Annotated in this window: 190 protein-coding genes, 1 tRNA gene and 10 pseudogenes (1 of these 201 cut by a window edge); 110 read left to right on the forward strand and 91 right to left on the reverse strand. The window is 70.9% G+C overall.

Annotated elements, in window-relative coordinates; all coding sequences use genetic code 11:
- Window positions 1-175: 175 nt before the first annotated feature.
- A complete protein-coding gene (sepH, locus tag ACZ4RZ_RS26715) occupies window positions 176-1,264 on the reverse strand; it encodes a septation protein SepH (RefSeq protein ID WP_467748250.1) in 1,089 nt (362 codons plus the stop codon).
- Window positions 1,265-1,721: 457 nt separating this feature from the next.
- Here sepH and ACZ4RZ_RS26720 point away from each other — a divergent pair, with 457 nt between their 5' ends.
- Complete coding sequence (locus ACZ4RZ_RS26720; protein WP_467748252.1) at window positions 1,722-2,462, forward strand: hypothetical protein; 741 nt, start codon at window positions 1,722-1,724, stop codon at window positions 2,460-2,462.
- On the opposite strand, the gene ACZ4RZ_RS26725 is transcribed toward ACZ4RZ_RS26720, so the two are convergent.
- Entirely contained in the window at window positions 2,386-3,705 is a 1,320-nt protein-coding gene (locus ACZ4RZ_RS26725; RefSeq protein WP_467748254.1) for a D-arabinono-1,4-lactone oxidase, read from the reverse strand. The genes ACZ4RZ_RS26720 and ACZ4RZ_RS26725 overlap by 77 nt on opposite strands.
- Window positions 3,665-4,903: an MFS transporter gene (locus tag ACZ4RZ_RS26730; RefSeq protein WP_467748256.1), complete on the reverse strand. Its 1,239-nt coding sequence runs from the start codon at window positions 4,901-4,903 to the stop codon at window positions 3,665-3,667. The genes ACZ4RZ_RS26725 and ACZ4RZ_RS26730 overlap by 41 nt, the downstream gene beginning before the upstream one ends.
- A gap of 456 nt (window positions 4,904-5,359) precedes the next feature.
- On the opposite strand from ACZ4RZ_RS26730, the gene ACZ4RZ_RS26735 reads away from it, so the two are divergent.
- Window positions 5,360-6,487 (forward strand): ferrochelatase, encoded by a 1,128-nt coding sequence (locus ACZ4RZ_RS26735; RefSeq protein WP_467748258.1) that lies wholly within the window; start codon window positions 5,360-5,362, stop codon window positions 6,485-6,487.
- A gap of 8 nt (window positions 6,488-6,495) precedes the next feature.
- Entirely contained in the window at window positions 6,496-7,311 is an 816-nt protein-coding gene (locus ACZ4RZ_RS26740) for an inositol monophosphatase family protein (RefSeq protein ID WP_467748259.1), read from the forward strand.
- A gap of 118 nt (window positions 7,312-7,429) precedes the next feature.
- Here ACZ4RZ_RS26740 and ACZ4RZ_RS26745 read toward each other — a convergent pair whose 3' ends face one another.
- Window positions 7,430-7,603 carry a hypothetical protein gene (locus tag ACZ4RZ_RS26745; RefSeq protein WP_167459062.1) on the reverse strand — a complete coding sequence of 58 codons (174 nt, stop codon included), beginning with the start codon at window positions 7,601-7,603 and terminating at the stop codon, window positions 7,430-7,432.
- 414 nt (window positions 7,604-8,017) lie between these two features.
- On the opposite strand from ACZ4RZ_RS26745, the gene ACZ4RZ_RS26750 reads away from it, so the two are divergent.
- From ACZ4RZ_RS26750 to ACZ4RZ_RS26765, 4 genes are all read left to right on the forward strand, one after another.
- Window positions 8,018-8,671, forward strand: a complete 654-nt coding sequence (locus ACZ4RZ_RS26750; RefSeq protein WP_010983842.1) for a response regulator transcription factor — start codon at window positions 8,018-8,020, stop codon at window positions 8,669-8,671.
- A 6-nt stretch (window positions 8,672-8,677) separates the two neighbouring features.
- A complete protein-coding gene (locus ACZ4RZ_RS26755; RefSeq protein ID WP_467748261.1) occupies window positions 8,678-9,928 on the forward strand; it encodes a sensor histidine kinase in 1,251 nt (416 codons plus the stop codon).
- 393 nt (window positions 9,929-10,321) lie between these two features.
- A complete protein-coding gene (locus tag ACZ4RZ_RS26760) occupies window positions 10,322-10,618 on the forward strand; it encodes a DUF4193 domain-containing protein (RefSeq protein ID WP_003997302.1) in 297 nt (98 codons plus the stop codon).
- Window positions 10,619-10,631: 13 nt separating this feature from the next.
- Window positions 10,632-11,543 carry a hypothetical protein gene (locus ACZ4RZ_RS26765; protein WP_467748263.1) on the forward strand — a complete coding sequence of 304 codons (912 nt, stop codon included), beginning with the start codon at window positions 10,632-10,634 and terminating at the stop codon, window positions 11,541-11,543.
- Between the two features lie 133 nt (window positions 11,544-11,676).
- On the opposite strand, the gene ACZ4RZ_RS26770 is transcribed toward ACZ4RZ_RS26765, so the two are convergent.
- On the reverse strand, window positions 11,677-12,138 hold the full coding sequence (locus ACZ4RZ_RS26770) for a DUF3093 domain-containing protein (RefSeq protein WP_467748265.1): 462 nt from the start codon (window positions 12,136-12,138) through the stop codon (window positions 11,677-11,679).
- A 58-nt stretch (window positions 12,139-12,196) separates the two neighbouring features.
- Here ACZ4RZ_RS26770 and ACZ4RZ_RS26775 point away from each other — a divergent pair, with 58 nt between their 5' ends.
- The 9 genes from ACZ4RZ_RS26775 to ACZ4RZ_RS26815 all read left to right on the forward strand — a co-directional run bounded on the left by ACZ4RZ_RS26775 (window position 12,197) and on the right by ACZ4RZ_RS26815 (window position 20,977).
- Entirely contained in the window at window positions 12,197-12,781 is a 585-nt protein-coding gene (locus tag ACZ4RZ_RS26775) for a PaaI family thioesterase (RefSeq protein WP_467748267.1), read from the forward strand.
- Complete coding sequence (dut, locus tag ACZ4RZ_RS26780) at window positions 12,778-13,302, forward strand: dUTP diphosphatase (RefSeq protein ID WP_467748269.1); 525 nt, start codon at window positions 12,778-12,780, stop codon at window positions 13,300-13,302. Before ACZ4RZ_RS26775 ends, dut begins: the two co-directional genes overlap by 4 nt.
- 1 nt (window position 13,303) lies before the next feature.
- Window positions 13,304-14,068 (forward strand): DUF3710 domain-containing protein, encoded by a 765-nt coding sequence (locus ACZ4RZ_RS26785; protein WP_399084325.1) that lies wholly within the window; start codon window positions 13,304-13,306, stop codon window positions 14,066-14,068.
- Window positions 14,069-14,337: 269 nt separating this feature from the next.
- Window positions 14,338-15,558: an alginate lyase family protein gene (locus tag ACZ4RZ_RS26790; RefSeq protein ID WP_467748271.1), complete on the forward strand. Its 1,221-nt coding sequence runs from the start codon at window positions 14,338-14,340 to the stop codon at window positions 15,556-15,558.
- 114 nt (window positions 15,559-15,672) lie between these two features.
- Window positions 15,673-16,365 carry an ABC transporter ATP-binding protein gene (locus tag ACZ4RZ_RS26795; RefSeq protein ID WP_467748273.1) on the forward strand — a complete coding sequence of 231 codons (693 nt, stop codon included), beginning with the start codon at window positions 15,673-15,675 and terminating at the stop codon, window positions 16,363-16,365.
- Between the two features lie 146 nt (window positions 16,366-16,511).
- Window positions 16,512-19,058: an ATP-binding protein gene (locus ACZ4RZ_RS26800; RefSeq protein WP_467748275.1), complete on the forward strand. Its 2,547-nt coding sequence runs from the start codon at window positions 16,512-16,514 to the stop codon at window positions 19,056-19,058.
- Window positions 19,055-19,738 carry a response regulator gene (locus ACZ4RZ_RS26805; protein WP_467748277.1) on the forward strand — a complete coding sequence of 228 codons (684 nt, stop codon included), beginning with the start codon at window positions 19,055-19,057 and terminating at the stop codon, window positions 19,736-19,738. The genes ACZ4RZ_RS26800 and ACZ4RZ_RS26805 overlap by 4 nt, the downstream gene beginning before the upstream one ends.
- 87 nt (window positions 19,739-19,825) lie before the next feature.
- Window positions 19,826-20,224, forward strand: coding sequence for an OB-fold nucleic acid binding domain-containing protein (locus ACZ4RZ_RS26810; protein ID WP_365155931.1), 399 nt, complete (start codon window positions 19,826-19,828; stop codon window positions 20,222-20,224).
- A 3-nt stretch (window positions 20,225-20,227) separates the two neighbouring features.
- On the forward strand, window positions 20,228-20,977 hold the full coding sequence (locus ACZ4RZ_RS26815) for a DUF3159 domain-containing protein (RefSeq protein WP_467748279.1): 750 nt from the start codon (window positions 20,228-20,230) through the stop codon (window positions 20,975-20,977).
- Between the two features lie 130 nt (window positions 20,978-21,107).
- On the opposite strand, the gene ACZ4RZ_RS26820 is transcribed toward ACZ4RZ_RS26815, so the two are convergent.
- Window positions 21,108-21,785 carry a potassium channel family protein gene (locus tag ACZ4RZ_RS26820; protein WP_099506151.1) on the reverse strand — a complete coding sequence of 226 codons (678 nt, stop codon included), beginning with the start codon at window positions 21,783-21,785 and terminating at the stop codon, window positions 21,108-21,110.
- Window positions 21,785-22,456 carry a potassium channel family protein gene (locus ACZ4RZ_RS26825; protein ID WP_467748281.1) on the reverse strand — a complete coding sequence of 224 codons (672 nt, stop codon included), beginning with the start codon at window positions 22,454-22,456 and terminating at the stop codon, window positions 21,785-21,787. Before ACZ4RZ_RS26825 ends, ACZ4RZ_RS26820 begins: the two co-directional genes overlap by 1 nt.
- 414 nt (window positions 22,457-22,870) lie before the next feature.
- Here ACZ4RZ_RS26825 and ACZ4RZ_RS26830 point away from each other — a divergent pair, with 414 nt between their 5' ends.
- From ACZ4RZ_RS26830 to ACZ4RZ_RS26840, 3 genes are all read left to right on the forward strand, one after another.
- Window positions 22,871-24,964: an APC family permease gene (locus ACZ4RZ_RS26830; protein WP_467748283.1), complete on the forward strand. Its 2,094-nt coding sequence runs from the start codon at window positions 22,871-22,873 to the stop codon at window positions 24,962-24,964.
- A 168-nt stretch (window positions 24,965-25,132) separates the two neighbouring features.
- Complete coding sequence (locus ACZ4RZ_RS26835) at window positions 25,133-26,461, forward strand: class I SAM-dependent RNA methyltransferase (protein ID WP_467748285.1); 1,329 nt, start codon at window positions 25,133-25,135, stop codon at window positions 26,459-26,461.
- Between the two features lie 92 nt (window positions 26,462-26,553).
- Window positions 26,554-26,682, forward strand: a complete 129-nt coding sequence (locus ACZ4RZ_RS26840) for a hypothetical protein (RefSeq protein WP_467748286.1) — start codon at window positions 26,554-26,556, stop codon at window positions 26,680-26,682.
- Window positions 26,683-26,891: 209 nt separating this feature from the next.
- Here the strand turns inward: ACZ4RZ_RS26840 and ACZ4RZ_RS26845 are convergent, their stop codons facing one another.
- The 6 genes from ACZ4RZ_RS26845 to ACZ4RZ_RS26870 all read right to left on the reverse strand — a co-directional run bounded on the left by ACZ4RZ_RS26845 (window position 26,892) and on the right by ACZ4RZ_RS26870 (window position 33,297).
- Window positions 26,892-28,058 carry an IS630 family transposase gene (locus tag ACZ4RZ_RS26845; RefSeq protein ID WP_467748288.1) on the reverse strand — a complete coding sequence of 389 codons (1,167 nt, stop codon included), beginning with the start codon at window positions 28,056-28,058 and terminating at the stop codon, window positions 26,892-26,894.
- A gap of 234 nt (window positions 28,059-28,292) precedes the next feature.
- On the reverse strand, window positions 28,293-28,643 hold the full coding sequence (locus ACZ4RZ_RS26850; RefSeq protein WP_467748290.1) for a hypothetical protein: 351 nt from the start codon (window positions 28,641-28,643) through the stop codon (window positions 28,293-28,295).
- Window positions 28,644-28,665: 22 nt separating this feature from the next.
- Complete coding sequence (locus ACZ4RZ_RS26855; RefSeq protein WP_467748292.1) at window positions 28,666-29,946, reverse strand: hypothetical protein; 1,281 nt, start codon at window positions 29,944-29,946, stop codon at window positions 28,666-28,668.
- A gap of 212 nt (window positions 29,947-30,158) precedes the next feature.
- Window positions 30,159-31,628 (reverse strand): PepSY domain-containing protein, encoded by a 1,470-nt coding sequence (locus ACZ4RZ_RS26860; protein WP_467748294.1) that lies wholly within the window; start codon window positions 31,626-31,628, stop codon window positions 30,159-30,161.
- A gap of 150 nt (window positions 31,629-31,778) precedes the next feature.
- Window positions 31,779-32,810, reverse strand: a complete 1,032-nt coding sequence (locus ACZ4RZ_RS26865; RefSeq protein ID WP_467748296.1) for an RNA polymerase sigma factor — start codon at window positions 32,808-32,810, stop codon at window positions 31,779-31,781.
- A 355-nt stretch (window positions 32,811-33,165) separates the two neighbouring features.
- The gene (locus ACZ4RZ_RS26870; RefSeq protein ID WP_467748298.1) at window positions 33,166-33,297 is read right to left on the reverse strand and encodes a hypothetical protein; all 132 of its coding nucleotides are present in this window, start codon (window positions 33,295-33,297) and stop codon (window positions 33,166-33,168) included.
- Between the two features lie 291 nt (window positions 33,298-33,588).
- On the opposite strand from ACZ4RZ_RS26870, the gene ACZ4RZ_RS26875 reads away from it, so the two are divergent.
- Window positions 33,589-33,900 (forward strand): hypothetical protein, encoded by a 312-nt coding sequence (locus ACZ4RZ_RS26875; protein ID WP_467748300.1) that lies wholly within the window; start codon window positions 33,589-33,591, stop codon window positions 33,898-33,900.
- Between the two features lie 114 nt (window positions 33,901-34,014).
- Here the strand turns inward: ACZ4RZ_RS26875 and ACZ4RZ_RS26880 are convergent, their stop codons facing one another.
- The 6 genes from ACZ4RZ_RS26880 to ACZ4RZ_RS26905 form a co-directional block, all read right to left on the reverse strand.
- Window positions 34,015-34,707 carry a DUF305 domain-containing protein gene (locus ACZ4RZ_RS26880; protein ID WP_467748302.1) on the reverse strand — a complete coding sequence of 231 codons (693 nt, stop codon included), beginning with the start codon at window positions 34,705-34,707 and terminating at the stop codon, window positions 34,015-34,017.
- Window positions 34,704-35,360, reverse strand: coding sequence for a DUF3105 domain-containing protein (locus ACZ4RZ_RS26885; RefSeq protein ID WP_467748304.1), 657 nt, complete (start codon window positions 35,358-35,360; stop codon window positions 34,704-34,706). The genes ACZ4RZ_RS26880 and ACZ4RZ_RS26885 overlap by 4 nt, the downstream gene beginning before the upstream one ends.
- Before the next feature lie 96 nt (window positions 35,361-35,456).
- Window positions 35,457-35,870 carry a hypothetical protein gene (locus tag ACZ4RZ_RS26890; protein WP_467748306.1) on the reverse strand — a complete coding sequence of 138 codons (414 nt, stop codon included), beginning with the start codon at window positions 35,868-35,870 and terminating at the stop codon, window positions 35,457-35,459.
- A gap of 53 nt (window positions 35,871-35,923) precedes the next feature.
- Window positions 35,924-37,858 carry a copper resistance CopC/CopD family protein gene (locus ACZ4RZ_RS26895; RefSeq protein ID WP_467748308.1) on the reverse strand — a complete coding sequence of 645 codons (1,935 nt, stop codon included), beginning with the start codon at window positions 37,856-37,858 and terminating at the stop codon, window positions 35,924-35,926.
- Window positions 37,855-38,079: a hypothetical protein gene (locus tag ACZ4RZ_RS26900; protein ID WP_467748310.1), complete on the reverse strand. Its 225-nt coding sequence runs from the start codon at window positions 38,077-38,079 to the stop codon at window positions 37,855-37,857. The genes ACZ4RZ_RS26895 and ACZ4RZ_RS26900 overlap by 4 nt, the downstream gene beginning before the upstream one ends.
- Entirely contained in the window at window positions 38,076-38,261 is a 186-nt protein-coding gene (locus tag ACZ4RZ_RS26905) for a hypothetical protein (protein ID WP_467748312.1), read from the reverse strand. The genes ACZ4RZ_RS26900 and ACZ4RZ_RS26905 overlap by 4 nt, the downstream gene beginning before the upstream one ends.
- 132 nt (window positions 38,262-38,393) lie before the next feature.
- Between ACZ4RZ_RS26905 and ACZ4RZ_RS26910 the strand changes: the two genes are divergently transcribed.
- The gene (locus ACZ4RZ_RS26910) at window positions 38,394-39,086 is read left to right on the forward strand and encodes a TetR/AcrR family transcriptional regulator (RefSeq protein ID WP_467748314.1); all 693 of its coding nucleotides are present in this window, start codon (window positions 38,394-38,396) and stop codon (window positions 39,084-39,086) included.
- 390 nt (window positions 39,087-39,476) lie between these two features.
- Here the strand turns inward: ACZ4RZ_RS26910 and ACZ4RZ_RS26915 are convergent.
- Window positions 39,477-39,797, reverse strand: a pseudogene (locus ACZ4RZ_RS26915) (hypothetical protein); the annotation flags it as partial.
- A 321-nt stretch (window positions 39,798-40,118) separates the two neighbouring features.
- Here ACZ4RZ_RS26915 and ACZ4RZ_RS26920 point away from each other — a divergent pair.
- On the forward strand, window positions 40,119-40,655 hold the full coding sequence (locus ACZ4RZ_RS26920; RefSeq protein WP_467748316.1) for a DUF7144 family membrane protein: 537 nt from the start codon (window positions 40,119-40,121) through the stop codon (window positions 40,653-40,655).
- Window positions 40,656-41,073: 418 nt separating this feature from the next.
- Here the strand turns inward: ACZ4RZ_RS26920 and ACZ4RZ_RS26925 are convergent, their stop codons facing one another.
- The 6 genes from ACZ4RZ_RS26925 to ACZ4RZ_RS26950 form a co-directional block, all read right to left on the reverse strand.
- Window positions 41,074-41,760 (reverse strand): response regulator transcription factor, encoded by a 687-nt coding sequence (locus ACZ4RZ_RS26925; RefSeq protein ID WP_467748317.1) that lies wholly within the window; start codon window positions 41,758-41,760, stop codon window positions 41,074-41,076.
- Window positions 41,757-43,013 (reverse strand): sensor histidine kinase, encoded by a 1,257-nt coding sequence (locus tag ACZ4RZ_RS26930; protein WP_467748318.1) that lies wholly within the window; start codon window positions 43,011-43,013, stop codon window positions 41,757-41,759. The genes ACZ4RZ_RS26925 and ACZ4RZ_RS26930 overlap by 4 nt, the downstream gene beginning before the upstream one ends.
- A 198-nt stretch (window positions 43,014-43,211) precedes the next feature.
- Window positions 43,212-45,422: an MMPL family transporter gene (locus ACZ4RZ_RS26935; RefSeq protein ID WP_467748320.1), complete on the reverse strand. Its 2,211-nt coding sequence runs from the start codon at window positions 45,420-45,422 to the stop codon at window positions 43,212-43,214.
- A gap of 220 nt (window positions 45,423-45,642) precedes the next feature.
- The gene (locus ACZ4RZ_RS26940; RefSeq protein ID WP_467748322.1) at window positions 45,643-46,686 is read right to left on the reverse strand and encodes a zinc-dependent alcohol dehydrogenase; all 1,044 of its coding nucleotides are present in this window, start codon (window positions 46,684-46,686) and stop codon (window positions 45,643-45,645) included.
- Window positions 46,687-46,730: 44 nt separating this feature from the next.
- A complete protein-coding gene (locus tag ACZ4RZ_RS26945) occupies window positions 46,731-47,495 on the reverse strand; it encodes an SDR family NAD(P)-dependent oxidoreductase (RefSeq protein WP_467748324.1) in 765 nt (254 codons plus the stop codon).
- On the reverse strand, window positions 47,492-48,475 hold the full coding sequence (locus tag ACZ4RZ_RS26950) for an SGNH/GDSL hydrolase family protein (protein ID WP_467748325.1): 984 nt from the start codon (window positions 48,473-48,475) through the stop codon (window positions 47,492-47,494). The genes ACZ4RZ_RS26945 and ACZ4RZ_RS26950 overlap by 4 nt, the downstream gene beginning before the upstream one ends.
- A 410-nt stretch (window positions 48,476-48,885) precedes the next feature.
- Here ACZ4RZ_RS26950 and ACZ4RZ_RS26955 point away from each other — a divergent pair, with 410 nt between their 5' ends.
- Window positions 48,886-49,401 (forward strand): MarR family winged helix-turn-helix transcriptional regulator, encoded by a 516-nt coding sequence (locus ACZ4RZ_RS26955; RefSeq protein ID WP_467748326.1) that lies wholly within the window; start codon window positions 48,886-48,888, stop codon window positions 49,399-49,401.
- Between the two features lie 280 nt (window positions 49,402-49,681).
- Here ACZ4RZ_RS26955 and ACZ4RZ_RS26960 read toward each other — a convergent pair whose 3' ends face one another.
- The 3 genes from ACZ4RZ_RS26960 to ACZ4RZ_RS26970 all read right to left on the reverse strand — a co-directional run bounded on the left by ACZ4RZ_RS26960 (window position 49,682) and on the right by ACZ4RZ_RS26970 (window position 52,803).
- Window positions 49,682-50,452 carry an SDR family NAD(P)-dependent oxidoreductase gene (locus ACZ4RZ_RS26960; protein WP_467748327.1) on the reverse strand — a complete coding sequence of 257 codons (771 nt, stop codon included), beginning with the start codon at window positions 50,450-50,452 and terminating at the stop codon, window positions 49,682-49,684.
- Window positions 50,453-50,543: 91 nt separating this feature from the next.
- Complete coding sequence (locus tag ACZ4RZ_RS26965; RefSeq protein ID WP_467748329.1) at window positions 50,544-52,286, reverse strand: hypothetical protein; 1,743 nt, start codon at window positions 52,284-52,286, stop codon at window positions 50,544-50,546.
- Window positions 52,287-52,383: 97 nt separating this feature from the next.
- Window positions 52,384-52,803, reverse strand: coding sequence for a TOBE domain-containing protein (locus ACZ4RZ_RS26970; RefSeq protein ID WP_467748331.1), 420 nt, complete (start codon window positions 52,801-52,803; stop codon window positions 52,384-52,386).
- Between the two features lie 227 nt (window positions 52,804-53,030).
- On the opposite strand from ACZ4RZ_RS26970, the gene ACZ4RZ_RS26975 reads away from it, so the two are divergent.
- The 4 genes from ACZ4RZ_RS26975 (at window position 53,031) to ACZ4RZ_RS26990 (ending at window position 55,717) form a co-directional block, all read left to right on the forward strand.
- Window positions 53,031-53,420: a cell division protein SepF gene (locus ACZ4RZ_RS26975; protein ID WP_467748333.1), complete on the forward strand. Its 390-nt coding sequence runs from the start codon at window positions 53,031-53,033 to the stop codon at window positions 53,418-53,420.
- A 127-nt stretch (window positions 53,421-53,547) separates the two neighbouring features.
- On the forward strand, window positions 53,548-54,699 hold the full coding sequence (locus tag ACZ4RZ_RS26980; protein WP_467748335.1) for an AAA family ATPase: 1,152 nt from the start codon (window positions 53,548-53,550) through the stop codon (window positions 54,697-54,699).
- A 2-nt stretch (window positions 54,700-54,701) separates the two neighbouring features.
- The gene (locus tag ACZ4RZ_RS26985; RefSeq protein WP_467748336.1) at window positions 54,702-55,034 is read left to right on the forward strand and encodes a nucleotide pyrophosphohydrolase; all 333 of its coding nucleotides are present in this window, start codon (window positions 54,702-54,704) and stop codon (window positions 55,032-55,034) included.
- A 203-nt stretch (window positions 55,035-55,237) separates the two neighbouring features.
- A complete protein-coding gene (locus tag ACZ4RZ_RS26990; protein WP_467748623.1) occupies window positions 55,238-55,717 on the forward strand; it encodes a DUF6099 family protein in 480 nt (159 codons plus the stop codon).
- Between the two features lie 90 nt (window positions 55,718-55,807).
- Here ACZ4RZ_RS26990 and ACZ4RZ_RS26995 read toward each other — a convergent pair whose 3' ends face one another.
- Both ACZ4RZ_RS26995 and ACZ4RZ_RS27000 read right to left on the reverse strand, forming a co-directional pair.
- Window positions 55,808-56,731, reverse strand: a complete 924-nt coding sequence (locus ACZ4RZ_RS26995; RefSeq protein ID WP_467748337.1) for an LLM class F420-dependent oxidoreductase — start codon at window positions 56,729-56,731, stop codon at window positions 55,808-55,810.
- Window positions 56,732-56,828: 97 nt separating this feature from the next.
- A complete protein-coding gene (locus ACZ4RZ_RS27000; RefSeq protein ID WP_467748339.1) occupies window positions 56,829-57,305 on the reverse strand; it encodes a DUF5990 family protein in 477 nt (158 codons plus the stop codon).
- Between the two features lie 185 nt (window positions 57,306-57,490).
- Between ACZ4RZ_RS27000 and ACZ4RZ_RS27005 the strand changes: the two genes are divergently transcribed.
- The 7 genes from ACZ4RZ_RS27005 (at window position 57,491) to ACZ4RZ_RS27035 (ending at window position 66,738) form a co-directional block, all read left to right on the forward strand.
- Window positions 57,491-58,477 carry an alpha/beta fold hydrolase gene (locus ACZ4RZ_RS27005; protein WP_467748340.1) on the forward strand — a complete coding sequence of 329 codons (987 nt, stop codon included), beginning with the start codon at window positions 57,491-57,493 and terminating at the stop codon, window positions 58,475-58,477.
- Window positions 58,478-58,713: 236 nt separating this feature from the next.
- Window positions 58,714-59,076 (forward strand): rhodanese-like domain-containing protein, encoded by a 363-nt coding sequence (locus ACZ4RZ_RS27010; protein WP_467748342.1) that lies wholly within the window; start codon window positions 58,714-58,716, stop codon window positions 59,074-59,076.
- A gap of 115 nt (window positions 59,077-59,191) precedes the next feature.
- The gene (locus ACZ4RZ_RS27015; RefSeq protein WP_467748344.1) at window positions 59,192-61,369 is read left to right on the forward strand and encodes an MMPL family transporter; all 2,178 of its coding nucleotides are present in this window, start codon (window positions 59,192-59,194) and stop codon (window positions 61,367-61,369) included.
- Between the two features lie 108 nt (window positions 61,370-61,477).
- Complete coding sequence (locus ACZ4RZ_RS27020) at window positions 61,478-61,744, forward strand: metal-sensitive transcriptional regulator (RefSeq protein ID WP_467748625.1); 267 nt, start codon at window positions 61,478-61,480, stop codon at window positions 61,742-61,744.
- Window positions 61,745-61,808: 64 nt separating this feature from the next.
- Complete coding sequence (locus tag ACZ4RZ_RS27025; protein ID WP_467748626.1) at window positions 61,809-62,699, forward strand: amidohydrolase family protein; 891 nt, start codon at window positions 61,809-61,811, stop codon at window positions 62,697-62,699.
- Window positions 62,690-64,171, forward strand: a complete 1,482-nt coding sequence (locus ACZ4RZ_RS27030) for a 3' terminal RNA ribose 2'-O-methyltransferase Hen1 (RefSeq protein WP_467748345.1) — start codon at window positions 62,690-62,692, stop codon at window positions 64,169-64,171. The genes ACZ4RZ_RS27025 and ACZ4RZ_RS27030 overlap by 10 nt, the downstream gene beginning before the upstream one ends.
- A complete protein-coding gene (locus ACZ4RZ_RS27035; protein ID WP_467748347.1) occupies window positions 64,168-66,738 on the forward strand; it encodes a polynucleotide kinase-phosphatase in 2,571 nt (856 codons plus the stop codon). Before ACZ4RZ_RS27030 ends, ACZ4RZ_RS27035 begins: the two co-directional genes overlap by 4 nt.
- A gap of 229 nt (window positions 66,739-66,967) precedes the next feature.
- Here ACZ4RZ_RS27035 and ACZ4RZ_RS27040 read toward each other — a convergent pair whose 3' ends face one another.
- Together ACZ4RZ_RS27040 and ACZ4RZ_RS27045 are read right to left on the reverse strand one after the other, a co-directional pair.
- Window positions 66,968-67,861, reverse strand: a complete 894-nt coding sequence (locus tag ACZ4RZ_RS27040) for a hypothetical protein (RefSeq protein ID WP_467748348.1) — start codon at window positions 67,859-67,861, stop codon at window positions 66,968-66,970.
- On the reverse strand, window positions 67,858-68,937 hold the full coding sequence (locus ACZ4RZ_RS27045) for an SPFH domain-containing protein (protein ID WP_467748350.1): 1,080 nt from the start codon (window positions 68,935-68,937) through the stop codon (window positions 67,858-67,860). Before ACZ4RZ_RS27045 ends, ACZ4RZ_RS27040 begins: the two co-directional genes overlap by 4 nt.
- 163 nt (window positions 68,938-69,100) lie before the next feature.
- Between ACZ4RZ_RS27045 and ACZ4RZ_RS27050 the strand changes: the two genes are divergently transcribed.
- The 3 genes and pseudogenes from ACZ4RZ_RS27050 to ACZ4RZ_RS27060 form a co-directional block, all read left to right on the forward strand.
- On the forward strand, window positions 69,101-70,324 hold the full coding sequence (locus tag ACZ4RZ_RS27050; RefSeq protein WP_467748352.1) for an arginine deiminase: 1,224 nt from the start codon (window positions 69,101-69,103) through the stop codon (window positions 70,322-70,324).
- A gap of 71 nt (window positions 70,325-70,395) precedes the next feature.
- Window positions 70,396-71,403 (forward strand): ornithine carbamoyltransferase, encoded by a 1,008-nt coding sequence (argF, locus tag ACZ4RZ_RS27055; RefSeq protein WP_467748353.1) that lies wholly within the window; start codon window positions 70,396-70,398, stop codon window positions 71,401-71,403.
- An 89-nt stretch (window positions 71,404-71,492) separates the two neighbouring features.
- Window positions 71,493-71,687 (forward strand): annotated as a pseudogene (locus tag ACZ4RZ_RS27060) (amino acid permease C-terminal domain-containing protein); the annotation flags it as partial.
- On the opposite strand, the gene ACZ4RZ_RS27065 reads toward ACZ4RZ_RS27060, so the two are convergent.
- Window positions 71,647-72,099, reverse strand: a complete 453-nt coding sequence (locus ACZ4RZ_RS27065; RefSeq protein WP_467748354.1) for an ATP-binding protein — start codon at window positions 72,097-72,099, stop codon at window positions 71,647-71,649. The pseudogene ACZ4RZ_RS27060 and the gene ACZ4RZ_RS27065 sit on opposite strands and share 41 nt — an antisense overlap.
- Before the next feature lie 353 nt (window positions 72,100-72,452).
- On the opposite strand from ACZ4RZ_RS27065, the gene ACZ4RZ_RS27070 reads away from it, so the two are divergent.
- A complete protein-coding gene (locus ACZ4RZ_RS27070) occupies window positions 72,453-73,280 on the forward strand; it encodes an enoyl-CoA hydratase family protein (RefSeq protein ID WP_467748355.1) in 828 nt (275 codons plus the stop codon).
- An 83-nt stretch (window positions 73,281-73,363) separates the two neighbouring features.
- Window positions 73,364-75,721, forward strand: coding sequence for a bifunctional salicylyl-CoA 5-hydroxylase/oxidoreductase (locus ACZ4RZ_RS27075; RefSeq protein ID WP_467748357.1), 2,358 nt, complete (start codon window positions 73,364-73,366; stop codon window positions 75,719-75,721).
- 14 nt (window positions 75,722-75,735) lie between these two features.
- Here the strand turns inward: ACZ4RZ_RS27075 and ACZ4RZ_RS27080 are convergent.
- The 4 genes and pseudogenes from ACZ4RZ_RS27080 to ACZ4RZ_RS27095 form a co-directional block, all read right to left on the reverse strand.
- Window positions 75,736-76,359 (reverse strand): annotated as a pseudogene (locus tag ACZ4RZ_RS27080) (elongation factor 1-alpha C-terminal domain-related protein); the annotation flags it as partial.
- 50 nt (window positions 76,360-76,409) lie between these two features.
- A pseudogene (locus tag ACZ4RZ_RS27085) lies at window positions 76,410-76,586 on the reverse strand (adenylyl-sulfate kinase); the annotation flags it as partial.
- 113 nt (window positions 76,587-76,699) lie between these two features.
- A complete protein-coding gene (locus ACZ4RZ_RS27090) occupies window positions 76,700-77,542 on the reverse strand; it encodes a PaaX family transcriptional regulator (protein WP_467748359.1) in 843 nt (280 codons plus the stop codon).
- A gap of 15 nt (window positions 77,543-77,557) precedes the next feature.
- The gene (locus tag ACZ4RZ_RS27095; RefSeq protein WP_467748360.1) at window positions 77,558-79,234 is read right to left on the reverse strand and encodes an AMP-binding protein; all 1,677 of its coding nucleotides are present in this window, start codon (window positions 79,232-79,234) and stop codon (window positions 77,558-77,560) included.
- 139 nt (window positions 79,235-79,373) lie between these two features.
- On the opposite strand from ACZ4RZ_RS27095, the gene ACZ4RZ_RS27100 reads away from it, so the two are divergent.
- Together ACZ4RZ_RS27100 and ACZ4RZ_RS27105 are read left to right on the forward strand one after the other, a co-directional pair.
- Window positions 79,374-80,651: an acyl-CoA dehydrogenase family protein gene (locus tag ACZ4RZ_RS27100; protein ID WP_467748362.1), complete on the forward strand. Its 1,278-nt coding sequence runs from the start codon at window positions 79,374-79,376 to the stop codon at window positions 80,649-80,651.
- A gap of 22 nt (window positions 80,652-80,673) precedes the next feature.
- The gene (locus ACZ4RZ_RS27105) at window positions 80,674-81,072 is read left to right on the forward strand and encodes a RidA family protein (protein WP_467748364.1); all 399 of its coding nucleotides are present in this window, start codon (window positions 80,674-80,676) and stop codon (window positions 81,070-81,072) included.
- Window positions 81,073-81,105: 33 nt separating this feature from the next.
- Here ACZ4RZ_RS27105 and ACZ4RZ_RS27110 read toward each other — a convergent pair whose 3' ends face one another.
- Entirely contained in the window at window positions 81,106-81,300 is a 195-nt protein-coding gene (locus ACZ4RZ_RS27110; RefSeq protein ID WP_467748365.1) for a DUF5999 family protein, read from the reverse strand.
- Window positions 81,301-81,553: 253 nt separating this feature from the next.
- Between ACZ4RZ_RS27110 and ACZ4RZ_RS27115 the strand changes: the two genes are divergently transcribed.
- On the forward strand, window positions 81,554-81,994 hold the full coding sequence (locus ACZ4RZ_RS27115) for a DUF6299 family protein (protein ID WP_467748366.1): 441 nt from the start codon (window positions 81,554-81,556) through the stop codon (window positions 81,992-81,994).
- A gap of 102 nt (window positions 81,995-82,096) precedes the next feature.
- On the opposite strand, the gene ACZ4RZ_RS27120 is transcribed toward ACZ4RZ_RS27115, so the two are convergent.
- Window positions 82,097-82,444, reverse strand: coding sequence for a VOC family protein (locus ACZ4RZ_RS27120; protein ID WP_369249777.1), 348 nt, complete (start codon window positions 82,442-82,444; stop codon window positions 82,097-82,099).
- Between the two features lie 189 nt (window positions 82,445-82,633).
- Between ACZ4RZ_RS27120 and ACZ4RZ_RS27125 the strand changes: the two genes are divergently transcribed.
- Window positions 82,634-84,010, forward strand: a complete 1,377-nt coding sequence (locus tag ACZ4RZ_RS27125) for an FAD-binding oxidoreductase (protein ID WP_467748368.1) — start codon at window positions 82,634-82,636, stop codon at window positions 84,008-84,010.
- Between the two features lie 65 nt (window positions 84,011-84,075).
- Here ACZ4RZ_RS27125 and ACZ4RZ_RS27130 read toward each other — a convergent pair whose 3' ends face one another.
- Window positions 84,076-85,296, reverse strand: coding sequence for a cytochrome P450 (locus ACZ4RZ_RS27130; RefSeq protein WP_467748370.1), 1,221 nt, complete (start codon window positions 85,294-85,296; stop codon window positions 84,076-84,078).
- A 186-nt stretch (window positions 85,297-85,482) separates the two neighbouring features.
- On the opposite strand from ACZ4RZ_RS27130, the gene ACZ4RZ_RS27135 reads away from it, so the two are divergent.
- Window positions 85,483-86,688, forward strand: a complete 1,206-nt coding sequence (locus ACZ4RZ_RS27135) for a cytochrome P450 (protein ID WP_467748371.1) — start codon at window positions 85,483-85,485, stop codon at window positions 86,686-86,688.
- Window positions 86,689-87,337: 649 nt separating this feature from the next.
- Window positions 87,338-87,712: a helix-turn-helix domain-containing protein gene (locus tag ACZ4RZ_RS27140; RefSeq protein ID WP_467748373.1), complete on the forward strand. Its 375-nt coding sequence runs from the start codon at window positions 87,338-87,340 to the stop codon at window positions 87,710-87,712.
- On the opposite strand, the gene ACZ4RZ_RS27145 is transcribed toward ACZ4RZ_RS27140, so the two are convergent.
- The gene (locus tag ACZ4RZ_RS27145) at window positions 87,679-88,545 is read right to left on the reverse strand and encodes a 4'-phosphopantetheinyl transferase family protein (protein WP_467748375.1); all 867 of its coding nucleotides are present in this window, start codon (window positions 88,543-88,545) and stop codon (window positions 87,679-87,681) included. The two genes, ACZ4RZ_RS27140 and ACZ4RZ_RS27145, sit on opposite strands and share 34 nt — an antisense overlap.
- Entirely contained in the window at window positions 88,532-90,145 is a 1,614-nt protein-coding gene (locus ACZ4RZ_RS27150; RefSeq protein ID WP_467748377.1) for a (2,3-dihydroxybenzoyl)adenylate synthase, read from the reverse strand. Before ACZ4RZ_RS27150 ends, ACZ4RZ_RS27145 begins: the two co-directional genes overlap by 14 nt.
- Window positions 90,146-90,357: 212 nt before the next feature.
- Here ACZ4RZ_RS27150 and ACZ4RZ_RS27155 point away from each other — a divergent pair, with 212 nt between their 5' ends.
- The 8 genes from ACZ4RZ_RS27155 to ACZ4RZ_RS27190 all read left to right on the forward strand — a co-directional run bounded on the left by ACZ4RZ_RS27155 (window position 90,358) and on the right by ACZ4RZ_RS27190 (window position 98,561).
- Window positions 90,358-91,962: an AMP-binding protein gene (locus ACZ4RZ_RS27155; protein WP_467748379.1), complete on the forward strand. Its 1,605-nt coding sequence runs from the start codon at window positions 90,358-90,360 to the stop codon at window positions 91,960-91,962.
- A gap of 7 nt (window positions 91,963-91,969) precedes the next feature.
- Window positions 91,970-92,248 (forward strand): hypothetical protein, encoded by a 279-nt coding sequence (locus ACZ4RZ_RS27160; RefSeq protein WP_467748380.1) that lies wholly within the window; start codon window positions 91,970-91,972, stop codon window positions 92,246-92,248.
- Window positions 92,249-92,356: 108 nt separating this feature from the next.
- Window positions 92,357-93,325: an ATP-binding cassette domain-containing protein gene (locus ACZ4RZ_RS27165; protein WP_467748382.1), complete on the forward strand. Its 969-nt coding sequence runs from the start codon at window positions 92,357-92,359 to the stop codon at window positions 93,323-93,325.
- Window positions 93,322-94,113, forward strand: coding sequence for an ABC transporter permease (locus ACZ4RZ_RS27170; protein WP_467748383.1), 792 nt, complete (start codon window positions 93,322-93,324; stop codon window positions 94,111-94,113). The genes ACZ4RZ_RS27165 and ACZ4RZ_RS27170 overlap by 4 nt, the downstream gene beginning before the upstream one ends.
- Window positions 94,110-94,925: an ABC transporter permease gene (locus ACZ4RZ_RS27175; RefSeq protein ID WP_467748385.1), complete on the forward strand. Its 816-nt coding sequence runs from the start codon at window positions 94,110-94,112 to the stop codon at window positions 94,923-94,925. Before ACZ4RZ_RS27170 ends, ACZ4RZ_RS27175 begins: the two co-directional genes overlap by 4 nt.
- A gap of 73 nt (window positions 94,926-94,998) precedes the next feature.
- Window positions 94,999-96,210 (forward strand): FAD-dependent oxidoreductase, encoded by a 1,212-nt coding sequence (locus tag ACZ4RZ_RS27180; RefSeq protein WP_467748387.1) that lies wholly within the window; start codon window positions 94,999-95,001, stop codon window positions 96,208-96,210.
- 6 nt (window positions 96,211-96,216) lie between these two features.
- Window positions 96,217-97,647 carry an NAD(P)/FAD-dependent oxidoreductase gene (locus ACZ4RZ_RS27185; protein WP_467748389.1) on the forward strand — a complete coding sequence of 477 codons (1,431 nt, stop codon included), beginning with the start codon at window positions 96,217-96,219 and terminating at the stop codon, window positions 97,645-97,647.
- 80 nt (window positions 97,648-97,727) lie between these two features.
- Complete coding sequence (locus tag ACZ4RZ_RS27190; protein WP_467748390.1) at window positions 97,728-98,561, forward strand: alpha/beta fold hydrolase; 834 nt, start codon at window positions 97,728-97,730, stop codon at window positions 98,559-98,561.
- Between the two features lie 173 nt (window positions 98,562-98,734).
- Here ACZ4RZ_RS27190 and ACZ4RZ_RS27195 read toward each other — a convergent pair whose 3' ends face one another.
- Together ACZ4RZ_RS27195 and ACZ4RZ_RS27200 are read right to left on the reverse strand one after the other, a co-directional pair.
- The gene (locus ACZ4RZ_RS27195) at window positions 98,735-99,844 is read right to left on the reverse strand and encodes a class I SAM-dependent methyltransferase (RefSeq protein WP_467748392.1); all 1,110 of its coding nucleotides are present in this window, start codon (window positions 99,842-99,844) and stop codon (window positions 98,735-98,737) included.
- A 5-nt stretch (window positions 99,845-99,849) separates the two neighbouring features.
- Window positions 99,850-100,839 (reverse strand): ferritin-like domain-containing protein, encoded by a 990-nt coding sequence (locus ACZ4RZ_RS27200; RefSeq protein ID WP_467748394.1) that lies wholly within the window; start codon window positions 100,837-100,839, stop codon window positions 99,850-99,852.
- A gap of 109 nt (window positions 100,840-100,948) precedes the next feature.
- Here ACZ4RZ_RS27200 and ACZ4RZ_RS27205 point away from each other — a divergent pair, with 109 nt between their 5' ends.
- The 11 genes from ACZ4RZ_RS27205 (at window position 100,949) to ACZ4RZ_RS27255 (ending at window position 122,687) form a co-directional block, all read left to right on the forward strand.
- Window positions 100,949-102,244: a condensation domain-containing protein gene (locus ACZ4RZ_RS27205; protein WP_467748396.1), complete on the forward strand. Its 1,296-nt coding sequence runs from the start codon at window positions 100,949-100,951 to the stop codon at window positions 102,242-102,244.
- A gap of 38 nt (window positions 102,245-102,282) precedes the next feature.
- The gene (locus tag ACZ4RZ_RS27210) at window positions 102,283-109,620 is read left to right on the forward strand and encodes an amino acid adenylation domain-containing protein (protein WP_467748398.1); all 7,338 of its coding nucleotides are present in this window, start codon (window positions 102,283-102,285) and stop codon (window positions 109,618-109,620) included.
- On the forward strand, window positions 109,617-115,121 hold the full coding sequence (locus tag ACZ4RZ_RS27215; protein WP_467748400.1) for an amino acid adenylation domain-containing protein: 5,505 nt from the start codon (window positions 109,617-109,619) through the stop codon (window positions 115,119-115,121). The genes ACZ4RZ_RS27210 and ACZ4RZ_RS27215 overlap by 4 nt, the downstream gene beginning before the upstream one ends.
- Complete coding sequence (locus ACZ4RZ_RS27220) at window positions 115,118-116,254, forward strand: saccharopine dehydrogenase NADP-binding domain-containing protein (RefSeq protein WP_467748402.1); 1,137 nt, start codon at window positions 115,118-115,120, stop codon at window positions 116,252-116,254. The genes ACZ4RZ_RS27215 and ACZ4RZ_RS27220 overlap by 4 nt, the downstream gene beginning before the upstream one ends.
- Entirely contained in the window at window positions 116,251-117,444 is a 1,194-nt protein-coding gene (locus ACZ4RZ_RS27225) for a Gfo/Idh/MocA family oxidoreductase (protein ID WP_467748404.1), read from the forward strand. The genes ACZ4RZ_RS27220 and ACZ4RZ_RS27225 overlap by 4 nt, the downstream gene beginning before the upstream one ends.
- Window positions 117,441-118,211 carry a thioesterase II family protein gene (locus tag ACZ4RZ_RS27230; RefSeq protein ID WP_467748406.1) on the forward strand — a complete coding sequence of 257 codons (771 nt, stop codon included), beginning with the start codon at window positions 117,441-117,443 and terminating at the stop codon, window positions 118,209-118,211. Before ACZ4RZ_RS27225 ends, ACZ4RZ_RS27230 begins: the two co-directional genes overlap by 4 nt.
- Window positions 118,208-118,843: an O-methyltransferase gene (locus tag ACZ4RZ_RS27235; RefSeq protein WP_467748408.1), complete on the forward strand. Its 636-nt coding sequence runs from the start codon at window positions 118,208-118,210 to the stop codon at window positions 118,841-118,843. The genes ACZ4RZ_RS27230 and ACZ4RZ_RS27235 overlap by 4 nt, the downstream gene beginning before the upstream one ends.
- Before the next feature lie 123 nt (window positions 118,844-118,966).
- A complete protein-coding gene (locus ACZ4RZ_RS27240; RefSeq protein WP_467748410.1) occupies window positions 118,967-119,716 on the forward strand; it encodes an SDR family NAD(P)-dependent oxidoreductase in 750 nt (249 codons plus the stop codon).
- 30 nt (window positions 119,717-119,746) lie between these two features.
- Window positions 119,747-120,679 carry a class I SAM-dependent methyltransferase gene (locus ACZ4RZ_RS27245; RefSeq protein WP_467748412.1) on the forward strand — a complete coding sequence of 311 codons (933 nt, stop codon included), beginning with the start codon at window positions 119,747-119,749 and terminating at the stop codon, window positions 120,677-120,679.
- On the forward strand, window positions 120,679-121,929 hold the full coding sequence (locus ACZ4RZ_RS27250; RefSeq protein WP_467748413.1) for a pyridoxal phosphate-dependent aminotransferase: 1,251 nt from the start codon (window positions 120,679-120,681) through the stop codon (window positions 121,927-121,929). The genes ACZ4RZ_RS27245 and ACZ4RZ_RS27250 overlap by 1 nt, the downstream gene beginning before the upstream one ends.
- The gene (locus ACZ4RZ_RS27255) at window positions 121,926-122,687 is read left to right on the forward strand and encodes a tryptophan 2,3-dioxygenase family protein (RefSeq protein WP_467748414.1); all 762 of its coding nucleotides are present in this window, start codon (window positions 121,926-121,928) and stop codon (window positions 122,685-122,687) included. The genes ACZ4RZ_RS27250 and ACZ4RZ_RS27255 overlap by 4 nt, the downstream gene beginning before the upstream one ends.
- Before the next feature lie 58 nt (window positions 122,688-122,745).
- Here ACZ4RZ_RS27255 and ACZ4RZ_RS27260 read toward each other — a convergent pair whose 3' ends face one another.
- The 3 genes from ACZ4RZ_RS27260 to ACZ4RZ_RS27270 form a co-directional block, all read right to left on the reverse strand.
- Complete coding sequence (locus ACZ4RZ_RS27260) at window positions 122,746-124,695, reverse strand: serine/threonine-protein kinase (RefSeq protein WP_467748416.1); 1,950 nt, start codon at window positions 124,693-124,695, stop codon at window positions 122,746-122,748.
- A 317-nt stretch (window positions 124,696-125,012) separates the two neighbouring features.
- Window positions 125,013-126,542: a helix-turn-helix domain-containing protein gene (locus ACZ4RZ_RS27265; protein WP_467748418.1), complete on the reverse strand. Its 1,530-nt coding sequence runs from the start codon at window positions 126,540-126,542 to the stop codon at window positions 125,013-125,015.
- Between the two features lie 540 nt (window positions 126,543-127,082).
- Window positions 127,083-127,280: a DUF4236 domain-containing protein gene (locus ACZ4RZ_RS27270; RefSeq protein ID WP_467748420.1), complete on the reverse strand. Its 198-nt coding sequence runs from the start codon at window positions 127,278-127,280 to the stop codon at window positions 127,083-127,085.
- 245 nt (window positions 127,281-127,525) lie between these two features.
- Here ACZ4RZ_RS27270 and acnA point away from each other — a divergent pair, with 245 nt between their 5' ends.
- From acnA to ACZ4RZ_RS27285, 3 genes are all read left to right on the forward strand, one after another.
- Window positions 127,526-130,243 (forward strand): aconitate hydratase AcnA, encoded by a 2,718-nt coding sequence (gene acnA, locus ACZ4RZ_RS27275; protein ID WP_467748422.1) that lies wholly within the window; start codon window positions 127,526-127,528, stop codon window positions 130,241-130,243.
- A gap of 166 nt (window positions 130,244-130,409) precedes the next feature.
- Window positions 130,410-131,135, forward strand: coding sequence for a response regulator transcription factor (locus ACZ4RZ_RS27280; protein WP_467748423.1), 726 nt, complete (start codon window positions 130,410-130,412; stop codon window positions 131,133-131,135).
- Between the two features lie 152 nt (window positions 131,136-131,287).
- Window positions 131,288-132,862 (forward strand): HAMP domain-containing sensor histidine kinase, encoded by a 1,575-nt coding sequence (locus tag ACZ4RZ_RS27285; RefSeq protein ID WP_467748425.1) that lies wholly within the window; start codon window positions 131,288-131,290, stop codon window positions 132,860-132,862.
- 46 nt (window positions 132,863-132,908) lie between these two features.
- Here ACZ4RZ_RS27285 and ACZ4RZ_RS27290 read toward each other — a convergent pair whose 3' ends face one another.
- Entirely contained in the window at window positions 132,909-133,382 is a 474-nt protein-coding gene (locus tag ACZ4RZ_RS27290; protein ID WP_467748427.1) for a hypothetical protein, read from the reverse strand.
- A 185-nt stretch (window positions 133,383-133,567) separates the two neighbouring features.
- Here ACZ4RZ_RS27290 and ACZ4RZ_RS27295 point away from each other — a divergent pair.
- Both ACZ4RZ_RS27295 and ACZ4RZ_RS27300 read left to right on the forward strand, forming a co-directional pair.
- Window positions 133,568-134,176: pseudogene (locus ACZ4RZ_RS27295) on the forward strand (cellulose binding domain-containing protein); the annotation flags it as partial.
- A 367-nt stretch (window positions 134,177-134,543) separates the two neighbouring features.
- On the forward strand, window positions 134,544-137,819 hold the full coding sequence (locus ACZ4RZ_RS27300; RefSeq protein ID WP_467748428.1) for a GH92 family glycosyl hydrolase: 3,276 nt from the start codon (window positions 134,544-134,546) through the stop codon (window positions 137,817-137,819).
- Window positions 137,820-137,906: 87 nt separating this feature from the next.
- Here ACZ4RZ_RS27300 and ACZ4RZ_RS27305 read toward each other — a convergent pair whose 3' ends face one another.
- Entirely contained in the window at window positions 137,907-141,734 is a 3,828-nt protein-coding gene (locus ACZ4RZ_RS27305; protein WP_467748429.1) for a GH92 family glycosyl hydrolase, read from the reverse strand.
- A 484-nt stretch (window positions 141,735-142,218) separates the two neighbouring features.
- Here ACZ4RZ_RS27305 and ngcE point away from each other — a divergent pair, with 484 nt between their 5' ends.
- From ngcE to ACZ4RZ_RS27355, 10 genes are all read left to right on the forward strand, one after another.
- The gene (gene ngcE / locus ACZ4RZ_RS27310; protein WP_467748430.1) at window positions 142,219-143,667 is read left to right on the forward strand and encodes an N-acetylglucosamine/diacetylchitobiose ABC transporter substrate-binding protein; all 1,449 of its coding nucleotides are present in this window, start codon (window positions 142,219-142,221) and stop codon (window positions 143,665-143,667) included.
- A 58-nt stretch (window positions 143,668-143,725) separates the two neighbouring features.
- On the forward strand, window positions 143,726-144,658 hold the full coding sequence (locus ACZ4RZ_RS27315) for a carbohydrate ABC transporter permease (RefSeq protein ID WP_467748432.1): 933 nt from the start codon (window positions 143,726-143,728) through the stop codon (window positions 144,656-144,658).
- A 17-nt stretch (window positions 144,659-144,675) separates the two neighbouring features.
- Window positions 144,676-145,614: a carbohydrate ABC transporter permease gene (locus ACZ4RZ_RS27320; RefSeq protein ID WP_467748434.1), complete on the forward strand. Its 939-nt coding sequence runs from the start codon at window positions 144,676-144,678 to the stop codon at window positions 145,612-145,614.
- A gap of 242 nt (window positions 145,615-145,856) precedes the next feature.
- Complete coding sequence (locus tag ACZ4RZ_RS27325) at window positions 145,857-147,056, forward strand: ROK family transcriptional regulator (RefSeq protein ID WP_467748435.1); 1,200 nt, start codon at window positions 145,857-145,859, stop codon at window positions 147,054-147,056.
- A gap of 133 nt (window positions 147,057-147,189) precedes the next feature.
- Window positions 147,190-148,287 (forward strand): substrate-binding domain-containing protein, encoded by a 1,098-nt coding sequence (locus ACZ4RZ_RS27330; RefSeq protein WP_467748628.1) that lies wholly within the window; start codon window positions 147,190-147,192, stop codon window positions 148,285-148,287.
- Between the two features lie 182 nt (window positions 148,288-148,469).
- The gene (locus ACZ4RZ_RS27335; protein WP_467748437.1) at window positions 148,470-149,261 is read left to right on the forward strand and encodes an ATP-binding cassette domain-containing protein; all 792 of its coding nucleotides are present in this window, start codon (window positions 148,470-148,472) and stop codon (window positions 149,259-149,261) included.
- A complete protein-coding gene (locus tag ACZ4RZ_RS27340) occupies window positions 149,258-150,550 on the forward strand; it encodes a sugar ABC transporter permease (protein ID WP_467748438.1) in 1,293 nt (430 codons plus the stop codon). Before ACZ4RZ_RS27335 ends, ACZ4RZ_RS27340 begins: the two co-directional genes overlap by 4 nt.
- Window positions 150,551-150,804: 254 nt before the next feature.
- Window positions 150,805-152,736 (forward strand): 1-deoxy-D-xylulose-5-phosphate synthase, encoded by a 1,932-nt coding sequence (gene dxs, locus ACZ4RZ_RS27345; protein ID WP_467748439.1) that lies wholly within the window; start codon window positions 150,805-150,807, stop codon window positions 152,734-152,736.
- A 146-nt stretch (window positions 152,737-152,882) separates the two neighbouring features.
- Window positions 152,883-154,406: an amino acid permease gene (locus ACZ4RZ_RS27350; protein WP_467748440.1), complete on the forward strand. Its 1,524-nt coding sequence runs from the start codon at window positions 152,883-152,885 to the stop codon at window positions 154,404-154,406.
- Between the two features lie 73 nt (window positions 154,407-154,479).
- The gene (locus ACZ4RZ_RS27355) at window positions 154,480-155,943 is read left to right on the forward strand and encodes an ArnT family glycosyltransferase (protein WP_467748442.1); all 1,464 of its coding nucleotides are present in this window, start codon (window positions 154,480-154,482) and stop codon (window positions 155,941-155,943) included.
- Between the two features lie 17 nt (window positions 155,944-155,960).
- On the opposite strand, the gene ACZ4RZ_RS27360 is transcribed toward ACZ4RZ_RS27355, so the two are convergent.
- Both ACZ4RZ_RS27360 and ACZ4RZ_RS27365 read right to left on the reverse strand, forming a co-directional pair.
- A complete protein-coding gene (locus ACZ4RZ_RS27360; protein ID WP_467748444.1) occupies window positions 155,961-156,383 on the reverse strand; it encodes a PIN domain-containing protein in 423 nt (140 codons plus the stop codon).
- 12 nt (window positions 156,384-156,395) lie between these two features.
- On the reverse strand, window positions 156,396-157,277 hold the full coding sequence (locus ACZ4RZ_RS27365) for a hypothetical protein (protein WP_467748630.1): 882 nt from the start codon (window positions 157,275-157,277) through the stop codon (window positions 156,396-156,398).
- A 101-nt stretch (window positions 157,278-157,378) separates the two neighbouring features.
- Here ACZ4RZ_RS27365 and ACZ4RZ_RS27370 point away from each other — a divergent pair, with 101 nt between their 5' ends.
- From ACZ4RZ_RS27370 to ACZ4RZ_RS27395, 6 genes are all read left to right on the forward strand, one after another.
- Window positions 157,379-158,596 (forward strand): CapA family protein, encoded by a 1,218-nt coding sequence (locus tag ACZ4RZ_RS27370; RefSeq protein ID WP_467748446.1) that lies wholly within the window; start codon window positions 157,379-157,381, stop codon window positions 158,594-158,596.
- 295 nt (window positions 158,597-158,891) lie between these two features.
- A complete protein-coding gene (locus ACZ4RZ_RS27375) occupies window positions 158,892-161,150 on the forward strand; it encodes a HAMP domain-containing protein (RefSeq protein WP_467748448.1) in 2,259 nt (752 codons plus the stop codon).
- A gap of 6 nt (window positions 161,151-161,156) precedes the next feature.
- The gene (pgsB, locus tag ACZ4RZ_RS27380) at window positions 161,157-162,773 is read left to right on the forward strand and encodes a poly-gamma-glutamate synthase PgsB (protein ID WP_467748449.1); all 1,617 of its coding nucleotides are present in this window, start codon (window positions 161,157-161,159) and stop codon (window positions 162,771-162,773) included.
- Window positions 162,770-163,252, forward strand: a complete 483-nt coding sequence (locus tag ACZ4RZ_RS27385) for a poly-gamma-glutamate biosynthesis protein PgsC/CapC (protein WP_467748450.1) — start codon at window positions 162,770-162,772, stop codon at window positions 163,250-163,252. The genes pgsB and ACZ4RZ_RS27385 overlap by 4 nt, the downstream gene beginning before the upstream one ends.
- A 40-nt stretch (window positions 163,253-163,292) precedes the next feature.
- Window positions 163,293-164,348, forward strand: coding sequence for an NlpC/P60 family protein (locus ACZ4RZ_RS27390; RefSeq protein WP_467748451.1), 1,056 nt, complete (start codon window positions 163,293-163,295; stop codon window positions 164,346-164,348).
- 125 nt (window positions 164,349-164,473) lie between these two features.
- Window positions 164,474-165,490 carry a hypothetical protein gene (locus ACZ4RZ_RS27395; protein WP_467748453.1) on the forward strand — a complete coding sequence of 339 codons (1,017 nt, stop codon included), beginning with the start codon at window positions 164,474-164,476 and terminating at the stop codon, window positions 165,488-165,490.
- A 260-nt stretch (window positions 165,491-165,750) separates the two neighbouring features.
- Here the strand turns inward: ACZ4RZ_RS27395 and ACZ4RZ_RS27400 are convergent, their stop codons facing one another.
- The 3 genes and pseudogenes from ACZ4RZ_RS27400 to ACZ4RZ_RS27410 form a co-directional block, all read right to left on the reverse strand.
- A complete protein-coding gene (locus tag ACZ4RZ_RS27400) occupies window positions 165,751-167,877 on the reverse strand; it encodes a 3-hydroxyacyl-CoA dehydrogenase NAD-binding domain-containing protein (protein WP_467748454.1) in 2,127 nt (708 codons plus the stop codon).
- Window positions 167,874-169,100, reverse strand: coding sequence for a thiolase family protein (locus ACZ4RZ_RS27405; protein ID WP_467748456.1), 1,227 nt, complete (start codon window positions 169,098-169,100; stop codon window positions 167,874-167,876). The genes ACZ4RZ_RS27400 and ACZ4RZ_RS27405 overlap by 4 nt, the downstream gene beginning before the upstream one ends.
- A 150-nt stretch (window positions 169,101-169,250) precedes the next feature.
- A pseudogene (locus ACZ4RZ_RS27410) lies at window positions 169,251-169,393 on the reverse strand (LacI family DNA-binding transcriptional regulator); the annotation flags it as partial.
- Window positions 169,394-169,406: 13 nt separating this feature from the next.
- Between ACZ4RZ_RS27410 and ACZ4RZ_RS27415 the strand changes: the two are divergent.
- A pseudogene (locus ACZ4RZ_RS27415) lies at window positions 169,407-169,750 on the forward strand (ABC transporter permease subunit); the annotation flags it as partial.
- Between the two features lie 113 nt (window positions 169,751-169,863).
- Here the strand turns inward: ACZ4RZ_RS27415 and ACZ4RZ_RS27420 are convergent.
- The 3 genes from ACZ4RZ_RS27420 to ACZ4RZ_RS27430 form a co-directional block, all read right to left on the reverse strand.
- Entirely contained in the window at window positions 169,864-171,135 is a 1,272-nt protein-coding gene (locus ACZ4RZ_RS27420) for an HRDC domain-containing protein (RefSeq protein WP_467748458.1), read from the reverse strand.
- Between the two features lie 257 nt (window positions 171,136-171,392).
- The gene (locus ACZ4RZ_RS27425) at window positions 171,393-172,055 is read right to left on the reverse strand and encodes a response regulator transcription factor (RefSeq protein ID WP_019073943.1); all 663 of its coding nucleotides are present in this window, start codon (window positions 172,053-172,055) and stop codon (window positions 171,393-171,395) included.
- Window positions 172,056-172,377: 322 nt separating this feature from the next.
- Entirely contained in the window at window positions 172,378-173,004 is a 627-nt protein-coding gene (locus ACZ4RZ_RS27430) for a DUF3000 domain-containing protein (protein ID WP_467748632.1), read from the reverse strand.
- A 318-nt stretch (window positions 173,005-173,322) separates the two neighbouring features.
- Between ACZ4RZ_RS27430 and hemE the strand changes: the two genes are divergently transcribed.
- Entirely contained in the window at window positions 173,323-174,390 is a 1,068-nt protein-coding gene (hemE, locus tag ACZ4RZ_RS27435; protein WP_467748460.1) for a uroporphyrinogen decarboxylase, read from the forward strand.
- Window positions 174,391-174,403: 13 nt separating this feature from the next.
- Here the strand turns inward: hemE and ACZ4RZ_RS27440 are convergent, their stop codons facing one another.
- Window positions 174,404-175,222: a rhomboid family intramembrane serine protease gene (locus tag ACZ4RZ_RS27440; RefSeq protein ID WP_467748462.1), complete on the reverse strand. Its 819-nt coding sequence runs from the start codon at window positions 175,220-175,222 to the stop codon at window positions 174,404-174,406.
- 120 nt (window positions 175,223-175,342) lie between these two features.
- Between ACZ4RZ_RS27440 and ACZ4RZ_RS27445 the strand changes: the two genes are divergently transcribed.
- Window positions 175,343-175,675 (forward strand): hypothetical protein, encoded by a 333-nt coding sequence (locus tag ACZ4RZ_RS27445; protein WP_467748463.1) that lies wholly within the window; start codon window positions 175,343-175,345, stop codon window positions 175,673-175,675.
- A gap of 95 nt (window positions 175,676-175,770) precedes the next feature.
- Here the strand turns inward: ACZ4RZ_RS27445 and ACZ4RZ_RS27450 are convergent, their stop codons facing one another.
- Together ACZ4RZ_RS27450 and ACZ4RZ_RS27455 are read right to left on the reverse strand one after the other, a co-directional pair.
- The gene (locus tag ACZ4RZ_RS27450; RefSeq protein WP_467748465.1) at window positions 175,771-177,180 is read right to left on the reverse strand and encodes an FAD-dependent oxidoreductase; all 1,410 of its coding nucleotides are present in this window, start codon (window positions 177,178-177,180) and stop codon (window positions 175,771-175,773) included.
- A 27-nt stretch (window positions 177,181-177,207) separates the two neighbouring features.
- Window positions 177,208-178,215 (reverse strand): DUF4349 domain-containing protein, encoded by a 1,008-nt coding sequence (locus tag ACZ4RZ_RS27455; RefSeq protein WP_467748466.1) that lies wholly within the window; start codon window positions 178,213-178,215, stop codon window positions 177,208-177,210.
- Window positions 178,216-178,388: 173 nt separating this feature from the next.
- Between ACZ4RZ_RS27455 and hemG the strand changes: the two genes are divergently transcribed.
- Window positions 178,389-179,954, forward strand: a complete 1,566-nt coding sequence (gene hemG / locus ACZ4RZ_RS27460; RefSeq protein WP_467748468.1) for a protoporphyrinogen oxidase — start codon at window positions 178,389-178,391, stop codon at window positions 179,952-179,954.
- Window positions 179,955-179,958: 4 nt separating this feature from the next.
- Window positions 179,959-180,678: a hydrogen peroxide-dependent heme synthase gene (gene hemQ, locus ACZ4RZ_RS27465; protein WP_467748470.1), complete on the forward strand. Its 720-nt coding sequence runs from the start codon at window positions 179,959-179,961 to the stop codon at window positions 180,676-180,678.
- Window position 180,679: 1 nt separating this feature from the next.
- On the opposite strand, the gene ACZ4RZ_RS27470 is transcribed toward hemQ, so the two are convergent.
- From ACZ4RZ_RS27470 to ACZ4RZ_RS27510, 9 genes are all read right to left on the reverse strand, one after another.
- A complete protein-coding gene (locus ACZ4RZ_RS27470; RefSeq protein WP_467748472.1) occupies window positions 180,680-182,383 on the reverse strand; it encodes an alpha/beta hydrolase in 1,704 nt (567 codons plus the stop codon).
- A 165-nt stretch (window positions 182,384-182,548) separates the two neighbouring features.
- Window positions 182,549-183,334, reverse strand: coding sequence for a TIGR04222 domain-containing membrane protein (locus ACZ4RZ_RS27475; RefSeq protein ID WP_467748473.1), 786 nt, complete (start codon window positions 183,332-183,334; stop codon window positions 182,549-182,551).
- A 109-nt stretch (window positions 183,335-183,443) separates the two neighbouring features.
- Window positions 183,444-184,211 (reverse strand): DUF4142 domain-containing protein, encoded by a 768-nt coding sequence (locus ACZ4RZ_RS27480; protein ID WP_467748475.1) that lies wholly within the window; start codon window positions 184,209-184,211, stop codon window positions 183,444-183,446.
- A gap of 250 nt (window positions 184,212-184,461) precedes the next feature.
- Window positions 184,462-185,835 carry an MbnB/TglH/ChrH family RiPP precursor modification enzyme gene (locus ACZ4RZ_RS27485; RefSeq protein WP_467748476.1) on the reverse strand — a complete coding sequence of 458 codons (1,374 nt, stop codon included), beginning with the start codon at window positions 185,833-185,835 and terminating at the stop codon, window positions 184,462-184,464.
- A gap of 152 nt (window positions 185,836-185,987) precedes the next feature.
- The gene (locus ACZ4RZ_RS27490) at window positions 185,988-186,782 is read right to left on the reverse strand and encodes a DUF4142 domain-containing protein (RefSeq protein WP_467748478.1); all 795 of its coding nucleotides are present in this window, start codon (window positions 186,780-186,782) and stop codon (window positions 185,988-185,990) included.
- An 85-nt stretch (window positions 186,783-186,867) separates the two neighbouring features.
- Window positions 186,868-187,476, reverse strand: coding sequence for a TIGR03086 family metal-binding protein (locus ACZ4RZ_RS27495; RefSeq protein ID WP_467748479.1), 609 nt, complete (start codon window positions 187,474-187,476; stop codon window positions 186,868-186,870).
- Window positions 187,477-187,570: 94 nt separating this feature from the next.
- Window positions 187,571-188,215 (reverse strand): TetR/AcrR family transcriptional regulator, encoded by a 645-nt coding sequence (locus tag ACZ4RZ_RS27500; protein ID WP_467748481.1) that lies wholly within the window; start codon window positions 188,213-188,215, stop codon window positions 187,571-187,573.
- A 106-nt stretch (window positions 188,216-188,321) separates the two neighbouring features.
- Window positions 188,322-188,813 carry a cupin domain-containing protein gene (locus ACZ4RZ_RS27505; protein WP_467748482.1) on the reverse strand — a complete coding sequence of 164 codons (492 nt, stop codon included), beginning with the start codon at window positions 188,811-188,813 and terminating at the stop codon, window positions 188,322-188,324.
- A gap of 54 nt (window positions 188,814-188,867) precedes the next feature.
- Complete coding sequence (locus ACZ4RZ_RS27510) at window positions 188,868-189,239, reverse strand: DUF4267 domain-containing protein (RefSeq protein ID WP_467748484.1); 372 nt, start codon at window positions 189,237-189,239, stop codon at window positions 188,868-188,870.
- 87 nt (window positions 189,240-189,326) lie between these two features.
- Here ACZ4RZ_RS27510 and ACZ4RZ_RS27515 point away from each other — a divergent pair, with 87 nt between their 5' ends.
- Window positions 189,327-189,905, forward strand: coding sequence for a TetR/AcrR family transcriptional regulator (locus tag ACZ4RZ_RS27515; RefSeq protein ID WP_467748485.1), 579 nt, complete (start codon window positions 189,327-189,329; stop codon window positions 189,903-189,905).
- A 38-nt stretch (window positions 189,906-189,943) separates the two neighbouring features.
- Here ACZ4RZ_RS27515 and ACZ4RZ_RS27520 read toward each other — a convergent pair whose 3' ends face one another.
- The gene (locus ACZ4RZ_RS27520) at window positions 189,944-190,663 is read right to left on the reverse strand and encodes a peptidyl-tRNA hydrolase (RefSeq protein WP_467748487.1); all 720 of its coding nucleotides are present in this window, start codon (window positions 190,661-190,663) and stop codon (window positions 189,944-189,946) included.
- 72 nt (window positions 190,664-190,735) lie between these two features.
- On the opposite strand from ACZ4RZ_RS27520, the pseudogene ACZ4RZ_RS27525 reads away from it, so the two are divergent.
- Window positions 190,736-191,511: pseudogene (locus tag ACZ4RZ_RS27525) on the forward strand (ABC transporter ATP-binding protein); the annotation flags it as partial.
- Window positions 191,502-191,977 (forward strand): annotated as a pseudogene (locus ACZ4RZ_RS27530) (ABC transporter); the annotation flags it as partial. The pseudogenes ACZ4RZ_RS27525 and ACZ4RZ_RS27530, both read left to right, overlap by 10 nt.
- 37 nt (window positions 191,978-192,014) lie before the next feature.
- On the opposite strand, the gene ACZ4RZ_RS27535 reads toward ACZ4RZ_RS27530, so the two are convergent.
- From ACZ4RZ_RS27535 to ACZ4RZ_RS27545, 3 genes are all read right to left on the reverse strand, one after another.
- Window positions 192,015-192,194 (reverse strand): hypothetical protein, encoded by a 180-nt coding sequence (locus tag ACZ4RZ_RS27535; protein ID WP_467748488.1) that lies wholly within the window; start codon window positions 192,192-192,194, stop codon window positions 192,015-192,017.
- A 31-nt stretch (window positions 192,195-192,225) separates the two neighbouring features.
- Window positions 192,226-193,083 carry a polysaccharide deacetylase family protein gene (locus ACZ4RZ_RS27540; protein ID WP_467748489.1) on the reverse strand — a complete coding sequence of 286 codons (858 nt, stop codon included), beginning with the start codon at window positions 193,081-193,083 and terminating at the stop codon, window positions 192,226-192,228.
- 82 nt (window positions 193,084-193,165) lie between these two features.
- Window positions 193,166-193,798, reverse strand: coding sequence for a TetR/AcrR family transcriptional regulator (locus ACZ4RZ_RS27545; RefSeq protein WP_467748491.1), 633 nt, complete (start codon window positions 193,796-193,798; stop codon window positions 193,166-193,168).
- Window positions 193,799-193,842: 44 nt separating this feature from the next.
- Here ACZ4RZ_RS27545 and ACZ4RZ_RS27550 point away from each other — a divergent pair, with 44 nt between their 5' ends.
- Window positions 193,843-194,244, forward strand: coding sequence for a hypothetical protein (locus ACZ4RZ_RS27550; protein ID WP_467748492.1), 402 nt, complete (start codon window positions 193,843-193,845; stop codon window positions 194,242-194,244).
- A gap of 15 nt (window positions 194,245-194,259) precedes the next feature.
- On the opposite strand, the gene ACZ4RZ_RS27555 is transcribed toward ACZ4RZ_RS27550, so the two are convergent.
- Window positions 194,260-196,389 (reverse strand): SpoIIE family protein phosphatase, encoded by a 2,130-nt coding sequence (locus ACZ4RZ_RS27555; RefSeq protein ID WP_467748494.1) that lies wholly within the window; start codon window positions 196,387-196,389, stop codon window positions 194,260-194,262.
- A 269-nt stretch (window positions 196,390-196,658) separates the two neighbouring features.
- On the opposite strand from ACZ4RZ_RS27555, the gene ACZ4RZ_RS27560 reads away from it, so the two are divergent.
- Window positions 196,659-197,090: an SRPBCC family protein gene (locus tag ACZ4RZ_RS27560; RefSeq protein ID WP_467748495.1), complete on the forward strand. Its 432-nt coding sequence runs from the start codon at window positions 196,659-196,661 to the stop codon at window positions 197,088-197,090.
- A gap of 53 nt (window positions 197,091-197,143) precedes the next feature.
- Here the strand turns inward: ACZ4RZ_RS27560 and ACZ4RZ_RS27565 are convergent, their stop codons facing one another.
- Together ACZ4RZ_RS27565 and thrS are read right to left on the reverse strand one after the other, a co-directional pair.
- Window positions 197,144-197,965 (reverse strand): PPK2 family polyphosphate kinase, encoded by an 822-nt coding sequence (locus ACZ4RZ_RS27565; RefSeq protein WP_467748634.1) that lies wholly within the window; start codon window positions 197,963-197,965, stop codon window positions 197,144-197,146.
- Between the two features lie 187 nt (window positions 197,966-198,152).
- A pseudogene (gene thrS, locus ACZ4RZ_RS27570) lies at window positions 198,153-199,388 on the reverse strand (threonine--tRNA ligase); the annotation flags it as partial.
- Window positions 199,389-199,610: 222 nt separating this feature from the next.
- Between thrS and ACZ4RZ_RS27575 the strand changes: the two are divergent.
- Window positions 199,611-200,054: a spore germination protein GerW family protein gene (locus tag ACZ4RZ_RS27575; RefSeq protein ID WP_467748496.1), complete on the forward strand. Its 444-nt coding sequence runs from the start codon at window positions 199,611-199,613 to the stop codon at window positions 200,052-200,054.
- Here the strand turns inward: ACZ4RZ_RS27575 and ACZ4RZ_RS27580 are convergent.
- From ACZ4RZ_RS27580 to zapE, 6 genes are all read right to left on the reverse strand, one after another.
- Entirely contained in the window at window positions 200,051-201,451 is a 1,401-nt protein-coding gene (locus tag ACZ4RZ_RS27580; RefSeq protein ID WP_467748498.1) for an alkaline phosphatase PhoX, read from the reverse strand. The two genes, ACZ4RZ_RS27575 and ACZ4RZ_RS27580, sit on opposite strands and share 4 nt — an antisense overlap.
- 89 nt (window positions 201,452-201,540) lie before the next feature.
- Window positions 201,541-202,548 (reverse strand): slipin family protein, encoded by a 1,008-nt coding sequence (locus ACZ4RZ_RS27585; protein ID WP_467748499.1) that lies wholly within the window; start codon window positions 202,546-202,548, stop codon window positions 201,541-201,543.
- A gap of 91 nt (window positions 202,549-202,639) precedes the next feature.
- Window positions 202,640-204,115, reverse strand: a complete 1,476-nt coding sequence (locus ACZ4RZ_RS27590; protein WP_467748501.1) for a SulP family inorganic anion transporter — start codon at window positions 204,113-204,115, stop codon at window positions 202,640-202,642.
- Window positions 204,116-204,123: 8 nt separating this feature from the next.
- Entirely contained in the window at window positions 204,124-204,702 is a 579-nt protein-coding gene (locus tag ACZ4RZ_RS27595; protein WP_467748502.1) for a carbonic anhydrase, read from the reverse strand.
- Between the two features lie 70 nt (window positions 204,703-204,772).
- Window positions 204,773-205,111 (reverse strand): hypothetical protein, encoded by a 339-nt coding sequence (locus ACZ4RZ_RS27600; RefSeq protein WP_467748503.1) that lies wholly within the window; start codon window positions 205,109-205,111, stop codon window positions 204,773-204,775.
- A 123-nt stretch (window positions 205,112-205,234) separates the two neighbouring features.
- A complete protein-coding gene (gene zapE, locus ACZ4RZ_RS27605; protein ID WP_467748505.1) occupies window positions 205,235-206,332 on the reverse strand; it encodes a cell division protein ZapE in 1,098 nt (365 codons plus the stop codon).
- A gap of 37 nt (window positions 206,333-206,369) precedes the next feature.
- Between zapE and ACZ4RZ_RS27610 the strand changes: the two genes are divergently transcribed.
- The 4 genes from ACZ4RZ_RS27610 to msrB all read left to right on the forward strand — a co-directional run bounded on the left by ACZ4RZ_RS27610 (window position 206,370) and on the right by msrB (window position 209,847).
- Window positions 206,370-207,164, forward strand: a complete 795-nt coding sequence (locus ACZ4RZ_RS27610; RefSeq protein WP_467748507.1) for a pyrimidine reductase family protein — start codon at window positions 206,370-206,372, stop codon at window positions 207,162-207,164.
- 133 nt (window positions 207,165-207,297) lie between these two features.
- Window positions 207,298-207,771: an indole-3-glycerol phosphate synthase gene (locus ACZ4RZ_RS27615; RefSeq protein ID WP_467748509.1), complete on the forward strand. Its 474-nt coding sequence runs from the start codon at window positions 207,298-207,300 to the stop codon at window positions 207,769-207,771.
- A gap of 241 nt (window positions 207,772-208,012) precedes the next feature.
- Window positions 208,013-209,404 (forward strand): UDP-N-acetylmuramate--L-alanine ligase, encoded by a 1,392-nt coding sequence (gene murC, locus ACZ4RZ_RS27620; RefSeq protein ID WP_467748510.1) that lies wholly within the window; start codon window positions 208,013-208,015, stop codon window positions 209,402-209,404.
- A gap of 35 nt (window positions 209,405-209,439) precedes the next feature.
- Entirely contained in the window at window positions 209,440-209,847 is a 408-nt protein-coding gene (gene msrB / locus ACZ4RZ_RS27625; protein ID WP_467748512.1) for a peptide-methionine (R)-S-oxide reductase MsrB, read from the forward strand.
- Between the two features lie 159 nt (window positions 209,848-210,006).
- Here msrB and ligA read toward each other — a convergent pair whose 3' ends face one another.
- Together ligA and ACZ4RZ_RS27635 are read right to left on the reverse strand one after the other, a co-directional pair.
- On the reverse strand, window positions 210,007-212,094 hold the full coding sequence (gene ligA / locus ACZ4RZ_RS27630; protein ID WP_467748513.1) for an NAD-dependent DNA ligase LigA: 2,088 nt from the start codon (window positions 212,092-212,094) through the stop codon (window positions 210,007-210,009).
- Between the two features lie 190 nt (window positions 212,095-212,284).
- A tRNA-Met gene (locus ACZ4RZ_RS27635) sits at window positions 212,285-212,358 on the reverse strand.
- 101 nt (window positions 212,359-212,459) lie between these two features.
- Between ACZ4RZ_RS27635 and ACZ4RZ_RS27640 the strand changes: the two genes are divergently transcribed.
- Window positions 212,460-212,786 (forward strand): zeta toxin family protein, encoded by a 327-nt coding sequence (locus ACZ4RZ_RS27640; RefSeq protein ID WP_467748515.1) that lies wholly within the window; start codon window positions 212,460-212,462, stop codon window positions 212,784-212,786.
- Window positions 212,787-213,034: 248 nt separating this feature from the next.
- Complete coding sequence (locus ACZ4RZ_RS27645; protein WP_467748517.1) at window positions 213,035-213,490, forward strand: RpiB/LacA/LacB family sugar-phosphate isomerase; 456 nt, start codon at window positions 213,035-213,037, stop codon at window positions 213,488-213,490.
- Window positions 213,491-213,523: 33 nt separating this feature from the next.
- Here ACZ4RZ_RS27645 and ACZ4RZ_RS27650 read toward each other — a convergent pair whose 3' ends face one another.
- The 3 genes from ACZ4RZ_RS27650 to ACZ4RZ_RS27660 form a co-directional block, all read right to left on the reverse strand.
- Window positions 213,524-214,525 carry a lysylphosphatidylglycerol synthase transmembrane domain-containing protein gene (locus ACZ4RZ_RS27650; protein ID WP_467748519.1) on the reverse strand — a complete coding sequence of 334 codons (1,002 nt, stop codon included), beginning with the start codon at window positions 214,523-214,525 and terminating at the stop codon, window positions 213,524-213,526.
- 773 nt (window positions 214,526-215,298) lie between these two features.
- A complete protein-coding gene (locus ACZ4RZ_RS27655; RefSeq protein ID WP_467748521.1) occupies window positions 215,299-215,682 on the reverse strand; it encodes a mannosyltransferase YkcB-related protein in 384 nt (127 codons plus the stop codon).
- A gap of 195 nt (window positions 215,683-215,877) precedes the next feature.
- The gene (locus ACZ4RZ_RS27660) at window positions 215,878-218,265 is read right to left on the reverse strand and encodes a SpoIIE family protein phosphatase (RefSeq protein ID WP_467748523.1); all 2,388 of its coding nucleotides are present in this window, start codon (window positions 218,263-218,265) and stop codon (window positions 215,878-215,880) included.
- Between the two features lie 184 nt (window positions 218,266-218,449).
- Here ACZ4RZ_RS27660 and ACZ4RZ_RS27665 point away from each other — a divergent pair, with 184 nt between their 5' ends.
- Window positions 218,450-219,751, forward strand: coding sequence for a YhgE/Pip domain-containing protein (locus tag ACZ4RZ_RS27665; RefSeq protein WP_467748525.1), 1,302 nt, complete (start codon window positions 218,450-218,452; stop codon window positions 219,749-219,751).
- 118 nt (window positions 219,752-219,869) lie between these two features.
- Here ACZ4RZ_RS27665 and ACZ4RZ_RS27670 read toward each other — a convergent pair whose 3' ends face one another.
- Window positions 219,870-220,682, reverse strand: a complete 813-nt coding sequence (locus ACZ4RZ_RS27670; RefSeq protein ID WP_467748636.1) for an SAM-dependent methyltransferase — start codon at window positions 220,680-220,682, stop codon at window positions 219,870-219,872.
- A 193-nt stretch (window positions 220,683-220,875) separates the two neighbouring features.
- On the opposite strand from ACZ4RZ_RS27670, the gene ACZ4RZ_RS27675 reads away from it, so the two are divergent.
- Both ACZ4RZ_RS27675 and ACZ4RZ_RS27680 read left to right on the forward strand, forming a co-directional pair.
- Entirely contained in the window at window positions 220,876-221,889 is a 1,014-nt protein-coding gene (locus ACZ4RZ_RS27675; protein WP_467748527.1) for an alpha/beta hydrolase, read from the forward strand.
- A gap of 260 nt (window positions 221,890-222,149) precedes the next feature.
- The gene (locus tag ACZ4RZ_RS27680; protein WP_467748528.1) at window positions 222,150-223,229 is read left to right on the forward strand and encodes a helix-turn-helix domain-containing protein; all 1,080 of its coding nucleotides are present in this window, start codon (window positions 222,150-222,152) and stop codon (window positions 223,227-223,229) included.
- Between the two features lie 69 nt (window positions 223,230-223,298).
- On the opposite strand, the gene ACZ4RZ_RS27685 is transcribed toward ACZ4RZ_RS27680, so the two are convergent.
- Window positions 223,299-224,240, reverse strand: a complete 942-nt coding sequence (locus tag ACZ4RZ_RS27685) for an AraC family transcriptional regulator (RefSeq protein WP_467748530.1) — start codon at window positions 224,238-224,240, stop codon at window positions 223,299-223,301.
- Window positions 224,241-224,477: 237 nt separating this feature from the next.
- Between ACZ4RZ_RS27685 and ACZ4RZ_RS27690 the strand changes: the two genes are divergently transcribed.
- Genes ACZ4RZ_RS27690 through ACZ4RZ_RS27710 form a run of 5 tightly spaced genes read left to right on the forward strand, consistent with a single transcriptional unit; the run spans window position 224,478 to window position 228,519 of the window.
- Window positions 224,478-225,821 (forward strand): ATP-binding protein, encoded by a 1,344-nt coding sequence (locus ACZ4RZ_RS27690; protein WP_467748532.1) that lies wholly within the window; start codon window positions 224,478-224,480, stop codon window positions 225,819-225,821.
- Complete coding sequence (locus tag ACZ4RZ_RS27695; protein ID WP_467748534.1) at window positions 225,818-226,231, forward strand: roadblock/LC7 domain-containing protein; 414 nt, start codon at window positions 225,818-225,820, stop codon at window positions 226,229-226,231. The genes ACZ4RZ_RS27690 and ACZ4RZ_RS27695 overlap by 4 nt, the downstream gene beginning before the upstream one ends.
- Window positions 226,228-226,587, forward strand: a complete 360-nt coding sequence (locus tag ACZ4RZ_RS27700) for a DUF742 domain-containing protein (RefSeq protein ID WP_406174613.1) — start codon at window positions 226,228-226,230, stop codon at window positions 226,585-226,587. The genes ACZ4RZ_RS27695 and ACZ4RZ_RS27700 overlap by 4 nt, the downstream gene beginning before the upstream one ends.
- The gene (locus tag ACZ4RZ_RS27705; protein ID WP_467748536.1) at window positions 226,565-227,182 is read left to right on the forward strand and encodes a GTP-binding protein; all 618 of its coding nucleotides are present in this window, start codon (window positions 226,565-226,567) and stop codon (window positions 227,180-227,182) included. Before ACZ4RZ_RS27700 ends, ACZ4RZ_RS27705 begins: the two co-directional genes overlap by 23 nt.
- Window positions 227,179-228,519: a cytochrome P450 gene (locus tag ACZ4RZ_RS27710; RefSeq protein WP_467748538.1), complete on the forward strand. Its 1,341-nt coding sequence runs from the start codon at window positions 227,179-227,181 to the stop codon at window positions 228,517-228,519. Before ACZ4RZ_RS27705 ends, ACZ4RZ_RS27710 begins: the two co-directional genes overlap by 4 nt.
- 7 nt (window positions 228,520-228,526) lie before the next feature.
- Here ACZ4RZ_RS27710 and ACZ4RZ_RS27715 read toward each other — a convergent pair whose 3' ends face one another.
- On the reverse strand, window positions 228,527-228,550 hold the end of the coding sequence (locus ACZ4RZ_RS27715; protein ID WP_467748540.1) for a cytochrome P450 family protein. It continues 1,221 nt past the right edge of the window; the window shows 24 of its 1,245 coding nt (coding positions 1,222-1,245); its start codon lies beyond the right edge, outside the window — the gene reads right to left on this strand; its stop codon occupies window positions 228,527-228,529.

The following is a 228,550-nucleotide window of genomic DNA, read 5'->3' on the forward strand; positions in this document are numbered from 1 at the left end:
CGGCAGACCACTCGCCAAGACCCGCGTTTCGCCCTTCGCAGCACTCCGCCCCACTGGATGAGATCCAGCGGGGCGGAATTAACCAACAGCGTCCGACCTGGCGCGGGCCCCGAGCGGGGGCAGCGAGAAGAGGGCGCGCACCGAACCGGCGCGCGCCCTCTCCTCGTACAACTGACTAGTCCTGCTTCTTCCGCCGCGTGCCGAAGACGATCTCGTCCCAGCTCGGGACCGCCGCTCTGCGGCCCGGGCGGACGCCGTCGGCCTCGGCCTGGCGGTCGGTCGCGCCGACCAGACGGTCGCGGTGGCTGCCGACCGAGCGGGGCATGAGGACGTCCGCGTAGGCGGAACCGGCGCCGGCCGAGGCGGCGGGAGCCGGGGGCTCCTCCGACTCGGGCTCGGGGGCAGGCTCCTCCGCGGCGGGACGCTCCGTGGTGGCGGGCCGCTCGGGCACCACCATGTCGCCCCTGAAGCTGGGCACCGCCTCCAGGAGACTGGTGAGCGAATCCCGGTCGTTGGTGGACTCCTCGACCGGCTCGGGGGACGGCGACGGAATGCTCGGCCGCTCCATCTGCCGGTCCAGGGCGCGGTCCAGCGGACGGTCGCGCGGCAGGCGTGCGATCCGGGGTACGAACGGGAAACTCGGCTCGGGCGCCGCGAGATCGTCGGACTCGCCGATCAGCGAGCGGGCCTCGTCGTCGACGGCCTGGACGAGCCGCCGCGGCGGGTCGTACGTCCAGCTTGCCGAGTGCGGCTCACCCGCGACCAGGTAGACCAGCAGGACTTCCCAAGTGCCGTCGTCACGACGCCACGAGTCCCACTGGACGGTGTCCTTCTCGGCGCCGCGCAGCAGCAGTCGCTCCTGGACGGCCTCGCCGAGCTGGGGTCCGGCGTTCTCACCGGGACGGCGGACGGGAGTCTTCCGGGCGCGCTCGGCCATGAAGGCGCGCTCGGCGAGCACGGGCCCCTCGAAGCGGCGCACGCGGTCGACAGGGATTCCGGCGAGTTGGGCGACTTCCTCCGCGGAGGCGCCGGCACGTATACGCGCCTGGATGTCTCGGGGGCGGAGATGGCTCTCCACCTCGATCTCGATCTGGCCGAGGCGGGGACGGTCGCCGCGTACGGCGGCGCGCAGACGCTCGTCAATCGGAAGCGTGTACTCCGTGCTGTCCGCAGCCTTCAGCACCAGCCGTGTGCCGTCGTTAGAGACGGCCACGACACGCAGTTCGGGCATGGGGACCTCCCGGGTGGTGCCTGCCGACGTCACGTGCGTCGCTGCTTCCGCTAGTCGAGTGTGGCCTGCCCGGGTGCAGCCTGCCACAACCTTGCCGAGTTGCCCGGCGTGTCGGGCACGGGCCCGGGATCGCCGTTATGGCACGGTTACCTATTCGCAACGCTAAGTGACGAACTCCATCACCCTGTGCAACGAGCCCCCTCCCGGCGGACCTGCAAGGCCCCGGACACCCTGGCGGGAGTCCGGACCCAGGGCTCGCAACAGTACTCCATTCGGGCCATGTGCGTGGATCGGCGCGCCGCCCAACTTCTAGTGGGGGGTGGTAGTTGGTCGCCCGATGCGCCGTTTTCGTGACCATGAAACGTGGCGCACTTCACGGAATCGCCAGAAATGGAACGAATCGTTTCGCCTGTACGTCCCTTTCTCGTGCAGTAGGTCGATCAAGTACGGGAAGGTCGATCGAGTTCGGAAGGGCGGGCAAGGTCCGGAAATGCGTGAGAAGTCGGATGCCGAGGGAGAACCGAAGAAGAAGCGGGTGGATCTGAGCGTTCCGCAAGTGGCGGGCAGCGCCGTGGCCGCGGTGGTGGCGGCCAAACTCGCCTCCTACTTCGGGGTGTACGGGACGATCCTCGGCGCCGGAGTGGTGAGCGCGATCGCCACCTGCGGAGGCACCGTCTTCCAGCACTTCTTCAAGCGCACCGGCGAACAGATACGCGACGTGACCGTCCCGGCCAAGCCGAAGGCCCAGCAGGCGCCAGTCCCGGGCGAGTTCACCGAAGGAACCGTCTACCGCGCGCGGGTCAAGAGCTGGAAGCGGCCGGTGGTCGCCGCGGCGCTCGTCTTCGGCGTCACGATGGCGGGCATCACCACCTACGAACTGGTGTCGGGGCAGAGCTTCAGCGGCGACGGCAGGACCACGACCGTGGGCGACGCCTTCAAGGACAGCGGTTCCGGTTCCAACTCGGAGCGTTCGGAGCCCAGTACGACGCCTTCGACCGGGTCCTCCTCCCAGGAGCCGTCCTCATCCGGCGGCAGTGCCGGTGCTGCTCAGGACGACGGCGACAGCGGTACGCCCCCCACGCCGACGCCGAGTTCCGGCGCGTCCTCGGACGCGGAGGCCGGGAACGCCACCCCGACCCCCACACCCAGCACGCCTACGAGCCCAGCACCCGACGCAAGTAGTCATTCGCAAAGCGCCGATCCGGGTCGAGCCGATCCCTCAGGGCAGTGAACTCGCCGAAGCGCGGATAGACCTTGGCGAAGTACTCCGCGTCGCGCGTGTGCACCTTGCCCCAGTGCGGCCGCCCCTCGTGCGCGGTGAAGATCCGCTCGGCGGCGGTGAAGTACGCCTGATAGGGGGTGCCCCTGAACATGTGGACGGCGATGTACGCGCTCTCCCGCCCCGACGCCGTGGAGAGCGCGATGTCGTCGGCGGGGGCCGTGCGCACCTCGACGGGGAAGCTGACCCGCAGGGACGAGCGGTCGACCATCGCCTTCAGCTCGCGCAGCGTCTCGACCAGGGCCTCGCGCGGCACGGCGTACTCCATCTCCACGAAGCGCACCCGGCGCGGAGAAGTGAAGACCTTGTAGGGAATGTCGGTGTAGGTCCGCGCGGACAGCGCGCGGCTGGAGATCTTCGCGATCGCCGGGATGGTGGCGGGCACGGCGCGGCCGAGCAGATTGGCCGCGTGGAAGACACCATTGGAGAGGAACTCGTCCTCGATCCACCCGCTCAGCTGACCGACCGGCTTCTCGGGCCCCGCACTGCGGTTGTTGCGCTTGGTGTTGCAGTTTCCGGTGTGCGGGAACCAGTAGAACTCGAAGTGCTCGTTCTCGGTGAAGAGGGCGTCGAACTCGGCGGCGACCTTGTCGAAGGTCATCGGTTCCTCGCGCGCCGTGAGCAGAAATATGGGCTCTACGGAGAAGGTGATCGCGGTGACGATCCCCAGGGCGCCGATGCCGATCCGGGCCGCGGCGAAGACCTCCGGGTTCTCCGTCTCGGAGCAGGTGAGTACCGAGCCGTCCGCCGTGACCAGCTCAAGTCCCTTGATCTGCACGGCGATCGAGGCCGAGTCACGCCCCGTGCCGTGCGTTCCGGTGCTGGTCGCCCCCGAAACCGTCTGCTCCATGATGTCGCCCATGTTCGTGAGCGACAGCCCCTCGCGCGCGAGGGCCACGTTGAGACGCTTGAGCGGGGTGCCCGCCTCAACGGTGACCGTGCCAGCCTCGCGATCAATCCTGCGGATGCCGGTCAACAGTTGAGGGCGGATCAATACGCCGTCGGTCGCGGCGGCGGCCGTGAAGGAGTGCCCGGTGCCGACGGCCTTCACCTTCAGACCGTCGTCGGCTGCCTTCCGTACGGCAGCGGAGAGTTCCTCGACGGAGGCGGGAGCGACCTCCCGGACCGGACGGGCGGTGACGTTCCCCGCCCAGTTACGCCACGTGCCGCTCTTCCCGCTCACTGTGGTGCTCATGGGACCCTCCCCGCTGCGGAACCGGCCTGCTGAGCCGGCGATACCCGAGGAAACCGACCGCGACCGCGACGGCTCCGGACACCGCCGGAACCCCGTACCCGGCCTTCGCACCGGCGGCGTCGATCACCCAGCCGGCCACGGAGGAGCCGAGCGCGACCCCGACCGCGAGTCCGGTGCTCACCCAGGTCATTCCCTCGGTCAGTTTCGCGCGTGGTACGTGCTGTTCGATGAGGGACATCGTCGTGATCATCGTGGGAGCGATGGAGAGTCCCGCAACGAACAGCGCCACGGCCAGGAACGGCAAGTTTCCGACCAGTAGGAGGGGGATCATACTCACGGCCATCGCGCATATGCCCAGCAGCCACCGACGTTCGGGCGCCCCGTTGAAGTGCAGCAGTCCGAACACGGCTCCCGCGACACAGGAGCCCGCCGCGTACAGCGCCAGGACGATGCTCGCGGCGCCCTTGTGGCCCTGTTCCTCGGCGAAGGCCACGGTGACCACGTCGACGGCCCCGAAGATCGCCCCGGTCGCCACGAACGTGGCCACCAGGACCTGGAGTCCGGCCGCGCGCATCGCCGAACCGCCGGTGTGGTGCTCGCGCGGATGCGGCACGGGCTCGGTCGCGCGCTGGGAGGTCAGCCAGAAGACACCGGCCGCGAGGAAGCAGGCGGCGAGCAGCGGCCCGGCCTCCGGGAACCACACCGTGGACAGGCCGATGGAGATGATCGGCCCGAAGATGAAGCAGATCTCGTCGACCACGGACTCGAAGGAGTACGCGGTGTGCAATTGCGGCGTGCCCCGGTAGAGGGCCGCCCAGCGGGCCCGGATCATCGCGCCGATGCTCGGGACGCAGCCGATGCCGGCCGCACAGACGAACAGCACCCAGTCCGGCCACCCGAAGTGTGCCGTGAGCAGCAGCCCGGCGGCAGCGGCGAGCGCGAACAGCGTCACGGGGCGCAGTACCCGTCGCTGCCCGTACTGGTCCACCAGACGCGAGACCTGCGGGCCGAGGACCGCGGCGGCCAGCGCCATGGTTGCCGACAACGCCCCCGCGAGCCCGTACCGTCCGGTGAGCTGGGAGATCATCGTGACCACGCCGATGCCCATCATCGAGAGCGGCATCCTGCCGAGGAAGCCCGCGGCGGAGAAGCCCTTGGAGCCGGGGGCGGCGAACAGGGCGCGGTACGGGCTGGGCACGGGGGTCTCCGTCGGCTCGGCCCGGCCACCCGGTCACCACGGGCGGTCCGAACTCGGGTAAGGCGTGAAGCTGGCCGATACAGCTTACGGGTTAGGTGACCCTAACGCACGCCCTCCGCGTGGCCACTGTGCGCCTTCGCGCCTGGCCGCCGGCCGCCTCGCCGTGCGGCCTGGCGCGTGCCCGCTTGTCGTCTTGCCGTGCGGCCTGGCGCGTGCCCGCTTGTCGTCTTGCCGTGCGGCCTGGCGCGTGCCCGCTTGTCGTCTTGCCGTGCGCCTTCGCGCCCGCCAGCCTGTCGCCTCGCCGTGTGCCTTCGCGCCCTACCGTCGTCGGCCTTGCCGTGCGCCGGCACGCCGCTCATCCCGCACCCTCCTGCGCGCCGTGCCACCGGGCGACCCGCTTCCTCCCGTCACCCCGCCGTTTCCCGCCTGTCAGTGCCGGGTGGCAGGATCGGAGGCATGCCAGATGCGCTCGATCCCACCCCCTACGACGCCCTGCTCCTGCTCTCGTTCGGCGGCCCCGAAGGCCCGGACGACGTCGTTCCGTTCCTGGAGAACGTGACGCGGGGGAGAGGCATCCCCAAGGAACGGCTCAAGGAAGTGGGGCAGCACTACTTCCTGTTCGGCGGGGTCAGCCCCATCAACGATCAGAACCGAGCCCTGCTCGACGCCCTCCGCAAGGACTTCGCCGACCACGGCCTGGACCTGCCCGTCTACTGGGGCAACCGCAACTGGGCGCCGTACCTGACGGACACCCTGCGCGAGATGGTCGCCGACGGCCGCCGCCGCATCCTCGTTCTCGCCACCAGCGCCTACGCCTCCTACTCGGGCTGCCGCCAGTACCGCGAGAACCTCGCCGAGTCCTTGGCCGTGCTCGAGGGGGAGGGCCTGGAGCTGCCGAAGGTCGACAAGCTGCGCCACTACTTCAACCACCCCGGCTTCGTGCGCCCCATGGTCGACGGCGTCCTGAAGTCCCTCGCCGAACTGCCCGAGGACGTACGCGAGGGCGCGCACCTCGCCTTCACGACGCACTCCATCCCCGACGCGGCCGCCGACACCTCGGGGCCGGTCGAGGAGCACGGCGGCGGCGGTGCGTACGTCAAGCAGCACCTGGACGTCGCCCGGCTGATCGTCGACGCCGTCCGCGAGGAGACGGGGATCGAGTACCCCTGGCAGCTCGTGTACCAGTCGCGCTCCGGAGCCCCGCACATCCCGTGGCTGGAGCCCGACATCTGTGACCACCTGGAGGAGCTGCACGGCGCCGGCGTCCCGGCCGTCGTGATGGCGCCCATCGGGTTCGTCTCGGACCATATGGAGGTCCTGTACGACCTCGACACGGAGGCCAAGGCCAAGGCCGAGGAGCTGGGTCTGCCGGCGCGCCGCTCGGCCACCGTGGGTGCCGACCCGCGGTTCGCCGCCGCGATCCGTGAACTCGTCCTGGAGCGTGCCGCGAAGGAGAGCGGGCAGCGGGTGACCCCCTGTGCCCTCGGCGCGCTCGGCGCGAGCCACGATCTGTGCCCGGTGGGCTGCTGCCCGGCCCGTGCCCCCAAGCCCGCCGCCGCGGGCGCCGACAGCCCGTACGCGTGAGGAGCCCCGTGACCGAGCCCCTGTACACCGAACTGCTCCAGCTCGCCCACGAGGCCGCCCGGCGCGCGGGCGAGCTGCTGCGGGACGGCCGCCCGGCGGACCTCGCGGTCGCCGCGACCAAGTCCAGCCCGATCGACGTCGTCACCGAGATGGACATCGCCGCGGAGAAGCTGATCACCGACCTGATCTCCGAGCACCGACCGGACGACGGCTTCCTCGGTGAGGAGGGCGCCGACACGGAAGGCACCAGCGGCATCCGCTGGGTCATCGATCCGCTCGACGGCACGGTCAACTACCTCTACGGACTGCCGACCTGGGCCGTGTCCATCGCCGCCGAGCGGGACGGCGAGGGGATCGTCGGAGTCGTCGCGGCGCCGATGCGCGGCGAGACGTACCACGCGGTGCGCGGCGGCGGAGCCTGGGCCGTCGGGGCCTGGGAAGGGGAGCGCCGGCTGACCTGCAGGCCGGCGCCGCCGCTTGACCAGGCACTGGTCTCGACCGGCTTCAACTATGTGGCCGAGGTCAAAGCCCACCAGGCCGACGTCGCCCAACGCCTCATCCCGCTGCTGCGCGACATCCGGCGCAGCGGTTCGGCGGCGGTCGACCTCTGCGACGTCGCGGCGGGCCGCCTCGACGGCTACTACGAGCGCGGCCTCAACCCCTGGGACCTCGCGGCGGGCGACCTGATCGCCCGTGAGGCGGGCGCCCTGACCGGTGGACGCCCCAGGGAGCGCCCCGCACGCGATCTGGCGGTCGCCGCCTCACCCGGTGTCTTCGAGCCCCTCCAGCGGCTTCTGGAGGAGTTCGGCGCCTGGCACGACTGACGGCGCCCGCAGTTGGCGTCGCGTACAACCCGCCGTTGGCGGCGCGTACAACAGGCGGCGCACAGAGCGGGGCCCCGGCACTGGATCGATACCGGGGCCCCGCTCTCGTACGAACTGATCAGACGCGTGTCGCGCCGACCTCCACACCGTGCTCGGCGGCGAGGCGGTGCAGGTCGTCGAGCTCGGCCTGCTCGACCTCCGCGAGGAAGTCGTCGCCCGTTTCGCGAGCCCGCGTCAGGTCGGACTCGGTCGCCCTTATGCGCTGCAGAAGTCCTGCGGTGAATGCGTCCATGCTGCGCCCCCTCGTCCTGGGTCGTGGGTCGGTGGCACGGGGGTGTGCCGTTCGGAAGGGGCGATCACGTCTCCAGATGGGTGCCCAGCGCTGCCCAGGCTGGGCGGCGACGGTGCCGGACACCCACGCCCGCTCTGCGGAAGCGGTTGGACGTACCACAAGGTGGCTTGCCACATGCAGAGCGTGATCGCGGGGTGTAAAGCCGTCCTCCCCCCGCTCCCTTCCGCAGAAACCTCAACCCGACGAGAAAATCTCGCATTCCCGGGCCCCCGGACCGTCTTCTCGGGTGCTTCCCACCGCCTTACAGCCGGTTTATGGCCGAAAAGGGCAGGATGGAGGCCTCATCCGTGACAGACCTGCCCGCGTGGTGCCCTGAAGCGCGCTGCGCGGGTGGACAGAGGAAGGACAAGCGACGTGCGCGTACTCGTCGTCGAGGACGAGCAACTGCTCGCCGATGCGGTGGCCACCGGACTGCGCCGGGAGGCCATGGCCGTCGACGTCGTGTACGACGGTGCGGCCGCCCTGGAGCGCATCGGCGTCAACGACTACGACGTGGTCGTCCTCGACCGCGACCTCCCGCTCGTGCACGGTGACGACGTCTGCCGCAAGATCGTCGAGCTGGGCATGCCCACACGCGTGTTGATGCTCACCGCCTCCGGCGACGTCAGCGACCGCGTCGAGGGCCTGGAGATCGGCGCCGACGACTACCTCCCCAAGCCGTTCGCGTTCAGTGAGCTGACGGCACGCGTGCGTGCCCTCGGACGCCGTACGAGCGTGCCGCTGCCGCCGGTCCTGGAGCGCGCCGGGATCAAGCTCGACCCCAACCGCCGCGAGGTCTTCCGCGACGGCAAGGAGGTCCAGCTCGCGCCGAAGGAGTTCGCCGTCCTGGAGGTGCTGCTGCGCAGCGAGGGCGCGGTCGTCTCCGCCGAGCAGCTCCTGGAGAAGGCCTGGGACGAGAACACGGACCCCTTCACCAACGTCGTACGGGTGACGGTCATGACCCTGCGCCGCAAGCTCGGCGAGCCCCCGGTGATCGTCACCGTGCCCGGCTCCGGCTATCGGATCTGATCCACCGTGGCCGCGACTCCCGCGCCCCCCGCGGCGCCCCCCAAGCCCACCTGGGACCCCAGAAGGCCGGAGCCCCCGTTCCCCTGGCTGCGCCCGACCATCCGCATACGGCTCACGCTGCTCTACGGTGGCATGTTCCTGATCGCCGGCATCATGCTGCTGTCGATCATCTACTTGCTCGCGGCGCAGGCGCTGAATACGGGCAACGAGCCGCTGTTCAAGATCGTCGGCGGTAGCGCGATCAAGGTCACCAGCACCATGTGCCCCGCGGTCGACGGGGGCAACAATGTGCCGCTCGACGAGTTCAACAACGCGATCAGCACCTGCATCGACCACCAGCGCCAGGCCGCCCTGGACAACCTGCTCAGCCGCTCGCTGCTCGCCCTGCTCGGCCTTGCCATCATCGCCTTCGCCTTCGGCTACGCGATGGCCGGCCGGGTGCTCTCGCCGCTCGGCCGGATCACCCGCACCGCGCGCGCGGTGGCGGGCTCGGACCTGTCCCGGCGGATCGAACTGGACGGCCCGGACGACGAGCTGAAGGAGCTGGCGGACACCTTCGACGACATGCTGGAGCGGCTGCAGCGAGCCTTCACCGCCCAGCAGCGGTTCGTCGGGAACGCCTCGCACGAACTGCGCACCCCGCTCGCGATCAACCGCACGCTCCTGGAAGTACATCTGTCCGACCCGGGCGCGCCGACGGAACTGCAGCAGCTCGGCAAGACGCTGCTCGCCACCAACGAGCGCAGTGAGCAGCTCGTCGAGGGTCTGCTGCTGCTCGCCCGCAGCGACAACCAGATCGTGGAGCGCAAGCCCGTGGATCTCGCCGAGGTCGCCTCGCAGGCCGTCGACCAGGTGCACGCCGAGGCCGAGGCCAAGGGCGTGGAGATCCGCGGGGAACGCGCCGCGGCGGTCGTCCAGGGCAACGGCGTCCTGCTGGAGCGGATCGCCCTCAACCTCGTCCAGAACGCCGTCCGGTACAACGTGCCGGAGGGCGGCTGGGTCGAGGTCACCACACAGGTCCAGCACGGCCAGGCGGTCCTGGTGGTGTCGAACACGGGTCCCGTGGTGCCCGCGTACGAGATCGACAATCTCTTCGAGCCCTTCCGCCGGCTGCGTACAGAGCGCACGGGCAGCGACAAGGGCGTGGGCCTCGGCCTTTCGATCGCGCGGTCGGTGGCCCGCGCCCACGGGGGCCATATCGTCGCGGAGCCGCGCGAGGGAGGTGGGCTCGTGATGCGCGTCATCCTTCCCATCTGAGACCATGTCGCCGACACGCGACGATGTTCGCTTTGCGCGGAATTTTCTGGTCACCCACCAGGGAGGCCCGTGTGTGATCGATCACAAGGGCGATTTTCCGGCCATCTACTCTCCGTGATCATGCAAGCTGTCGGAAAGCCGGGAAAATCCGGGTTTTCGGGGGTCCTGATCACGGGAAGTACACGGTGGGACGCCTTTGAAGTGCGACCTTCGGACCGTGTACGGTCCGCATCGCCATCCAAGCCGATCACTCTTGAGGAGTCCGGTTGGGTGTCGATTGAGTAACAGACCTTGATGTGAGGCAAAATCTCCGCCTCGGGTCGGGCACAAGTCCGGCCTCTCACGCGTTACGTGCGCTGGAGACACCGCAGACACCCAGAGGGGGAGAGCGACATGGCAACGGATTACGACACCCCACGCAAGACCGACGACGACGTCGACTCGGACAGCCTTGAAGAACTGAAGGCTCGCCGGAATGACAAGTCGACCTCGTCCGTCGACGTAGATGAGTTCGAGGCCGCAGAAGGCCTGGAGCTGCCCGGAGCCGACCTCTCGAACGAGGAGCTGGCCGTCCGGGTCCTGCCCAAGCAGCAGGATGAGTTCACTTGCATGAGCTGCTTCCTGGTGCACCACCGCAGCCAGCTGGCCCGCGAGAAGAACGGTCAGCCGATCTGCCGCGACTGCGACTGAGGCAGGGTCGGCCGTGACTGGCTCGACCCCTCCTTGGAAGCGCCGCTTCCCCGCGCGGGAAGCGGACGAAGGGCCGTCCGACGGCTCTGAAGGCGTGCGTGACGACGAGCGGGGCTCTTCCGAACCGGGATCAGCCTCGCTCGAGCGGGCGCCCGCCACAGGCGGCCTGCCGGCCTCCGCGGGCACTCCCGCGCCCGTCGCCAGGCGCCGCGTGGCAGTCCTCCGGGACGGGGTCAGGAAAGGCGTCCAGAAGGGCGGCAGCCGGGCCAGGGCGGGCCTTGCGTACATCGCCGACCGGATCATCGACATGGCCCCGCGTGTCCCCGTACGGGACCTCGCGACCCTTCGCAGGCAGTTCCCGGACATCGGTCCCGAGCAGCTCGCGGACAAGCTCGTCGCGGGCGCGGCCGCCGCGACGTCCACGGTCGGCGCCGGGATCGGCGCGGCCGCGATGCTGCCGGTGCCGCCCGCCATGCCCACTGAGCTGGCCGCCGAGATCACCGGCGTCGCCGCGATCGAGCTGAAACTGATCGCCGAGCTCCATGAGGTCTACGGCCTGCGGCCGCCGGGCACTCTCACACAGCGCAGTACCGCGTATCTGAACTCCTGGTCCGGGGAGCGCGGGATCGACGTGACGAAGCCGTCGACGATCAACGCCGCGTTGGGCGGCCAGATGAAGCGTGAGCTGCGTCAGCAGATCATGAAACGCATGGTTCGGGATCTGCCCAACCTGATGCCCTTCATGGTCGGCGCGGCGGTCGGGGCGGTCATGAACCGCCGCGACACCAAACGCCTCGCGGGGCGCATCCGGAAGGACCTGCGCAAGGCCCAGGTGCCGTGGGACGCGCTTCCGGAACTGCCTCCGCTGGAGAAGCCCGCGGATCCCCTGCGGATGGGAGAGATCCCCAAGGAGCTGGGGCGCTAGCCCGCGGGGTGCGCCGCTCGCCCGCGGGCGGATTCTCTCGGTGGTTGCGACGATTTCGGCACCGCCGGACGGGGCGGCGCGGCGCCGCTGCGGCGGATCGCCGATGCGGCGGACAAGACTGCGGACTGCGGGGCTACGCCGCCGCTCGCGCCGCCTCCAGCGCCGCCGCGAGGCGCTGCGGCTCCCTCGTGGACAGGTACAGGTACGGCGTCGGGTCCTGCGGGTCCGTGACCTGGACGCGCAGGGCGGTGGGGATGTAGGCGCGCAGGAGCATGAAGGCGCGGGGGTCGGCCTTGTACGTGCGCCAGGCGCGCGCCTCCTCCTGGTCCATGATCTCGGCGTCGCCGAGGGCCGCGACCGGGATCTTGGCGTCGCCCGCGATCAGGGAGTCGCCCACGACGCGGATGCGGATCGAGCCGTACGAGCTGGCTACGACCGCCGACACCGCGGTACCGCCGACCAGGGCGCCCAGCAGCGGCAGCGTGCCGAACGGGAGGAAGATCAGCGCCATCGCGAGACCGACCAGGAAACAGATCGCCCACCAGGTGCGGGGCGCGGTGAGGCGTTCTTCGTACGGCGAGGCGGAGAGCTGCATGAAGTCAAGCTTGGCACGGTGCCAACAGTTGGTGGACGCGCGGGTAAGGTCTGCGGCTGTGAGTGGTACTTCCGCAGCTCTGACGCCCCCCGCAGACGCCGTCGCGCCGGTGCGGCACCCCGACGCGCCCGCCCCGGGCGAGCTCCTCGGGGCCCACTACGAACACTGTTTCGGGTGTGGCGGGGAGCAGTCTCATGGACTGCACCTGGAGGCCCGCGCCGGGCAGGGTGTCCGGATCACGGCGGAGTTCACCGTGCGGCCCGCCCACCAGGGCGCCCCGGGTCTCGCGCACGGCGGCGTCCTCGCCACCGCGCTGGACGAGACGCTCGGCTCGCTGAACTGGCTGCTGCGCACGATCGCCGTGACCGGACGGCTGGAGACCGACTTCCGCCGCCCCGTCCCCGTCGGCAGCGTCCTCCACCTGGAGGCCGAGGTCACCGCGGTGGCCGGGCGGAAGATCTACTCCACCGCCACCGGGCGGCTCGACGGTCCCGACGGACCCGTCGCCGTCCGCGCCGACGCCCTCTTCATCGAGGTGAAGGTCGACCACTTCATCGACAACGGCCGCCCGGAGGAGATCCGGGCCGCCATGAACGACCCGGACCAGATCCGGCGCTCCCGCGCCTTTGAGGTGAACCCGTGACGAGTCAGCCCCGTCAAGACGTCGCCGTGCTGATCCGGCGCGTCGACCCGGAAGTCCCGCTTCCCGAGTACGCGCACCCCGGTGACGCGGGAGCCGATCTGCGCACCACCGAGAGCCGGGAACTGAAGCCCGGTGAGCGAGCGGTTCTGCCCACGGGAGTGTCCATCGCGCTGCCCGAGGGGTACGCGGCCTTCGTGCACCCGCGTTCCGGGCTCGCCGCTCGCTGCGGTGTCGCCCTCGTGAATGCCCCGGGGACGGTGGATGCCGGGTACCGTGGGGAGATCAAGGTGATCGTGGTGAATCTCGACCCGCACGAGTCCGTGCGGTTCGAGCGCTTCGACCGGATTGCCCAACTGGTCGTCCAGCAGGTTGAGAAGGTCCGCTTTCAGGAGGTCGCGGAGCTTCCCGACTCGGCGCGGGCTGCAGGGGGCTTCGGGTCCACTGGAGGTCATGGAGCCGTGGGCAGCACAACGGGTGGGAATCGATACGCTTCGGTCGTATCCGACCGGGAAGGACAGTGACGTGTTCGGACGTCGCAAGAAGGGCAGTGCCGCCGAGGACGCGGCGGGCGAGGCCGAGCAGGTCGTCGACGAGTTCGACACTGAGGCGGACGAAGAAGCCGAACGCGAGCGCGTGCGGCTCGAGCCCGAGCCGCGGCCCGACGGGCCCTGGGACAGCTCCGAGGTCCGCGATCCGGCCGAGGGCCGGGTGGACCTGGGTGGTCTTTTCGTGCCCGGAGTCGACGGCATGGAGCTGCGGGTCGAGGTCGCGGGCGACGCGATCGTCGCGGCCACCGTCGTCCTGAAGGACAGCGCCATCCAGCTGCAGGCCTTCGCCGCTCCCAAGCGCGAGGGCATCTGGGGCGAGGTGCGCGAGGAGATCGCCTCCGGCATCACCCAGCAGGGCGGTGTCATCGATGAGGTCGAGGGCCCGCTGGGCTGGGAACTGCGGGCGCAGGTGCCGGTGCAGCTGCCGGACGGCACCGGTGGTTTCCAGGTCGTGCGGTTCGTCGGTGTGGACGGCCCCCGCTGGTTCCTGCGCGGAGTGATCTCCGGGCAGGGCGCGGTGCAGCCGCAGGCCGCGGGTCTGCTGGAGCAGATCTTCCGGGACGCGGTCGTCGTCCGCGGCGAGGGTCCGATGGCCCCCCGCGACCCGATCGTCCTGAAGCTGCCGGACGACGCGCAGATGGTGGCCGAGGGTGTCCAGCAGGAGGAGCAGAGCGGTTCCCGCTTCTCCGGCGGCATGGGGCAGCTGCAGCGCGGACCGGAGATCACCGAGGTCCGCTGACGCGCGAGTGACACACGCGTGGGGTTCACGCGAGCTGCGTTGACGCACGAGTCGCGTCGACTGACGAGTGGGGCCGCACTCCCTTCACCAGGGGGTGCGGCCCTTTCGTATGCCCGGCGCCGGCCAAGTTCTCATCCGTGAACGGCAGTTGAGCAGCGGGTCTTTCTTCAGGTCTTGACGGAAGTCTGGTCTGTACCTATGGTCACCGGCCAACGCGTGTGTTCAGTCCCCAGTGCGTCGTTCACATACGAGAACGGATGGCTCCCCACATGCCCGACACCCCCGCAGCCCACCGGCGCAGACGACGCCCGGCCCTGCTCGCCACCGTCACCGCCGCGACCGCCGCCCTGGTCGCCGGATTCCTCTCCTGGCCGGGCGCGCACCAGGCCGAGGCCGCCCCCGCCACGTTCGTGCACCCCGGAGTCACCGTCTCCAAGAGCCAGTTGGACTTCGCCCGCAGCAAGGTCAGCGCCGGCGCCCAGCCCTGGAAGGGCGCGTACGACCAGATGATGGCGAGCAAGTACGCCTCGCTGAGCCGCACCGCCAAGCCTCGCGCAACCGTCGAGTGCGGCTCGTACTCCAACCCCAACTACGGCTGCACCGACGAGCGCGAGGACGCGATAGCGGCGTACACCGACGCGCTCGCCTGGTACATCACCCGCGACGAGCGGTACGCGAAGAAGTCGATCGAGCTGATGGATGCCTGGTCGGCGGTGATCAAGGATCACACCAACAGCAACGCGCCGTTGCAGACCGGCTGGGCGGGCTCCTCGTGGCCCAAGGCCGCCGAGATCATCAAGTACACGTACACCGGCACGTGGGCCAACTCCGGCCGCTTCGCGACCATGCTGCGCAACGTCTACCTCCCCGAGATCATCAACGGCTCCAACTCCAACGGCAATTGGGAACTGTCGATGATGGAGGCCGCCATCGGCATCTCCGTCTTCCTGGAGGACAAGACGTCGTACGACAAGGCGATGTCGAAGTTCCGCACGCGGACGGCCGCGTACATCTACCTGTCCTCCGACGGCTCCGTACCGAAGACCGTGCCGAGCCAGAACCTCGACACCACGGCGAAGATCGTCAACTACTGGCAGGGGCAGTCCACCTTCGTCACCGGCCTCACCCAGGAGACCTGCCGCGACTTCACGCACACCGGGTACGGCATCTCCGCCATCTCGCACGTCGCCGAGACCAGCCGGATCCAGGGTCAGGACCTGTACGGCACGGACGTCGGCGAGCGGCTGCGGCAGGCACTCGGCTTCCAGTCCAAGTACCAGCTGGGCGAGACGGTGCCGAGCTGGCTGTGCGGCGGGTCCCTCAACCTCGGGCTCGGTCCGATCACCGAGGTCGGCTACAACGCCCTGCACAACCGTCTGGGCATCGCGATGACCAACACCCAGAGGCTGACCGAGCAGAACCGCCCGGCCGGCAGCAACAACCTCTTCGTGGCATGGGAGACGCTGACCCACGGGGACAACCCCAGCTGAAGTGCCCGCGGACAACCCGGGCTGAGCCCCACGGGGACAACCCGAGTCGAGTCGACCCATTGCCCGGCCGGGCGCCCGCTGGACATACTGGCGCCCGGCCGACGGGGGAGGGTCATGAGTCAGGTCGTCACGGACACCATGGTGAGCGTCGAGAACGTCCATCGCTCGTACGGCGCCGGTGCCGCCGCCGTGCACGCGCTGCGGGGTGTCTCCTTCGACGTACCGCGCGGGGAACTCGTCGCCCTCAAGGGGCGTTCCGGATCCGGCAAGACGACGCTCCTCAACCTCGTCGGCGGGCTCGACGCGCCGGACGAAGGGCGCATCACCGTCGACGGCCTCGACCTCTCGACGCTCGACGAGAACGGGCTCCTGGGACTGCGCCGCGACCGCATCGGCTTCGTCTTCCAGTCCTTCGGGCTGATTCCCATCCTGACCGCCGCCGAGAACGTCGGCGTTCCGCTGCGGCTGCGCCGGGCCGATCCGCGCGAGCGCGAGGAACGCGTCGAACTCCTGCTCTCCCTCGTCGGTCTCGCCGACCACGCGGCCCAGCGCCCCGGCGAGCTGTCCGGCGGCCAGCAGCAGCGTGTGGCCATCGCTCGTGCCCTCGCCAACAACCCCGCGCTTCTCATCGCCGACGAGCCCACCGGACAGCTCGACGCCGAGACCGGCATCGCCGTGATGGAGCTGCTGCGTGCCGTCGTCCGAAGCGAACACGTCACCGCGCTGGTGGCCACCCACGACGCGACTCTGCTGGGTTTGGCCGACCGGGTCCTCGAGCTGAGCGACGGGGAGATCGTCGAGCACTGACTAGGTGCGGCGGCGTCGGCCACGGCGCCGCACATCAGGGTTGCGTCAAAGACGCCCTGGGCGACCCCTGGCATCCCCTTTGTCGGAATTCTTGGCCGTAAGGTCGACGCTGCGTACACAGTGGTGACAGGAAGACAATAGGGGTCATGGGACGCGGCAAGCTTCGGATCTACCTCGGTGCTGCACCGGGCGTCGGGAAGACGTACGCCATGCTCTCCGAGGCGCACCGGCGCGTCGAGCGGGGAACCGACTGTGTGGTCGCCTTCGTGGAGCACCACAAGCGGTCGCGCACCGAGGTGATGCTGCACGGCCTGGAGCAGGTGCCGCGCAAGGAGCTGGAGTACCGGGGGTCCGTCTTCACCGAGATGGACGTGGACGCCGTACTGGAGCGCGCCCCGGCCGTCGCCCTGGTGGACGAACTCGCGCACACCAATGTCCCCGGTTCGCGCAACGCCAAGCGCTGGCAGGACGTGGAGGAGCTGCTGGCGGCCGGTGTGGACGTCGTCTCCACGGTCAACATCCAGCACCTGGAGTCGCTGGGCGATGTCGTCGAGTCGATAACGGGCGTACGGCAGCGGGAGACCGTGCCGGACGAGGTGGTGCGCCGGGCGGACCAGATCGAGCTGGTCGACATGTCGCCCCAGGCGCTGCGGCGGCGGATGGCGCACGGGAACATCTACAAGTCCGACAAGGTCGACGCGGCCCTGTCCAACTACTTCAGGCCCGGCAACCTCACCGCACTGCGCGAGCTGGCGCTGCTCTGGGTCGCCGACCGGGTCGACGAGTACCTCACCGAGTACCGCAGTGAGCACCGGGTCTCGAAGATCTGGGGCTCGCGGGAGCGGATCGTGGTGGGGCTCACGGGCGGTCCGGAAGGGCGCACACTCATCCGCCGTGCCGCGCGGCTCGCGGAGAAGGGTGCGGGCGGCGAGGTGATGGCCGTCTACATCGCCCGCAGCGACGGGCTCACCTCGGCCTCGCCCAAGGAGCTGGCCGTCCAGCGCACGCTGGTCGAGGACCTGGGCGGAACGTTCCACCATGTCGTCGGGGACGACATACCGGCGTCCCTGCTGGACTTCGCGCGGGGCGTCAACGCCACCCAGATCGTGCTCGGCTCCTCGCGCCGCAAGACCTGGCAGTACGTCTTCGGGCCGGGCGTCGGCGCCACGGTCGCCCGGGAGTCGGGCCCCGACCTGGACGTCCACATCGTCACCCATGGAGAGGTTGCCAAGGGCCGCGGTCTGCCGGTCGCGCGCGGGGCGCGGCTCGGACGCTCCCGGATCATCTGGGGCTGGCTGGTCGGCGTGGGCGGCCCGGTGATCCTGGCGCTGCTGCTGAACGCCTTCGACCTCGGCCTCGCCAACGACATGCTGCTGTTCCTGACGGTGACGGTGGCGGCGGCCCTGCTCGGCGGCCTCTACCCGGCGCTCGCCTCGGCCGCCTTCGGCTCGCTCCTGCTGAACTACTACTACACGCCGCCCCTGCACCGGCTGACGATCGCCGATCCCAGGAACATCGTCGCCATCGTGATCTTCGTCGCCGTCGCCGTCTCCGTGGCGTCGGTGGTGGACCTGGCGGCCCGCCGTACCCACCAGGCGGCGCACCTGCGCGCCGAGTCGGAGATCCTCTCCTTCCTCGCGGGCAGCGTGCTGCGCGGCGAGACCAGCCTGGAGGCACTGCTCGAGCGGGTCCGGGAGACCTTCGGGATGGAGTCGGTCGCGCTGCTGGAGCGGGAGAGCGACGTCGACCCGTGGACGTGCGCGGGCAGTGTGGGTCCGGGACCCTCGGTCCGTCCCGAGGACGCGGACGTGGACATGCCGGTGGGCGACCACATGGCGCTCGCCCTGTCGGGACGCGTGCTTCCCGCCTCGGACCGCCGGGTGCTCGCCGCCTTCGCGGCGCAGGCGGCGGTGGTCCTGGACCGCCAGCGCCTCCAGCAGGAGGCCGACCAGGCGCGCACGCTGGCCGAGGGCAACCGCATCCGGACGGCCCTGCTGGCCGCCGTCAGCCACGATCTGCGCACCCCGCTGGCCGGGATCAAGGCCGCCGTGTCCTCGCTGCGGTCCGACGACGTGGCCTGGTCCGAGGAGGACCGGGCGGAGCTCCTCGAAGGCATCGAGGACGGCGCCGACCGCCTCGACCACCTGGTGGGCAACCTCCTCGACATGTCCCGGCTGCAGACCGGCACCGTCACCCCGCTGATCCGCGAGATCGACCTCGACGAGGTGGTCCCGATGGCGCTCGGCGGCGTACCCGAGGACAGCGTGGAGCTGGAGATCGCGGAGAGCCTGCCGATGGTCGCCGTCGACGCCGGGCTGCTGGAGCGCGCGGTCGCCAACCTGGTCGAGAACGCCGTCAAGTACAGCCCTGACGACGAACCGGTCCTGGTCTCCGCGAGCGCCATCGCCGACCGTGTGGAAGTGCGCGTGGTGGACCGCGGCCCGGGCGTCCCGGACGAGGCCAAGGACCGGATCTTCGCGCCCTTCCAGCGCTACGGCGACGCCCCGCGCGGCACCGGAGTGGGCCTCGGCCTCGCGGTCGCCCGGGGCTTCGCCGAGTCGATGGGCGGCACCCTCAACGCCGAGGACACCCCGGGCGGCGGACTCACCATGGTGCTCACGGTCCGGGCGGTGACCGGCCGGACCGACCTGGCCACGGCAACAACAGCAGCAGCGGAAAGGCAGGTCTCATGACCCGGGTCCTTGTGGTCGACGACGAGCCGCAGATCACCCGAGCCCTCGTGATCAACCTGAAGGCACGCAAGTACGAGGTCGACGCGGCCCCCGACGGAGCCACCGCGCTCCAGCTTGCCGCCGCCCGGCACCCCGACGTCGTCGTGCTCGACCTCGGCCTGCCCGACATGGACGGCGTCGAGGTGATCAAGGGGCTGCGCGGCTGGACCCGGGTACCGATCCTGGTGCTGTCCGCCCGGCACTCCTCCGACGAGAAGGTCGAGGCGCTCGACGCGGGCGCCGACGACTACGTCACCAAGCCCTTCGGCATGGACGAGTTGCTCGCCCGGCTGCGCGCCGCCGTCCGTCGCGCGGAGCCCAACGGGGGCGGCGAGGACGATGTGATCGTCGAGACCGAGGACTTCACCGTCGACCTGGCCGCCAAGAAGGTCAACCGCGCCGGGCGCGATGTCCGCCTGACTCCCACGGAGTGGCACCTCCTGGAGGTCCTGGTGCGCAACACCGGCCGCCTGGTCAGCCAGAAGCAGCTGCTCCAGGAGGTGTGGGGACCCTCGTACGGCACAGAGACGAACTATCTCCGGGTCTACATGGCACAGCTGCGCCGCAAGCTGGAGGTGGACCCCGCGCATCCGCGGCACTTCATCACGGAGCCCGGGATGGGATACCGGTTCGAGGGGTGACCCGGGCCTTTCCAGGCGAGTGAGCGGTGATGGAGGGGGCGGTGCCGCGGGTACGTCGCTGTCGGCGCACCCCGGTACGCTTTCGGTATGAGTGCTGTTCCTCGTTCCGAAAAGCCGGCGGGCCGGTTCCGGCGCATGATAGACCGGCTCTCCTCGTCCCAGGAGGACCTGGAATCCGAGGAGCTGCGGGAGGACGCCGAGACCGCGGGCTGTACGCGCATCGGTGACTGTCACGACCGACAGATCGTCACGGTTACTGGTACCTTGCGCACGGTTACTCTGCGGCCACGGGCCGGTGTCCCGGCCCTGGAGGCCGAGCTGTTCGACGGTTCGGCCGCCCTGGACGTGGTCTGGCTCGGCCGGCGCTCCATCGTCGGGATCGAGCCGGGGCGCAAGCTGATCGCATCGGGCCGCATTTCGATGAGCCGGGGCCGTAGGGTGCTGTTCAACCCGAAGTACGAACTCAGACCGCTTGGACGGGAGTAGCCGGTGACGTCGCTCGACAAGCCGACCGAAGACGCCCAGCAGGATTCGAGGGCGGTGACCGAGGCCGCTCTCTTCGAGGCGTTCGGCGGCGTGCGGGGCATGGTCGAGACGGTGGTGCCCGGCCTCCTCTTCGTCACCATCTTCACGATCAACAAGGACCTGCACTGGTCGGCGATCGCCGCCCTTGGAGTGTCCCTGCTGCTCGTCGTGGCCCGCCTCGTGATGCGGGGCACCGTCAAGCACGCCTTCAGCGGCGTCTTCGGCGTCGCGTTCGGCGTGGTCTTCGCGATGATGACGGGCAACGCGAAGGACTTCTACCTGCCGGGCATGCTCTACACGCTCGGCCTGGCCATCGCCTACATCGTCACCACCCTTGCGGGCGTCCCGCTGATCGGCCTGATCCTGGGCCCGGTCTTCAAGGAGAACCTCTCCTGGCGCACCCGCAACCCCGGCCGCAAGAAGGCGTACGCGAAGGCGAGTTGGGCCTGGGGCCTGATCCTGCTCGCCAAGTGCGCGGTCCTCTTCCCGCTCTACTGGTGGGCCGACACCACCAAGTTCGGCTGGATCCTGATCGCTCTCAAGATCCCGCCGTTCCTGCTCGCCGTCTGGCTGACCTGGGTCTTCCTGGCCAAGGCGCCCGCCCCCATCGACGTGTTCGCCGAGATGGAGGCCGAGGAGAAGGCGGAGAAGGAGCGGGCGGCCGCCGCCGAGGGGAACGAGACGACTGCGGGCCGACACCGTCGAGACGCGTAACCGGCGCCGCTGGGGGCTCTGCCCCCAGACCCCCGCATCGGCCTGAACGGCCTCGTCCTCAAACGCCGGACGGATACGAAAAGGGGGCACCCGGAGATCTCCGGGTGCCCCCTTTTCGTACGACCGCCGATCAGCTCGTCGCGTCCTCGCGGCGCACCGACAGCAGGTCCTCCAGCTGCTCCTCGCGGGCCTGCGCGGCCACGAAGAGGAGTTCGTCGCCCGCCTCCAGGGAGTCCTCCCGGGAGGGAGTGAGGACGCGGGTGCCCCGGATGATGGTCACCAGGGAGGTGTCCTCGGGCCACTCGACATCGCCCACCGTCGTGCCGGCCAGGGCGGACTCCGGCGGCAGGGTCAGCTCGACGAGGTTGGCGTCGCCGTGGCTGAAGCGGAGCAGGCGGACGAGGTCGCCGACGCTGACGGCCTCCTCGACCAGGGCCGACATCAGGCGCGGGGTGGAGACGGCGACGTCGACACCCCAGGCCTCGTTGAACAGCCATTCGTTCTTGGGGTTGTTGACGCGCGCGACGACCCGGGGGACCCCGTACTCGGTCTTCGCGAGCAGGGAGACGACGAGGTTGACCTTGTCGTCGCCCGTGGCCGCGATGACCACGTTGCAGCGCTGCAGCGCGGCCTCGTCCAGGGAGGTGATCTCGCAGGCGTCGGCGAGCAGCCACTCCGCCTGCGGGACGCGCTCGACCGAGATGGCGGTCGGCGCCTTGTCGATCAGCAGGACCTCGTGGCCGTTCTCCAGGAGCTCGCCCGCGATCGAGCGGCCCACGGCGCCGGCACCGGCAATGGCGACCCTCATCAGTGACCGGCCTCCTCTTCAGGGCCCTTGGCGAACGCCGCCTCGACCTTGTCCACCTCGTCGGTGCGCATCATCACGTGCACCAGGTCGCCCTCCTGCAGCACCGTCTGGGAGGAGGGCAGGATCGCCTCGCCCAGCCGGGTGAGGAAGGCCACGCGCACACCCGTCTCGTCCTGGAGCCGGCTGATCTTGTGGCCGACCCAGCCGGAGGAGGTGTGCACCTCGGCGAGCTGCACGCCGCCGGTGGGGTCGCGCCACAGCGGCTCGGCGCCCGAGGGCAGCAGCCGGCGCAGCATTTGGTCCGCCGTCCAGCGGACGGTGGCGACGGTCGGGATACCGAGGCGCTGGTAGACCTCGGCGCGGCGGGGGTCGTAGATGCGCGCCGCGACGTTCTCGATGCCGAACATCTCGCGGGCCACCCGGGCGGCGATGATGTTCGAGTTGTCACCGCTGGAGACCGCGGCGAACGCGCCTGCCTCCTCGATGCCCGCCTCACGCAGGGTGTCCTGGTCGAAGCCGACTCCGGTGACACGACGGCCGCCGAACCCGGAGCCCAGTCGTCGGAAGGCGGTGGGGTCCTGGTCGATCACGGCGACCGTGTGCCCCTGTTGCTCCAGGGTCTGGGCAAGAGCGGAACCCACTCTTCCGCAGCCCATGATGACGATGTGCACGACCGTCCTTCCGAATGTGAATGGTTACCGCTCAGGCTAAACAGGGTCTCAGACCGCCGCCCAAGCTACACAGGCGCGGTCTGTCGGGGGCACCCCTGTGCACGTTCGCCTGCGGGTTTTCCTCGGCCGGCCGACAGTGGGGGGATCAGCGGCGTGTGATGCTGCGAACGCTGGCGACGGTCAGGATTCCGAGGCCGATGAGTCCTGCGGCGGCGCCGATGAGCTCAGCGGTGACGTGCATGGAACCTCCAGAGCCAGGCAGAGATGGGGACTTTTGTCATATAGGCATGCGGATGTCCCCGGCTGCGGAATCCGCAACGGGAGCCGTCCCTGTTTTCACTCGGAGAGCAGATCGGAAGCTCATGCGGGAAGGCGGGTGGGCGACCCCCCGTTCGAACGCTTACGATCCTCTGCGTGTCCAAACTGACCGACGTGCCCAAACGGATCCTGATCGGGCGCGCACTGCGCAGCGACCGGCTCGGAGAAACGCTCCTGCCGAAGCGCATCGCACTCCCCGTCTTTGCTTCCGACCCGCTTTCCTCCGTGGCCTACGCACCCGGAGAAGTGCTGCTGGTCCTCTCCATCGCGGGCGTGTCGGCCTACCACTTCAGCCCCTGGATCGCGCTCGCGGTCGTCGTGCTGATGTTCACGGTGGTCGCCTCCTACCGGCAGAACGTGCACGCGTACCCGAGCGGCGGCGGCGACTACGAGGTGGCCAACACCAACCTCGGTCCCAAGGCCGGACTCACCGTCGCCAGCGCCCTGCTCGTCGACTACGTCCTCACCGTCGCCGTCTCCATCGCCTCCGGCATCGAGAACCTCGGCTCGGCGATCCCCTTCGTGGTCGAGCACAAGGTGGCCTGCGCGGTGGCCGTCATCGTGCTGCTCACGCTGATGAACCTGCGCGGAGTGAAGGAGTCCGGAAAGCTCTTCGCGATTCCGACGTATGTCTTCGTGGCGGGCGTCTTCATCATGATCGCGTGGGGCGCCTTCCGCGGACTCGTCCTCGACGACACCATGCGCGCGCCCACCGCCGACTACCACATCAAGGCCGAGCACCAGGGCCTCGCGGGCTTCGCCCTCGTCTTCCTGCTCCTTCGCGCCTTCTCCTCCGGCTGTGCCGCGCTCACCGGCGTCGAGGCGATCTCCAACGGGGTCCCCGCCTTCCGCAAGCCCAAGTCCAAGAACGCCGCGACCACCCTCGCGGCGATGGGCCTGCTCGCCGTCACCATGTTCTGCGGCATCATCGCCCTGGCCATGACGACCAAGGTCCGAATGGCCGAGAACCCGGCATCCGACCTGATCCACAACGGCGTCGCGGTCGGCGCGGACTACGTCCAGAACCCGGTGATCTCGCAGGTCGCCGAGGCCGTCTTCGGCAAGGGCAGCTTCCTGTTCATCGTGCTGGCCGCCGCCACCGCGCTGGTCCTGTTCCTGGCCGCCAACACCGCGTACAACGGCTTCCCGCTGCTCGGCTCGATCCTCGCCCAGGACCGCTACCTCCCGCGCCAGCTGCACACCCGCGGCGACCGCCTCGCCTTCTCGAACGGCATCGTGCTGCTCGCCGGCGCGGCCATGCTCCTGGTCGTCATCTACGGGGCGGACTCGACGCGCCTCATCCAGCTCTACATCGTCGGCGTGTTCGTCTCCTTCACGCTCAGTCAGACCGGCATGGTGCGGCACTGGAACCGCCACCTCGCCACCGAGAAGGACCAGGCCAAGCGGCGCCACATGGTCCGCTCCCGGGCGATCAACGCCTTCGGCGCCTTCTTCACCGGCCTGGTGCTGGTCGTCGTCCTGGTCACCAAGTTCACGCACGGCGCCTGGGTCGCGCTGCTCGGCATGGTGATCTTCTACGCGACGATGAGCGCGATCCGTAAGCATTACGACCGGGTCGCCGAGGAGATCGCCGCGCCCGAGGGCCCCTCCGACGACAGCGTCCGCCCCTCGCGCGTCCACTCCGTCGTCCTGATCTCCAAGATCCACCGCCCGACGCTGCGTGCCCTCGCCTACGCCAAGCTGCTGCGCTCCGACACCCTCGAAGCGCTCAGCGTCAACGTCGACCCGGCCGAGACCAAGGCCCTGCGCGAGGAGTGGGAACGGCGCAGCATCGACGTACCGCTGAAGGTCCTCGACTCGCCCTACCGCGAGATCACGCGGCCGATCATCGAGTACGTGAAGGGCCTGCGCAAGGAGTCGCCGCGCGACGCGGTTTCCGTGATCATCCCCGAGTACGTGGTCGGCCACTGGTACGAGCATCTGCTGCACAACCAGAGCGCCCTGCGCCTCAAGGGCAGGCTCCTGTTCACGCCCGGCGTCATGGTGACCTCCGTGCCCTACCAGCTGGAGTCCTCCGAGGCGGCGAAGCAGCGGGCCCGCAAGCGGCAGGACTGGAACGCACCGGGTGCGGTGCGCCGGGGCCCGGCGGAGGAACGGCCGAAGGAGCCTTCGGCGTCTTCGTCCTCCTCCGGCTCGTCGTCGAGGACCTCGGGTTCTTCGAAGCGCTGACGGATTCCCGTTCTTCGCAACGCTGACGGATCCGGGTTCGTGGAGGAGCCGACGGATCCGGGTTCTCGGAAGAGCTGACGGATCGTGTCGATCGGCCGGGCGGCGTCCACGTAGACTGGTGGGCTGTTGTCCGGCCGTTCCCCTTTTCTCATCTGGAGTCACCCCACCATGCAGGCAGAACCGAAGAAGTCGCTGGTGGGGGAGGAGTACGAGGTCGAGATCGGTCCCGTCGCGCACGGCGGGCACTGCATCGCCCGTACGGCCGAGGGCCAGGTCCTGTTCGTCCGGCACACCCTGCCCGGCGAGCGCGTCGTCGCGCGCGTGACCGAGGGCGAGGAGGGCGCGCGCTTCCTGCGCGCGGACGCCGTACAGATCCTGGACGCCTCGAAGGACCGCGTCGAGGCCCCCTGCCCCTACGCGGGCCCCGGCCGCTGCGGCGGCTGCGACTGGCAGCACGCCAAGCCGGGTGCGCAGCGCCGGCTCAAGGGCGAGGTCATCGCCGAGCAGCTGCAGCGCCTCGCGGGGCTCACGCCCGAGGAGGCGGGCTGGGACGGCACGGTGATGCCCGCCGAGGGCGACAAGCTGCCGGCGGGCGAGGTCCCGGCCTGGCGTACGCGCGTGCAGTACACGGTGGACGCGGACGGCAACGCCGGGTTGCGTCGCCACCGCTCGCACGAGGTCGAGCCGATCGAGCACTGCATGATCGCGGCGCCGGGCGTCAGCGAGCTGGGCATCGAGCAGCGCGACTGGTCCGGGATGGAGTCGATCGAGGCGATCGCCGCGACGGGATCCCAGGACCGCATGGTGATCCTGGAGCCCCGGCCGGGCGCTCGCCTGCCCCTCGTCGAGCTCGACAGGCCCGTCTCCGTCATGCGCGTCGAGGAGAAGGACGGCGGCATCCACCGCGTCCACGGCCGCGCCTTCGTGCGCGAGCGCGCCGACGGCCGTACGTACCGCGTCGGCAGCGGCGGCTTCTGGCAGGTCCACCCGAAGGCCGCCGACACCCTGGTGCTCGCCGTGATGCAGGGCCTGCTGCCGCGCAAGGGCGAGATGGCGCTCGACCTGTACTGCGGCGTCGGCCTGTTCGCGGGTGCCCTCGCCGACCGCCTCGGCGACAAGGGCGCGGTCCTCGGCATCGAGTCCGGCAAGCGCGCGGTGGAGGACGCCCGCCACAACCTCGCCGACTTCGACCGTGTCCGCATCGAACAGGGCAAGGTCGAGACGGTCCTCCCGCGCACCGGCATCACCGAGGTCGACCTCATCGTCCTCGACCCGCCCCGCGCCGGCGCCGGCAAGAAGACGGTCGAGCACCTGTCGTCCCTGGGCGCCCGCCGCATCGCGTACGTCGCCTGCGACCCGGCGGCGCTCGCCCGCGACCTGGCGTACTTCCGCGACGGCGGCTACAAGGTGCGGACGCTGCGGGCGTTCGATCTGTTTCCGATGACGCATCACGTTGAGTGTGTCGCGATCCTTGAGCCTGCGGCAAAGGGCGCCTGACCTCGGTTCGGGTGGTGTGCGTTATATGCGCTGTGGGCGTTACGGGCGATATCTTGACGCTTCCGCTTGGGCTTCGAGGTGCTTCACGCGGTATGCCTCGGCGTAGTCGCGCCCTCGTGGACGCCCTCGCCGAGGGTTGGCGCCTCGACGAGGTGCACGCCTTCGAGGAGGGCGAACTGCCGCGCCGCCTGTGGCGGGTCACGCAGACGATGCCTGGATGAGCTCGGCTTCTGTGCCGCAGCCGTCGGGCAGGCCGAGGCAGACACTCGGATATCCGCAACTGAGACCACACACGTCGAAGGGCCCCACCGCGAACGGTGGGCCCTTCGACATCGTGCCCGGAGAGGCACTGGCGGAGGATACGAGACTCGAACTCGTTAGCCAGATGGAGTGTCTAAGTGGTCGGCCCCGGAAGTCTTTCGGGGGTTGATCATGCTGCCAGGGCGACGGAGGATTCTGCCTGGTGATCGGCGGTGTGCCGGTCGAGTCTGGCCAGCAGATCGTCCAGGTCGGAGGTGGTGAACTTCCACTGGAACGGCTGTGCCGTGGCGTTGTAGCGGTCTTCGAAGGCTCGGAGCCAGTCCGCGACTTGGGTCAGGTCGTTGAAGTCGTTGGGCGAGACGACTTTGCGCTGGACGAGGGAGAGGTAGATCTCCACCTGGTTCAGCCAGGAGGCGTGTACCGGGGTGTGGACCAGCACCGCGTTGGGGAAGGCGGCGGTCAGCCGTTCCGCTGCGGCCTTGCCGCGATGGGAGGAGCCGTTGTCCACGATCCAGAACACCCGCTTGGCGCTGGCGTACGGCTCGGTGCGCATGACCTGGGCGACCAGGTTCATGAACGGGGCGATGCCGGTGCGCGGCTCGGTGCGGCCGAACACCTTCGCGCGGTGGACGTCGTAGGCGGCCAGGGAGGCCAGGGCGCCGCCGCGGCCGTAGGTGTGGTTGACGCGCATCGCGCGGGCCTGGCCGGGGGCGAGGGTGGGATGGCAGCGGCAGCGGGCCTGGATGGAGGTCTTCTCGTCCGCGCTGATGACGTACTCGTCCTCGCCCAGCGGCCGGCCCTGCCAGGTGCGGGCGTACAGGTCCAGGACGCGGGCGGCCTTGGCGCGGAAGTCGGGATCGGTGATGAAGATCCACGAACGGTGCTGCCAGGGTTTGACCGCGTCCTCGGCCAGCCAGCGGCGCACGGTGGAGGCCGACACGAACGTGGCGATGCCCCGCTCCATGGCCTCGCGGGCCAACTCCGGGCACGACCAGCGGGACAGCGGTACCCCGGTCTCAGCGGGCAGCTGGCAGGCCAGCGCGGTGACCTGGGCGGTCTGCGGTGCGGTGAACGTGCGCGGGCGGCCGGTGCGCTTGCGGTCGGCCAGGCCCGGCAGGCCCTGCTCGGCGAACCGGCCCCGCCAGGTGCGGACGGTGTCCAGGTGCAGGCCTGTCTCACGGACGATGCGCGCGTTGGAACGCCCGCGCGCCGCGTGCAGGACGATCTGCGCGCGCAGGCGCATCCGATGCTCGGTCTTGTGGCCGTAGGTCATCTTCTTCAGCCGCTCGTGCTCGGCGGCGGTCGGGGCTATCGGGCGGGCCGGGGCAACGGGCATCGGGCGAGGGCCGATCGGGAGAAGTGGATCACGGCAGGCCGTAGCCTGCCGCGTCCGCTTCCCGGCCCGTCGGGCAGGGTGGCTGCGATGCCCACACCTCCGCAGTCCACCCGGCTCTCGCTCCAGCAGCGCATGGGTGGCGCGACGCGGGCAGCGCGTCGCCCGGCGCCCGCCCGGCCAGGCCGGACTAGGCGAGCCGGGCGACGCGCTGTGCCACGGCCGCCAGCCAGCCGGTCAGCGCTGGCGGCGGGTCGCCAGCCACAGGCAGACGACGGGAGGCACGGCACTCCCGACCGCCGTGGCCAGCGCCGCCGTCGCCAGCGGCTCGCTGAGGGTGGGCACGACGGCGCTGCGTGTGGTGCCGTCGGCGGCCCGTACCGTCAGCTCGCAGCCCTCCTCGGTCATGCTGATCCTGTCGGCCAGTCCGAAACCGGTGTCGACGCACTTCTTGGTGGCGACGGCATCGGCGACGAAGAACAGCACGGCCGCCAGGACGGCGAGTCCGAGCGCCGCCGTCAGACCCACCGTGCGCAGGGTGCGGTTTCTGTCATGGGCCGGTCGGCCCTGCTGGTCGTGTGCGGTCATACGCTCATCCTCCTTGCGGTGGTCAGCTGTTGGCGGGGCAGGTTCCGGTGCCGTTGGACGACGCGGTCGGGGAGCCGCCGCGGACCCATTCCGCGCAGCTCGGCACCGTCCAGCCACGGCTGCTGTTCACCATCAGCTCGGTGGCCGAGCCGGCCCGCGTGTAGTTCAGGCCCATGCAGGAGCTGCCCGGGTCCATACCCGCGTCGTTGCAGTCGTTGCTGAGCTTCTGGCCCGCGAGGCCGTAGGGGGAGGCGGACTTGGCACCCTTCTCGGCGTGGATCCAGAAGTTGTACGTGACGCCTGCGGTCAGCTTCTTCGGGTAGCCGACGCCGACGGAGAAGTCGAGCTTCTGGCACGAGTCGGTGGTGTCGTCCCAGTCCCAGTACGCGACAGCGGCGCTCGGGTAGTTCCAGCCGTAGTCGACGGCGTTCCACTTGAAGCCCGTCGACCAGGCCGCCCAGAACTCGGTGTAGGCGCTGTCCGCGCAGTACGGGCGCGGGAAGATGTCCACCAGGTCGTAGTTGTACAGCGACAGGTTGTGCTCGTAGCCGAAGTCGTCGCCGAAGGCGGCGAGGTCGCTGCTCGACCCCCAGCTCATGTAGTGCCGGAAGTGGCGCGGCTTGGAGCTCGCCGAGTAGCGGTAGGCCTGCATCTCCGCCGAGACGGGAGCCCAGGTGTTGCCGATGTTGGCCGGGGTGACGTCGCCCTGGCCGTCGGGCGCGGGTTCTTCCGTCGTGCTGGAGTCGGCGGGGACGGGCTCCTGGTGGCTCGCCTCGACGGCGGCGAGGACCGCGGCACGGCGGCCCAGCAGCTGCTCGCGCTCCGTGGTGGCCGTGGCGGCCTGCTCCAGCGTGCCGAGCGGCAGTTCCTCGACCGCGGGGGAGTCCGAGTCGAAGACCTGGGACTGGGACAGCACCGGGGCGAGGGCGGTGAGCCGGTCGGCAGGCACCTCGCCGTCGACCACGACGAGGAACACCAGCGGCTCCACGCCGTACTCCTCGGTCACGGCCTCGCGCATGTTCTCGATGGCCTGGTCGGCCGAGACGCCGGGGCCGGGCTGGCTGCCGCCGCCGAAGTCACCGGTGTACCGCAGCAGCAGCGGGTTCAGCCCGGCCAGCGAGACCTTTAGCTCGTCGAGGGTCTGCGGGACGGTGAACAGCAGCCGCGTCACCTTCTGCTGCACCTGCGGAATGCTCGCGGCCGTGACCGTCGGCGCCGGCTCCTCGGTCTGCGCCGCCGCCGTCGTGGCGGGCAGCACGGCCAGGGACAGACAGCCGACGGCTGCCGTGGCCCACAGGCTCATACGTCGAAACGTCATTCGGTATCGCTCCGGATCTTTGCGTACGGGGTACGGATCGGGTCGTGGGGATTGCGTGGGGGCACGGGTGAGCCGCCGGTACGGGATGGCTCGTCGTACGGGTCGGTGAACCGTGTGTACGGACAGCGCCCTTGAGGTACGGGATCAGCTCCTCGTACGGGATCAAGTCGCCGTACGGATCAGGTCGCCGTACGGGATCAGCTCTTCGTACGGGAAAGGACGGCGCCGCTGCGGGCGTCGACCGTGACGCGCTCCACGTCCGGGGTCTCGGCGCCCGGGCGGCCTGTGAGGCCGCGGTCGACGGTGACCGTCCAGCGCGAGGTGTCCCAGGTGTCGGGGGTCGCGGTCGCGGTGCCATGGTCGTCGCCGATCGCGGCGCGGGCCGCGGCGACGGCCTCCTCGGCGGTGACCACGAAGCCCGCAGTGTCCGCGGTGCCCCGCGCGGCGGACAGATAGGTTACGGCGCCGGTGCGGCGGTCGACCTCGACGGTCACCTCGCGCGCTCCCGGGTGCCCGGCCTCGGTCGGGCGCCAGCGCAGCAGCGTCACGGCGTCGCCCGCGACATGGCTCACGGACTCCTCGGCGACCAGCTCCCAGTCCGCGCTCCAGCCGGGGACGTTGCGGCCGACGAACTCCTCGGCGGCGGCCCGGACCTCGGCCGCGTCCAGCGACTGCTCACCGCTCGTCGACGGGACACCGACGAGGTCGTACAGCGAACCGTCGGCGTCCGTCCGGTACTCGACGCCCTCGGCGGTGCGCATCGCCGTGAGCGGTTCGCCCGACGGGCCCTCGGCCGAGGTGGTCGAGACGGGTGTCAGGGAGGCGGGCGACGAGAACGTCGGCGTGGTTACCGGCCGGCTGTTGAGCGGTTCCCCCTCCGCGGCCGGCTTGAGTGTCACGGCACCGGGATTGGCGGCGGCGCCCCGCACTACGTACTTGTCCCAGCCGCCCGCCGAGCCTTCCTTGGTCACGAGGTCCGAGCGTGCCCGGGACAGTGCGGTGCTCACGCTCACGCCGGTGGTGGCGTGGTACGAGAACCGGCTCCAGAAGTAGTTGCCCGAGTAGTTCGTCGCGCTCGGCAGGGTGCCGGAGGTGGTCGCCGGGTACATCACCAGGTCCGAGAAGCTGATGACCGAGTCGATGCCGCGCGAGACGGCGACGTCGTTGAAGTTCCCGAGCTGGCCCGTCTGCGCGGTGTCGCAGCCCGCGAGCACGAGCAGCCGCATGTCGTCCACGTCGGTGTACGGCAGGTACTCGGTGAAGAACCGCAGATTCTCGTAGATCGGCGCGACGTCGTAAGTACGGCCCGCGGCCAGTATCGCGTCCAGGTCGTCCGTGGCGCCCTCGTCGGTCTGGAAGATGCCGCCGTTCGCGTGCCCGAACAGCGCGAAGACGCCCGCGTCCATGCCGTCCGCCCAGGCGTTGTCGGCGCTGCGGCCGGAGTTGTAACTCGTGCCCGTGTAGCCGATCGTGCGGGCCGCGTCGCGGAACGCGGTCGCGCTGAGCCGGGTGTCCAGCCCGTCGTTGAAGCGCCGGCCGAGGCTCGTCTCGCCCACGGCCTGCGCGGGCTGCGCGCCCACGGTCAGAGCGCAGACGAAGGCGACCGACAGCGCGAGCAGAGACCCGCCGCGGCGGTGTCGCCGTCCGCTGTCCTTGGTGCTGTGCAAGTGACTCTCCGCTGGTGATTACGTCCCCGCCGGGCTGGGGCCCGGCGGTGGTGTCACCTGCTCTACGGGGATGGGTGGGCGATCCCTCGCGGACAGCGCGAAATTTTTTGCCGCCCTGCTGGTGGGTGGCGGCGTGGGGTTTGCCAGGGGTCAGGGCGTCATCGCGGCCGGAACCGCTGTGCCGGGCAGGGGCGGGACGGGAGCCTCGACGGGGGGAAGCAGCGCCGGGACGCCGGGGAGCGGCGGGAGTGTCGTGGCGGGGGGCTCCGGCAGCGTCGGGAGGTCGGCCGCCGGGGTCGCGGGGAGGGACGGGCCGGTGGGTTCCGTCGCGCCGGTTGGCGGGGTGGTGCCGGTCATCGGCGTCGCCGGTACGGCGCTGGGGGTCACCCCCGCGCTCGCCGGTGTGACGAGACGGGGCTCGATGACCGGCGTACCGGGAACCGCGCCCGGTTCCGCGCCTTGGTCCTCGTACCCGAGACCGGACGAGGACACGGAGTCGGCGGGCCCCGACAGCGGGCTCTCGGGCATGGCCGGCCGCTCCGCCTCGGCGGGCGTGACGAGCACCAGACCGGCGAGCACCACCGCGGCCCCGGCGGACACCAGTGTGGTGGCGGGTGCGGCGGCCGACATGCCGCCGTTGGTGCGGGGGCGGCCGCGCCACAGGCCGAGGACAAGGGCCAGCGTGGAGGCCAGCACCGTCCGCAGGGTCTGCCGGGCGCGGCCCAGCAGCGACTCCGTGGCCTTGTATGTGAGCCCCATGTGCCGCGCGACCTGCGCGACGTCCAGGTTCTGGGCTTTGAGCTTCAGTGCCTCCGCCTGGCGCCGGGGCAGGGAGCGGCTCTGGAGGGCGAGCCACCTGGCCTCGGCGCGGTCGCAGACCGTGTCTTCCGGAGAGCCGGAGGGGGCGGAGGTCAGCACGGTGTGGGCGCGGGCGCTCACCGCCTCGTCGCGGCGGAGCTGGCGGTGGCGGTCCACACAGAGCCGTACCGTCACGGACGTCAGCCAGGCGCCGAGGCGGTCACGGTCCACGTTCGGGTTCTCCGCCGCGCGGACCATCGCCTCCTGCACTGCGTCCTCGGCGTCCTCCGGGCTCGCGGACCGGCTCCGTGCCACTTTCAGCAGCGCCTCCCGGTGGCTCCACAGCCGCTGCCACTCGGAGTCCGGGGACTCATGTGTCGACAAAATGCCTGCCCCTCTCCGCGGCCGGACTCGCGCGATGCGCGCCGGAGTTTAACCCGCACCCCCGGCGCCGGACGCCGTGGGGTTCGGCAGAGGTCACGGGAGCGGCAGGTCAGGGCCCCGATCCGCCGATGCGCTCTTGAAGGGCGTGCCGCCGGCGTGGAAGCGCGCGGTGTTGTCCAGCCCCGAACTGCTGCCCGGGCTGACCCAGGAGTGCTGCCGCTGCGGGCGGACCCTCGCATCCCACCCGTCGGCCGATTTCCGTTCACGCGCCGCGCACCCGGTCAAGGGCCGCCTCGGCACGCGGGCGGGCCCGCGCCCCCACACCGCAGGGGACGCGGGCCCGACAACCGCACGGTCACGGCACACAGTGCGTCTGCGGATCGCCCCCGGCCGTCACCGTCACGCACAACTTGCTCACCGCGACCGGCACGTGGACGACCTGCTGCGCACTGCCGTTCACAGAGACGTCCGTGGTGGAGGCGGCCACCCACGAACGGGTTCCCGACGGCGTCCTCGACCTCGACGGTGGCCCCGACGTCCTCCATCGCACCGCTGCACGTCCCTCCGGTGACGATGCGGGTGCTGTTCGGCGTCGGATTGGTCACCGTCGGCGCGGGTGGGCGTGCACGACGCGGCCGCCGAGGCCAACTAACTAAGTAGTCCACACACCGCCTTCGGACTCGGCCCAGGCTTCAACCGGGTCTCGCAGACTGGGCAGTGCCGGACGCGCGGTCGCCCGCCGTCCTCTGACCAGCACGCCCGCACCGCCTGGCCGCAGTTGACGCGGCTGCACGTCCGCAACCGCGGAGCCTTCGCCTACGTCGACGGCGAGCTGGCCGACGGCGAGGGCGTCAAGCTCATGCGCCGACACGACGGCGGAACCGCCAGCAGATGGGGCTTCGCCCTCTACTACGCCAGCAGCGACCGCTGCGAAGACTCCCTGCTGCCCACCGGCGGCTTCGCCGGCGCCCCCGAAGAAGCCCTCGACTGCGCCTGCCCGCTCCACCTCTCCGCCCAGACATCTGACCGGCAGGCACACAACACCGGATCCGAAGTCAACCCCCGAAGGACTTCGAACGTGGACCACTAAGCCTCCCAACACGCTTTCCAAATGTTGGTCTGGGGGTTCGGGGCGGGAGCCCAGAACTGAGACCAGCTGCACGTTCATCGCCGCAGGGGACGGCGCGTGAGGGACGGGTGGTCTCTACCGGAGCGCGGCGCCGCGTTCCTTCAGCATGTCGGTCATCAGGTGTATCTCCGACTGCTGGGCGTCGACCATGCCCTGCGCGAGCTTCCGCTCCTGGGGGACTTCGCACTGCTGGGCGCAGGCGCGGGCCATGTCGATGCCGCCCATGTGGTGGTCGGTCATGAGCTGGAGATGGAGGATCTCTGCCTTCTTGCCGCTGAGTCTGCCGAGTTGGTGCAGTTCGGTGTTGGTGGCCATGCCCGGCATGAGGGAGCCGTTCTTGCTCCGGTGGCCCATGTGGCCGCCTTGCATCCAGGTCATGTAGCCGTCGGGGGACGTCTTCGGCAGATCCCACAGGTCGAGCCAGCTGAGCAGCATGCCGCGTTGGTTGGCCTGGGTCTGGGCGATGTCGTACGCGAGGCGGCGGACGTCCACGTCGATGGTGCGGTCGCGGACGATGTACGCCATCTCAACCGCTTGTTGGTGGTGAACGGCCATGTCGCGTGCGAAGCCGGCGTCGGCGGAGTCGGCCGTGGGCACAGCGACCGACTTCTTGTCGTGGTTGCTGGTCATGGCCAGCAACGAGAGGGCCACGACGAGAGCGACCAGGACCGCCGCGCTGGCGGTCAACCACCGGCTGAGGCGGGGCTTGGGGCTGTCCACGTCGCCCGGGGCCGTCGCATCTGGTGCCGCGGCAGTGGTGTCCGTCATGACGCGGTCAGCCCGTTGGTGCAGGCGGCGCCCGGCTCGGGGGTCTGTGCGCCCTGGACGTACTTGGTGAGGAACTGCTCGACCCTGGGGTCGGATGCCTTGCTCACGCTGAGCTGGTGGCCCCAGGCGGACAGCATGATCGGCCCGGACTGGGTCTTGTCCGGGCTCATGAGCGTGTAGGGGGTCTTGGTGACCTTGTCGGCGAGGGTCTTGATGTCGGCGGCTCCGGCCTTGTCGTTGTACGTGACCCAGACCGCGCCGTGTTCGAGGGAGTGGACGGCGTTCTCGTTTGCGATGGCCTTGGTGTAGACGTTGCCGTTGCAGGTCGTCCAGACCGGATTGTGGTTGCCGCCGACGGGCGGGTTCATCGGGTAGTTGACTTTGCCCTGGACGTGGTTGCGGCCGAGTTTCTTGGCGTCCCAGGTCTTCTCGCCGCTTATGGGCTTCTTCGCGGCGGCGGCCTTCTGGTCGTCCTTCTCGTTGGCGCCGTTGATGGCGTAGGCACCCCAGCCGACCAGTCCGGCGACGATGACCGTGCTGAGGGTGATGGTGAGGATGCGGGTTCTGCGGTCGCGGGCCTTCTCGGCGCGGCGCATCTCCTCGATGCGGGCCTTGCGGTCGGCGGCGGCCGCCTTCTTGCTGGTCTTGCTCATGGGTACGTCCTTGTCCCCGCCGCGCGGTGTCGGCGTGCGGCGGTGAGTGGGTGCAGGGGTGAGTGGATGCCGGTGCGTGTGCGCCCGGGCATCTGTCTAGGTCCGTTGCACCTGGAGGACGTGGAGATCGGGAGCGCCGCGGGTGGGCGGGAGACCGGGGGAGCGAGCGGGGGTGTCCGGCCAGGCGAGGCACTGCATGCGGGGCAGGCTCGCCGGCAGGGGCTCGGCGGGCGCGGTGCGGACGGCTCGTACTCCGTGGGCGACCGGGGCGCAGCACACGTCGCCGACCGGGCAGTCGGCCGGGTGAGCGATCGTCTTGCTGTGGTGTGTCGCCGAGGTGTTCGCCTGGACCGCCGTAGCGGACACGCTGGTCATGGGGGCAGCGGCGTGGTCCACGTAGCCCAGGCACATCACCAGCGCGGCGAAGAGCACCGCCAGGGCAGGGCAGAGCGCCACGGTTTGCGTGGTCCGCCACGCACCGTGGGCCCTGTGCTGCGTCCGGCCGGTCATCACAGTGATGCTAAGCGGGGCCTGTGAGCCCGCTTTCGGCCGGGCCCAGGAGGTCACTGGCCATGCCCGTCCTCGTCGGTCTCGGGGTAGACGAAGGTGCGGGTGATGAGGTGGTTGGGCGCGGTCAGGGTCTCGTGGAGAATGCGGCCGGTCTCGTCGAGGGTGAGGTCGAGCTGGGTGTGCTCGGCGGGGTAGGCGAGGGCGAGGCGGCGGTGGCCGTTCTCGTCGGGCAGCCGGGTGGTGACCGGAGCGGCGCCGCTGCCGTAGGGCTCGGCGGCGAGGAACTCCTTACCGGTGATCGGGAGCTGCTTGAGGTCGCCGAGGCCGACGGCGGTGTTGCTGGTGACCAGTTCGTGCAGGGTGAAGCGGGGCGCTTTCTTCATCGCGGCCACACTCTCGTGCAGCAGGGCGGCGTCGGGGCGGGACGGCCAGGTGATGGCGAGGCCCGCACGCCCGCCGGCCCATTCCTCGCCCGCCGACGCGGTCAGCGTGAGGTGACTGGTGCCCTTGCGCCAGGTGAGAGGGGTATAGAAGCAGCCGGTGCCGCAGCCGCGCAGGACCAGCCTCCGCTTGCTGCCCCGCGGGTCGGCGAGGGTTGCGGTCAGGCCGTACGACTGCTTCGAGGCGTCGCCGGCCTGGGGTGCGGTCAGCTCGATGATGAGCTGGCCGGTGCTGGCGCGGGCGCTGATGCCGATCTCTCCGGCGCGGGTGCCGGCGGGGACGACGGGTCCGGTGGTCGGGGGTGCGAAGGGCAGGGGGCGCTTGGTGTCGGCGGGTGCGCGCAGGACGGTGAGGGTGGCGGAAAGGAGAAGGACGACGGCTAGGACGGTGGCTTCGAGGCGGGCCGGGCGGTACGGGAGCCCGCCGGTCGTACGGCGCAGGCGGCGGCGTGCGGTGTAGGCGAGGCCGGCGACGAGGGCGACCACCCCGGTCTTGACCAGGAGGACCTGGCCATATCCGGTGGTGAAGACGTCGTCGAGCGGGACGAGCAGAAACCCGGCGATCACGCCGGTGGTGACCACGGCCGCGAACAGCCGGGCGGCGAGCCGGGCGTAGGACAGCATCAGGGCTCGGGCGGCGGCTCGCTCGCCCCGCCAGGCCACCACCGTGCGCAGCACCTGCACCAGGGCGCCCGCCCACAGGGCGGCGGCAGCGAGGTGGATGAAGGTCAATACCGGTCCGGCGACGGCCTGTTCGGCCTGCGGGTGCGCGCGCAGTGCCTCCGCGATGACGACGGCGGCGAGCAGTACGAGGGTCCAGACCCGGTGGCCTACGACCATGGCCACGGCCGCCAGGGCGAAGCCGGCCACCTCGATCAGCGACAGCACGCCGGGGCGGGTGTCGATCGCGGACCGCAGGGAGCCGTTGCCGATCACCAGCGCGGCCAGTCCGAGCGCAGCGGCACAGCCGACGAGGGCGGCGGGCAGGGCCCAGGAGCGCGGCCGTCGGGACGGGGCGTCGGGGACGCGCGTGGCCAGGCGGCCCAGCATGGTCTCGCCGACGAGCAGGGCCAGGGCGGTGAACAGCAGCCAGCGCAGGATCGTGGTGGGGACCGGGTCCTTGGCGGTGGTGCTCTGGCCGGAGGCGAGGGCGACGGTGCGGGGGCCGATCGCGAAGCGGTAGCTGCCGGTCATGATGTCGCCGTCCTGGGCGGTGGCCTGCCACTCGATCGTGTGGACGCCCTCGGCGAGCTTGCCGTGCACCGGGAAGGTGACCGTCCGCCCGCCCTGACTCCGGCTCGGCTTGCCGAGCCCTGCTGCGGGCGAGAGACGTACGGCCGAGCCGCTGACGCCGACCGGCTGGTCGAAGACGAGGACCAGCGAGGCCGGCGAGTCCGCGACGGTGGCGTCCGCGGCCGGGCTGGTGAACAGCAGCGTGGCGTGCGCGGAGGCGGGGGTGCCGGTGCCCAGCAGCAGAGCCAGGACGAGCGAGGCCAACGTGAGCAGCGCGGCGGCGGGACGTCGGAGGGTTGATGCGAGGACGGTCACCGGTCGAGGATCTCCGGTCGGGTGTGGCGTACGGCGGGCGGGGTGGCATCGTTGCGCAGCTGCTGGAGCTCCTCGCGGGCGCGGCGCAGTTCCTCCTGCGGCTCCGTGTCGGCAGCGGTCGTACAGCAGGAGCGGTCTTTGACCATCGGGCGGATGCAGCACCACCAGGTCAGGGCGGCGGCGAGAGCGGTTGCCGCGAGCGGGAGCCAGATGCCCGTCACGCCGGATGGTCCTGGACGTCGTTGCGTTCGGCGCGCAGGGCGTCGATCTCCTTGCGCAGGCGCAGCAGTTCCTGCTGGTCGGCGCCGGGCACCGGCTGCGCGCCGTGCTTCGGGCGCATCATGAACCACATCATCAGGCCCATGCCTACCGGGCAGGCCAGTAAGGGGAGCAGGTAGAGCACGCACCGTCCCCTGTCCCACCCTGCCCTGGAGGCCGTAGTTGAGCGCCGCCGTATCCGACCTCGTCACCAGCGGGCCACCGGCAGCGTGCACATGCCCAAAGCCAGGGCGAACGTGTTCGTTACGGTGGGCTCGTGACTCCTGGAACCCCCGCACCCCGCAGCCGCCGTGAGCGGCCGGCCAAACCCGCCCTCACCTACGAGGGCATCGTCGCCACCGCGGTCCGCCTGATGGAAACCGAAGGACTGCAGCGCGTCACCATGCGCCGGCTCGCCCAGGAACTAGACACCGGCCCCGCCTCGCTGTACGTGTACGTGGCCAACACCGCCGAACTGCACGCGGCGATCCTGGAAGAGCTCCTGGGGGCCGTCGACCTGTCCCCGGCGACCACCGAGGGCGACTGGCGCGACCGGCTCACGCGGCTGCTCGGCTCCTACACGCACGTGCTGTTCGAGCACCCCAGCCTGGCCCACTCCGCGTTGGTCGCCCGCCCCTCGGGCCCCAACTACCTGGCCGTCGTCGAGGCCGTCCTCGCGCTCCTGCACAAAGGCCGGGTGCCCGACGCCCAGGCCGCCTGGGGTGTGGACGTACTGCTTCAGGTGGCCACCGCCACCGCCGCCGAGCAGTCCACCCGCAGGCAATCCGCCGACGCCGAAGCCGAACACAACGCCCTCGTCGCCGCCCTGCGCCAGGCCTCCTCCGCTACGTATCCGCGCATTGCCGCGCTCGGCGCCGACCTCGTCTCCGGCACCCCCGAGCAGCGCCTCGCCTGGATCTTCCACGCCGTGATCAACGGCACCCTGACCACGCCGCGCACCGCGCCGTGACGCGTTCGCCGACGTTCCGTGGCCGACGACGTCGGGACAGGCCTGCTCGTCCACAACGCGGGGGCCTCGCCGCACCGAGCCGCGCCTCGACCAGCTGCCCGTCAGCCTGATGGACCCGCGCGACCGGCATCCCTCGACCTCGGGATGGCCTGGCACCCGCGCAACTCGACCGGCCCCGGACACCGCTGGTTCCGCGACCACTTGGCGGCCGCGGTCCTGGCCCGTCCGGCACGGGGGCGGAGGCTCTGAGGGGAGCGCTACGTCGTAGGGGCGAGCACGGCGGCCGTTTAGGCCGGGAGTTCGAAGCCGAGCGAGGTGAGCGCGGCCCTCCGCGGCCTCCGCGGCCTGCTGGTCCTGCTCGTAGCTGCCGCCGGAGATGCCGAGGCCGCCGACTGCCCGGCCGTCCTCGATCACCGGGTAGCCGCCGCCGACGGCCATCAGCCGGGGGCGGTGGGCGAGCGGGGCGACCTGGGGGTTGGCCATGTAGGAGTCCAGGTGTGGGTGGCGATGCGGTAGGAGCCGCCGTCCATGTCTTGTCTTGTCTTGTCGACGGCGACGTCGGCGGTCAGGAGGGGCGCGTCCTCGACACGCTCGAACGCCTTGAACTGGCCACCGGCGTCCGTGACCGCGACGGCTACCTCGAAGCATGTGGAGGAGTTCGTACACCCGTGTCGCCTCGGAATCCATGGCGCTCAGCCACATGACCGGCATCCGACGCCCCTGGAGCGGATCGGCGTCGGCCACCGTGGGTGGGCAGGCGGTGCCGAGCGCGGAGACCTAGCCGGCAAGGTGGCGATTGACCTTCGGCATGCCCAGCAGCTCGTCGAAGAGCTTCCGGAGGGCGGCCAGCCCCTGGCCAGTCCGGCCAGGCTCATGTGGGCGGCATCGCGGGCCAGCAGGACGTGTCTTCACCGCTTTCACCCGATCGGCCGACCCGCGTGGCGGCGCGCCGGGCCGAGGCAGAGGCTCGAAGTCCCCCAGGCGTTCGCCGCAGTGGGCGCGAACCCGCCGACACCACGCAAGGGGCCGACCATGAGCCAGGACGCCTCGCAGCCGTCGGGCACTCCGCACGGCACCGGCGCGGGAGCGCAGCCGACCGGTGAGGACAAACCGCGCTGGGGAGTGCAAGGACAGCCGGCCGGGAAGGCCCCGGGAGCGGGCGGCCCGGGAGCGCCGCCGTCGGGCAGGAGTGCCTGGGCGACCGGGGGCGTCACCTTCGCGGGCGTCCTGCTGCTGGTGAACGGCATCCTCAACGTCCTCCAGGGCATCGCCGCGATTGTCCAGGACGAGGTGTACGCGCGCGTCGACGAATACATCTACCGGATCAGTCTCACCGGCTGGGGCTGGACCCTGGTGGTCCTGGGCGTCGTCCTCGCCATCACCGGCGCGGGCATCCTCAAGGGTGCCGAGTGGGCACGCCTCACCGGCATCGTGCTCGCCTCGCTGAGCATCATCGCCCAGTTCCTGTTCCTGCCGTACGCGCCCCTCTGGGGTCTCATCATGATTGCCATCGACTTCTTCGTGATCTGGGCGCTCGCCGTGTACAAGCCCGACGCCGCGCAGGCGTGAACAGGCGCTCTTGAGCCCTCGCGGTTCGCAGCCCTCGCGTCTCCCCAGCCCCCGGGCAAGGAGCCTGCCGCCCTCGCCGTGGCAGCCGGTGCCGCGCTCCTCGGACTCGGGCTCTGGGCCGCCCGCGATGGGCGAAGGCCGGGCGGCCTCCAGGGTCCTGGCGCCGTGGACCGATGGCATCGCCGCCGTACGCGACGCGACGGGCTCCGACGCCGGAGCGGCCGGAGGACGGGTGCACCGGGCCAAGACCTGTCTCAACCGGACGGTGGTCGCCGTCGCCGCCACCACCCTGATCGCCTGGGACCACTTCACCGGCGCCGGTCACTCTCCGGATCGCGCTGGGAGCCCTGCCGGCCCTGGCCCTGATCGGGTTCGTCGACGACCGGGCACCGTACCTCGCACAGTCCATCGGGCGCGGTCAGCGGGGCTCGGGCGGCGGTGCGGGGCGTACGAGGCCCGACTGATAGGCGATCACGACGAGTTGGGCGCGGTCTCGGGCGTTGAGCTTCGTCATGGCGCGATGGATGTGGGTGCGTACGGTCAAGGGGCTGACGACGAGCTGCTCGGCGATCTCGGTGTTGGACCGGCCCTCCGCGGCCAGGGCCATCACCTCTCGCTCGCGGGCGGTGAGCGCGTCGAGGGACTCGGGGAGCGCCAGCGGATTGCCGGGCGCCGGGGTGGTGAGGAAGCGGGTGATGAGGGCGCGGGTGGCGGCAGCGGAGAGCAGGGCGTCGCCGGAGGCCACGGTGCGGATGCCGTCCAGGAGGACGTCGGCGCCCACGTCCTTGCCGAGGAAGCCGCTCGCGCCGGCGCGCACGGCCTGCGCGACGTACTCGTCGATCTCGAACGTGGTCAGGATGAGGACCCGCGTGGCCGACAGGTCCGGGTCGGCGCAGATGGCGGTGGTGGCGGTGAGACCGTCGGTGCCGGGCATACGGATGTCCATGAGGACGACGTCGGGGTGGTGCACGCGGGCGAGTTCGACCGCTTGCCTGCCGTCGGTGGCCTCGGCGATCACCTCCAGGTCGTCGCAGGAGTCGATCAGGATCCGGAAGGTGGCCCGCAGCAGGGCCTGGTCGTCGGCGAGCAGGACGCGGATGGTCATCTGGAGCGGTCTTCTTCCGAGGTGGGAGGCAGGGGGACTGGCGGACCAGCGGGAGCAAGGGATCCTCGGCTCTCCGTGCGGATCGGCAGTTCGGTGGTGACGGTGAAGCCGCCCTCGGGGCGGTGCCCCGCCTGAAGGCGCCCGCCGACCGACTGGGCGCGCTCCCGCATTCCCATGAGACCGAAGCCGCCGCTCGGGGATGGGGCGGCGGGGGCCGGGGCGTCGCCGTCGTCGCTGACCGTGATGGTCACGTGGTCGTGGGTGTAGGCCAGTTTGACGTGCGCCGTCTTCGCGGCGGCGTGCTTGGCGACGTTGGTGAGCGCCTCCTGCACGATCCGGTACGCCGTCAGGTCCACGCCCGGTGACAGCGGCCGCTCCTCCCCTTCGGTGGTGACGGTGACCGTGAGCCCGGCGGCCGCGAACGCGGTGGCGAGGTCGGAGAGCTGCCCGAGTCCGGGGGCCGGATGCAGGGGCGCGTCGGGGTCGTTCGCCTGGCGCAGCAGGCCGACGGTGGCCTTGAGTTCGCGCAGCGCCGAGGACGTGGTGCCGGCCAGGTCGTCGAGGATCCGCTGGACCTGGCCGGGATGGGTGCGCGCGAGATGTGCGGCGGTGCCCGCGAGGGCGTTGGCCAGCGCCATGTGGTGGGCGACGACGTCGTGCAGCTCGCGGGCGATGCGCATGCGCTCCTCGGCGACCCGGTGCCGTGCCTCCTCCTCACGGGTGCGCTCGGCGTACTCGGCGCGGGCGTGCGCAGCCTCCGCATAGGCGCCCCGCAGCCGGCTCGCGGTGCCCATGGCAACCGGCGTCACCACCCAGAAGGCGGGGCCGATCGTCTTGAGGGGCCAGGGATGGCCGTAGTGGTCGCTGATCATTGCCGTGGTCACCAGCAGCACGACGGCGCCGAAGAGGGCGAGGCGTGCCGTCCTGCGATCGGTGTACTTGGCGAGCGTGTAGAGCGCGAGCATGAGCGGCGCGAGCAGCAGAGGCGTGATCAGATAGCCCACCGCGCTGGCGGTGTTGGCGCAGACAGCCGTCACTGCCACGACGGTGCAGGGGTGGCTACGACGCCACCACAGGGCCACGCAGCCGACGCCGCCCAGGATCGCGCCCGGCCACCAGGGGATCTGGTCGCCGGACGGTCCCCCCAGGCTCGTCGCGCTGCCGAGGGCGGTGAGGAGGAACACCTGCACGATGACCATCACGTCGACGACGCGGGGATGGTCCTCCGCGTATCGCTTCAAGCTGGTGATCATCGGGTCTCCCGGTCGGGTGAGCTGAGTCCATGGCGGGCGCGTCGGTGCGGAAACGGCCAGTGAGGGCCGCCCGTGCCGCCATGGGCGGCCCCAGGGCCTGTCTTTCGGATCACGCCTGGGCCGCGGGGTGTGTGACGCGCCGTAGGCCGAGACCGGCGTGATCCGAAAGAGAAACCCCGGGCGCGGGCGGGGGAGTGGTCAGACGCGAGCCGATTCCAGTTCGGCCGCGTCGTCCCGCGCCGGGACGGCGGAGGACTGGTGACTGAGCCCTTCGCCCTCCACGTCGACCTTGGGCAGCAGCTTGTCCAGCCAACGCGGTATCCACCACGCCGTCTTGCCGAGCAGCGCGAGGACGGCCGGCACGAGCGCCATGCGGACGACGAAGGCGTCGAAGAGTACGGCGATGGCGAGCCCGAAGCCGATCATCTTGATCATGGATTCACCGGCGCCTATGAAGCCGGAGAACACGGCCATCATGATCAGCGCGGCGGCCACCACGACGCGGGCGCTGTAGCGGAACCCGGAGACGATCGCCTGCCCCGGCCGGTCCCCGTGGACGTACGCCTCCCGCATGCGGGCGACGAGGAACACCTCGTAGTCCATCGCGAGGCCGAAGACGATGCCCACCAGGAAGATCGGCATCATGCTCATGATCGGCCCGGTCGTCTCGACGCCGAGGAGATCGGCGCCCCAGCCCCACTGGAAGACCGCGACGACGGAGCCGAGGGCCGCGAGCACTGAGAGGAGGAAGCCGAAGGCCGCCTTGATCGGTACGAGGACGGAGCGGAAGACCACCATCAGGAGCAGGATGGCCAGGCCCACCACGACCACGAGGTACGGGATCAGCGCGTCCTGCATCTTCTGGGCGACGTCGATGTTCAGCGCGGTGGTGCCGGTGACCTCGAACTCCGCGCCGGTCGAGGCCTCGGTCGCGGGGCGCTCGTCGCGGATGGTGTGGACGAGGTACTTCGTCTTCTCACTGGTGGGCGCCTCGGCCGGGACCGCGGAGAAGACCGCGGTGTCGCCCGAGCTGTCGAACCGGGCGGCCGAGACGGAGACGACTCCCTCGGTGGCGCCGATCTTCTGCTCGATCGTCTGCACCGCGGCCTTCGCGTCCTCGGCGCCCTTGGCGTCCACGACGATGGTCAGCGGGCCGTTGAAGCCGGGGCCGAAGCCCTTGGCGAGGTCGTCGTAGGCGCGGCGCTCGGTGGTGGAGGTGGGCTTGGCCTCGTCTCCGGTCATGCCCAGCTGCAGGTCCATCACGGGTATGGCGAGCACGCCCAGGCCCACGACCGAGGCGAGGAGTACGGGGAGCGGGCGGCGCAGGACGAATCGGGCCCAGCGGGTTCCCCCGTTGTTCTCGCCGGCTTCCTTGATCCGGCCGCGCTTGCGGGCGGAGCGGGACAGTACGGCGTTCGGCCAGAGGCCGAGTACGGCCGGGACCAGCGTCAGCGCGATGGCGACGCCGACGGCGACCGCACCGGCGGCGGCCAGGCCCATTTTGGTGAGCATCGGCACGCCGACGACCGAGAGACCGGCCAGCGCGATGACCACGGTGAGTCCGGCGAAGACGACCGCGGACCCGGCGGTGCCGACGGCGAGCCCGGCCGCCTCCTGCGGCATGTGACCCTTGGCGCGCTCCTCGCGGTACCGGGAGACGATGAACACGGCGTAGTCGATGCCGCACGCGAGGCCGAGCATCGTGGCCAGCGTGCCGGTGGTCGACGACAGTCCCAGGGCGCTGGCCAGCGCCATGATCGAGGCCATGCTGACGCCGACGCCGATGATCGCGGTCAGCAGCGGAAGCCCGGCGGCGGCCAGCGAACCGAAGGTGATCAACAGCACGAGGGCCGCGATGGCGATACCGATCGCCTCCGCCGACCCGCCCGCGGCGGGCTGGGTCGCCAGGGCGGTGCCGCCGACCTCGACGGTCAGGTCCGAGCCCTGGGCCTGCTTGATGGCGTCCTTGAGATGGTCCTTGCTGACGTCGGTGAGGTCGTCGGCCTTCACCTTGTACGTGACGGTGGCGTACGCGGTCGAGGCGTCCTTGCTGACCGCCTTCGCCTGGAACGGGCTGACCGCGCTCGCGACCTGCGATCCGTCGGCCGCCTCGGACACGAACTTCTCGATGGCCGCCCGGTTCTCGGACGCGGTGACCTTCTGCCCGTCGGGAGCGACGAAGACGACCCGGGCGCTCGCCCCGTCCGCCTTCGCCCCGGGGAAGCGCTGCTCCATCAGGTCGAATGCCTTCTGCGACTCAATGCCGGGCATCGAGTTGCTCGAGTCGGGGGCGGCAGGCGCCGTGGCCGCGCCGAAGCCGACAGCGGAGAGCACCGCCACCCACAGGAGGGCGACGAACCAGCGCCGCCGGAAGGCCAGTCGGCCCAGTCGATAGAGGAAAGTAGCCACGAGCAGGGGTCTCCACATCTGATCTCGGATACGCCCCAGGCTCCCGGGGGCGGGGGTGTCCTGTCGTCGTGCGCCTGCCGACAATCCGGACTACTGAGAACGCAGTACACGCGGCCGCGCGTATGGTCCCCGAGCACGACGGGGCCCGTCCCGCGGGCATGCGGTGCGCGCGTGACGGGCCGGGACGGGCCGGGTGGAACCACGGCTACGGCCCGGGGGCCTACGACGCGTCGTCGAAGGTGACGACCACCTTCTCGGCGGCCCCCGGAGTCAGCGTGAGCTCGAAGGCGCGCTCGGCCTCGGCGAAGGGGACGCGGTGGCTGATCAGCTTGGCGAAGCGTTCGTGGTGTTCGGCGATCTCCTGGGTGACCTCGAAGATTTCCGTGGGGTAGCCCTGAGAGGCGATGAGGGTCAATTCGCTGCGCAGCATGCCGCCGAGGTCGATCGCGTCGGACTTCTTCTGTACGGCGACCATGACCATCTTGGCGCCCCACTTGGCGGCGGCGATGGTGGCGTCGAAGACGGCGGGGGCTCCGGCGGCGTCGATGTAGATGTCGGTTCCGGCGCGGGGCTGGCCGAGCGCGTTGGCGGCCCGGCCGTGCAGTTCGGTCAGCCTGGCGGTGACGTCTTCGGTGGCGGAGTCGATGACGGCGTCCGCGCCGACGGCCAGTGCCGTCTCCAGCCGCTCGGGGATGACGTCGGCGACGACCACGTGCTCGACCCCGCGCAGCTTCAGCCAGATGGTGGCGCCCAGGCCGATGGGCCCGGCCCCGAACACCACGACCTTGTCGGACGTCCGGGCCTCGGAGCGGTTGACACAGTGCCGCGCGACGGCCATGGGCTCGTTGAGCGCGGCGACGTGGAAGGGAACGGTGTCGGGGAAGACCGCCAGGCTCTTGCCGAGGACGGCGTCCTCGATGAGCAAGTACTCGCTCATGCCGCCGTACTTGCCGCCGCAGCCGATGATGCCGGAGGGGGCGCCCTGCGGATTGACGACCACGCGGTCGCCCGCCTTCAGGTCGGTGACCTCGGCGCCCACCTCGACGATCTCACCGGCCGGCTCGTGCCCGAGGGGGAGCGGGACCATCGACCCGCCGGGGCCGAACGGAGCGCCGCCCAGGTGGAGGAAGTGGGTGTCGGTGCCGCAGATGCCGCAGGCGCGGATCCGCACCAGGGCGTCCTTGGGACCGGGCACCGGGCGCTCCGTCTCGACGACGTCGATCGTGCCGATCCCACCGGTCCGTACGGACTTCATCGTGGCCATGGATAGCTCGTTTCTCGTGAAGGGGTGCTGTTCTTGACGGGTGGTCAGACGGCTGCCCAGCCGAAGTCGACGGGCAGGACGGCGCCGTTGATGTTGCTGGCGGCGTCGGAAGCGAGGAAGACGATGGCGGCGGCCGGTTCCTCGGCTTCGGCGACCTTGCCGGAGAGGCCGATGTAGGGGCCGATGAGGCCGGGGCCATGCGCCCTCGGTCGGGGATCGACCTGGATGTTGGTCGCCGTGGGCCCGGGCGCGACGGCGTTGGTACGGATCCCCTGGCTCCGGTACATCACGGCGAGGGACTTCGTCAGGCCCACGATGCCGTGCTTGGAAGCGGTGTACGCGGCACCGGCCGCGCTGCCCCGCAGGCTCGCCTCGGACGCGGTGAACACGATCGAGCCGCCGCCCGCCGCCAGCATGTGCGGCAGCGCGGCACGGGTGAGCAGGAAGGGCGCGGTCAGATTGACGCGTAGAACGCGCTCCCACTCGGCGTCGCTGGTGTCGCCGAGGGCCGACATGTGGTCCATGACGCTGGCGTTGTTCACCAGCACGTCCAGGCCGCCGAAGGTGTCCACGGCCGTGGCGACGACCTCGTCCACCACCCGCGGTTCACTGACGTCGCCGACGACCGCGCGGGCGACGCCCCCCGCGTACTCGATCGTCTTGACGACCTGCTCGGCGGCGTCCTCGTTCAGATCGGCGACCAGGACCTTCGCGCCCTCCTCGGCGAACTTCAGGGCGGCGGCCCGGCCGATGCCCGATCCGGCTCCGGTGACGACGACGCCGCGCCCTTCAAGACCTGTGCTGCTCATGGCGTACCTCTTCCTGTCTCGGTGGGTTGGGTCCACGAGCCCTTGAGCGTGTGGAGCACGGCGTCGGCCATGCCGCGCTCACCGCGCTCGTTGGGGTGGACGGGGGCGGCCTGGGTCGCCGGGAGCAGGGGTTCCACCCAGCGGGTCCCGCCCGCCGAGCAGGCGTCGCGCCCCGCGGAGGGGGTGTACGTGTCGACGTATCCGGCCCCGGCGGCTTCCGCCCGCTGCCGCAGCACGCTGTTGAGCTGCTGCTCCTTGTCGTTGAGGAACGTCGCGTCGTCGGGTGCGAGGGTCATGTCGTCGTCGCAGCCGTCGCCCTTGTCCGGCAGGATCGACGGGTATCCCACGACGTACACCCGGGCCTTCGGGGCCCGCTGCCCGACCTCGCGCAGCGTGACGGCCAGGCGCACTCCCGCCGCCTGGATCTTCCGCCGTACCTCGTCGCTGCCGCCGGAGACGTACGTACGCCGGCAGGGCGCGTCGTTCCCGGTGTACTTGCCGCTGCCGGTAGCGACGTAGAGGGCGCCCTGCTTGACGCAGTTCTTGACCAGCGAGCCGAAACCGATGTCGTTGCCGCCGATGCCGAGGGTGACCAGCCGGGTCGAGGCCGAGAGGGCCGACAGCTGGGCCGGGTTGAAGCCGTTGTCGGTGGTCTGCGCCGCGGACAGGTCGGCGATGGTGGCGCCGCTGCAGCTCACGTCGCGGAAGTCGGCCGCCTTGATCTTCAGCTCGCGGGCGACCAGGGCGGGGTAGTTGTGGTCGGAGCGGTCGCAGCCTGTGGGCTTGCCGGTCCGGGCGGGGATCCCCGGTCCCGCGGTGTAGGAGTCGCCGAGTGCGACGTATGGGCCTTTCAGCGGCGCGGCGGCGGGTGCCCTGTCGTTCCGGTCGTTCCCGCCGTCGTGCGCGACGCCGACGGCGAGGAGCAGCACGCCGAACGTGACGCCCACGCCGGCCAGTCCTGCTCGTGTGTAGGTTCCCATCGCAGTGTCCTGCCTTCTGTCTCCGGTGGTCCCGTGCGGGGTGTTCGTGCAGTGCCAAGTGGTGTGCGGGTAGCCCCACTTGGCGGTGGACACCAGGCCGGTGATCGGCGTACGGAGGGCCGATGAGCAGTAACACGGGCGCTTGAGCCGACGTCGGCCCCGGTGAAGAGGGGAGAGGCGTGGTCGGCCGGTGTCCTCGGACCCGGCGGCGTACGGGGGTGTCCGGCCGCCGGGCCCGGGACTGCGCCGCTCCCCGTCCCCACGGGTTCGGCGCCAGGGGGCCACGTCCGCTCTGGGTGGCCCCGATCCAATGGCTTGCTTGAGTTAGGCAAGCATGTGAGAGTTACTTGAGTCAAGCAAACTAAATCTTAATTTACTTGAGTCAGGCAAGTAGCTGCTAAGCTGGACGCATGCCCACCACACCGCCGACAGACGCCCCGTCCTCGACCGACATCGCGGAGATCGAGGGCGCTCTCAACCGCATCTCCTATCTGACCGGTCGGGTCCGGCAGCACGACCGTCTGATGGCCCTGGCCGGAGTGTCCCTGGACCGTGCCGGCGTCGCGCTGCTGCGGCAGATCGCCGACTCCGAGCCGATGCGTCCGGGAGAGCTGGCGAATCTGCTGGCCGTGGAGGCGTCGCACGTCACCCGGCAGGTGCAGCAACTGCAGAAGTCCGGTTACGTGACCCGTGTCCCGGACCCGGACGACCGCCGGGCGCAGCGCATTCAGATCACCCCGAGCGGCCAGGAGGTGATCAACCGCGTGCGCGAGGCCAGCTGCCGGGGCATGCAGGTCGCCCTGAAGGCATGGTCCCCGGAGGAACTGCGCCGGCTCGCCACCCTGTTCCACCGGATGGTCGACGACTTCTACTCCGCTGAGGACGACGATGCCGCGTTCGAGGCCGCCCGGCAGTCACGCGCCTGACCGCGCGAAGGCGGGAGTGTGCGCAGGCGCATCCCGCTCCGGAGCCCCACCGAGGAGCCGGCCCGGCCGGGCCGCGGGATGACGGGCGGGCGGGTCGCGGGAGAACTCCGCCCGGCCCCCGAGGAGTTGGAATGACGGACGGCCGACCGGCCCGCCGTGGCCGGGACGCCCGAGATGCCGCCGAGGCTGAACCGGCAGCTCTCCTCGCGCGGCGCTCGATGTGCTGTCCCGTGACGTCGTACGCGTAGCGTGCGTCGGCGACGCCCGCCCCCTCGAACAGTCAAACGCTGTAGCCCCCATCGACTCCCAGCGCCTGCCCGGTGATGAAGCCCGCGCGGTCCGAGGCCAGGAACACGACCGCTTCGGCGATGTCCGTCGCGTCGCCGAAGCGGCGCAGCGGGATGTTGCGCCGGGTGATGTCCAGCGCGGCCTCGTCCAACTCCCCGGAGCTGATCAGGCGCGCGGCGATGCCGTCGGTCAGCATGCCGGGGCCGACGCAGTTCACGCGGACCCCGTACCGCCCTTCCTCCGCGGCCAGCGCTCGCGCGACCGCCTCGACCGCCCCCTTCGTGCCCGACGAGAGCCCGTCGCGGACCGGGAAGCGTCGGGTGGCCACGGTGGTGACGGCGACGATGCTGCCCCGGCTCTCCCGCAGCCGGGACAGCGCGGGATGGACCAGGTTGAAGAACGCCCCGGCGTCCGCGTCGAGTTGGGCACGGTACTGGCTCGGTGTGACCTTGCTCAGATGCACCATCGGCACATGGGGGCCCGCCGCGTACACAAGGGTGTGGATGGCGCCGAACGTCGAGTCGGCCTCGGCCACGGCCGCCGCCGTGGCCTGTTCGTCGCTCAGGTCGAGCCGCAGAGTCAGGACTTGACGCCCGTACTCCTTGACTTCACCGGCGAGCGAGTCGGCCGCGGCCTGATGGGCGCGATAGGTGAACGCCACGTCGCTGCCCCGCTCGGCCAGCATCCGCACGATCGCCGCGCCGATGCCGCCCGTGCCACCGGCGACGAACGCGGCCCCTGCCCTGCCGGAGAAGTCAGCCATCGAAGTGCCTCACAATCCCTGGGAGTTGGCGACAGCCGTGCGATGGGGTACTCCAGCATGTACCCCTGCCCGCGGCTCGCCCACCGCGCGGTCAGGGACTGAGTGCCGACAGCTGGACGTCCGCGCTCGACAGGGTCATCGGTGTCGCCGAGACGGCCCGCACGCGGATCCGGGTGCCGGCTTTCGGGAGGGTGAACCTGCCGTCGGGCGGCAGGAGTCGGTAGCTGGCCGAGCCATGGCCCGGGAGTGTGGCGGGGCCGGCCGCGATGGACCAGTAGCGGCTCATGCCCTGGCCCGTGGTCAGAGTGAAGTGGGGGGCCAGGGCCGCGCCCCCGAGATTGGTGACACGGACGGTGAGTTCGGTGACGGCTCCGGTGGCGCGGCGGGCGCCGACGACGTCCATACGAAGGGGCGGTGACCCCGTGACCGCCAGGGTCACCGCCGCCGCGGTCGGGGCCAGCAGGAGCGCGGCCGCGGCCGCCCGGGTCCCCCGCCTGTGCCGGCCGCGCAGGAAGGCGGGGCGGGGCTGCCACGCGGTGGTGAACGACTGCCAGGGGGCGGTGACGGCCGCGGCCAGCCACAGCGGAGTCATCAGCAGGTAGTAGCCGTCCTGCGAGCGCGTCGCCACATAGAACGCGCACCAGGGCAGCACCGTCGCCGCCGGCCCCAGCCGCCGAACGAACAGGACGAAGAGGCCCAGCAGCCCCACGGCCAGCAGCAGGCTCGCGTGGGAGTACCAGGCCAGCCGGTCGCTGCCGTCGGTGAAGTAGAGCGCGAGGCCGACCAGGCCCTGGCCGTGGATGTTCGCCTTCTGGGTGAGCGGGAGTGCGATGCCGGACATCCATGAGCGGGGCTCGCTCACGATGAAGTACGCGTTGATCAGCAGCCAGGTCGTGGCGGCCACGCCGACAATCCGGCCCACTGCGGCCGCGGCGGCGCGCGGGCCCAGCTCACCGCGGCGCAGCGCGTAGACCCCGGCCAGCAGGAACGGCGTGAGGAACCAGGGCAGTTGCTGGGCCGCGCAGGCCGCGCCCAGGCACACCGCCCGCACCCAGTCGCCGCGGCCGCCGCCGCCCATCCGCGGCCAGCCCGTCACCACCGGGATGAGCAGGGCGCAGGCCACGATCGCCGGGTAGCCGAGCCGGGCGTACGCGGGCAGCAGACCGAAGCCGAGGCAGACCAGGGTGGCCGCGGAACGCCACTGCACCGGCAGCATCCGCCACATCACGATCGCGCCCAGGATCAGCGCCCCGGTGCTGACCATGACCGCCGCGGCCGGGCCGTGGCCGATCCAGAGCAGCGGCGCGGTGAGCATCAGGGGCAGCGGCGGATAGCCGTACGTGTAGTCGTAGCCGCCGTTCATCGTCGCGGTGAGGGCGACGCCGTGACCGAAGAGCCAGGGCCACGGCCGCCCGTAGACCTGGTGCCCGGCGAGGAACTCGTGGGCGGCCTGCGTGGTGAGGATCGACTCGTCACTGCCACCGTGGTTCATGGCGTACCCGCACACGGCGAGCGTCACTGCGGTCACCAGGACGCACAGGTCGAGCCGGGCCAGCGAACGGCCCTTGCGTACGACCAGGGTCAGGACGCCTGTCACGAGGATCGAGGCGTAGCAGAGCGAGACGATCGCGGCCACGACGAGACGGTGGCTCGCGGCCTGCGCCCACAAGGGGCGCATGCCGATGAAGAGGCTGATGTCGGCGAGCAGGGTCAGGACACGGTGCCACTGGGCGGGCGCCTCGTCCGGGTGCCACTGCGCGGGCGCCCCGTCGGGCGAGGCCTTCGAGGGGGCTTGCCGACCGGTGGGCGACAGCCTGATTTCTGCCAAGTACACGGCTCCAGACGCTAATTCCTGCAGGTGAGCGGCGCGCGGCCGGACGTGAAGAGTCCGGTGTGAGGCAGGTAAGAAGCGCGATCGTCCATCCCACGTCTCACGCGTTGGACAGGGACACCTCGGTGGACTTGATGAGTGCCACGACCTGGGAACCGGCGGCCAGACCGAGCTCCAGGGCCGCGTCCTTGGTGATGGCGGAGGTCAGCTCGCCGCCCGCGACCTCGACCTCGACGCGGGCCATGGCTCCGCCGGTGGTGACGCCGGTGACCGTGCCCGGCAGCTGGTTGCGGATGCTCACCCCGTCCACCGGGCCGGTGGCCAGGGACACCTCCGTCGACTTGACCAGGGCGCGCACGGTGGATCCGGTGGTCAGCCCCAGGTCCTGTACGGCCTCCCGGGTGACGGCCGCGGTGATCTCCTGGCCGCCGTCGAGACGGACCTTCACCGTCGCCATCACCTCGCCCGGAGTGACGGAGCTGACGGTACCGGGGAGCTGGTTGCGGATGCTCAGGCTCATGGGGGAGGCCTCGATTGCGGTGAGGGGTGGTGAGTTTGGTGAGCTATGTGCAGTTTGCCGCAATTGGCGCTCCGGCGACCGCGTCGCGGACCGTGTCGCTGTTGGGCCGAACGGGTGACCATGCGTAAGAATTGCCCGGTGCAGACAACGAGTGCGAGCCGGCAGCAAGAGGTGTGGCGCGGTGCGCCTCGTTCAAGGATGGCGGCGGGCGACGGGTGGGAGCTCCAGTGAACAGCCACGACGTCACCGACGAACAGTGGGAGGGGCTCGCCCAGGTCGTTCCGTTGCGGGGCCGGGACGCGTGGCCGTCGGCGGTCGATCACCGGTCGATACCCGAGGCCCCGACCGAGGCCCGCCGCCGTTTCGTGGTCCTGCGGGTCAATGTGTTCGCGGACGCCCGCGACGTCGCCGAGACACTGATGGCGGGCATCCCCGTGCTGCTCGACCTGACCGGCGCGGAGACCGAGGTCGCCAAGCGGGTCCTGGACTTCAGCACGGGTGTGGTCTTCGGACTGGCGAGCGGCATGCACCGGGTCGACCGGAACGTGTTCCTGCTGACGCCGCCGGGGACCGAGGTGCGGGGGCTGATGGAGGGGGCGGGCGTTCCCGGGGTCTGACCTCGTGGCCGAGTCGGCGACGGTACGACGGGTTCCGGACCCGGGCGCGGGCGGCGCGGTCCCTCGATCGTAGGAAGATCTCCTGGGTGGAACGGTTCGCCTGACGGCGGAGGCCTACCGTCCGGATATGACCCTGTCATCCCCGGAGGCCCCCGCGGCGGCGGAGGCGCGCCCCGACCGCCCGGGCGTCACCGAGCTGCGGCTCGCCGCCTTCGCCACACACCGCCGCGTCCGGTTCCCGCTCGGACCGCTCACCCTCGTCACCGGCCCGAGCGGCAGCGGCAAGACCGCCGCCCTGCGGGCGTACGAGGCCCTGGCACGGCTCGGCAGCGGCGCCGAGCTCGGCGAGGTGTTCCCGGACCCGGTCACCTGTGTGCCGGAACGGGCCCGGCCCGACGCCCAGCACCGACGGGGCTTCCGTATCGGCTGCACGGTCGACGGTCCCGAGGGCCCCGTGCGGCTCGACGTCGCCGTCCAGGCCGAGCCCGAACTGCGCATCGTGGGCGAGCGGTTGACGGCGAACGGGCAGACCCTGCTGGAGACGGCGCTGCGCGACCCGGGCCGCCCGGTCGTGCAGGCGGCCTGGCACACGGCGGGCGCGTCCGCGGTGACCCGCGGCCCGCTCCCCGACGACCGCCTCGGCACCGCCCTCCTGCCCCTGCGGGTCGCGGGCCGCACGGACGGCGAACGCCAAGTCCTCGCCGCCGCCGAGCAGATGGTCCTCGCACTGCGCTCCGTCTACGCCTGCGACCCGGGCCCGCGCCACATGCGCGCACCCGCCCCGGTCGGCTCGGGCCGCCTGCTGCGGGGCTGCGACAACCTGGCCGAAGTGCTCTGGCGCACAAGATCGGAGTGTGGCCACCGCTACGCGCACCTGGTCGCCGCGGTACGGGCCGGATGCGCGGGCACGGTCGCGGACGTACTGGCCGAGCCGCTCGGCGACGGCAGGGTGCGCGCGCTCCTCGACCGCGGCGACGGCGTGCGTACGCACCTCGGGCTGCTCGGCGACGGCGAGTTGCGGTATCTCGCGCTGGCCCTGGTACTGCTCACCGGGCCCGGAGTGCTGGAGGTCGACCAGGCGGGAGAGGTCCCCGCCGCGCTCCAGTCGCTGACGGTCCTGGCCGACGGCTTCGACCGCTGCCTGGACGCCCGGCAGGCGGGCGAGCTGGTGCGGCTGGCGGCGCGGATGTGCGAGCGCGGGCACATCCGGCTGGTGGGGGCGGTGAGCGACGCCTCTTGGGCCTGCGGGGTGGCCGGGGTCACGGTGGTAGACCTTTAGCCGTGACAGAACTGGACGTAGCGAAGCTGCAGCGCAGACTGGCCGAGTTCGCGGCCGCGCGGAACTGGCAGCCGTACCACACCCCCAAGAACCTGGTCGCCGCGCTGAGCGTGGAGGCCTCCGAACTGGTCGAGATCTTCCAGTGGTTGACGCCGGAGGAGTCGGCCCGGGTCATGGACGACGCGGACACCGCCCACCGCGTCACCGACGAGGTCGCGGACGTCCTGGCGTATCTGCTCCAGCTGTGCGAGGTGCTCGGCATCGACCCGCTCGCCGCGCTCGACGCGAAGATCGACCGGAACGAGCGGAGGTTTCCGGCGCCGGAGGGGTCGTGAGGGGGCGTAAGGGGACTGCCACGGAGGGAGGAGCGAGCAAGTTCGTCACTCTATGGAGTCAGCGAGTTGTCCACACCCAAGTCCGTGTCCACAGATTTCGGGCTTCCTCTGGCTTTTCGTCCTATCGAGCTTCACTCTGGGTAGTGGACAAGGGAGTTCGGGCGGACGTGCGACGAGCGCGTCGGGAAAGACGGGGGCAGCCCATGGAGGCGGTGCGGCTCATCGTGGCGAGCAGGCGTGCCCTGGCGGAGAGCGGTGACACCCCGGAGGTGATGGCGGAAGCGTGGCAGGCACAGTCCCTGGCCCAGGCGATAGGCAGCCGCTTCGCCGTCTCCGGACCTCCTGAACTGCGGGGCGAGGCCCTCGGGCTGACCGAGCTGGCGGGCCGGGGTTGCGGAGTCCTCGACACTCCCGCCCTCGGAGTGGGTGCCTTACGCGCCGCCCAGCTCACCGAGTTGGGCGACGCCCGCGAGGCACTGCTCTGCCTCGGCGGTCTCCTCGGCGAGGTCGGCATCGCCCTCGTCGGGATCGCCTGCGCGGCGGACGACGAGGGGACGTACTGGCAGTGCATGGAGGCCATCGACGCGGCGGACGAATCCCGTGACCGGGTACTGGAGATGCTGAGACGCCTGGCGGTGCGGGACGAGAAGAGGGTGGTGGAGCGGGATTCGGCAGCGGGGTAGCTGTTCCCGCCCCGTAAGGGGCGCGGGGGACTGCGCGACGAGCCCCCACCCACCCGCACGGACGAAGGAGTTGACCGGGCGCTCGGGCCGCTACCCGAGCCGGGACATTACCTCGGTCGCGATCAACTCCAGGTGATCCAGGTCGTCGAGGTCCAGCATCTGGAGATACATCCGCTGCGATCCAACGGCCTCGTACTGAGCGATCCGCTCGACGACTTCCGCGGGCGAGCCCGCGAGCCCGTTCGCCTTGAGCTCCTCGACGTCACGGCCAATGGCATCGGCCCGACGCTTCACCTCGCCGTCGGTCTTCCCGACACAGGCGACGAGCGCGTTGGAGTACACCAGCTCGTCCCCCTTGCGCCCGGCCTGCTCGGCCGCCGCGCGCACCCGGGCGAACTGCTGCTCCGTGTCCGCGATGGATGCGAAGGGGATGTTGAACTCGTCGGCGTACCGCGCCGCGAGCGCCGGGGTCCGCTTGGCTCCATGTCCGCCGATGATGACGGGCACCTTCGACTGCGCGGGCTTCGGCAGCGCGGGAGAGTCCTTGAGCTGGTAGTACTTCCCCTCGAAGGTGAACCGCTCGCCGACCGGTGTGGCCCAGAGACCGGTGACGACGGCGAGCTGTTCCTCCAGCCGGCCGAACTTCTCCTTCGGGAACGGAATGCCGTACGCCTCGTGCTCGGCCTCGTACCAGCCGGACCCGAGACCGAGCTCCACGCGCCCGCCCGACATCTGGTCGACCTGCGCGACCTGGATCGCGAGGACGCCGGGCAGCCGGAAGGTCCCGGCGGTCATCAGGGTGCCGAGGTGGATGCGGCTCGTCTCACGGGCGAGGCCGGCAAGTGTGATCCATGCGTCGGTGGGCCCGGGGAGGCCGCTGACGGATCCCATGTGCAAGTAATGGTCCGAGCGGAAAAAGGCTCCGTAGTTGAGGTCTTCTGCGGCCTTGGCGACGCGGAGCAGCGTCTCGTAGGTGGCGCCTTGCTGCGGTTCTGTGAAGACACGAAGATCCATGCATCCATCATGCACCGGTCACAACTGCCGCCCCGCCGTGAACCGCTGGCACCTCCGCAACCGTGGACCGACTTCGGGTCGGGGAACGCGAGGCACCCTAGGCGGCGGGCTGGGCAGGCTCGGCGGTCCAGGTGATCCGAGGGGGCTCGACCCGCGCGCAGAGGGGGTTGCCGCACGCGTCGGTCAGGCCGAGGCGTCCGACCAGCAGGCCCTCGCGTGCCGCCGTGGCGAGCACCTCGGCGGGGACGGAGTCGAGCATGAGCTTGGCGCGACGGAACATCGTGAAGGTGCCGGACTCGTCGACCGTGCCCCACGAGAGGTAGATGAACCGGCGGCCCAGACGGTGCTGCACATAGGGGCCCTTCACATCGGTGCCGGTCGGCGAGACGGTCGCGGTGCACTCCAGGGTCCAGGTCGCGGACGGGGCGTCGCCCGGCTGTGGTTCGAGGAGTTCGGCCGGACGGTCGCGGCGTTGGACGGCGACATGGATGTTGTCGTACGCGGGGACGTTGCCGTCGGCGGGGGCAGGGCAGGTGAGTCCGGGCAGGTCGACGGCGTCGATACGGATGCGCATACCGGCCATCATCCCCGGGGCGGGCGGCGTCGTCGTACGCGGGCAGTTCACCTGTCCTCTTACGCGGGCCCTTCACCATGGAGTCGTTTTGCCGAATCGGCAACAAGCCTCGCGAGGACCGCGCGCGTGCCACAGGATCGGGAATCGATCTCAGCCAGGACAAGTCAGCGAACCGTGGAGGATTCATGTCGCAGCAGACCGCGGACGTCACCCACCGGCTGGTCGCCGCGCCCGCGGGCCGGATCCACCTCGTGGAGCAGGGCACGGGGCCGCTGGTGCTGCTCGTGCACGGGTTCCCGGAGTCCTGGTACTCCTGGCGCCATCAGCTGCCGGTACTGGCCGCGGCCGGGTACCGCGCGGTCGCCGTCGACGTGCGCGGCTACGGCCGTTCGTCCAAGCCCGATGCCACGGACGCGTACCGCATGCTCGAACTGGTCGAGGACAACGCGGCGGTGGTGCGGACCCTCGGCGAGCGGCGGGCCGTGATCGTCGGGCACGACTGGGGAGCGGCCATCGCGGCCCACTCGGCCCTGGTCCGACCGGACGTCTTCCGCGCCGTGGGGCTGCTCAGCGTGCCCTACGCCCCGCCCGGCGGACCGCGGCCCAGCGAGGTCTTCGCGCGGATGAGCGGGGGCGGGGGAGACGAGTTCTACGTCTCCTACTTCCAGGAGCCCGGCCGCGCCGAGGCCGAGATCGAGCCCGATGTGCGCGGCTGGCTCGCGGGTTTCTACGCCGCCCTCTCCGCCGACACCATGCCCCAACCCGGCGCACCCGACCCGCACTTCGTCGGCCGGGGCGGGATGCTGCGCGACCGGTTCCCCGCCGGCCCGTTGCCCGCCTGGCTCGGTGAGAAGGATCTCGACGTCTACGCCGAGGAGTTCGAGCGGACCGGTATGACCGGGCCGCTCAACCGCTACCGGAACATGGACCGGGACTGGGAGGATCTCGCCGACTTCGACGGCGCCCCCCTCACCCAGCCGTCCCTCTTCATCGGCGGCGGCCTGGACGCCTCCACCACGTGGATGGCCGACGCGATCAAGGCCTATCCCACCACCCTGCCCGGCCTGGTCTCCTCCCACGTCCTCGACGGCTGCGGCCACTGGATCCAACAGGAGCGTCCGGCGGAGATCAACCGGCTGCTGACCGACTGGCTCGCGTCCTTGCCGTCCTGAGGGCTCCTTCCCGTTCTTCCGTTCCTGGCCTCAGGCCTCCGTCTCCGGAGGCCTGGGGCTTTGTCGTCGCGCTCCCGGCCACGGGGTCGGCTCGGCTTGGCGGAATACGGGTGGGGGTATACGCTGCTCCGGCGGGTGGATACCCCCCCTGGTATCTGAGGCGAAGAGGAGAGTGCCGGTATGTCGCTCTCCCTCTTCCTCGCTGTTTTCCGGCCCAAGTAGTGGAGTGATGTGCGATGTTCGGTTTCCTGCGCGGCGGCCCCGGCCGTCTGACCCCCGCCGAGGCCCATGCCCGCACGAGTGCGAGTGACGCGGTCCTGCTCGATGTGCGAGAGAGGTCGGAGTGGCAGGCCGGGCATGCTCCGGCTGCCGTCCATCTGCCGCTGGGCAGCTTGCTGGCCGGGGCCTCGCTGCCGAGCGCGGCGCAGGGCAGGCCGGTCGTGGCGATCTGTCGCGGTGGGCGCCGTTCGCGCCAGGCGGCCAAGGCGCTGGCCGGGCGGGGAGTGGACGTCGTCGACGTCAACGGCGGAATGAATGCCTGGCGGCAGGCCGGGCTGCCGGTGGTCGACGGGCGCGGCAGGCCCGGCACCGTCGCCTGACGCCGCACCCGCCCTGACTTCCGCGCACCCCCACGCATACGGGTGGGGGTATCCCTTTCGTCTGACCTCATTTATACCCCCAGGGGTATAGCGCACATGCATGAAGGAGTCCCCCATGACCAGCACCGGCAGGGTCGTCACCCCGCCCGCGGCCGCGGAACCCGCCGCTCCTGGCGGCTCCCCGCCCGGCCTTCTCGGCCGTCTGGGGCTGTGGTCCGCCGCCCATCTGCGGCTGGTCGCGGTGATCTGGCTGGCCCTGGTCGCGGGGCTCGGTGCGCTCGCCCCCTCGGCGACCTCCGCGCTGGCGGGGGCGGGCTGGCAGGCCGACGGCTCGGAATCCGTCGCCGTACGCGAACTCGCGCAGAAGCACTTCGGCGGCAATTCCTCCGCCGCCCTGCAAGTCGTCGTCAAGGCCGATCGGCCGGTCGCCGATTCGGCCGTGCAGGATGTCATCGGCGAGGCGACCGCGCTGCTGAAGGCCGACCCGGACATCTCCGAAGTCGTCGCCCCGCAGCCCGGATCCACCATCAGCCGCGACGGCAGGACAGCGATCATCCTGGGCGGCGCGGCCTCCGGCACCAACGAGATGGTCAAGGCCGCCGAAGCCCTCAAGGACCCGCTGACCGCCCTGTCGACCGACGGCATCCAGGTGAGCGCCACGGGTTCGTCCATGATGTGGAGCGACTTCAACACCGCCAGCCACGACGCGATGATGAAGTCCGAAATGCTGTCCTGGCCGGTCACGCTCGGCATTCTCGTGCTGGCCTTCGGCACCCTGGTCGCCGCCGGACTCCCGCTTCTGCTCACCGTGGCGGGGCTCGCCGCCTCCGCCGGGACCCTCGTCCTGCTCGATCACGTCACGCCCGTGTCGATCTGGGCGATGAACTTCGCGATGATGTTCGCCCTCGCGCTGGGCATCGACTATGCGCTGTTCCTCGTCGTACGTTTCCGGGCCGCCCTCGCCCGGCACGGCGATGCCCGGCGGGCGGTGGGCGAGACCATGGACACCGCGGGCAAGGCCGTCCTGCTCTCCGGGGTCACCGTCGTGGCCAGCCTCGGTGTCGTACTGCTCGTGCCCTCGCCCGCCTTCCGGACCATGGCGCTGGGCATCATGCTCGCCGTCGCCTTCGTCCTGGCCGCCACCCTCACCCTGCTGCCCGCCGTCCTCGGTAAGCTCGGCACCAAGGTCAACTCCGGTGCCCTGCCCTGGCGTCGCGGCAAGACCGAACCCGTCGGCGGGTCACCGCGCTTCGGCTCCTGGGGTGAGCGACTGTGGGCGCATCCACTGCGCTACGGCATCCCCGCCCTGGTCGTGCTCGTGGCGCTGGCCGTGCCGATCGTCGGCCTGAAGGTCGCGATGCCGTCCATCGACGTCGTACCGGACGACTCCTCCTCGCACACCGGCTACACCGCCGTACAGAAGGCGTTCGGCGACGGCGCCGCCGGCACGCTGCAGATCATCACCCCCGCGGCCGCGGCCGAAGCGACCACCGCCGTGCTCAAGGGCAATTCCGGGATCGCCGCCGTGATGCCTGCCACGAACGCGGCCGACGGCTCCGGACTCACGCTCATCCAGGCGGTCCCCACGGTGGACCCCTCGGACGCCGCCCTCTCCGCCACCGTCGACCAACTCCGCGCCGACCTGCCGGACCGGGCGCTGGTCGGCGGCGCCGCCGTGGAGAACCTCGACCTGCAGAGTGTCCTGGACGAGAAGACCCCGATCGTCATCGGCACCATCCTCGCCCTGGGGTTCCTGCTGCTGCTCTTCGCGCTCCAGGCCCCACTGGTCGCGCTGCTCGGCACCGTCACCAACCTGCTGGCCACGGGGGCCGCCTTCGGTGCGGCCCGGCTGATCTTCCAGGAGGGCCACGGTGCGAGCCTGCTCGGCTTCACCCCGCAGGGGTTCATGGACGGCTGGGGGCCGGTCTTCTTCTTCGCCATGATCTTCGCGATCGCCATGGACTACACCGTCTTCCTGCTGTCCTCCGCCAAGGAGCAGTACGAGCAGACGGGCGACCCGCGCAAGGCCATGGTGGGCGCGCTGGCCCACTCCGGGCGCGTCATCTTCGCCGCGGCGGCCGTCATGGTCGCCGTCTTCTTCACCTTCGCGCTGTCGGGGCCGCTGCCGCCCAAGGAGATGGGCATCATCCTCGGTCTGGCGGTGCTCCTCGACGCCGTCCTCGTACGACTCGTGCTGCTGCCCGTCCTGCTCCGGCTGACCGGACGCGCCGCTTGGTGGAGCCCCGCGTGGCTGCACAAGGTGCTGCCCGACATCAAGTTCTCGCACGACTGACCCACCCCCCCCCGTGATCGGTGGCCTCGGGCTCCGCTCGGGGGCACCGATACCCCAGGGGGTACCATGGCGCAAGGAAGAACCCACCAGGAGGACCCGCTCATGGCCATGCCCGTCGATGAGGAAGCCAGCACCGCCATCCTCAACCGCCTGCGCCGCGCCCAGGGGCAGCTCGCCGGCGTCATCGCCATGATCGAGGCCGGCCGCGACTGCAAGGACGTCGTCACCCAACTCGCCGCCGTCTCCCGGGCCCTGGACCGGGCCGGCTTCAAGATCGTCGCCAGCGGTATGCGCCAGTGCATGGCGGCCGCCGACAAGGACACGCCCCCCATGACCGAAGCGGAACTCGAGAAGCTCTTCCTCGCCCTCGCCTGAGAGTCGACGCCCCTCGGCCGGATGTCGGAAGCGGGGCCCTGGCCAGGACGCACTGTGGCGATGCCTGGACGAGCACGGCGCCGTCGTCTTCGTCCACCCGGCCGACCTTCCGGCGCCCGCCGTCGAGAACATCCCGCCCTTCGCGGCCGACTTCCTCCTCGACACCACCCGGGCCGCCTACCTCCTCGTACGCAACGGCGTGGTGCGCACGTACCCGAACATCCGGTTCATCCTCAGCCACGCGGGGGGCTTCGTCCCCTACGCCTCCCATCGCATGGCCGTCGCCATCGCGAGCGACACCGGCCGGAGCCCCCTGGAGGTGCTGGAAGACTTCCGCGGCTTCTACTTCGACACCGCGCTGTCCTCCAGCCCCGCCGCCCTGCCCACCCTGCTCGCCTTCACCTGCCCCGGGCACATCCTGTTCGGCAGCGACTGGCCCTTCGCCCCCACCCCGGCCGGCCAGTACTTCGCGAACGGCCTCGACACCGGAGTCGACCCCGGCACCCTTCGGGCCATCAACCGCACCAACGCCGAAGCCCTCTTTCCCCGCCTGGCCGGCACCCCGTGCCGACTCCGGCCCGCCCGGCCCCGATTCGCCTGCGCCGGGCCGCGCAGCGGGCCGCCGCCCGCCTCTTCTTCAAGCTCGTCCAACCCGGCACCGACTGAGGCGAGCGAGAGCCGCGGTGGAAAAATGCCTGAGTATGCCCAGGGTGTTCGCTGTACGTTGGGCAGGCGCGCCGAACAAGGGGCGCCGCGCGGGGGGCTGACCGCAGCGCGGCGTACGCACCGCTACGAGGGCGAGGAAGCGCCTGGAGCAGTGATCACCCGGGCGCGTTCTCCCCCAGCTGCGATGCACCGGATCCCGGCGTGTGTGCACGCGATGTGCACGGCTTTGCCGCACGCCAAGTATCCGCAGCTCAGCAGACGTTTCGAGGCAGACCCACTGTGTTCCTGACGATCAGTACCACCGGTACCCCAGAGCGCCCCGCGACCGACCTCGGCTTTCTGCTGCACAAGCATCCCGACAAGGGGCAGGCGTTCTCGACCTCCTACGGCACGGCGCACGTCCTCTACCCGGAGGCGTCCGTCGAGCGGTGCACGGCCGCGCTGCTGCTCGAGGTCGACGCGGTGGCGCTGGTCCGGCGTGGCAAGGGCAAGGGCCGTGGCGGGGCGCCCGACGCCGCGCTCGCCCAGTACGTCAACGACCGCCCGTACGCGGCCTCCTCCTTGCTCGCCGTGGCGCTGAGCGCTGTGTTCTCCAGCGCGATGAAGGGCCAGTGCACCGCGAAGCCCGAACTGCCGGAGCAGACCAGGCCGCTGCGGATCGAGGTGCCCGCGCTGCCCGCCCGCGGCGGCGCCGACCTCGTACGGGCGCTGTTCGAGCCGCTCGGATGGACGGTGACGGTCGAGGCCGTGGCGCTGGACGAGCAGTTCCCCGAATGGGGCGACTCCCGCTACGTCCGTCTGGAACTGGAAGCGACGCGGCTGACGCTCGCCGAGGCCCTGCGCCACCTCTACGTGCTGCTCCCGGTGCTCGACGACGCCAAGCACTACTGGGTGTCGTCCGACGAGGTCGACAAGCTGCTGCGGGCCGGTGAGGGCTGGCTGCCGGACCACCCGGAGCAGAAGCTGATCACCAGCCGGTATCTTTCGCGCCGCTGGTCGCTGACCCGTGAGGCGATGGAGCGGCTGGAGCTCGTACGGCTGGCCGAGGCCGACGACACCGAGGTCGAGGAGATCGACAACGCGGTCGGCGAAGAGACGGCTGCATTCGATGACGAAGAGGACTCAGAGAAGCCGGTGCCGCTCGCCGTGCAGCGCCGGGACGCGATCCTCGCCGCGCTGCACGCGTCGGGCGCGGGCCGCGTCCTCGATCTCGGCTGTGGACAGGGCCAGTTGGTGCAGGCGCTGCTCAAGGACACGCGGTTCACCGAGATCGTCGGCGTCGACGTGTCGATGCGTGCGCTCACCATCGCCTCGCGGCGGCTCAAGCTGGACCGCATGGGCGAGCGGCAGGCATCGCGCGTACAGCTCTTGCAGGGCTCGCTCGCCTACACCGACAAACGCCTCAAGGGGTACGACGCCGCCGTGCTCAGCGAGGTCGTCGAGCACCTCGACCTGCCCCGGCTGCCCGCCCTGGAGTACGCGGTGTTCGGCTCCGCACGCCCGAGGACGGTCCTCGTGACGACGCCGAACGTCGAGTACAACGTCCGCTGGGAGACCCTCCCGGCCGGACACTCCCGGCACGGCGACCACCGCTTCGAATGGACGCGGGAGGAGTTCCGGACCTGGGCGCGGACGGTCGCCGAGCGACACGGGTACGACGTGGAGTTCACGCCCGTCGGACCTGACGACCCCGAAGTGGGCCCGCCCACGCAGATGGCCACATTCACGCTCACCGCCCCGAAGGAGGAGAAGGCCGCATGACGAACGAGACGCACGCCAGGGCGCGCACCCTGCCCGTGACCGACCTTTCCCTCGTGGTGCTGATCGGCGCGTCCGGCTCGGGCAAGTCCACCTTCGCCCGCAAGCACTTCAAGCAGACCGAGGTGATCTCGTCCGACTTCTGCCGCGGCCTGGTCGCCGACGACGAGAACGACCAGAGCGCCAGCGGTGACGCCTTCGACATACTGCACTACATCGCGGGCAAGCGGCTCGCGGCGGGCCGGCGAACGGTCGTGGACGCCACCAACGTCCAGCAGGAGAGCCGCCGCCAGCTGATCGAACTCGCCAAGAAGTACGACGTGTTGCCCATCGCGATCGTGCTGGACGTGCCGGAGGAGGTGTGCGCCGAGCGCAACGCCGCCCGTACCGACCGCGCCGACATGCCGCGCCGCGTCATCCAGCGCCACATCCGCGAACTCCGTCGCTCGCTGCGTCACTTGGAGCGCGAGGGGTTCAGAAAGGTGCACGTCCTGCGTGGTGTGGAGGAGATCGAGAGCGCCGAGGTCAGCACCGAGAAGCGGTTCAACGACCTGACCCACCTCACCGGACCCTTCGACATCATCGGCGACATCCACGGCTGCGCCTCGGAACTGGAGAGCCTGCTCGGCAAGCTCGGTTACGTCGACGGGACGCACCCGCAGGGCCGTACGGCCGTCTTCGTCGGCGACCTCGTCGACCGCGGCCCGGACACCCCGGGCGTACTGCGCCGGGTGATGTCCATGGTCGGCTCGGGCAGCGCCCTGTGCGTGCCCGGCAACCACGAGAACAAGTACGGGCGTTACCTCAAGGGCCGCAAGGTCCAGCACACGCACGGCCTCGCCGAGACGATCGAGCAGATGGAGGGGGAGAGCGAGGAGTTCAGGAAGCAGGTGCGGGAGTTCCTGGAGGGACTCGTCAGTCACTACGTGCTCGACGGGGGCAAGCTCGTCGTCTGCCATGCCGGCCTGCCCGAGAAGTACCACGGGCGGACCTCCGGCCGGGTGCGCTCGCACGCGCTGTACGGCGACACGACCGGTGAGACGGACGAGTTCGGACTGCCGGTGCGCTATCCGTGGGCGGAGGAGTACCGGGGCCGCGCGGCCGTCGTCTACGGTCACACCCCGGTCCCGACGGCCACCTGGCTGAACAACACCATCTGCCTCGACACGGGTGCCGTCTTCGGCGGCAAGCTCACCGCGCTGCGCTGGCCGGAGCGCGAACTCGTCGACGTACCGGCCGAGCAGGTCTGGTACGAGCCCACGCGGCCGCTCGCCTCCGAGGCGCCCGGCGGCCACGAGGGCCGTCCGCTCGACCTCGCGGATGTGCACGGACGACGGGTCGTCGAGACGCGGCACGCCGGACGCGTGTCGGTCCGCGAGGAGAACGCGGCGGCGGCCCTGGAGGTCATGAGCCGCTTCGCGGTGGACCCACGGCTGCTGCCGTACCTGCCGCCGACCATGGCACCGACCGCGACCTCGCACATCGAGGCCCGCGGCGGAGCCGCTGATGAACATTTCCTGGAGCACCCCGCCGAAGCCTTCGCGCAGTACAAGGAGGACGGGGTCGCCCGGGTCGTGTGCGAGGAGAAGCACATGGGCTCGCGGGCGGTGGCGCTGGTCTGCCGGGACGCGGGAGTGGCGCGCGAGCGCTTCGGTGTGGACGGTCCCACGGGGTCGCTCTACACCCGCACCGGCCGTCCCTTCTTCGACGACGCCGCCGTCACCGAGGAGATCCTCGGCCGGGTGCGGGCCGCCGCGACCGAGGCGGGGCTCTGGAAGGAACTCGAGACGGACTGGCTGCTGCTCGACGCCGAGTTGCTGCCGTGGTCGCTGAAGGCGTCCGGGCTGCTGCGCAGTCAGTACGCGGCGGTCGGCGCCGCGTCCGGAGCCGCGTTCCCGGGAGCGCTGGCCGCGCTCGAAGGGGCCGCGGAGCGCGGGGTCGACGTACGGGACCTGCTGGCGCGGCAGCGTGAACGCGCCGCGGACGCCAAGGCGTTCACGGACGCCTACCGGCGCTACTGCTGGACCACCCAGGGCCTCGACGGTGTCCGACTGGCACCCTTCCAGATCCTCGCCGTCCAGGGCCGGAGCCTCGCCGCCCTGCCGCACGACGAGCAGCTCGCGCTGATCGACCGGCTCGTGGAGCACGACGGGAGCGGTCTGCTGCAGACCACCCGACGGCTCTTCGTCGACACCGGAGACCCGGAGTCGGTGCGGGCCGGCGTCGACTGGTGGCTGGAGATGACGGACCGCGGGGGCGAGGGCATGGTCGTCAAGCCGGTCGATGCGGTGGTGCGCGGTGCGCAGGGGCGGCTTGTGCAGCCCGGCATCAAGTGCCGGGGGCGTGAGTACCTGCGGATCATCTACGGTCCGGAGTACACGCGTCCCGAGAACCTCGCGCGGCTGCGGGGACGGTTCCTGAACCACAAGCGGTCGCTCGCGATCCGGGAGTACGCGCTGGGGCTCGAAGCCCTCGACCGGCTCGCGGAGGGCGAGCCGTTGTGGCGGGTGCACGAGGCCGTGTTCGGGGTACTGGCGCTGGAGTCGGAGCCGGTGGACCCGAGGCTGTGAGGTTCTCGCCCCCTCCGCCCCTGCCCTCCCCCACTCTCGGCTTCGCTCGAGCGGGGGGACCCCCATCGTCCCTGGGGGCTGCCGCCCCCAGACCCCCGCTGAAAGACTGCGCAGTTCCCCGCGCCCCTTTCAGGAGCGCGGGGAACTGCGCGACCAGCCCCCACGCACCCGCAGCCGAAAGGCTGGTCGGGCCGGGCAGGGGCGGAGGGGGCGAAAAGACCACCCCTCGTCACCCCACCAGCCGCAACCGCACCCCCGCCACCCCCACCCGCACCGTCTGCCCCCACACCAGCTCCACCGCGTCCCCCTCCATCCCGTCGCCGAACGCGATGAGCCGGTCCGACTCGACGGTGAGGGACAGCCGGGCGGAGGAGGTGAGTTCGCCGGCCACGAGTGACGTTCCGGTGGCGGGGGACGGCCAGGCCTCGCGGACGAACCAGAGGAGGCGTTCGTCCGTGGGGCCGGGCAGCGGCAGTTCGCCGCCCCGCTCCTGCCACACGGAGCGGAGCCAGCCGCTGGCCCCCGTCCCGGTGCCGACCAGGACTCCGGAGGAGGCCTGGGGCTCGACGGCACCCCCGTACTCGTCGAGCCCCAGCCGATAGCGGGCCGTCTGATGGCCCGCGGCTCCCAGATAGATCTCGTTGAGCGCGACCAGCCGTTGCGTGTCGTCCGCGACCGCCTCGACCATGGTCAGCTCGTCGGCCCGGCCGCCGTGCGCCGAGGCGAGCAGGGAGCCCGCGTCCTTGGGGCGGTGCCGCACCAGCACACCCGGGTTGCGCCCGGGGTCGGTGTCGATGCCCACCACCGGCTGCCCCGCCAGGTACTTGGCCACGTTCGCGACCAGCCCGTCCTGCCCGACCACGACCACGACGTCCTCCGGCGCGAACAGGAAACGGTCCAAGTCCGCGCGCTCCACCCGGGCCTGACGCCAGGTCAGCGGAACCGCCGACACCACTTCGGCCAGTGCCTCCCGCTCCCGCCGGTGCCGCTGGGCCACCGCCTCGATGTCCCGCCCCCGGGAGGAGAGGAAGAAGGCCGCCTGCCCGTGCGTGCCGTGCCGGGCCACCAACTCCTCGTACTCCGTGGTGCGATGGACGAGGACGACCCGCGGCGCGAGACTCACGCCGGTTCTCCGGAGGCTCCGTTGCCCAGCTTGGCGAGCAGTCCTGTCAGGACGTCCGGCGACACCGTGACGCTCTCGATCCGCGGCAGGTTCTCCGCGAGCCGCGTGCCCGTCAGGGCGTGCAGCGTGGCGACGTCCACGTCCCCGTGGACCCGCAGCCAGGCGGCCTGCGCCTCGGCCCGCGCCGCACCGACCTCGCGCGCGGCCTGAGCCTCGGCCCCGGCGAGCCGCACCTTGCGGGTGGCCTCCGCCTCGGCGAGGCGCAGCGACCGGGTGGCCTCCGCCTCCGCGAGGCGGACCGTGCGCGCGGCCTCCGCCCCGGCGCGCACGGCGTCCGCCGCCGCGTGCTCCTCGGCCTCGCGCCGCGCGTTCGTGCCGCGCTGGTCGACCAACTGCTCCTCGCGCCGGGCGAGTTCGATCTGGCTGGCGAGTTCGTTCTCGGCGATGGCGCGCTCCCGCTCGACGGCGACGGCACGGCGTTCGTACGTCGCCTTGTCCGCGTCCTGCTGGATCTGCTCGCGGGCCGGCGTGCGCAGCGCCCGCTCCACCTCGGGCTCCGGACGCAGCGCGACGACGCGTACGGCCACCACCTCGATCCCCGTCGCGGGCAGCCGGGGCTCGGCGGCGAGCCCGCCCGCGATCCGCTCCCGTACCGCCGCGACTCCGTCGACCAGGGCGGCCGCCAGCGGCGTACGGGCCAGGACGTCCAGCGCGTGCTGCTGGGCCGTCTCGGTCAGCAGGGTCGAGAGCTGCTCCAGGGGAGCGCCGCGCCAGGCGCCCGTGTCGGGGTCGATGGAGAAGTCCAGGCGCGCGGCCGCGATCGCCGGATCGCTGATGCGGTACGTGACGGTCGCCTGCACCGCGACGTCCTGGAAGTCGGACGTACGGGCGTGGAACGTCATCGCCAACTCACGGTCGTCGACCGGGACTTCGGAGAGTGCCGCGGTCAGGGAGCGGTACCAGAAGCTCAGTCCGGGGCCGTCGTGCACCAGGCGGCCGGAGCGGTGGTGCCGGACGTGGGCGGTCGGCGCCCCGCGCAGATGGCGCCAGCCGAGACGCCGGGTGATGTCGGCCATGATTACCCCCTTGTCGCCGGGCGATCCCGGTGACCCCTCGTTCGCCTTTGTCGTCAGTAAGACGATAATGATGGGCTCACTTATCGTCAAGGGGACGAAATGAATGCGGCGCAGGTCCCGCGATCGGCGGGTGAACAGGCGTCCGGATGGTCAGGATGGAGGCATGGGATTCCAAGTCGACTCCGAGGCCGGGCGGCTGCGCCGCGTCATCCTGCACCGGCCGGATCTTGAGCTCAAAAGGCTCACCCCCAGCAATAAGGACGCCCTGCTCTTCGACGACGTGCTGTGGGTGCGCCGGGCGCGCGCGGAGCACGACGGGTTCGCCGACGTCCTGCGCGACCGCGGGGTCACCGTCCATCTCTTCGGCGACCTGCTCACCGAGGCCCTGGAGATCCCGGCGGCCAGATCGCTCGTCCTGGACCGGGTCTTCGACGAGAAGGAGTACGGGCCGCTCGCCACCGACCACCTGCGGGCCGCCTTCGAGACGCTGCCCGCTCCGGAACTGGCGTCCGTGCTCGTCGGCGGCATGACCAAGCGGGAGTTCCTGGACGCCCACTCGGAGCCGACCTCCGTGCGCTTCCATGTCATGGACCTCGACGACTTCCTGCTCCGGCCGTTGCCGAACCATCTCTTCACCCGGGACACCTCCGCCTGGATCTACGACGGGGTCTCCATCAACGCCATGCGCTGGCCGGCCCGGCAGCGCGAGACCGTGCACTTCGAGGCGATCTACCGGCACCACCCGCTCTTCCGTGACGAGACCTTCCATCTCTGGTCGGAGGGGCAGGCCGACTATCCGTCCACCATCGAGGGCGGCGACGTGCTCGTCATCGGCAATGGCGCGGTGCTCATCGGCATGAGTGAGCGGACCACGCCCCAGGCTGTCGAGATGCTCGCGCACAAGCTGTTCGCGGCGGGCTCGGCGCGCACGATCGTGGCGCTCGACATGCCCAAGCGGCGGGCGCTCATGCACCTCGACACCGTGATGACGATGGTCGACGGCGACATCTTCACGCAGTACGCGGGGCTCGGCATGCTCCGGTCGTACACCATCGAACCGGGCGCGGAGGACAAGGAGCTGAAGGTCACCGACCATCCCCCGGAGCACATGCACCGTGCGATCGCCGCGGCGCTGGGCCTGAGCGAGATCCGTGTCCTCACCGCCACCCAGGACGTGCACGCGGCCGAGCGGGAGCAGTGGGACGACGGGTGCAATGTCCTCGCCGTCGAACCGGGCGTCGTGGTCGCCTACGAGCGGAACTCCACCACCAACACACATCTGCGCAAGCAGGGCATCGAGGTCATCGAGATTCCGGGCAGTGAGCTGGGGCGGGGGAGGGGCGGACCGCGCTGTATGAGCTGTCCGGTCGAACGCGAGGCCGTATAGCCCCCGTATAGAAATGCCGAGGATCGTATAGAATTCCAAGGTCCCCGTCTTCGTAACCCTGGAGCGCCCCCATGGCGACAGTCCCGACCGCCCTCGCCGGCCGCCACTTCCTCAAGGAGCTGGACTTCACGGCGGAAGAGTTCCGCGGTCTGATCGAGCTGGCCGCCGAGCTCAAGGCGGCCAAGAAGGCCGGGACCGAGACCCCGTATCTGCGTGGCAAGAACATCGCGCTGATCTTCGAGAAGACCTCCACGCGTACGCGCTGCGCGTTCGAGGTCGCGGCGGCGGACCAGGGCGCCTCGACGACGTATCTGGACCCGTCGGGCTCGCAGATGGGCCACAAGGAGTCCGTGAAGGACACCGCGCGCGTCCTCGGCCGGATGTTCGACGCCATTGAGTACCGGGGCGACAGCCAGGCCTCCGTCGAGGAGCTGGCCGCGTACGCCGGTGTGCCCGTCTACAACGGTCTGACCGACGACTGGCACCCGACCCAGATGCTCGCCGACGTGCTCACCATGACCGAGCACTGCGACAAGCCGCTCGGGGAGATCGCCTTCGCCTACCTCGGCGACGCTCGCTTCAACATGGGCAACTCGTATCTGATCACCGGCGCGCTGCTCGGCATGGACGTCCGGGTCGTCGCGCCCAAGACCTACTGGCCGGCCGACGAGATCGTCACGCGGGCCCGCGAACTCGCCGAGCACAGCGGCGGCCGCGTCACGCTCACCGAGGACGTCTCCGAGGGCGTCCTCGGCGCGGACTTCGTCGCGACGGACGTGTGGGTCTCCATGGGCGAGCCCAAGGAGGTCTGGGACGAGCGCATCGCCGCGCTGTCCACGTACGCCGTGACGATGGACGTGCTGCGCGCCACCGGCAACCCCGAGGTGAAGTTCCTGCACTGCCTCCCGGCCTTCCACGACCTCGGCACCAAGGTCGGCCGCGAGCTGTACGAGAGCCATGGCATGGAATCCCTCGAGGTCACCGACGAGGTCTTCGAGTCGGCGCACTCGGTCGTCTTCGACGAGGCGGAGAACCGGCTGCACACCATCAAGGCGATCCTGGTGGCGACCCTGGCCTGACGACAGTCCCCGTAGATCTTGGCCTGCCCCATCTCCCAGCAGGCCTTATCCTGACCGGCGGCCCGGACCACCCCTTCCGTGGCCGCCGCGTGGTACCGCTGCTCGGCGTGGGCTTCTGCCTGTATCTGATGTACGAGACGGGCTGGACCACCTGGGTGCAGTTCGCCCTGTTCCTGGTGGCCGGATTCCTGGTGTACGTCCTCTACGGGCGCCGGCATTCCCGGCTGGCCGCGCGGGCGGAGGCTACCGCGGCCGTCGCTGAGCGGGAACCACAGGCAGTCTGAACCAGACCGCCTTGCCGGAGCCGGTGGGGCGGTGACCGCAGGACGAGCTGAGGGTGCGGATCAGCAGGAGGCCGCGCCCGTGCTCCTGCCAGGGGTCGGGTTCGCCGGCCGGGTGGGGGACCGTGAGATTGCCGGGCGGCGCCGGGTCCGGGTCGTGCACCTCGACCTGGCAGCCGGTCGGCATCAGCTCCACGACCAGCTCTATGGGACCGTCCCCGGCGGCGTGCTCCACGGCGTTGGCGACCAGCTCCGCGGTGAGCAGCTCAGCGGTGTCGCTGTCGGCCGCGTGCGCCAGCTCGGCCAGCGCGGTGCGGACCAGAGCACGGGCGACGGGCACGGCCGCGACGGTGTGCGGCAGTGCGATGCGCCAGGAGGCGGGGGCTGGGGTGTCGTGCAAGGCGGGTCCGTTCATGGAGCAGGCTGTCCTGCTTTCAACTTTGTGAATGGTACGGGGCCGCCGTGCAGAGCCGCTCGGCGGGCTATTTCGGGACATCGGTGGGTGTTCTCTCGGGACGTTCGGCCCGACATACGTCTGCGTACCCAGACGAACGGCCCACCCCGCAGGTCCGCTCTCACCGTTACGGGGCTATCGACGATCCGTGACTCGGTGACGGTTGCCGGTGACTCTGTGACGCTTGTCTGTGACGTGGGGGCGGCCTCTGTCGGCCCCTGGCTTATCGCGCACTCATGACGACAGTCACAGAGAAGTGATAACTTCATGGAGTAGCCACAGAGCGCCGCCCCCGCCCGAGGAGGCCGCACGTCATGAGTCCCTTCACCGGCTCCGCCGCCCGCACGCCCGACTGGCAGCATCTGAGGTGTGAGGTCGCCGACGGGGTCGCCACGGTCACCCTGTCCCGCCCCGAGAAACTCAACGCGCTCACCTTCGGCGCCTACGCCGACCTGCGCGACCTGCTCGCCGAGCTGTCCCGCGAGCGATCCGTACGCGCCCTGGTGCTGGCCGGCGAGGGACGCGGTTTCTGCTCCGGAGGCGATGTCGACGAGATCATCGGCGCGACCCTCTCCATGGACACCGCCCAGCTCCTCGACTTCAACCGGATGACCGGACAGGTCGTACGGGCCGTGAGGGAATGCCCGTTCCCGGTGATCGCGGCGGTGCACGGCGTGGCGGCGGGTGCCGGAGCCGTGCTGGCGCTGGCGGCCGACTTCCGGGTCGCCGACCCTTCGGCCCGCTTCTCGTTCCTCTTCACCCGCGTCGGGCTGTCCGGCGGTGACATGGGCGCGGCCTATCTGCTGCCCCGGGTCGTCGGACTCGGCCACGCGACCCGGCTGCTGATGCTCGGCGAGCCCGTGCGCGCGCCCGAGGCCGAGCGGATCGGCCTGATCAGCGAGCTCGCCGACGAGGGCGGCGCCGACGAGGCCGCACAGCGGCTGGCCCACCGTCTCGCCGAGGGCCCGGCCCTCGCGTATGCGCAGACCAAGGCCCTGCTCACCGCCGAACTGGACATGCCGCTCGCCGCCTCCGTCGAACTCGACGCCTCGACCCAGGCCCTGCTGATGAACGGGCAGGACTACGCCGAGTTCCATGCCGCGTTCACGGAGAAGCGGCCGCCGAAGTGGCGGGGGCGATAGCCGTGGCGGCGGGTGGGCACGGACGGCAGGCGGCAGCGGGCGCGCGGCCGCCTGCGGGCACGCGGACGCCGGCGGGCGGGCGCGTGCCGGAGGTCGCGGCCGCCGACGTGCGCTCACCTCTGCGCGTCGCGGTGATCGGCGGTGGTCCCGGTGGCCTCTACGCCGCCGCCCTCCTCAAGCGACTCGACCCCTCCCGCGAGATCACCGTCTGGGAGCGGAACGCCCCCGACGACACCTTCGGCTTCGGTGTCGTGCTCTCCGACGAGACGCTCGGCGGCATCGAGCACGCCGACCCGGTCGTGTACACCGCGCTCCAGGACGAGTTCGTGCGCTGGGACGACATCGACATCGTGCACCGCGGGGTGCGTCACACCTCGGGCGGTCACGGCTTCGCGGCGCTCGGCAGGCGCAGGCTGCTCGAGATCCTGCACGAACGCTGCCGCTCGCTCGGCGTCGACCTGCGCTTCCGGGCGGAGGCCCCGCCGGCCGGCGAGCTGATGAGGGCGTACGACCTCGTCGTCGCCGCCGACGGTGTGCACAGCCTCACGCGCGCGGCGTACGCGGAGGTGTTCGGGCCCTCCGTCGAGGAGCATCGCTGCCGCTACATCTGGCTCGCCGCCGACTTCGCCTTCGACGCCTTCCGCTTCGAGATCGCCGAGACCGAGTACGGCGTGATGCAGCTGCACGGCTACCCCTATTCCCGCCCGTCGTCCGACCACCACCCCTCAACGAGGTCCTCCGGGCCGCAGAATCAACTCGGCGCCTCGACCGTCATCGTGGAGATGCGCGAAGAGGTGTGGCGGTCGGCCGGTTTCGCGGAGCTCGACGAGCAGGAGTCCGTCGAGCGGTGCGCGAAGATCTTCGCGGACGCGCTGGGCGGCCGCCCGCTGCGGTCCAACAAGTCGGCGTGGACCACATTCCGGACGGTCGTCAACGACCGTTGGGCGCACGGGAACCTGGTCCTCCTCGGCGACGCCGCGCACACCGCCCACTTCTCCATCGGCTCCGGCACGAAGCTGGCGGTGGAGGACGCGCTCGCGCTGGCCGCCTGTCTGGAGGAGCACACCGATCTGGCGCAGGCCCTCGGCGCCTACGAGGAAGAGCGGCGCCCGGTCGTCGCGTCCACCCAGCGGGCGGCGCGCGCCAGCCTGGAGTGGTTCGAGAACCTGGACCGTTATCTCGACCAGCCCTCAGGCCAGTTCGCCTTCAACCTCCTCACCCGCAGTCGCCGCGTCACCCACGACAACCTGCGGCTGCGCGACGCGCGCTTCACCGAGTCCGTGGAGCGCGAGTTCGGCTGTCCGGCGGGTACGCCCCCGATGTTCACGCCGTTCCGGCTCCGCGACCTCACGCTGCGCAACCGGGTCGTCGTCTCGCCCATGGACATGTACTCGTCCGTGGACGGCGTCCCCGGCGACTTCCACCTCGTCCACCTGGGCGCGCGGGCACTCGGCGGCGCCGGACTGGTGATGACCGAGATGGTCTGCGTGAGCGCCGAGGGCCGCATCACGCCCGGCTGCGCGGGGCTCTACACAGGACGGCAGGCCGAGGCCTGGCGGCGGATCACCGACTTCGTCCACGCGCAGGCGCCGGGCACCGCGATCGGCGTGCAGCTCGGCCACTCCGGGCGCAAGGGATCGACCAAGCTGATGTGGGAGGGCATCGACGAGCCGCTGGAGGACGGCAACTGGCCACTCGTGGCCGCGTCCCCGATCCCGTACAGGTCCCGGAGTCAGACGCCCCGCGAGCTGTCGCGTGCCCAACTCACCGACATCCGGGAACAGTTCACCGCCGCCGCCTGGCGCGCCGCGCGCGGCGGCTTCGATCTGCTCGAACTGCACTGCGCCCACGGCTACTTGCTCTCCGGCTTCCTGTCGCCGCTGACCAACCGCCGCACCGACGCGTACGGCGGATCGCTCGCCCGCAGACTTCGCTTCCCGCTCGAAGTGTTCGACGCCGTGCGGGCCGTGTGGCCCGAGGAGCGGCCCATGACCGTCCGCATCTCCGCCACCGACTGGGCCGACGGCGGCACCACCGGGAACGACGCCGTCGAGATCGCGCGGGCCTTCGCCGCGCACGGCGCCGACGCGGTCGACGTGTCGACGGGCCAGGTGGTGGCGGACGAGCGCCCCGAATACGGGCGGTCGTACCAGACGCCGTACGCCGACCGGATCCGCCACGAGACCGGCCTCCCCGTGATCGCCGTCGGCGCGATCTCCTCCTGGGACGACGTCAACTCCCTGATCCTTGCCGGGCGTACGGACCTGTGCGCGCTGGCCCGGCCGCATCTGTACGACCCGCACTGGACGCTGCACGCGGCGGCCGAGCAGGGGTACGAGGGGCCGGGCGTCGTCTGGCCGATGCCCTACCGGGCGGGCAGCCGGCGCCCGCAGACCGGACGCACCGATGCCCCCAAACCCCGCCTCAAGCTGGGGACTTGAGGGCCACCGCAGCCCTACGAGAGGTCGGCCATCCCTGCCGTCAGCGTCGCACCGTCCGCCGGGTCGACCAGGATGAACGCACCGGTGCGGCGGGAGTCGGCGTAGTCGTCGAGCGCCAGCGGCTCGGCGGTGCGCAGGGTGATCCGGCCGAGGTCGTTCGCGGTCAGCTCCGCCGCGCCGCCCAGGTCCTTGACGATCGCCTTCACGGTCCGCGTGGTGTGCTTGACCAGAACCCGGTCGCCGACCCGCAGCGCGCGGTCGGCCACATGGCAGACGGCCGCCCGGACATCCCGTGTGAGCGCGGGCGCGTCGGGCCCGGCGCTGATCATGTCGCCGCGCGCGACATCGCGCTCGTCGGCCAGGCGCAGCGTCAACGACTGGGGCGCGTAGGCCGTGTCGGCGTCCTTGCCGAGTACGTCGATGCCGGCGATCTCGGATGTCTCGCCGGACGGGTGGACCGTGACGCGGTCGCCGACGCGCAGCTCTCACGACACCAACTGGCCCGCGTAGTGGCGGACTTCGTCGTGCCGGATGACGTACTGCACCGGGAAGCGCGCCGGAGCGGCCGACACCTCGGAGCCCACCGGCACGGTCTCCAGGAACTTCAGCAGAGCCGCACCCTCGTACCAGCCCATGTGTCCTTCGCCCGGGCCCTCTCCTCGTCGCGGCGTCCGCCGCCGAAGACGGCGGAGAAGCCGAGGCCGGCGGAGAGGAAGCGGCGGGTCTCGTCACCGTCGAGGACCTCCACGCGGTGCCCCTCGGCCTTCAGACGAGTGGCCACAAGGCGCGCGATGGTGGTCTTGCCCGCGCTCGGCAGGCCCGTGAGCCAGACGGTGGCTCCCTGAGCCCTTGCCGTGGTGGTCATACGTGCTGTCCTCTTCCTGTCCTGGCGTGCGGCTCACGACGCTAGGTAAGAAACATGAGCAGAGGGACGGAGGAGCCTGAGGGTTCCCTTAGCGCCTCACGATGCAAGAGAGGTCACACTTCATCGGAGTGCCGGAAGTGTCCGGGCACACCCGCGAAGACCGCCCCGGCGTCCCGCAGCCGGCCGTGCAGCGCCCGGAAGACGGTGGCCGAGCGGGCGCCCGGCCAGTCCTGGGGCAGCAGTGCGGCGGGCAGTCCCGGGTCGGTGTACGGAAGGTGGCGCCAGGAGTCCAGGGCGAGCAGATAGTCGCGGTACGCCTCCTCCGGCGGGGTGTCCGCGCGCCGCTCCCAGGCGTGCAGCACGGGCGCGTGCTGGTCGAGGAACTCCTCGTGCTCCTTGGCGATCGCGGCCAGGTCCCACCAGCGGGCGACCGCGTCGGCCGTCGCCGCGAAGCCCAAGTGCTCCCCGCGGAACAGCTCCACGTAGGCGTCGAGCCGCAGCCGCTCCAGAGTGTGCCGGGTCTCCTCGTAGAGCCGCGCCGGGGCGAGCCACACCCCGGGGGCAGCCGTCCCGAAGCCGAGACCGGCGAGCCGTGAGCGCAGCACGTGTCGCTTCTGCCGCTCGGACTCCGGCACGGAGAAGACGGCGAGCACCCAGCCTTCGTCCTCGGGAGGTGCCGTCGCGTACACCCGCCGGTCGCCGTCGTCGAGCAGCTGTCGCGCGGCCGTCGACAGCGCGTACCCGGCCGCGCCCGTCGCCGTGCGTGCCGGCTCGAGGAGGCCGCGGCGCTTGAGCCGCGACACCGACGACCGTACGGAGGGCGCGTCGACGCCGACCGCGGCAAGGAGCCGGATCAGCTCGGCCACCGGCACGGGGCCGGGCATGAAACGGCCGTACGCGCCGTAGAACGTGACGATGAGGGACCGGGGGGCGTGCTGCTCTGACACGTTGATCACTCTAGTGTGCGAAGATCACTTGGGATCGCCGCCCGTGGACAAGTCACTCTCCGGGGCGGCCGGCGACACGACGTCCGGACCGGCGCCTTCGCGCAGCCGGAACCGCTGGAGCTTCCCCGTCGCGGTGCGCGGCAGTGCGTCCAGGAAGACGATCTCGCGGGGGCATTTGTACGGTGCCAGCTCGGACTTGAGGAAGGCGCGCAGCGCCTCCGGGTCCTTGCGCGCGCCCTCCCTGAGGACCGCGTACGCCACAACGACCTGCCCGCGCGCCTCGTCGGCCTGGCCCACGACCGCCGTCTCGACCACGTCCGGGTGACGCAGCAGCGCGTCCTCGACCTCCGGGCCCGCGATGTTGTACCCCGCCGAGATGATCATGTCGTCGGCGCGGGCGACATAGCGGAAGTAGCCGTCGGGGTCGCGCACATAGGTGTCGCCGGTGATGTTCCAGCCGCCGCGTACGTACTCCCGCTGCCGTGGGTCGGCGAGATAGCGGCAGCCGACCGGGCCGCGCACGGCGAGCAGCCCGGGCTCGCCGTCCGGCACGGGTTCGCCGAGATCGTCGACCACGCGCGCGTGCCACCCCGGTACGGGGATGCCGGTCGTGCCGGGGCGGATGTGCTCGTCGGCGGCGGAGATGAAGATGTGCAGCAGCTCGGTGGCGCCGATGCCATTGATGATGCGCAGGCCGGTGCGGGCGTGCCAGGCCCGCCAGGTGGCGGCGGGCAGGTTCTCGCCCGCGGACACACAGCGCCGCAGCGACCCCGTGTCGTGCCCGTCCAGCTCCGCCAGCATCGCCCGGTACGCGGTCGGCGCGGTGAACAGGATGGAGACGCGGTGCTCGGCGATCGCGGGCAGCAGCTGCTTGGGGCCCGCCTGTTCGAGCAGCAGGGAGCAGGCGCCGACGCGCATCGGAAAGACGACGAGACCGCCGAGCCCGAACGTGAAACCCAGCGGGGGACTGCCCGCGAAGACATCGTCCTCATGTGGCTTCAACACATGCTTCGAGAAGGTGTCCGCTATCGCCAACATATCGCGGTGGAAGTGCATACAGCCTTTGGGGCGACCGGTCGTGCCCGAAGTGAACGCGATCAGCGCGACGTCGTCGGCGGCGGTGTCGACGGCGGCGAACGGCTCGTCCGACGCGCCCGTGATCCGCAGCAGCAGGTCGTCGGGTGCGTCACCGCCGTACGTGGTGACCCGCAGCCCCCGGATCTCGGCTTTGACCAGGTCGTCGACCGACCGTATGTCGCACAGCGCGTGCGTCACCCGGGCGATCTCGCACATGGTGGTCAGCTCGTGCGGCCGCTGCTGCGCCAATACGGTGACGGCGACCGCGCCGGCCTTCAGCACCGCCAGCCAGCACGCGGCCAGCCACGGTGTGGTGGGGCCGCGCAGCAGCACCCGGTTGCCGGGGACGACGCCCAGTTCGCCGGTCAGCACATGGGCGATGCGGTCGACCCGGGCAAGGAGCTGTCCGTACGTCCACAGGTCGCCGGAGGCCGTACGGAAGACGGGGCGGTCGGGGCGGGCGTGGTCGAGGAGCTCGGCGGCGCAGTTCAGCCGGTCGGGGTAGCGCAGCTCGGGCAGATCGAAGCGGAGCTCGGGCCAGAGTTCGGGGGGCGGCAGGTGGTCGCGCGGGAAGGTGTCGACGTGGGCCGAGGTCGTCGGCTCCGCGGTGTCCCTGGGGTCCATGGCGGTTCGCCCCCTTGTCGTGGTGGGCTCGCACCAGGAGCGTATCGTGTTGGTGACGACAGTCAACAGTTCGCGATAACGTGGAAGGGTGACCCGGCGGACCCCGATGTGCGGCCCGGCGGGGGAGAGGGGACCGGCAATGACCGCATTCTCGCTCGATTCGGCGCGAACCGCCTGGTGTGCCGAGCTGCGCACGCTGGCCGCGGAGCAGCTGCGCCCGCTGGCGGAGAAGGGCGAGCCGGGCCACGTCAACCGCCCCCTCGTCGCCGAACTCGGCCGACTCGGTCTGCTCGCCCGTCTGTTCACCTCGGGCGCGCTCGACCTGTGCCTGATGCGCGAGTCCCTGGCCCAGAGCTGCACCGAGGCCGAGACGGCACTCGCCCTTCAGGGCCTGGGCGCGCATCCGGTGCACGCGTACGGCACGGCGGCCCAGCGCGACCGCTGGCTGCCCGGCGTCCGCGACGGCGCGCTCGTCGCCGCCTTCGCCCTCAGCGAGCCGGGCGCGGGCTCGGACGCCGCGGCGCTGGCGCTGCGGGCGGAACCGGACGGCGGGGCGGGGGGCGGCTCGTGGGTCGGCGAGCGGCACGGCCCGGCGGTCTCAGGCCCCGGCGGCCCGGGGGCGGGAGACGCCCCGGTCGCCGTGCCCGGCGCGGCGCCCGTTGCCGAGCCCGACGGCTCGGGGCGCTGGCGGCTCACCGGTGAGAAGTGCTGGATCTCCAACGCGCCCGAGGCCGACTTCTACACCGTCTTCGCGCGGACCACCCCCGGTGCCGGGGCCCGCGGCGTCACCGCCTTCCTCGTCCCCGCCGACCGGCCGGGCCTCACCGGCACCCCGCTCGACATGCTCTCGCCGCACCCCATCGGCGCCCTCGCCTTCGACGCCGTACCGGTGACGGCGGACGATGTGCTCGGGGAGCCCGACCGCGGCTTCCGGGTCGCCATGCACACCCTCAACCTCTTCCGGCCGAGCGTGGGCGCGTTCGCCGTCGGCATGGCGCAGGCGGCGCTGGACGCGACCCTCGCGCACACGGCTGGGCGGGACGCGTTCGGCGGCAAGTTGAAGGACCTTCAGACGGTGGCCCACCAGGTCGCCGAGATGGCGCTGCGCACGGAGGCGGCCCGCCTGATGGTGTACGCGGCCGCGGCGGCGTACGACGAAGGGGCCCCCGACGTGCCCAAGCGCGCGGCGATGGCGAAGCTGCTCGCCACCGAGACGGCCCAGTACGTCGTCGACGCCGCGGTCCAACTGCACGGCGCCCGTGCCCTGAGCCGGGGTCATCTCCTCGAACATCTCTACCGCGAGGTCCGCGCACCCCGGATCTACGAGGGCGCGAGCGAGGTCCAACGGGCAGTCATCGCCAAGGAGTTGTACAGGGAGACACCCGTGCATCCGAACGCCGACGTGGAGGCCCCGTGAGCATCGAGACCGTGGAGGCCCAGTGAGCACCGAGCGCGTCAATCCGCCCGACCTCTCCCCGCCCACCGGCTTCTCCCACGCCGTCGTCGCCACCGGCAGCCGCCTCGTCTTCCTGGCGGGCCAGACCGCGCTCGACACGGACGGGAAGGTGGTCGGCGAGACGCTGCCGGAGCAGTTCGAGGTGGCGCTGACGAATCTGCTGACCGCGCTGCGGGCCGCGGGCGGCGCCCCGGCCGACCTCGCACGGGTCACGGTCTACGCCACCGACGTCGCCGACTATCGTGCCCAGGCCCCCGAACTCGGCCGCATCTGGCGGGAGTTGGCGGGCCGCGACTACCCCGCGATGGCCGTCATCGGCGCCGCCCGCCTCTGGGACGAACAGGCCCTGGTGGAACTCGACGGCTTCGCGGTGCTGAGCTAGCGAAAAATTTCGCGGTGCTGAGCCGGCGAGAAATCAGGCGGCGACGGCCAGCCGCTCGACGAAGACCCGGTGCGGAGCGACCACGCTGCCGTCGGGCAGCAGCTCGCCGCTGTCGTCGAAGACGATCGCGCCGTTGCACAGGAGGTTCCAGCCCTGCTCGGGGTGGGCCGCCACGATGTGCGGGGCGTTGGATTCCGCGGACGGGCACGAAGACTGGTGTGAACACATGGCGCACCTCCACGTCGGATGCGATGGGTCTCGGCGGCGGTGTCGCCGCCCTCGCACATATAGACCATGCGCGCGCGGCGAACTCATCGGAACAGCCGGCCGTGAAGCGTGACAACACGAGGACAACTCTCGGACCTCGTCGAGACGGACGGCGCCAACTCGCCACCGAAGGGGTGACGATCACCGGCCTCGGGACGCCGGACCGGTACCCATGGAGTGCCCCTTCCAGGCCCCCTTCCCAGGAGGTACTTCCATGTCCTTGCGCCAGGTCATCGGCGCGGCGGCCACCGGCGCCGCCCTGCTTGTGCCCCTCGCCCCGTCCGCCGTGGCCGTGTCCCCCTCGTACGACTCGTACGAGCAGGTGACCGTCGACCCGACCGGTCGTGTCGCGGCCGATGGCACCATCACCCTCTCCGGCACCTATCGCTGTCTGAGCGCCACCGGGCCCGTGTTCGTCTCCTCCTCGGTGTCGCAGGGCGATCCTCGCGTGCGCCATGGCATCGGCGGCACCGTGGCGGTCTGCGACGGCGCGGCACACCGCTGGACCAACTCGGAGAAACGCGAGCTCGGCACCCTCACCGCGGGCAGCGCCCATGTCGAGGCCACCCTGATGGAACTGAGCACCGAGTCGGGCCTCCCGCTGCCGAAGTTCCACGCGACCCAGGAGCAGGACATCACCCTGATCGCGGGGTGAGCACGGACACGGGAGCCGCCGCCCCGGGAAGGGGCGGCGGCTCCCGTGATGTCCGGCGGAGGGGGGCGACCCCACCTCCCGGAGGGCCTGCGCGCGGCGGCGTCAGCTGTGGCTGAGGACGTTGACCACGCGGCCGTTGGGGTCCCGGACGAAGAAACGGCGTACGCCCCACTCCTCGTCGGTCAGCGGGTGCACGATCTCGGCACCGCTCCTGCGCACCTCGGCGTACACCGCGTCGACGTCCTCGACCTCGATGCTCATGTCCGGTGCCACGGGGGCGGTCGCGTCGTCGGTCATCAGGCTGACCTGCACGGCGGGGTTCTCGGCGGAGGCCAGGGTCACGATCCAGCCGTGGTTCATGACTTCCTCGAAGCCAAGCAGGCCGTAGAACTCGGAACTTTCCTTCAGGGCGACGGACTGGATGTTGGGTACGACCCGTCGTGCGTACATCTCGCGGCTCCGGTGGTCAGGTCGGATGCGTCTGAGGACCGAGTCAGCGTATCGGAGCCCCTTGCCGGGCGCAGCCGGGGCGGAAGTCCGGCGTGGATCTTTCGACGGTCTGTCCGGGCACGCCGACGGGGCGCCGCACGGGAGTTGGATGGTCCCGGAACCGAGACCCCCAGGCGTACGGGAGGCGCGATGCGGTTGACCACATCCCAGGGCGAGAGCGTGCCGGAGCGTGCTGTCACTGAGCTGCGGCAGCGGCTGCGTGGCCCCGTCATCACCGAGGAGGACCAGGAGTACCCGGCCGCGAAGGCCATCTGGAACGCCTACTTCGAACGCCGTCCCGGAGCGATCGTACGGGTCCAGGGCGCGGCGGACGTCATCACCGCCGTGCGGTTCGCGAAGGAGCACGGCGTGCTGCTCGCGGTGACCGGCGGCGGGCACTGTTTCGCGGGCACCGGCAGCTGCGAGGGCGGGCTGGTCGTCGACACCTCCGCGCTGCGCGGCATCAGGGTCGACCCGGGCCGGCGCACGGTACAGGCCCAACCCGGGCTCCTCCAGGGCGACTTCGACGCCGAGACCATGCACTTCGGGCTGGCGGTGACCGGCTCCCAGGAGTCGTACATCGGCATCGGCGGCATGACGCTGGGCGGCGGCCTCGGGTGGCTGGGCCGCTGTCGCGGGCTGCTCGTCGACAACCTGCTCTCCGCCGACATCGTCCTCGCCGACGGCGAGATCCGCAGGGCCGGTCCGCAGGACGACCCCGACCTGTTCTGGGCGATCCGGGGCGGCGGCGGCAACTTCGGCGTGGCCACCTCCTTCGAGTACAAGCTCCATCCGCAGGGCGACTGCCTGGCCGGACTGCTGGCCTTCCCCGTCGCCGAGACGGGTGCCGTGGCCCGCGGGCTGGGCGAGTTCAACGAGACCGCGCCGGACGCGCTCACCACCTCGTTCGCCTTCCTCACCGTCGAGGGCGAACCGGCGGTCGGCCTGGGCTATGTGCACGCCGACCCGTCGGCCGGCGCGGAGGAGGCGGTGGCCCCGCTCGCGAGCCTGGGCAGGAAGCCGCTGCTCAACCACGTCGGCGCCATGCCCTACCTCGCCGTGCAGCGGATGCTGGACGACAACACCGTGGCGGGGCGGCGGCTGTATGCCCGCTCCTTCCACATGGACGAACTCCATCCGGAGGCCCTCGACATCCTGGGCGACGGCTATGCGAGCAATCCCTCTCCGCTTTCTCTCGTCGGCGGCGGCCTCATGGGCGGAGTGATGGCCCAACTTCCCCCGGACGCCACGGCTTTTCCGCACCGCGACGGATATCTGGTCAGCGTTCTCAGCCAATGGGAGGACGAGAGCGAGGATCAGCAGAACATCGACTGGACCCAGAACGTATACGAACGCATCCTGCCCTACACCACGGGCGGGGTGTACGTGAATCATCTCGGGGACGACGGTCCCGCACGAGTGGCCGATGCCTACGGAGCGAACTATCCGCGGCTCAGGGCACTCAAGACGAAGTACGACCCCGAGAACCTCTTCCGCGTGAACCACAACATCCTTCCGGCCGGCTGAGGGCAGGCCGAAGGCGGATTGAGCGCCGCGCGCAGCCGGGAACGGGAGGCTGCGCGCGGCGCTTTTCAGTGGATCCGCACAGGGATGGATCGATAGGCGCAGTAGGGGAAGCGGAATCCGCCCCCGCTCGGCTGCCAGTCCTCCTCGCCCGCCGGTTCCAGTGCGGTGAACCGGTCCAGCAGCCGGTCGAAGACGGCCGTCGCCTCCACCCGGGCCAGCATCGCGCCGAGGCAGTGGTGCACACCGCCGCCGAAGCTGAGGTGGGCATTGGGCCGCCGGCCCACGTCGAGCCCGTCCGGGTCGGCGAACTGCCGCTCGTCGTGGTTGGCCGAGGCCAGCAGCAGGACCACGACCCGGCCCCTGCGCAGGGTGCGACCGCCGACCTCGACGGGTTCCAGGGTGAGCCGGGTCGTGGTGTGGATCGGGGCGTCCCAGCGCAGGAACTCCTCCAGCGCGGTGGGCAGCAGCGAGCGGTCGGCGCGCAGCCTGCGCTGTTCGCCCGGGTGGTGCAGCAGGGCCGCACAGCCGGTCGCGATCAGGTTCGTCGTCGTCTCGAAGCCGGCGTAGTAGAGGAAGAGCGCGTTGTCGACGGCCTCCTCCTCGGACAGCGACGAGTCGCCGTCCCGCACCGTGGCGAGGGCGGTGAGCAGGTCGTTCCCGGGCGCCGCCCGCCGCCGGCGCAGCAGGGTGCGGAAGTACGCGCGCAGCCGGACGACCGCTTCGTGCGCCGCTGCTCGCTCCTGTTCCGGAATGAAGACGGCGAAGGCCTTGGAGACGTCGATCGACCGCTCCATGACATCGGCGCGGTCCTCCGGGGGTATCCCCAGCAGGGTGCTCATCACCAGCACGGGCAGCGGTTGCGCGAGGTCGGTCACCGCGTCGAAGGTCCCGCGCTCGACAGCGTCGTCCAGCAGGCCGTCCACCATCGCGGCCATCGGCGCCGCCAGCGACCGTACGGTCGCCGGGGTGAGCGCCCTGGTGAGCAGGCGGCGCAGTCGGGTGTGTTCCTGCGGGTCACGGTCGATGACAATGCGCCGCAGGAAGTCCACCGCGGGACCGGGACCGACCGAGATGTTCTGGAACTCCTCGGGGAATTCCCTGCCGAGTCTCCGGTCGCGCAGCAGGGCGGACACCTCCGCATGGCGTGTCACGACCCACTGGGCCGGACCGCCCCGGCACAGCGGTCCCCGTGCCCGCAGTTCCCGGTAGACCGGATAAGGGTCGCGAAGGAATTCGGGATCGTCCAGAACGAATCGGGGCAGTCGTGTGTCCATGGCATCGGTCACAGGGGTGAGGATGCCTTGCGACGGGCTGGCAAGGGGAAATTCTGAAAGGACCCTGACAGGAAATACGCGTACTGCTGAAGCAGGGCTCCATTTCGAGTGTGACAGCTGTCGGGGGTGTCTGTCCGAATGGTACGCTGCGAGGCGGCACAATTTATCGGCTTAATTTCCTTGCCTGGGGGAGTGGAAGTGAATTCCGAGCTGCCTCTTAAATTCGATTCCAGGGATCCTGCGGTCCTTTCCGACCCGTATCCGATCTATGCGGAACTGCGTTCCTCCGGGGGGCTGAGCCGGGGCGGCCCAGGGCAGTGGGTGGTCAGCCGGTACGACGATGTCGCGCCACTGCTGCGTGACCGGCGGCTCAGCCACGAATATCCCCCGGAATACCATGAATTCAGCATTGGGGACGGGCCCGCCAACTCCTTCTTCCAGCGCATCATTCTCGATCGCGACGCACCGGACCACACACGGCTGCGCCGGCTCATGGCCAAGGCGTTCAGCCCGCGTCTGGTGCAGCGGATGCACGACTACATAGAGCGGCAGGTCGACGAACTGCTCGCCCCCGCACTCGAGCGCGGATCGTTCGACGCGGTGACCGGGCTCGCCTTTCCGCTTCCGGTCGCCGTCGTGTGCGAACTGGTGGGCATCCCCGCGGTCGACCGGGACCTCGTCCGGCCGCGGGCGATCGATCTCGCCAAGGCCTTCGCCCTGTACGTGGCGAAGGAGGACCGGGAAGCGGCGCACGAGGCCGTCGCCTGGCTGCGCACCTACATCGGAGGCCTGCTCGCGGAGCGGCGCGCCGCGCTCGGCGACGATCTGCTCTCACTGATGATCACGGCCGAGGTCGCCGAGGAGCCGGGGGCGCGGCTGAGCGGCGAGGAGATCGTCGACAACGTCATCTTCCTCTTCTTCGCCGGCTTCGAGACCACCACCAATCTGATCGCCACCAGCGTCGCGGCCCTGCTGCGCCACCCGGCGGAGCTGGCCCGGCTGCGCCAGGATCCGGGGCTGCTGCCGACGGCCGTCGACGAGTTCCTGCGCTACGACGCGCCGATCCAGGCGACCGCGCGCCTGGTCAGGGAACCGGTGCAGGTCGGGGGGCGTACGGTGCGGCCCGGGCGGGTGCTGGTCCTGCTGCTGGGTTCGGCCAATCACGACGAACGGCGTTTCCCCGATCCGGAGCGGCTCGATGTCGGCCGTACCCCCAACGCCCACCTCAGCTTCGGCGGGGGCGCCCACCACTGTCTGGGGGCCGGTCTGGCCAGGATCGAGGGGCAGGTGGCGCTCGGCCGGCTGCTGCGCGACGCGCCCGTCCTGGAGGCGGCCGGAGATGTCGTGCGCAGGCCAAGCGTAACGTTCCGCTCCTACCGCAGTGTGCCCGTGTCACTGCGCTGAACCTGGCCGAAACATAGCTGACAGATTTGACCGTGATCGCGCGCTCGAAACCGTACATTGGAGCTGCGGATTTCCGGGGGACTGAGAGGCGCGAACCGCGCACCGCCGGCCAGGGCGGTCCGGTCCAGGAATTCGAAAAGGGCGAGGTAATCGTCTGCTGTTTACGGGGGAGTGATGGCCGTGCGCGCGATGTCGCGTGATCGCGAAGTCAAGACTTCAACGAGATCGTGGGTGCCACGAAGCGGGAGAGCTGCAGACCGGTTCGATTTCATTCGAGAATCAACCAGTACCCCGTGATCAGTGCTCCGGTGAAGTGATCGTCCGACGCATGTGTGCACGTCGGACGCCTGCTGCAGGAGTTCACCGAAAGCGCCGCACCAATCGGTTGCGGCGAAAAAGTTGTGCATGCCAATCTGATGTGTGCTCGAAGCTCGCCGATGGGGACATGCGCGGCATCCGGTGGCAGGAGTACGGGGGCCGGCACGGCGTAGAACTTCAGGCGCGTGGAGGGAGCGCGTAGTTGTCACGTGAAGAAGTCCGGCTCCTGCGGTGGCCGGCACAGCGGGAATTGCGTGATCGATGTCGATCGACGGGCCAACCGAGAATACTGGTCGTCGAAGCGGGTGCGGAAGCACCCATCTGCGAGGACGTGTGCGAGGACTGGGTGCGGGCGCCGATACCCCCGCACGATCTCCAGGCCCGGGTGGACGCCCTCAGCCGTCGCTACCACATGAATCGGCTGCCGTATCTGGACGAGAGCGGCGTCCTGCGCTTCTGCTCGCGCTCCGTCACCGTCTCGCCGACCCAGGCGGAGCTCCTTGAACTGCTCGTCCCCCGCTATCGGGAGGTCGTACCCCGCGAGGCGCTCCGCTTCCGCCTCGGCCAGGTCAACGGGTCGAGGACACGGAACGCCCTCGATCTGCACATGATGCGGATCAGGGACCGAATTCAGCCACTCGGGCTGTCCATCCGCACCGTCTGGGGTCGCGGCTATGTGCTCGAAACCCACGCCGACCCGCCCTGAAGCCGCTCGGCGACCCCGTGGACGATCAGCGCGGACGAGATCAGCAGCCCCGCGCCGGCGTGCCAACGGCCGTACAGGTGATCGCCGCGGCGCAGGACGAACCCGCGTGGCACGCGCACGGTGAAGCCCCCCGACAGAGCCGGCCGGGTGTGAGCCACCGCCGCCCTGTCCGCCGGCGCGGACACCACGTGCACCGCACGCAGCGGCGGTGGCCGGCCGGCGTACGACGACCACGCCTTGTACACCGCCTCCTTGGCGCTGAAGAGCAGCCGGTCGACGGGAAAGCCGGGCAGCCGTCGCGCCAAGTCGGCGGCGAACGCGTCCTCTTCGGCCGCGGACACGTCCTCGGGTTCGTCCCCGGATCGGGCCCCGGGCACGTCGCCGGACACGTTCCTGGACCGGGCCCCGAAGAGACCGGCGCGCACCCGCCCCGGGAGCGGCGCCGCCGGCTCCGCGTCGATCCCCAGCGCCCGGGCGTCCCGGCTGTGGCAGACGGCGGCCGCCCGGTAACCCTCGCAGTGCGTGATGCTGCCGACGACACCGTCGGGCCAGACCGGCATGCCCCGCGCGCCGCGCGGCACGGCCACCCGCCCCGCGCCCAGCGCGGCGAGCGCCCGGTGGGCGCACCAGCGGCCGGCGGTGAACTCGGCCCGCCGGCGCGGGCCGGCCTCCGCGCACTCAGCCGCCTCCTCGGGGAACAGCTCCGCTGACGGGACGACGTCGCCGGCGCGGGCCGCACCGCACGCCCAGGACGGGAGTACCTGCCGCAGCAGTGCTCCGCACGCCGAGGAGGGCAGTGCGACCCGCGGTCGTGCTCCGTCAGGCCCCGCCACGCGCGCGCAGCACCTTCTTGTCGACCTTGCCCACCGGGGTCTTGGGAAAGGAGTCGACGAGTTCCAGCTGGTCCGGGAGCTTGTAGGCGGCCAGACCGCGCTCCTTGAGGAACGCCTTCAGACGGGCGAGCCGCAGCCGCTCCCCGGGTCCCGCGTCCGGGGCCGACTCGGCGATCACGTAGGCGCAGACGCGCTCCCCGAGCGAGTCGTCGGCGAGGCCGACCACCGCCACGTCGCGCACCGCCGGATGGGCCAGCAGATGGTTCTCGACCTCCTCGGCGGACACCTTGTCCCCGCCGCGGTGAATGATGTCCTTGACCCGCCCGGACACCACCAGGTTCCCCTCGGGCGTCAGCCGGACCAGATCGCCGGTGCGGAAGAACCCGTCCGAGGTGAAGGCCTTCGCGTTCTGCTCGGCGGCCCGGTAGTACCCCCGGATCGTGTACGGGCCCCGTGCCAGCAACTCGCCCACCTCACCCGGCGATACGTCCCTTCCGGCGTCGTCCACCACGCGGATCTCGTCGGCCCCGCCGAGCGGGCGGCCCTCCGTCGTGAGGACCACGTCGTCCGGGTCGTCCAGCCGGGTATGGGTGAGCAGCCCCTCGCCGATGCCGTACCACTGGGTGAGCCGGCAGCCGAGCGTGGCGCGCACCTGACGGGCCACCTCCGGCTGGAACTTGGAGCTGCCGACCTGCAGCAGCAGCCCGGACAGATCCGCCTTGGCGACCTCGGGATCCGCCAGCCACATCATCACCAGCGGCGGCACCAGCGTGGTGAGCGTGACCCCCTCGCGCAGCACCAGCGGCAGGGCCTCCTCGGGGCTCGGGTTCGCGGCGAGCACGGCCTTGCCGCCCACGAAGAGCGTGCCCAGCACACCGGGGCAGCCGAGCGCCGCGTTGTGGGCCACTGGGGTGGCCGCGAGATAGGCGCTGTGCCGGTCGACGTCCAGGGCCCGGGCGCAGGCCAGCGCGTTGTACGCGTAGTCGTCGTGCGTACGGGGGATCAGCTTGGGCAGCCCCGTGGTTCCGCCGGACAGCAGCAGCAGCGCCACCTCACCGGGGTCCACCGGTGGCAGTTCCATCGGCGTAGCCCGCAGCGCGGCCAGCGGTGTGAACTCGTCCGCGTCACCGGCGACCAGGACGTGGCGCAGCCCGGGCACCTCGGCGCGGACCTCGCGGGCCAGCGCGCGGTAGTCGTAGCCCTGGAAGCGGTCCGTCACCACATAGGCGACGGCGTCCGCGTGGCGGCACAGATGGACGATCTCGTTGCGGCGGTGCCCCGGCAGCGCCATCACGGGTATGGCGCCGAGCCGGAACAGCGCGAAGCACAGGACGACGAAGGTGTCCTGGTTCGGCAGCTGCACCACCACCCGGTCCCGTGCGCGTACCCCCGAGCCGTACAGTCCTGTCGCCAACTCATCTGCCTCGAAAAGGAGTTGAGTGAAGGTCAGGCGCCGCGCGCCGGAGACCACCGCGGTCCGGTCGCCGTGCTCCCGCTCGGCGGCCCGCAACAGGTCGTGCAGGGTACGGCCCTGCCAGTAGCCCTCCCTCCGATAGCGCTCGGCGAACTCGGCGGGCCAAGGAACACAGCCTTCCAGCATGGATCGCCTCCCTCTCGGTGCGGTACCTGTGCGGGGTCGGTGCCCGCTGCGGGCGTCGCGCCGCGCGGGGTGCCCGCGCGGCGGGGCCACCAGGATCCACCGGACCGCAGGGACGCGAGGGGCGGGTGAAAGACACTCAACAGCATCATCCGGCCTCGCCCACCCGGCGCCTAGGCTCCCCGATGACCACGGCGGCTGGAGGTGAACGGACCGTGAGTGCCCCTTCGTTGGTGAGCTGGCTCGAGGCGCCGAGCGTGGATACCGGGGTCAACTTCCTCCTGCCGGAGGGTGGCTGGGAGCGATACTCCTACGCCGGGCTGGCGCGGCTCAGTCACGGTGCCGCCCGGACCTTGACCACGGCGGGGGTCGGCCACGACGACATCGTCGCCCTCGTCCTGCCTTCGGGCCCGGCCTTCCTCGCCGCCTTCTTCGGCACCCTCCTGGCCGGCGCCACCCCGGCGCCGCTGGCACCGCCGATGGCCGGCGCGCCCGCCACACCCGGCTACGACGACCGGATGACCGGCCTGCTGACCGCGGCCCGACCCCGGGTGGTCGTTGCCGACGCACCGCCGTCCGGCCCGCTGCCGCGGGATGTGGCACTGGTGCCGGGCGCGGCGTTGCTGGCCCCGACGGGCAGCGGCGGAGGGCACACAGCGGCTCCGGGCTGCCCGGGGGCCACTGCCTCACCCCACCCACCCGCCGTACGAGGCCTCGTGCAGTTCACCTCGGGGTCGAGTGGGCGTGCCCGAGGGGTGTATCTCGACAGTGCGGCCCTCGCCGCCCATGTCGCGGCGATCCGCGGCTGGCTCGACGCGTCGCCCGGGTCCGTCTGGGCCAGTTGGCTCCCCGTCCACCACGACATGGGGCTGGTCGGATGTCTGCTCGGGGCGGTGCTCGGGCAGGACGAGCTCTGGTTGATGCGGCCCGAGGCGTTCGTGCGGCGGCCGTTGGAGTATCTGGAGTGCTTCGGCCGGCGCGGTGCCTCGATCAGTGCTACGCCCGCCTTCGGACTCGACCACATTCTGCGGAAGGTCCGGCCCGAGGAGCTGTCCGGGCTGGACTTCTCCGGCTGGCGATCGCTGGTCGTGGGAGCGGAGCGCATCCCGCCCGGCACGCTGCGGGGGTTCCACGAGCTGCTCGGCCCACGCGGTTTGAGCCGCCGCGCGCTGCTGCCCGCGTACGGGCTCGCCGAGGCCGCGCTGGCGGTCACCGGGCTGCGGCACGGGCAGGGCTGGGCCGCGCAGAAGTCGGTCGTCGGATGCGGGACCCCGCTGCCCGGCATCACGGTGCGGATCGTCGACGACCACGGAGACGAACTCCCGGACCGCGACGTGGGCGAGATCGCCGTACGCAGTCCGTATCTCGCGGCCGGCCACCTCGGTGACAGCGCCGGCGGCACCCGTACCGAGAGCGGCGAACTGCGCACCGGAGACGCCGGGTTCGTCGTGGACGGGCAGCTCTTCGTACACGGCCGGATCGGCGACAGCCTGAAACTGCGCGGGCTGCGGATCTTCGCCGAGGACGTGGAGCAGAGCCTCAGACGCGCCGGCGGCCTGCCCCCACGGGCGGCCGTGGTGCTCGGCGAGGACGCGACGGGCCCTGTCGCCGCCGCCGTTGTCGAGGACGGAACGCACGCCCCGGGTGACCCCCAGGACGCCGACGTATTAAGGCTGTTGCGCCATGCCGCTCCCGGTGCCGAGGCCGTCGTCCGCAGAGTGCCGCGCGGTGCCCTGCCCCGTACCCCGAGCGGCAAGCCGCGCAGGCGGACGATCTGGCGCACCTTCGTCGACAGCACGGCCCCATACCCTCAGTCCTAGGAGAGACATGGCCCACACCGAAAGCGCGGTCCGGGAGACCATACTGTCGCTCGTCCGCCAACTCGCGCCGGACCCCGAGGGCTTCCCCGCCGAAGGGGCCGCCCATTTGGTGAACGACCTGGGCTTCCACTCGCTCGCTCTCCTGGAACTCGCCTTCGCGATCGAGGACGACTTCGATCTGCCGCCCATCGACGAGGAGACGGGCCGGGGGATCACCACCTCGGACGATGTAGTCGCCTATGTGGTGGGCCAGTTGCGTGAGCAGAACCAGTTGGTGTCGCACTGAAAGATCTCTGACAGGAGACGGGTGCGGACATGCGCGCCTGGCTACCGTCGGAGTGCTCCGCGCTCTCTTTCCGAGAGCGAACGTCCCCACCGAAGAGAGGGGCCTCCTGTGGCCGACGCGGTGATCGAGATCGATCGGCTCCGCAAATGCTTCGGGCCCAAGACAGCGGTCGACGACGTCTCGTTCAGCGTCGCCCCAGGCTCCGTTGTCGGACTGCTCGGGCCCAATGGAGCCGGAAAGACCACCCTGATCAACTGCCTGACCACACTGCTCGTTCCCGACGGCGGCAGCGCCACCGTCGCGGGCCACGAGATCGTCGCCGATCCGCGCGGGGTGCGCGCCAGTATCGCGGTGACCGGGCAGTTCGCCGCCGTCGACGAAGCCCTCAGCGGCCGCGAGAACCTCGTGTTCTTCGCCCGGCTGCTCGGCCTGTCCAAGACCGGCGCCCGCGCCCGGGCCGCTGAACTCCTCGACCAGTTCGGGCTCACGGAGAGCGCCGACCGGCCCGTGGGACAGTACTCCGGCGGCATGCGGCGCAAACTCGACCTCGCCGCCAGCCTGGTCGTACCGCGCCCGGTCCTGGTGCTCGACGAGCCCACCACCGGACTCGACCCACGCAGCCGCGAGACCCTGTGGGACGCGGTCCGCAGGCTCGCGGCCGACGGCATGGCGATCCTGCTCACCACCCAGTATCTGGACGAGGCCGACGCGCTCGCCGGCCGGATCGTCGTCATCGACGAGGGACGGGTCATCGCCGAGGGCACACCGCGCGAGCTCAAGAAGCAGACCGGCGGCTCCGTCTGCGAGGTCACGATCGGGGACGCGGCCACCCGGACCCGCGCGGCCGTCCTGCTCGCCGGCTTCGCAGGGGTGAACGTCCGCGACGACGCGGTCGTAGTGCCGGTGCGGGGCACCGACGACCTCGCCGGCATCATCCGCGACCTGCGCGCCCAAGGTGTCCATGCCGACGACGTCGCGGTGCACCCGCCCACCCTGAACGACGTCTTCTTCGCGCTCACCGAGAACCGCCCGGCCCCGGACGGTACGGCCGCGCCGGTCCCGGAGGCCCGTTCATGACGACGGTCTCCCACACCGCCCCGCCCGCCGGACCCGGTCTCGTGCATGACGTACAGGTGCTCGCCGAGCGCGACTTCCGGCGCTCCTTCAGCAGGGGCGCGCTCGTCGGCACCGTGGTCCAGCCACTGATGTTCTTCGGCATCTTCTACGCGACCTTCAGCCGGATGCTGGATGCCAAGGGCATCGACTACGGCCGTTTCGTCACACCGACACTGGTCGTCCAGGCCCTGATGTTCGTGGCGATCGCGTCCGCCATGTCACTCGCGGCGGACCGCGGCAGCGGGCTGTTCAACCGGCTGCGCACCATGCCCATCGGCAGCTCCGCGCTGGGCACGGCCCGGCTGCTGGTCGTGGCCGCCGAGGCGCTGACGTCGACGGTCGTGATCAGTCTGGTGGCCCACCTGGCCGGCTTCCGGTTCGACGCCGGACCGGCGGCGGCCGTCGGGTTCCTGCTCGTGGCGATGGCGTTCACGGTGGCGCTGGCCGCGGCGACGGCCACCCTCGGTCTGACCCTGCGCAGCCAGGAGGCGCTGGCGGCCGCCCTCTACCTGCCGTATCTGCCGCTGCTGGTGGTCTCCACCGGCTTCGTCCCCGCCTCCCTGTTTCCCGGCTGGCTGCAGCCCATTGTGCGTGCCTCGCCGGTGTCCGCGGTGGTGGACGCCCTGCGGGCGCTGTCCACCGGCACCCCCTCGGCCGGCGATGTCGTACCCGCCGTGCTGTGGTGCCTGGGGCTGACCCTGCTCTTCGGATGGACCACCGCTCGCGCATTCCGGAAGGTGACCCAGTGACGGCCGCAACGACCCAGGCGAGTGGTGCGACTCGGACGAGCGGTACGACCGGTCTGTGGGCGGAGTCCACTCTGATCGGCGGCCGGGTCCTCAAGCACTTCGTCCGCAGCCCGATGATGCTGCTGGCCACGTTCGGCTTTCCACTGCTGCAGCTGTTCATGCTGCTGGCCACTTTCCGCATCCTGGTCCGCGACACCCTGGGCGAGAGCTACGTGGTCCGGCTCGCGCCCCTGATCATCCTCATCACCGCCTTCTCGGCGATCGGATCCAGCGCGATCGCCTTCTGGGTCGACATCCGCAGCGGTGTCTTCAACCGGCTGCGCGCCATGCCGATCAACGCCCTGTCCATCCTCTTCGGCCGGATGCTCGGCGACCTCGTCCGGATCATGGGCATCGCCGTGCTCGTCTCGCTGATCGCCTACCTTCCCGGCTTCCGCTTCGAGCAGGGCGTCGGCGCCGCCCTCGGATTCTTCGTCCTCGTGGCACTGTTCGGCCTGATGTGTACGTCGATCGCGGTGGTCGCGGCCCTGTCCGCGCCGTATCCGCCGGTCATCATGCGCTGGGTGCAGATGCCCACGCTCGCACTGACCATGATGTCCTCCGGCTATATGCCGCTGGACGCGTTCCCGCACGCGGTGCGACCCGTGGTGGCGGCCAACCCGGTGTCCACGGCCGTCGAAGCGCTGGTCGGCCTCTCGCACGGCGGTTCGCTGCTGGTCCCCGTACTGGCCACCCTCGCCTGGACCGTGGGCGTGAGCGTGCTGTGCGCGGTCGTCATGGTGCGCAAGTTCCGGAGCTTCGTGGCCGGCTGAGTCCGCCTCGCCCGCCCGTCAACTCCCTTGTGGAGCATCCCGTGGCAACAGTTGAGAAATGAGGAACTGCGTCATGCGTGAAACACCCCCCACAGGCATGCCCGGCGGACGGCGCGTGCTCATCGCCGGATGCGGCATCACGGGCCCGGTGCTCGCGATGTTCCTCCGCCAGTGCGGTTTCGATCCCGTGCTGTACGAGTCCCGGCCCGAACCCGGCGACCACGCCGGCTCCTTCCTCAACCTCGGCCCCAACGGCAGGACCGTCCTGGAGACCCTCGGCATCGCCGACGAGGTGCTGCGGTACGGCGCCGCGACCACCCGGCTGGTCTTCGCCAACCATCGCAACAAGACCATCGGCAGCAATCCGGAGCGCACCACCGTCATCAAACGCGGCCTGCTCAACAAGGGTCTGCGGGAAGCCGCCCAACAGGCCGGAATACCCGTGGAGTTCGGCAAGCGATTGACCAGCGTGAACCCCGAAGCACCCGACGGGGTGACCGTCCGCTTCACCGACGGCTCCACCGCCGAGGGCCGGCTGCTCATCGGCGCCGACGGCATCAACTCCGCCACCCGCACCGCGGTGTTCTCCGAGGCTCCCCGCCCGAGCTACACCCAGGGCATCGGCTCCGGCGGCTTCGCACGGACCACCGCCCTGGGGCGCCCGGACGGGGCACTGCGGATGATGTTCGGGCTGCGCGGCTTCTTCGGCTACCAGGTGCTGCCGGACGGCGAGGTCTACTGGTTCGAGAACCACACGGAGACCCGGGAACCCGCACGCGGCTGGGCCGAGTCGATCACCGACGCACAGTGGCGCGACCAGCTGCTGCGGCGCCACGCGGGCGACCACCCGGTCGTCGGCGAGATCCTCAAGGCCACCGACGGACCGATCGGCCGCTGGCCGCTGTACGACCTTCCGTCCGTCCCCACCTGGCACCGCGGCAACGTCTGCCTGATCGGCGACGCGGCGCACGCCATCTCGCCGCACATGGGTCAGGGCGCGGCCCTCGGTCTGGAGGACGCCGTCGTACTCGCCAAGTGTCTGCGCGACCTGCACCAACCCCGGTCGGCCTTCGAGGCGTTCGAGCGCATCCGCCGGGCGCGGGTGGAGGGGCTGATCCGCCAGGCGCGCCGCACCGGCGGCCACATGACTCCCGCGGGCCCCGTCGGCCGGGCGCTGCGCGATCTGATGCTGCCCTTCTTCCTCAGGCTCAGCCTCAAGAACGCCGAATCCGTCTACGGCTACCGCGTCGACTGGTCCTCCCCGGTCACCGCGGCGGCCCGGTGACCGGCCGTGGCACGCGTCCTGGTGATCGGGGCCGGACTCGCCGGCTCGGCCGTGGCGCTCTTCTGCGCCCGCCGTGGCCACGAGGTCACCGTGCTGGACAGCGGGAGCCCGCCACCGTCCGGTGCCACGCCCGATGAGGAGGTACGCGCCTGGTCCCGCAAGGAAGTGCCGCACGCTCGGCAGGGGCACGCGTTCCTCGCCCTGTCCACGCGCGTCCTGCGGGAGGAGGCCCCCGACCTCCTGACCGCCTTCACCGCACGCGGCGCCCTGGTCACCCCGCTGGAGCCGGGCTCCGAGGACGCCACCGTACTCAGCCGCCGACTCGTCTACGAGGGTGTGGTGCGCCGCTCCGCGGAGGCCGAGGGCAGCGTCACCGTCTCGACCGGCGCCCGGGTGACGGAACTTGTGACGGGCACAGAGGCCACCGGCGTCCCCCGGGTGATCGGTGCGCGGACCGCGGACGGCGCCGAGCACACCGCCGACCTGGTCGTCGACGCCAGTGGCCGCCGCTCGCGGGTCGCCCACTGGCTGGCCGCGGCCGGACTGCCCGCGCCCCGGGAGACCGCCCAGCCGTGCGGATTCTTCTACCTGACCCGGCACTACAAGCTCCGTCCGGGCCACGCCTTCCCGTCGACGACCGTACCGATCGTCGCCGAGCTGGACTACGGGACCGCCCTGGTCTTCCCCGGGGACAACGACACCTTCCAGCTCTCCACGACCCTGGCCGTGGACGACCCGCTCAAGCACCGGCTGCGCGACCCCGACGCGTACGGCCGCTTCCTGGCGTCGGTGCCGCGCACGGCCGAGTGGACCGACCGTGGCACTCCGCTCGACGACCCGAGCCCCATGGGGCACATCGAGAACCGGCGCCGCTCCCTGCGCGACGACCTGGGCCGGCCGGTGGCCGCCGGACTGGTCCTGGTGGGCGACGCGGCCCTGCAGACCAACCCGACCTTCGGCCGCGGTGTCTCGCTCGCCCTCACCCACGCCCAGCACCTCGCCCGCACTGTCGAGGAGGCGGCCACCGATCCTGCCGCGTACACGGCGGGGTTCGAGGAGTGGACCGACGGCCGGCTCGGGGTGTGGTTCGAGATCCAACTGGCCACCGACCGCGCCCGGTTCGCGCAGCTCAAGGCCGGGCTGCGCGGCGAGCACGCACCGCCCGCGGACGATCTGCCCAACCGTTTCGTACGGGCGATGGCCGTGCTCCGGGAGGACGACCCGGAGATCAGGACAGCGGCCGTGCGCCTCTACAACATGCTGATGACGCCCCAGGAACTGATGGCCGACCGCACCGTGGCGCGGCGCATCCTCGCCTTCCTGCGTGAGCATCCGCTGCCCGAGGTACGCACTCCCGGTCCTGACCGGGCCGCCTTCGAGGCCGTGGTCGCCGGTGATTCCGTCCGGGACCTGTCAGCTCCAACAGCGCATCCGTAGACCGCGGTTAGCGTGAAATGCCGGGGCGGCAGCCCCGCATCGCGCGAAGGCCCCATCGTCACCCGAAGAAGGACGGCAGCGTGGACATCGCATTGAAGACGGGCGTGACCCTGAGCTACGACATCTTCGGGGACCCGGAAGGCAGCCCGGTGATTCTGGTCCCCGGACAGCACCAGGCCAACCTCTTCAACCAGATGCAGGTCCCCTATCTGACCAAGCGCGGCTACCGGGTCATCACCTTCGACCACCGGGGCGTACCGCCGTCCGAGGAGACCCCGCCGCCGTACACGATGGAGGGCCTGGCCGAGGACGTCGCCGCACTGATCGAGCAGCTGGGGGTGGGCCCCTGTGCCATCGTCGGTTACTCCCTGGGTGCCACGATCATCCTGGAACTCGCCGTGGAGCGGCCGGAGTTGCTCACCCGTGCCGTCCTGGTGGGCGTGCCGTGGAAACCGAGCGCGCTGCACCGGGCGATCCGTGAGGACGCCCTGGAGCGGCTGCGGGCGGGTGTGGTGATGCCGCCCGTGATGGAGGGCATCTACCGGGCGATGTATCTGTTCGGCCCGCGGGCGCTGAACCGGAACGCCTTCATCGAGCCCTACCTCGAAGGCCTGCGCGGGCTCGCGGCGGCCGGGGGCCACGGCGCGCTGGGCCACGCGGAGGCCTCCGCGGCGTACGACCCCGATCCCGCGCGGATCGCCGGGATCACCGTCCCGTGCCTGGTCGTGGGGATGGAGCACGACATCATGGCGCCCTATCCGATGGCCCGCGAACTGGCCAAGCTGATCCCCGGGGCCGAGTACCGGGAGATCAAGAATAGCGGTCACGCGTCGCTGCTGGAGAAGCCGACCGAGGTGAACACGCTGCTCGCCGAATACCTCGGGGTGAAGGCGCAGGCGCCGACCGCGAGTTGAGAGCCTCGGCTTCCGAGGTCCGAGTGTCCGTGCCCCCTGGCCGAGCGGCCGGGGGCACAGCGCACTCCGCCGAGAGCGGCGGAGAGGGTGGGCCGGCGGCTCGGCGCACTCCGCGGAGCGGGTGGGCCGGGCGCTTCGGCGCGAGCAGCCGGACGAGCGGCGGCCCGGGGGCCTCAGCGCAGCCGGTACAGGCGGTGGAACGTATGCCGCACCGGCAACACCTTGACCTGCCGGAAGCCCGCCTCGGCCGCGTACGCCCGCACCGTCGCGGGCCGCATCACCGTGCCCGTGGCCGCCGAGCCCTCCTCGGCCATGCCGACCGGGAGGCAGTGCAGCAGGCTCACCGCGTACTGGAAGCGCTCGGTCTCCGGGGCCGGCGCGGTGAAGCGCTCGCCGACATTGGGCTCCATCAGCAGTACGGTGCCGTCCGGGGCCAGCAGTGCGCGGCAGGCCCGGAGCACTTCCACCGGGCGGGCCATGTCGTGCAGCGCGTCGAAGACGCACACCAGGTCGTAGCGGCCCGCCAGGTCAGGATCGGCCGCGTCCCGCACCTCGAACTCCACCCGGTCCGCGACCCCGGCCCGCTCCGCGTTGCGCCGCGCGTCCGCCACCGACCGCTCGTCCAGGTCGAGGCCGTGCACCCGGGCCCGCGGATACGCCTGGGCCAGCGCGATCGACGACCAGCCCGATCCGCAGGCGACATCGGCGATCCGGCCGCCCGCGCCGCCGAGCGCGGCATGCACGTCCGGCAGTGTCGCCGCGATCCAGCCGGCCAGCTGGTGCCGGAAGACCGGCTTGTTCAAACCGGCCTGCCCGCCACGGAGTTCGGCGCCGTACTCGGCGTACGGAATGCCCCGCCCGGTGCGGAACGCATCGGCGACCCGGGGGAGCACCGATGCCATCCCGCCGATCGGCAGGAGGACGAGCGGGGCGATGGAGAAGGGGCTGTCCAGGTCGGTGAGGGCCTCGGCATGTCCCGAAGGCAGTGTGAAGACCCGTCGCTCCGGATCCTCCTCTGTCTGATCCGTCGTCAGAATACCTGCCGCCGCCTGCTGTTCCAGCCATTCGCGGGCGTACCGTCCGTCGATGCCGGCCCGCAGAGCGAACTCACCCACCGTCGCGGGCGCCTTGGCGAGCTCGTCGTACAGGCCGAGGCGGATGCCCAGATACGCGGTCATCAGCTCCGCCGCGCCGAGACCCGCCAGGAACAGCCGTACCGACAGTGCCTGCGCCGAACCCGCCGGGTCCGTCCCACCCGCTGCTCGCGCTTCTCCCGTGGTCATCGGCCTCACGCCCTCCCCAGTCGGACGTCGCGCCGGGCCAGCCGGCGGGGCACCGCGCCGTAGCTCAGCAGGCCGAGGTCCCCGAGCCCCTGCCGTACCCGGTCCGTCATCAGGCCGATGCGCACCAGCGCGGACACCACGCGGGCGAACACCGTCTGGCGGTACAGCACCATCGCCGGGTCCGCGGCGGCGTACGCCACGCCCGCGTCCCGGTCGACGTCCAGCCGCTCCCAGACGTCGGAGAGCAGGAAACGCCTACGCATCAACGAGGCCGCGTCCAGGACGAGTTCCTCCCGGTCGGCCAGCTCGGCGCTCGACAGCTCCCGGTAGACCTCCTCCAGGGAGACCACGCCGAAAGAGACGTGCCGGGCCTCGTCGCGGGCCACCAGCGTGGTGATCCGGCGGATCAGAGCGTCGTGGAAGGTGGTGCCGGCCAGCCGGAAGGCGGCCATCGCCAGCGCCTCCACCATGATCTGCATGCCCAGGGCCGTCACATCCCAGCGGGAGTCGCCCAGTATGTCCTCCAGCAGTGCTCGGAGGTCCGCGTTGACGGGATACGGATCGGGGACGTTCTCCCGCAGATAGCGCGCGAAGACCTCCACGTGCCGGGCCTCGTCGGCCGCCTGGCTCGCGGCGCACAGCTTGGCCTCGACGGTCGGCAAGGACTCCACCAGCCGGGCGGCCACCACCAGCGCGGCCTGTTCACCGTGCAGGAACTGGCTGACGAGCCAGGCCTGCAACTCCCAGCGGAAGGTGTCCCACATGGGGCGACCGCGCCCGGCCATCGGCGAGGCCTCGAACGAGGCGCGCGCGAAGTCGGTACCGTCCGCGAGCGGCGCGCCGAACGGCACGGGAACCGACCAGTCGATGTCGGCCTCGGCGTCCCACTGTCCGTCGCGCGCCCGCCGGTTGAGGGTCCGCAGCCGTGGCGCGCGGGGCGTGTAGTCCCACGACAGCCGGGTGTGCACCGAGGCCCGCAGATCGAGGTGCTGCATGCGGGCGAGGCTAGCAACGGCAAACGGTCCGGGCCGTAATTCTTTCAATGCCGCCAAGTATCTTTCAGCGTCGGCGGGGTGTGCGCGGCCCGCCGGTAGCTTGAGCGCCGTGGGCAGCATAGAAGAGCGAGAGATCGAGCCTTCCGTGGGGCAGCGGCTGCTGTGGTTCCTCGACCGTTATCGAGGACACGACGGCGCGCTGAACTGCCCGATGATGTGCCGTATTCGCGGACCGTTGGACACGGCCGTTCTGCGCGGCGCACTGGATACCGTGATCGCGCGCCATGAATCGCTCCGCTCAGTATTCACGGGCGGCGGCCGGGGATTGCGGCAAGTCGTACGGGGATCGGAGTCCGTCGACATTCAGGTGTACGACCTGTCCCGGGAACCGGACCCGGAAGGCGCGCTGAACGCCGCCGTCGCGACCGAACTCGCCACCCGTATCGACGCCTCGCGCGGCACGATCCGCACCACGCTGTGGCGGGTCGCGCCGTCCGACCATGTCCTCTGCTTCAACATGCACCACCTGGTCACCGACTCCTGGTCCTGCGGCATCGTCTTCCAGGACCTGTGCGCCGTACTGGAGAGGGCGTCCGGTGCCACCGCCGAACCGGCCGAGCCGGGCTGGCAGTTCGGGGAGTTCGCCGACTGGCAGCGCCGGGCCCTGGACGGCGGCGAACTGCGCGGCCAGCAGGCGTACTGGCGCGACCGGCTCGCCGGCCTCACCCTGCCACCGCTGCCGACCCGCGACGCACCCACCGAGCGGCGTACCGCCCTGGTGCGCGGCGGACTCGACACGGCGACCGTCGCCGGACTGCGCGAGGTCGCGCGCGGCGGCGGGAGCACCCTCTTCACGGCGCTCCTCACCCTGTACTACGCCGTGCTGCACCGCACCACGGGCCGCACCGATCTCGCCGTCGCCTCCCTGTACGCGAACCGGACGCGACCGGAGGTCCGCAGGACCGTCGGGTTCCTCGCCAACATGGTGGTGCTGCGCACCCGGATCGACCCGCGCGCGGGCGTACTCGACGCGGTGCGCGCCACGCACGAGACCGTGGTCGGCGGGTTCCTGAACCAGGGAGTCCCGTACCAGCTGCTGCCGCTGCGCGAGGCGCAGAGCGCCGGCGGGCGGGCCGACGACATCGTCTTCCAGATGCTGGCGGAACCGGTCTACAGCACCACCGCGGGCGGTCTGGACCTGGAGGTTCTGGTGCCCGACGGAGTAGGCAGCAGATTCGAGCTCGAACTGGTCCTGGTGCCCCACGAAGGGGGATTCCACGTTCTGCTCTTCTACAACGAGGGGCGGCTCGCCGAAAACTTCGCCAGGGAATTCGCAGAACGCTATGTCGCGGCCGCCGAACTCGTCTCCAAGGATGCCGCCCTTTCCATCAGCCGTGTCTGTTGAGCACCGCGGGGAATTTCATGGGAATAACGCTTGAGGGAATGCGCAGGGCCGTTGCCGAACTGCTCGACGAAGCGCCCGAAAGCATCGGCGACCAGGACGACCTGACCTCCCTGGGGCTGGATTCGATGGGCATCATGCGGCTGGCCGGTGAATGGCGCAGGCAGGGCGCGGAGATCAGGTTCGGCGACCTTGTCGAGCAGCCACGGCTGGGCGAGTGGTGGGCCCTCGTGGACGGGCGTACCGGCGACAACGGGCATACGGGGGACGCCGCCACGGCGCCGGCCGAGGACTCTTTGCCGGCATCGGCCGACGACGTTGTGCCGGCATCGGCCGAGGACTCTTTGCCGGCATCGGCCGAGGACGCTGTACCGGCGTCCGCCGACGATGCTGTGCCGGCATCGGCCGACGACGCTGTGCCGGCATCTGCCGACGAACTCACCGAGGACTCCTCGCCGTTCGACGAGTCGGCCCCCTTCGCCCTCGCCCCGATGCAGCACGCCTACTGGGTGGGCCGTGGCGAGGGACAGGTACTCGGCGACGTGGCCGGTCACTTCTACTTCGAGTTCGACGGACCCGCCCTCGACCCCGTACGGCTCGACGCGGCGGTGCGCGCGCTGACCACCCGTCACGCCATGTTCCGCGCCCGCTTCCTGCCCGACGGCACCCAGCGGATCACCGACCGGCCGACCGGTCTCGGGACCGTGCACGACCTGCGCGGCGAAACCGAGGAGGCCGCCCGGGCCGAACTGGACCGGCTGCGCGAGCGGCTCTCCCACCAGAAGCTGGACGTGGCGGGCGGCCAGGTGCTGGACGTCCGCCTCAGCCTCCTGCCGAACGGCACCGGCCGGGTGCACATCGACGTCGACATGCTGGTCTGCGACGCGCTCAGCTTCCGGATCGCCCTCGCCGACCTGGCGCGTTTCTACGCACACCCCGGCGGGCGACCGGCCCCGCTCGGCTACAGCTATCCGCGCTACCTGGCCGACCGCACCGCCCGGCCGCCCCGGAACCACCAGCGCGACCGCGCCTACTGGACCGGGCGCCTCGACACCCTGCCCGGCGGCCCCCAACTCCCGCTCGCCGGGCCCCCGGAGCGCCTCGACCGTCCCCGCACCACCCGCCGCACCCACTGGCTGCCGCCCGACCGGCGCGAAGCGCTGTCCGCCCGCGCCCGCGAGCACGGTCTGAGCCCGTCCATGGTGCTGGCCACCTGCTACGCCGAGACCCTCGCGGCCTGGAGCGCGGAGAAACGGTTCCTGCTGAACCTCCCGCTGTTCGACCGCGAGCCCCTCCACCCCGAAGTCCCCGCGATGGTGGGTGACTTCACCAGTCTGCTGCTTCTCGACGTCGACGCCACCCGCGAGGAGTCCTTCGCCGACCGGGCCCGCCGGGTGCAGTCGCAGTTCCGCGAGGCGGCCGCGCACAGCGACTTCTCCGGCACCGACGTGCTGCGCGCACTGTCCCGCGTCCGCCCCGGCGCCGCGCTCGCCCCAGTGGTCTTCACCTCGGCGCTGAGCATGGGCGAACTGTTCGAGAAGGACGTGCGCCAGGTGCTCGGCGAGCCGGTGTGGCTCAGTTCCCAGACACCGCAGGTGTGGATGGACTTGCAGGTGGTGGAGCACGACGGCGGCATCCAGCTCAACTGGGAGGCCGTCGAGGCGCTCTTCCCCGACGGCCTCGTGGACGGGATGTTCGCGGCCTGCCGCACCCTGCTCGACCGGCTGACCGACCCGGCCGCCCGCTGGACCGACCCGATGCCCGACCTGCTGCCGCCGGCCCAGCGCGACATCCGCGCCACCGTCAACGCCACCGACCGGACGTACCCCGCGCAGACCCTGCACGCCCCCTTCTTCACCGCCGCCTCGGCCGACCCGGGGCAGCCCGCGCTGCTCTGGGCGGACGGTTCGCTCAGCCGGGGCGAACTCGCCGACCGCGCGCTGCGGCTCGCCGGACTGCTGCGCTCCCAGGGGCTGACCCCGGGCGACGCCGTCATGGTCACGCTGCCCAAGAGCCCGGACCAGATCGTCGCGGTACTCGGCGTGCTCGCGGCCGGCGGCACCTACGTCCCGGTGGGCGTCGACCAGCCCGAGCACCGCCGGGCCAGGATCGCCGCGTCCTGCGGCGCCTGCCTCACCGTGACGGAACAGACCCTCGACCAGGCTCGGTTGGCGTCCCCGCTGCCGGAACCCGGTGCCGTGCCGCCGGCCCGGATCGCGTACGTCATCTACACCTCCGGCTCCACCGGCGAACCCAAGGGCGTGGAGGTCTCCCACCGCAGCGCCGTGAACACCGTGCTGGCGCTCAACGAACGCTTCGGCATCGGCCCCGACGACCGGACCCTCGCCGTCTCGGCGCTCGACTTCGACCTGTCCGTGTACGACATCTTCGGCCCCCTCTCGGCCGGCGGAGCCGTGGTCTGCGTACGGCAGGAGGAGCGGCGTGACGCACAGGTGTGGCTCGACCTCGTCCGCGGCCGTGGCGTCTCGGTCGTCAACTGCGTGCCGACGCTGCTGGAGATGCTCCTGGAGGCGGCCGAGGGAGCCGGGGCCACGGCCGGGGTGAGGGTGGTGCTGCTCGGCGGCGACCGGGTGGGCGCTGATCTGCCCGAGCGGGCCGGGCAGGTGTTCCCCTCCGTACGGTTCGCCGGGCTCGGCGGCACCACGGAGACCGCGATCCACTCCACGGTCCAGGAGGTCACCCGGGCTCCCGTTGAGTGGACTTCGGTGCCGTACGGCGTACCGCTGCCCAACCAGCGCTGCCGGGTCGTCGACCCGCGCGGCCGGGACTGCCCGGACTGGGTGCCGGGCGAGCTGTGGATCGGCGGCGCCTCGGTGGCCGACGGCTACCGCGGGGATCCGGAGCGCACCGCCGACCGGTTCGTGGAGCGCGCCGGGCTGCGCTGGTACCGCACCGGCGACCTGGCCCGCTACTGGCCCGACGGTTGCCTGGAGTTCCTCGGCCGGGCCGATTTCCAGCTGAAGATCCGGGGCCACCGGATCGAGCCGGGCGAGATCGAGGCCGCGGTCAAGGAGCACCCCGCGGTGGCCGCGGCGGCGGTGGTCGCGGTGGGCGGGCCCGTGTCCCGGCTGGCTGCGGCGGTGGTACTGCGGGGGGAGGAGCCGTCTGCGATGCGGGCGGATGAGCCGTCCGTGCCGTCGGCGGAAGGGGCGTCCGAGCCGCGGTTGGAAGCACGGTCGCGGGTGGGAGAGCCGACCGAGCTGCGGGCCGAGGGATCGTCGTGGCCGCCGGCCGATGTGCCCTCCGGGCCGCAGACCCAAGAGTCCGCGCCGCGAGCCGAAGCCCCCTCCGCACCGCAAGCCGAGGTGCTCAGCGCGCCGGCGGCCGATGTGCCCTCCGGGCCGCAGACCCAAGAGTCCGCGCCGCGAGCCGAAGCCCCCTCCGCACCGCAAGCCGAGGTGCTCTGCGCGCCGGCGGCCGGGGTGCTCTCCGGGCCGCAGACCCAAGAGTCCGCGCCGCGAGCCGAAGCCCCCTCCGCACCGCAAGCCGAGGTGCTCTCCGCACCGCCGGCCGGGGTGCTCTCCGGGCCGCAGACCCAAGAGTCCGCGCCGCGAGCCGAAGCCCCCTCCGCACCGCAAGCCGAGGTGCTCTCCGCGCCGCCGGCCGAGGTGCTCTCCGCACCGCGAGGCGAAGCCACCTCCGTGTCGCCGCTGGAACCCCCGGCGCAGCCATGGCCGGAGCTCCTGCGCGAGCATCTCGCGCGGCGTCTGCCGCCCGCCATGGTCCCCGACCGGGTCAAGGTGCTGGACGCGCTGCCGCTGAACGCCAACGGAAAGGTGGACCGGGCCGCCCTGCGGACACTGCTCGCCCGCGAGGCCGGCGACGGCGCCGAGCAGGCCGTCGAGCACGAGGCTCCGCAGGGCCCGGTGGAACAGCAAGTGGCCGAACTGTGGGCCGAGTTGCTCGGCGTCGAGCGAGTGGGGCGCACGGACGGCTTCTTCGCGCTGGGCGGGGACAGCCTGCTCGCCACGCGGCTGCTCACCCGGCTGCGGGCGGCCGGGCTGCACGGGGCCGACCTGGGCCGCCTGTTCGCCGCCCCCGCCCTGCGCGACTTCGCCGCCGGACTCGTCCTCGGCCGGCCCACCCGGCTGCCGCTCGTCACCGCCGACCCCGACCGGCGTCACGAGCCGTTCCCCGCCACCGACGTGCAGCGCGCCTACTGGCTGGGCCGCGGCGCGGACTTCACGCTTGGCGGCGTCGGGTCCTACTGGTACTGGGAGTTCGACGGCCGCGACGTGGACCTGGAGCGACTGGAGAACAGCTGGAACCGGCTGGTCGAGCGGCACGAGATGATGCGGGCCGTCTTCGACGACGACGGCAACCAGCGCATCCTGCCCGAAGTCCCGCGCTTCGGCTTCGACGTCACCGACGCGCCGCCCGGCCGCTCCGAAGAGGCCCTGCGGGCGCAGCGCGCGGCCCTTGACCACCGGGTGTTCGACGTGAGCAGCTGGCCGCTCTGCCATGTCGCGGCCACCCGCTACGACGGCGACCGGACCCGTATCTCGTTCGGCTTCGACTACATCGTGCTCGACGCGCTGAGCATCATGACCCTGTTCTGGGAACTGTCCCAGCTCTACGAGGACCCCGGGGCCCAACTCCCGCCCGTCGACGTCTCGTTCCGCGACTACGTCCTCCAGGCCGCCCCGGACCCCGAGGAGCTTGCCGGGGACAAGGAGTACTGGACCGGCAGGCTGCCCACGCTGCCGCCGGCCCCCGCGCTCCCGCTCGCCGTCGACCCGGAGAAGATCGGCCGGCCCCGGTTCACCCGACGGGAGTTCACCGTTCCGCCCAGGACCTGGCGGGCGATCACAGAAGCGGCCCGCGCCGCGGGACTCACGCCCTCGGCGGTACTCGCCACCGCGTTCGCCGACGTGCTCTCCGCCTGGAGCGCACAGCCCGACATCACCCTCAACCTCACCCTGTTCGACCGACGCGAGGTCCACCCCGACATCAACAACATCGTCGGCGACTTCACCTCGCTGCTGCTGGTCGGCCACCGGCCGCACGCCGGGGAGAGCTGGGCGGGCTCGGCGCGCCGCTTCCAGCAGCAGATCTGGGAGGGGCTGCAGCACAGCTCCGTCTCGGCGCTGTGGGTGCTGCGCGAACTCGCCCAGCGCGACGGCGCCATGGAAGTCGCGATGCCGGTGGTCTTCACCAGCACTCTCGGCGTGTCCGACCGGCTCGCGGATCTGACCCTGCCGTTCGGCGAGCAGGTGCACGGGCTGTCCCAGACCCCGCAGGTGTGGCTCGACTGCCAGGTCGTGGAACGCGACGGCGGCATCTCGGTGAACTGGGACGCCGTGGAGGAGCTGTTTCCCGCAGGTCTCCTGCCCACCATGTTCGCCGCCTACGAGGGGCTCCTCGACAGCCTCGCCCGAACCGACTGGAACCGGCCCGTCCACCCCGAACTCCCCGCCGATCAGGCGGTGGTGCGCGCCGCTGTGAACGCCACGGACGCTCCCATGAGCGGGCGGCTGCTGCACGAGCCCTTCTTCACTCGAGCCGCGACGGACCCCGGCAGGCCCGCGCTGCTGTGGCGGGGCGGCCGGCTGGACCACGGCGAGCTCGCCCGGCGGGCGCTGCGGGTCGGCGGTGCGCTGCGGGCCGCGGGCGTGCAACCCGGCGACCCGGTGGCGGTCACCCTGCCCAAGGGGCCCGACCAGATCACCGCCGTGCTGGGCGCCCTCGCCGCGGGGGCCTTCTACGTGCCGGTCGGGGTGGATCAGCCGCCGGCCCGCCGCGACCGCATCCTGCGTCGCTCCGGAGCCGTGGCCGTGCTGACCGACGTCGACCTGATCGCCCGTACGCAGTGGCCGGACGGCCTGCGCACCCTGGACACCGAGGTCGCCCGTACGACAGGACCGGCCCTGCGCGCACCGGTCTCCGTCAAGGACACGGACCTCGCGTACACCATCTTCACCTCGGGCTCCACCGGTGAACCCAAGGGCGTGGAGACCACCCATCGCGCCGCCGTGAACACGGTCGAGGACATCGGCGAGCGCTTCGGCGTCGGACCCGACGACCGCGTACTCGCCCTCTCCGCCCTCGACTTCGACCTCTCCGTGTACGACATCTTCGGCCTCCTCTCGGCCGGCGGCGTCCTCGTCCTCGTGGACGAACGCGACCGCCGCGAACCGCACCGCTGGCTGGACCTGCTGCACACGCACCGGGTGACGGTCTGGAACACGGTGCCCGCCCTGCTGGACATGCTCTTGGTGGCAGCGGAGGGACTGATTTCGGCCCGTCCGGCGTCTGAGGAGGAGACCGTCAAGGCCGATGGCGGGGGTACGGGGGCGGCAGCCCCCAGGTACGGGACGGGCAGGGGCGGAGGGGGCGCAGCACATGAGGTCCGCAGCTCCCTGCGCCTCGCCCTGGTCTCCGGCGACTGGGTAGGCCTCGACCTGCCGGGACGGCTGGCGGCACAGGAACCCGGCTGCCGCCTGGTGGCCCTCGGCGGCGCCACCGAGGCCGCGATCTGGTCCAACGCGTACCCCGTGGCGGAGCCGCTCCCCGGCTGGCCGTCCATCCCGTACGGGCACCCGCTGCGCAACCAGCGCTTCCGGGTGGTGAACAGTCTCGGCCGGGACTGCCCGGACTGGGTGCCGGGAGAGCTGTGGATCGGCGGTTCCGGGGTGGCCCGCGGCTACCGCGGCGACCCGGAGCGCACCGCGGAGCACTTCGTGGAGCACGCGGGACGGCGCTGGTACCGCACGGGTGACCTGGGCCGCTACCGCCCGGGCGGCATCCTGGAGTTCCTCGGCAGGGCCGACCACCAGGTGAAGATCCGTGGTCACCGCATCGAGCTCGGCGAAGTCGAGGCCGCGCTCCTGGAACACCCCGGGATCGCCCGGGCCGTCGCCCTCACCGTGGGGGAGCGCCCCCGTCACCGCATCGTGGCGTTCGCCGTCGCCGGCGCACCGGCCCCCGAACCCGCCGCCGTACGCGCCGCCCTCACCGAGCGGCTGCCCGGCTACATGATCCCGGACCGCGTCGAGATCGTGGACCGGCTTCCGCTCACCGCCAACGGCAAGGTCGACCGCACCGCGCTGGCCGCCGCCCTCGGCGACGAGGCACCGGTCGCCGACGAGCCGCCCAGGGGAGAGCTGGAGACCGCGGTCGCCGCCCTCTTCGGCGAACTGCTCGGCGTCGAACGGGTCGGCCGCGGCGAGAGCTTCTTCGCCCTCGGCGGCGACAGCCTCACCGCGACCCGCGCAACCGAGCGACTGCACCGCATCACCGGGGTCCGCCTCACCCTGCGCCGGCTGTTCTCGGCGCCGACCGTCGAGGCGCTCGCCCGGCTCATCGAGGAACAACGCAGCGCAACTGCCCTGATCCCCATGGAAGAAGGAGTCCTATGAACCTCGCCGGGCTCTTGGCCGAACTGGAGGCCAGCGGTGTCGAATTGTGGGAGGAATCGGGCAAGCTCCGCTTCCGCGCGCCGCTGGGCGCGCTGACCGGCGAACAGCGTGCCACCCTCAGCGCCCACAAGAGCGCCGTGCTCGGCCACCTCAGGGCCGAACGCGAGCGCGCCACGGTGACCCCGGTCCCCGCCGAGCGGCACACGCCGTTCCCGCTCACCGATGTGCAGACCGCCTATCTGCTGGGGCGCAGGGACGTCTTCGACTACGGATCGGTGGCCTGCCACGCCTACGGCGAGCTGCGGTTCGCCGCTCTCGACCCAGCACGCCTCGAAGCCGCCTGGCAGGCGCTGGTCGACCGGCACGACATGCTGCGGGCCGTGGTCGAGGACGAGGGGGCGCAACGGGTCCTGCCCTCCGTGCCGCCCTACCGCATCGCGGTCACCGATCTGCGCCGCGCGCCGCGCGCCGCCTGTGCGACGGCGCTCGCGATGGTGCGCGAGGAGATGGAGAACCAGGTGCTGCCGACCGGCACCTGGCCGCTGTTCGACCTGCGGATCAGCCGCTTCGCGGACCATGCGCTGCTGCATCTCTCGCTCGACTTCTTGATCGCCGACTACGTCTCCATCCACCTGCTCCTCGACGAACTGCGCACCCTGTACGCCGACCCGGACGCCACCCTGCCCGAACCGTCCATCACCTTCCGTGACTATCTGCTCGCCGAACGCCGACTGCGCCAGGGCCCCCGCTACGAACGCGACCGCGCCTACTGGCTGGAACGCGTCGACGACCTGCCGCCCGCTCCCGCCCTCCCCCTGCGCGAGGGCCCGAAGGCACAGGGCCCTGCCCGCTTCCACCGCCACCAGCTGACCCTCCCGGCCGACCGCTGGCGCGCCCTGCGCGAGCGTGCCGTCCAGCGCGGCCTCACCCCGTCCGGCGCGGTCCTGGCCGCGTACGCCGAGGTGGTGGGCCGGTGGAGCGGGCGGCAGCGGTTCACCCTGGACCTCACTCTGCTGAACCGGCTGCCGCTGCATCCCGAAGTCGGCTCCCTCATCGGCGACTTCACCTCGGTGGAGCTGCTCGCAGTCGACCGCCGGCAGGGCACCACCTTCGCCGAACGCGCCACCGGTGTCCTGGAGCAGCTCTTCGAAGACCTCGACCACCGACTGTTCTCCGGAGTGGAGGTGCTGCGCGAACTCGCCCGCCGCCGGGGCCAGGAGGCGGCCCTGATGCCGGTCGTCTTCACCAGCGCCATCGGGCTCCGCGACAGCGACAGTGACGGGGCGGCAACCCCGGACGGCGATGAACACGCCGTCCCGGACGGGGAGTTGGTGCATGGCATCAGTCAGACCCCGCAGGTGTGGATCGACTGCCAGGCGATGGAGAACCGCGGGACACTCGGCGTCAACTGGGACGTGCGCGACGGCGTCCTCGCCGACTCGGTCGTCGAGGACATGTTCGCCTCGTTCCGCGACCTGTTGGAGCGCATGGCCGACGGCGACGAGGTCTGGGACCTCGCCGCCCCCGTACGGCTGCCCGCCGCGCAGGCGGAGAGCCGGACCCGGGCGAACGCCACCGAGGCGCCGCTGCCCGAGGCGCTGCTCCACGAAGGCGCGCTCACCGCCGCGCTGCGTACGCCGGACGCCCCGGCCGTGATCGCCGGAATCCACCGTCTCACCCACGGTGAACTGGCGGCGCGCGCTGCCGCCGTGGCCCGCGCGCTGCGGGAGAGCGGATGCGCGCCCGGCGACCCCGTCGCCGTCGTGGCGGACAAGGGCTGGGAGCAGATCGCGGCCGTGCTCGGCACCTTGATCGCGGGCGCCGTGTACATCCCCGTCGACACCCACCAGCCGGCCGCCCGTCGCGAGCGCATGCTCAAGGACGCCGGGACCCGGCATGCCCTGGTGCGGTCCGGCACCACCGAACTGCCCGGGGACATCACCGCGATCGCCGTGGACACCCTCGTACCGGAACCGGTGCCGGACCGGCTCCCGGAGCGGCTGCGCGACCCCGACGACCTCGCCTACGTCATCTACACCTCGGGCTCCACCGGCAGCCCCAAGGGTGTGATGATCACGCACCGGGGCGCGGTCAACACCATCGACGACATCAACCATCGCTTCCGGGTCGACTCCGAAGACCGCGTCCTGGCCCTCGCCAACCTGGGCTTCGACCTCTCCGTCTACGACGTCTTCGGCGTCCTCGCCGCCGGCGGCGCCCTCGTCCTGCCCGACCCGGCCCGGCGCGCCGACCCCTCCCACTGGGTCGGCCTCCTGGCCGAGCACGGCGTCACGCTCTGGAACTCCGTGCCCGCCCAACTCCACATGGTCAACGAGTACTTGGGCAGCACCCCCACCCCGCTGCCCCGGCTGCGCCTGGCCCTGCTGTCCGGCGACTGGATACCCGTACGGCTGCCCGACGCGATCCGCGCGAAGGTGCCCGGGCTCCAGGTCGTGTCCCTGGGCGGGGCGACCGAGGCGTCCATCTGGTCGATCCTGCACCCGATCGGCGAGGTCCCGGAGAACTGGCGGTCCATCCCGTACGGCACGCCCCTCGCCAACCAGCGCTTCCACGTGCTCGACGCGGACTTCGAGCCCTGCCCCGACCTGGTCGCCGGCGATCTCCACATCGCGGGAGCCGGGCTCGCCGCGGGCTACTTCCACGACGCGGAGAAGACGGCCGAGCGCTTCGTACGCCATCCGCGCACCGGCGAACGCCTCTACCGCACCGGCGACCTGGGCCGCTGTCTGCCCTCGGGTGAGATCGAGTTCCTCGGCCGCGACGACCGGCAGGTCAAGATCCGCGGCCACCGCATCGAGGCGGCCGAGGTCGAGGCGGCGCTCCAGGCCCACCCGGCGGTGGCCGCGAGCGCTGTCGTCGTCGAGGGCGAACGGCCGCTGGAGCGGCGGCTGGTGGGGTTCGTGGAGACCGCCCGCACGGGAACCGGTGCGCTGCCCGGAAAGGACGGCACCGCGCTCGTGTCCGCCGTCGCGGAGGAGGGCGAGGAGGTCCGCTCCGGCGTCGACGCGGCGCAAGTCGTCGGTTTCGCCCGGCAGTTGGACGAGGCCGCGCTGCTCGCCATGATGGACGTCCTGCAGGACAGCGGCCTTTTCGCGACCTCCGACGCCGACCACCCGCTCGCCGAGATCCTCGCCTCCGCGAAGGTGGCCGCCAAGCACCACCGCTTGGTGCGCCGCTGGCTCGGGGCGCTGGAGCGCGAGGGGTTCCTCGAACACCGGCCGGGCGAGGGCGGCTACCGCGCGGTGCGCCGGGCGGCCCCCGGCGACGTCGAGCGGGCCTGGCGCCGCGTCGACGAACTGCTGCCCTCCGCCCAGGACGGCTCGGAACTCCTTGCGTACTTCCGCAAGGCGACCGCCCACCTCCCGCAACTCCTGCGCGACGAACAGGATCCGGTCCAACTCCTCTTCCCCGAGGGCAGCCTGGACATCCAGGAAGCCGCCTACACGCAGGGATTCCTCAACTCCTACCTCAACCGCATCGCCACCTCCGTGGTCCGCCGCATCGCCGACGAACGCGCGCACCGCGGCACCGTACGGCTGCTCGAGGTCGGCGCCGGCGTGGGCGGTGTCAGCGTGGAGGCGGTGCCCCGGCTGGCCGGCACCGACTGCTCCTACCTCTTCACCGACGTGTCGCAGTTCTTCCTCAACAAGGCCGCCGAGCGGTTCACCGACTTCCCGTGGGTCCACTACGCCCTGTTCGACATGAACGACGACTTCCGCGCCCAGGGCATCGAGCCCAACTCCCTTGACGTCATCCTGTGCGGCAACGTCATGCACTACTCGCGCAACGCCGCCACGGTCCTGGACCGGATGCGGCAGATGCTCGCCCCCGGCGGCTGGCTCGTGTTCATCGAGACCACCCGCGACAACTACCAGATCCTCACCTCGATGGAGTTCCTCTTCGACGCCACCGCGGGTGACTTCGAGGACGTGCGCCAGGGCAAGGACCAGACGTTCGTGGCCCGGGACCAATGGCTCGACCTGATCGCCGGGGCCGGCGGGGAGACCGTCCTGTGCCTGCCCGGCGCGGACGACCCGCTCTCCGCCATCGGCATGCACGTCTTCGCCGCCCGGTTCAAGGCGGACCGTGCCGAGGTGCGCCCCGCGGACGTGCTCGCGCACGCGGCGCAGCGGCTGCCCGAGGAGATGGTCCCCGCGCAGGTCCAGGTCGTCGACGCACTGCCGCTGACCGACAACGGCAAGGTGGACCGCCGCACCCTGCGGTCCTGGCTGGCCTCGCGCCGGGCCGCGCAGCCGGCCCGCACCGCGGACCCGTCGCCGATGACCGATCTGGAGCAGCGGATCATGACGCTGTGGTGCCAGGTCCTCGGTACCCGGAGCGTGGGCAGGAACGAGACGTTCTACGAGGCCGGCGGCGACTCACTGCTCGCGGCGCAGCTCGTAGGCAGCCTGCGCGAGGAGATTCCGGAGGCGGAACACGCCCTCTTCGACGAACTGCTGCGCGAACTCCTCAACGGGGCCAGCATCTCCCGGCTGGCCGAGACGCTGAGCACGGCGCCCGCCGCTCCCGAGCCGACGAGGGACATGCCGCAGCCTGCCGTCCTTCCGCCGGGGCCGCTCGCACCCGCCGACGGCGCGGACGACTGGCTGTGGGCACCGCAGCGCGAGGGCTTCCCCGCCACCGGCGGCTACGCCGAGCTGTGCGAGGCCCTGGAGGACGCCGGGCCCCTGGTCGACGCCTCCGCCGCGCACCCGCTCACGGCCTACGGGGAGGTCGCGCCGTCCGCCCTGATCGCGCGCGTCGCCCACGACCGCGCCCGGCTGCTGCGCGGCACCGGATACACCCGGTTCCATCTCGTCGGCGCGCACAGCGGAGCCCTGCTCGCCGCCGAGACCGCCCGGCAGCTCACCGAGGGCGGCGCCGACGTCGAACTCACCGTGATCAGCAGTTATCCGCTGCCCGCACTGGTCGAGGACCCGGTCTTCGCGGAGTACCTCTTCGCCCTCGGCAGCGGACTCGACCTGCGCGCCCTCGGCTTCCCGGACCAGCAGCGCAGCGGAGCGGCCCTGGCGGCGGTGCTGGCCCGGACCCCGGGCCGCGTTCCAGCGGACGCGCCGGCCCGGCTCGACGGCGAACTGGCCGATGTGGCCGCGGTGTTCGCCCGCCGCGCCGCGCTGCCGGCGGTCGACCGGCTGGCCGAGATCGCCGCGGCCCTCGGCCTCACCGCGGAGGCGGTGCGGGAGCGGTACGCCGCCCAACGCGGGCTCGCCGAGGCGGCCGCCCACCACGAGGCCGACCCCTACACGGGTGACATCACCCTGCTCGTCCACCGGGACGAGACCCCGCTGTGGCCGTCGCTGCGCGCGGACATGACCCGGTACTGGGGCGACCTCTGCCTGGGCCGGCTCCGGACGCGGGACATCCCCGGTGACCACTTCGGCTGCCTGTCCGCCGAGCACGTGCCGGACCTGACCGCCGTACTCACCGCACTCCCCGCACACCAGGAGGACCACACGTGACCACGACGATCGCCGTCCTCGGCGGCTACGGCGCAGTCGGCGCGGTCGCCGCGCGGGAGATCGCCGCCGCACACCCCGCGTCGAGGGTGCGGATCGGCGGCCGCCGCCTGGACGAGGCCACCCGGTACGCCGAGCACCTGGGCGGCCGGGCCGAGCCCCGCGCCGTCGACCTGACCGATCCCGCCTCCCTGACCGCCTTCTGCGCGGACTGCCGGATCGTGGTCAACTGCGCGGGGCCCTCCTACCGGGTCCTCGACACGGTCGCCGCGGCGGCGCTCGCCGCCGGTGCCGACTACGTCGACGCGGGCGGCGACGAGCCGGTCCACCAGGCGCTGTCCGCACGGGACTTGGCCGCCCGGGGCCGCACCGCCGTGCTGACCGCGGGCATGATGCCCGGCCTCACCGGCCTGCTGCCGCGCTGGCTCGCGGCCCAGGGAGTCGAAGAACCCGAGCGGCTGCTCGGCTACGTCGGCACCATGGACCGGCTCACGCCCGCCGGCGCGGGGGACTACCTGCTCAGCCTGGGCGGCGCCTACGGCGAGGCCCAGTCGGCATGGCGGGACGGGGCCCGGGTGCTGCGCGCCCTCGTCCCGCTCGCCGACACCGAACTGCCCTTCTTTCCCGGCACGGTGAGCGCGTACCCCTATCTCAGCTACGAGGTCGAGCGGCTCGCCCGCGCCCTCGGCCTGACCACGGTCGACTGGTACAACGTCTTCGACGGCGGCTCGCGCATGCTGAAGGCCCTCGGCCGGCTCCAGGGCGCCATGTCCGGACAGAGCGCGCTGGAACCCGCCGCGCGGGAGCTCATGGAGGCCGCCGCCCTCGACCTGTTCGGCCGGGACCCGTACCAGCTGTTTGTCCTGGAGCTGACCGGCCGGAATGCGGGCCGCCCCGCGGTGCGCAGCCTGGTGCTGCGCGGCTCCGACACCTACGAGCTGACCGGTACGGTCGCGGCCGTCGCCACCACCGCCGTGCTCACCGGGAGGGTCCCCGGCGGGGTGCACTACGCCGCCGAGGTCCTCGACCCCGGTCCCGTCGTCGAACGGCTCAGGGCGCTGCCGGCCGTGTCCGCCCTCGACGTCTTCGTCCGGCCGGTCGAAGAGGTGTGCGACACGGAGGAGGGCGAGCTGTGAGCCCGTCGACGGGCGGGGGTCGGCCTCAAGTCGTGGTGTGCGGAACCAAGTTCGGCCGGATCTACCTGGCGGCCACCGCGCGCGCCGACTCGCCGTACCAGCTGGCCGGAGTCCTGGCCCGGGGCAGCGAACGCTCCACGCGCATTGTCCGGCACTACGGCGTACCGCTCTTCACCGACCCGGAACAGATCCCCAAGGACGTCGAGGCCTGCTGTGTGGTGGTCGGCGCGGGCATCAACGGCGGCCCCGGCGCCCGGCTCGCCGAGCAGCTGATGGGCCGCGGCCATCACGTACTCCAGGAACACCCGTTGCACGGACGCGAGTTGACCGACTGTCTGCGTACCGCGCGGGAGCACCGGGTGGCGTACCGGCTGAACACCCACTACGTGCACGTCGAGCCCGTACGCCGGTTCATCGAGACGGGCCGTCGGCTGCTGGCCCGGCAGCGCGCCCTGCACATAGACGCGGCCTGCGCGTTCCAGGTGCTCTACACCCTGCTCGACATCCTGGGCCGCACACTCGGCGGAGTGCGCCCCTGGGCCTTCGGCAAGGTTGCCGAACTGCCCCAGGATGTATGTCAGTTGGCGTCGTCGGAGCCCGTCCATCGCAGTCTGGACGGGGTCGTCGCCGGGGTGCCGTGCACGCTGCGGCTGCAGAACGACATGGACCCTGCCGACCCCGACAACCACACCCACCTCTTCCACCGCATCACCCTCTACACCGAGGGCGGCAACCTCACCCTGCTCAACACCCACGGCCCGCTTCTGTGGAGCCCCCGCCCCCATATGCCGGACGACATGCGGGACACCGTCCGCATGGAGGAGTCGACGGCCGCGCACTTCGGCCTTCCCAGCGCGCGGCCACTGGGACCCGAGACCTCCCCGGACTACCGGGAAATCCTGCGCGACCTGTGGCCCCAGGGTGCGGCCCGCGCGCTCCAGGCACTGCGCCACGACATCGAAACCGGCGCGGACCCCGGCAAGGACGGCCAGTACCACCTGACGCTGTGCCGGCTCACCCGCGACATCACGGACCGCTTCGGACCGGTCCGGCTGCACCGGGACACGCCCGCGCCACAGGTTCTGGCCGCCGCGGACCTCACGGACGGCCCGCCCACTCCGCGGGCCGGAAACGCCGTGCCCACTCCGAGGACCAGTACCGCCGTGCCCACTCCGAGGACCCGTACATGAACACCGCGACGACCACCGGAAGTTCCTCCTACGACACCTGGTTCCGCCGCTACTGGCCACGACCGGGGGCGCGGCGCCGGATCGTCGTGTTCCCGCACGGCGGTGGCTCGGCCAGCTTCTACCGCACCCTGGCCAAGCGGGTCCTGGCCGCGGCCGAACCGCTCATCGTGCAGTACCCCGGGCGCGAGGACCGCCTGGAGGAACCCCACATCACCGACATGGCGGAGCTGGCGCGGCGGATCAGCGACGCGATCCTGCCCGCCCTCGACCGGGACGTCGTCCTGTTCGGGCACAGCATGGGAGCCGCCGTCGCCCACGAGGTGGCGCTGCGCCTGGAGACCGTGCACGGGGTGCGCCCGGCGATGCTGTGCGCGTCCGGGCGGCCCGCGCCCCGCCACCACAAGCCCGGCTCCAAGCACCTGGACGACGAGACGCTGTGGGACGAGCTCTCCCGGCTGGGCGCCACCCCCTCGCTGCTGCTGGGCAACGCCCAGGTCCGCCGGGTCGTCCTGCCCACCCTCAGGGCCGACTACCGGCTCGTCGAGCGCTACCGGCCCCGCCTCGACGCGGTGCTGTCCTGCCCGGTCGCTGCCTGCGTCGGCGACCGCGACCCGGAGGTGACGCCCGAGGAGTCCGAGGCGTGGGCCGAGATGTCCCGCAGTGGATTCAGCTTCCGCCTCTTCGAGGGCGACCACTTCTACTTCCGCGGCCAGGAGGACGATCTCGCCACCTGGCTGCTCAGCACGGCGGACCGGGAGGCAGCGTGATCGTCAGGCCCACAGTCGAGGCGTACGCGGAAGAGCACTCCACCGGCGAACCACCCCTGTTGGCCGCACTCGCCGAGGAGACCCGCACGGTCTGCACGCTGCCGCAGATGATGGTCGGCCCGCTGGAGGGTCGCCTCCTCGCGATGCTCGTCCATCTGCTCCGGCCGCGCACGATCCTGGAGATCGGCACCTTCACGGGGTACTCGGCGCTCAGCATGGCGGCCGAACTCCCACCGGACGGACGCCTGGTGACGTGCGAGCTGGACCCCACGCACGCGGAGATCGCCCGCCGGCACTTCGACGCATCCCCGTACGCCGACCGGATCGAGCTGCGGCTCGGACCCGCGCTGGAACAGCTCAAGACCCTCGAAGGGCCCTGGGACTTCGTCTTCATCGACGCCGACAAGACCGGGTACGGCGCCTACTACGACGCCGTACTGCCGCAGCTCGCCGAGCGCGGAGTCATCGCCGTCGACAACGTCCTGCAGTTCGGCGGGGTGGCCAATCCCCTGGACGACAAGCCCGACACGGTGGCGCTGCGGGCCTTCAACGAGAAGGTGCGCGACGACCCGCGGGTCGAGCAGGTGATCCTCACCGTGCGCGAGGGCGTCACCCTCATCCGGCGGGTGTAATTCCGCGTTCTTTACGGCCGTTGAAAGAAATCTCTCGACCGGGGCCGAGTACTCGTAGGCTTCCGGTGAGCCGCTGGAAAGCCACGAAAAAGGCCCGGCAGAGAAAGCGAGCGCGAGTTCTCCATGAGCCTCGACGGAAAGACCTTCCTCGTCACCGGAGCCGGCAGTGGTATAGGACGCGCGGTCGCCCGGCGCCTGCTCGACTCCGGAGCCCGGGTGACGCTCGTCGGCCGGCGCGTGGCCCTGCTGAAGGAGACCGCCGGGCCGTACACCGACGCGTACGCCCTGGCGCATCCCGCCGACATCAGCCGCCCCGCTGAGGCAGACGGCGCGGTACGCACCGCCCTCGACCGCTTCGGCACCCTGGACGGCCTGGTCAATAACGCGGGTCTGGCCCGGTTCGGCCCGCTCGCCGAGGCCGATCCGCACGACCTGGACGCCATGCTCGGCGTCAATCTGCTGGGCCCCGCGCACCTGATCCGAGCAGCGCTGCCGGCGCTCCGCGCCGGCTCGGGCTCGGTGGTGAACGTGACGTCCGTGGGCGGGACGCTGGCCATGCCGAACCGCGCGATGTACGGCGCGTCCAAGGCGGCGCTCAACAGCCTCACCCGCTCCCTGGCGCGCGAACTCGCGCCGCTCGTCCGCGTCAACGCCGTACTGCCGGGCCCGGTCGACACCCCGATGTACGACGATCTCGGACTCACCCCGGAAAGAGTCGGAAACCTGCGCAAGGACATGGTCGAGAGCACTCCGCTCGGCCGATTCGGAAAGCCGGAGGAAATCGCCGTCTGGGTGTGTCACCTGCTCGACCCGGAAGTCTCCGCGTGGGTGACCGGCGCGCTCATTCCCGTTGACGGTGGGCGCACTTCGTAATGCCAGAAAAGGCCGAGGGAGAAGAACAGAATGAGCACTGAGGAATCCACCACGATCTACGGCCGCGAAGAATTCAAGCGGGTCGACGTCGGTGCCGCCATGCGCGACGGCCACCCGGACATCAGCGACGGCGACCAGCTCATCGTCGACCTGGTCGCGAAGAAGCGGGAGACGGCCGGACGCCCGCTGACCGTCATCGACGTCGGCTCCGGCTCCGGTGTGCTCTCCGAGCTGCTCGCGCAGCGGCTGCCCGACTGCCGGGTCGTCGCCAACGAGATCGCGGCCAACTCGGCGCGCCAGGCCCGGGAACGGCTCGCCGGCCACCCGAACGCCGAGGTCTTCACCGACTCGTTCGTGGACTGGCGGAAGCCGCTGGACATCATCATCTCCTGGGGCAGCCACCACCACCTGCCGCACAGCCACCTCCGGCACGCCCGCGAGCTGCTGGGCGAGTCGGGCAGCTTCATACTCGGCGACGAGTTCTGTCCCGAGTACTGCACCCCCGAGGACGTACGGCGGCTGAAGGGCGCGGAGGTCATCGAGCTCGGCGGCGGCCATCTGCTGGCCAGCCATGAGGAGATCGAGGCCTACGCCAAGGACGGTACCGTTCCCGAGTGGTCCCGCGTCCTGGAGGACCGCCGCCGCAGGACCCTGTGGAACTGGTACAAGTTCGTGATCGACTACGCGATCGAGCGGGACCACTGGCCCGTCGCCATCGCGGAGATGCAGATCACCAAGGACGACATGGTCACGGCGTTCGAGGAGGAGCACAAGCTCTCGCCGCTCATCGTGGAGCACGAGCTCGCCGTCAACGGCTTCGAGCAGATCTCCAAGCACGTCATCGGAGACCGGCCGGCCGAGCTGCAGAGCTTCTTCATCTACGAGTTCGTCCCCGGCAACGACGGGGGCAACGACGGGACCGACGGCAGCAACGGTGACGGCCGCGGTAACGGCGGCCACTGATGGATGAAATATCCGGGACATCCCGGGCCGGCACCATCCCCCCGTCGTGCCTGCACGAGGTCTTCCGCGCCGCGGAGGACCGCGAGCGGGCCACGGGGCGGCCGGTCATCAAACTCCACGTCGGGGAGCCCTACTTCCCGCCGCCGCGCGAGGTCGCCCTGGCCGTGGAGCACGCCGTGCACCACGGCCAGACCGCCTACACCTCCGCGGAGGGCATGCCCGCGCTGCGCGAGGCGCTGGCGGTCAAGCTGGAGACGGAGAACGGCCACCGCACCAGCCCCGACCGGGTGTTCGTCACCCCGGGCTCCTGCCAGGGACTCGCCGCGCTCTTCCAGTCCCTGGCCAACCGGGGCGACGAACTGCTGCTGCCCGAACTCCACTGGCCCATCCACCTCCAGCAGGTCCTGCTGGCCGGCTTCCAGCCCGTGTTCTACGCCCTCGGGCCCGGCTACCGGCCCAGCCCGGAGGCGATCCGCGCCGCCATCACCCCTCGCACCCGCGCCGTACTCATCAACTCCCCGGCCAACCCGACCGGCGCGGTCCTCGGCACGGAGCTGATGGAGGGCATCCTGGAGCTGGCGCGGGAGCACGACCTGCAGATCATCAGCGACGAGGCCTACGAGCACTTCGTGTACGAGGGCGAGCACGTCTCCTTCGCCTCCCTGGAGCACGGCCTGCCCGAGTGCGAACGGCGCGTCTTCAGCACCTTCACCTTCTCCAAGAGCCTCGCCATGACGGGCTACCGGCTGGGGTACGTGGTGACCCCGAACCCGGCCGCCGCCCATGCCCTGCGCGTGGTGCAGGAGGCGAGCATCATCGGCCCGTCGACCCCGGTCCAGTACGCCGGGCTCACCGCGCTCAAGGCACGCGACAGTGCCCGGGAGAACGCCAGGATGGTGCGGGCCAACCGGGACCGCGCCCTGCCCGCCCTGCGCGACGCGGGTCTGCTCGGCGAACTCCCGCAGGGCGGCTGGTACGCCGTACTCGACCTCGGCCCCGTCGGGGTGGACGCGGACTCCTTCGCCGCGGGGCTGCTGGAGAAGTACGACGTCGGGGTGGCACCGGCCGCCGGATTCGCGCTGCGTCCCGTGCTGTCGGACGACGGCCGGATCCTCTCCGCCGCCCCCGCGCCCGACAGCAGGAGCCTGGTCCGGCTGGCGTTCTGCGGCGACCCCGCCGAACTCGACACCGGGGTCGAGCGGCTCCTCGCCCACGCCGCCGACCTCCGGTCCCGGGGCGGGGACCCGTGACCGGCCCCGACTACGCGGGCTATCTGCGCCTGGAGCGGCTGCTGTCGCTCCAGGTGCCGCTGCGCCCTGCCGACGACGACACCGCCACCGGCTCGGCCGAGCTGTTCTTCATCGTGGCCCACCAGACCAGCGAACTCTGGCTCGCGCAGGCCCTGCACGACCTGGACGCCGCGACCGAGGCGCTCACCGACGGCGGCCGGCCGGGCGCGGCGGACGGTATCGAGTCCGCGCTGGAGTATCTCGCCCGGGTCGCGGAGGTGGTGCGCATCCTGGAGGACACCGTACGGCTCCTGGAGCGGCTGCCGGTCCGGCAGTTCGCCGCGTTCCGGCCCCACTTGGGCACCGCAAGTGGGGCTCAGTCGCAGGGATTCCACGCACTGGAGGTCAGACTCGGGACGGCCGACGACGACGAGAGCCCGCTGTACCGGGCCTTCCTCAAGGCCCTCGCCACCCGGGGCACCAGCGTGGAGGAGGTCTGCGCACGCGGCGCTTCCGGCGCGGGCCCGCCCCACCGGCTCGCCGAGACTCTGCTCGACATCGGCTACCGCTTCTGGCACTGGAAGCTGGCCCACCTGGCACTGGTGGACCGCACGGTGGGCGGGCTGGCCGGCACGGGTGGCACCGCGGGCGCGGCCTATCTGGCGAGCCGTATCCGCATGCCCTTCCCCGAGCTGAGGGCCGTCCGCGAGGGGCTGCACAGACGGGACGAGCCGCACGGCCGGACGAACCCCACCGCCTGCCCGCACGGCCCCTCGTGAGGCCCGTGCCACCGAACAGGCCCAGCAGAGCTCCGCAAGGGGACGGCACCACCACTTCCTAGGCCGCGTCGCGCCACACCTTCACGTCCAAGGTGGCGTACGTCGTCCCGGACGAGCCCCGATACGTCACGAGCCCCACGTGCCCCGTCCCGCTGGTGACGCACATCTGCTGACCGACGGTGAGGTCCTTGACCCAGATGTAGCTCTTGTAGCCGGTCGCCGCTTTGCACGCGTCCAGGCCGCCCTGCCGCCCCACCGGCAGCAGGGCAAGTGAGCTGCCGGACGTGGTGCCGGGGGCGACGACCGCGCCCGAGGAGTAGACGGCGTACGTCAGATCCTCGTCGGAGCTCCCGGTGTCCGCCTTGGACCGCACCGGGGTGTCCCCCAGATACAGGTCGTGGCTGGCGGTCATCCGGATCCCCGGGTAACTCACCGGGACGGGGGCCTTCGGGGCCGTGGGCTCGCTGGACGCGGCGCCCGCAGGAGGCGAGGTCGCGGCCCGCGTGGGCGTCGGGGGCCCCGAAGGGCTCGGAGGCAGCGCGGACTTGGCGGGCTTCGGCTTCTTCGAGGCCGTGGTGGACGGGGAGCCGGACGGCGACGGCGACGTCCTGGCGGTCTGGGCCGACCGTGACGCGGCCACCTCCCGCGCCCGGTCGTCGCTCTTGCCACTGTCCCCCGGGACGAGCAGCAGAGCGGCGGTCGCCCCACAGGCGACGAGCACCACGGCGGCCGCCGCCAGCATCCAGACCCGGCCCCTGCCACCGTTGCCATCCGTGGCCACCGAGGAGGTCTGCGCGGCGGCCGGCTCCTGCGGCCCCGCGGGCGGAGCGTATGCCCCCGGCGCGGCCGGATGCCCCATCACAAACGGTCCGGGCAGCGCGGCATGGGACGGCGAGGTGGGGGAGTAGGCCATCGGGGTGGGGGGTCCGAAACCGCCGGGCGTCGGCCCGGATCCGGCGGGCGCGGGTCCGAAACCGCCCGGTGCGGGTCCGGAACCGGCGGGCGTCGGCCCGAAGCCGCCGGGTGTCGCTTCGGAACCGCCGGGTCCGAGAGGGCCCGGAGCCGCTCCCGCCCGGGCCTGATCGGCTTCTTCGGTCCGAGCCGCGATCCCCGCCGCCAGCTCTCCTGGCAGCCACGCTCCGGAGGCGTACCGCGCATCGTCACCACGTTGCGCCTGGATCGTCTGAACGGAGCGGATGACCTCCTCGACGGAGGGTCGCTCGGGGGCGGGCTTGCGCAGACACCAGGCCACCAACTCGCGTATCTCACCCGGCACATGACTGAGGTCGGGCTGCTCGTGCACCACCCGGTAGAGCACCGCATGCGGGTCCCCGTCCCCGAAGGCGGCACCGCCCGTCGCCGCGAACACGGCGGTCTGCCCCAGTGCGAACACATCGGCCGAGGGCGCGGCCTCGGCGCCGAGCACCTGCTCCGGTGCCATATAGGCGACGGTGCCGAGCGCCGTTCCGCTCTGCGTCACCGACGTGGCATCCGCGGCACGCGCCACACCGAAGTCGATGACGCGCGGCCCGTCTGCGGCGAGCAGCACGTTCGACGGCTTCAGGTCCCGGTGCACGATGCCCTCGCGATGTACTGCCTGCAGTGCCTCGGCGACACCGGCGATCAGCCGCAGCACGGTGTCGACGGGCAGCGGCCCGTGGTCGTGCACCGCGTCGGCGAGGGACGGCCCCGGCACATACGCGGTCGCACACCACGGCATGGATCCCTCGGTGTCGCTGTCCACGACCGGAGCCGTATAGAGCCCGTGCACCCGGCTCGCCGCCGCCACCTCGGCCCGGAACCGCTTCCGGAACTCGGCGTTCTCGGCAAGCTCCGGCCGGATCACCTTGACCGCGACGGCCCGCCCGCCCGGCGTGTGCGAGAGATAGACCCGCCCCATACCGCCGGCCCCGAGCCGTGCCGTCAGCCGATAACCGCCCACGACCTGCGGATCGCCGTCCTCCAGCGGCTGGAAACTCCCCGCGCCGGGCTCACCGTTGCTCAACACGCCCCACTCCACCCCAAGATCTGCTCGCGGGTCCCATTGCATCACGGGTCCCTCGCGTCCCGCTGCGGAGTCCGTCGCAGGCTCCCCAGGGGCCTCCAGAGGCGCCGTCGCCGGGCGCGCTCCCGGGGTCCTTCGCGGACGCTTTGGAGAGTGAAGAGCCACCTCACCGTCAAGTCGACGGCCGGTGACAACGCGCCCGCGCCGCCGTGCGGTGACCGCAAAGACCCGGGAGAAGTCGCACGAATGCCGCCGCACCGCTCCTGGCCTGCGCTCGGGCCGGCCGGATCGGGTGCGGCGGCATGCTGTCGAAGGGTTGCTCAGATGTCCCGGAAGATCTCGATCTGTGCGCCGATCGTGTTGAGCCGCTCGGCGAGGTCCTCGTAGCCGCGGTTGATGACGTACACGTTCCGCAGCACGGACGTGCCGTCGGCCGCCATCATCGCCAGCAGGACGACCACGGCGGGTCGCAGCGCGGGCGGGCACATCATCTCGGCGGCGCGCCAGCGGGTCGGGCCTTCGACCAGCACACGGTGCGGGTCCAGGAGTTGGAGCCGGCCGCCGAGGCGGTTGAGGTCCGTGAGGTAGATCGCCCGGTTGTCGTAGACCCAGTCGTGGATCAGCGTCTTGCCCTGCGCGGAGGCCGCGATGGCCGCGAAGAAGGGGACGTTGTCGATGTTCAGGCCGGGGAACGGCATCGGGTGGATCTTGTCGATCGGCGCCTCCAGCTTGGAGGGCCGGACGGTCAGGTCGACCAGACGGGTACGGCCGTTGTCGGCGAAGTACTCCGCCGTGCGGTCGTGGTCCAGGCCCATCTCCTCCAGGACCGCGAGCTCGATCTCCAGGAACTCGATCGGCACCCGGCACACCGTCAGCTCGGACTCGGTGACCACCGCGGCGGCCAGCAGGCTCATTGCCTCGACCGGGTCCTCGGAGGGCGAGTAGTCCACGTCGACGTCGATGTTCGGCACGCCGTGCACGGTGAGCGTGGTCGTGCCGATGCCCTCGACCCGTACGCCCAGGGCCTCCAGGAAGAAGCACAGGTCCTGGACCATGTAGTTGGAGGACGCGTTGCGGATGACCGTCACGCCGTCGTGGCGGGCGGCGGCGAGCAGCGCGTTCTCGGTCACGGTGTCGCCGCGCTCGGTCAGCACGATCGGGCGGCCGGGGGAGACCGAGCGGTCCACCTGCGCGTGGTAGAGCCCCTCGGTGGCGGCGATGTCGAGACCGAAGCGGCGCAGCGCGATCATGTGCGGCTCGATCGTGCGCGTGCCGAGGTCGCAACCGCCCGCGTACGGCAGCTTGAAGTGGTCCATACGGTGCAGCAGCGGGCCGAGGAACATGATGATCGAGCGGGTGCGGCGGGCCGCCTCCGCGTCGATGGCCTCCATCTCCAGCTCGCTCGGGGGCACGATCTCCAGATCGACCCCGTCATTGATCCACCGGGTGCGGACGCCGATCGAACCGAGCACCTCCAGAAGGCGGTACACCTCTTCGATACGGGCGACGCGGCGCAGCACCGTGCGCCCCTTGTTCAGGAGCGTCGCGCACAGCAGCGCCACGCACGCGTTCTTGCTGGTCTTGACGTCGATCGAGCCGGACAGACGACGTCCGCCGACGACGCGCAGATGCATCGGACCCGCGTAGCCCAGTGAGACGATCTCACTGTCCAGGGCTTCACCGATTCGGGCGATCATCTCAAGGCTGATGTTTTGGTTGCCGCGCTCGATGCGATTGACGGCGCTCTGACTGGTGCCGAGCGCCTCGGCAAGTTGCGACTGTGTCCAGCCCCGGTGCTGCCGGGCGTCACGGATGAGCTTGCCGATGCGTACGAGGTAGTCGTCTGCCATGGCGCGACCGTATATCGGATGTGAGATAAACAAAAATGGAGCGCGTCCTTCCGGGTATCGGACGTCATGAAGCGCTGGTCGCAGGGGAGTTCGGGCGCCGTGTTCCGGGAGAGCGGCGACGGTGGCGGGACACCCGGGCGGCTGCCGCTTGGGGTCGCCGCCGACGAGTGCCGCGAAGGGGCGCTTCCATGACGGTTCGTCGGCCTTGAGGTCTTTTATGTCGAGTTCGGCCGCTTCGTCGGTTACCGCGCGTACCGCGGTGGGTCATGGCGGCGCGGGTGGAGCCGGGATCGCAGTCGATCGGGGCGCGCCGGGAAGGGCTCCAACTCCTCACGCAGAGTGCGCTCGTCGCCCTGCGTGAGCTTGGAGGCGACCTTGACGAGCCTCGACTGCTCTGCAGACCGACACTGCCATGGTGTCCAACTGGCGTGCTCACTCCATCGCATGGGCCTGTGCTCCCCGGGGGCGCATGGGCCAGTGCCTCCGGGAGCATATGCCCCATATGCTCCCGGAGGCACGTGGGTCCTCTTCCCCCGGAAGTCACCGCCCCCGCCGCCGCGTCGTCCGCCGCCACCCGAAGGGCCCCGGCAGGTCCATGGATGTCGTCCGGCGCCCGGTGCTGCTGTGCGTGCGCCGTGGCCCGTGTCGGCCGCCTGTGGTGATCGACCGCGAGCGGCGGTTGATGTTGAGCCGCACTCCGGGAAGGATGCGGAAACTCTTGCGGAACGTGAGTGGCATGGGTTGCCCCCCTGTGACGGTTACGCCGGGTGGTCCCCGGCCGACACCGGGTACCCCGAAGGAGGCCGGGCATGACCAGCCCGCGCCCATGTACTAGAGTTATCTCGACATCGAGATATCTGAGGCGCCCCGCAGCCGCCACCCCGGTAAGGGCTACCTAACTTAGCCTTACCTTAGCGGATCGGTCCATCAGTCGTGGCGGCAGGATTGCGGTGGGTACGCGCACATCAATGAAGGAGACTGTCGTGTCGGCGAACAGCTTCGACGCCCGCAGCACGCTGCAGGTGGGCGACGAGTCGTACGAGATCTTCCGGCTGGACAAGGTGGAAGGCTCGGCTCGCCTTCCGTACAGCCTGAAGGTGCTGCTGGAGAACCTGCTCCGCACCGAGGACGGCGCGAACATCACCGCCGACCACATCCGCGCGCTCGGCTCCTGGGACTCCCAGGCCCGGCCGTCGCAGGAGATCCAGTTCACGCCCGCCCGTGTGATCATGCAGGACTTCACCGGCGTGCCCTGTGTCGTCGACCTCGCCACCATGCGCGAGGCCGTCAAGGCGCTCGGCGGCGACCCGGCGAAGATCAACCCGCTGGCCCCGGCCGAGCTGGTCATCGACCACTCCGTCATCGCCGACAAGTTCGGCACCAACGAGGCGTTCGCGCAGAACGTCGAGCTGGAGTACGGCCGCAACAAGGAGCGCTACCAGTTCCTGCGCTGGGGCCAGACCGCCTTCGACGAGTTCAAGGTCGTCCCGCCAGGCACCGGCATCGTCCACCAGGTCAACATCGAGCACCTGGCCCGTACGATCATGGTCCGCAACGGACAGGCGTACCCCGACACCCTGGTCGGCACCGACTCGCACACCACGATGGTCAACGGCCTGGGTGTCCTCGGCTGGGGCGTAGGCGGCATCGAGGCCGAGGCCGCGATGCTCGGCCAGCCGGTCTCGATGCTCATCCCGCGCGTCGTCGGCTTCAAGCTCACCGGTGAGCTCACGCCCGGCACCACCGCCACGGACCTCGTGCTCACGATCACCGAGATGCTGCGCAAGCACGGCGTCGTCGGCAAGTTCGTCGAGTTCTACGGCGAGGGCGTCGCCGCCACCTCCCTCGCGAACCGCGCCACCATCGGCAACATGTCGCCGGAGTTCGGTTCCACCGCCGCGATCTTCCCGATCGACGCCGAGACCATCAAGTACCTGAAGCTGACGGGCCGCTCCGAGCAGCAGCTCGCGCTCGTCGAGGCGTACGCCAAGGAGCAGGGCCTCTGGCTCGACCCGGCCGCCGAGCCCGACTTCTCCGAGAAGCTGGAGCTCGACCTCTCCACGGTCGTCCCGTCGATCGCCGGCCCGAAGCGCCCGCAGGACCGCATCGTCCTGGCGAACGCCGCCGAGCAGTTCAAGCAGGACGTCCGCAACTACGTGGACAGCGTGGACGAGGCGGGCCAGGAGTCCTTCCCGGCCTCCGACTCCCCGGCGATCCACCCCAACGGCGCCCCGTCGAACCCGGTCCAGGTCACGGCCCCCGACGGCTCGACCTACACGATCGACCACGGAGCGGTGACGGTCGCGGCCATCACCTCCTGCACCAACACCTCGAACCCGTACGTCATGGTCGCCGCCGCGCTCGTCGCGAAGAAGGCCGTGGAGAAGGGCCTGACCCGCAAGCCGTGGGTCAAGACCACCCTCGCCCCGGGCTCCAAGGTCGTCACCGACTACTTCGACAAGGCGGGTCTGACCCCGTACCTCGACAAGGTCGGCTTCAACCTCGTCGGCTACGGCTGCACCACCTGCATCGGCAACTCCGGCCCGCTGCCGGAGGAGGTCTCCAAGGCCGTCAACGATCACGACCTCGCGGTCACCTCGGTCCTCTCCGGCAACCGGAACTTCGAGGGCCGGATCAACCCCGACGTCAAGATGAACTACCTGGCCTCCCCGCCGCTGGTCGTCGCGTACGCCCTTGCGGGCTCCATGAAGGTGGACATCACGCGCGACGCGCTCGGCACCGACACCGAGGGCAAGCCGGTCTACCTTTCCGACATCTGGCCCTCCGAGGCCGAGGTCAACGACGTCGTGGCGAACGCCATCGGCGAGGACATGTTCAACAAGTCCTACCAGGACGTCTTCGCGGGCGACGCCCAGTGGCAGGCGCTGCCGATCCCGACCGGCAACACCTTCGAGTGGGACCCGCAGTCCACCTACGTGCGCAAGCCCCCGTACTTCGAGGGCATGACGATGGAGACCACCCCGGTCTCCGACATCGCCGGCGCCCGCGTCCTGGCCAAGCTGGGCGACTCGGTCACCACCGACCACATCTCCCCGGCCGGTGCGATCAAGGCCGACACCCCGGCGGGCAAGTACCTCACCGAGCACGGTGTCGAGCGTCGTGACTTCAACTCCTACGGCTCTCGCCGTGGCAACCACGAGGTCATGATCCGCGGTACGTTCGCCAACATCCGCCTGCGCAACCAGATCGCGCCGGGCACCGAGGGCGGCTACACCCGCGACTTCACTGTCGAGGGTGCTCCGGTCTCCTTCATCTACGACGCCTCGCGCAACTACATCGAGCAGGGCATCCCGCTGGTCGTCCTGGCCGGCAAGGAGTACGGCTCCGGCTCGTCCCGCGACTGGGCGGCCAAGGGCACCGCGCTCCTCGGCGTCAAGGCCGTCATCGCCGAGTCGTACGAGCGCATCCACCGCTCGAACCTCATCGGCATGGGCGTCCTGCCGCTCCAGTTCCCGGAGGGCGCCTCCGCCGAGTCCCTCGGTCTCACCGGCGAGGAGACCTTCTCCTTCACCGGCGTCGAGGAGCTGAACAACGGCACCACCCCGCGCACGGTGAAGGTCACCACCGACACGGGCGTCGAGTTCGACGCGGTCGTCCGCATCGACACCCCCGGCGAGGCGGACTACTACCGCAACGGCGGCATCATGCAGTACGTGCTGCGCAACCTGATCCGCAACTAGGCGGTCCGGACCGCAAGCAGGCGGTCCGGCAGGGCAGTTGAGGGCCGCATCCCCGATGGCGGGGGTGCGGCCCTGCGCCGTTCGCCGTGTGCCGTGCCGCTCAGGACATCGGCAGGGCTCAGGTGGAACACAGGGTTCCCTCAGTGGACCGGGACACGATTGCTGCATGTCTGGCACTTCTGGGGTCCGTGGCGGCCGCGTCCGTGTGCTGATCGTCGATGACGAGCCGGGGCTCACGGAGCTGTTGTCCGTCGCCGTCACCGAGGCGGGGTGGCGGCCCTGTCCGGCGGCCGACGGGGAGAGCGCGCTGCGTCTCGCCCGCGGCCGCGCCCCGCACGCCGTGGTGCTCGACGGGATGCTGCCCGACCTGGACGGACTCCAGGTGCTGCGGCGGCTGCGGTACGAGAATCCCAAGCTGCCGGTTCTCATGCTCACCGCCCGGGACGCGCTGGAACACCGCCTGGACGGGCTGGTCGCCGGCGCCGGCGACTACGTGACGAAACCCTTCTCCCTGGAGGAGGTCGTGCTGCGGCTGCGCGGGCTGCTGCGCCGGGCCGGTGCCGCCGAGGCGCGGCCCGACGGGGCCGCGCTCGTGCTCGGCGATCTTGTGCTGGACGCGGAGACCCGCGAGGTGCACCGCGACGGTACGCCCGTCCAGCTCACGGCCAAGGAGTTCGACCTGCTCAGCCTGCTGCTCAGTCATCCGCGCCAGGTGCTGAGCAAGGCCCAGATCCTGGACCACGTGTGGAGCAGCTCCTTCGACGGCGGCGGGAACCTGGTCGAGGTGTACATCTCCTGCCTGCGCCGGAAGATCGACAAGGGGCGGACGCCCATGATCCACACGGTGCGCGGGGTGGGATACGCCATCAGGCCGCCGGAGGCGGGGAGATGACCGGGGTGCGGACCGTACGGGCCGTACGGGGTATACGGGTTATACGGGACCGACTGCGCGGGCGTTCGCCGCGGGCCCGGCTGCGCGGGCGGTCCCTGCGGACGCGGCTCCTCGTCTTCATCAGCGCGGCGCTGGTCGTCGTCTGCGCGGCCATGGCCCTCACCACCGTCTTCGCCCAACGCGCCTATCTGCTCGGCAACCTCGACCAGCGGGTCACCGACGCCGCCGAGCGCAGCCAGGGCGGCGTCCAGGTCGGGCCGGACGTCGACACGGACCTGGCGTTTCTCAACGAGCAGGGGCAGGCCGCCGGTACCGTCGCCGCCCGGCTCGACGACCACGGGCACATCCTCTCCGCCCAGGTCGTGACCGGCGCCGGCGGACTGGAGGCCCTCACCGGCGCCCAGCGCGTCGCCCTCGACGGGATCAAGGCCGACGGCTCGCTGCACACCCGGACCCTCCCCAGCCTGGGCACCTACCGGGTCACCGCCCTCGACGGCGGCGGACGGCCCGTCCTCACCGCCCTCCCCATGGACGACGTACAGGACATGATCCGGGGCCTGGTCATGGTCGAGGCTGCGGTGGCGGTCGCCGGGCTCACCGCCGCCGCGTGCGTCTGCGCCGTCGTCATCCGGCGTCAACTGCGCCCGCTCGGGCGGGTCGCCGCCACGGCCGTCGAGGTCTCCCGCTCGCCGCTGGGGCACGGCGAGGTCACCGGGCTGACCCGGGTCCCTGACCGGGACACCGACCCCCGCAGCGAGGCGGGCCAGGTGGGCGCCGCCCTCAACCGCATGATCGACCACGTCGAGTTCTCGCTCGCGGAACGCCAGCGCGGCGAGGAGGAAATGCGCCGCAGCGAGGAACGCATGCGCCGCTTCCTCGCCGACGCCAGCCATGAACTCCGTACGCCCCTCGCGTCCATCGCGGGCTACGCGGAACTGATGAACCGTGGCACCGAGAAGATCGAGGCGACGCTGGCCTGGCGACGCGTCTCCGCCGAGTCGGCCCGGATGACGGGCCTGGTCGAGGATCTGCTGCTGCTCGCCCGGCTCGACGAGGGGCGGCCACTGGAGTCCGCCGAGGTGGACGTCGCGGCGCTCGTCGCGGAGGCGGTGTGGGACGCGCGGGCCGCGGCGGAGGGCCACAACTGGCAGTTGACGCTGCTGCTCGACACCCCGGCCCTCGTCGTCGGTGATGAGGCCCGGCTGCAGCAAGTGGTGGCCAACCTGTTGGCCAACGCCCGTGTGCACACACCTGTTGGCACCACGGTGACCGCCTCGGTCGAGGCCACGGACACGCGTTGCGTCATCCGCATACGCGACGACGGCCCCGGCATCCCGCCCGCACTGCTCCCCAGGGTCTTCGAGCGCTTCACCCGCGCCGACGCGTCCCGCTCCCGGATGTCCCCCAAGGACGGCGGCTCCGGCCTCGGTCTCGCCATCGCCGCGGCGATCACGGCGGCCCACCACGGCACCATCCACGTGGAAAGCGCCCCGGGCCGCACGGAGTTCACCATCGAACTGCCACCGGCCGGCCCGGCGACGACGGCGGGCACGACGACGACAGCGGTGGGCGCGACCACGGGCGGTGCTACGACGACGACGGACACGGCCGCGCGCGGTGGTGCGACGACGGCGGACACGGCCACAGGCGTCGGCACGACGGCGGCAGGCTCAACCTCAACACCTACCCCAACCGCGGCCCCAACCGCAGCCCCGGCGTCAGCCTGAACCCCCGCCCCACGGACGGAGGTCGGTCAAGCCCCCGGAGCCCGACCTAGACCCAGCCCAGGGTCTGTCCGATCACGAACGGGGCGGGGATCAGCAGCGCCATGCCGAGCCAAGGGCCCACGGGATGACCCTCCTGGCGAGGCATCAGGATGTCCACCACCAGCACCATTCCAAGGACGAACCCGCAGCCCAGCACGGCGCCGGTGATCATGCCGAGCGCGTTGTCGGGGGTCTCCTTGTCGCAGCCGATGCCGCCCCCGCAGTCGACCGACGGGTACTTGGTCAGCAGCCACCGCAGGCACAGGCCCGGGACGATCGCGACCAGCCCGATCAGGAGATTGGCCAGCGCGGGCGCCCACAGGCTGCGAACGGTGCTCGTACCGTCAACGGCGCTCGTGCCACAGTCGGCACTGGGCCCGCGGTCGGCACTGCGGCCGCGACCGGCACTCGAAACGCGCTCGGCACCCGGGCCCGGACCGGCCCCGCTCTCGTCGTCACCAGCCGTTTCGGAGCTGCGCACCAGCCCGCCTTTTCCCTTGCCCGCATTCATGTGGTTCTCACAGATGGAAGAGGGGATGGGCGCGCGCGGGGTTCCGGAGAGCCCGGCCCGCCGGCATCGCGCAGGCCTCCTACGCCCCTCGCGCCGCCTTCGTGTGTCCGGATTGCTTGCCGCGCCGGGCGTTTACAGGGGTTCCGGTGCGCGCTGACTTCCCCACCGAGGTGGGAGCGCTCCCACCTCGGTGGACCGGAACCCGCCCCCGGAGTCGCCCCCATCCCACGTACGCGTTCCTCATGGCCAACCAGCGAAGGGGTGTCTGCCATGCACCTGACACACTCTCCTGGAGCGGCAGGCTCCCGGCGAACAAGTCGGGCCGCCACATCACCTACATGGCGTGGCAGCGCTCGGGCAGCGCGGAGACCTTCTACTCCTGCTCCGACGTCGTCTTCGACGGCGGCAACGGCGAAGTGACGGGCATCCACGACCCGGGCAATCCGACCGAGCCGCCACCCGGCGCGTGCTCCGCGACCCGTCGTACGACCAACAGCTGGTCCGGCGGCTACCAGTCCGAGGTGACCGTCACCAACACCGGCGACGTCCCGATGCTCGGCTGGATGGTCGACCGGTCGCTGCCGAGCGGACAGTCGGTCGCCGGCCTGTGGGGCGGCAACGCGACGTACGACGGCCAGGACGTGATGGTGCACAGCGCCGACTGGAACGGGGCGCTGGATCCGGGCGAAAGCACGACGTTGGGGTACGTCGTCGCCGGGGCGGGTGATGATCCGTCAACAACTTTGCCGTGTCGGGTGGGTTGAACCCGCACTGCTCAGGGCGGACCGGGTGGGTGGTTCGGGACTCACCCGGTCCGCGAGCCCGGGCGGGGTCGGGGGAGGCCCCTGCCCGGGATGGTGCGTAGCTTTCGGGGGTGCTGCGGTGGCTTGTGCCGATCGCGGTGTGCGACAACGTTGTCGAATGGTCTGTACATGACTCTACCGCCTCAACGGACAACGATGTCAAGCCAGTTGATCGACACCGCTGGACGGACTGCTCCATGGGGGTGGACGTCGGCGGCGTCGGCGGCGCCGTACGCGGTCTTCCGCCGTACCCGTGGCGCACGTTACTGTCCCTGCGGCTTGTGCGACCTGTGGTGCGCGACCCGTCCGAAGGAGGAGGGGCCGCGTCATGCGTTTCCGTCCGTCATCCGTTCTGCTGGCCGTCGTTCTGACGGTCGGCGGCGCCACCCCGGCGCTCGCAGCACCCCCGTCCGCTCCACCCGATCTGGTCCGGGACCCCACCGCGTACGTCGATCCGCTCATCGGTACCAAGAACGGCGGCAATGTCTTCCCGGGCGCTGTCGTGCCCTTCGGCATGCTCTCCTGGAGCCCCGAGAACACCCGCGGGGACGCCACCCGCACGGCCGCGCCAGGTGGTTACCAGTACGACGCGACGCGCATCCGGGGCTTCAGCCTCACCCACATGTCCGGCACGGGATGCGCGGGCGGCAGCGGCGACATCCCGTTCTTCCCGTACGCCGGTGAGGTCACCTCCTCCCCGGCGAGCGACACCAAGGACGCCGTGTTTGCGGCCGACTTCGCGCACACCGACGAGACCGCCGAGCCCGGTCACTACAAGGTGGGCCTCGCCTCGGGCGTCACCGCCGACCTGACGGCCACCGCGCGCACGGGCTCGGGCCGCTTCACCTTCCCCGCCGACAAACCCGCCTCCCTGCTGATCCGTACCGCCAACTCCGAGGTCGGGTCGACGGATTCGTCCGTGAAGATCGATCCGGCGACCCGCACGGTCTCCGGCTCCGTCACCTCGGGGAACTTCTGTGGCTACCTCGACCCGGAGGGCCAACGCGCCTACTACACCCTCTACTTCACCGCACACTTCGACCGTGACTTCAAGGCGACCGGCACCTGGCAGGACGACAAGCTGAGCCCGGGAACCACCGAGGCCGGCGGCGGCACCGGCGGATTCGGGCAGGGCGGCCGGCCTGTCGCGGGCAAGGGCGCCGGCGGCTATGTGGAGTTCGAGCCCGGGGCCGATCCCGTGAACGTCAAGGTCGGTATCTCGTACGTCAGTCAGGCGGGCGCCGAGGCCAACCTCGCCGCCGAGAACCCGCCGTCCCGTTCCTTCGCCTCCGTCCAGGACGCCGCCCATCGCGCCTGGCGCGACCGGCTCGGTGCCATCCGGGTCGGCGGCGGCACCGACGACCGGCGCGCCACCTTCTACACCGCGCTCTACCACGCCCTGCTGCACCCGAACGTCATCAGTGACGCCGATCGCAGATACAGAGGCCCAGACGACAAGGTCCATGTCGTCGGCCGCGGCCACCGGGCGCAGTACGGCACCTTCTCCGGCTGGGACGTCTACCGCTCCCAGGTCCAGCTGCTCACCCTTCTCGACCCGGACACCGGCTCCGACATCGCGCAGTCGCTGCTCGAACTCGCCCGGCAGAACGGGGGAGTCTGGGACCGCTGGCTGCACGGCGCGAGCGGCACGCACGTCATGAACGGCGACCCCTCGGCGCCCGCGCTCGCCGGTATCCGGGCCTTCGGCGGCACGGACTTCGACCTGAGGGGCGCGCTCGACTCCCTGGTCCGGGCGGCGACCGTGCCGACCGAGCAGGATCTCTCCTCGGCGGGCAAGCCGGTCCTCTCCGTGGGCCAACGACCCTCCCTCGACAAGTACTTGGACCACCACTACATGCCGTCCGTCTCCAACGCCTGGGGCGGCGCCGCCGAGACCCTGGAGATGTCGGGCGCGGACTTCGCGATCTCCCAACTGGCCTCGGCGGCAGGGGAGAAGAAGACCGCCGCCGACTTCGCCCGCCGCTCCCAGTGGTGGCAGAACAACTTCAACATCGCGGCCGACCAGAGCGGCGGCTACATCGCCAACCGCAAGGCGGACGGCAGCTGGGTCACCGGCTTCACCCCGGCCACCGGCAACGGCTTCGTGGAAGGTACGGCGGCCCAGTACACCTGGATGGTGCAGCACGACCCGGCCGGCCTCTTCGCGGCGATGGGCGGCCGTGACAAGGCCCTCGACCGTCTGGACGCCTTCTTCCACAACGCGGACGGCAGCTGGGCCTTCACGGGCAGCGAGGGCGACAAGTCCGAGCTGGACAACGAGCCCTCGATCAACGTGCCCTACCTGTACGACTACGTGGGCGCGCCCTACAAGGCGCAGCAGACCGTCCGCGCGGCGATGAACGAGCTGTGGTCGACGCAGCCCGGCGGTATCCCCGGCAACGACGACCTCGGCGAGATGTCGTCCTGGTATGTCTTCTCCGCGCTCGGCATGTATCCCCAGGTGCCCTCACGCGCCGAACTCACCCTGTCCTCACCGCTGTTCCCGAGAATCGAGATCGAGCGCCCGCACGGTGACGACATCGAGATCTGGGCGGCCGGCGCGGCGTCCGACGCTCCGTATATCCACTCCCTGAAGGTCAACGACCGTACCAGCGACCGGCCTTGGCTGCCCGCCTCCTTCGTCCGGGACGGCGGCACCCTCGACTACACGCTGAGCGGCACCCCCGACGAGCAGTGGGGCAGCTCCGAAGCCGCCGCCCCGCCCTCCTTCCGCGAGGGCGAGCAGCCGTACCAGATCGGCGTGGGCCCGACCACGGCGACGCTCGCGCCCGGCGGCAGCACGAAGCTCGACATCCGCGCCCTCGCCCTGAGCGGCGGCGCCGGGCCCGAGGTGCGCTTCCGGGTGGACGCGCCGGACGGTGTGACGGCGACACCCGCTGAGGGCACGGTGACCGACGGCACCCAGCAGATCACCCTGGCGGCCGGCGACGACGCCAAGCAGGGCTTCTACGACGTCAAGGTCACCGTGACATCGGCCGACACGTCGTACGAGCAACCGGTGGCCCTCACGGTCGCGGCCCCCGGCTCCCTCCTCGCCGCGTACAACAACACCGGTGTCTCGGACGACACCGGCGACCACGACGAGGCCGACTACGACGGCGGCGGCTGGAGCTACTCCCGTCAGGCCCTCGCCGACGCGGGCCTGACACCCGGAAAGCAGGGCACCGTGGACGGCCTCACCTTCACCTGGCCCGACTCCCCGTCCGGCCGCCCCGACAACGCCTCGGCGACCGGCCAGACCATTGAACTCGCCGACGGGGCAACGCAGTTGTCCTTCATCGGCAGCGCGGTCAACGGCAACCAGCAGACCAAGGCGACCGTCACCTACACCGACGGCACCACCGACTCCATCGACCTCTCCTTCACCGACTGGACCGTCGGCGGCGGAGGCGGCACCGTCCAGTACGGCAACGAGACCGTCGCCAAGGCCGCGTACCGCAACGTCGCCGGCGCCGACAAGGACCCGGTGACGACCTACGTCTTCGCCACCAAGCCCTTCCAGGCCCCGTCCGGCAGGACCGTCAAGAGCGTGCAGCTGCCGGACAACGCGGACCTGCACGTCTTCACCCTCGCGGTGAACTGATCCGGACCGGATGAGCCGCACCACATGAACGCGGGGCGGGCGCGGAGTGATCTCCGCGCCCGCCCCTCTCCCGTGGGGGGATGTGCGTCAGGCGAGCAGTTCCACCTCCGCGAGCGTCGCCTCGCCGTCGAGGACCAGGCGGTAGTGCGCGTACGAGCCCGGGTCCGCGACCGTGAACGCCCGGGTCTGCTTGTCCCAGGTGAAGGACTCGCCGGAGCGCTTGTCGAGGTCGGTCCACTGGCTGCCGTCGGACGAGCCCTGCAGGACCCAGCCGGCCGGAGCCAACGCGCGGTCCGACGAGCATGTCAGGGTGTACTGAACTCCCTTGGTGGCGGCGGAGATCGGCAGATCCACGGACGTGACGGCCGCCTCCGTCGCCGACGTGTTGTCGAAGAGCGCGCCGTCTCCCTTGAGGGCGTCCGAGCGGGGCGAGGGCACCTTGTCGTCCCGCGTGATCGACACGGGCGCCGCGTTCTTGCCGGTGCCCCAGGAGGACGGCTTGGCGCCCATGTCGAACTCCAGTACTCCACCACGCGAGATGAGCGAGTGCGGGAGTGAAGTCGACGTCCACTTCTTGCCGTTGACCTCCAGGCCCTGCACGTACACGTTCTTCGCGCTGTTCCTGGGCGCCTTGACGACCAGGTCCTTGCCGTTCTCCAGGTGGACCGTCGCCTTGGTGAACAACGGGGAGCCGATGGCGTATTCGCCGCTGCCCATCACCAGCGGGTAGAAGCCGAGCGAGGAGAAGAGGTACCAGGCCGACTGCTCGCCGTTGTCCTCGTCGCCGTGGTAGCCCTGCCCGATCTCACTGCCGGTGTAGAGGCGGGAGAGGACCTCGCGGACGTTCTTCTGGGTCTCCCAGGGCCGGCCCGCCGCGTCATACATGTAATTGACGTGGTGCGCCACCTGGTTGGAGTGCCCGTACATGCCCATCCGTACGTCACGGGCCTCGGTCATCTCATGGATGACCCCGCCGTACGAGCCCACGAAGTCGGGCGAGGCCGTCTCGGGCGTCGCGAAGTACGCGTCGAGTTTCTCCGCCAAACCGCTCCGGCCGCCGTACAGATTGGCGAGTCCACGGGAGTCCTGCGGCGCGGTGAAGGCGTAGCCCCAGCCGTTCGTCTCGGTGTAGTCGTAGCCCCACACACGCGGGTCGTACTTCGACGAATCGACCCGCCAGTCGCCCTTGTCGTCGCGGCCCTGGAAGAAGCCGGCCTTCGAGTCGAAGAGGTTCACGTAGTCCTGGGCGCGGTTGAGGAAGTAGTCCGACTCCTCCTTGTAGCGCTTCTTGCCCGTCTTCTTGTAGAGCGCCCGGCCCATCTCCGCGATGCCGTAGTCGTTGACGTATCCCTCCATCGCCCACGACAGGCCCTCACCCGTGGCCGTGCTGGTGTAGCCGAGGAAGGGGGAGGTCGACATGCCCTTGCGGCCCACGCCCGATGCGGGCGGGACGACGGTCGCGTTCTTCAGGGCCGCGGCGTACGCCGATTCCGCGTCGAAGTCGACACCCTTCACATAGGCGTCCGCGAACGCCACGTCCGACGAGGTGCCGGTCATCAGGTCCGCGTAACCCGGCGAGGACCAGCGCGAGGTCCAGCCGCCGTCCTTGTACTGCTGCACGAACCCGTCGACCATCTCACCCGCCTGGCTGGGCGTCAGCAGTGAGTACGCCGGCCAGGTCGTCCGATAGGTGTCCCAGAAGCCGTTGTTGACGTACACCTTGCCGTCGACGATCTTCGCGCCGGTGTGGGTGGGGGTGTCCGGGCTCGGCATCGGCGAGAACGGCGACGCGTACTGGTCCTTCGAACCGACCTTCTCGAAGCCGGAGTTGGGGTACAGGTACAGCCGGTACATGCTGGAGTACAGCGTCGTCAGCTGGTCCGGAGTCGCGCCCTCGACCTCGACCTTGCCGAGCAGCTTGTCCCACTGCTTCTGCGCCCGGTCCTTCACCGTGCCGAAGGGCGTGCCGTCGGGAATCTCCTGACGGAGGTTGTCCTTGGCCTGGTCGATGCTGATCAGCGAGGTGGCGAGGCGCAGGGTGACGGTGTGGTCGGCGCCGGCCTTGAACTTCAGGTACCCCTTGACCCCCGATGAGCTCCCGTCCGTCACCGGCGCGTCGAACACCCCGTACACGAAGAGCCGTGTCGCCCCCGTCGACAGCCCGGACTTCACATCCGAATACCCGGTGACGATCCCGTTCTCCTTGTCGAGCGTCAGCCCCGCCTGCTCGGTGACGTTGTCGAAGACCACGCTCGCGTCGTCACCGGGATAGGTGAACCTCAGCGAGGCCGCGTGGTCCGTCGGCGCCATCTCCGCCTTGAGCCCGTTCTCGAAGGTCACCCCGTAGTAGTAGGGGCGCGCGGTCTCGTTCTCGTGCCGGAAGGCGAGCTCGCGGGCCTCCCGGCCGGTGTCCGGGGTGCCCGACGCGGCCGACGGCATCACCTGGAAGGTCTGCCGGTCACCCATCCAGGGGCTGGGCTCATGGCTCGCGCTGAACGCCTGGATCGTGGGCAGATTGTCCGAGTTGTTTGCGCGTGCGTAGTCATAGAGCCAGCTCAGCGAGCCCGCGTTGGTCACCGGCGTCCAGAAATTGAAGCCGTGCGGGACGGCCGTCGCCGGGAAGTTGTTGCCGCGCGAGAAGCCACCGCTGGAGTTGGTGCCGCGGATGGTCGACGCGTAGTCGGACAGATGGGCCTTCGGCTTCTCGGGCTGCTGCACACGAAGCGAGACGTCGTCCAGCCAGCCGCGGAACTTGGCGGGCCCCTTCGGCGAGTCGTACGCCAGCAGGATCCGGTCCACGGTCTTGCCGGCCGCGACCGAGCCGATCCGCGAGGCCACGTTGTTCCACTGATTGACGTACAGCACCTTGGACGCGCCCTGCCCCTGCGGCGTCAGCGCGAAGCCGTGCTGGTCCGTCGCGTGGAGGTCACTGAGGTAGCTGCCGTCGGTGAAGACCAGGTCCACCGCCACGTTCGTGGCGTCGTAGTCCCGGTCGCCGTCCGCCATGGACGGGAAGATCCGGTACGACAGCTCGGTGTCCCGCCCGACGCCCACGTTCACGTCGAAGACCTTGTTGTACGAGTACGCCCTGCCGTCCGGCTTGTGCGTACCGGCGTAGCGCAGCGCCCGCTTGCCCGTGAAGCCCGCGCCGGCCTTCGCGGTGGGCGACCCGCTCGGACCGCGGTCCACCAGCGAGAGCATGTCCTTGGGCGTCGGGTCGTCGCTCTGGCCCGTCGAGAACTGCACGTCGGCCAGCTGGAGGATGTCGCCGCCGTTGTTCTTCGTGACATCGAGCCGGAAGTGCTGGTACTCGGCGGGGCTCGCGATGTCGTACGACTTCGTCTGGAACCGCTCGCCGAAGGACTCGCCTGAGCGGGTGTCGAGGGTCTTCCAGTCCTTGCCGTCCGTCGAGCCCTGGAGGGTCCAGTCCTGCGGGTCGCGCTCGTCGTGGTCGTTGGCCGAAGTAAGCGCGTACGTAACGACCTTGGCCGGGGCGTCCAGGTCGAACTCCGCCCAGCCGGTGGGCTCGAAGGTCAGCCACTTGGTGCTCGACTCGCCGTCGACGAGGTTCTCCTTCACCTCGCCCGCGCCGGTGTTCTCGCCGCTGGCGCGGACGTCGGTGACGTGGTCGGTGACATTGCCGGGGATGCCGGTGCTGTAGCCGCCGTCGACGCCGGACGACCGCTTGGTGCCGTCTGGTGTTGTATCGACCGTATTGAGCCAGTCCGGAGCGGGATCACCCGATTCGAACGAGGAGGCGAACTCGCGGTCCGTGGCCGCCGCTTGGGCGGGCAGGGCGACGGCCGCGCCCTGCGAGGCGACGACCAGGGAAAGCGCTGCCACCCCCATGACCGTTGAGGAACCCCATCTGGGCCGAGCCGAAGAACTCCGTCTGTACCGAGCCCTGTACTGCATGGGCGAGCACCCTCCCTGCGCTGGACAACGTTGTCAAATTCGCTGCGCAAGGACCATTTGGGCGTCAAGTTGTCAGTGATGTCAAGGGTGTTGTGTGTGGCATCCGGTGTGAATGCCGTGCGACGAACTGCGCATTGCGTTCAATGCGGGAGGTTGGCCCCTGTCGATCTTCGCCGGAGCCGTGCACGGGCGCCCCATATTTCCGCGAGGTCTCAACTCGGAAAAGACCCACCGGCAAACCTGCATTCGATCTTGCTCCGTTGGCGGGAAGTGGACTATACCTGTCGGCGTCTGCCAAGCCGTTCGACGGCCGTGGACTGGCAGGACCCGGGGGGGAAATCGGGAGGCAGCGGACCGTGTCACATACACCTACCGTCGCGTCGTCCCACTGAATCCCCCACGCACGACCCCAGCTTGACCTAACCGCGGTGCCGGGGAGGATCCGGTTCACCGCCTGAGTCCTGGAGAAGGCGAGGACTTGAGCATGGGATCCACTTCCGCCGAGAACAGCAGCCCCGAGGGTGTCGGCCGCCGTGATCTGATCAAGCGGTCGGCTGCACTCGGCCTGATCTCCGTACCGACGATGAGCTTCCTGTCCGCATGTGCGAGCGGCGGAGGCGATGACAACAACTCCGGCGACAAGGGCACCGGCAAGACCAGCAAGACCAACCCCTTCGGCCTGGAGAAGGGCGGCAAGCTCGATGTCGTCGTCTTCAAGGGTGGATACGGCGACGACTACGCCAAAGCCTGGGAAGCCGCCTTCGACAAGAAGTGGGGCACCACCACCGCCCACACCGGTACCCAGGAGATCACCGGCAAGCTCCAGCCGCGCTTCAACGGCGGCAACCCGCCGGACATCGTCGACGACTCCGGTGCCCAGCAGATCAAGCTGGACGTGCTCTACAAGAACGGCAACCTGCTCGACCTGGCCTCGGTCCTCGACGCGCCGTCCATCGACGACCCGAGCAAGAAGGTCCGCGACACGCTCATCCCCGGCACGCTCGACCCGGGCCTGCAGGGCGGCAAGGTCGTGGCCCTCAACTACATCTACACGGTGTGGGGTCTGTGGTACTCCGGCAAGCTCTTCAAGGAGAAGGGCTGGGAGGTGCCGAAGACCTGGGACGACTTCCTCGCCATCTGCAAGGACGCCAAGTCGCAGGGCATCGGCGGCCTCGCCCACCAGGGCAAGTACCCGTACTACATCAACGTCGCCATCATGGACCTGATCGCCAAGAAGGGCGGTCTGGACGCCATGAAGGCGATCGACAATCTCGACCCCAAGGCGTTCGTCGGGTCCGACGCGGCGGCGGCGGCCATCGAGGCGATCTACGAGGTCGTCGAGAAGGGCTACCTGATGCCGGGCACCAATGGCCTGACGCACACGGAGTCGCAGACCCGCTGGAACCAGTACAAGGCCGCGTTCATCACCTGCGGTTCCTGGCTGGAGAACGAGCAGCTCAAGCAGACCCCGGCCGACTTCGACATGAAGTTCATGCCGATGCCCAGCCTGCCCGACAGCAAGCTGCCGTTCGAGGCGATCCGGGCCGGCTCGGGCGAGCCCTTCATCATCCCCGCGAAGGCCGCGAACCTGCCCCAGGCCAAGGAGTTCATGCGCTCCATGCTCTCCAAGGAGTGGTCGACGCTCTTCGCCCAGAAGGCCAACTCGCTCACCATCCTCAAGGACGGCGTGAGCGCCGGCGTGACGCTGCGCCCGGGTACGCAGTCGACCGTTGAGGCTTCGAAGGCGGCGGGCGACAATACCTTCAACTACCTGTACCCCAACTGGTACAGCGAGATGGACGTCTCCATTCAGAACGCGTCCAACGAGCTGATGGCCAAGCGAATTCAGCCGAAGGAATGGCTGAAGCGGGCCCAGGCGGCCGTCGACAAGGCGGCCAAGGACCCGGCGTCCAAGAAGAACCACCGCGACTGATCACGCACACCCGGAACACCAGGGTTACGCACACCCGGAACACCAGGGGCAGGATGCCATGCGAAAAGGGCAGTACCGGTTCGTCGCGGGGTTTCTCCTCGCACCTTTGGCGCTGTATCTGATCTTCGTGATCTGGCCGTACATACAGACCATCGGCTACTCCTTCACCGACTGGCGGGGCCAGTCGCAGACCTTCAGTTTCGTCGGCCTGGACAATTACAAGGCGTTGTTCCAGGACGACGTATTCCTGAAGGCGATCTGGCACAACATCCTGTTCCTGGTGTTCATCCCGGTGATCACCATCCTGCTCGCCCTCTTCTTCGCCTTCATGGTGAACGCGGGCGGGCGGGGCCGCGCCGGCGGTGTGTCGGGCGTCGCGGGGTCCCGCTTCTACAAGATCGTCTACTTCTTCCCGCAGGTCCTGTCGCTCGCGATCGTCGCGGTGCTCTTCGGAGCGCTCTACCGCAGTGACAGCGGCGGTCTGCTCAACGGCCTGCTGATCAAGCTGGGCCTGGTCGACGCGAACAATCCCGTCGAGTGGATGAACGAGCCCAACCTGGTGCTCTGGTGCCTGATGGCGGTGGTCGTCTGGCACGGCGTCGGCTTCTACCTGGTGCTGTTCTCCGCCGCCATGCAGTCCATCCCGAGGGACATCTACGAGGCCGCCCTGCTCGACGGCGCAAGCCGCACCCACACCTTCTTCCGCGTCACCCTGCCGCTGCTGTGGGACACCGTGCAGACCGCCTGGGTCTATCTCGGCATCATCGCGATGGACATGTTCGTCCTCGTCTCGACCATGACCCAGGGAACGGGATACGGCGGCGGACCCGACCACCACAGCGAGGTCATGGCGAACGTCATGATGCGCAACTTCCTCTACTACGGAAAGAGCGGCTACGCCTGCGCCATGGGCGTCATCATGCTCCTCCTCACCCTGATCCTGTCCGTGGTCACGCTGCGCGCCACCCGCCGCGAGCGCATCGAGTTCTGAGCGGGAGACAGACGACTATGAGCGCACCCATCACCGAGCCGACGAAGGTCGACGGCGACGGCGTACCCCCGCAACGAGCGGTCAAGAAGGCGCCGCCGCGCCCCGGCGACCGGCGCACCGAGGGACTCTCCCTCAATGTCTTCTCGCACGGATTCCTCATCCTGTGGGCCGTGCTGATCATCCTGCCGCTGCTCTGGCTGATCCTGAGCTCCTTCAAGACCGACGCGCAGATCGGCGGCTCCGCCCTCGGCTGGCCCTCGAACTGGCAGCTGGACGTCTTCAGCAGAGCCTGGAACAAGGGCATCGGCGACTACTTCGCGAACACCCTCATCGTGCTGGTGTTCTCGGTCCCGCTGACCATGCTCTTCGGCTCGATGGCGGCGTACGTGCTGGCCCGCTACGAGTTCCCGGGCAACCGGCTCATCTACTACTTCTTCGTCGGCGGGGCGATGTTCCCCGTCTTCCTCGCGCTGGTGCCGCTGTTCTTCATGGTCAAGCGTCTCGACATGTTGAACACGTACCAGGGGCTGATCCTGGTGTACGTCGCCTACTCGATGCCGTTCACCGTGTTCTTCATGCACGCCTTCTTCCGCACGCTGCCCACGGCGGTCTTCGAGGCGGCGGTGCTCGACGGGGCCTCGCACACCCGGGCGTTCTTCCAGGTCATGCTGCCGATGGCCAAGCCGGGACTGCTGAGCGTCGGCATCTTCAACGTGCTCGGCCAGTGGAACCAGTACATCCTGCCGTCCGTCCTGATGCAGCCGCAGAACAGTTCGGATCCGGAACGCTACGTTCTCACCCAGGGCCTCATCCAGCTCCAGCAACAGCAGGGGTATGCCACCGACCTCCCCGTCCTCTTCGCGGGTGTGACGATCGCGATGATCCCCATGCTCGTCGTGTACCTCTCCTTCCAGCGCCAGGTCCAGGCAGGGCTCACCTCGGCCACCCTCAAGTAGCGCCCCGACCCATCCTTCACGTACGCCACCTCCGACCCAGGGGTGGCGTACGCGTGTCCGGACGGTGACGGAAACGGAATACGGCTCAACGGACCCGATTTCCGTCAAGGACTTGACTGCGGTAACCCGTTCAGCGGAGCTTGGAGTTCACAACTTGTAAGTGACCCGGGTTCCATTGCTGTGACCTGGATCACACGGGCGGCATCGGGGCCGCCCGGCTGAGGGCAGGAGTGGATGAGTCGATGGAGACTCCGGGGTCGCAGTCGTCGCTGCACCGAGCCAATCTGGAGCGCGTCGTACGTGCGGTGCGCCTTGCCGGTTCGCTCACGCAGGCGGAGATCGCGAGGACGACGGGCCTGTCCGCCGCGACCGTTTCCAATATCGTCCGGGAGCTCAAGGACGGCGGAACGGTCGAGGTGACACCCACTTCGGCGGGCGGCCGCAGGGCCCGCAGCGTCAGTCTGAGCGGGGACGCCGGCATCGTCATCGGGGTCGATTTCGGGCATACGCATTTGCGCGTCGCGGTCGGGAATCTCGCCCACCAGGTACTGGCCGAGGAGTCCGAGCCGCTGGATGTGGACGCCTCCGCCGCGCAGGGCTTCGACCGGGCGGAAGAGCTGGTCAACCGCCTGATCGCGGCAACCGGGGTCGACCGGTCCAAGATCGCGGGTGTCGGGCTCGGCGTGCCCGGCCCGATCGACGTGGAGTCGGGGACCCTGGGGTCCACCGCCATCCTGCCGGGCTGGACCGGCGCGAAGCCCGCCGAGGAGCTGCGGGGGCGGCTCGGCGTGCCCGTGTACGTGGACAACGACGCCAACCTGGGCGCGCTCGGCGAGATGGTCTGGGGGAGCGGGCGCGGGGTCAAGGACCTGGCGTACATCAAGGTCGCCAGCGGTGTCGGCGCGGGTCTGGTGATCGACGGCAAGATCTACCGCGGGCCTGGCGGTACCGCGGGAGAAATCGGTCATATCACTCTTGATGAATCCGGCCCCGTCTGTCGCTGCGGCAACCGGGGCTGTCTGGAGACCTTTGCGGCGGCGCGCTATGTGCTGCCGCTCCTGCAGTCCAGTCACGGCACCGATCTGACCATGGACGGCGTGGTCAGGCTGGCGCGGGACGGGGATCCGGGCTGTCGTCGGGTGATCGCCGACGTCGGTCGTCACATCGGCAGTGGAGTCGCGAATCTCTGCAATTTGCTCAACCCGAGCCGGGTGGTCCTCGGTGGCGATCTCGCCGAGGCCGGGGAACTGGTTCTCGGGCCCATCAGGGAGTCGGTCGGCCGCTACGCGATCCCCAGCGCCGCACGTCAACTCTCGGTGTTGCCAGGGGCACTTGGCGGCCGCGCGGAGGTCCTCGGGGCACTCGCTCTCGCGCTCAGCGAGATGGGTGATTCGACCCTTTTGGACGGATCGCTGTCTACTGTTGCCCCCGCCTTCACTTAGAGAACGCATGGCACCGTTGCCATCTCGTTAAGTATTTACTTCTTGACGTCGCACGTGTGGCCGAGTTGACTTCCAGCCACCTCGGCCGCAACGACGCGGCCTCGTCAGGGAGGTTTCTGAAGTGAACACGCGTATGCGTCGTGCCGCCGTTGCCGTTGCCGCTGGTGCGATGGCCGTCTCGCTGGCCGCCTGTGGCAGTGCCAAGGAGTCCGGTGACAAGAGCGACAGCTCCAGCTCTGCCAAGAAGGGCGACGCGATCAAGGTCGGTCTGCTCCTTCCCGAGAACCAGACCGCGCGTTACGAGAAGTTCGACAAGCCCCTGATCGAGAAGAAGATCAAGGAGCTGACGAACAACAAGGGCGAGGTCGTCTACGCCAACGCCAAGCAGGACGCCAGCACGCAGAACCAGCAGGTCGACACGATGATCACCAACAAGGTGGACGTGCTGATCGTGGACGCTGTGGACGCTGCCGCCATCAAGAACTCGGTCCAGAAGGCCAAGGACGCCGGCATCCCGGTCGTGGCCTACGACCGTCTCGCGCAGGGCCCGATCGACGCCTACACCTCGTTCGACAACAAGACCGTCGGCAAGACGCAGGGCGAGGCCCTCCTCAAGGCTCTTGGCTCCAAGGCCAAGGACGGCAAGATCGTCATGATGAACGGGTCGGTCACCGACCCGAACGCCGCTCAGTTCAAGGCCGGCGCCCACGAGGTGCTCGACGGCAAGGTGAACATCGGCAAGGAGTACGACACCAAGGAGTGGAAGCCGGAGAACGCCAACTCCAACATGGAGGGCGCCATTTCGGCTCTCGGCAAGAAGAACATCATCGGCGTCTACTCCGCCAACGACGGCATGGCCGGCGGTATCATCACCGCCCTGAAGGCCGCGGGCCTCTCCGTCCCGGTCACCGGCCAGGACGCCGAGCTCGCGGGTGTGCAGCGCATCGTCGCCGGTACGCAGTACATGAGCGTCTACAAGCCCTACGCCCCCGAGGCCGACGCCGCCGCCGAGATGGCCGTCGCGCTCGCCCAGGGCAAGTCGCTCGACACGATCGCCAAGGACAAGGTCGACAGCCCGACCACCAAGGGCGTCCCGTCGGTGCTCGTCGCCGTCACCTCGCTGACCAAGGACAACATCAAGGACACCGTCATCAAGGACGGCGTCTACACGGTCAACGACATCTGCACCACCGCGTACAAGGCCGACTGCGACAAGATCGGTCTGAAGTAAGCCACCGCAAGTCTCTATCCACGTACGGGAATTCGTTCTTGAATTCCCGTACGGGACTTGCGTACTGAGCCCCTCCGGCGCCCCGCATTCAACAGCCCCGCAAGCTAGGCGGGGCGCCGGACGGAACAACCCCCCTCCACAAACTTCTGCACAACCTCCCGCCGGGTCAGGCGGCGAAGGAGATGGTTCACGTGTCCGCTACGCCTGTCCTGGCGTTGCGCGGGGTCTCCAAGCGATTCGGTGCCGTCCAGGCGCTCACCGACGTAGAGCTTGAGGTCCACGCCGGTGAAGTGGTCGCCCTGGTGGGCGACAACGGCGCCGGAAAGTCCACGCTGGTGAAGACGATCGCCGGCGTGCACCCCATCGATGAGGGCGTCATCGAGTGGGACGGCAAGGCCGTCCAGATCAACAAGCCGCACGATGCGCAGAACCTGGGCGTCGCGACCGTCTACCAGGACCTCGCGCTGTGCGACAACATCGACGTCGTCGGCAACCTCTACCTGGGCCGCGAGCTGAAGAAGCGCGGTGTCCTGGACGAGGTGGAGATGGAGCGCCGCTCCCGCGAGCTGCTGGACACGCTGTCCATCCGCATCCCCAGCGTCCGTATCCCGATCGCCTCGCTCTCCGGCGGTCAGCGCCAGACCGTGGCGATCGCCCGTTCGATGCTCGGCGAGCCCAAGCTCGTCATCCTCGACGAGCCCACCGCGGCCCTCGGCGTCGAGCAGACCGCACAGGTCCTCGACCTGGTCGAGCGGCTGCGCGAGCGCGGTCACGCCGTGCTCCTCATCAGCCACAACATGGCTGACGTCAAGGCCGTGGCCGACAAGGTCGCCGTCCTGCGCCTGGGGCGCAACAACGGCGTCTTCGAGGTCAAGTCGACCTCCCAGGAAGAGATCATTTCCGCCATCACGGGCGCCACGGACAACGCCGTGACCCGTCGTGCGGCGCGCAGCAATGGGGAGGCTCAGAAGTGAGCATCGACAAGACCTCCGCCACCCCCGAGGACCACGCCGTGGAGAACCCGGAGGCGGCCGCCGCGGCGGTCACCGCCGTCGACCCCCGGCTGCTCGTTCGCGAGCAGGGCTTCGCGGGCTACATCTCCGAGTTCAAGCGGAAGATGAAGTCCGGCGACCTGGGTTCCATCCCGGTCGTGATCGGCCTGATCATCATCTGGGCGATCTTCGCCAGCCTCAACTCGAACTTCCTCACCGCGGGCAACCTCTCCGACATCTCCGTCGCCATGGTCGGCACGGGCATGATCGCCGTCGGCATCGTCTTCGTACTGCTGCTCGGCGAGATCGATCTGTCGGTGGGTTCGGTCTCCGGTGTCGCGGGTGCCGCCTTCGCGGTGCTGAATGTCACGCACGGCATGAACGAGTGGCTCGCCTTCGTGCTGGCCATCCTCACCGGTACGGCAGCCGGTGCGATCCATGGCTTCGTCTTCGCGCGCATCGGTGTGCCGGCCTTCGCCGTCACGCTGGCGGGTCTGCTGTTCTGGAACGGCTTCATGCTCCAGATCCTCGGCAGCAACGGCACCATCAACCTGGACAGTGAGGGCGTCGTCGCCAAGCTGACCAGCTACTACTTCACCGATGTGGCCGCCGCCTACGCGCTCGCGATCGCCGTGACCGCTGTGTACTTCCTCACCTCCTTCTTCGGCAACCGCCGCCGCGAGGCCGCGGGTGTGCCGTCCCGGCCGGTGAACGAGATCATCGTGCGCACCGCGCTCCTGGCGATCCTCTCCTTCGCCGTGGCGATCCTCTACAACCAGTACAAGGGTCTGCCGCTGGCCGTGGTGATCTTCGTCGCGGTGCTGCTCCTTACGGACTTCGTGCTGCGCCGTACCTCGTACGGGCGCAAGATCTTCGCGCTCGGCGGCAGCGTCGAGGCCTCCCGGCGTGCGGGTATCAATGTGGAGATGGTCCGGATCTCGGTCTTCGCGATCTCCGGTACCTTCGCCGCGATCGGCGGTCTGTTCATCGCCTCGAAGATCGCCTCCGCCAACCAGGGCGCGGGCGCCGGTGACCTCCTGATGAACGCCATCGCGGCGGCCGTCATCGGTGGCACCAGCCTCTTCGGTGGCCGTGGCCGCACCTGGAACGCGCTGCTCGGTGTACTCGTGATCGTCTCGATCCAGTACGGCCTGGCCCTGGAGGGCATCGCCTCTCCGGTCCAGTACATGATCACCGGTGGTGTGCTTCTCGCCACGGTCGTCATCGACGCCGTCACCCGCAAGACCCAGAAGACGGCAGGCCGCGCCTAGCGGTCCGGCCTCTTCCGGCCCTGGACGAAGTGCCCGGTACCAACGGCGGTACCGGGCACTTCCATGTCCGTACCCGGGGACTTCCCCGTACGGGAACGGGGCGTGCGAACCGCCGTAAAGGGAACGTGCGCATGGATGATTTACGGCCGAACGCGCGACGTACAACGCGGAGCCCGGGCGTCGCCGTGAAAGGCGGAACATTAGACTCGACAGACCCGGCAAAGCTCGAACAGCTCTACTGCAAGGAGGCACGGGTGCCGCTGCTGACCCGCATCAGGGGACCGCGCGATCTGGACCGGCTCAGCCTGGAGCAGCTGGACCAGCTGGCCGGCGAGATCAGGACCTTTCTCGTCGAAGCGGTCTCCAAGACAGGCGGCCACCTCGGCCCCAACCTCGGTGTCGTGGAGCTCACCATCGCCCTGCACCGCGTCTTCGAGTCGCCGAAGGACAAGGTGCTGTGGGACACGGGCCACCAGTCCTACGTCCACAAGCTGCTCACCGGCCGTCAGGACTTCTCGAAGCTGAAGATGAAGGGCGGCCTGTCCGGCTACCCCTCGCAGGCCGAGTCCGAGCACGACGTCATCGAGAACTCGCACGCCTCCACGGTCCTCGGCTGGGCCGACGGCCTCGCGAAGGCCAACGAGGTGCGCGGCAAGAGCGACCACGTCGTCGCCGTCATCGGTGACGGCGCCCTCACCGGCGGCATGGCCTGGGAGGCGCTCAACAACATCGCCGACGCCAAGGACCGCCCCCTGGTCATCGTCGTCAACGACAACGAGCGTTCGTACGCCCCCACGATCGGCGGCCTCGCCAACCACCTGGCGACCCTGCGCACCACGGACGGCTACGAGCGCTTCCTGGCCCGCGGCAAGGACCTCCTGGAGCGCACCCCGGTCGTCGGCAGGCCTCTCTATGAGACCCTGCACGGCGCCAAGAAGGGCCTCAAGGACTTCATCGCCCCGCAGGGCATGTTCGAGGACCTGGGCCTGAAGTACGTCGGCCCGATCGACGGCCACGACATCGAGGCCCTGGAGTCGGCGCTCGCCCGCGCCAAGCGCTTCGGCGGCCCGGTGATCGTGCACTGCCTCACCGAGAAGGGCCGCGGCTACCAGCCCGCCCTCCAGGACGAGGCCGACCGCTTCCACGGCATCGGCCCCATTCACCCCGACACGGGCCTGCCCATCAAGGCGTCGGGTGCCGACTGGACCTCCGTCTTCGGCGACGAGATGGTCGAGCTCGGCAAGGAACGCAAGGACATCGTCGCGATCACGGCGGCGATGCTGCAGCCGGTCGGCCTGAAGAAGTTCGCGGACGCCTTCCCGAACCGCATCTACGACGTAGGCATCGCCGAGCAGCACGGCGCCGTCTCCGCGGCGGGCCTCGCCACCGGCGGACTGCACCCCGTCTTCGCCGTCTACGCGACCTTCCTCAACCGCGCCTTCGACCAGGTGCTGATGGACGTGGCCCTGCACAAGTGCGGCGTCACCTTCGTCCTGGACCGGGCGGGCGTCACCGGCACCGACGGCGCCTCGCACAACGGCATGTGGGACATGTCGATCCTTCAGGTCGTGCCGGGCCTCAGGCTCGCCGCGCCGCGCGACGCCGACCAGGTCCGCGCCCAGCTGCGCGAGGCCGTCGACGTGAAGGACGCGCCGACCGTGGTCCGCTTCTCCAAGGGCGCGGTCGGCCCGGCCGTGCCCGCCGTGGGCCGGATCGGCGGCATGGACGTGCTGCGCGCCCCGGGCACCGACGTGCCCGACGTGCTGCTCGTCTCCGTCGGCGCGCTCGCGCCGATGTGCCTGGAGATCGCCGACCTCCTGGACAAGCAGGGCATCTCCACGACGGTCGTCGACCCGCGCTGGGTCAAGCCGGTCGACGAGGCCATGGCCCCGCTCGCCGAGCAGCACCGCGTGGTCGTCACCGTCGAGGACAACTCCCGTGTCGGCGGCGTCGGTTCGACGATCGCGCAGGCTCTGCGCGACGCGGGCGTCGACATCCCGCTGCGCGACTTCGGCATCCCGCCGCGCTTCCTCGACCACGCCTCCCGCAAGGAGGTCATGGCGGAGATCGGTCTGACCGCGCCGGACATCGCCCGCCAGGTCACCGGCCTCGTCGCCAAGCTCGACGGGCGCTTCGACCGCACGACGGCGCAGGCCGTGGACTCGGTGGAACCCGCGCGCGACTGACGTACTCGCCGGGTCCGATGGGCCGGTTTCAGCACCCTGTACGGGTGGTGAAACCGGCCCTTTCGCGTGAATCCACTTATCTCGGGGCATACGCAGCACGAGCCCTCTCGATCATGTCGAGGACGACGAGCGTGGGAGGTACGGTCGTGAGCAGCACCCTCTTCAGAACGAAGAAGGTCGAACAGTCGATCTTGGACACTGAGGAGCCGGAGCACGCACTCAAGAAGTCGCTGTCCGCTCTGGATCTCACCGTCTTCGGCGTCGGTGTCATCATCGGCACCGGCATCTTCGTCCTCACCGGCAAGGTCGCCAAGGAGAACGCGGGCCCGGCGGTCTCCCTGGCCTTCGTCGTGGCCGGCGTCGTCTGCGCACTCGCCGCGCTCTGCTACGCGGAGTTCGCCTCCACGGTCCCGGTGGCCGGATCCGCGTACACCTTCTCGTACGCCTCCCTCGGCGAACTGCCTGCCTGGACCATCGGCTGGGACCTGGTCCTGGAGTTCGCGCTCGGCACGGCGGTGGTCGCCGTCGGCTGGTCCGGCTACATCCGCTCGCTCATGGACAACGCGGGCTGGCACATGCCGGAGTCGCTCAGCGGCCGGGAGGGCGCCACGGGGTTCGGCTTCGACATCCTGGCCGCGGCCCTGGTGCTGGTGCTCACCGTCATCCTCGTGCTCGGCATGAAGCTGTCCGCGCGCGTCACCGAGGTCGTCGTCGCCATCAAGGTGACCGTGGTCCTCATCGTGATCATCGCGGGTGCCTTCTTCGTCAAGTCCGCCAACTACAAGCCGTTCGTCCCGAAGGCCCACGCGGTGGAGGCGGCCGGCAATCTCAAGGCGCCGCTCATCCAGCTGATGTTCGGCTGGGCGCCGTCCAACTTCGGTGTGATGGGCATCTTCACCGCCGCCTCCGTGGTCTTCTTCGCCTTCATCGGCTTCGACGTCGTGGCCACCGCCGCCGAGGAGACCAAGAACCCGCAGCGGGACATGCCGCGCGGCATCCTCGGCTCGCTGTTCATCTGCACCGTGCTGTACGTCGCCGTGGCGATCGTGGTGACCGGCATGCAGCACTACACCCAGCTGTCCGTGGACGCCCCGCTCGCCGATGCCTTCAAGTCCCTCGGGCACCCTTGGTACGCGGGCGTGATCAGCTTCGGCGCCGCCGTCGGCCTGACCACCGTCTGCATGATCCTGCTCCTCGGCCAGACCCGGGTGTTCTTCGCGATGAGCCGTGACGGACTGCTGCCGCGCTTCTTCTCCCGCGTCCACCCCCGCTTCAAGACCCCCCACCGGCCGACGATCCTGCTCGGTGTGATCATCGCGATCCTGGCGGGCTTCACCAGCCTCAGCGAACTCGCCGAACTGGTGAACATCGGCACGCTCTTCGCCTTCGTCGTCGTCGCCATCGGCGTGATCATCCTCCGCCGTACCCGCCCCGACCTGCACCGCTCCTTCCGCACGCCGTGGGTGCCGTTCCTCCCGATCGTGTCCGTCCTCGCCACGCTGTGGCTGATGCTGAACCTGCCCGCCGAGACCTGGCTCCGGTTCGCCATCTGGATGGTGATCGGCTTCGTCGTCTACTTCCTGTACGGGCGTTCGCACAGCCGCCTGGGCCGTCACGAGGAGACGACGGTGGGCCAAGTGCTGAGGCCGCCGGGCCGGGGCGCCGAGTAATCGGCCCGGTTGATGCTCCGGCCCCGTATGTCCCGCTTCGATGGAGACTGCGGGGCCGGATAGCGTGCACCGTATGCTCGCCGAGCTCCTGGGATCACCACGCTCCGTAGCCGAGTCGCGAGGATCGGGCCGCGGCTACTGGAGACGACTGCTGCCCGCCCTCGCGGTGCTGGTCTGCCTCACCCGTGCCCCCTCCTTCGTACGACCGCTGTGGAACCCGGACGAGGGCTATCTCGCGGTACAGGCGCGGCTGCTGGCGAACGGGGGAGAGCTGTACGAGACGGTCGTGGACCGCAAGCCGCCGCTCGTGCCGTGGCTGTACGAGGCGGCGTTCGCGGTGTGCGGCTCCGGCTCGCTCACCTCGGTACGGCTCCTCGCGGTGCTGGCCCAGCTGTCGACCGCCGTGCTGCTGGCGTCCCTGGCCCGGCGCCGCTGGGGCGCGGCGGCCGGGCGTACGGCGGGCGTGCTGTATCTGCTGGCCTCCATCGGGCTCAACCCCGAGGACGCGCAGGCCGCGACCTTCGAGGTCTTCATGCTGCCGTGCACGGCCGCGGCGATGTGGTGCGCGGACCGGCGCCGCTGGGGCGCGGCAGGGCTCGCCGTCGGGTGCGCGCTGCTGGCGAAGCAGACGGGTGGGGCGGTGCTGGTGCCGGTGGTGTGGCTGCTGTGGCGGTCCGCGGCGGCGCCCCGAAGCGGCCTGGTCCGGCTGGGAGTTGGGCTGGCCCTTCCCGTACTGAGCGCGGCGTTGCTCACCGACCCGGCGGGGTTCCTGTTCTGGACGGTCACCGGGTCGGGCGCGTACGCCTCCTTCACCGGCTCCGAACTCCATGTCCTGGTGCGAGGGTTGGTCAACACCGGGATCCTGGCGGTGGCCTGCGCGGGCCTGATCCCTCCGGTGGTACGGGTCCTGCGCGTCGCTCGCACCGGGTCGGCGGAGCTCTGGCTGTGGCTGGCCTCGTCGGCGGGGGCGGTCATGCTGGGCTTCCACTTCTTCGGCCACTACTACCTGCAACTCATCCCGTCGCTGGCCCTGTTGGCGACGGCCGCGCTGCAGATCCTGCCCCGTGACCGGCTGGTGACCGCGCTGCTCACCTCGGCCTGCTGCTGCACGCTGTTCCTGACCTGGGGGCTGCTCGCGCCGCGCCCCGAACTCACCCACGCGCAGCGGCTCGCGGACACGGTGGCCCGCCGTACGGACCCCGGTGACCGGGTCCTGGTGTGGGGCATACACCCCGAGACGTACTGGCTCGCCGACCGCACCCCCGCCAGCCGCTATCTGACCGCCGGGCTCCTCACCAACTACAGCGGCGGGCGCGACGGCCCGCAGGTCGGAGAGAAGTACGCCGTCGCGGGCGCCTGGCCGGTGTTCCGGCAGGAGATGAGCGCGCACACCCCCGACCTGGTGGTGGACGACTCCCGCGGCAAGCCGTACGCCCCCGACCGCGTCCCGAGCCTGCGCCGCCTGCTGGCCGCACGCTACGAGGAGGTGGGGAGGGTCGACGGGGCGGTGCTGTACGCCCGGGTGCCGGGGGAGTGAGGAGCGCGGTGCTCCAGTCAGCCCAGTACGGCGCGCGGCCCGGTGACCTGGGCGCCCATTTCTGCCACCCGGCGCCGCAGTTCGCGGTCGGCCGTCACGACCAGGCAGGGGCGGTCGCCGGCCGCCGCCGTGAGTTCCACGATGAGGTCGTCGCCGCTGCCGGGCGCCTGCTCCACGCGCACCCCGGGCACGGAAGCCACGCCCCGGGCCGCGCCCTCGACCACCAGGATCAGCTCCAGCGGCCCGGCCAGGCCGCCCGCTCCGGACCGCGCGAACGGCACCAGCCGGTCCCGCAGGCGTTCGGCGGCGGCGCGGCGGTCGCGCCACCAGCCGTCGGGCACGGATCCGACGACGTTCGCGCCGTCCACGACGAGCAGTGGCAGGGGGGTGGCCGGGTCCGTGCCGCCCGGGGTGTCTCGGTCGTCCGCGCCGTCCGTCATGCCCTCAGATTGTCATGTCGCCCAGCGGCGTGTGATCTCGCTGACTGCGGTGGCCGCGCGCTCGGCGGGCGGGCCGTCGACGCGCACCTCGGGCGCGAACTCGACGTGCAGGAAGGGAACGTGTGCGGCGTCGGCGGTCCGGCCCTCCACGTTCTCCTCGCCCTCCAGCGGGCAGTGCCGCACCCAGGCTCGGCACACGTGGAAGCCGTGCGCGCGCAGGGCGTCGGCCAGACTGCGGCCGTCCGCGCGGCCCGCCGATCCGGCACCGGTGGAGGCGACCACGTCGTAGCCGGGGGCGGAGGAGGCGGCCATTCCGTGCAGCTGGACCCCGGGCATCCCGCGGCGGACCAGCTCGGCGCAGATGGCGTAGAAGACGGTGTCCCGACGGTGTGCCACGTCCGCGGAGTTCCCGCGTTCGGCTTTGCGATGTGCTCCTGCAAGCACCAGGACGCCGTCGGGAGAGTCGCGCAGGACGCGCACGCCCAGCTGCTCGGTGCCGTGGTCGGCGACCGGATGCGGGACCTGGACCGACCAGCGCGGACGGTGGTCCAGGTCTATGTAGACCCGGCCCCAGCCGCGCGGCGTCACGGCGTCGTCGGTGCGGTCGGCCACTTCGGTGTAGCGGTGTTTGGAGACCCGGTCGAAGACGGTGCGCACCGTGAAGTCGCGTTGAGAAAGCAATCGTTCCGCTTGTTCGCGGTGGCCGTCGAGGAGCAGGCCGACGGCCTCGGCGATGGCCGTACGGTCCGCTCGGCCGGGCTGCCGGTAGCCGTGGCCCGGGCCGAAGCGGCTGGTGTAGTCCTCCACCTCGCGCGCCAGGTCGACCTGCTGGGCACCCGGGTCGGAACGGGGGCCGGGAGCGGCGTCACCTGCGTCGTGGGTGGCGCGGAGCACAGCGGTCAACCCGCCGGCCAGACCAGCGATAACCAGTAGAATTGTTGCGATCGTTATGATGCGCGAGCGAGTGGCTCTCATGGTTGTACCAAGATATCCCGGTGAACAAATGCCGTAGCCGCACCCTGCTGACCCTGCTGATCCCGCTCCTCCTGGTCGCCGCCGTCGCCGGCTGCGGCCTCGTCCCGGACGACGGGGGCGACAAGGGCGGCGGGCGTTCCTTCACCGTTGCGGCGGCCGGGGACATCCTGATGCATCCCGAGCTGGTCGACCAGGCCCGCAAGGACGCCAAGCGCACCGGCAAGGGCGTGGCCGGGCTGGACTTCGGGCCGATGATGGCCGGGATCAAGCCGGTGATCAGCAAGGCCGACCTGGCGATCTGCCACTTCGAGCCGGTGATGGGAACCGAGAAGGGCCCGTTCGAGGGCTTCCCGGACTTCCAGGTGCCGCCGCAGACCGCGAAGACCATCAAGGACCTCGGCTACGACACCTGCTCCACCGCCTCCAACCACACGCTCGACCACGGGTACACCGGTGTGAAGCGCACCCTGGACGCGCTGGACGCCGCCGGCGTGAAGCACACGGGCTCCTTCCGTACTCAGAAGGAGGCGCTCACCCCGCTGATCATGACCGTCAAGGGCGTGAAGGTCGCGCAGATATCGTTCGCGTACGGCTTCAACGAGCCGCACCAGCTGCCGAAGGGCAAGCCGTGGCTCGCCAACCAGCAGAGCCTCGGCCGGATCAAGGCCGCCGAGCAGCGGGCCCGCAAGGCCGGCGCCGAGGTGGTGATCCTCTCCCTGCACTGGGGCCACGAGCACGAACCGAGCGCCACCGCCGCGCAGCTCTCCTTCGCCCGGCAGCTCGCCCGCAACACCGGCATCAACCTGGTCATCGGCCACCACGCGCACGTCGTCCAGCCGATGGAGAAGGTCAACGGCCTCTGGGTCGCCTACGGCATGGGGAACCAGATCGCCCGGCACGAGCAGCCGACGGGGCTGACCGAGGAGGGCGTGATCGGGTGGTTCACGTTCACCGAGCACGGCAAGGGCCACTGGGAGGTCCAGCCCCGCTTCGAGCCGACGATGCTGCAGATCCCGCCGGACGCCGAGAATGCCACGGACGGCGGCAAGGCGACTTACGGCGGCGACGACGTCCGGGACTACCGCCTGCTGGACGTGCCCGCCGCGCTCCGGGACGACCCCGACCTCACCGACGGGCAGCGGGCCCGGCTGCGGCTCGCCTTCGAGCGCACCGAAGGCACCGTATACAACCGCGGCGCGGCCAAGGACGGCCTGAAGCCGCTGACTCGGCTGCCCTGACGGAGGTCGCCGCCGCCCGACGTGACGTGCACGTATGCCCAGTCCTGACCGCATAAACGCGGATGTTACGCAGATCACATCGCTTGGTGCGCAACGTTACGGGGCTCTTACCTATCTGAGTGCTGTGGGCAGACCTGTGCAACTGGTGTGCCCACAGCGCACACATCTCCGAAACGCCGTCCCTGGAAACCGTCCCTGCTTCCCTGTGCGGACCGACCACCGCACACCCTGAGAGGACCCTCCCTTGGCGTCACCGCCCCCGTCGCGGCAGCACCGAGCCCGCCGACGAGCCGACATGTCGCTGATCGGAGGCATCCGCCCGCCGATCGCGGTCCTGTCGGTGCTGCTGCTGTCGCTCGCCGGTATCACGGCACTCGTGCTGGGCCGCGTCGACAACGGCGGGGTGCCGAAAGCGGTGCAGACCTCTCAGCAGCACTTCGCGGAGGACGGCGCCATCGCGCTGCGTGCCTCCATCGACGAGTCCGTCACCGACCTCACCCGGTCCGCCGCGCTGTTCAGCGCCGGCCAGCCGGTCTCCGGCGACGCCGTCCTCGACAAGCTCGGCAGCACCTACCAGAAGTGGACGGGCACCGCCGTCGTCGAGATCCGCACCGGCAAGCTGGTCGCGGCCCGCGGCGAGACCGTCCCGCTGACCTCGGTGAACACCTCCGCCCTCGGCGACGAGGGCGGACTCGCGCCGCGCATGGTCCGGCTGAAGAACGGCGAAGCGCGGCTGCTGTCCTTCGCGTTGCTGTCCTGGCCGGGCAAACCGCAGCTGCTGCTGGTGGCCTCCAACAACCTGACGTTCCCCGGCATCAGCCTCGGCCAGTTCCGGTCCATCGCCGTGGTCGACCGCGACGGCGCGATCCTCAGCAGCGACGGCATCCCGGAGCCCGAGCAGGTACGCACCAGCGCCGACCGCAAGGACATCACCGTCTCCCGCAAGCAGCTGAAGGCCTTCGCCCAGCTCGCCGCCCGCAAGGCCCAGCAGGACCCGCGCAGCAGCAAGGAGCCCGGCACCAGCGGCTACCAGGGCGTCAGCGGCAGCCTGGTCGGCGGGCGCGTGCTGAGCGACCGGTCCGTCGCCGGATACGCCACGCTGGCCGCACCCGACCCCGGGCAGGTCACGACCGCCTCCGGCCTTGGCCTGTCCGTGGTGGCCATGGTCAAGGTGGCCGAGGACCCCACCCGTACTCAATCCCTGGTGGTCGGCCTGCTGGCGGGCGGCGCGCTCCTCGTGGTCGGCGCCATCGCCGTGGCGGTGCTGCTGGGCACCGTGCAGCGCCCGCTGATCCGCCTGTTCCTGGAGTCCCGCCGACTCACCCGCGGAGATCTGACCCGGCCCGTCACCGTCCCCGGCTACGGCGAGGCGCGCCGCGTCGGCCACGCCCTGGAACAGCTGCGCCGCCAGCTGCTCGGCGACAGCGCCGATGCCACCGGCCCCACGCCGCGCCCACGCGGACTGCGCCGGATCGGCACCCGGGCCCTGCTCGCGGTATGCGCGGTGCTGCTGCTGGCCTGGTCGGCACCGCTGATGCTGCTGATCAACCGCGCCGACAGCACGGCCGTAGTACCGCAGCAGCTCGTCAGCGACCAGCGCGAACGCACCGACACGCTCAGCGACCGGGTGCGCCGCGCGCTCAACGAGGGCAGCGCCGACCTGGAGTCGGTCGGCTCCCTCATCGGCAACCGCACCGAACCCGAGGCCATGGAGAAGGTGCTGGAACGCACCCTCGACGAGAACCGGCGCTACCGCTCCCTCTACGTCGTCGACTCCTCCGGCGAGATCCTGGCCCGGAAGGGCAAGGACCCCAAGATGATCCGCTCCCACCGGGTCTCCGACACCCCGATCCGGCTGCTGGGCCGCGGTGGCAAGGAGCCCGTCGTCGTCGCCAACGCCGAGATCCCCGGCCGGGACGGCGCGCAGCTGGTCGGCGAGTTCCGCGTCGAGTTCCTCAACGCCCTGCTGACCCGGCCGGGTATGGGCGTGGTCCGCCTCGTCGACGACCACAGCAAGGTCATCGCCGGCAACACGGGCTTCCTCGCCTTCCAGGGGCTGCCCGACGACCACCTCGAGGACCTGGTCGCGGCCAGCGCCCAGCGGCTCGGCAAGAAGGCCCGCGCGAACGGCGTGCTCTACCGCGAGCACGGCGTGCGGATCGCCGCCGCCGCCCCGTTCGCGGGCAGCGGCCCCGCCGAGTCCCTCGGCTGGAGCGTGGTCAGCTGGCAGCCCGCCAACCGGCTCGCCATCCCCGAGTACGACACGCAGAACCGCACCGTGCTCGCCGGGCTGCTCGGCGCCGCCGCGGCCGTCGGCTGCCTGGGCTGGCTGCACATCGTGGTGGCCCGGCCGCTGCGCTCGCTGGCCGACCGGGCCGAGGCGCTGGCCGGCGGCGACCGCAAGACCGTGCTGTTCCCGCAGCACCACGACGAGGTCGGTGCGGTCACCCGCTCCCTGGAACTCATCCGGCAGCAGCTGCAGGACCAGCGTCGGCAGCAGCCCCGCCGCACCCCGCCCCAGGCGTCCGCGCCGCAGCAGTACACAAGGAACTGATCGCCCGTGCTCTTCCTCTACACCGTGCTGCTGGTGTGCTGCGCGATCCTGCTCGTCGCGGGCATCGTGGAGCAGCGGCGGCACTTCACCAACCTGGACCACATACCCACCCGGGTCCTGGTCAACGGCATCCGCGGCAAGTCGTCCATCACCCGGCTGTGCGCGGGCGCCCTGCGCGGCGGCGGGCTGACGACCGTGGCCAAGACCACCGGTACCGCGGCCCGGTTCATCCACCCCGACGCCACGGAGGAGCCGGTCTACCGCAAATTCGGCATCGCCAACGTGGTCGAGCAGATCGGCATCGTGCGGCGCGCCGCCGCGTACCAGCCGGACGCGCTCGTCATCGAGTGCATGGCCGTCATGCCGGCCCTGCAGGAGATCAACCAGTCCAAGCTGATCCGCTCCACGATCGGCGTGCTGTGCAACGTCCGCGAGGACCACCTCGCCGAGATGGGCCCCACCCTGGACGACGTGGCGCGCTCGCTGTGCCGCTCGATGCCGGAGGACGGCATCTGCGTCACCGCCGAGAAGGACCGCTTCCACATCCTCCAGGAGGAGGCCGACGCCCGGAACTGCCGGCTCATCTACGCCGACCCGGAGACGGTCAGCGACGAGGAGCTGCGCGGCTTCAGCTGGTTCACCTTCAAGGAGAACGTGGCCATCGCGCTGACCGTCGCCGAACTCCTCGGCATCGACCGGGAGACGGCCCTGCAGGGCATGTACGAGGCCCCGCCGGACCCCGGTGTCCTCTCCGTCGAGCGCTATCTGACGCCCGAGGGGAAGAAGCTGCGCTTCGCCAACGTCTTCGCGGCCAACGACCCCGAGTCGACGCTGATGAACATCAACCAACTGCTCGACCTCGGCGCCGTCCACCGCCCGCTCAACGTGGTCATCAACTGCCGCCCCGACCGCGTCGAACGCAATGGGCAGATGGGCGAGATCATCCCCGACCTCGACCCCGAGCGCGTCTTCGTCATCGGTCACCCGGCCAAGTCCGCGATCGACGCCATCCCCGCCGAGTTCCGCTCGCGCGCCGTCGACCTCGGCGGTGACAAGCGCGACCCGGAGGAGTTCATGGCCCGGCTGCTGGAGCAGCTCGGCCCGGACTCCTCGCTGGTCGCGATCGGCAACATCCACGGCCAGGGCGAGATCCTGCTGGAGCACCTCGCCGAACTCCCGCCGGACGACAGCGCCGACGAGCCCGTGGCCGAGGCCCCGGCCGGCCGCGCCGGGGCGGCGCCCGCCGTGGTCGAGCACGTCGAGACCGTGCAGCTGTACGCGCCCCGCATCGACCCCTACCAGGGTTACTCGGAGGCGTACGAGACGCGCTACGGGCAGCAGCCGTACGTCCCGCAGCTCCCCGTGCAGCGCGACGCCGTACACCCGTACCCGGACTCGGAGCGGGTGAGCCAGGCCGGGTATGCCCAGCCGTACCCGGACGACGCCTGGACGCAGCAGTACCACGGTGACCAGCCCGCCCCCGCCGCGCCGCAGGCGCACCTGGACAGCGACCCCTTGCTCGGACAGGTCCCGCCCCGCGGGCTGTTCGAGCCCCGCCTTCCTCCCCAGCCTTCCGCCGACGACAGCCAGCAGCAGTGGCACAGCCCAGGAGAACAGCGTTGATCCCCTCCGTCCTCACCCCCGAGATCGCCGCGATCGGCATCGGCCTGGGTTTGATGTTCTCGCTGATGTGTTACCTGACGACCAACCTGTCGCCGGGCGGCATGATCACGCCCGGCTGGCTCGCGCTGACCCTCATCGAGGATCTGCAGCGGGCCGCGCTGGTCGTCGGCGTGACTGTCCTGACGTACGTCGCCACGCTGCTGATGCAGCGCTTCGTGATCCTGTACGGCAAGCGTCTGTTCGCGGCCGTGGTGCTCAGCGGTGTGCTCATCCAGGCCACCGTGATCATCGTGCTGCAGATGGAGTTCCCGCTGCTGTACGCCAACCAGACGCTCGGGTTCATCGTCCCGGGCCTGATCGGCTACCAGCTGGTCCGCCAGCCCAAGGGCGCGACACTGCTGTCCGTCGGATCGGTCACCCTCGCCACCTATGTGGTGCTGACCGCCGGCATCCTGCTGGGCGCCATGCCCTCCGCCTGATCCGCCTGTCTGTTCCCGACGCATACCAGGAGCCCTCACCATGCCGAAGCGCAAAGGCCGCCCCGTCGTCCACACGGCGACGGTGCTCGCGCTGCTCGCGGGCAGCGCGTACTTCACGTACGAACTGCGCAAGGACGAACAGGCGAAGGTGCCGGCCGGCCAGACGGTCACCGACAACGCCCTGCAGAACTCGGGCAAGGCGACCGGCAAGCAGACCTGGGAGCGGCTGAACGACCCGGCGCGTTCCGTGCTGCGCGACGCCAAGGGCGCGGTCATCGCCACCTTCACCGACGGCGCCCGCACCGCCACCCTCAAGGGCCCGTCCCGTACCTTCACCGAACCGGCCAACACCAGCACCAAGGTGGTCACCGACGACTGGGTCCGTCTCATGCCGGAGCCCTGGACCAAGGGCGCCCAGGACCAGCAGTGGTTCAAGGACTGGTTCAAGCAGTTCTACGGCAGCCAGGAGGACGACGTCTTCGCGATCGCCTTCCAGTACGTGCAGGGCGCGCCGGTGAAGAAGGACTCCGGGGGCGTGCCGTACGAGGGCGACGCGGTGTTCGGCCCGTACAAGGCGGATGGTGTGGACCGCCTGGAGCAGAACGACTTCTACGACTACCTCGGCATCCCGTACACCTTCCGCAACGGGACCACGATGGAACCGCGCACGGAGCGCTACCGCGCGCTGGACTGCTCCGGCTTCATGCGGATGGTGTGGGGCTACCGGTCCCGCTACCCGCTGATGGCCACCGACACCCTCGGGGACGGCCTGCCCCGCTCGGCCAACGGCATGGCCCGCTCCAAGGTCGGCGTCGACATCATCAAGCTTCAGGGCCCCGCTCCCTGGTACACCCGCCCGAAGAACATCGACACGCTGCAGCCGGGCGACCTGCTGTTCTTCAAGATGGACCACCGCACCGCCGACCACATCGACCACGTCGGCCTCTACCTGGGGCTGGACACCGAGGGCCACAAGGTCTTCGTCTCCAGCCGCAAGGAGCAGAACGGCCCGACGATCGGCGACAAGGGCGGTGTCTCCCGCATCGACGGCAACGGCTTCTACGCCGGGCTGTTCCGCAGCGCCAAGCGCCTGTGAGCGGGCGATGGGCGTCCCCCTGGTCATGGGGGTCCCCCCGATCGAGCGAAGTCGAGAGTGGGGGAGAAGCCGAGAGCTCGGGGGAGGGTCTCGGCGACCGCTCCGTCCCCGATTAAAGTGAACCGGTGAACGGCGACTGGCTCATACGCGGCCGCGACGGCAGGCTCAGTGCTTACCTGCTGTCGGAGGCCGCCGTCCGCTGCCGGGCTGAGCGCGGCACCGGCGGCCCCTGGGACCCTCCGCGCACCGTGGGCGGCGACCAACGGCTGCATCCCGTGCTCGCCGTGGGCCAGGGCCCCGACGGCTACGCCCACCTCGTCTCCTGGCGCCCGACGGTCCGCGACGAGTCGGGCCTCGTGCACTCCACGCACTTCCGGCCGCGCCTCGCCGCCCTCGACTGGAACCCGATCGGGCACCCCGACAGGACGGGCGGCCGGACCGGTACGCCCGCCGTCGCGGTGGACGCGCAGGGGCGCGCCCATGTCTTCGTACGCAACAAGGGCGGCGGAGTGAGCATGCTCGCCCAGAAAGAGAAGGGCGGCTGGGGTCCTTGGCGCGACCTCAAGGGACGTGAGGTGCGGGAGGACCTGGCGGCGGTGACGGGCGAGTCCGGCCGCGTCGAGCTGTACGCGGCCGTCCCGGGCGGCATCCTGCACTGGCGCCAGGAGGAGCCGGGCGAGCAGCCGGTCCTGGAGGAGGCCCTGGAGACGCCGGTACGCCCCGGCACCCTCCGAGCCCTCGCCACCTCCCCGGAGTCCACCACCCTCTTCTTCACCGACGAGTCCGGCGACCTGTGCGCCTGGCGCTCCGGCGGCAAGCCGGTGCCGCTGCTCGCCGGCGCGGGGCCCGGCCCCGTGTCCGCCATCCGCTGCGAACTCGACGGCCACGACTGCACGTTGCTCGCCCAGCGCTCCGCGAGTGGGCGCGTGGTGTTCGCCGCGTATCCGACCGAGGAGGAGACGGCGGGGGCGTGGTGGACCGAGTCCGGGCCGCAGCTTCCCGCCGACGCGCGGGTGTCGTTGGCGGAGGACGAGGACGGGCGGGTGGTAGCGGCGAGCCTTTCGCCCGCGAGCGGGGAACTCCTCCTCACCCGTCGCAAGACCGAGCCGGGGCTGGCGTTGGAGGCGTGGCGACCGGTGTGAGGGGAGTTTCTTCCGCCCCCTCCGCCCCTGCCCACTCCCGTACTTGGGGGCTGCGCCCCCAGACCCCCGCTCAAAAGATTGCGCAGTTCCCCGCGCCCCTGATCAGGGGCGCGGGGAACTGCGCGAACGGGGTCTGGGGCGGAGCCCCAGGTCGGGACGGGCAGGGGCGGAGGGGGCGAAAAACCTCTGGCCCGGCACCAACGCCGGGTGCCCCGCACACCACGCAGGTGTGCAGGGCACCGACAAACACAGCGGAGCGCTTACGCGGGGACGGAAGCCACGCCAGCCTCCAGGAACCGCTTCCCGTTCACCCGCTCGGAGACACCCTCACGGTCCAGGTAGGGAGTGATCCCACCCAGGTGGAAGGGCCAGCCCGCGCCGGTGATCAGGCAGAGGTCGATGTCCTGCGCCTCGGCGACGACACCCTCGTCGAGCATGAGCCCGATCTCCTGAGCGACGGCGTCAAGGACGCGGTCACGGACCTGCTCCTCGGTCAGGACGACATCGCCCTGCTTGAGGAGAGCGGCCACCTCGGGGTCGAGCTCCGGCTTCCCGGAGTCGTACACGTAGAAGCCGCGCTTGCCCGCCTTGACGACGGCCGCGAGGTTCGGGGAGACCGTGAAGCGGTCGGGGAAGGCCCGGTTGAGGGTCTCCGAGACGTGCAGCCCGATCGCGGGGCCCACCAGCTCCAGCAGCACGAGCGGCGACATCGGCAGCCCCAGCGGCTCGACCGCCTTCTCGGCGACCTCGACCGGCGTGCCCTCGTCGATGACGTTCTGGATCTCGCCCATGAAGCGGGTGAGGATGCGGTTGACGACGAACGCCGGGGCGTCCTTCACCAGAACCGCCGTCTTCTTGAGCTTCTTGGCGACGGCGAACGCCGTGGCGAGCGACGCGTCGTCGGTCGCCTCGCCCCGCACGATCTCCAGGAGCGGGAGGATCGCGACCGGGTTGAAGAAGTGGAAGCCGACGACCCGCTCGGGGTTCTTCAGCTTCGACGCCATCTCGGTGACCGAGAGGGAGGAGGTGTTGGTGGCGAGGATCGCGTGCGCCGGAGCGACCGCCTCGACCTCCGCGAACACCTGCTGCTTGACGCCGATCTCCTCGAAGACGGCCTCGATGACGAAGTCGGCGTCGGAGAAGCCCTCGGCCTTGTCCAGCACACCGGTGACCAGGGCCTTGAGGCGGTTGGCCTTGTCCTGGTTCACGCGGCCCTTGCTCAGCAACTTGTCGATCTCGGCGTGGACGTAGCCCACACCCTTGTCGATGCGCTCCTGGTCGATGTCGGTCAGCACGACCGGCACCTCGAGGCGGCGCAGGAAGAGGAGAGCCAGCTGCGAGGCCATCAGGCCCGCGCCCACGACGCCCACCTTGGTGACCGGACGCGCCAGGTTCTTGTCCGGCGCACCCGCCGGACGCTTGCCGCGCTTCTGGACCAGGTTGAACGCGTAGATGCCGGAGCGCAGTTCGCCACCCATGATCAGGTCGGCGAGCGCCACATCCTCGGCGTCGTAACCCTTCTGCAGGTCACCGTCCTTGGCGGCGGCGATGATGTCCAGCGCGCGGTACGCGGCCGGAGCCGCCCCGTGCACCTTGCCGTCGGCGATGAAGCGGCCCTTGGCGACGGCCTGGTCCCAGGCCTCGCCGCGGTCGATCTCCGGGCGCTCGACGGTGATGTCGCCCTTGAGGACGGACGCCGTCCACAGCAGCGACTGCTCCAGGAAGTCCGCGCCCTCGAAGATCGCGTCGGCGATACCGAGGTCGAAGACCTGCTGGCCCTTGAGCTGCTTGTTCTGGTTGAGCGAGTTCTCGATGATGACCGAGACGGCCTTCTCCGCACCGATCAGGTTCGGCAGGATCGTGCAGCCGCCCCAGCCGGGGACCAGACCGAGGAAGACCTCGGGCAGCGAGAAGGCCGGCAGGGCCTTGGACACTGTGCGGTACTTGCAGTGCAGACCGACCTCGACGCCACCGCCCATCGCCGCGCCGTTGTAGTACGCGAAGGTCGGGACCGCGATGCCCGCGAGGCGCTTGAAGACCTCGTGGCCGCCCTTGCCGATGGCGAGCGCGTCCTCGTGCTTCTTGAGCAGCTCGACGCCCTTGAGGTCGGCGCCGACCGCGAAGATGAACGGCTTGCCGGTGATGCCGACGCCGACGATCTCGCCGGCCGCGGCCTCCGCCTCGACCTGGTCGATGGCGGTGTTGAGGTTCGCCAGCGAGGCCGGGCCGAAGGTGGTCGGCTTGGTGTGGTCGAAGCCGTTGTCCAGCGTGATGAGCGCGAAGCGCCCGGCGCCGAACGGCAGGTCCAGGTGGCGGACGTGCGCGGACGTCACGACCTCGTCCGGGAACAGCTCGGCCGCGCCCTTGAGGAGTTCAGCGGTGCTCACTTGTCGCCTCCGGCGTCCTTGTGGTGCGGGTTCTCCCAGATCACCGTGGCGCCCATGCCGAAGCCGACGCACATGGTGGTGAGGCCGTAACGGACCTCCGGCTGCTCCTCGAACTGGCGGGCCAGCTGCGTCATCAGCCGGACGCCGGAGGAGGCCAGCGGGTGGCCGTAGGCGATGGCGCCGCCGTACTGGTTCACGCGCGTGTCGTCGTCGGCGATGCCGTAGTGCTCAAGGAAGGCGAGCACCTGGACGGCGAAGGCCTCGTTGATCTCGAAGAGGTTGATGTCCTCGATCGACAGGCCGGCCTTGGCGAGGGCCTTCTCGGTCGCCGGGATCGGGCCGTAGCCCATCACCTCGGGCTCGACGCCCGCGAAGGCGTACGAGACCAGGCGCATCTTGACCGGCAGGTTGTTCTCGCGCGCGAAGTCCTCGGACGCGATGATCGAGGCGGTCGCACCGTCGTTCAGCCCGGCGGCGTTACCGGCCGTGACACGGCCGTGGACGCGGAACGGCGTCTTGAGGCCGGACAGGTTCTCCAGCGTCGTACCCGGACGCATCGGCTCGTCGGCGGTGACCAGGCCCCAGCCCGTCTCACCGGCCTCCGCGTTGGTGCGGCGTACCGAGATCGGCACCAGGTCCTGCTGGATCTTGCCGTTGGCGTACGCCTTCGCGGCCTTCTCCTGCGAGCGCACGGCGTACTCGTCGGCGCGCTGCTTGGTGATGGTCGGGTAGCGGTCGTGCAGGTTCTCCGCGGTCATGCCCATGAAAAGGGCGGACTCGTCGACGAGCTTCTCGCTCACGAACCGCGGGTTCGGGTCCACGCCCTCGCCCATCGGGTGGCGGCCCATGTGCTCGACACCACCGGCGATGACGGCGTCGTACGCACCGAAGGCGATCGAACCGGCCGTGGTGGTGACGGCGGTCAGCGCGCCCGCGCACATGCGGTCGATGGAGTAGCCGGGGACCGACTGGGGGAGACCGGCGAGGATGCCGGCCGTGCGGCCCAGCGTCAGACCCTGGTCACCGATCTGCGTGGTCGCGGCGATGGCGACCTCGTCGATCTTCTTCGGGTCCAGGCCGGGGTTGCGGCGCAGCAGCTCCCGGATGGCCTTCACGACGAGGTCGTCGGCGCGGGTCTCGTGGTAGATGCCCTTCGGGCCCGCCTTGCCGAACGGGGTGCGGACGCCGTCGACGAAGACGACGTCCCTGACGGTACGAGGCACGATGGCTCTCCTCCAGATGCGGGATGGCACTGCTGCGATGCGCTGAGCGCGCGCTCAGGAACATGCTACTTGTGGGTAACGTAGCTGCCCAGTCCCGGAGGCGGGAGCGGCGAACGTCACACACCGTGCCGCGGATGAGAAAGCACCCGGGCCCAGCTCGCGGGCCGCGTCGAAGATCCGGTCCCGGGTGGCCTCGGAGAGCCCCGGCTTGTGGTTGAGGCGAGCGAGACCGCTCCCTTGGACACCCCGGCGCGGGTGGCGACGTCCTTGATGGTGACGCGGGGTGTGGTCATCGGGCGGGCTCCACGCAGTACAGGGCCGATGCTCGACGAGTCGGCGAGGCTGGATGGGGCGAACGCTTCACCATCTACCGGAAGATCATTTTCCCGCCGCTGAAGCCCGCGATCGCGACGGTGGTGATCGTCAAGGGGATCACGGTCTACAACGACTTCTGCATCCCGTTCCGCTACATGCCGTCCGAGGATCTTGGCGTGATCTCGACGTCGCTGTTCCGCTTCAAGGGGCCCCTCGGTGCGCACTGGGAGACGACCTCGGCGGGTGCGGTGCTCGTCATCCTGCCGACCTTGATCGTCTTCCTGTTCCTGCAGCGCTTCATCCACAACGGGTTCATGCAGGGAGCGACGAAGTAACCGCCGGTGTCCCCGCGCTCCTTCAGGGGCGCGGGGAACTGCGCGAGCAACCCGGAACAACCCGCGGCCGCCGCAGGGCCGATCGCCCCACGGCGGCTCTGCGGGGTCTGCCCCTAGGCCTTGGCCAGTAGCGCGGCCACCAGCACGGGAGTGACCTGCTCAACCTGCCAGGGCCGCGCCCCATACCCCGCAAGAGCAGCCGCAACCGACTCGGAGTCGGGGTGCGGCGGCTCCCAACAAACCCGCCGCACCGTGTCCGGAGTGATCAGGTTCTCCTGAGGCATGTTCAGCTGCTCGGCAAGCGCCGATACGGCCGCACGCGCGGCGGAGAGCCGAGCGGCGGCGGCCGGGTCCTTGTCGGCCCAGGCGCGCGGCGGCGGAGGCCCGGTCACCGGCTGCCCGGGCTGCGGCAGCCCGGCGTCCGGCAGCGCCTTCGCACGGTCCACCGCGGCCTGCCACTGCTCCAGCTGACGCCGCCCCATCCGATGCCCGAACCCGTTCAGCGCGGCGAGCGCGTGCACGTTGGCCGGAAGGGAGAGCGCGGCCTCCACAATCGCCGCGTCGCCCAGCACCTTGCCCGGTGAGATGTCCCGGCGCTGCGCGACCCGGTCCCGGGTCTCCCACAGCTCCCGTACGACCGCCATCTGCCGGCGGCGACGCACCTTGTGCATCCCGGACGTACGGCGCCAGGGGTCCTTGCGCGGCGGCGCGGGCTCGGCCTGCGCGATCGCGTCGAACTCCTGCTGGGCCCACTCCAGCTTGCCCTGCCGGTCGAGCTCCTTCTCCAGGGCGTCGCGCAGGTCGACGAGCAGTTCCACGTCGAGCGCGGCATAGCGCAGCCACGGCTCGGGCAGCGGCCGCGTCGACCAGTCGACCGCGGAGTGCCCCTTCTCCAGTACGAAGCCGAGCACGCTCTCGACCATCGCGCCGAGGCCCACCCGCGGGAACCCGGCGAGGCGTCCGGCCAGCTCGGTGTCGAAGAGCCGCGTCGGCACCATGCCTATCTCGCGCAGACAGGGCAGGTCCTGGGTGGCCGCGTGCAGCACCCACTCCACTCCGGAGATCGCCTCGCCGAGGCCCGACAGATCGGGGCAGGCGACGGGGTCGATCAGCGCGGTCCCCGCTCCCTCGCGGCGCAGCTGCACCAGATAGGCGCGCTGGCCGTATCGGTACCCGGACGCGCGTTCGGCGTCCACGGCGACGGGGCCGGATCCGGCGGCGAAGGCGGCGATCACCTCGGCGAGCGAGGCGTCGTCGGCGATCACGGGCGGGATGCCGTCTCGGGGCTCAAGCAAAGGGATCGGCGCCGATTCGACGTCGTCCGGAGGAGCGCCTCCGGTGGTTCGCAGTGAGCTGTCTGCTGCGGTCTCTTGGGCGTCGGTCACCTGTCAAGGGTATCTGTGTATGGACAACGCCCGCCGACGGAACGTTCCGTCGACGGGCGTCTGAGGGTCGTAAACCAGTCAGGTCAGTGAAAGATCCGGTTCACGGTCGGGGGAGGGCGCGGCTCACGGGCGGTGGGGACTCGGTGCGGTCGGTGGAATCGGTTGTCCCACCGGGCTCAGCGGACTCAACGGGCTCAGTGGACTCAGTGGACTCAGCGGGCTCAGCGGGCTCAGCGGACTTAGCGGACTCGGTGGACTCAGTGGATGATGCCGGTGCGCAGGGCCACCGCCACCATCCCGGCGCGGTCGCCCGTGCCGAGCTTGCGCGCGATGCGGGCGAGGTGGCTCTTGACGGTCAGCGCGGACAGGCCCATGGAGACGCCGATGGCCTTGTTCGACTGGCCCTCCGCGACCAGGCGAAGGACCTCGACCTCGCGGCCGGACAGCTCGCGGTAGCCGCCCGGGTGGCTCGGGGCACCCGGGGGACGGCGGTGCATACGCGCGGCGGCCGAGCCGATCGGCGCGGCGCCGGGCCGGGTGGGGAGCCCGACGTTCGTACGGGTGCCGGTGACGACGTAGCCCTTGACGCCGCCCGCGAGGGCGTTGCGTACGGCGCCGATGTCGTCGGCGGCGGAGAGGGCGAGGCCGTTTGGCCAGCCCGCGGCTCGGGTCTCGGAAAGGAGGGTGAGGCCGGAACCATCCGGCAGGTGGACGTCGGCGACGCAGATGTCGCGCGGGTTGCCGATTCGGGGACGGGCCTCCGCGACGGACGACGCCTCGATGACGTCGCGCACTCCGAGCGCCCACAAATGGCGGGTGACGGTGGAGCGGACCCGGGGGTCGGCCACGACCACCATGGCGGTCGGCTTGTTCGGGCGGTAGGCGACCAGGCTTGCGGGCTGCTCGAGGAGAACGGACACCAGGCCTCCTGGGGTGCGGGACGGGGCCGGCTCTGGGGATGAAGCCGGGACGAACCGTGCTTTCAAGGTCACAGACGTCTTCGGCACCAAACCCCTCGTCCTTTAGAGAATGATCACGATTTGGTGAGTAACAATCCGTGCAATTCGGACACGCGATCGATCATCCGAAGATCGAACCGAGTCGCTCCGCGTCAATACGCGGCCGAAAGTGGCCGTATCGACAAAGAACCGGTAAGGACCGGTGAGGGGTGCGCGAGTCGGCGTGCGGGTTCGTGCCGAGCGCTGCTCCCCTGGACTCGGCGGGACCGTGGGCACGGCGAGGTCAGCGGGACTGCGGTCCCCGGCGCTGCGGAAGAGAGACCACCGACGCGTCGCCCGGACTCACCGGCGGGAGCCCGGCGACCTGGCACAGCAGATCGCACCACGCCGCGAGGTGCGCGGCCGTGTCCGGGACGCCGCCCAGGCCCTCCCGGGGCGTCCACGACGCACGGATCTCGATCTGGGAGGCGGCCGGACGCTCCCCGAGGCCGCCGAAGTAGTGCGAGCTCGCGCGCGTGACCGTGCCGCTGGCTTCGCCGTACGACAGGCCGCGGGCCTGGAGCGCGCCGGTGAGCCACGACCAGCAGACCTCGGGGAGCAGCGGGTCGGCGGCCATCTCGGGCTCCAGCTCCGCGCGGACCAGGGTCACCAGGCGGAAGGAGCCCTGCCAGGCGTCATGTCCCGCCGGGTCGTGCAGCAGCACGAGCCGGCCGTCGGCCAGATCCTCGTCGTCCGCGACGACCGCGGCCTCCAGCGCGTACGCGTACGGGGCCAGGCGCTGCGGCGGGCGCGTCGGGTCGATCTCGATCTCCGGCCGCAGCCGCGCGGCCCTCAGCGCTTCGACGGCGGCCCGGAAGGGCAGCGGAGCCGTCTCCATCGCATCCCGGTCCCCCTCCTTCGCGTCGTCCATTCCGCCAGCGCCGTCCGACAGTCGTCCCTGAGCCGCAGCCATGCGGGGAAGATTAAGGGGAACGGAGGCTCCGCGCAGGGAGAGACACCCGTGCCTCCGCCGGTTCGGCGGGAACGGCTCGGTTTCGCCGTGTTCGTGACCGTGACTGCGTGTGGCCGTGGCCGGTCCGTCGTGGGTTATTCGGTCCTCGGGCGGTCGCGGGCGGTCTTGGGCTGCTGGCGCCCACGCGGCGAAGCCGCACGATGTCACCAGCCCCGTGCCCCTTCGGGTCGCTGCCCCCGGGCTTGGTCGTCAGTCGGCCGTGCGAGACTTTCCGTCGTGAGCGCCAACCACCGCCCCGCCGGGCAGCAGCCGACAGCCACGTACGAGTCCGCCTTCCTCAAGGCGTGCAGGCGCGAGCCCGTGCCGCACACACCGGTGTGGTTCATGCGGCAGGCCGGACGCTCGCTGCCCGAGTACCTCAAGGTGCGCGAGGGCATCCCCATGCTGGAGTCCTGCATGCGGCCCGAGCTGGTCGCCGAGATCACGCTCCAGCCCGTGCGCCGGCACCACGTGGACGCGGCGATCTACTTCAGCGACATCGTCGTCCCGCTGAAGGCCATCGGCATCGACCTCGACATCAAGCCGGGCGTCGGCCCGGTCGTCCAGAACCCGATCCGCACCCGCGCCGACCTGGCCCAGCTGCGCGATCTGACCCCCGAGGACGTCAGCTACGTCACCGAGGCGATCGGCCTGCTCACGGCCGAGCTCGGCCCGACCCCGCTCATCGGCTTCGCGGGCGCGCCCTTCACCCTCGCGAGCTACCTCGTGGAGGGCGGTCCGTCCAAGAACCACGAGCACACCAAGGCGCTCATGTACGGCGACCCGCAGCTGTGGGCCGACCTCCTCGACCGCCTCGCCGAGATCACCTCCGCCTTCCTGAAGGTCCAGATCGAGGCGGGCGCCAGCGCCGTCCAGCTCTTCGACTCCTGGGTCGGCGCCCTGGCACCCGCCGACTACCGGCGCTCGGTGATGCCCGCGTCCACCAAGGTCTTCGAAGCCGTCGCCTCGTACGGCGTCCCGCGCATCCACTTCGGCGTCGGCACCGGTGAGCTGCTCGGCCTCATGGGCGAGGCGGGCGCGGACGTGGTCGGCGTCGACTGGCGCGTCCCGCTCGACGAGGCCGCACGCCGTGTCGGCCCCGGCAAGGCCCTCCAGGGCAACCTCGACCCGGCCGTCCTCTTCTCCACCACCGAGGCCGTCCGGACCAAGACCCGCGAGGTCCTCGACGCCGCCGCGGGTCTCGAAGGCCATGTCTTCAACCTCGGCCACGGCGTCCTGCCGACCACCGACCCGGACGCGCTGACCCGGCTCGTGGAGTACGTCCACACGCAGACCGCGCGCTGACCTCCCGCCGCTGTCACCAGCTGTGCCGCGCCCGCCTGCCCCACAGCAGGCTGCGCGGTTCCGGTGGGGGCGGGGTGCCCGGGCGCAGCGGCCAGGCGAGCAGCATGCCCGCCAGGAAGCCGACCACGTGCGCCGCGTACGCCACCGTTCCCGCGGTCGAGACGCCGCCGCCGGACGAGTACACGGCCTGGAGCACGAACCAGAAGCCCAGCACGATCCACGCGGGCAGTCGCAGCGGCAGGAAGATCAGGAACGGGACGAGGACCCAGACCCTGGCCTTCGGATAGAGCACCAGGTAGGCGCCGAGGACTCCGGCGATCGCTCCCGAGGCGCCGATGAGCGGGTCGCCGGAGTCCTCGTTCAGCAGGGCGAAGCCGTACGCCGCCGCGTAGCCGCAGGCCACGTAGAACAGCGTGAACCGCACATGTCCCATGCGGTCCTCGATGTTGTTGCCGAAGATCAGCAGGAACAGCATGTTGCCCAGCAGGTGCAGCCAGCTGCCGTGCAGGAACATCGCCGTGAACACCGACACCGGCGGCGACTTGTCGTAGTCCGGCGGGCCCACCACGCAGCCGGCCCCGCGCGGGCCGAGACCGACCTCGCCCGTGGGCACGAGGCGTGGCATCTGATGGTGGATCAACTCCTGTGGCACCGCGGCGTAGTGCTCCAGGAACGCCTGCAGATGGCACAGCTGGGACAGGCCGCTGTCGCCCGCCACCGACCCGGCGATGCCGGGGGTGTAGAGGAACACGAGAACATTGGCGGCGATCAGCGCGTACGTCACATAGGGCGTCCGCCGTACCGGGTTCACGTCATGGACGGGTATGACCACAAGGAACTAGTGCCCTCGATGCGCCGTCACTGAACGCCGCCGTACCCGCGTGCGTATGTCTCCTCAACCGCCCGCGCCGCGACGAAGACGCGACGCGAGGAAGACGTGAGGACACAGGCGATGAACGAGCGAGTTACTCCTCCGATGCATGCCCTGCCCGACGGTGAGGCGGAGATCGCCCTGGTGCTGCACCTGCCCTGGGAGGACGTCGCCGCGCTCGGCCAGGAGGCGGGCCGGCTCGCAGCGCGAATGCAGCGTCCGGTGACGCTCGACGAGGCCGTCAGCCACCGGTTGCGGTCCGCGCGGCCGGCGGCTCACGCGAAGCCGGCGCAGTCGCCGCCCGCGGTGGCTGCGCCGGCCTCTGTGTCGTCGCTGCCTGCGAGGCCGCCCGCGGAGCAGGCCCGGCAGGCCATCGACCGGATCAATGGGACAGCCGGGCACGAGTCCGCGTAGGTGCGCCGCGGGGCGCGGTCAGTTGTCGACCGCGGGCCGTCTGTGGCTGGTCGCGCCCACGCGGCGGAGCCGCACAATGTCACGGCCCCGCGCCCCTACGGGGCGCTGTTGCGCACCGCCGCAACCGCCTTGCGGGCCGCGACCAGCACGGGATCCCACACGGGTGAGAACGGCGGCGCGTACCCCAGGTCCAGGGCTGTCATCTGTTCCGCCGTCATGCCTGCGGTCAGTGCGACCGCGGCGATGTCGACGCGCTTCGCCGCCCCCTCGCGGCCGACGATCTGTACGCCGAGCAGCCGCCCGGTGCGGCGCTCGGCGAGCATCTTCACCGTCATGAGGGCGGCGTTCGGGTAGTAGCCCGCGCGGCTGGTCGACTCGATGATGACGGTCTCGAACTGCAGGCCCGCCCGGTGCGCGTCCTTCTCGCGCAGCCCGGTACGGGCGATCTCCAGGTCGCAGACCTTGCTCACCGCGGTGCCGACGACGCCGGGGAACGTGGCGTACCCGCCGCCCACGTTGGAGCCGATGACCTGCCCGTGCTTGTTGGCGTGCGTGCCCAGTGCGATGTGCCGCTCGCGGCCGGAGACCAGGTCGAGCACCTCGACGCAGTCGCCGCCGGCCCAGATGCTCTCGTGCCCGCGCACCCGCATCGCCAGATCGGTGAGCAGCCCGCCGTGGTCGCCGAGGGGCAGCCCGGCCGCCTTGGCGAGCGTCGTCTCGGGGCGTACGCCGATGCCCAGCACGACCACGTCAGCCGGGTACTCGGCGTCCTCCGTGACGACCGCCCGTACCCTTCCGTCCTCGCCGGTCAGCAGCTTGGTGACCTCGGCGTCGTTGACCATGGTGATGCCCAGGCCCTCCATGGCCGTGTGCACCAGGCGGCCCATGTCCGGGTCGAGCGTGGACATCGGCTCCTTGCCGCGATTGACGACCGTCACCTCGTACCCGCGGTTGATGAGCGCCTCGGCCATCTCCACGCCGATGTACCCCGCGCCCACGACCACCGCGCGGCGGCCCTCCGTCGCCGCCAGCGTGTTGAGGAGGGCCTGCCCGTCGTCCAGGGTCTGCACGCCGTGCACGCCCGGCGCGTCGGCGCCCGGCAGGTCGGGGCGGATCGGACGCGCGCCGGTCGCGATCACGAGCTTGTCGTACGACGTCCACTCCTCGGCCCCGGATTCGAGGTCCAGGGAGCGCACGCGGGCGCCCGCGACGTCGATCTCCGTGACCTCCGTACGCATCCGCAGGTCGATGGCGCGCTCCCGGTGCTCCTCGGGCGTCCGCGCGATCAACTGGTCCCGCTCGGGGACGTCGCCGCCCACCCAGTACGGGATGCCGCACGCGGAGTAGGACGTGAAGTGCCCCCGCTCGAACGCCACGATCTCCAGCTCGTCCGGCCCCCGCAGCCGGCGTGCCTGTGACGCGGCGGACATGCCCGCCGCGTCACCGCCGATCACGACCAGTCGCTCTTTCGCCCTGCCAGCCCCGCTCGTACGGCTCATGCTCATGGGAACACGCTACGGGGGCCCGGCATTTCAGTCCTCCTCGCCACCCTCTCCGCCGTCGCCGCGCACGGGCGGGGCCACCGGCAGCGAAGTCGTGGCGGCCGGAGCCGAAGCAGGAGCCGGTTGGCGCGGCAGCCGGGGCCGCACGAGACGCATCCACACCAGGACGATCAGCGCCAGGCCCGCCGCGAATGGCAGTACCGCGCCGATCGCCAGCGCGACCCAGCCCAGCATCGTGACCAGCACATGCCAGCCGCCGGTGAGCGCGTCCACGAAGCCCGGGTCCTCGTCCTTCTTCTCGGCCTTCTTCACCGGGGTCTCGGACAGCGAGAGGGTGATCGTGGCCAGGCTGGTGCGGTCCTTCAGGGACGCCTGCTGGGCGAGCAGCGCCTCCAGATCGGACTCGCGGCTGCTCAACTCCCCTTCCAGGGTGACCACATCGCTGAGCTTGGTCGCCTGGTCCATGAGTTCGCGGACCCGGGCCACACTGGCGCGCTGCGACTTGATCCGGCTCTCCACGTCCACGACCTGGTCGGTGACGTCCTGTGCCTTGGCCGTTCGCTCGACGACCTTGCCGGCGCCCTCCAGGTCGGTGAGCACCTCGTCGTACCGCTCGGTGGGCACGCGCAGGACGAGGCGGGTGCGCTCGTGGCCCTTCTCGTCGCGAGAGGTGGTCTCGTTGCCCACATAGCCGCCGGCGTTCTCGGCCGTGGTGCGGGCCTCGTCCAGGGCCTTGGGCACGTCCTTGACCTGCACGGTCAGGGAGGCGGTGCGGATGATGTGGCTCGCGGCCACCTTGGGTGGGGCGGTGGCCTTGGAGCCGTTCGCCGCGCCGCTGCCCGCGGCGCCCGAGTCCGCCTTCTCGGCGGAGCCCGGAGCAGCGGCCTTGTTGTCGCCACCGCCCGAGTCGCTGGACGCGGTGTCATTGGCGCCGCTGCTGCAGCCCGCCAGCGCGAGGGCGGCGGCGAGGAACATCCCCGCCAGAGCATGGACAGGGCGTACGGAATATCCGGAGCGTCCGGAGCTTCGAGTGCGCATATGGGCCTACCCCCGAGGGTCGTGACAACTGTGCCGTGCCGACTGACGCTTCTTCGACGCCCGAGTGGGCCGGGACGTTGGCCGGATCCGGTCCCGATGCGGTCACGGTCGGGACTCGCGCAGGACACCGGACTCCTGGTGGGCCTGTCAGTGCGGTTTGAGAAGGTGGAGGCATGCGCGCACAGGAGACTCGTACGGGTACGGGACACGTCGTGGTCATCGGGGGCGGGATCGCGGGTCTGGCCGCCGCCCACCGGTTGCTGGACCGCGGGGCGCGCGTGACCGTCCTGGAGGCGTCGGACCGCGTCGGCGGCAAGCTGCTGCCCGGTGAGATCGCGGGCGCGCGCGTCGATCTGGGCGCCGAGTCGATGCTGGCGCGACGCCCCGAGGCGGTGGGCCTCGCCCGCGAGGTCGGCCTCGCCGACCGTCTCCAGCCTCCCGCCACCGCGACGGCCTCGCTCTGGACCCGCGGTGCGCTGCGCCCGATGCCCAAGGGCCACGTCATGGGCGTCCCCGGCACCGCGGCAGCCCTCTCCGGCGTCCTCTCCGAGGAGGGCCTGCGCCGCATCGAGCGCGACGCCGACCTGCCTCGCACAGAGGTGGGCGACGACGTGGCGGTGGGGGAGTACGTGGCGGCCCGCCTCGGCCGCGAGGTCGTCGACCGCCTGGTCGAGCCCCTCCTGGGCGGTGTCTACGCGGGTGATGCCTACCGCATCTCCATGCGCCTGGCCGTCCCCCAGCTCTTCGCCGCGGCCCGCACCCACACCTCCCTGACGGAGGCGGTCCGCGAGATCCAGACCAAGGCCGCCGCCGCACAGCAGACGGGGCCGGTCTTCATGGGCATCGACGGCGGTGTCGGCCAACTTCCGCTCGCGGTAGCGGAGTCGGTGAGGGCTCGCGGTGGCGAGATCCTGACCGGGATGCCGGTGACCGAGCTCCGCAGGACGGGGACGGCGGGGCCGGGCGGTGACGGCTCGTCGTTCGCGGCGGACTCCGCGGGGGCGCCGCCGCACGCGGCCTGGCGTGTTGTCGCCGGAAGCCCCGGAAGCGCTGGAAGCCCCGGAAGCGCTGGAAGCGGTGAAAGCCGTGTCCTGTACGCAGATGGCGTCGTCGTGGCCCTGCCCGCCCCGGCCGCCGCCGCGCTGCTGCGTGCCGAGGCGCCCGCCGCCGCGGCCGAGCTGGCCGCTGTGGAGTACGCCTCCATGGCGCTCGTCACCCTCGCCTATCGCCGGGCCGGCAGCGCCCTGCCCGAAGGGAGCGGCTTCCTGGTGCCGCCCGTTGACGGGCACACCATCAAGGCGTCCACCTTCGCCTCCCAGAAGTGGGGCTGGATCGCCGAGGAGAACCCTGATCTGCTCGTGCTGCGCACCTCCGTCGGGCGGTACGGAGAGACGGAGGTGCTCGGACGGCAGGACGCCGACCTCGTCAAGGTGTCCCGGCAGGACCTGCGGGAGGCGACCGGCCTGGACGCCGAGCCCCTCGCGACCCGGGTGACACGGTGGGACGACGGGCTGCCGCAGTACCCGGTCGGGCACCATGCCCGAGTGGCCCGCATCCGCGAGCACATCGGCAAGCTCCCCGGCCTCGCCGTGTGCGGCGCGGCGTACGACGGGGTCGGCATCCCCGCGTGCATCGCGAGCGCGTACGCGGCCGTTGACCAGCTCGGCGGCGACCGGGGCGGACTGGACGCGCTGATCGCGAACCCGGTGCAGAGTCTGCACGGCGGCGCGGGAGAATAGACCCATGAGTGACGACGCCCCCGCCAAGATTCCGAACGCCGGCAAGAAGGCCAAGGACCTCAACGAGGTCATCCGCTACACCCTGTGGTCCGTCTTCAAACTGCGCGACGTGCTCCCCGAGGACCGCTCCGGTTACGCCGACGAGGTCCAGGAGCTCTTCGACCAGCTCGCCGCGAAGGACGTCACCGTCCGCGGCACGTACGACCTGTCGGGGCTGCGCGCCGACGCCGACCTGATGATCTGGTGGCACGCCGAGACGAGCGACCAGCTCCAGGAGGCGTACAACCTCTTCCGCCGCACCAAGCTGGGCCGCGCCCTGGAGCCGGTCTGGTCGAACATGGCGCTGCACCGCCCCGCCGAGTTCAACCGCTCGCACATCCCGGCGTTCCTCGCCGACGAGACGCCGCGCAACTATGTGAGCGTCTACCCCTTCGTGCGCTCCTACGACTGGTACCTGCTGCCCGACGAGGACCGCCGCCGCATGCTCGCCGACCACGGCAAGATGGCCCGCGGCTACCCGGACGTGCGCGCCAACACGGTCGCCTCGTTCTCGCTGGGCGACTACGAGTGGATCCTCGCCTTCGAGGCCGACGAGCTGTACCGCATCGTCGACCTCATGCGTCACCTCCGCGCCTCCGAGGCCCGGATGCACGTCCGCGAAGAGGTCCCGTTCTACACGGGCCGTCGCAAGGACATCGCCGAGCTGGTCGCGGGCCTCGCCTAGATCAGGGCGCCTGCCGGGTGGTCTTCGAGTCCGCGGCGTGCCGAGAGCCCATCGAGTCCTGCGAGTCCTTCGCGCTCCCTGCGTTCTCCGAGTTCTCTTCGCTCTTCGAAGCATCGTCTGGCGCGACCGGCTCCGGTTCCGCGTGCGGCGCGCACCCCGCGTGCCGCGCCGGGAGCCGGCCCTCCAGCAGATACGCGTCCAGGTAACCGTTGACGCACTGGTTGGGCCCGCCCCCGATCCCGTGCGTCCCGGCCTCCTTCTCGGTCACCAGGACCGAGCCGGACAGCCGCCGCTGCAGCTCCCGGGCCCCTTCGTACGGGGTCGCCGCGTCCCGTTCGGCCGCGAGGATCAGGGTCGGCGGCAGCGCCCCGGGCCGCGTCCGTACGTCGAGGGGCTTCTGCCGCGGCACCGGCCAGTACGCGCACGGCAGGTTCATCCACACGTTGTCCCAGGTCTCGAACGGCGCCACGCGCGCGAGGCGCGTGTTGTCGCGGTCCCAGGTGCGCCAGTCGGTCGGCCAGGACGCGTCGTTGCACTCGACCGCCGTGTAGACCGCGTTGCCGTTCTCCTGCTCGGCCGCCGCCTCAGGAAACGGACCGGCCTGCTCGATCAGCGGCTTCGGGTCGCCCTTCAGATAGGCGGAGAGCGCCAGGGCGCGCTGCGGCCAGTAGTCGTCGTAGTACCCGGCCTCCAGGATCACGCCCTGCAACTGCGCGGGCCCCACCTTCCCGCCCGCCGGCGAGGCGGCGAGCTGCGCGCGCACCTTCTCGTAGCTGAGCAGCACTTCTTCGGGTGTGGCGCCCAGCCCGTACACGTCGTCATGGCTGGCGACCCACGTGCGGAAGTCCGCCCAGCGGCGCTCGAACGCGACCGACTGGTCAAGGTTGTTCCGGTACCAGATCAGGTCGGGGTCGGGGTTCACCGCCGAGTCGAAGACCATCCGGCGTACGTGCGAGGGGAAGAGCGTCGCGTAGAGGGCACCGTAGTACGTCCCGTACGAGGCGCCCATGAAGGTCAGCTTCGGCTCGCCGAGCGCGGCGCGCAGTACGTCCAGGTCGCGGGCGTTGTTGAGCGAGGTGTAGTGGCGCAGGGCGCTGCCCGAGCGCTCGGCGCACCCGCGCGCGTACGCCTTCGCCTCTGCGATGCGCTCTTTCTTGTACGACTCCGAGGGAAATGTCGGCGCCTGCGAGGGCGCCTTCAGGAAGCGCTTCGGATCCTGGCAGGACAGCGGAGCGGATCGGTCGACCCCGCGCGGTGCGTAGCCGACCAGGTCGTACGCCGCCGCGATGCGCTTCCACTCGGGGAGGAATCCGATCAGTGGGAAGACCATGCTGGAGGCGCCCGGGCCGCCGGGGTTGTAGACGAAGGCGCCCTGTCGCGGCACCTTCCGCTTCGGGTTCTTCGCGTCCTTGCCGGTGGCTTTGACGCGGCTGACGGTCAGCTTGATCTGCCGGCCGTCGGGGTGGGCGTAGTCGAGGGGCACCGTGACCGTGCCGCACTGGAGGCTGCCCGGGGCGTCCTGCTCCTTGGCGCACTTCCCGAAGTGGATGCCCGCGGCCGCGGCGCGGTCGGCGGCGACGGCGGTGCCGCGCATCTCGGCCGAGCCTGCCGGCTCCCGCCAGGCCGGTTGGCCGCTCGCCGGGGCGGCGACGAGGGCGGTCAGGAGCATGGATCCTGCGGCTCCGTGGAGGACGGCAGCTCTCATCGCGAATCCCTTCAACGCGCGGCAGCGACAAAAGGGATGTTTCGGTCAGCGGTTGGCGAAGTAAAGCACCGGGCCGCCGGTGTCGGCCCTTATGACCCCGATGCGCACTCTGGGGCGCCCCTCGGCCTCTTGGTGAGCTGCCCCTCAGCCTCTTGGTGAGCTCCTTCACCAGCCCCGTCGCTCGGGGCTGCGGTCGCGGTGCGTGAACGCCGCGCGCAGGTCCGGCTCGCCGATCGCGCGGACACCACGTACGGCGACGGAAGTGAGGTACGTACGGTCGTCGCCGGCGTGGTCGGCGCGCCGGGCGAGGGTGCTGAGCAGCTGCTGTCCGGCCGGGGAGGCCCAGCGGGTGTAGGGATGCACCTCGATCCGGGCGATGGCGAGGCAGCTCAGCGTGAGGACCAGCGGAAGCGCGAACCAGACCGCGACCGGGACCTCGTTCCCGGTGGTCTGGGCGGGCAGCAGCAGGGCCACGGCCCCCAGTGCGAGGACGGCCGCCGCGGCGGCCTGGACCTGGCGGACTGCGCCCGCGACGCTGGTCCGGGCACCGTCGGGGACGGCGAGGCCCACCGCGACCAGGTGGTCGGCGAGGTGGCGTACCGAGTCCGCGGCGGCCGCGGTCGCGCGTACGGGAGCGATCCGGGACTGGCCCTCCGGGCCGATGGCTCCTATGACCGAGCGCTCCATGTCGTCGCGCCCGCGCGGGTCCACGACGGTCGCCCAGCCGGTGTGCGCGAGCAGCAGCCGGCGCTGGCGGGCCATCGACACGAGGGTCAGATCGGCGACCCGGGCCGGGCCGCCGGACAGGAACGCCGCCTCGTACAGCGTGAGGTCGTGCCCGCGGGCCGCCTCCGCGTCGACTGCCGCCGCGCGTACGGCCGCCAGGCACAGCCGGGTGCAGGAGGTGCCGGCCGCGGCCCAGGCCAGAAGCAGGAGAAGGACCCAGAACATGGCGTTTTTCTATGCCAAGGGTCGGGCGGGCGCCATGGGTTATTCACTATGTGGACGGAGTGTTGCCGGTATGTGACGTTCCAATTTTCGCCCGTGGAGCCCTGCGGGGCTATGGAGTTGAGGAGGGCTTGGCGCGCGAGGCGGCCGGCGGCATGGGGTAGCCCGACGACGGGGTCACCGGGACCGGCGAGCCCGGCGACTGTGTCGGGCCGGGCGGGGCAGGGGAGTTGGTCAGCGGCGGCGGACTCGCGGTGGCCGCGTCCTGGGCGAGGGCGTCGAAGTCGACGTATCCGGTGGCTTCGAGGACCTTGATGTGATCGAGCACGGTGGTGTTCGCGTCGTCGGCGAGGTCGCGTACGAGCGAGTTGCGGGTGTTCGCGCGGACCTGGGCGACCACGGAGAAGACCTTGCCGTGGGCCTTGCGCAGGATGTTCGCGAACTTCTGGTCGTAGTCCGTGCCGTGCGCGGCGCTCAGTGTGGCCAGCCACTGGCGCTGCTGCGGGTTGGGCTGGTTGGGCAGCTCCAGGCCGAGCCGCGACGCGACATTGCGGACTCGGGCGTCCAGGAACGTGTGGCCCTCGATGAGGTGCTCGCCGGCCGTGCGTACGGCCTGGGTGGTGCCGCGCTCCTGGGCCTGCTGGCCCGCGGGCAGCTCCCACAGTCCGGCCAGCCGGACCTTGGTGATGAACTCCCGGTCCAGGGCCGACAGCGGACCGAATTGGGTCGACACGGTCTGTGCGTTCAGGGTGTCCAGGCCGGTGCCGGAGCGGTCCGCGTACGACCAGATCGGAAAGACCAGCGCGACCAGGGTCGCCGTGAGGCCCGTGATGATGAGCCCGGTGCCACTGACCAATCCGGAGCGGTTGATGGATCGCATGGTGCCTCCTGCTTGCGGCACCGCACGCTAGTGCCCTTCGGGTGCGGGTTGGCATATTACTGCGGGCGCTACGCCAACTGCCGTACGGGAAGGAGGGATTGACCGCTGGGTGAAACGCGACGGATGCGGTACTTCAGGCGTGCTCCAGACCACCTCAAAGTCCTGGAAACCGGGCACGCACATCCGCCGCACAGGGAGTCGTGTTAACCCCGGCACACTCTGCGGCGGTGCGGGGCGGCCGCGCGTCTGCTCAGCGGCGCAGCAGCACCCGGCGGGTGGCGCGGGCCAGCCGGGCCGTGGGCCGCTGCGACAGCGGGGCCGGGCCCGAGCGCTCCAGCCACCAGTCGCGCAGCCGACGCCGCGTCTCCGCGTCCTCGGGGCGGCCCGCGAGCAGTAGATGCCCGGCGAAGTCGAGGGCGTCACGCCGATAACCCCCGGTCATCGGTTGCCCTTGCGCATACGCGAGAAACGCCGGCCGGTACCCCTCCGCCAGGATCTCGGGCAGCTCCGCGGCCACCTTCGCGACCACGTCAGCGCGCTTGGCGGCGAGCGCCCGCGCCTGCACCCCGAGCCGTACCCGGTCGAACCCCTCGGGCACGGGGGTGCCCGCGACGAGCGCGGACAGCAGCGCGGCCTGCGTCAGCGCGAGCCGCTGCCGGGCGGGGGTGGCGGCCTGGGTCCCGGCCTCGCCGGCAGGAGAACTCGCTGCGTCCAAGGCGTCCAAGGCGTCCAAGGCATCCGAGGCGTCCGAGGCACCCAAGACGTTCGAGGGATTCGCGGCAGCGGCACTCGTGGCCCTCTCCAGCGTCCCCCGAATCGCCCCCAGTTCCCTTTCGAGCTCCCCGGGCTCCGGAAAGTTCTCGTCCCGCTCGAGGAGGACCCCCGGCGGGCTCACGCGGGAGGCGAGGTCCGCCAGAATGTCCAGGACCTGCTGGGGCACGGGGTGGGCGTGGCTGTCGTGCCAGACGCCGTCGCGTTCGAAGCCGCCGGCGACGTGGACATAGGCGATGGCTTCGACGGGGAGTTCGTCGAGGGCCTTGGCGGGGTCCTCGCCGCGGTTGACGTGGTTGGTGTGGAGGTTGGCGACGTCGATGAGGAGGCGTACGCCGGTGCGGTCGACCAGGTCGTAGAGGAACTGGCCCTCCGTCATCTCCTCGCCGGGCCAGGAGATCAGCGCGGCGATGTTCTCCACCGCGAGCGGGACGGGCAGCGCGTCCTGCGCGATACGGATGTTCTCGCACAGCACGTCGAGGGCGTCCCGGGTGCGGGGGACCGGCAGCAGATGCCCGGCCTCCAGCAGCGGCGAGGCCGTGAGCGGCCCGCCGGCCCGTACGAAGGCGATGTGCTCCGTGACGAGCGGCGAGCCCAGCGCCTCGGCCCGCTCGGCGAGCGCGGTGAGGCGGGACTCGTCGGGCCGGTCCGCGCCGCCGAGGCCGAGCGAGACCCCGTGCGGCACGACCGTGACCCCGCGCTCGCGCAGCCGCAGCAGCGACTCGGGGAGATGCCCGGGGCACAGGTTCTCGGCCACGGCCTCGACCCAGTCGATACCGGGCATGCGCTCCACGGCCTCGGCGATCTCCGGCCGCCAACCGATTCCCGTCCCCAGCTGCCTCAGCTGCTTCATGTCCCCTCCTCCGTCACGAACCTCGACCAGACCCTGCGTGTCGTCTCCTTACGACGGACCTGTGTTCCGGCGTGACGGAGTCATGGCCCCGGGACCCGGGACCGAACCCATCCGAACGGACCTTCAGAGCAACATTTGAGGTTCCGCACGGGCTACTGGAGCACCTTGTCCGAGTCCGTGGGCTCCGGTCGGCTGGTGTTGATGTTGGCGTCGGGCTGCGGCAGCGCCGACGGGTTCGACGAGACGTTGACACCGCCCCCCGGCTGGACGGGCGGCGCGGAGGCCGCCGACGCGCCGACGGTCGGCGCCGGGGGCCCGGTCGGGCTGGCGGTCGACGTGGCGGCCGCGGCCGCGGCGATGGCGTCGAAGTCGACCTCTCCGGTCTTCTCCAGCATCGTGATGTGGTCGAGCACCGTCAGGTTGGCGTCCGAGGCCAGCTGGCGCACCAGCGTGTTGCGGGTGGTGTTGCGGACGGCGCCGATCGCCGGAAAGATCTTGCCGTGCGCGGACCGCAGCAGGTTCGCGAACTTGTACTCGTACTCCTTGCCCGACGCCGCCGTCAGCTCCTGCAGCCAGCCCTGCTGCTGGTCGTTCGGCTGGTTCGGCAGCTCGACGTTGAGCTGGGCCGCTACGATCCGCACCCGCTTGTCGAGGTCGGTGTGGCCGACGATCAGGTGATCGCCGGCCTCCTTGATCGCCTTGGTGGGGGCCCGCTCGATCGCCTGCTGGCCGGCCGGCAACTCCCAGAGGCCGGCCAGCCGCACTCGTACGATCAAGTCACGGTCGGCGGCGGTCAGCGGCCCCCAGCGTGTGTTCACCGTTCCGGCCGCGAGATTCGCCGCGCCCGTGCCCGAACGGTCGGCGTACGACCACACCGGGAACGCGAGTGCGCCGACGGTGGCGACGAGTGCCGCGATGACGAGGGCCGTACCGTTGATACGCCGCAAATGTGCCTCCCGGGTGAAACCAACTGGTCGTTGGGAACCTGTACGTGGCCAGTGCCAGCAGGTACGTACGGGAAGGCTGTGGTGTTCAGCTCGGCAGCGGCCACTTCTCCGGGTCGCGTCCCAGGAGTCGCAGCGCTTCTTCCAGGGGCTCCGCCCCGGCCGGCACGTCGAGGGTCGGCGCGAACGCGAAGCCGGCGCCGCGGCCCGCGGGATCCGTCGGTACGCGGCGGGCGACGGCCAGCCCCGCTTCGAGGACATGTCCGGGCAGGTCGAGCCCGACGCCCAGCGTGGCGGCCACGTCCCAGGCGTGCACCACGTAGTCGATGAAGTGGAACCCGACGGCCATCCGCCCCGGAAACCCGCCTCCGAGCTCGGGCAGCACGAACTCCCGCTCCCCGACCCCCGGTTCGGCGAACGCGGCGAGCACCGTCGTCGCCGCTCCCTGATAGGTCCACCCCGGATCGCTCATGTCCGCCGGCTCCCGCCAGTACGCCTCCTCGCGCCCCGCCCCGCGCGCGGCCGCCGCGAACCCGTAGTGCTGCGCGGTCATGTGCGCCACCAGTCGCCGCAGTGTCCACCCGGCGCAGGGCGTCTCCCGCTCCCAGTCCGTCTCCCGCGCCAGCCCCGCGACCCTGAGCGACTCGTGTACGGCGATCCGGTCGAGCTCGACGATGTCCGGTCCAGTCGTTGTCATCCGGCCTCCTCGGTGAGGAGACGAGCATAAAACTAAGCGAACGGTCGTGCTACTTGTTTGGCGTGTTCGCTGCGGCATTCAACTTCCCTGTTGTTCAAGAGACTTCGGGCACCCGGGACGGATCGGTCGCCGCCGCCCGCAGCCGCGAGGTGATCGCGACGCGGGCTCTGCGGTAGGCGACCGTCTCGTCGCGCAGGACGGAGACGGCGTTGGCCGCCTCCATCAACGCGATGAGCTCGAAGGCGAGTTGGGCGGCGTCCGTGTCGGGGTGGAGGTCGCCGAGGTCGCGGGCCTCGGCGACGGTGCGCTCCACGTGGTCCGCCCACTCCCGCTGGGCGCGGACCACCGCGTCGTGCACGGGCCCCGGCCTGGCGTCGAACTCGGCGATGACCTCGTAGAAGAAGCAGCCGCCCGGGAAGACCCTGCCCTGGGAGTAGTCCAGCCAGAGTTCGCACAGTCGCCGGACGCGGCCGACCCCGGCCGGGGCCTCGGCCGCGGGCCGGATCACCTGCTCGACGTAGATGCGCGCCGCCTCCCGCACGGTGGCCAGTTGGAGCTCCTGCTTGGAGCCGAAGAGCGCGAAGACCCCGCTCTTGCTGAGCCGGAGCTCGGTGGCCAGGCGTCCCACGGACAGCGCCTCCAGTCCCTCGACGGAGGCGATGTCGACGGTGCGGCTCAGCACCAACTGCCGTGTGCGGTTGCCGCGTTCGACCCTGCCGTCCAGCCGGGTGCCGGCCATCGTGACCTCCCCAGATCCTTCTGTGTGCGGAGAGCCTAACCGGCGCGGGGCACGCCGTTCGGTGCCCGGCCGGCCATGACGTGTGGTGCCCTGCGTGCCCCGATATTCAGCGCCGTCCGTCCCATGCCGGACTCTGCCGGAAGTACGTGTCGTACAGCTCCTGGACCTCCAGCAAGCTCTCCGGCGGCACCTTGCCGAAGGCGATGCGCTCCAAGTGCCGGAAGTACTCGAAGCGTTCGACACCGGGGGTGATGACGATGAGGATGTCGGCGTCGTGCCCCGGTGCGGCCGCGAAGGCGTGCGGAACGCCGGGCGGTACGACGACGAGGTCGCCGCGCTCGGCCGTCACGATCTCTTCGCCGGAGAGGAGCTGGGCGGTGCCGTCGAGCATGTAGAACAACTCGGCGGAGCCGGCGTGGTGGTGCGGCTTGGCGCCGTCGGCGCCGTCGGAGAGGGTGGCGCGCAGGGTGGACAGCGCGCCACCGGTCGAGCTGCTGTCGGCCAGCAGCTGGATGGCGGTGGGGGCCCGGCCGATCGCTTCGGCCTCCGCGGAGCGGACGATCACGGACTTGTCGAAGTCCGGCACGATCAACGACATCTCATGACTCCCTGATGCAGGTGATGGTTCAGGTGATGGTTCAGGCGATGGCTTTCAGACCGCGAAGAGCAGGGCTGCGCTGATGAGGACAACGACGGCCGTGGCGAAGTGAATTCCGAACGCGGTCGCCTTCGTGCCGCCGTGGCGCAGCACTATCAGCGTGTCGCCGAGCGGTGTCAGCGCCACGATCAGCATGAACCAGGCCTCGGCGGTGGCGCCGGCGAAGGCGAGCAGGGCCAGGCCCATGACGCCGAAGGTGGCGTCGCGCAGGCCCTTGATCTCCAGATAGGCGGCGTCGCCCTGCGGTTTGGCGGGAACGCCGTACCCGGTGGCGGCCGGCTGTGGCTGCAGCAGGAACCGCGCGCCGATGAACAGGACGAGGAGGTCGAGCACGATGGCAAGGCCGTAGGCCGTGGGAGTGAGCACGTCGGATCTCCTTGCTAGCAGCGCTAGGGACAAGAGCGAAGCTAGCATAGCGTCGACATGAATGCTAGCGGTGCTAGAATTGCGGTCATGTCGATCCAGACGCGCCGAGAGCGCGAACGAGCGGAGCGCGAGCGGCTTATCGTCACGGCCGCGCGGGAACTGGCCGAGACCGAGGGCTGGGACGCGGTGACCACGCGTCGGCTCGCCGCTGAGATCGAGTACAGCCAGCCCGTGCTGTACAGCCACTTCAAGGGCAAGGACGCCATCATGGCCGCCGTCGCCGTGCAGGGCTTCGCCGAGCTGGCCCAGGAACTGGGCGCGGCCCGTGCGGCGGCGTCCGATCCAGGTGCGGCCCTCGCCGCGGTCGCCGCGGCCTACGCGGAGTTCGGTGAGCGGCGCCCCGCGCTGTACGACGCGATGTTCACGCACGCCGTCGACCTGCCGTTCGCGACCCCCGAGGCGCCGCCCGCCCTGTGGGACGCCTTCGGTGAACTGCACCGGACCATCGAGCCGCTCGCGGAGGGCGACGACCCGGGCATCCTCACGGAGACCTTCTGGAGCGGTCTGCACGGACTGGTCACGCTGATGCGCAGCGGACGCCTCCCCCGCGAGGGCCACGACCGTCGGCTGTCCCTCCTGATCGGCCACTTCACCCCGCCCTCGTAGGGGCCGAGCGTCAGCCGTGGAGCGTCAGGCGTGGAGCGTCAACGGCGCAGCGCCGGATGGTCCGCGACCACCGTGCACGACCCCGGCGCGATCTCCGTGAAGCCCGCGTCGCGGACCAACGGGAGTCCGGAGGTGGTCAGTTCGTGCCAGCGGGCCGGGTCCGCGGTGCGCACGGCGAGCGCGTAACCCGCGTCGCGCCAGGCCGCGCGCTCCTCGTAGGACAGTTCCCACCACGCCAGTTGGGCGCCGTGGCCCGCCTGCGCCATCGTCTTGCCGGCCGACATGTCGAGCTCGGGGTTGAGCCACAGCACGGGCGCCGTCGGGTCGGCGTCCACCGGCGGCTCCGGGTCGTCGAGGTCCGTGCCGGAGACCTGGAGCCTGGCCAGGTCCTTGGGCCAGCCGTCCAGCGGGACCGGCGGGAAGACGCGCACCTCGGCGGACTTCCCCGTCACCGTGATGCCGGGCAGCGCCTCGGCCCGCCGCCACTCCGCGCCGCGCGCCCGCCGGACGACCTTGCGGATCCGTGCGTCCTGCCAGTCCCGCATCGCCTGCGCCCATTCGCCGTCCCCGAGCGAACGCTCGTCGCCGAGGACGGTGAGCACGGCGCGGGCCGCGGTCTCCAGCGCGTCGGTACGCGCCGGGGGAGCGGCCTTCTCGATGCGCACGACCAGGGGCAGCACGAACTGCGGTGCCTCGTCGCGCGTGGTGCGCTCGGAACGGAAGGGGCTGTTGCCGGGAACGGACGGATCACTGGTCACGTCCTCCAGTCTGCCAGGGCGGAAGATCGGTCCTTCCACGAGCGGCCGCGAGGACGAGCGAGGATGGGCGCCATGAAACGTGAGCTACGGCTGGCGGGCGTCCGCCGTCGCTACGGCATCCACGGACCCTGGGAGCTGCGCGGGGAGCACCTGGATGTGACGGCCGGCACACTGATCCGTGTCGAGGGGGCCGACGGCACCGGAAAACAAACCCTGTTGAGGCTTCTCGCGGGGATCGATGCGCCCACCGAGGGCCGGATCACCGGGCGCCCGCGCTGGGGGTCCCTGCACGCCCTTCAGGCAGTGGGGGAGTACGTCCCCGAGCGCTTCCCGGCCGCCCTCGCCTACACCGCGTCCGGGTACCTCACCCACCTCGATGCCGTCCACGGCCTGCTTCGGACCGCCACCGCCCGCGCCGCCGACGAGTGGCTGGAGCGGCTCGGCGCCGTCGGTACGTCCGTACGCCCATGTCGGAGCCGTCCAGCAGCCAGAAGGCCGCCGTCGCCCAGACCCTCCTTGCCGAGCCCGAACTCCTCGTTCTCGACGAGGCCTGGACCGGCCCCGACGCCGCCGCCCGCACCGAACTGGAACGCGCCGGCGCCGAGCGCACCGCCGCCGGCGCCCCGGTGGTCTTCGTCGACTACGACCCGAGGCGCCTGGCGAGGGTGCCCGACGCGAAATACACGGTGATGGAAGGGTCCCTCAACCGCCGTACGGACAGCGTCACTTCCGTGGTGACCGGACCGCACGTCGTGGTCGAGGCCGAGGGTCCGCCGGACGCGGAGCCGCCCGCGCAAGCGGCCGGGCTGTCGACGTCCGTGCAGCGGACCGTACCGGGGACGAGCCGCCCGCAGTGCGCAGTTGTGCGGGAGCGGCGGTCGGCCGCGGGCGAGGCCCACCTGGCCTGACTGACCGTCGCGCTGGAGCGGCCGTGCTCCTCGGGGCGGCCGCGACCCTGGTCGGCACGGTGATCAGCGATCCGACGAGTACGGAGCACCAGAAGCGGGTGCCGATGCTCGCGGCGGCCCGAGCCGGGCTCCTCGCCGCGCTCGTCTCCGCACTGCTCGGCACGGCCGTCGGCGCGCTCACGACCTGGCCGCTGCTGCGCTCGCCGGGCCGAGCGGTTCCCGCGTTGCTGCTTGCGGCACTGCTTGCGCTGGTGGTGACGGGCTCACCTTGCCTACACCGCGCTCACCGACCTGATCACCGGCTCGCAGGCGGGCACGGTCCCCGCGCCGCTGGTGCCCCTGGCGGCCGCCGTACCGCTCACGGCGGCCGCGGATCGCAGCCGCCTGCGCGCTCGGCTCGCGCAGGCCGGCCTGCGCGGGCGCTGCGCCGCGCTTCTGGCCGGTCAGCCCGAGCAGGCGGTGCGTTGTGCCTCCTGCCACTCGCAGACCGGGCACAGCGTGCTCCCCTTGTACGACTCCGGGTACTCCGTCGGCTTCCGGCACAGCACGCACTCGGCGAACGGGGGTCCGCCCGCCGTGGGGGCCGGATCCGCCTCGGTTCCGGTGGCGCAGTAGTCGCTCATGGCTCCAGGGTAGGACGGGCGGTCCGGCCGCTCAGTGGTGGAGGTGCGCCGCCTGCCCGATCAGCTCGGACACCTTCACGAACCGGTATCCCTTCTTGCGCAGTTCGGGAACGATCGTCCGCAGGGCCTCCTCGGTCGCCGGCGCCGCGCTCTGCGTGCAGTGCATGACGACGACGGACCCGGGCTTCACGCCCTCGAGGACCTGCCGGGCCACGGCATCCGCATCCGTCGCGAAGGCGTCACCGCTCACCACGTCCCACTGCACGGCGGTCACCCCGACGGCGCTCAGCGTCCGCAGGGCCTGCTGGTCGTAGCACCCACCGGGGAAACGGAAGTACGGCATCGCGTTCCGCACGCCCGCCTTCTTGAAGGCGGTGTACGCCCGCTCCACATCCACCCGCATCCGGTCCTCGGGCATGGTCGGCAGTCCATAGCAGTTGTCCGTGAAGGCGTAGTGGCTGTACGAGTGGTTGGCGATCTCGAACAGCGGATCCTGCCCGATGTCCTTGGCCTCCTCCGGATACTCGTCGGCCCACCGGCCCGTCATGAACACGGTCGCCGGCACCTTGAACCCACGCAGCGTCGCGATCAATTGGGGATTGTCGAAGTGCTCCCCGCTCGCCGCCCGCGTCCCCTGATCCGCGGTCATGTCCGCGTCGAAGGTCAGCGCGACGGTCTTGTCGGGCGTTCGCGGACCGTTCATGAAGACGGGGGTCAGTCCGGCGGGACCGGGGGCGAGTGTCGGGGGCCGCGACGGCGCGGCGACGGCGGACGCGGGTTGCCCTGGACGGGCGGCGTGCGGGGTGCCGGAGGCACCGCAGGCGGCGAGCGCGGCCCCCAGCGCGCCGAGGGCGCAGATCGCGGCGAATCGTCGTACTGGAATGATCACCGGATGAACATATAGGCATAAATGTGACTATTCGGTCCTCCTGTGTCCGTGCCGCGCGGATACGGCCCCCGAAGTCACCCGCCTAGACCGCGGCCCCGGGTTCCGAGCCGGCGCGACCGACCCGCTGTGCGCGGTGGAGGATCGCGTCCATCGTCGCCTCCAGATATGCGGGGAAGTCCTCGCGCGAGGGCAGCGCGGAAGGTACGGCGTGGCCGAGCTGGGTGTGCCCCAGATAGAAGCTGTACGCCAGCAGCCCGCGCCGCCGTGCCTCGTCCTCGGCGAAACCGAGCTCGGTGAAGAGCCCGGTCAGGTAGCCGATGCGGCGCTCGGTGACCTGCCGCAGCGCGGCGGCGACTTGAGGGTGGTCCGTGCTGGCGAGCAGCGAGACCTCGAGTGGATCGGCGCCGGCCGGCTTGGTGACCTCGGTGAGCAGTCTGCGCAGACGCTGCTCCGGGTCCGGCTCGGTCTCCACCGCCGCGATGATCTCCTCGGTGTTCGCCTCGACCCAGCGGGCGAGCGCCGCCTCGATCAGTGCCTCGCGATTGTCGAAGTGCCAGTAGAAGCTGCCCTTCGTGGCGCCGAGGCGGGCAGCGAGCGGCTCGACCGCCACGGCCGCGAGGCCGCCGCCTTCACCCAGGGCGGCGAGCGCGGCATCCGCCCAGTCGTGGGCGCTGAGCCTGGCCTTCTTGGTCTGCCGCCGTTGCACCATGACCATACGCTACCGTATGGTTTCCATACGCCAGCGTATGGAGGTACGTGATGGTCAAGGACAAGCCCATTGCGGTGGGGTTTCCCGAAGGCGCTCGGCTGATCAGAACGGCCGTGGACCGGCCCGACTATCAGGACGCGTACGCCATGGAGTTGCGGCCCGGGATGCCGCGCGATCCGGCGGCCTGGACGGGCATTCTGCGTGACGCCTTCCCGATCGAGGCGCAGCGGGACGGTGAGGCGCTCATGAACGTGAGCACGGCCGGTCTCGATGCCTGGGCCTCGATCGTCGTCGACGAGAAGTACGTCACCCTCTGCAGCTCGGTGAAGACGAACGCCTGGCGCTCCAGGCTCTATTGGGGCGTCGTGAAACGGGTTCACCCTTTCATGGCCCGCGCCATGATGGTCCGCACCCACCGCAAGCTCGCTCTCGCCGCGCGGAACGCCGCGTAGGTATCCAGTCGATTCCTAGGGCAACCCCTGGCTGTGAGGGGCCGAACGGTCCGGCGTGAAGGGGCGTGCGCGGGCGATCAGCAGGGCGACGTCGTCGTGGACGTCGGTGTGCCGGAGGTCTTGGAGGAGCCGGTCGCAGGTGTCCTCCAGAGGCGAGTCCGGGGTGTCGAGGAGGCGCAGGAGGGCATCGAGGCGTTCATCGATGGGGTGGTGGCGGGTTTCGACCAGTCCGTCGGTGTACAGGACCAGCTGGTCGCCAGGGGCGAGGCTGAGGCGCGTGGTTTCGAAGGGGACACCGCCGACTCCGAGCGGGATGCCCGTGGGCAGGTCGAGCAGCCGGGGGCGCCGGCCGCTGCGCACGAGGGCGGGCGGCAGATGGCCGGCGTTGGCGATGTGGCACTCGGCGCGGTGGGGATCGTAGACGGCATAGACGCAGGTGGCGATGTACCGCTCCAGCCTCGATGTGATCTTGTCGAGGTGCTGGAGGACTCGGGCGGGGTCGAGGTCCAGGTCGGCGAAGGCGGCGGTGGCCGTGCGCAGGCGGCCCATGGCGGCGGCCGCCTCGATACCGCTGCCCATGACGTCGCCCACGACGAGCGCCGTCTTGTCGTCGTCGAGCGGGAGCACGTCGTACCAGTCGCCGCCGACCTCGTAGGAAGCCTGTGCGGGCAGGTAGCGGGAGGCGACCTGTAGGCCGGGGAGGTGGGGCGGGTGGTCGGGGAGCAGGCTGCGCTGCAGGGTCTCGGCGGCGTTGCGCACGCTCTGGTGCGCCCGGGCGTTGTCGATGCACACCGCGGCGCGGGAGGCGAGCTCGGTGGCGATGGCGAGGTCGTCCTCGTCGAAGGGCCGCGGGTCGCGAGCGCGGGTGAGGCCCAGGAAGCCGAGGATGGTGCCGCGTGCGGAGAGGGGGACGGCCAGGTAGGAGTGCACTCCGGCGCGGGCCAGGAGGGTGGCGGCGTGGTCGTCGCGGGCGATGCGGGCCAGGTCGTTTCCGTCGGCCTGTGAGATCAGGATGGGCCGGCCGGTGCGCACGCACTGGGTGGCCAGGCGGTCGCTCTCGTACGCGGCGATCCCGCCGGGCGGATCGGCGGCCCGGAAGGCTTCGGTGGGGTAGGCGGCCTTGACCGCTAGGGCGCGGAAGACCGCGGGGCCGCTGCGGGAGGCGGGGCGGTGCTCGTCGAGGACGGAGTCGAGCAGGTCGACGGCGACCAGGTCGGCGAGGGCGGGCACGGTGACGTCGGCCAGCTCCCGGGCTGTCTGCTCGACATCCAGGGTGGTGCCGATGCGGGCGGAGCCGTCGGCGATCACGGCGAGGCGCCGCCGGGTCTCGGTGGCCGCCAGGGCCGACTCGTATCGCTCGGTGACGTCCACCACCAGGTCGGCCACCCCCAGAACGCGGCCCTGGGTGTCCTCCAGCCGGTACAGCGAGAGCGACCAGGCGTGTTTGTGTTCCGGGTCGGCCGGGCTGCGGCCGACGATGGTGGACTGGTCGACCAGGGGGACCCCGCTCTGGAGGACCTGCCGCATCGCGGCCTCGGGCACCTCGAACCTCGTGTCTTTCATGATCTCGCGGTAGTAGCGGCCGAGGTGGTCCTTCGCGGGAATGCCGTGGATGCGCTCCAGAGCGGGATTGACGGCCACGTACCGCAGTTCGGTGTCGAGAATCGCGATTCCAATCGGGGACTGGGAGATCAACCGGGTGGACAGTGCGACATCCCGCTCCACCTCGCGCAGCCTGGGAGAGTCGGTGCCCAGTCCGAGGGCGTAGAAGTCGCCCACGTCGTCCAGCAGCCGCATGTTGCGCAGCTCCACCAGCCTCGTGCCGCCGCCCTTGCACTTGATGGGGAACGTGCCACCCCAGCTCTGGCCGGTCTCCATGACCTCGATGAACTTCTTGATCACCCAGTCCCAGTGCTCTTCGTGGACGAGCAGAGATGCCGCGTACTGCCCGAGCGCCTCCTCCGCGGTGTAGCCGTAAAGCTCCTCGGCCTGCGGACTCCACAGGACCACCCGTCCCTCGGAGTCCAGCAGCACCGCCGCGACACCAAGGAGATCCATCAGCCCGCTCGGCTGCGACGGCCCTGTCTCCGGCCGACGGGCCTCCCGCCGGCCGAGGTCCGCGGGAGGCCGCTCGGCTTCGCTCATGGCAGGCACTCCTTCCGTCGACCGGTGCCACGGGGGCCATCCGTCGGCCTGGCTGGAGCGGGACCTGTCTGTGTCTGCAAGTGCTTCGGCTTCCATGGTCCCCCCGGAACACCGGACAACGCACCCCTGTCTCCCGCGGCACGTGGTCGGCGACCGCGCCAGTAGCTCACATGGTGGTCAGCCCCGTCTCACCCCTCGGTCGACCGGCCGGCGCGGGGGCGCACACTGGAAGCAGAAGCCCATGCATCAGCCGAACGTGGAGGTGTGTCATGAGCATCCTCGAAGAACACGTCGACGTCGGAGTTCCGATCGACAAGGCCTGGAACAGCCTTCACCAGGTGGAGAACTATCCGCGCTTCGTGGAAGGAGTGCGCGACGCCCGTACGGAGGCGGGTGGCCGAGCGCATCTGGACGTCGAGGCCGGCGGCCGGGCGCGGGAATTCGAGGCCCAGGTCTCCGACCGCAGTGGAGAGCGCGCGATGGAGTGGCGCACCACAGGCGCCGCGGAACTGACGGGATCCTTCTCGCTGCAGCCGATCGACCGGGATCACACCCGGGTCCAGGCCCGGCTCGAGTACGACCCCGACACCATCAGGGAGACCTTCGGCGGGCCGAAGGGATTCGCCCAGGCGAACGCGGTCGAACGGCTCGTCCGCAGCGATCTCGAGCATTTCAAGGAGTACGTGGAACAAGGGCGGTGAGCGACCGGACCCTCCGTGGCAGGCCGGGCCCTCCGCGGCAGCGGAGGGCCCGGTCACTGGGCCTTCAATAGGCGCTCGCGGCTCTGCTCCACGTCGAAGTCGGCCTTCGGGTACCGCGGATCCAGCGCCTCGAGGTGCTCGAGGAGGAGCTTGCTGATCGCCCAGTTGCGGTACCACTTGCGGTCGGCGGGGATCAGGTACCAGGGCGCCCGGGGCGTGGAGCAGCGCTCCAGGGCGATCTCGTACGCCTTCTGGTAGGCGGGCCACAGGGCGCGGTCGTCGATGTCGCCGGCGCTGAACTTCCAGTGCTTGTCGGGGTTGTCGAGGCGTGCCAGGAGGCGGCGGAGCTGCTGCTCGTACGAGATGTGCAGGAAGCACTTCACGACGGTGAGGCCGTCGTCGGCGAGGGACTGCTCGAAGCGGTTGATCTCGCCGTAGCGGTGGGCGATCTCCTTGCGCGGGGCCAGTTCGCGGACGCGGGCGATCAGGACGTCCTCGTAGTGCGAGCGGTCGAAGATGCCGATCTCGCCGGGCTCGGGAAGCGCTCGCCTGATGCGCCAGAGGAAGGGGTGCTTGCGCTCCTCGGGGGTCGGCGCCTTGAAGGACCGGATGCGGCAGCCGGAGGGGTTGAACAGCCCGATCACGTGCTTGACCGTGCCGCCCTTGCCGCTGGTGTCCATGCCCTGCAGAACCAGGAGCAGACGCCGCCGGTCGCCCGCCGTGCTCGCGGCCCACAGGCGTTCCTGCAGGCCGGCGAGGTGTTCGCCCATCTGGGCGGTGGCGGCGAGACCGGCGGCCTTGTCGCCGGGACCGGCGGGGGTGGCCGCGGCGTCGTAGGAGGAGAGGTCGACGTCCTTCCCACCGGGGATGCGCAGGAGCTCACCGAGCCGGGCCGGGGCCTTGCCCTCGGACTTCTGTCCGTCGGCCTTCCCGTCGCCCTTTCCGCCGGCCCTCCCGCCGTCCTTCTTGCCGTCCTTCTTGCCGTCCTGCTTGGCCACCGCATACCCCTTCCGGACGTGTCCCTCGATGGTGCGACGGGCTGCCGGGACCCGCTACTCGCGTTCAGGCGTCCCGGTCGAGCAGCTCGGCGCTGCGGGCGTCGATCAGCTGTGCGACACGGCGCAGGACCTCCGCGGCCGGCCGCGCGTCGAGGCGGCGGCCGTCGCGCAGGCGCAGCGCGATCCGGTCGGCGGCGGCTTCCCTGGGGCCGATCACCGCCTGGTACGGGACGAGGCGGTGGGCGCGTACCCGGGCGCCCAGGGTGCCCTGGTCCGGGGCGGCGAGCTCGGCCCGGAGCTCCTGGTCGCGGCAGCGGCGTACCAGCGCCGCGGCCTGGTCGGTCTCGGCGTCGGAGACGGGCAGGGCCACCAGCTGGGTGGGCGCGAGCCAGGGCGGGAACGCGCCGCCGTGCACCTCGATGAGATGGGCGACGGCCCGCTCCAGGCTGCCGATGACGCTGCGGTGGACCATGACCGGCCGGTGCTTCGCGCCGTCGGAGCCGATGTAGTGCAGGTCGAAGCGCTCGGGCTGGTGGAAGTCGACCTGGACGGTGGAGAGGGTGGACTCGCGACCTGCCGGGTCGGCGATCTGGACGTCGATCTTGGGGCCGTAGAACGCCGCCTCGCCCTCGACGGCCTCGTACGGCACGCCGCAGCGGTCGAGGACGTCGCGGAGCAGCGCGGCGGACCTGCGCCACAGCTGCGGGTCGGCGACGTACTTCCCGCCCGGGCCCGGCAGCGAGAGCCGGTAGCGCGCCGGGCTGATGCCGAGCGCGGTGTACGCCCGTCCGATCAACTCCAGTGCCGCGTGGGCCTCTTCGGCGACCTGGTCCGGGGTGCAGAAGATGTGCGCGTCGTTGAGCTGGATGGCGCGTACGCGGGTGAGTCCACCGAGGACGCCGGACAGCTCGGAGCGGTACATCGCGCCCAACTCCGCGATGCGGAGGGGTAGTTCGCGGTAGCTGTGCGAGCGGGAGCGGTAGATGAGCGCGTGGTGGGGGCACAGGCTCGGCCGCAACACCACCTGCTCTCCGCCGAGTTCCATCGCCGGGAACATGTCCTCGCTGTAGTGCGACCAGTGCCCGGAGATCTCGTACAGCTCCCGTTTCCCCAGCACCGGCGAGTACACATGCCGATAGCCCGCCCGTCGCTCGGCGTCGCGGACGTACTCCTCCAGGGCGTGCCGCACGGCCGCGCCGTCGGGCAGCCAGTACGGCAGGCCCGCGCCCATCAGGGGGTCGGTGTCGAACAGGTCCAGTTCACGGCCGAGTCGGCGGTGGTCGTGCACGGTGGTCTCCTCACGAGGGGAGGGACGGGTGCCCGCACGGCGAAGCCCCGGGGCACTCGCCCCGGGGCTTCGGACTCACGTCAGCGGTCAGCGCGCCGGGACACTCTCCGGCGTCGTCGTGTTCACAGCGGCACGCTTCATGCCGGTGACGCTAGCAGGGGACCGCCAGGCAGGCACGGGCTTTAATCTGCGGTCATCGGCAACGCGCCGCGCCCCGGGCCAGGAGGTACCGCGATGACAGCACCGCAGGACACGACGCCTCCGCAGGATGACTCCACCGCCCCGCTCGCCGACTCCGTCGAGCCCGCGGGCGGGACCGTCGCCCGGCTGCTGGAGGGGATCGCCGAGCGGCTCGGCGGGCGGGCCTCGGTGACGGCCGTCTTCGGGGAGGCCGTCACCCGCGAAGGCGTCACCGTCATCCCCGTGGCCAAGGTCGGCTTCGGGTTCGGCGGCGGCATCGTGCGCGGGCTGGGCCGCGCGAAGAACGCCGAGGGCGGTGGTGGAGGCGGCGGCTGCGAGGCCCGCCCGCTCGGCTTCATCGAACTGCGCGACGGCACCGCCACCTACCACCCGATCCGCGACCCGTGGGCCGACGTCGTCGCCCCCCTGGCCGCGCTGCTCGCCACCGCCGCGGGTCCCGTCCTGACCCGGGCGCTGACCCGGCGCAGGAAGGGCTAGGACCCGGACAGCGCCTGGCCTCGCCAGGGCCCTGCCACCGCGAACGTCGTCCCCGGCGTATAGCAGTTCACGTACATCGTCCCGCCGTCCGGCGAGAAGGTGACGCCCGCGAACTCGCCCCACTCCGGGGCCTCGGGGGTGCCAAGGTTCTGGGCGCCGCGCGCCATCGGGTACACCTCGCCGCGCCGCGTCACACCGAAGACGTGCTGCGCCCCGTTGCCGTCCTCGCAGATCATGAGGCCGCCGCCGGGGGCGAGGCAGATGTTGTCGGGGGACTCGCCGGGGAGATGTACGTCGGTGTCGGGGCCGAAGACGATCACGAGGGTGAGCCGGCGCGCCGACGGGTCGTAGCGCCAGATCTGGCCGTAGTGGTCGGCGGCCGAGCCGTCCGCGCCGCGGGCGAAGGAGGAGACGAAGTACACGCATGTGCCACCCCAGTAGCAGCCCTCCAGCTTCTGGGCGTGCGTGATGCCCTTCGGGCCGAAGTCCTGGAGCCGGACCGGGGTGTGGGCGGCGAGCGGGTCCGGTACGTCCACCCACTCGATGCCGTCGAAGCTCGTGCCCGTCTCCTGGACGGAGGAGAGGTCCGGTACGCCGGGGACGCGCATGGCCTGGAGCCGGCCTCCCGCGCGCAGTGAACCGACCCCGCCCTCGGGCCTGTTGGGCAGAAAGCGGTAGAAGAGTCCGAAGGGCTTGAGGAACGCGTCCTCGGTCTCGTAGACGATGCCCCGCTTCGGGTCGACGGCGATCGCCTCGTGCTGGAAGCGGCCCATGGCCGTGAGCGGTACCGCTCCGGTGCGGTGCGGGTCCACCGGGTCGACCTCGAAGATGAAGCCGTGGTCCTTGGAATAGCCGTTGGTCCCCGCCGTGTCCTCGGTCTCCTCGCAGGTCAGCCACGTGCCCCAAGGAGTCGGCCCACCCGCGCAGTTGACGGCCGTACCGGCGACGGCGACGCGCTCCGCGAGGACGTTCCCGCGGCGGTCCAGCGTCAGCGACGTACAACCGCCCTTGCCCATCGGGTCGTACGTCAGGCCTTCGACCGTCGGGACCGGGAACTTCGCGGTGACGCGGTTCTCATGGTTGCGGACCAGGTGGACGCGGCCGTGCCGACCGGCGAAGGCCGACATACCGTCGTGGTTGCTGGGCACCAAGCCCTCGCCGGAGCGGAGTCGGTCGCCCTCGCGGGACAGGACCCGATAGCGGAAGCCTGCCGGCAGGTCGAGCAGTCCGTTCGGGTCGGGGACCAGGGGGCCGTAGCCGCTGTGGCCGAGATTCTCCGCGGCGGCGGTGCCCGCGAAGAGTTCGGAGAGGTTTCCGGCGAAGGCGATCGAGCCGGTCAACACGCCGGTACGGGCGAGCATCTGACGCCGTGTCGCGGAGCGACCGTTTTCGGGCATGGGGCGACCTTCCTGCTGGCGGACAGGACTGTGACCCGCCTGTGTGTATCACGCGACCGGGGCCGCCGGAACCACGCGCGTAACACGTGTCACTCGTCGCCCTTGGCCTCATCGAGCTCATCCAGCCCGCCGAGCTCGGGGAGCTGGTCGGCCTCATCGAGCAGGCCGGGTTCATGGAACCGGACGGCTTCATCGAGCAGGCCGGGTTCCTGGAGCGGGGCGGGCTCATCGAGCGGGACGGGCTCATTGAGCGGAGCGGGCTCATCGGGCTTGTCGAGCTGGACGTGCTCATCGGACCGCTGCGGCGCCGACCGCTCGGCGGCGGACGGCGCCTGACCGGACTGCGCCCGCTCCAGGAACCGCAGCAGCTCCACCGGGAAGGGCAGTACGAGCGTGGAGTTCTTCTCCGCCGCGACGGCCACCACTGTCTGCAGCAGCCGCAGTTGGAGCGCCGCGGGCTGCTCCGACATCACCCCGGCGGCCTCCGCCAGCTTCTTGGAGGCCTGCAGCTCCGCGTCCGCGTTGATGATCCGGGCCCGCCGCTCGCGGTCGGCCTCGGCCTGCCGGGCCATCGACCGCTTCATCGTCTCCGGCAGCGATACGTCCTTGATCTCCACGCGGTCGATCTGCACACCCCAGCCGATCGCCGGGCTGTCGATCATCAGCTCCAGGCCCTGGTTGAGCTTCTCGCGGTTGGACAGGAGGTCGTCGAGGTCGCTCTTGCCGATGATCGACCGCAGTGAGGTCTGCGCCATCTGCGAGACCGCGAAACGGTAGTCCTCGACCTGGATGACCGCGTTCGCCGCGTCCACGACCTTGAAGTAGACGACCGCGTCGACCCGGACCGTCACGTTGTCCCGTGTGATGCCCTCCTGGGCCGGCACCGGCATCGTCACGATCTGCATGTTGACCTTACGCAGCCGGTCGATGAAGGGCACGATCAAGGTGAACCCCGGAGGCCGCGGGACACCCATCAGACGCCCCAGCCGGAAGACCACCCCGCGCTCGTACTGCTTGACGACCCGGGCCGCCGCGGAGAGGTAGACCAGACCGGCCGCACCGGTCGCCACACCCGCCGCGATGAGTTCCTCGACCATGACGACCCCTTTCCGAGCCGCCCACCATGACTGATACGTCCACTTTACGTCGTAGGTCCGGGCCCGCCGTGTGGCGGGCCCGGACCGGGCCTCAGGCCGCCGGCGTGACCTTCACCGGCTCGATCCCCGTCGCACTGTGCCGCGCCGACCAGTTCTCCAGCGCGGAACGGCACGCGTGGTCCAGGTGGTGCAGACCGGAGAGGTCCAGCTCGACGGGGCGGTCCCGCGGCAGCGCCTCCAGGCTGTCGAGGATCTTCGGCAGCCGCAGGAAGGTCGCGTTGCCCGAGAGATACGCCTGGACGGGCCCGGCGCCCTTGTCTATGACGTCGAGGCGCACGTGCGACGCCTCCCACGCCGTCTTGGCGACGGCCAGCGCGAGCCCGATCAGGACGCCCTCGAACATGCTGACGGCGACGATCGACACGGCGGTGACGACGAGAATCAGCGCCTCGCCACGGTGCTCACGCCACAGCGACCCGATCTCCCGGAGCGGAATCAGCTTCCAGCCCGCGTGCACCAGGATGCCGGCGAGGGCGGGCAGCGGGATGACGCCGAGCGCGGCGGGCAGCAGCGCCGCGAACAGCAGCAGCCACAGGCCGTGCAGCACCCGGGACGCCTTCGTCCGCGCGCCCGCCTGGACGTTCGCCGCGCTGCGTACGATCACGGCGGTCATCGGCAGCGCGCCGAGCAGCCCGCAGACCGCGTTGCCCGCGCCCTGAGCCATCAGCTCCTTGTCGTACTGGGTCCGCGGCCCGTCGTGCAGCCGGTCCACGGCAGCCGCGCTGAACAGCGACTCGGCGGAGGCGATCAGGGTGAACGCGAGGATGGTGCCGAGGACTCCGACACCCGCGAGCTCGCCGAACGCGTCGGGCGAGGGCAACCGGATCGAGCCGAGCAGCCCCCGCACCTCCACCGTGGCCACGGGCAGGCCGAACGCCGGCGAGACGAGGGTGGCCAGCGCGACCGCGCCGAGCGCCCCCGGCACCGTACGCACCCGGCGCGGCAGCCGCTTCCACAGGACCAGTACGACGATCGTGCCGGCCCCGAGCCCGACCGAGGCCAGCGCCTCGGTGCTGCGGGCCGCGTCGACGATCGCCTCGGGCAGCCCGGCGAGCTTGTCGAGTCCGGACGGCGGTGCCTTCAGGCCCGCCATCGAGTAGAGCTGGCCCGCGATCAGCACGAGCCCGATCCCGGCCAGCATGCCCTCGACGACCGCCACCGAGATCGCCCGGAAGTAGCGCCCCAGCTTCAGGGCGCCCATGAGGAGTTGGAGCACGCCGGTGGCGAGCACGACGACTCCGAGGACGGCGAGCCCGTACTCCCGAACGGCCTCGAAGACCAGCACGGTCAGCCCGGCGGCGGGCCCCGACACCTGAAGGCTGCTGCCGCGCATCAGCCCGGTGACGAGACCGCCCACGATGCCGGTGACCAGGCCGAGTTCGGCCGGTACGCCGGAAGCGACGGCGACGCCCACGCACAGCGGCAGGGCGACGAGGAACACGACGACCGACGCGGCGAAGTCCTCCCGCAGGGAGGGGAATCGCTTGGTGAGGCCCGGGAATTTCATCGCGCGGCTCACAGCGCCTCGAAGGAGTCGGTGTCCGGCGTGTGCGCGTGTACGGCGCCGGTGTGGACCTCGTAGTACCAGCCGTGCAGACGTAGTTGACCGTCCGTTATGGCCCGTTCCACACAGGGGTATTCACGGAGCCTGAGCAGTTGCGCGAGGACATGGTTTCGCACCGCGTCGGCGACGGCCGGGTCGTCGTCGGGAGCGTCGGAGGGGGGTTCGGCCTGTGCGAGCCAGTCGCGTACGGCCGGTACGGCGGTCAGGTCCTCGCCGCGCACCAGGGCTCCGACGGCACCGCAGTGCGAGTGGCCGCAGACCACGATCTCGGACACGCCGAGTACGTCCACCGCGTACTCGACGGTCGCCGCCTCGGAGGTCGGCCGGCCGGAGGCGTACGGCGGGACGATGTTGCCCGCGGTGCGCAGCTCGAAGAGCTCGCCCGGGCGGGCGCCGGTGATCAGGGCCGGGACGACCCGGGAGTCGGAGCAGGTGATGAACAGGACTTGTGGGGACTGGCCTTGGGCGAGCGAGGCGAATTCCTCGGGTCGCCGGCCGAAGGAGCGGGCATGGTCGATGAGAGGCTGCATGTCAGTTCCTCCTGGCGCGCCATGAGGGCGCGTCGGCTTACAGAACGGAGCGTGGGGGGACGCGCTCCGCTCAGCAGCGGAAGACCTGAAGTCCCGCGGGGGAGTGGTCGATCGAGGATCTCGACGTGTGGGGGTGCGAGGCGGTGAGAGGGACCGGCGGGTACGTGCCCGCGAGGTCGCTCGCGAGCAGGGCGCGCGCCGGCGTCTCGGGTACGAGGTCCTCGTCGCGGATCCGCTGGCGGGCACCCAGGGGCGGGGCCACCTTGTGCGGGTGCTCGGCCTCGGCGCAGGAGACGACTTCGCCCCTGTGCGCGGACGCGAACGCCTCGGTGGGGGCGAAGAGCTGCAGACTGATCAGGACGGCGGCGAGTACCACGAACAGGGTCCGGGCCGTCGTACCTCGTAACATGCGCCCCCTCCCGGCACCTCTTCCCTCATGTCAACACATAGGTTAACAAGGCGAGTTGTTTGCAGGGTTAACTCAACGTTTCACCCAGAAGAGGGCCGGAACCGATACCTCGGCGGCCGGAAACTACGCTTCCACGAGCCCCTTGGCGTCCCGGGCCAGTGCCGTGAGCCGGGATATCGCGCGGAAGTACTTCTTGCGGTAGCCGCCGTTCAGCATCTCCTCGCTGAACAGCTTGTCGAAGGGCATTCCGGAGGCGAGGACCGGCACCTCGCGGTCGTACAGACGGTCGGCGAGCACGACGAGCCGCAGCGCCGTCGACTGGTCCGGGACCGGCTGGACATCTGTGAGACAGACGGCCCTGACGCCGTCCGTCAGGGCGCCGTACCGGCTGGGGTGGACGCGTGCCAGGTGGTCGAGCAGGTGCGGGAAGTCGTCGAGCGAGGCGCCGGCGGTGGCGTACGCCGTCTTGGTGACCTGCTCATCGGAGAACGGCGCCGGGGCCTCGGGCAGCCCGCGGTGGCGGTAGTCCTCGCCGTCGATGCGCAGCGGCCGGAAGCGCGCGGACAGGCCCTGGATCTCCCGCAGGAAGTCGGCGGCCGCGAACCGGCCCTCACCGAGCTTGCCCGGCAGCGTGTTCGAGGTGGCGGCGAGCGCGACGCCCGCGTCGACCAGCTTGCCGAGCAGGGTGGAGACGAGGACGGTGTCGCCGGGGTCGTCGAGTTCGAACTCGTCGATGCAGAGGAGACGGTGGTCCGCGAGCGTCTGCACGGTCTTCTGGAAGCCGAGCGCGCCGACCAGGTTCGTCAGCTCCACGAAGGTGCCGAACGCCTTGAGCGCGGGCTCCGCCGGGGTCGCGTGCCAGAGGGAGGCGAGCAGGTGGGTCTTGCCGACGCCGTAGCCGCCGTCGAGGTAGACGCCACGGGGGCCGGCGGGCGCCTTCGGGGCCTTGCCGAAGCCGAACAGCCGGCGCTTGCCGCCGCCGACCGCGTGCGCCCCGCCGAGACCGGCCGCGAAGTTGCTGAGGACACGCACGGCCTCGGTCTGGCTCGGCTGGTTCGGGTCCGGGATGTACGTGGCGAAGCGGACCGAGTCGAAGCGCGGCGGCGGCACCATCTCGGCGACCAGTCGGTCGGCGGGGACGTGCGGCTCGCGGGCGCACAGGGACAGCGGGGCCGCTTCGGCTATCGGGTCGATCCCGGAGGCGGTGGTGGAGGACGACACGGTTCCCCACTCTAAGGGCCGTGCCACACTGCACGTCATGCGACGCCTGTTCCCTGTGACCTACGAAACAGCAGCCCAGGCCTCGGGTGGGGCCCCTGAGGCGGATGTGACGGACCGAGAGTGGGGGCTCGGGGAACTGGCGGAGGCCTACGCCTATCCCGACCGCCGGGAGCCCTGGCTGCGCGGCAACATGGTCTCCACGCTCGACGGCGCGGCCCAGCACGACGGGCGCTCGCAGCCCATCTCCAGCGCCACCGACATGCGGATCTTCGGGGTGCTGAGGGGGCTCGCCGACGTCGTGGTCGTCGGCGCGGAAACGGTGCGCCAGGAGGGCTACCGTCCGGCACGCGCGCGTGAGGCCTTCGCGGAGCTCCGGGAGGCGGCCGGACAGGGCCCCGCGCCCGCCATCGCCGTGGTCACCGCGAGTCTCGACCTGGACTTCTCGCTGCCGCTCTTCACCTCGCCCCTGGTGCCCACGCTGGTGCTGACGGGTGCCGCGGCGGCTCCCGACCGGGTCGCGGCGGCCGAGAAGGCGGGCGCCCAGGTGGTGGTCGCCGGGGACGGGATGGGTGTGGACCCCGCCCGCGCCGTAAGGGCCCTCGGGGAACTCGGTCTGAACCGGCTGCTGACCGAGGGCGGGCCCCGTCTGCTCGGCCAGTTCGTCGCGGGGGGAGTGCTCGACGAGCTCTGCCTGACCGTGTCGCCGATGCTCGCCGCGGGTGACGCGCAGCGCATCGCCGGGGGGCCCTCGATGGCGGTCCCGGCGAGATTCGAACTCGTGTCCCTGCTGGAAGAGGCCGGGTTCCTGTACAGCCGATACCGTCGGTCTTGACAAGTCGGCGGAATGCCTCATTCCGGTTATCTTCCGCTGGGCACACTAAATCGCGCAGACCCCGTGCGGTCACGGGGCAGGATGGTTTCCGCAGGGGCCTGGGACGGGCCCATGGAGGAGAAGGGCGCCTGTCGTGTTCGCAAGCGTATTGATGATCGAGAAGGCCCTGACGTCCGCCGACGTGGAGTTCGTCACCACCTTGCACGGTGACGAGCCGGTCGCCTTCCACGTGCTGCTGCAGCCTCGTGGGGACCAGGCGGACCGGTTGCTGCGGGCCATCGACGACGTCGCGCTCGGTGAGCTGGACGAGGCGGCGCACGAGCGCGACACACCGGAGGGCGAGGAGGCGGTCGGACAGGGGCAGCAGGCCCTCGAGGTGTCCCTGCTGGCCCTGCGCTCGGCCGGCAGCGAGGCCGAGGGCCGGCTCATCGAGGACCATCCGCTGGACGCGCTGAAGGCCCTCGTCGACGAGATCGACGCCGACGAGGTCATCGTGCTGACCGACCCCCACTACGTGGAAGAGTTCTTCCACCGCGACTGGGCCTCCCGGGCCCGCCACAAGGTGGGCGTGCCGGTTCTGAAACTGTTCTCGCACAGCAAGGCGTGAACGCTGCCGCTGGGCTGGGCGGTGGGGCGCCGTCGGGGTGCGGTGTCTTTCGGGGTGCGGGTGCTTCGTGGCTGGTCGCGCCCGCGCGGCGGGGCCGCATGACGAGCACCGTCCCGCGCCCCTTGGGCAAGCTGTCGCTTGCGCCCCTTGCGAGGTGCCCAGTGCTCCACGGCATAGGCTGGGGGCGCGCTCCTTCAGGGGGCGCGCTCATCGTCGTACCGGATCTTGGGGAGAACAGCGCATGGCACCCGGCCTTCCTACCGCCATGGACCGACCGCACTTCATCGGCATCGGCGGCGCCGGGATGTCGGGCATCGCGAAGATCCTCGCGCAGCGTGGGGCCAAGGTGGCGGGCAGCGACGCGAAGGAGTCCGCGACCGCCGAGGCTCTGCGCGCGCTCGGTGCGACGGTGCACATCGGGCACGCGGCCGACCACCTGGCGTCCGACGCCACCTGCGTCGTGGTCTCCTCCGCGATCCGCCCGGACAACCCGGAGCTGGCCCGTGCCGCGGAGCTCGGCATCCCGGTGGTCCACCGCTCGGACGCCCTCGCCCGGCTGATGGACGACCTGCGCCCGATCGCGGTCGCGGGCACCCACGGCAAGACGACCACGACGTCGATGCTGGCGGTGTCCCTGTCCACTCTGGGCCTGTCCCCGTCGTACGCGATCGGCGGCGACCTCGACGCCCCCGGTTCGAACGCCCTGCACGGCGAGGGCGAGATCTTCGTCGCCGAGGCCGACGAGTCGGACCGCAGCTTCCACAAGTACGCGCCCGAGGTGGCGATCGTGCTGAACGTGGAGCTGGACCACCACGCCAACTACGCGTCCATGGACGAGATCTACGAGTCCTTCGAGACGTTCGTGGACCGCATCACCGAGGGCGGCACGCTGGTGATCTCGGCGGACCACGAGGGCGCGCGCGAGCTGACGCGCCGCGTCACGGCCGCGGACGTCCGCGTGGTGACGTACGGCGACGCGGCGGACGCGGACGTCCGGGTGCTCTCCGTGGTCCCGCAGGGCCTGAAGAGCGAGGTGACGGTACTCCTGGACGGCTCGGAGCTGACCTTCACGGTCTCCGTCCCCGGCCGCCATTACGCGCACAACGCGGTGGCGGCGCTGGCGGCGGGCGTGGCGCTCGGCATCCCGGCCACCGAGCTGGCCCCCGCGCTCGCCTCCTACACCGGCGTGAAGCGCCGCCTCCAGCTGAAGGGCGAGGAGGCGGGCGTCCAGGTCATCGACTCCTACGCGCACCACCCGACGGAGATGACGGCCGACCTGGAGGCGATGCGCGCGGCGGCCGGTGACACCCGCATCCTGGTGGTCTTCCAGCCCCACCTGTTCTCCCGCACCCAGGAGCTGGGCAAGGAGATGGGCGCGGCCCTGTCCCTGGCGGACGCCTCGGTCGTCCTGGACATCTATCCCGCCCGCGAGGACCCGATCCCGGGCGTCACCAGTGAGCTGATCATCGAGGCGGCACGGGCGGCGGGCGCGGATGTGACGCCGGTCCACGACAAGGGCGAGGTGCCCTCCGTCGTCGCGGGAATGGCGAAGCCCGGTGATCTCGTTCTCACCATGGGCGCGGGCGACGTCACGGACCTCGGACCCGAGATCCTGACCCGCCTGTCGAAATAGCCATACGCCGTACCTGTAGTGAGGGGTTGAGCTTCATGTCGTACGACATCGAAAAGCCGGACGAGCAGTGGCGCGCGGAGCTGACCCCGGCCGAGTACGTGGTTCTCCGCAAGGCGGGCACCGAGCCGGCCTTCACGGGCGAGTACACCGACGCCAAGACCAAGGGCGTCTACTCCTGTCGCGCGTGCGGCGCCGAACTCTTCACGTCCAACGAGAAGTTCGAGTCGCACTGCGGCTGGCCGTCCTTCTTCGACCCGAAGGACACCGACGCGGTCGAGCTGATCGAGGACCGGTCGCACGGGATGGTGCGGACGGAGGTGCGGTGCGCTCGGTGCGGGTCGCATCTTGGGCATGTCTTCGAGGGTGAGGGGTATGCGACCCCGACCGACCAGCGGTACTGCATCAACAGCATTTCGCTGCGGCTGACGCCTGACGAGAGCTGATACGCGGCGCACGCATGCCCCGGTGACGGGCGCCCGCTTCGGCCGCGCGCGAGGGCGGCCCCCGGCGCCCGTCGGCGGAGGGTGTGCGTGCCGGGGCTTCCTGGACGTGTCGCGCGCGCCGGCCGGAGTGACGTGCGGCAGTTCGCCTCGTCGGTGCGGTCAGTCGATGAGGTCGGCGACGAGGGTGACGAATTCGTCGGGGGTGGCCAGGCGGATGCCGAGGGTCTCGGCCTTGGCGCGTTTGGATCCGGCGCCTTCTCCGGCGACGACCAGGGTGGTCTTCTTGGAGACGCTGGAGGAGGCGCGGCCGCCGGCGCGTTCGACGAGCTCGTTCATCTGGTTGCGGCTGAGCTTCTCCAGCGCTCCGGTCATCGCGCCGGTGACGACGACGGTCATCCCGGCCAGCGGCCCGCCTGTCGGCTCCGCGGTGTCTCCGCTGCTGTCGGCGTCGCCCGCAGCGGGGCTCGGCGGCGTGGCGCCGGGCTCGCTCATGTTCACCCCGGCCGCGGCGAGTTTGTCGATGAGCGGGGCGAGGTCGGTGAGTTCGGTGACGATGGACGGGGCCTTCTCGGTGCCGATGCCCTCGACCCGCTGCATCGCCTCGGCGTCGGCGGCGCGGATGTTGTCCATGGTCGCGAAGTAGCGGGCGATGCGGCGGGACATGGACCGGCCGGTGCCGCGCACCCCGAGCGCGCACAACACGCGGGACAGCGGTTGCCCCTTGGCCGCGCCGATGGCGGTGAGGAGGTTGTCGGTGCTGGTTTCCCCCATCCGTTCCAGGCCCAGCAGCTGGTCGCGGGTGAGGGTGAACAGGTCTGCGAGATCGGCGACCAGACCGGCTTCGACGAGCTGAATCACGCGGGTGTGGCCGAGGCCCTCGATGTCGAGCTGGTCGCGGCCGGCGGCGTAGGAGAGGGCGGCGACCAGGTGGCAGTTGCGGCCGTTCTCGCAGCGCCAGCGTTGCTCGCTGGTGTCGATGCCGGCCCCGCAGCGCGGGCAGACCTCGGGGAAGACGATCGGCTGTTCGTCGCCGGTGCGCAGGTGGGCGACGGGGGCTTCGACGCGGGGGATGACGTCGCCGGCGCGGTGGACCATGACGTGGTCGCCCAGGCGCAGGTCGCGGCGGGTGATGTCGGCCGGGTTGTGGAGGGTGGCGTACGTGATGGTGGAGCCGTCGATCTCGACCGGTTCGAGGACGGCGCGCGGGGCGATGATGCCGGTGCGGCCCACGTTCCACTCCACCTCCAGCAGTCGGGTGATCTTCTCCACGGCCGGCAGCTTGTAGGCGATCGCCCAGCGCGGGGCGCGTGAACCGGATCCTGCGGCCCGCTGGTCGGCGGCCAGGTCGGCCTTGATGACGATCCCGTCGATCCCGAACGGCAGCTGGGCCCGCAGTGCGGCGATCTCCTGAACGCGCGCCAGGACCTGCTCGGCCGCTTCGGCGGTGACGCCGGGCACGTCGGTGCGGGCGGTGGTGTTCACGCCGAGCTCGGCGGCCAGCGCCATCAGATCGCTGTGCGCGCTCTCGCCCAGCCGCGCAGTGAGCGCCGCATCGGTGTCGGGCAGCGGGAGCAGGCCGTAGCCGAAGAACGTCATCGGCACGGTGTACGCGCGGTCCTTGGCGCGCAGCGTGCCCGCCGCGGCGTTGCGCGGGTTGGCGAACGGCTGCCCGCCGTGCGCGGAGCGCACCTCGTTGGCATGCTCGAACTGGTCCGTGGTCATCAGGACTTCACCGCGCACCTCCACCGTGACCGGCTCGGCGAGCTCCCGCGGCAGGCCTTCGACGGTGCCGATCGCGTGCGAGACGTCCTCCCCGGCCGTCCCGTCACCGCGTGTGATCAGCCTGGTGAGGCGGCCACGGGTGTAGCGGGCGGCGATCGCGAGTCCGTCCAGTTTCGGTTCGACGCTGAATCGTTCCGCCTCGTGGCCGATGCGCCGGGCCAACGACGCGGTCCAGGCGGTGAACTCCTCCGCCGAGAACACGTTGTCCAGGCTCAGCATCGACACCGTGTGCGGGACATCCCCCTGCGCTGCGCCCCCGGCGACCTTCCCGGTCGGCGAGTCGGGCAGCACCTCGTCGGGGTGATCGGCCTCCCACGCCGCTATGCCGCGCACCAGTCGGTCGTAGGCGTCGTCGTCCAGCACGGATGTGCCGCCCGCGTAGTAGGCGGCGGACGCCTTCACCGCGTCCTCGACTGCCTGCGCGTAGGCGGCGGCATCCACGATCACTGCACCAGGTGTTGTCATGCCCGCCATCCTGCCTGCCACCACTGACAACGCCCCGGGCGCGCGCTTCACCGCCGGCGGGAAGTGGTGGTGGACCCTTGCGCCTCGGGCTCGGGAACCGGGTCCGATTCCCGTCTCGGCCCGCAGGCGCACGTCCAGTGCGCTGGACATGACCGAGGGGCCAGCGAAATCGCCGGCCCCTCGGTTTCAGTAGCGGGGACAGGATTTGAACCTGCGACCTCTGGGTTATGAGCCCAGCGAGCTACCGAGCTGCTCCACCCCGCGTCGGATGACCCCACCCTACGCCAGATTTCGCGGCCTCCGCACCAAGATCATCCGTCAACAGGGCACCGGTGGCTGATTGGGCGGCGATGGGCTGCCCGGCCATGGCGACTGCGAGCGACGGCACGTCAACCCGGAGCCAGGCGGAACCTCTGCCCGACGGCCGCGTCGATCCGGCTTCCACCGTCCTCATCGTCATCCGCGGCAGTTCGGCATCCGGCAAGAGCTCGGTGGCCCGCGCCATTCGAGACGCCTGCGGCCGGGGCCTCGCCCGGGTCGAGCAGGACCACGTGCGCCGCATCCTGCAGGGCTGCGCTTCAGGGCGCCGGTTCCACAAAGTTCTCCTGCGTGTGGTGCGGCGGGAAGCTGCCGAGCCGTTCCGGCAGCTTCCCGCCGGTGGTGCCGGGCCGCCCGAGGCCGGGCAAGCGTGAGCGGTCCTGGCCCGGCTCACCGGCGAGAGCGCGACGACGACACCCTTCGAAGGCTTCTCGCATGCCGAGGCCGGCCGCAGCCACGCGTACGGCGGTTCCGGTCCCGGTCCCGCCGTCGTGGAAGCGATCATTCACGCCCACTACGGCCAGGTGCCCGTGGACTCCGCAGTGGGAGCCGGCACCACCGTCGCCGTCCGGTGCCATCGGGTCGGGAGACTCCGACTCATCCGCTGAGTAGTCTCCGAGACATGCGGATCTCTGTTTCCTCGGACATGGACGAACCCGTGGCCCGCGCCCTTCTCGTGGAGTTGCGCAAGCGTGGCCACGAGGTACGGGCGCACGGGGCGCTCCTCCCCGGCGACGACGCGCAGTGGGCGGCGTGCTCGGCGGCGGCGGCCGGCGAGGTCGCGGCGGGGACGTCGGACCAGGCGGTCGTGTGCTGCTGGACCGGCACCGGCGCGTCGATCGCCGCGAACAAGGTGCCGGGGGTACGAGCGGCGCTGTGCACGGACGCGTACACGGCGGACGGCGCACGCCGCTGGAACGACGCCAACGTGTTGGCACTCAGCCTGCGGCTGACGTCCGAGCCGCTGCTCAGGGAGATCCTCGACGCATGGTTCGCGGCCGAGGCCGGCGACGACGCCGAGGACAAGGAAAACGTGGCGCATGTCGGACGGCTCGACCTCGGGGGAACTGTTCCCTAGCCGAGCCGACGCGAGGACTCCGCCGGCTCCGGCTCACAGCGCCTTGCGGTGCACAAGGGCCGAGAGCACGAGTGCGCCCGGCAGCAGGGGCAGCCAGATCGTCAGGACGCGGTAGCCGATGACGGTCGCCGTGGACAGGTCCAGGGGGGCGTCCAGCGCGACCATGGTGAACACCAAGGCCGCGTCCACGGGGCCGATGCCGCCCGGCGCGGGCACGGCTCCGACCGCGGTGCTGGCGGCGAGGAACGCGAAGACCACCTGTGGCCAGGACAGCGGCAGACCGAGCGAGGCCCCGACCGAGGCGATCACGCTGGCCTGGAGCACGGGGGCGATGGCCGAACCGCCCCAGAGGGCGAGGACGCGGCTGGGCCGGGTGTGCAGCAGCCGTACGTCGGTCAGAGCGGTGCGTACGAGGTTGAGGACGGGGCGTCGCAGTGGACGTACCACCGTGATGAGCAGGGCCGGCACGGTCAGGCCGATGGTCACGCCCCCGGCGATCATGAACAACGTCCGCTCGTCCGGGACGAGTTGACCGAGTCGCAGCAGGTCGGGGAAGACCACGAGGAACACGAGAAGCACCAGTGTCTTCGCGATCGGTTTGACCAGCGAGTACAGGGCGAGCGAGGCGGTGGCCCGCGCGAGGGGGATGCCCTGGCGCTGCAGGAAGCGCAGGGTGACCGCATGCGCGCCGATGCTCGCCGGAAACACATGGTTCGCGGCACCGGCGGCGAACTGCGACGCGAGCAGCGGCCCCGGTGCAAGCCTTTCCGGTATGGCTCCCTGTCGGACGACCGCGGCGGCCACCCAGCCCAGGCAGGTGAAGAAGAGCCCGGAAAGCAGCCACCAGGGGTCGGCGGAGGCCAGCCGGGCGGCGCCGTCGGACACCGCGTGCCAGTCGACCGCCGCCCACGCTCCGATCAGCAGGAGCGGGACCAGACTCAGCACCCGGCCGGCCAGGCGTGCGGCGGAGGGGGAGCGGACGGGGGCTGGGGCGGGGAGCGGCCCCGGGAGTTCATCGAGCGGGAGCAGGGACACGGCGCACGTCGTCCTTCCACGTCGCGCACCGCGCGGTGCGGGGCGGACGGAAACAAGGCGAGGCAGGAGGGGACGGCTGAAACGTGCCCGCCCGGTGTGACGCCACGGTGTCCGGGAGCCGAAGCAGCGCGGGCGGGTGGGCGACGCGGCCCACGCCCGTCGTCCCGCACGGCGTGCTCCTGGCGCAGGTGATGCGTACGGGCCTGGTGAGCCGAGCCCCTCCGCGGCATGCGACTCCGATGCGGTGGCCCTTCTCGAGGATCGGCAGGAGAGCGCGGACACAAGCGCCGTGTACTCGGTGCGGGTCGGGTCTTGGGCAGGTGTTCGAGGGTGACGGCCACTCCACGCCCACTGGCCGGCGAAACCGCATCGAGCGCACTTCGTTGCCGCTGACCCCTGCCGAGAGCTGAGCCCCGGGCGGCCCGCGGGTGCTCGAGTCAGGCGGTGTCCCGCGGTGTGGTCGGCCGCGAACCGAAGGGCCTTCTCGGCGTGGCGCGGGCCCATGCCGGTCTCGACGACGAGCACGGAGTGGCGGCCGCCGATGACGCCGATGTTCGGGACCAGCTGCACCAGCCGGTCGGGGACGAGCACGACGTCATCGGCGAGCTGCCGTCGGACTGCGGGCCGACCTCGTCGACGTGGCCCTGCCCCGGGCGCCCGTTCGACGACACCGGCATCACTGTCCACATGCTGCGCTCGGACCCGGTCGGCGAGCACGACATGTGCGGGCCCCGCCCGGTAGTCACCGGGCGGGGCCAGGGTGTGCGGACCACTCAGCCGAGATCGGACGCGTCCAGGCGGTACAGACCGCTGGTGGTCGACGAGGTCGACGTACTGGACGTACTCGACGTGGACGGCGACGAACTGGAGCTGTACGTCGAGGACTTGACGGCGGTGCCGTGCTTCTCGACCCAGGTGGCGACCTCTGAGTCGGTGCCCTGTCCGCCGTTGGCGCTGATCACGATGTAGTGCGGCTTGCCGGACTTCACCAGGCTCTTGAGCTTGGCCAGAGTCATGGCGTTGTCGCTGCCGGACCAGCCGCCCATGGAGATCACGGGCTCGCCGGACTCCAGGATGATCGAGGAAGCGGTCTGGTCGGTGGCCACCGCCACCAGCCAAGTGGCGCCGTCCTGGTGCTTCTTGAGGTACGTGATCACGTCCGAGGCGACCTGGCTGCCGCCGCCCGTCCGGCCACCGCCGCCACCCGCGTCAGATCGGGTAGTACGCGTGGCCGACGGCCTGCGCCGTGACCCATCGGGTGTCGTGAACGCCTCGGCCCGCCCGCCCGCCTGCCCGCCTGCCCGCCTGCCTCCTGACTGCCTGGGCGCCAGGCCCGGGCGCACCAGGCCTCCTCACTGGACGGGAAGCGCCTGTTCGGCCCAGATCGTCTTTCCGGTGCCGGTCGGGCGGGTGCCCCAGCGGTCGGTGAGCTGGGCGACGAGGAGGAGGCCGCGGCCGCCCTCGTCGTAGGTGCGGGCCCGGCGCAGGTGGGGCGAGGTGCTGCTGGCGTCGGAGACCTCGCAGATGAGGGCGCGGTCGCGGATGAGCCGGAGCTGGATGGGGGCGCCGCCGTAGCGGATGGCGTTGGTGACCAGTTCGCTGACGACGAGTTCGGTGACGAAGGCGGCCTCGTCGAGCCCCCAGTCGCTGAGCTGCTCGGTGGCGTACTGCCGGGCGGTGGCCACCTCCGCCGGGTCGGCGGGCAGGTCCCAGACGGCGACCTGCGCGGTGTCCAGGGCGCGGGTGCGGGCCAGCAGCAGCGCCACGTCGTCGGAGGGGCGCTCCGGGAGCAGGGCCTTGAGCACGTTGCCGCAGACGTCCTCCAGATTCCCGGCCGGGGCCGCGAGGGCGGCGCACAGCGCGGCGGTGCCGGCGTCCATGTCGAGGTCGCGGGCCTCGATGAGACCGTCCGTGTAGAGGGCGAGTACGGCGCCCTCGGGCATGTCCAACTCGGTGGACTCGAACGGGAGGCCGCCGACCCCGAGCACCGGCCCCGCGCTCACTCCGACGACCTCCACGGTTCCGTCCGGGTACAGCACGGCGGGTGGCGGGTGCCCGGCCGAGGCGATTGTGCAGCGGCGGGCGACCGGGTCGTACAGCGCGTACAGACAGGTGGCACCGATCTCGCCGCCCCGACCGCTCTCGTCGGCCGCCAAGTGCCCGACCAGATCGTCGAGGTGGGTGAGCAGCTCGTCCGGGGGCAGGTCGACATCGGCCAGCGTCCACACCGCCGTGCGCAGCCGACCCATCGTGACGGAGGCGTGGATGCCGTGTCCGACGACGTCTCCGACCACCAGCGCCACCCGGGTGCCGGACAGCGGGATCACGTCGAACCAGTCGCCGCCCACGCCCGCCTGGGACAGCGCCGGAAGGTAGCGGGAGGCGAACTCGACCGCCGCCTGTCCCGTGACGACCTGCGGCAGCAGACTGCGCTGCAGGGCCAGCGCGGTCGTGTGCTCCCTGGTGTACCGGCGGGCGTTGTCCACGCAGACGGCGGCGCGACTGGCCAGCTCCTGCGCCATTGACACGTCGTCCTGGTCGAAGGGATCGGGGCTCCGCGGGGTGAGCAGCCGTACGAAGACCGCCACGCCGAGGGTGGTACCGCGTGCCACCAGCGGTACGGCCATCAGTGAGAAGTCCCTGTCGTCGCTCTCCCGCAGTTTGGCGGCCCGGTCGTCGTGCCGCGCGAGCCAGGTGTCGAGGTCCGCCTCGCCGGTCCTGGTGAGCACCGCGGCGCCGGTGGCCAGCGCGTGGGCGGGCGGCGAGGAGGGCGGATAGACGTCCGCGGAGCCCAGGTCGATGGCCGCCTCGGGCACTCCGGCGGTGCGGGAGTGGTGTGCGACGCGGCGCAGCTGCAGATCGCCGGCCACCGGGCCGGCGACGGGTTCCTCACCCTGGAGCACCGAGTCCAAGAGGTCCACGCTGGCGAAGTCCGCCAGCTGGGGCACCGCGAGTTCGGCCAGCTCGCGGGCCGTGTGGATCACGTCCAGCCGCGTACCGATACTGGTGGCGGCCTTGTTCAGCAGTGCGAGCCGCTGCCTGGCCAGGTGCTGCTCGCTGCTGTCGAACGCGGCCAGCGCGACCCCGAGCAGCGGCCCGGAGGGATCCCGCAGTGGCCACATCTCGGTGCTCCACGCGTGCATCCGCTTCCCCGAGGGCGCCCGGGTCCGGCTCTCGTAGTGCACGGGCTGCCCCGTCTCCACCACTCTCCGCAGCTGGCGCTGGAACCCGCGGCTGTGCTCCGCGTCCTCCACGGTGTCCGGGTAGAACCGGCCCAGGAACTCCGCCTCCGCCCGGCCCGTGATCCGGCAGGCCGTGTCGTTCATCCGCAGATAGCGCTGCTCGACGTCGAAGATCGACATCGACACCGACGCCTGCCGGAAAGCGAGCTCGCCCAGCGTGCGGGCCCCGTCGTCCGGCACCGTGGTGATCACGTATCCCCCCGGCTCCCCCTTGTCGCCCCGCAGCGGGCAGACCCGCAGCGCCAGCTCCGTGCGCCGCCCGTCCCGCAGCCGTACGGCCACCACCGCGCCGCCGCTCTCCCGCAGCTCGCGCCAGGCCGTGCCGGCGTTCGGGTAGATCAGCTCCGACACCGGCCGTCCGGTGATCTCCTGCGCGGTGTATCCGGTCAGCAGGCGTGCGCCCTCGCTCCAGCTCGTGATGATTCCCCGTGCGTCGACCACCGCCATGGCGTCACCGGCCGTGGTCGCCCGCCCCCCATCGCCCGGCAGTGTCACCATATGTACAAGCATGATCCGATCGGGCAGTGGCATCAACCCAGGGGTTCGGAGCTGTTGTCGGGCGAGTCAGCGAACGCCTCACCGCCGTGCGCGCCATGCTGACGGGGGTGGTCGGCGTCCCGGGCCCCCAGGCGCGGCCGTCCGCGTATGCCGGTCCATGCCGCCCCGGAACCAATGGAGAACCATGGACGCCGACAGCAACCAGCGCGACGACGCCCGCCTCGACGCTTCTTTCCAGGCACGTGCCTCCGCGCTGCTGCGCCGTCCGATGCTGTGGCTGGTGCCCGCCGTCCTGACCGGGCTGCTCGCGCTGCTGCTGTCACTGCTCTACATGGGCGGCATCGTCAACCCGGACCAGCAGCTGCACAACCTGCCCATCGGCATCGTCAACGCGGACATCGGCAGGCCGCCGGCGGGACAGCGGCAGAACGTGGGCACGCAGGTCACCGAGGGCGTCATCGGCGGCGACAAGTCTGGCAAGGCCGAATGGCGCCGGCTCACCCAGTCCGAGGCACAGGATCAACTGTCCTCCGGCAGGATCTACGGCGCCCTGGTCATCCCCGCGGACTTCACCGACTCCGTCGCCGCGCTCACCACCGCGAACGCCACGGCCCGGCCCACGGTCACGGTGCTCACCAACCCCGGCATGGGCAGCCTGGGTTCCTCGCTGGCCGGCCGGATCACCACGGCGGCGGCCCAGCAGTCCTCCGCGACCATCGGCAAACAGCTCACGGCGGCCCCCGCCACCGCCCAGGCCGACCCCACCACGCGCCTGCTGCTGGCAGACCCCGTGCGGGTCGTCACCGAGGTCGGTCACCCCATCGGCGAGCACAGCGGCCTGGGTCTGAGCGCGTTCTACTACACGCTGCTGCTGGTGCTCTCCGGCTTCCTCGGCGCCAACCTCATCAGCACCGGTGCCGACACCGCCCTGGGCTACGCGGACAGCGAGATCGGCCCCTGGCACACCCGCCGCCCCACCGTGCCGATCAGCCGCACCCAGACGCTGCTGCTGAAGATGGTCATGACCGCCGGGATCAGCGTGCTGACCACCACCCTGGTCATGGTGGCCACCATCTCGATCCTCGGCATGGACGCTGCCCACATCCCATTGCTGTGGATCTACTCCTACTGCGCGAGCCTCGCGGTCGGTCTGGGCGTCCAGGCCATCAACGCGGCGTTCGGCGGGATCGGACAGCTCGTGTCCATGTTCGTGTTCATCGTGCTGGGCCTGCCGTCGTCGGGCGCCACCGTTCCGCTCCAGGCCGTCCCCGGTTTCTACCGCTTCCTGTCGGTCTTCGAGCCCATGCGCCAGCTCAGCGACGGCGTACGCGCCATCCTCTTCTTCGACGCGCGCGCCGACGCCGGCCTCACCCGAGCCTGGACCATGATCGCCGTCGGCGCCGCCCTCGCCCTGCTCTTCGGCTTCGCGATGACCCGCTACTACGACCGCAAAGGCCTGTACCGCATGACGCCTCAGCCCGCCTGAGGCAGGGTGGCGATGCCGCCGCGGAGGAAGGCCGTCGCCGTGTCGATGCCGGCCTCTCAGGTTGCGCTGGATCAGTTCGCCGACGGCCGCCGCCACCGTACCGACGGGTGCGCCCGACCTAGGGCTTTCGAGCCACCGCTCCGTACATGGCGATGTCCTCGTCCCGGATCTGTTGGGTCTCCGTGCCGTCCGGATGCCACTTGTGGACCTGGGTGATGCCCGGGTCGACGAGGTCGAGGCCGTCGAAGAACTCCTCGGCCTCCGCGTGTGTACGCAGCCGCATGGGCATGCCGCGGGCCGCGTACTCGCGCGCGACCCGCCCCACCTCCCCGGGAGCGAACTCGGCGGTGCCGATGGACATCGCCAGGTGGCTGCCGGAGGGGAGGGGGTCCAGCAGGCGGCGGACGATGCCGACCGCGTCGTCCTCGTCCAGCACGAAGTGGACGATCGCGATCACCGTGAGGGCCACCGGCCGGCCCAGGTCGAGAGTGTCGCGCAACTGTGGGGCGTCCAGGATGCTCGCCGGGTCGAGCATGTCCGCCTCGATGTACGACGTCCTGCCCTCGGGTGTGCCGGCCAGCAGGTCCCGGGAGAGGGTGAGGACGAGGGGGTCGTTGTCCACGTAGACGACCCGGGACTCGGGGGCCACCGCCTGGGCGATCTCGTGGAGGTTGGGGGAGGTGGGGATGCCGGTCCCGATGTCGAGGAACTGGCGTATCCCGGCCTCCTCGGCGAGATGGCGCACCGCTCGGTGCATGAAGTCGCGGTTGGCGCGCATGTGCACCGGCAGGGCGGGCCACTCCCGCACCATCGCGTCGCCCGCCTCCTTGTCGGCGGCGTAGTAGTCCCTGCCGCCGATGATGTAGTCGTAAATGCGCGCGGAGTGCGCGCTCCCGGTGTCGATCCGGGCCGGTCCTCCGTTGTCGGACAACGCCGCCCCTCCCGTCAGTTCGGCGCTCATGTTTCCCAGGACACTTGTCATCCCGGCGGCGGTGAAAACCACTTGAGGCCGCCCCGCCGTTCGGCGGGGGATTCCCGCCGAACGGCGCGTACCTGGCAGCCGAACCGTCGGGCACCATGAACGCACTGGTCACACCGCAGTGGCCGTGACGCGAGGAGCCGCCATGACCGCTGAGCCCACGATCGCCGCAGCATGGGCAGCCGCCGGGCAGGTCCCTCCGCCGCCGCCCTTCGACCCGGAGCTGGCGGCCGCGCTGGAGCTGATCGCGGAGGAAATTCCGTCCGGTTTCACGGCGGAGCTGATTCCCGCGCTGCGGGAGACCACGAACCACATGCGGCCCTCGGACGACGAGCTCCGCAGGGACGGCGCCTTCCAGGTCGAGGAGCGGTCGGTGCCGGGGCCCGCGGGCGCGCCGGACGTATCGCTGCTCATCTGCCGGCCGACCGGAGCGAGCGCGCCGCTGCCTGCCGTGTTCTACACCCACGGCGGCGGCATGATGCTCGGCGACAACCGGATGGGCGTGACCGAAGCGCTCGACTGGGCCGAGGAGTTGGGCCTTGTGGTGGTGTCGGTGGAGTACCGGCTCGCCCCCGAGCACCCGCATCCGGCGCCGGTCGAGGACAGCTACGCAGGGCTGGTGTGGACGGCCGCGAACGCCGAGGAGCTCGGGATCGACCCCGACCGCCTCCTCGTCGCCGGGGCCAGCGCCGGGGGCGGACTCGCCGCGGCCCTCGCGTTGCTGGCCCGGGACCGCGGTGGGCCGGAGCTGATCGGCCAGTTGCTGATGTGCCCGATGCTGGACGACCGCAACGACTCGCTGTCCGGCCACCAGATGGCAGGGCTCGGCGTCTGGGACCGTACGGCCAACGCGACGGGCTGGGGCGCGCTGCTGGGTGAGGGCGTCGGCGGCCCCGATGTCTCGCCGTACGCGGCTCCGGCCCGGGCGGCCGATCTGTCCGGGCTGCCGCCGGCCTTCATCGACGTCGGCTCCGCGGAGACGTTCCGCGACGAGGACATCGCGTACGCCGACCGGCTCTGGCAGGCGGGTGGCCGTGCCGAACTGCACGTGTGGCCCGGCGGCTTCCACGGCTTCGAGATGTTCGCCCGACAGGTGCCGCTGGCCCAGGAGAGCCGGGCGACCAGGTTGCGTTGGTTGCGGCGGCTGCTGGGTGCCTGATCGGCGTCGCCGCCCGGGGGTACGACGTCGATGCAGCGATGGTGACTTTTTCGCCCCTCCGCCCCTACCCGTCCCGTTCCCGGGGGCTGCCGCCCCCAGACCTCCCGCTTCGGCCTGAATGGCCTCGTCCTCAGACGCCGGACGGGCTGAAACCGGTCGGACTGAGAGAGGTCCGCCCACGTCGGCTGACCCGGCGTCCGCCCGCCTTGGCCGGAGCCCGGCGCTTGGCAGGGCGGGGTCGTGGTCTCAGGATGGTGCCTGTGAAAGAGCTGGCAGGACGGCTTGCGGCGCTCGACCCGGACGCGGGTGCCGCGTTGCAGGTCATCGCGTACTTCGACCGCCTCACGGAGGGGCGGGTCGGCCTGGAGGCCTTGGTGCGCGGGGCCGCGGTGCTGTCCGGCTGCCCCGCCCGGCTGGTCGACGAGCGGCGCGCCGTACGGATCAGGGTCACGCCGGACGGGCGGCGCGACGACTCCGCCGGGGCCGTCGACCCGGCCTGGCCGTGGGCACCACTGGGGCCCACCGACTCGTCGGCGACCGGCCACGCCCACGCCGCCGCCCCGGAAACCCCGGCCGCTCTCTGGCTGGAGCGCCCGGGTCCGCCCGACGGCGTACAGGCCATGGTCCTTGAGCGGGCGGCGCGTGCCGCACGCGGCGTCATGGACCGGACGCGCGGACGGGCGTCCACGGGCGTACCCGCGGCGCACGACCCCGCGCTGGTGGAGGTGGTGCTGGACGCGTCCGCACCGCAGGCCGCGCGGTCCCACGCGGCGGCACAACTGGGACTCAAACAGGGCGAGTTGGTGCGGGCGGTGGCGCTTCACGAGGGCGGCGCGGAGATCGTGCCCGCCGGTCGGCGCGTCCCCGGGACGCGGCGGGCCGGTGTGGGACCCGCCGTCGAACCGGCCGAACTCCCGCAGTCGTGGGTGGCCGCCCGGACCGCGCTCCGGCTGACCGCGGAGGGCACGGCACGGGATCCCGGGGCGCGCACGGTGTACGCCGAGGAACTCGGCGGTCTGGCCCTGCTCGCCGCCGCCGTGGGCCCGGACACCCCGCCGATCCCCGACGTACTCGCCGTGGAGCGCGCTGTCGCCGAGGCCATTTGGGCGGCCGCGACACTCCATGCCGTGGCGTCCGCCCCCAGTCTCCGCGCCGCGGCCGCCGAACTGACGGTGCATCACTCGACCCTTCAGGAACGCCTCGCGCAGGCCGAGCACATCCTGGGCTGGGACGTGCACTCGCCTCAGGGGCGGCTGCGTCTGCAACTGGCCCTGGCTGTACGGAGGTTGCGGCGAACGGCGGCGGAAACCGGGGCGGGGCGGCCGGCGCCCTCGGCGTGATGGCGGTCGCCCCGTCGCGCTCCGAGCCCGGCGCCGCGCGACGCCGCGTGCGCGCGGCGGCGGCTCGCCCTACGGCCGCCGCCCCCCGTACCGCATCTCCCGAGGACTCACCCCGAACCGCTGCCGGAACGCCGTGCTCAGCGCGCTCGCCGAGGAGAAGCCCGAGGCGTACGCGAGATCGGTGATGGTCAGGTGTCCGCAGTCGCCGCATTGGAGGCGCTCGCGGACGAGGCGGAGGCGTTCCTCGCGGATCAGGTCGCGCGGTGTGGTGCCCGCGCGCTGCAGGGCCAGTTGGATCTGGCGCAGGGACCAGCCGAGGGCGCGGGCCATGGACGAACCGGCGAGGGCCGGGTCGGGGGCGTGCTCGCGGACGTAGCGGCGGACCGTGGTCTCCACGTCGGTCAGGTGCCTGGACCCGTCCGGACGGTCGTCCCCGGTGGCGAGCATGCACAGCAGCTCGACGATGCGGTCGGAGACGGCGTTGAACTGGGGGTCGGTGAGGTGGTCGCGCTCGGTGTACAGGTCGTTCAGCATGTCGCCGACCACACGGCCGAGGCCTCTGCTCAGGTCGAGGCCGGTGGCCAGCGGCGACTTGCGGTTCAGCGGGCCGTTCACCTCGCGGGCCGGGATGGTGAGGATGAACGCCTGGGTGGACGCGTCCTGGAGGCACTCGAAGGGGGTCCCGAAGGAGACCAGCGTGCCGGTCCCCGGCGTCAGCCGTGCCTCCTGGCCGTCCTGTCGCAGAACGATCTCTCCGCTGAGCGGGAGCAGCAAGCGGTAGTCATCGTCGGGGTCGTCCCGGACCTGCCCCGCGGTTCTGCTGTACTCGATCTCGTCCGACCGGAATCTGACGAGCTGATAGGTCTCGGTGCGCTGGCGGACCGTCTCGCCGCGGAAGTTGTCGGTGTGTGCGTACCGGTACCCCATCCGGGACTGGTAGGAGCCGATGTGCTCGCTCCAGAAGTCGGCCCGCTCGCGCGGATCCACCTCACCGGTCGACTGTGATTCCACGAGGTAGCTTCCCGCGGGCAACGACACCCTCAACTCCTGTGCAGCTGGCGGTAGTTACGCGCCGTCAGCCTAGTGCACACAGCCTGTGCGCATGACAGCAACTTCCTTGCGCGCCGGGGCAAGCGCGGGCGCCGACGCGCGGCTACCGTCGTGCGGCGCGTCCACTCACGCCCCACCCCTCACTCTTCCCACTGCCATTCCTTCAACTCACGTACGTATTTGAGGACTTGAAGACTCATGACCGAACGGATACCGGAGGCGGCGTTCTGGTGCCTGGCCGTCGGCCTGCTCGTCGTCACCGTGCTGCTGGTGCGCCAGCGCGGGATCACCGGGCGGCAGCGCGGACGGACCACCGAGCTGGCGGAAGGGCTGCGGGCCCGGGACGAGGAGCTGCGCCATCTGGTCGCGGTCCGCCTCCCGGCCCTTGAGGGCGGCCCGCACCAACCCCACCCCGCCGTAGGTCTGCTCGACGCCCGGCTTGCCGACACGGACTTCGCCAAGTGCCTCGACAGCGTTCTCGAACGGTTCTCCGGAGCCGTCGAGCACGCGCAGTCCCGCGCCGACCAGTCCGCGAAGGCCGCCCTGAAGGCGTCGATGCGCTCCATCCAGGCCCTCGCCAACGAGCAGCAGGTGTCCATCTCCGAGATGCAGGACAGGCACGACCACCCCGACGTGCTGCGCGACCTGCTCGAAATCGACCACACCAACGCCCAGTTCGGGCGTCGGGCCCAGGCCATCGCCGTCCTGTGCGGCTCCTGGCCGGGACGACAGCGCGCCACCTCCGCGCTGATCGAGGTCGTACGCGGCGCGACCTCCCGGATCCGCGACTACCGGCGCATCCGGATCAACGGGCAGGTCGACATCGCCGTCGAGAGCCGCGCGGTGGAGCCGGTGGTCCTCGCGGTCGCCGAGCTCCTGGACAACGCGGCCCGCCACTCGCAGCCGAACACGAGCGTCGAGGTCAACGTCCAGTCGGTGCACAACGGCGCCTGCGTGATCATCGACGACGCGGGCGTCGGCATGGACGGGCAGGCGACGGAGCACGCCGCCGCGCTGCTCTCGGGCCGGGACGCGGTGGACGTCACCCGCCTCGACGACCCGCCCCAGTTCGGCTTCGCCGTCATCGGAGTGCTCGCCGCGCGGTACGGATTCAGCGTCTCGGTGGACACGCGCTCCCCGTACGGCGGCGTGCGTGCCGTGGTGTTCGTACCGGCGGCCCTGCTCACGCACGCGGACACGGTCCAGGAAGCGCCGCCGCCGGCCGAGCCGGCACCGACGCCCGCTCGTACCACGACGCGTACGTCCCCTCGTACGACCGAGCCCGCGGAGGTCAGCACGGCCGGAGGACTGCCCAAACGCCGCCGTCGTGCGCCGCAGGCGTCGGCGACCGCCGAAGAGCGAACCGCCGCGCCGACCGAGGAGATCGGCGGCCGCTCGGCCGAGGAGAACGCCCGGCGCATGGGCGCGTTCGCGCGCGGCACCCGTTTCGGCCGGGCCGCCCAAGACGGCCCCACAGCCGCCACCGCCCCCGATGCCTCCGAAGCAGCCCCCCACGAGAACGAAGGGAACACACAGGGATGATCGCGCCCATCACCAACGAGCTGGGGTGGATGCTCGACGAGGTCCTGAAGGTGCCGGAGGCGCGGCACGCGATCCTGCTGTCCGCCGACGGCATGCTCCGGGCCCACTCCGCGGACATCGACCGGGACGACGCCGAGCGGCTGGCCGCGGGCCTGTCCGGGGTGCAGTCGATCAGCCGCAGCACAGCCGAGTTCTGCGGCAGCCCGAACACGCCGTGGCGGCAGACCCTGATCGAGTTCGCGCACGGGTACGTCTTCCTCGTCGCCGCCGGCGAAGGCGCGTATCTCGCGGTGTCGACGACGGAAGACGTCGACATGGAGGCGGTCACCTACCGCATGCACAAGCTGGTCGACCGGCTCGGCAAGGAGCTGACCAGCCCGGCCCGGCAGGACGCCGGCAGTCCGGCATGACGCCCCGGCGCCGTCCCGGAGAGCGGCTGGTGCGGTCGTACGTCGTCACGGACGGCCGCTCCCACCCGTCCCGCAACACCCTCGACCTGGTCACGCTGCTGATCGCCGCCGACGATCTGCCGTTGACCGGCCTGAGCCCGGAGAAGCGCCGGCTGATGGAGCTGTGCAGGCCCGGAGCGCTGTCGGTCGCCGAGGTGGCCGGGCATCTGGAGCTGCCGGTCAGCGTCACCAAGGTGCTCATCGCCGACCTGATGGACAGCGGTCACATCGTCACCCGCGCGCCCATCCCTTCCGCCCGCCCTTCCGACACCCGCATCCTCCAGGAGGTGCTCGATGGGCTCCGCGCCCGCCTCTGACGACGTCTATCTGCGCCCCAGTGTGCAGACCGCGGTCAAGCTGCTGATCGTGGGCCACTTCGCGGTCGGCAAGACCACCTTCGTCGGCGCGCTGTCCGAGATTCGGCCGCTGCGCACCGAGGAGGTCATGACCCAAGCAGGTGCCCTCGTCGACGACCTGGCCGGTACGAGGGACAAGACGACCACCACGGTGGCGCTCGACTTCGGCCGCCTCACCCTCAACGACGCCTTGGTCCTCTACCTGTTCGGCACCCCGGGACAGCAGCGCTTCACCGAACTGTGGCAGGACATGACCCGGGGAGCGCTCGGCGCGCTCGTCCTCGCCGACACCCGGCGCCTCGACCAGTCCTTCGAAGTCATGAGCGTACTGGAGGAGTTGGGGCTGCCCTACGCCGTCGCCCTCAACGACTTCGACGACGCCCCCGAACACGATCTGGAGGAGGTGCGCGAGGCCCTCGACCTGCTGCCCTCGACCCCGCTCGTACGCTGCGACGCCCGCGACCGGGTCTCCTCCACCGAGGCGCTGATCGCCCTCGCCGAATACCTGCTGACCCGCACCGGCGAAAGCCGCCCAGGCGAACTGGAGCACGCGTGACCGCCGTACCCCCACCGGGCTGCCCCTTCCACGAGCCGCTGCACGGCCCGGAGTTCGCGGCCGACCCGGCCGCCGTCTACCAGCGGCTGCGCAGGCTCGGACCGACCGCCCCCGTGGAACTGGCCCCCGGAGTCCAGGCGACGCTCGTCACCTCCTACGGCGCCGCCCTGCACGTCCTGCGCAGCCCGGAGACCTTCTCCAAGGACCCCCGCCGCTGGCAGGACCTGGCCGACGGCATCGTCCCGATGGACAGCCCGGTCGTGCCGATGATGATGTACCGGCCCAACGCGCTGTTCACGGACGGCGAGGAGCACCGCCGGCTGCGCGGGGCGATCACGGACAGTTTGGCCCGGGTGGAGCCGAACACCCTGCGCGGATACGTGGAGCGCAGCGCCGATACGCTCATCGACCGGTTCGCGCCGCTCGGCACCGCGGATCTGCTGGGCGAGTACGCCCAGGTCCTGCCACTGCTCGTCTTCAACCGCCTCTTCGGCTGCCCGGCCGACTACGGTGTCCGGCTGGTCGAGGGCATGTCCGGGATCTTCGACGGGGTGGACGCCGAGAAGGCGAACGAGCTGCTCACCACCACCCTGCTCGACCTGGTCACGCTGAAGCGGGCCAAACCCGGGCAGGACATGACGTCCTGGCTGATGGCGCACCCTGCCGGGCTCACCGACGAGGAGATGATCCACACCCTCGTCGTCCTGATGGGCGCCGGCACCGAGCCCCAGCAGAACCTGATCGCGAACGGTCTTCGGCTGCTGCTGTCCGACGACCGCTTCGGGGGCGACCTGTCCGGCGGCAGCCTGCCGGTGGAGGACGCCCTGGACGAGGTGCTGTGGACGGACCCGCCGATGGCCAACTACGCCGTGCACTATCCGATGCACGACGTCGTGTACGAGGGCGCGCTGCTGCGCGCGGGCCGTCCGCTGGTCGTGAGTCTCGCCGCCGCGAACACCGACCCGTCCCTGACGGCCGATCAGCGGGCGGGCAACCGCGCCCACTTGGCGTGGAGCGCGGGCCCGCACAACTGCCCGGCGCAGAGCCCGGCCCGGCTGATCGCGGCGGTCGCGGTGGAGAAGCTCCTGGACCGCCTGCCCGACGTCGAACTGACCGTTCCGGCAGGGGAGTTGGTCTGGCGGCCCGGCCCGTTCCACCGTGCGCTCGTCGCGCTGCCCGTACGCTTCCCGGCCACCACGAGGGTCGTACGGTCCGACGGTGAGCGGCGGCCGTACGCGAGTGCCGTTCCGGCGCCCGTCACGGAGCCGCCCACCGAGGGGCCCGACCGGCCGAGGAGCGGCTGGGCCCGGCTGCTGGCGTGGTGGCGCGGGGAGTGACCTGCGTCTACCCGATCCTGGCGGGCAGGGA

Source organism: Streptomyces sp. NPDC027189, assembly GCF_055566975.1.

What these genes read in the sequence shown, in the direction of transcription:
- ACZ4RZ_RS27045 (WP_467748350.1), bottom strand. Translation starts at nt 68,937, where the DNA reads ATGGCCGACATCACCCGGCGTCTCGGCTGGCGCCATCTGCGCGGGGCG.
- ACZ4RZ_RS27375 (WP_467748448.1), top strand. Translation starts at nt 158,892, where the DNA reads ATGTCGCTGATCGGAGGCATCCGCCCGCCGATCGCGGTCCTGTCGGTG.
- ACZ4RZ_RS27545 (WP_467748491.1), bottom strand. Translation starts at nt 193,798, where the DNA reads ATGGTCATGGTGCAACGGCGGCAGACCAAGAAGGCCAGGCTCAGCGCC.
- ACZ4RZ_RS27665 (WP_467748525.1), top strand. Translation starts at nt 218,450, where the DNA reads ATGGACGCCGACAGCAACCAGCGCGACGACGCCCGCCTCGACGCTTCT.
- ACZ4RZ_RS27215 (WP_467748400.1), top strand. Translation starts at nt 109,617, where the DNA reads ATGAACCTCGCCGGGCTCTTGGCCGAACTGGAGGCCAGCGGTGTCGAA.
- ACZ4RZ_RS27500 (WP_467748481.1), bottom strand. Translation starts at nt 188,215, where the DNA reads ATGGCCGGCACCCGGCTGGACGGCAGGGTCGAACGCGGCAACCGCACA.
- hemQ (WP_467748470.1), top strand. Translation starts at nt 179,959, where the DNA reads ATGAGTGACGACGCCCCCGCCAAGATTCCGAACGCCGGCAAGAAGGCC.
- ACZ4RZ_RS26945 (WP_467748324.1), bottom strand. Translation starts at nt 47,495, where the DNA reads ATGAGCAGCACAGGTCTTGAAGGGCGCGGCGTCGTCGTCACCGGAGCC.
- ACZ4RZ_RS27035 (WP_467748347.1), top strand. Translation starts at nt 64,168, where the DNA reads ATGACGAACGAGACGCACGCCAGGGCGCGCACCCTGCCCGTGACCGAC.
- ACZ4RZ_RS26995 (WP_467748337.1), bottom strand. Translation starts at nt 56,731, where the DNA reads ATGGATCTTCGTGTCTTCACAGAACCGCAGCAAGGCGCCACCTACGAG.
- ACZ4RZ_RS26745 (WP_167459062.1), bottom strand. Translation starts at nt 7,603, where the DNA reads ATGGACGCATTCACCGCAGGACTTCTGCAGCGCATAAGGGCGACCGAG.
- ACZ4RZ_RS27450 (WP_467748465.1), bottom strand. Translation starts at nt 177,180, where the DNA reads ATGAGCATGAGCCGTACGAGCGGGGCTGGCAGGGCGAAAGAGCGACTG.
- ACZ4RZ_RS27445 (WP_467748463.1), top strand. Translation starts at nt 175,343, where the DNA reads ATGAACGAGCGAGTTACTCCTCCGATGCATGCCCTGCCCGACGGTGAG.
- ACZ4RZ_RS26760 (WP_003997302.1), top strand. Translation starts at nt 10,322, where the DNA reads ATGGCAACGGATTACGACACCCCACGCAAGACCGACGACGACGTCGAC.
- ACZ4RZ_RS26845 (WP_467748288.1), bottom strand. Translation starts at nt 28,058, where the DNA reads ATGCCCGTTGCCCCGGCCCGCCCGATAGCCCCGACCGCCGCCGAGCAC.
- ACZ4RZ_RS27475 (WP_467748473.1), bottom strand. Translation starts at nt 183,334, where the DNA reads ATGTTCTGGGTCCTTCTCCTGCTTCTGGCCTGGGCCGCGGCCGGCACC.
- ACZ4RZ_RS27515 (WP_467748485.1), top strand. Translation starts at nt 189,327, where the DNA reads ATGTCGATCCAGACGCGCCGAGAGCGCGAACGAGCGGAGCGCGAGCGG.
- ACZ4RZ_RS26925 (WP_467748317.1), bottom strand. Translation starts at nt 41,760, where the DNA reads ATGACCATCCGCGTCCTGCTCGCCGACGACCAGGCCCTGCTGCGGGCC.
- ACZ4RZ_RS26770 (WP_467748265.1), bottom strand. Translation starts at nt 12,138, where the DNA reads ATGCAGCTCTCCGCCTCGCCGTACGAAGAACGCCTCACCGCGCCCCGC.
- ACZ4RZ_RS27110 (WP_467748365.1), bottom strand. Translation starts at nt 81,300, where the DNA reads ATGTGTTCACACCAGTCTTCGTGCCCGTCCGCGGAATCCAACGCCCCG.
- ACZ4RZ_RS27100 (WP_467748362.1), top strand. Translation starts at nt 79,374, where the DNA reads ATGACCGCATTCTCGCTCGATTCGGCGCGAACCGCCTGGTGTGCCGAG.
- ngcE (WP_467748430.1), top strand. Translation starts at nt 142,219, where the DNA reads ATGGGATCCACTTCCGCCGAGAACAGCAGCCCCGAGGGTGTCGGCCGC.
- ACZ4RZ_RS27320 (WP_467748434.1), top strand. Translation starts at nt 144,676, where the DNA reads ATGAGCGCACCCATCACCGAGCCGACGAAGGTCGACGGCGACGGCGTA.
- ACZ4RZ_RS27610 (WP_467748507.1), top strand. Translation starts at nt 206,370, where the DNA reads ATGCGACGCCTGTTCCCTGTGACCTACGAAACAGCAGCCCAGGCCTCG.
- ACZ4RZ_RS27480 (WP_467748475.1), bottom strand. Translation starts at nt 184,211, where the DNA reads ATGCGATCCATCAACCGCTCCGGATTGGTCAGTGGCACCGGGCTCATC.
- ACZ4RZ_RS27125 (WP_467748368.1), top strand. Translation starts at nt 82,634, where the DNA reads ATGCGGTTGACCACATCCCAGGGCGAGAGCGTGCCGGAGCGTGCTGTC.
- ACZ4RZ_RS27575 (WP_467748496.1), top strand. Translation starts at nt 199,611, where the DNA reads ATGACAGCACCGCAGGACACGACGCCTCCGCAGGATGACTCCACCGCC.
- ACZ4RZ_RS27585 (WP_467748499.1), bottom strand. Translation starts at nt 202,548, where the DNA reads ATGGTCGAGGAACTCATCGCGGCGGGTGTGGCGACCGGTGCGGCCGGT.
- ACZ4RZ_RS26725 (WP_467748254.1), bottom strand. Translation starts at nt 3,705, where the DNA reads ATGAGCACCACAGTGAGCGGGAAGAGCGGCACGTGGCGTAACTGGGCG.
- ACZ4RZ_RS26790 (WP_467748271.1), top strand. Translation starts at nt 14,338, where the DNA reads ATGCCCGACACCCCCGCAGCCCACCGGCGCAGACGACGCCCGGCCCTG.
- ACZ4RZ_RS27005 (WP_467748340.1), top strand. Translation starts at nt 57,491, where the DNA reads ATGTCGCAGCAGACCGCGGACGTCACCCACCGGCTGGTCGCCGCGCCC.
- ACZ4RZ_RS27180 (WP_467748387.1), top strand. Translation starts at nt 94,999, where the DNA reads ATGCGTGAAACACCCCCCACAGGCATGCCCGGCGGACGGCGCGTGCTC.
- ACZ4RZ_RS27015 (WP_467748344.1), top strand. Translation starts at nt 59,192, where the DNA reads ATGACCAGCACCGGCAGGGTCGTCACCCCGCCCGCGGCCGCGGAACCC.
- ACZ4RZ_RS26980 (WP_467748335.1), top strand. Translation starts at nt 53,548, where the DNA reads ATGACCCTGTCATCCCCGGAGGCCCCCGCGGCGGCGGAGGCGCGCCCC.
- ACZ4RZ_RS27485 (WP_467748476.1), bottom strand. Translation starts at nt 185,835, where the DNA reads ATGAAGCAGCTGAGGCAGCTGGGGACGGGAATCGGTTGGCGGCCGGAG.
- ACZ4RZ_RS27330 (WP_467748628.1), top strand. Translation starts at nt 147,190, where the DNA reads ATGCGTCGTGCCGCCGTTGCCGTTGCCGCTGGTGCGATGGCCGTCTCG.
- ACZ4RZ_RS27355 (WP_467748442.1), top strand. Translation starts at nt 154,480, where the DNA reads ATGCTCGCCGAGCTCCTGGGATCACCACGCTCCGTAGCCGAGTCGCGA.
- ACZ4RZ_RS26735 (WP_467748258.1), top strand. Translation starts at nt 5,360, where the DNA reads ATGCCAGATGCGCTCGATCCCACCCCCTACGACGCCCTGCTCCTGCTC.
- ACZ4RZ_RS27590 (WP_467748501.1), bottom strand. Translation starts at nt 204,115, where the DNA reads ATGAAATTCCCGGGCCTCACCAAGCGATTCCCCTCCCTGCGGGAGGAC.
- ACZ4RZ_RS27505 (WP_467748482.1), bottom strand. Translation starts at nt 188,813, where the DNA reads ATGTCGTTGATCGTGCCGGACTTCGACAAGTCCGTGATCGTCCGCTCC.
- murC (WP_467748510.1), top strand. Translation starts at nt 208,013, where the DNA reads ATGGCACCCGGCCTTCCTACCGCCATGGACCGACCGCACTTCATCGGC.
- ACZ4RZ_RS26880 (WP_467748302.1), bottom strand. Translation starts at nt 34,707, where the DNA reads ATGACGGACACCACTGCCGCGGCACCAGATGCGACGGCCCCGGGCGAC.
- ACZ4RZ_RS27195 (WP_467748392.1), bottom strand. Translation starts at nt 99,844, where the DNA reads ATGACCACGGGAGAAGCGCGAGCAGCGGGTGGGACGGACCCGGCGGGT.
- ACZ4RZ_RS26955 (WP_467748326.1), top strand. Translation starts at nt 48,886, where the DNA reads ATGCCCACCACACCGCCGACAGACGCCCCGTCCTCGACCGACATCGCG.
- ACZ4RZ_RS27010 (WP_467748342.1), top strand. Translation starts at nt 58,714, where the DNA reads ATGTTCGGTTTCCTGCGCGGCGGCCCCGGCCGTCTGACCCCCGCCGAG.
- ACZ4RZ_RS27150 (WP_467748377.1), bottom strand. Translation starts at nt 90,145, where the DNA reads ATGCTGGAAGGCTGTGTTCCTTGGCCCGCCGAGTTCGCCGAGCGCTAT.
- ACZ4RZ_RS27245 (WP_467748412.1), top strand. Translation starts at nt 119,747, where the DNA reads ATGAGCACTGAGGAATCCACCACGATCTACGGCCGCGAAGAATTCAAG.
- ACZ4RZ_RS26805 (WP_467748277.1), top strand. Translation starts at nt 19,055, where the DNA reads ATGACCCGGGTCCTTGTGGTCGACGACGAGCCGCAGATCACCCGAGCC.
- ACZ4RZ_RS27390 (WP_467748451.1), top strand. Translation starts at nt 163,293, where the DNA reads ATGCCGAAGCGCAAAGGCCGCCCCGTCGTCCACACGGCGACGGTGCTC.
- ACZ4RZ_RS27695 (WP_467748534.1), top strand. Translation starts at nt 225,818, where the DNA reads ATGATCGCGCCCATCACCAACGAGCTGGGGTGGATGCTCGACGAGGTC.
- ACZ4RZ_RS27120 (WP_369249777.1), bottom strand. Translation starts at nt 82,444, where the DNA reads ATGTACGCACGACGGGTCGTACCCAACATCCAGTCCGTCGCCCTGAAG.
- ACZ4RZ_RS27690 (WP_467748532.1), top strand. Translation starts at nt 224,478, where the DNA reads ATGACCGAACGGATACCGGAGGCGGCGTTCTGGTGCCTGGCCGTCGGC.
- ACZ4RZ_RS27210 (WP_467748398.1), top strand. Translation starts at nt 102,283, where the DNA reads ATGCGCAGGGCCGTTGCCGAACTGCTCGACGAAGCGCCCGAAAGCATC.
- ACZ4RZ_RS27300 (WP_467748428.1), top strand. Translation starts at nt 134,544, where the DNA reads ATGCGTTTCCGTCCGTCATCCGTTCTGCTGGCCGTCGTTCTGACGGTC.
- ACZ4RZ_RS27360 (WP_467748444.1), bottom strand. Translation starts at nt 156,383, where the DNA reads ATGACGGACGGCGCGGACGACCGAGACACCCCGGGCGGCACGGACCCG.
- ACZ4RZ_RS26940 (WP_467748322.1), bottom strand. Translation starts at nt 46,686, where the DNA reads ATGGCCACGATGAAGTCCGTACGGACCGGTGGGATCGGCACGATCGAC.
- ACZ4RZ_RS26990 (WP_467748623.1), top strand. Translation starts at nt 55,238, where the DNA reads ATGGAGGCGGTGCGGCTCATCGTGGCGAGCAGGCGTGCCCTGGCGGAG.
- ACZ4RZ_RS27000 (WP_467748339.1), bottom strand. Translation starts at nt 57,305, where the DNA reads ATGCGCATCCGTATCGACGCCGTCGACCTGCCCGGACTCACCTGCCCT.
- ACZ4RZ_RS27560 (WP_467748495.1), top strand. Translation starts at nt 196,659, where the DNA reads ATGAGCATCCTCGAAGAACACGTCGACGTCGGAGTTCCGATCGACAAG.
- ACZ4RZ_RS27705 (WP_467748536.1), top strand. Translation starts at nt 226,565, where the DNA reads ATGGGCTCCGCGCCCGCCTCTGACGACGTCTATCTGCGCCCCAGTGTG.
- ACZ4RZ_RS27065 (WP_467748354.1), bottom strand. Translation starts at nt 72,099, where the DNA reads ATGAACGGACCCGCCTTGCACGACACCCCAGCCCCCGCCTCCTGGCGC.
- ACZ4RZ_RS27070 (WP_467748355.1), top strand. Translation starts at nt 72,453, where the DNA reads ATGAGTCCCTTCACCGGCTCCGCCGCCCGCACGCCCGACTGGCAGCAT.
- ACZ4RZ_RS27325 (WP_467748435.1), top strand. Translation starts at nt 145,857, where the DNA reads ATGGAGACTCCGGGGTCGCAGTCGTCGCTGCACCGAGCCAATCTGGAG.
- ACZ4RZ_RS27020 (WP_467748625.1), top strand. Translation starts at nt 61,478, where the DNA reads ATGCCCGTCGATGAGGAAGCCAGCACCGCCATCCTCAACCGCCTGCGC.
- ligA (WP_467748513.1), bottom strand. Translation starts at nt 212,094, where the DNA reads ATGACAACACCTGGTGCAGTGATCGTGGATGCCGCCGCCTACGCGCAG.
- ACZ4RZ_RS27285 (WP_467748425.1), top strand. Translation starts at nt 131,288, where the DNA reads ATGGCCCTCACCACCGTCTTCGCCCAACGCGCCTATCTGCTCGGCAAC.
- ACZ4RZ_RS26850 (WP_467748290.1), bottom strand. Translation starts at nt 28,643, where the DNA reads ATGACCGCACACGACCAGCAGGGCCGACCGGCCCATGACAGAAACCGC.
- ACZ4RZ_RS27640 (WP_467748515.1), top strand. Translation starts at nt 212,460, where the DNA reads ATGGCGACTGCGAGCGACGGCACGTCAACCCGGAGCCAGGCGGAACCT.
- ACZ4RZ_RS27700 (WP_406174613.1), top strand. Translation starts at nt 226,228, where the DNA reads ATGACGCCCCGGCGCCGTCCCGGAGAGCGGCTGGTGCGGTCGTACGTC.
- ACZ4RZ_RS27050 (WP_467748352.1), top strand. Translation starts at nt 69,101, where the DNA reads ATGGGATTCCAAGTCGACTCCGAGGCCGGGCGGCTGCGCCGCGTCATC.
- ACZ4RZ_RS27240 (WP_467748410.1), top strand. Translation starts at nt 118,967, where the DNA reads ATGAGCCTCGACGGAAAGACCTTCCTCGTCACCGGAGCCGGCAGTGGT.
- ACZ4RZ_RS27660 (WP_467748523.1), bottom strand. Translation starts at nt 218,265, where the DNA reads ATGGTGACACTGCCGGGCGATGGGGGGCGGGCGACCACGGCCGGTGAC.
- ACZ4RZ_RS26840 (WP_467748286.1), top strand. Translation starts at nt 26,554, where the DNA reads ATGCCTCGGCGTAGTCGCGCCCTCGTGGACGCCCTCGCCGAGGGTTGG.
- ACZ4RZ_RS26950 (WP_467748325.1), bottom strand. Translation starts at nt 48,475, where the DNA reads ATGGGAACCTACACACGAGCAGGACTGGCCGGCGTGGGCGTCACGTTC.
- ACZ4RZ_RS26930 (WP_467748318.1), bottom strand. Translation starts at nt 43,013, where the DNA reads ATGATCACCAGCTTGAAGCGATACGCGGAGGACCATCCCCGCGTCGTC.
- ACZ4RZ_RS26720 (WP_467748252.1), top strand. Translation starts at nt 1,722, where the DNA reads ATGCGTGAGAAGTCGGATGCCGAGGGAGAACCGAAGAAGAAGCGGGTG.
- ACZ4RZ_RS26960 (WP_467748327.1), bottom strand. Translation starts at nt 50,452, where the DNA reads ATGGCTGACTTCTCCGGCAGGGCAGGGGCCGCGTTCGTCGCCGGTGGC.
- ACZ4RZ_RS27200 (WP_467748394.1), bottom strand. Translation starts at nt 100,839, where the DNA reads ATGCAGCACCTCGATCTGCGGGCCTCGGTGCACACCCGGCTGTCGTGG.
- ACZ4RZ_RS27265 (WP_467748418.1), bottom strand. Translation starts at nt 126,542, where the DNA reads ATGGCAGACGACTACCTCGTACGCATCGGCAAGCTCATCCGTGACGCC.
- ACZ4RZ_RS27230 (WP_467748406.1), top strand. Translation starts at nt 117,441, where the DNA reads ATGAACACCGCGACGACCACCGGAAGTTCCTCCTACGACACCTGGTTC.
- hemG (WP_467748468.1), top strand. Translation starts at nt 178,389, where the DNA reads ATGCGCGCACAGGAGACTCGTACGGGTACGGGACACGTCGTGGTCATC.
- ACZ4RZ_RS27115 (WP_467748366.1), top strand. Translation starts at nt 81,554, where the DNA reads ATGTCCTTGCGCCAGGTCATCGGCGCGGCGGCCACCGGCGCCGCCCTG.
- ACZ4RZ_RS27595 (WP_467748502.1), bottom strand. Translation starts at nt 204,702, where the DNA reads ATGCAGCCTCTCATCGACCATGCCCGCTCCTTCGGCCGGCGACCCGAG.
- ACZ4RZ_RS27675 (WP_467748527.1), top strand. Translation starts at nt 220,876, where the DNA reads ATGACCGCTGAGCCCACGATCGCCGCAGCATGGGCAGCCGCCGGGCAG.
- ACZ4RZ_RS26820 (WP_099506151.1), bottom strand. Translation starts at nt 21,785, where the DNA reads ATGAGGGTCGCCATTGCCGGTGCCGGCGCCGTGGGCCGCTCGATCGCG.
- ACZ4RZ_RS27430 (WP_467748632.1), bottom strand. Translation starts at nt 173,004, where the DNA reads ATGGACGACGCGAAGGAGGGGGACCGGGATGCGATGGAGACGGCTCCG.
- ACZ4RZ_RS27455 (WP_467748466.1), bottom strand. Translation starts at nt 178,215, where the DNA reads ATGCGCACTCGAAGCTCCGGACGCTCCGGATATTCCGTACGCCCTGTC.
- ACZ4RZ_RS26855 (WP_467748292.1), bottom strand. Translation starts at nt 29,946, where the DNA reads ATGAGCCTGTGGGCCACGGCAGCCGTCGGCTGTCTGTCCCTGGCCGTG.
- ACZ4RZ_RS27160 (WP_467748380.1), top strand. Translation starts at nt 91,970, where the DNA reads ATGGCCCACACCGAAAGCGCGGTCCGGGAGACCATACTGTCGCTCGTC.
- ACZ4RZ_RS26800 (WP_467748275.1), top strand. Translation starts at nt 16,512, where the DNA reads ATGGGACGCGGCAAGCTTCGGATCTACCTCGGTGCTGCACCGGGCGTC.
- ACZ4RZ_RS26970 (WP_467748331.1), bottom strand. Translation starts at nt 52,803, where the DNA reads ATGAGCCTGAGCATCCGCAACCAGCTCCCCGGTACCGTCAGCTCCGTC.
- ACZ4RZ_RS27645 (WP_467748517.1), top strand. Translation starts at nt 213,035, where the DNA reads ATGCGGATCTCTGTTTCCTCGGACATGGACGAACCCGTGGCCCGCGCC.
- ACZ4RZ_RS27535 (WP_467748488.1), bottom strand. Translation starts at nt 192,194, where the DNA reads ATGAGCGACTACTGCGCCACCGGAACCGAGGCGGATCCGGCCCCCACG.
- ACZ4RZ_RS27250 (WP_467748413.1), top strand. Translation starts at nt 120,679, where the DNA reads ATGGATGAAATATCCGGGACATCCCGGGCCGGCACCATCCCCCCGTCG.
- msrB (WP_467748512.1), top strand. Translation starts at nt 209,440, where the DNA reads ATGTCGTACGACATCGAAAAGCCGGACGAGCAGTGGCGCGCGGAGCTG.
- ACZ4RZ_RS26795 (WP_467748273.1), top strand. Translation starts at nt 15,673, where the DNA reads ATGAGTCAGGTCGTCACGGACACCATGGTGAGCGTCGAGAACGTCCAT.
- ACZ4RZ_RS27270 (WP_467748420.1), bottom strand. Translation starts at nt 127,280, where the DNA reads ATGCCACTCACGTTCCGCAAGAGTTTCCGCATCCTTCCCGGAGTGCGG.
- ACZ4RZ_RS27580 (WP_467748498.1), bottom strand. Translation starts at nt 201,451, where the DNA reads ATGCCCGAAAACGGTCGCTCCGCGACACGGCGTCAGATGCTCGCCCGT.
- ACZ4RZ_RS27555 (WP_467748494.1), bottom strand. Translation starts at nt 196,389, where the DNA reads ATGAGCGAAGCCGAGCGGCCTCCCGCGGACCTCGGCCGGCGGGAGGCC.
- ACZ4RZ_RS26920 (WP_467748316.1), top strand. Translation starts at nt 40,119, where the DNA reads ATGAGCCAGGACGCCTCGCAGCCGTCGGGCACTCCGCACGGCACCGGC.
- ACZ4RZ_RS26890 (WP_467748306.1), bottom strand. Translation starts at nt 35,870, where the DNA reads ATGACCGGCCGGACGCAGCACAGGGCCCACGGTGCGTGGCGGACCACG.
- ACZ4RZ_RS27470 (WP_467748472.1), bottom strand. Translation starts at nt 182,383, where the DNA reads ATGAGAGCTGCCGTCCTCCACGGAGCCGCAGGATCCATGCTCCTGACC.
- ACZ4RZ_RS27170 (WP_467748383.1), top strand. Translation starts at nt 93,322, where the DNA reads ATGACGACGGTCTCCCACACCGCCCCGCCCGCCGGACCCGGTCTCGTG.
- argF (WP_467748353.1), top strand. Translation starts at nt 70,396, where the DNA reads ATGGCGACAGTCCCGACCGCCCTCGCCGGCCGCCACTTCCTCAAGGAG.
- ACZ4RZ_RS27315 (WP_467748432.1), top strand. Translation starts at nt 143,726, where the DNA reads ATGCGAAAAGGGCAGTACCGGTTCGTCGCGGGGTTTCTCCTCGCACCT.
- ACZ4RZ_RS27495 (WP_467748479.1), bottom strand. Translation starts at nt 187,476, where the DNA reads ATGACAACGACTGGACCGGACATCGTCGAGCTCGACCGGATCGCCGTA.
- ACZ4RZ_RS27335 (WP_467748437.1), top strand. Translation starts at nt 148,470, where the DNA reads ATGGTTCACGTGTCCGCTACGCCTGTCCTGGCGTTGCGCGGGGTCTCC.
- ACZ4RZ_RS27600 (WP_467748503.1), bottom strand. Translation starts at nt 205,111, where the DNA reads ATGTTACGAGGTACGACGGCCCGGACCCTGTTCGTGGTACTCGCCGCC.
- ACZ4RZ_RS27095 (WP_467748360.1), bottom strand. Translation starts at nt 79,234, where the DNA reads ATGGACCCCAGGGACACCGCGGAGCCGACGACCTCGGCCCACGTCGAC.
- ACZ4RZ_RS27280 (WP_467748423.1), top strand. Translation starts at nt 130,410, where the DNA reads ATGTCTGGCACTTCTGGGGTCCGTGGCGGCCGCGTCCGTGTGCTGATC.
- ACZ4RZ_RS26885 (WP_467748304.1), bottom strand. Translation starts at nt 35,360, where the DNA reads ATGAGCAAGACCAGCAAGAAGGCGGCCGCCGCCGACCGCAAGGCCCGC.
- ACZ4RZ_RS27305 (WP_467748429.1), bottom strand. Translation starts at nt 141,734, where the DNA reads ATGCAGTACAGGGCTCGGTACAGACGGAGTTCTTCGGCTCGGCCCAGA.
- ACZ4RZ_RS26835 (WP_467748285.1), top strand. Translation starts at nt 25,133, where the DNA reads ATGCAGGCAGAACCGAAGAAGTCGCTGGTGGGGGAGGAGTACGAGGTC.
- ACZ4RZ_RS27550 (WP_467748492.1), top strand. Translation starts at nt 193,843, where the DNA reads ATGGTCAAGGACAAGCCCATTGCGGTGGGGTTTCCCGAAGGCGCTCGG.
- ACZ4RZ_RS26810 (WP_365155931.1), top strand. Translation starts at nt 19,826, where the DNA reads ATGAGTGCTGTTCCTCGTTCCGAAAAGCCGGCGGGCCGGTTCCGGCGC.